The sequence below is a fragment of the Thermosynechococcus sp. TG215 genome (assembly GCF_031583455.1).
Lineage (GTDB): Bacteria > Cyanobacteriota > Cyanobacteriia > Thermosynechococcales > Thermosynechococcaceae > Thermosynechococcus.
The window spans coordinates 2,156,009-2,384,780 of record NZ_CP134178.1 but is presented as its reverse complement, the minus strand read 5'-3'; the positions used below and the strand labels follow the sequence as shown (position 1 = coordinate 2,384,780).

Below are 228,772 nucleotides of genomic sequence, written 5' to 3'. Positions count from 1 at the left end.
TCCCCCATAGGCGGGGCGCAAAAATTCTTGCCACACCAGTTGTTGCTTGCCCTGCCAAATGGCTTTGAAGGGAATGATTGAGGTGCGGGCTTTCAGGGCAGTAAACGCTTCTCCATGCCGTGCGTACCAGCGGCGATCGCCATGCCAAACTCCAAAGCAGTGATGGGCAATCAGCCCAAGGGAGGTCAGCAGTGTAAAGGACGTGCCCAACCACAGCGTATGCGCCACACACCAGATCACCTGTCCCCATAACTGCGGGTGGCGGGTAATGCGAATAATGCCCGTTTCGTAGAGGTGCACTTCTGGCTTTTGTACAGCGGCAATCTCTAGCAAGTTAAATGTGGCCGGATAAAGAAAGAGAAACGAGATCGCCGATAGCCCCCACACGAGCGCCCCCATCCCCGGTACCCCTTGGAGTTGCCACAGTTGCACGCCATCGTAGCGATGGGCCAAAAAGTAGAGAATCAAGATTGTCGCTAAGGGTAGACTCACTAAGGCAAAAAAAATGCGATAAAGGCGGGCACCGACGCGCTTTTCTGCCCAAGGACGTAAGCTTGCCAATCCACTGTGGGCGATCGCAAACAAGAGCAATAACCCCACCATGATCCACTGCGAACTGGTTTGCCAACTGTGCTGATCCACGCCGATCTACTCCGTACGATTAAAACCCCATTCCATGATCCCAAAGGGTCAGACGCTTTGTAAAGTAATGTAACTAAGCCGCAAAACGCAGCCTATGAGCTATAGTCAAGGCGTTGAGGGCATCCGACATCAATCTATGTTCAATTGGCTCGATCGCCTCGAAAACCACCGTCTACTGCGCCTGCTGCTGCTCTTTGCTCTTGGCTGGATTGGCGTGCAACTTTTGCACTACTTTGCCTACGTCTTACTGATGTTTCTTTTTGCAGCCATTCTGGCGTTTTTACTCAACTATCCCGTGGGCTGGCTCAAGCGTTACTTGCCCCATGGTTTGGCGGTTACCATTGTGTTTCTCGGGACATTGGCAATTCTAATCGGCTTGGGGATTACCCTTGGGTTGGCGATCATTGGCCAGTTGCAGGACTTGATCACCAATTTGCCCAGCCAAATTGATCTGTGGATTGACTCCCTTGAGAGGATGCAGCAGTTTCTGGCGCGATGGAATCTAGACATCAATTTCCAGCAACTGGAGTCAGAATTACGCAACTTTGCCCTTGCGGGTCTGCAGTTTGGTTTTGGCAAGTTGCAGTCTGTCTTTGCGCTGTTGCTCAGCGGCATTATTCTGGCTGTGATTACCTTCTTTATGCTGCTGGAGGGGGAGCGGCTATGGCAGTACCTACTGAGTTTTTTGCCTGATCCGTGGCGCGATCGCGTGCCCCAAGCCTTAGAGCGGAACTTTTTGGGCTTCTTTAGTGGCCGTTTGCTTCTCTCTCTCTTCTTTGGTACCGCCACATTCCTTGTCTTGCTGGTGTTACGTGCCCCCTATGCCCTTGCCCTTGGGGCGATCGCCGGTGGCTTGGATCTCATTCCAGGGATTGGCTCAACGATGGGCATTTCCCTCATCTGCTTGATCCTGCTGCCCAAGAGTATTGCCCTGAGTGTACAAGTGCTGATTAGCTGTATTCTGCTGCAACAGGTGGAAGAAAATATTCTCATGCCCCGTGTCATGCGCAACACCGTCAACCTGAATCCAGTGGTTTTATTTTTTTCCCTCCTAGTAGGGGCAACAGTCGCAGGAATTGTCGGTATTTTCCTTGCCATTCCGATGACGGGGACGATCGTCAGTTTGCTAGATCTCAAAGCCTTGCAGGCAAGCAGTGAGGCTGCTCCGAAATCCTCGCAGGGCAAACGCATACTCAGGCAGTAGCAAGGAGATGAGCGAGATAGTCATCGTCCCATCCTGCTCTCAAACGTTTTGCCTTGACGCTGACCTTTACAAAGGTGTCCTGACGCATTCACAGTTATTGTGCTGGATAATATCTCATTCTTGATTGGAATAGCTATAGTCCCTGAGCAAGTTCCACGCCAGTTCAAACGTGTACTCAAATCCTTGAATCACTCCCTGCTTTTCTATATTGCTCAAGGGGCGAGTACGGCACAGTTCCACCCCTTCCTGAAGCCTCTGAAACGCTTTTTTATAACTCTTGAGTCGCCACTGCCAGCGTTCCATGATCTATCCTTCACTGAGGGGGTGATCACTTCTTGTTGACAACCCCTGTTGCAATGTGAGCATCACCTTTTTCATATCCCCTTGTAAAAGGGCAGGCAAATTCAACCAGAGACCGGTAAACTCTTGACTGCGAAGCACTCCTTCGCGATCGGGCTGTTGCTGAACGTAGCTCCCCTGCTCGCGGTGATACCAGTAGAAGGCCTGTTCTGAGACCACCCACACCAGATATTCCTTGACGCCAAAACGGCAATAGAGGTCTTTTTTGTCGTGGAGATCGTAGGCGGCACTGCTAGAGGCAATTTCAATCACTAACTCCGGTGCCCCTTCGATGTAGTCATCAGCACTAATGCGTGATTGTCCCCCCGCCGATTCTTCGAGGCGCAATAGCACATCAGGTTGCACTTCATTGCTGTCATCCAGCCGTACAGTAGCATTGTCACACACCATCAAACTGGGCATCAGTGTCGCATAGGTACCCAGCCACACAACCATGTGTCCGTGAGGTTGAGCGTGGTTTCTAACCCGAATTGGTGAGGCCACAAACACCACTCCGTTAATCAGTTCAGCCTTCTTAATGTGGGGAGAGTGCTCATAGCGGTATTCAAATTCCTCGCGGGTCAGGCGATCGCCACTTTCAAGGGTGAGGAGAGGAGCCGTCATTTTTCGCAACCGTCCATGATAGCAGCCAGCACCTTTATTCTAGGCGTCAGCGAAATGGTGAATGGTACATGCGCATCAACTAAGCAGCAGGTAATCCCAGTACGTCACCGGTGCCCGCAACAACGGTGCCAATTGGCCAACTCTCAACCCCCCACTCGGCAAAGCAGGCCTGCGCCGCTGCAACCGCTGACGGCGGTAAAACCACGGTGTACCCAATCCCCATATTGAAGGTGTTGAAAAGTTCGCCCAAACTGACCCCTCCCATTTCCCCTAGCCAGTGGAAGAGTGGCGGAATTGGCCAAGCCTGAGGATCCAGTTGTGCGGATTGCCCTTGACCCAAGCAGCGGGGCAAATTTTCCGGCAGACCACCGCCGGTGATGTGAGCCATGCCGTGGATGGGAATCCCTTGCGCCAAAGCAGCACGAATGGGTTGGACATAGAGGCGCGTCGGTTCTAAGCACAGCTCGCCAAGGGGGGTGGAGCCAAGGGGGGTATCCTGCCAACTGAGCTGGCGATCGCTAACAATTTTACGCACCAAACTAAAGCCATTGCTGTGCAGCCCAGAACTGGCCAATCCCAAGACCACATCCCCCACCTGCACCTGCGTGCCATCCAGCACCTGATCCTGCTCAACGACACCAACACAGAACCCCGCAAGGTCATAGACCCCTTCGGCATAGAATCCCGGCATTTCCGCTGTCTCCCCCCCCAAGAGGGCACAACCCGCCGCTTCACACCCTTGGGCAATACCCGCCACCACAGCGGTCATCATCTCTGGCGCCAGACGACCACAGGCAATGTAGTCCAAGAAAAAGAGCGGCTCAGCACCACAGGTGAGGACATCGTTGACGCACATGGCCACCAGATCAATGCCAACCGTATCGTGGCGATCGAGGGCTTGAGCCAGTTTTAGCTTCGTGCCCACTCCATCAGTTCCCGACACCAAAAGGGGTTGACGATAGCCCTTGGGAATTTGACATAGCCCAGCAAAGCCTCCCAGTCGTCCCACTACTTCCGGTCGTTGGGTGCGCTGCACCAAGGGGCGAATCTGCTCGACAAAGGCACGGCCAGCGGCCACATCTACACCGGCACTGCGGTAGTCCATCAATGCTGCTCCTGTAGTTGGGGGTAGTGAGCCTTGAGATACTCTAGGAGGCCTTCACAGGCATCGGTGAGCAGATCCAACACCTTCTCAAACCCCTGACGGCCACCGTAGTAGGGGTCGGGCACTTCCCTCGCGTCGTGGTGACGGCAAAAATCACACATTAACCGCACTTTATCGCGGTATTTCCCTTCGGGGTCAAGGCGCAAGATATCATAGTAGTTTTCCCGATCCATCGCCAAAATCAGATCAAATTCCTCAAAGTCGGCGGCATGAAATTGGCGTGCTCGATGGGTCAAGTGCAGTCCCCGTTGCCGTGCCGTCATTACCATGCGGGCATCCGGTGGATCGCCAACGTGAAAGTTGCTGGTGCCGGCAGAGTCACACTGAATCTCATACTCTAAACCTGCCTTTTTGATCAGATCTTGCATGATCCCTTCGGCAGCAGGGGAGCGACAGATATTACCAAGACAAACAAAAAGAAGACGGATGGGCATAGGACATTTCCTAGGGGGCGGGAATCAACGTACGGATGAGATCAGCGACCTGCTGACTGCTGTTGGGCATCGCCAATTGGCGGGCATTCTCGGCCATGGCTTGTAATTTTTGCGGCTGCCCTAGCCATTCTAAAATGATCTGCCCGAGGCGATCGCCCGTCAATGCCGACTGCGGGATCATTTCAGCAGCGCCGGCACTCACCAGCACTTCAGCATTCACCGTTTGGTGATCTTCAGCCGCATAGGGATAGGGAATCAACAGCGCTGGGGTTCCTGTGAGGGTTAGTTCCGCCAAGGCACTGGCGCCAGCTCGACTAATGACGATATCCGCGCGGTGCAGCAGGGATCCCATGGGTTCAAAGAAGGGAAAGACGAGATAGTGGGGATGCTGAACACTTTGGGCATCGGGATCATTGTTGCCCGTGAGATGCACCACCCAAGCCCCCGCCTCGAGCCAGCGGTGAACCGTTTCCCGTACAAGGCGATTGATGGCCACTGCCCCTTGACTCCCCCCCATCACTAGAATCAGGGGTACCTCCTTGGGAATCGGCAACTCCAAGTCGCCGGGATGGAGAATATCGGGACGCACCGGGGTGCCCGTGACCCGTAGGTTCAGCCGTTTGGATTTGAGGTAGGCTAAACTCGCGGGGGTACCCAAGGCAACCAGCGTACACCAAGGCGCCAGCCAGCGGGTGACTTTGCCTGGTAGGGCGTTGGATTCATGGAGCAGGGCGACACGCCCCAAACTGCGAGCCGCTAAAATAGCTGGTGCTGCAATGTAGCCACCGGTGGTAAACACCCCTTGGAAGTGTCCCTGTTTTAACAACTGGCGCGTTTGCCAAAAAGCTCCCCAAAATTGCCAGAGGGGGCGCAGCCTTGCCCAAGGGGTCTTGCCTTGGACACCACCGAAGTTGATCGTATGCAGGGGGTACTGGGGCGGAATTAATTTCTGTTCAAGGCGATCGCGCACCCCCAACCAATGGATGTTATATTCAGGTAACTCTTCTGCTACTGCTAGTGCGGGAAAGAGATGCCCGCCAGTACCACTCGCTGCAATCAGTAGTTTCTTTGGCCCAAGCATTAAACATTCCAGCCCAATGTGGTCATGAGCTTATCGACAAAGTTGGTATAGACAATACCGCTGCGAAACTCTGGCGTGTCCATCACCTGCTGATGAAAGGGAATGGTGGTCGGCACCCCCATAATCGCACATTCTCTTAGGGCACGCTTCATGCGGGCAATGGCAGCGGGGCGATCGCTCCCCCACACCACCAATTTACCGATCAGCGAATCATAGTAAGGGGGGATTTCATAGTCGGTATAAACATGGGAGTCCATGCGCACCCCAGGGCCACCGGGGGGCAAGTAACCACTAATACGACCGGGATGGGGACGGAAATTGCGCTCCGGATCCTCGGCATTGATGCGGCATTCAATGGCATGTCCCCGCAACAGCACCTGTTCTTGGGTCAAGCTGAGGGGTTCCCCTTGGGCAATGCGAATTTGCTCCGCAATCAGATCCAGCCCCGTAATCATTTCTGTGACGGTGTGCTCCACCTGAATGCGAGTATTCATTTCCATGAAGTAAAAGTTGTCTTGGCCGTCGAGGAGAAATTCAATGGTGCCGGCACCGACGTAGTTAATGGCTTTAGCGGCAGTGACAGCAGCAGCTCCCATCTTGGCACGCAGTTCGGGGGTGAGGGCAGGGCTAGGCGCTTCCTCAAGGAGCTTTTGATGACGCCGCTGTACAGAGCAATCGCGCTCCCCAAGGTGAATGACATTGCCATAGCTATCCGCCAGAATCTGGAACTCAATGTGGCGGGGATTTTCAATAAATCGCTCCAGATAGACGCCGGCATTGCCAAAGGCGGCTTCCGCTTCCCCTTGGGCGGCACTGAGGGCCCGTCCTAAATCTTCAGCAGAGCGCACCAAGCGCATCCCCCGGCCACCCCCCCCAGCCGTGGCTTTAATCATCAGGGGATAGCCAATTTTGCGGGCGATCGCCCGAGCAGTTTCCTCATCCTGCACCAGTCCATCACTGCCGGGAATTGTCGGCACCCCCACCTGTTGCATCGTCGCTTTGGCGGTGGATTTATCCCCCATGGCACGCATGGCAGCGGGACTCGGCCCAATAAAGGTAATTTTGTGGTCGGCGCAGATCTCGGCAAAGCGGGCATTTTCCGCCAAAAAGCCATAGCCTGGGTGAATCGCCGAGACATGGCGGGTGAGGGCAGCAGCAATAATGTTGGGAATATTGAGATAGCTGCGGCTACTGGGGGCTTCGCCAATGCACACCGCCTCATCGGCCAATTGCACATGCAGGGCATGGCGATCTACGGTGGAATAGACGGCAACCGTTGCAATGCCCAATTCCTCACAGGTACGCAGAATCCGCAGTGCAATTTCGCCACGATTGGCAATCAAAATTTTCGTAAAGGCCATGGCGGTCAACGGTAGGGGAAGCGATCCCTAATGCTACCATGCCAGCTCAACGCTTCCGAAAAGGCGACGGCAATTGCATTGGTGCCACTGGCAAAAACAAGTTAGGATCAGCAGGGTTTTATTTGGGAGCGCACTATGGCTGCTGTGTCACCCACGATGGCCTTGACCGTTACGAAAACCAGCAATTGGACAATTGAGGACAGCGAGCAGCTCTACCGCATTCAGGGCTGGGGCGAACCCTACTTTGGGATTAATGCTGCGGGTCATGTCACCGTCTCTCCCAAGGGCGATCGCGGTGGGTCATTGGATCTCTATGAATTGGTGCAGGCGCTCCAACAGCGCAACATTGGCCTCCCCCTGCTACTGCGGTTTTCCGATATCCTTGAGGATCGCATTGAGCGACTGAATGCCTGCTTTGCCCGCGCCATTGCCCGCTATGGCTATCAGGGAGCCTACAAGGGGGTCTTTCCCGTTAAGTGCAATCAACAACGCCACATCATTGAAGCCCTCGTGCGCTTTGGCCAGTCCCATCAGTTTGGCCTAGAGGCAGGATCAAAACCGGAATTGCTGATTGCCTTGGCCATGCTCAATACACCGGGGGCACTGCTAATCTGCAATGGCTATAAGGATCGCGGCTACATTGAAACGGCTATTCTGGCGCGTCGCCTTGGCCACACCCCGATCATTGTCCTTGAGCAGCCTGAAGAAGTCGCGGAAGTGATTGCTGTCAGTCAGGCTTTGGGCATTGAACCCATTGTGGGGGTACGGGCAAAACTGAGCACCCAGGGGGTAGGGCGTTGGGGCACTTCTGCGGGCGATCGCGCCAAGTTTGGTCTGACGGTGCCAGAGATTTTAACGGCAGTCGAACAACTGCGAGAAGCAGGAATGCTCAATTCCCTGCAACTGTTGCACTTTCACATTGGCTCGCAAATTTCTGCCATTAGCGTCATTAAGGATGCGATTCGTGAGGCGGGGCAAATTTATGGCGAGCTGGTGCGCCTCGGTGCCAATATGCAATACCTCGATGTGGGCGGCGGCTTGGGGGTGGACTACGACGGCTCCAAAACCAATTTCCATGCCTCGAAAAACTACAGCATGCAAAACTACGCCAGTGATGTCGTGGCCGGCATTAAGGACGCCTGTCGGCAGCGGGGCATTCCCGATCCCATTCTCATCAGTGAGAGTGGCCGCGCCATTGCCTCCCATCAATCGGTATTGATTTTCAATGTCTTGGGGGTCAGTGAAGTGCCCAAAATTACCCCCGAACCGGCCACGGAGGACGAGCACCTGATTATCCGCAACCTCTACGACACCTACCAAACGATTGATGAGAACAACTACCAAGAGGCCTACAACGACGCCCTGCAATTCAAGGGGGAGGCCATCAGTCTCTTTAACTTTGGCTACTTGAGTTTGCCAGAGCGGGCACGGGCAGAAAGTCTCTTTTGGGCCTGTTGTGCCAAAATCCTCGGCATTGCTCGCCAGCAGGAATATGTGCCCGACGATCTCGAAGATCTTGAGAAAATCATGGCTTCGATTTACTACATCAATCTGTCGGTGTTTCAGTCGGTGCCTGATAGCTGGGCGATCGATCAACTGTTTCCAATCATGCCAATCCACCGCCTCGATGAAGAACCCACAGAACGGGGCATCCTTGCAGATCTCACCTGCGACAGCGACGGCAAAATTGACCAATTTATTGACCTGCGGGATGTGAAATCGGTCTTGGAACTGCATCCCTTTCGCCCAAGGGAACCCTACTACCTTGGTCTCTTTCTCAACGGTGCCTATCAGGAAATCATGGGCAATCTCCACAATCTTTTTGGGGATACGAATGCCGTCCATATCCGTCTAACTCCCAAGGGTTATGAAATTGAGCACCTAGTGCGGGGCGATACAATGCAAGAAGTCCTCGGTTATGTGCAGTACCAAGGGGATGCCCTGTTAGAAAAAATTCGCCGTCGCACTGAGGCAGCGCTGGCAGAACAGCAAATTACATTGGCAGAAGCGCAGCACCTGCTAGAAAACTATGAGCGGAGTTTGCGCAGCTACACGTATCTATCCTCTTAGGGAAAGCGATGCTGGGAACATTTCAGTCAAGCCATTTGCGCATTGAGGTGCCGGCCACCGCAGACCAACTGCGGGAGTATTTGACGCAGCCAGCACAGTTACGGCAGTGGTTGTGGCCCCTACAGGTTCAGACGACGGGCGATCGCCTGCAAGTGGGGGATACCTTCACCAGTGAATTCCTGTGGTTAAAACTGGAACATCGCGTGGAACTACTCACAGCAGAGCGACTGGTATTGGTGCTGCGGCAGGCCATTGAGGGCTGGCAAGAATGGTCGTGGGGAGAGGGCTGGGTACAGTCCTGTATTGAGGGGGTAACACCGCTGCCTCTAGAGTTGGGGCAGACTTTCCTCCTATGGCGGTTGAAATCAGTGCTGAGTGAAACGGTAGCAAGCTGAGGGTCGAAGAACGTTGAAGCGATCGCGCCAATTGGGATGGATCTTATTCTTGAGTGCCCTGCTTCTCAGCAGTTGTGAGGGCAGTGGGCTACAAAGTTGGTTTGCTGCTGACCCCAATGCTGATCAATGGGCAGGGAAGGCACCCACGCCAGAACCGACGACAACGCTACCAGAGAATTTACGGTTTCCTAATGCGATGCTTGTAGCCAATCAGCCCCAAGCGGGGTCACCCCAGACGACGGAAACCCGCTGGCAAGCACCCGCGCCGGCGATCGCCATCCAGCAATTCTATAGCCAACAATTTCAACAGTCGGGCTGGCAACTGGTGGAGCAACAGGTAGCCGACAATACGATCACCCTCAAGGGGCGCAGTGCTGAACTGGAAGTGAGCGTCACCATCAACACGGTGCCAGAAAATAACCTGACAACCTTCACCGTGGCCTACACAGCCGTCAATAGCACCACGGCCACACCGTCTCCCCAGCCCACCCATTCCTCCCCCCAAACGTTCGCTGATCTAGAGGACGCCCCTGCCCCCCTACAGCCGGCCATTCGTGACTTGGCAGAACTGGGGGTTCTCAGCACCACGGGCGATCGCCTGCAACCCAATACCCCCATCAGTCGTGCTCAGTTTGTGCGTTGGTTGGTGACCACCTACAACCGCTTTTATGCCGATCGCCCCGCACGCCAAATCCGCTTGGGCAGCCGCAACGACACACCCATTTTCCAAGATGTGCTTCGTGATCATCCCGACTTTCCCTATATTCAGGGACTGGCGATGGCAGGATTTTTGCCCAGCCCCCTCACCGGCGATACTAGTACCCTCTTTCGCCCCAATGCTCCCCTTACTCGCGAAACGCTGTTGCAGTGGAAAGTGCCCCTCGATCAACAGGGGCGGCTCAGTCCCAGCACGATTGACCGCATTCAGCAAACATGGGGCTTCAAGGACAGTCAACGGATTGCTCCCCCCGCCATCAATGCCGTGGCCGCTGACTATCTCGCGGGGGATCTCTCAAACATTCGCCGCGTTTGGGGAGAAACCCTCTTGCTCCAGCCCCAAAAACCCGTCACCCACGCCGAAGCCGCAGCAGCCCTGTGGTATATCGGCAACGGGACCGAGGGACTCTCAGCAGCGATGGTGAAGCAAGCACCGCCCTCTGCCTCCTAGAACCTTGCTAGATTAGAAATCCGAGTCAATTGTTACGATTTGCTGAACTGATTGCTGCCTATGCCTTGGCCCTTATCCCGTGGTTACCATCGTCAAATTGCCCGCCTCGAAATTACGGGGGCGATCGCTGGGGGTACTCGCCGTCGTGTCCTCAAAGCCCTGAAAACCATTGAAGAACGGAGCTATCCGGCACTACTGGTGCGCATTGACAGTCCCGGCGGAACCGTGGGGGATTCCCAAGAAATCTATGCGGCCCTCAAGCGTTTGCAGTCGAAAATGAAAATCGTTGCCAGTTTTGGCAATATCTCTGCCTCTGGCGGGGTCTATATCGGTATGGGGGCACAGCACATCATGGCCAACCCCGGCACCATTACAGGCAGTATTGGCGTCATCCTGCGGGGCAACAATTTGCAACGGCTCCTCGACAAGGTGGGGGTCTCATTCAAGGTGATCAAGTCTGGCCCCTACAAGGACATTCTTGCTTTCGATCGCGACCTCACTGAGGAAGAAATCCGCATTCTCCAAGACCTCATTGACACCAGCTATCACCAATTTGTCCAAACCGTGGCCGAAGGCCGTAACCTCGATGTGGAAACGGTACGCAGTTTTGCCGATGGCCGTGTCTTTACCGGTGAACAGGCCCTTGCTCTCGGACTGGTGGATCGCTTGGGAACCGAGGAGGATGCCCGTCGCTGGCTGGCGGAATTGGCAGGACTTGACCCCGACAAAACCAAGGTGCAAACCATTGAAGAACCCAAGTCGCCCTTGGCTCGGCTGTTTCCGCGTCAGCAGGAACGATTCCCCTTTCCGTGGCAAGCGGGTCTCGACTGGTTGGAATTTGAAATGGCCACCAATGGACTTCCCCTATGGCTCTATCGCCCCTAAGCTGGATACAGTACCCTTGCGGATATCTTGATGGAGGAGCACACTGTGGGCTGGCGCGTCCGAGCAATTCGTGGAGCAACTACCGCCACTGAAAATTCAATTCCAGCAATCCGTGAGGCGGTTTTGGAACTCCTCGGCGAGATTGAGCGGCGCAATGCCCTCGATTTCTCGGAAGTGATTAGTGTGACCTTCTCTGTGACCCGTGACCTCGATCAAATCTTTCCGGCAGCGATCGCCCGGGAATGTCCCCATTGGCGCAACATTCCTCTCCTCGATGTTCAACAAATGCATGTGGAGGGAGGCTTACCCCGCTGTATCCGCTGCTTGATTTACTTCAACACCCCCAACCCCGATCAACCGATTTACCATGCCTACCTGCGCCATGCCCAGAGCCTCCGTCCCGATCTGGCAATGCACGGCGACTACCATCCCCTCCATCTGTCCTCTCATTCCCTAGGTTAACTATGACCGCTCTTGTCCGTGACTACATGACCCCCAACCCCTTTACCATTCGTGCCGATGCCCCGATTTCTGAGGCAGTTCGCCTGATGGAAGAAAAACAGGTGCGCGGCCTCCCCGTGGTGGATGATAAGGGCAAATTGGTGGGCTTGGTGTCTGAAGCTGACCTGATCGTGCGCGAAGCGCCTCTCGAGCCACCGTTGTACATTACGTTCCTCGGCAGCATCATTTACTTTGAGTCTCCAGAATCCTTTCATCAACACCTCAAGAAAACCCTTGGCCAACAGGTGCAGGATGTGATGACCCCTAACCCCCACACCATTGGAGTGGATGCCCCCATTGCCGAAGCGGCTCGCCTCATGGTGAATCACCACATTAGTCGCCTGCCGGTCTTGAATGCCCAAGGAGAATTGGTCGGCATTATTAGCCGTCATGATCTGTTGCGCGCCCTGCATACCCAAGAAACTTCTGCGTGACGTTTGTCAAATTGGCCTGACACTAACTTTCAAGATTGGTGACTTCCCATAGAATAACCACAGGTTCGCTCGCGATCGCCTGAGGGTTCTTTGATCATGACCGCTTCCCTTGATTTGATTTGGCAGCAGGCACGGCAGGGTCAAGCAGAGGCCATTGCCCATTTGATGAACCGCACGCTTCAGGCCAAGGGAGTGCGTGCCCTCGTTCGGCGACGGGGTGACTGTTTACAAATTATGTTTGAAGCGGCGCGATCGCTCCCTCCCCAAGTCTGCGTTCAGTTTGTTTGCCGAGGCCTCAAGCAATTGGCGCCCCAAGGCGTTCTACGTGTACGGCTCCATGCTCGGCTCCTTGGCGAAGAATGGCCAGAATGGACACAGACCGTTGACTTACAGGAGACCTTACCAGCGGCGCCGTCTGTGCAGGCAAGCTCAAATCCAACAACACCTGCCACCACGCCATCCCATCAAGCGGTCAGTGCTTTTGCCCTCAGTTTACTGGCGATCGCGGGCACGAGTGCCGTTGCCCTTACCCTGCAAAATCAACTCAGTGTCGATGCCCCGCCGAGTGCGGAACCCAGTCCAGCCATTACAACCCCTGAACCCGACGTTCCCCTTGTGCCCCCCCCACCCGCCCCGAGCGATCGCCGGCTGCGGATTAAGGCCGTTGGCGATATTGTCCTTGGCACCAATTTTCCGAGTAACCGCTTGCCTGCGGATCCACAAAAGCTCTTTGCCCAAGTGAAACCCTATCTTCAGGGGGCAGATCTCCTCTTTGGCAATTATGAAAGTACCCTCACCGATCATCCCCATCCCTTCAAAAACACCAGTAGTGGTCGTAGTTTTGCCTTTCGCTCACCGCCCAGCTATGCACAGGTGTTGCGCCAAGCTGGTTTCAATGTCCTCAACATTGCCAACAACCACAGCTACGACTTTCATGAGCAGGGATTTCGCGATACGATTCGCCACATCAACGCCGCTGGCATGACCGCCATTGGTGATCTCAATCAAATTACCTACCTCGAAGTCAATGGCCTGAAAACCGCATTTATTGGCTTTGCCACCTACTACGGCCAAAATCGCATTCAAGACCTCAAGGCCGGTGCCGCTCTTGTACAGAAGGCCAAGCAAAACGCTGATATTGTGGTTGTTAGTTTCCATGGTGGCGCCGAAGGCAGCGATCAAATTCACACCCGCGATCGCACCGAGTACTTTTATGGCGAAGACCGCGGCAATGTGGTTCAGTTTGCCCGCACCATGATTGATAACGGTGCCGATTTAATCTTAGGTCATGGCCCCCATGTCCCCCGTGCCCTTGAATTGTATAAAGGCCGCCTCATTGCCTATTCCCTAGGGAACTTTGTCGGCTATCAGACCCTGAGCAGTCACGGCACCCTTGGCAAGTCCTTAATCCTAGATGTTGAACTCGACGGTTCTGGCCGCTTCCTTCAAGGTAAAGTCATTCCTGTACGCCTCGATGCCAAGGGGATTCCCCACATTGATCAAAACTTTGCCAGTGTGCAACTGATTCGCCGTTTAACCCAAGCCGACTTTCCCAACACTCCCTTGCAGATTGAACGCCTCGGTGAAATTGTCAGCACCGATTCCCAATCCTAGTCTTCCTCTGGTCGGTGAGACAACTGTTGGTGCTCAATTTTGACCGGTAGAAACTTAGGAATTTGTGTAATAAGGGATTCGGCTATGGCATCGTTACATCCTTGATAAAGAGGCACTCTGCGAGGAGGCCCCGGCACATTAAGAGTGAAGTAAATCTTGAAATGATTCTGTTCCCAAGAACGGTCATGCCTGCCTTGTATCACTTCGACATATTTTTGGACAATCATTGCCTCTATATCGGGAAAGTCATATTCTCTGCGAAATTTGGTTTTCGGATTCTCCCATATAATCTTTCTTGTAGACCGATCAATGATTAATGTTTCCTTATATTTCAACAACTCTGACATACGAGGATAGTAGAATCGCTGATAAGAGACTGCTAAGAAGTTAACCGTCAAAGGCAAAGTCAAAATAGATATAATTGCACTCGGTAACCAATCACGGTTTCTATAGGTATACGTCTAGGTTTCTCGATTAGACTACAGGAATCTTGATAATCAGTCTTGTGCCGCTTTCATCGCACCACAATCTCCCCCACCCCATCCACCAACAGAGGAACCCCCATGATCCTCTAGGCTCCAAGAAGCGCAATATTTCCGTCGGTGACCACGTCGAACTATTTCCTCTTTGATTTCAATGTTACTCCCTGAGACGTATTCAACTAACATTTCATTTCGTTTATACAATCCCCAAAACCAATATTCTTTAACTCAGCACTGGGCAGTGGCGGTCATATCTTTCGTTTCAGTGCGCTGACAACTCAACTGTACTGAAAGGATGGGAGAAAAGTATAATTTTAAGAAGATGATTATCAAGCCAGCAAGCATCCATAAAAGAGCCATTTCATCAGCAACGGATGAACCTTCTAGCTTGATTTGAGATTCGTTTTTCTTTGCGATGTTCATTTTTAATAATTTATTAAATTTTGACAAAAATTCTCTATCTCATCCCTATCTAGCAGGGTAACAATTTCACCTTGGAGATGGCTTTTAGGTTTATAGACTAGTAAACAAAATTTAGTGGTTTTTCATTTTCAATTCCTATGAAAAGGGCTGTGCACTAACTTTCACAGCGTTGCGAGTGTGCGATACTTGTGGAAAGGGCTGTACTGCGATGCAAAGCTTCAACCAGTGAAAAAGCGAGTCACATTGACATTCCCTCGACGGACGATTCAAATGCCCGTCACCTATCGCCTAGCCAAGGACTTTAACATTGCTGCCAATATCATTCGCGCCCAAGTGGCACCTAACCAAGTGGGCAAACTGGTTCTAGAGTTGGCTGGGGACATTGATCAAATGGAGGCCGCCCTAGAATGGTTGCGGCAACAGAATATTGAGGTTTCCCTTGCCAGCCGTGAAATTGTGATTGATGAGCAGGCCTGTGTCCACTGTGGCCTCTGTACGGGGGTATGCCCCACTCAGGCGCTGACGCTGCATCCAGAGACGTTTCAACTCCAATTTACCCGCTCCCGTTGCATTGTCTGTGAGCAATGTGTGACCGCGTGTCCGATGGAGGCGATTCACACCAACTTTTAATTCAACTCCTCAACTCCTCCTCAAGGGTCACGTCTTGATAGATATCAGACAAGTGGCCTTGCCAAGCGATGCTCTTGAGTTCAACCGAATTTTGTGGCGGGGAATAGGCCTGCCAAACCCATAAGCCCGAGGTACTGCGACGAAAGGTCTCTAGCCGCTGCTGACGAGTATTGACCAGCACGTATTCCTCTAGCGTCTCAAGGCTTTGATAGTCAAGGAACTTATCGCCGCGATCAAAGGCCTCTGTTGAAGGAGAGAGCACCTCAATCACCAAGCAAGGAAAAGATTTATAGAGAGAGGTTTGCCGATCCCGTGGATCGCAGGTAACAAAAAGATCCGGATAGTAAAAGCAATTTCGCTGCTCCAGACGCACTTTCATATCTGAAATGTAGAGACGACAGCCCCGTTGGCGCACCGTTGGTCGTAGCAGAGTTGCCAAATTTAAGGCTAAGGTGACATGGGCATCGCTTGCCCCTGCCATTGCGTAGATCTGACCGTTGATGTATTCGTGCTTGACCCCACTTTGGGTTTCCCGTTGCAGATAGTCTTCAGGACTCAGTTGTGGCGAAGGTTGCGTGCTCATTGGCAGCCTAGAATAGCCAACGCTTATCTCGCTACTATTGATCCTAGGGTACGAAGAAAATTATGACCCAACAACACGGATATTGGGCACTGGCAACGCTGGCGGGGATGATGCTCCTGATTGCCCCGGCCAAGGGGGTGCCTGTGGTGGCACTGCCAGAAAGTTTTTATCGGGCGATCGCCAGCCAAGACTGGGCAACAGCGGTGCAAATTCTCGATCAGGTCATTCGTGCCCATCCCCAACAGGCGCCAGCCCTTACTAGCTATCGTCAAGAATTGGTGCGGCTGCAACAACTTCCCCGAACCCCTGCTCCGCCCATGGCAACAGTGATCACCCAGCCCAGTGGCATCGTACCGATTCTGCGGCGGCAGGGAGGAATTCCCGTTATCCCAGTGATGTTTAATCAACGGTTACGGTTTGAGATGCTAGTGGATTCAGGCGCCAGTATGACAGTGATTACGCGATCGATGGCACGCGCTTTAGGCATTACCCCCGCTCAAGTGGTGGATAATCGCCTGTTTCATACCGCGAATGGTCAAGTGGTGCTGCCAGTGGTCTATGTCCAATCCATCAGCGTCGGCGGTTTTCATCGGAAGCAAGTGCCCGTTGCTGTCGCTGGGCCTGAAATGACCATTGGCCTATTGGGGCAGGATTTTCTCCAGCACTTTGATGTCAGTTTGCGGCAAGATCATATTCAGTTGCAGCGTCGTCCTTAGGCAATGCCCATTCTCGCCCAAGCGGTCTTAGCCAGTCACAATGCCGGTAAAGTCAGAGAGTTTCAAGGCTGGTTACAGCCATGGATTGGGGAGTTGCTGCCCCTGCCAGCCACGCTTGAGATTGCTGAAACTGCGGATTCCTTTGTGGGCAACGCCTGTTTGAAGGCCACCACTGCTGCTCAGGAGCTGGGAACGTGGGCGATCGCCGACGACTCGGGGCTAGCCGTTCATGCCCTTGAGGGGGCACCGGGGATCTACTCGGCTCGCTACGGTGCGACGGATGCTGAGCGTATTGAGCGTCTATTACGGGAAATGGCCGGTGTCAGCGATCGCGCCGCTGAATTTATTTGTGTCATTGCCCTCGCGCGTCCCGATGGCACGATTGCCGTTACAACCGAAGGACGGTGTGCAGGCGAGATTTTAACGGCGCCCCGCGGTCGGGGGGGGTTTGGCTACGATCCTATCTTTTGGGTGCCCAGTCAGCAGCGTACCTTTGCCGAGATGAGTCCCACTGAAAAGCAACAGGTCAGTCATCGGGGTCAGGCATTGCAGCGGCTGCGGGAGTATTTGCAAACCTTTCATCCGTAGATTCACGGTTGTTGGCAGCAAGCTTTTTGTCCTACACTGACGCCAATAGTGTTCCTCAACCAACCTGTGGCCACTATGCAAGAACGGGTCTAGCGTCGCAAAGTTGCATTCAGCAATGCCCTTCATAGAAAGAAGTTCATAGGGAATATAATGAAAGGAAGGGGGCACGTCCCTTAGGCCCAGTGGCAGTCTTCTTGCCGTGATTCAAAGCAAAAACTATGGGCGATCGCGAATTAATAGACCAATTTATTAAAGACTTGATTCAGAAAAATTCGCGAATGCTCTCGAATCGGCACCTGCGCGTCGAAACCACCTTTGATGAAGTTCAGTTAATTTCCTACAAAGATGGCATTGTTGCTCGGGTGAAAACAGATGCCCCCACCCTTGCCATTGAAGTACGAGATGCCTCCCCCTATCGGCCTCTGATTCAAGAGGTAATGGTAGACTATGAGATCTTCCAAGTCGGCGTGGCTCAAACCCCCGGATGTTTACGTTACGAACATCGCACCGTTCCCGAAGGCTATGTGATCCAATACACCGAAGCGGGAGTGCTGTGGAAAGACCGCTGGGCACGGGGTAAGCGACGCGGCGCTCTGACAGGGGGTAACTCCCTTGGGATGGATGCGATGATTCTCTATCGGGGCACTTGGTATCCCATTCAAAGCGTCAATGCGGCCAATGGCTTTGTTGCCATTCGTACCTTGGGCGGGGAAGCCACCTACAGTGCCTCTGACTTTCTGGTATGGCTAAAAAAAGAGGAAAAAGACACCGCCGAGAGTCCCAGTCAGATCAGTGCCTACAAACGGGGAGAACGCATGGGAGACATTGACAGCGCCCCCACCCAAATCCTTGAGGCTACGGAAATTATGGCTGCCAAGGCCAGTGGCACCCCATCAACGCCAATTGCCTCCCCTGCTGGCGAACCGGAGAAGGAAGAAGATCACGCTGTCATTTTGCCGTCAGCGCCACCAGTACCTGCAGTTGCAGCAACAGTTTCAACCCCCTCTGAGCCTGCACAACCGGTTGAAGCCACCCAAGACCATCCAGCGGCCAACTACGAGCACGCCGTCGGCTATTCTCACCCCAACTATGACTACTTCCAAGGGTATCCAGCGGCCAACTACGAGCATTCCGTGGGCTATCCCCACCCCAACTACGACTATTCCCAAGGGTATCCAGCGGCCAACTACGAGCATTCTGTGGGCTATCCCCACCCCAACTATGACTATTCCCAAGGGTATCCAGCGGCCAACTACGAGCACTCCGTTGGCTATGCCCATCCCAGTTATGGTCAGCCCTACCCGCCCCAAACCTACCAGCACATTGATCCCAACATTCAGATGGCGCTGACGTATCTCCAATCCAGCTTGGCCTATCTGCTACAAGTGGAGCCAAAAAACGCCAATATCCATGCAGCCATTCGCGCTACCAGTATGGCGATTCAAAATCTCCTCACCCTTCTCAATGGTTAGCGGCTCTCGGCGAGGGGATGCAGGCGAAGGACACTTTGAATCATTGCCCAAGCGGTTTTAATCTCAGGCACACGAACTTCATCCCATTGGCCGGGTTGACAGTAAAGATAACGAATAAAGCGACGTTGCTTTGGCAAAGAAAAGGGAAGAAACTGCACACCAATCTCTAGAGCCGTGGCGTTTTTTCCTAACGCCACCATTCTTGACCACCGCAGTTGGATCGGTAAGCGCAAGTAGACCAAAGGGCTCGGCGCTAGAAAGTGCAGTTCCCCTCGGGGGTCATCTAACAACTCCGCCGGCAACCTATTGAGGCGTATTCGTGCCCCCTCCTCAGACAGGTCAACCGTTTGTCCGCCATAGCAGTTGTTCCCAACGATGAGTTCACAGGGTTCAGAACGCAGGAACCGCGGATGTCGTCGCTGCGGCACATCAATGGCCACCAGAGCACAGACCAAAATCAAGAGAAAGTTGTAGCTAGACCAGACCATGTTAATGGCCAAACTATCGGGATTGACCAGCGTCTCTTGCAAAGGCGAACTCCGCCAAATGAGACCAAACATCATCAGAGCGGCAATGATTAACAAGGGACGAATGACTGGCCAATTAACATTGATGCGATGGGGATCCACAATCCCCTTAGGCGTGACTTTGAAGGTTTTGCCCCTAGGACTGATCAGGGTGCGGATCACTGTGATAGCCATGGGAAAGGCAATGATGGTTTCATAAACATCGGACCAAAAGGCGGAGCGGCGGCCTTCGGTAAGCCAAGAAAAGGCCATGATATTGCCCAAATAGTAGGGACAGTAAAAGTACACTACCTCGTTAATTGTGGCGCGCAGCGGCGCCAGCCCAAACAGTAAAAAGGCCAAGGGCGCCAGCAAAAAAATAACGCGGGGAATCGAGAGCAGCCAATAGAGCACGCCAAGGCTATGGTAAAAACGCTGCAGGAAGTTGAGGTTAGGAATGGTAAAAAAGTTGTCCTTGAGAAACAGTATTTGCAGGGTACCTTGTCCCCACCGCAATCGCTGGTTAATATAGGCGCTGATGGTTTCTGGTGACATTCCTGCTGAGAGGGCTTCATTCAGATACTTGATCTGATAACCACGCCCCTGCAAATAGAGCGAGGTGAGGTAATCTTCGGTGATACTGTCGGTGGGGATACCGCCAATTTCATCGAGGGCACGGCGGCGAATCACAAAACAGGTGCCACAACACACAACGGCATTAAAGAAATCGCGGCTGGGCTGAATGAAGCGGAAAAACAGCGTCTGCTCGTTGTTGAGAATCCCCTCTAGCCCTAGATTCACAGTCACTGGATCCTCATTGAAAAAGTGTTGGGGGGTCTGTACCATTGCCGTTTTCGCATCTTGGAAAAAACCCACCGTGCGGGTGAGAAAGTTGCGACTCGGCACAAAGTCGGCATCAAAGACGGCAATCAACTCCCCCGTGAGCGTGGGCAGTGCATGGTTAATGTTGCCAGCTTTGGCATGGCGGTTGTCGGGGCGATCGCGATATTCACAGCCAAGTTCTGCTGCTAGGGCACGCACCGCCGGCCGGCGGGTGTCGTCCAGCAAGTAGATGCGCTTGTGGGGATAGTCCATGGCTTGGCAGGCAATGACTGAACGCCGCAAAATGTCCACCCCTTCGTTGTAGGTGGGCAGAATCACATCCACCCAAGGCAAATACTCCCCCCGAATCACAGCTTGGCTTAGGCGATCGGCCTCAGGGCTGCGGTCTTTGGAAAAGATACACAGGGCAAAAAAGCAAATGGTATTTGTTAGGGTCAGTAGTTCAGCGATAAATAACAGAATCGAAATCGTGCCATTGAGGGGATCATCTAGGTTGAGGCTGTTAAAAAAACGCCAGAGGATATACCGCAGTGCCAACAGGGTCAGCCCCAAACCCACAATTAAACGCGACCAAAAATTGGGCTTGGGGGAAATCTCCTTCAGGAAGAACGTAATGGCAATCCAGACTAGTGTGGGCAATAGGAGTGCTTGAAGCGTCGTGCCGTCAGCCCGCAGCAGCGCTTTCCCCTCGTGCCAAAGACCGACTAAGTTGGGTAGAAAGTTTTGCCAATCCAGTTGACTCAGCAGGACGGCCAGAAATGTGCCACTGCCCAACAGTAAAAGCCACAGATCAGGGCTAATACGTCGCGATCGCGCAGGTGCCTGTGGCGTAGGCGGCCTCGATGGCTGAGAAACCCTAGGGGATAGGTTGTTAGTTTCAAGTAGCTTCATGGGAACACAGTCAGTTGGGATGAAGCTCTACATCCTGTACTCACTCAGAGTTGAACAACGCCACGACCTCAAAATTACGATCGGGTGAGCAACTCTTTAGATTTCAACTATTTTCAATGCTTTGATCAATGAATCTTGGATGTAGCAGTCGTGTTAATTGATTTGATGAATAACAATGCTTCTACATGCAAGACTAATTATCAGCAAAATTTCTGACTGCCTAGAATAATTGCAGCGAATTCGTAGGCTAAAAAATATGGCCGCTTTGGCTTGGCAAGAATGGGACAGATGTAATTTTTCACCATGGTGCTAATCCATTTAGGGAACTTACCTCTAGTGTACCCAATGCTTTAGCAAAACTAAGCCTATACCGAAAAATTAAAGCAAAAATTCAACAATGGGCTAGCGACTTTCCGCAAGGGGATGCAGGCGAAAGACGCTTTGAATCATTGCCCAAGCGGTCTTAATTTCAGGCACACGAATTTCATCCCATTGTCCCGGTTGGCAGTAGAGGTAGGGGATGAGACGACGGTGCTCTGCCAAGGATAGATCCAGAAAGCGAATGCGCATTTCGACAGGGTTGCTGCTCGCCCCCTGCTGAAGTTGAATCAGGCGCTCCTGATCGTGCCAGCGCAGCTCTGCCGAGAGCCATAGATCTGCGAGTTCGCTAGGAGGCAAGAGGCGAAATTGGGCACTGTAGGTTCGTAATCCCTGCGGTGAAGCATGGTTTTCCTGACAAGTGTCACAGTGGCGGATTTGTAAGCGGGCGCCCTCTTCAGAAATATCCACAGTTTGCCCGACATAGCGATCGCCCCCAACAATGAGTTCGCAGGGTTCAGTCCGCAGGAAGCGGGTAAAACGGCGCTGCGGTACATCAATGGCCACCAGCATACACACCAACAAAAGTGACAAATTATAGATTGACCAGACCATGTTCACCGCCAAACTATCGGGATTGACATTCGTCTCTTGAAGGGAAGAGCTGCGCCAAATCAAGCCCCCAATCGTCAAAAGGGCAATCACCAGCAGGGGGCGAATGAGTGGCCAATTAACATTGATGCGGTGGGGATCCACAATCCCCTTGGGCGTTACCTTAAACGTTTTGCCCCGCGGATTGATGAGGGTGCGAATCACCGTGATGGCCATGGGAAAGGCAATAATTGTTTCATAGACATCCGACCAAAAAGCGGAGCGGCGACCCTCAGTCAGCCAAGAAAACGCCATGATATTCCCCAGATAGTAGGGAAAGTAAAAGTAAAGAATCTCGTTCACCGTTGCTCGCAAGGGAGCAATACCAAAGAGCAAAAAGGCCAACGGTGCCAAAAGAAAGATCACCCGCGGAATGGAAAGAAACCAGTAGATGATACTCAAGGAATGGGAGAGGCGCTGCGTTAACCGCAGATTAGGGGCAGTGAAAAAGTTGCCCCCCAAAAAGAGCATTTGCAGTGTGCCCTGCCCCCAGCGCAAGCGTTGGTTAATGTAGGCACTAATCGTCTCCGGCGACATCCCCGCCGCCAAGGCTTCATTGAGGTATTTGACGCGATAGCCAAGGCTTTGCAGCTTAATGGTTGTCATGTAGTCTTCGGTGATACTGTCTGTGGGAATGCCACCAATTTCATCGAGGGCACGGCGGCGAATCACAAAACAGGTGCCACAGCACACCACAGAGTCCCAGTAATCGCGGCTGGGCTGAATAAAGCGGAAAAACAGCGTCTGCTCGTTGTTGAGAATCCCCTCTAGCCCTAGATTCACAGTCACTGGATCCTCATTGAAAAAGTGTTGGGGGGTCTGTACCATTGCCGTTTTCGCATCCTGGAAAAAACCCACGGTGCGGGTGAGAAAGTTGCGACTCGGCACAAAGTCGGCATCAAAGACGGCAATCAACTCCCCCGTGAGTGTGGGCAGTGCATGGTTAATGTTGCCAGCTTTGGCATGGCGGTTGTCGGGGCGATCGCGATATTCACAGCCCAGTTCTGCAGCTAGGGCACGTACCGCCGGGCGACGGGTATCGTCCAGCAAGTAGATGCGCTTGTGGGGGTAGTCCATGGCTTGGCAGGCAATGACTGAACGCCGCAAAATATCCACCCCTTCGTTGTAGGTCGGTAAGATCACATCCACCCAAGGCAAATACTCCCCCCGAATCACCGCTTGACTCAGGCGATCGGCGGCGGGTGTGCGGTCAATGGAGAAAATACAGTGAAAGAAAAAGGCCACACTATTGAGAACTGTCAGCAATTCTGCCAAAAAGAGAACGACGGAGATCGTGCCATTGAGGGGATCATCCAAGTTGAGGCTATTCAACAGGCGCCAGAGTTCATAGCGAATCCCCAATAGGGCAAGACCCACACTGACAATCAGCCGTGACCAGAAGGTCGGTTTAGGGGAGAGTTCCTTTAGGAGAAACGTGATTGCCAACCAGACAAACGCCGGCAGCAGTAAAGCCTCAAGTGTGGTTCCTTGGGGGCGCATGATGGCTTGTCCGCCCTGCCAAAAACCGACAAGATTCGGTAGTAAATCTCGCCAGTTCACTTGCCACAGCAGTACCCCTAGGAGGGCGAGAATGCCTAAGAGCAAGAGCCAGCCATCGGCTTGCAACGACTTGAGGCGCATGATTTAGCTTCTAAACACCACTTCGACACTTTGGCCCACACCACAGAAACGCTCAGCGGTTAAGTCCTCTGGTAGGTTGTAGAGTTGAACATCAACCGCCAGTTCATTGCGCACTAGATCGGGGGGGGGCACGGCCACGTTTTCCCCGACTTCGACTTTGCCCGGCCCGCCGCGAATGGCACGGACAATCCCCGTTAGCCGGCGATCGCTCCCATCCAATAAGCGCACTGTTGCTTCCTGACCCACCCGCAGGCGAGGATTATCCCGTTCCGCCACCAAGCCCGTTGCCCAAACATCGCTACAGTCGAGAATTTTAACGATCGGATCCCCTGCGGTCAGGGGAATACCCAAATCCCCTGTTTTGTGGATCACTGACCAAACCACTGCGGTCGTCGGTACTGTCACGGGGGCAAGGCGTTGCAGGGAGAGTTGCTGTTTGATATTGGCAATTTCACGGCGTAGCTCGGCAATCGTTGTGGCCACTGCCAAGCGTTCAACCTCAATATCGACCAGTTCAACTTGCAAATCAATCAAACGGATCTGGGGAAAACTAAAGGTGCGTGATGCATCGAGTTGCAGTCCTTGGCGAGCCGCTTGTAGGGCTGTTTGTTGGCGGCGCAGTTCGGCCTGTTTACTCTCAACAAATTTCGCTGCTTGCTTGGCACGGGAAATGGCTTCATCGGCGAGTTGGCGCGCCACAGCCCCTGTTTCCACTAAGCTGGTATAGCGATCGGCTTCAATGCGGGCAATGGCCAGAGCTTCTTGGGCTTGGCGCAGTTCCCCTAGGGTACGCTGCACTGCCTCTTGGGCAAAGCGAACTTCAAGGGTTTGCTGACTCTGCTGGTAGCGATCGAGTTGAGAAATCAGAGCCATACGGCTGTTGCGTTTCTGTTGCAGTCCCTGCTGCTGGGAAAGGGCGACATTGAGTCGAGTTTCAAGGTTCTGGCGATCGGTTTCCAGTTGGGGATTGCGATCGTTGCGGATGGTACCAATTTCCGTACCGGCATTCAGGCGTTCGCCAGGGCGCAAGTCTTTTAGGGTTAGGGTGCCGGGGATCGTGGCATAGAGGGTAATCACTGTGCCATTGAGGTAGCCGACACGACTGACCACATTGCGCTGTCGCCACCAGAGGAGATAGACCGCTAAGCCAATGAGCGTCACCCCCAAGCCAATCCGCACTATCCGAAAAATGCGGCGCCGTTTCTCAGTTTGTGGGGGTTTGGTGGCAACTGCACTGGAAGATGATGAGGTATTCATATTCGGTTTTTCCACTGCCACAGCTCAGCAACATACTCAACAGGAAACCCATGCTCCTTTGCCCCTTGGAGAATTGTCTCTAAATAGTCGGCTGAAGGCCACAGGGTTTCATCAATAAAATCCTCCCCTGCCACATAAGTCAGAGCTGTTATCGCCTGACCCGTGGACGTTATGACTCTAACAAATTCATGGCGGTAATGTCCCCACTTAACACCTTCGTAAAAATCTAAGCGTTCAATGTCTGCTTCTGTGCAGCGATAAATCACACCCCAAACAGAACGGTGAGGATCAGGGACAACATTTGCTTTGCCAGTGCCATCATTACTGCGTTTATTGAACACAAGGCGATAGCCCCGCAGTTCAGCAACTTCAGCAGTGGGGACGGTACCGATGCGACGTTTTTTTTGGGCGGTACAGAGGTTGCTGCCGTAGGCAAAGTACCAGATACAGCCGTTGTCTAAAATATGGGAATCATCAAGGGGGAGTGATTCGGTCATCAAGCAGTTGAGGAATAGAGTTGGCGGTAAACTTCCATGAGGGCGATCGCCACCGAAGCCGAGAGATTCAAACTGCGCACCGCCGGCTGCCACATGGGAATTTTCAAAAAGGCGTCACAGGTCGCTAAGACTTCGGCGGGGATGCCATCGGGTTCGCTGCCAAAGATCAGCCAATCACTCTCAGCAAAGCTAAAGTCCCAGTAAATCTGTTGGGCTGAAGGCTCAAAGGCAATCAGACGACCCCCGCTATGGGTAGTTTTGAGGAACGTCGGCCAGTCGGGGTGGCAGTGCAAGGTGACATAGGGCCAGTAATCAAGACCAGCTCGCTTGAGGTAGCGATCGCTGAGTTCAAAGCCCAAGGGTTCAATCAGATGCAGCGGTGTGTGGGTGGCAGCACAGGTGCGGGCAATATTGCCTGTATTCGGGGGAATTTGGGGATGGACAAGCACCACAGCAGGCATGGCGTTGAGTCAGTGGCAACTAGAGACTTAATCCGTTGTCGCCCGGCCACTGGGGGTTAAGCCGCGCCGTCCCTCTTCGCGGGCATAGGTTAAAAAGCGCTGTAGATGCTCTAAATACTCAGAAGGGGGCAGGGTTGCTAATTGGGCGATCGCTTGGGCAAGGGGCAAGTCCCGCCGATAGAGAATCCGAAAGGCTTCCTTGAGGTTGCGCATTTCTGCCTCCGTCACCCCCGCTCTTTGCAGCCCCACTTGATTGAGGGCACGAACCCGCGCCGGATGACCTTCCACCAGCATATAGGGGGGCACATCGCGATCTACCCGTGCCATAGCTCCCACCATTGCCAAGCGGCCAATATGGACAAACTGATGAATGCCCACCATACCGCCAATGCGAGCCTTTGATTCAATGCAAACATGGCCCGCGATCGAGGCCGCATTTGTAATCACCACCTGATCCTCAATCACACAATCATGGGCCACATGGACATAGGCCAGCAACAGATTGTGGTTACCAATAATTGTGGCATCCCCTTCGCCGTTGGCACGGTTGATCGTCACGAACTCGCGAATGGTGTTGTAATCCCCAATACGTAGGGCACTATTGGCACCCGTATATTTTTGATCCTGAGAAGCCGTGCCGATGATCGCTCCCGGAAAGATACGATTACCTACCCCCACCTCCGTTGGCCCTTCAATAATCACGTGGGCACCAATTTCAGTATGGGCACCAACGCGCACCTGTTCGCCAATCACGGCATAGGGGCCGACCCGAACTGTGGGATGTAGCTCGGCACTGGGATGAATGACAGCAGTAGGATGGATCAGTGTTTGCATCATTGATTGTGACTAGTCCACCAGCGAGAACATCATCTCGCCCTCACAGACCAATTGACCATTCACCTCAGCCCGTCCTTGCATTTTGCCGATGCGCTGCTGCTTGACAACAAGAAGCTCGGCCCGCAGGATTAACTGATCGCCGGGGAGGACGGGACGGCGAAAGCGCACCTTATCAATGCCCGCAAACACAGAGAGCTTATCCTTTGCCCAGTTCATCTGCATCAGGACAACCCCTCCCACTTGGGCAAGGGCTTCCACAATGAGCACCCCCGGCATAATTGGGCGACCGGGAAAGTGCCCTTGGAAAAAGGGTTCGTTGATCGTGACGTTTTTCAGCCCCACGGCATACTTTTCTGGAACATAGTCAATGATGCGATCCACCAGCAGAAAGGGATAGCGATGGGGAAGCAATTGCTGGAGATCCGTTACCGTCAGCACAGTGGTGGGTGGGGAGTCAGTCAACGTTGGCATAGGGATAGGGGTCAGCTTCACATCAAAGATATACACAAATCATAGGGGAGAATGGTTGCCGACTAAACCATCTGTTGGGCGATCGCCCGTGCCAATTGGGTATGCAGATGATGACTCGCCCGATAGGCGACATAATGCGCGATGGGGGGTGTCCCTAGGAGGGCTAAATCTCCCCAAAGATCGAGTAATTTGTGGCGAACGGGTTCATCGGCAAAGCGTAACGGCGGGTTGACCCAACCACTGGCACTGCACACCAGAGCATTCTCTAAACTGCCCCCCTGAATCAGGCCTTGGCTGCGCAGATACTCCACTTGTTCGGCAAAACCAAAGGTACGGGCAGGGGCAACGGCCACCGCTAGTTCTGAAGGGGTAAAGCTACACCACTGGCGACCAATCGCCGCATAGGGGAAGTCAATGCCATAGGTGAGGCGTAGCTCAGGAGCAGGAATGGCACTGACAAAGGCTGCTCCTTCGTAAATGGTGACAGGTTCCTTCAAGATGACTGCTGGCCGAGGAATCTCCTGAGGGACAACACCGACCCTTTGAATGCCTTCTAACCAAGGTTGCGCCGAGCCATCGAGCACCGGCACCTCAGAGCCTGTGATCTCAATCGTGACATTATCAATACCAGCGATCGCCAGCGCTGCCAAGAGATGTTCAACCGTGCGCACACTGGCGCCATTGGCGACCAACTCCGTTGCCAACTGAGTGGATTGAACCGCATCAATCTGAGCAGGAATCACGGGCTGTCTCTCCAGATCAAGGCGCACAAACTGTCGCCCCGTGTTGGCGGGTGAGGGTTTCAAGGTCACTTCAACTGATTGACCAGAATGCAAACCTACCCCTGACCATTGGGCAGCCTTTCCAAGAGTTTGCTGTGCAGTTGCAGTCGGTGCCGTTGGTACAGAGGTCGTTACCATGGGTATTTCTCCTAGAAGCGCTCGCCAATGCCAAAGCTGAAGGCACTGCCCCCTTCATTATTCCAGCCAAAGTCAATGCGGATATTGCCTAGGGGGGTATTCACCCGCAGGCCGCCGCCATAGCCTAGCCCCTCTCCGGGTTTACCGCGCACAATCCCCGGCTGACCGGGTACGCTGCGTTGGGTACCGAGCAAACTGGCCCCATCCACAAAGAGGGCGCCACCAACAATATTAAAAATGGGGAACCGATACTCTATTGTTCCTTGCACAAAGGCGCGCCCGGAGCCGATTGCCCCCTCTTCCCAACCGCGCACCGAATTAGCGCCGCCAATTGTAAAGGATTCATAGGGAGGCAAATCGCCAAAAATGTTGCCCGCTTGGATATTGAAGGCAAGGGTTTGTGGCCCCTCAATGCGCAGAAACTTCACGGGGATATAAAAGCTATAACTGCCGCGCACCCGGTTCATTAAGATGTTGCCTGCCCCCACAGGGATTGACTGATCCACCCCTAAGCGAATCACCTGACCACTCGTTGGCCGCAGCGGATCATTGCGCAGGTCTCGCAGAATTGCCGCCTGCACCGTAAACAGGTCATTAAAACCACGGCAAACACCATTGTCTGGAAAGGTTAAGCAGTTGCCTGAAGCATCCGTATTAAAGCGGCTAAAACCACTGTCTAGGGAGGTAACCCGCTGATATTGCAGCCCCAAGGAACCGGTCCAAGCGGTGCGTATCTGATCCCGATCCTTCGTAAAGGGTCGCGTAAAGAAAACGGCACTCCCCAAGCGGTTAATCCGCGGAAAGTCACCATTGGGCAAGCGAACATCAATTGGGCCATTGGTGAAGGTGGTGGGCACTGTCAGGCGGTTAAAGGCACTCACGGTGTAGGAGGTGCGATAGGGATCCCCCTTAATCCAAGGATCGGTAAAGTTAATGTCAAAGAGAAACTCCCCTTCCGTCCCCCCTTGGGCTTCAACACCAAATTTCCAGTTGCGACCAAAGAGGTTGTTTTGTTGGAATGCCACTGTGCCAAATAGCCCCGCAGCGGAACTATAGCCCGCCCCAGCAGAAATACTGCCCGTATTGCGCTCTTTGATATTCAAAATCAAGTTAACCTTGCGGGGATCTTGACCGGGTTCAAGGGCAACTTGCACATCCTCAAAGAGTCCCAATTCAAAGAGGCGTCGCAAATCTGCTTGCACGGTATTTTGGTTGAGAACCACGCCGGGCTGGGTGTCCATTTCACGGCTGATCACAAAGTCACGGGTACGCTGTTTTGTCGGCTCTCCTTCTTTATTCAGGAAGCGATAGGTGACCTGTTCAACCACGCCCTCAGCCACCTGCAATGTCACAACCCCATCGGGATCGACTTGGGGTGTACCAACCACCTGCCCCAAGATATAGCCATTGTCCCTATAGAACCGGTTGATTTGCTCAATGCCAGACTGTAGCTCTCTTAGATTGAGCGTGCGACCAATTTGCGGTGCAAAAATCTCGTTGACTTTTTCTGGGGTGAGCACTTGGTTGCCCGCTACTTGAACGGCTCGCAGTACTGGATAGGGGCGCACGACAAAGGTAATCCGCACACCGAGGGGAGTATCGCTGGGGACGGCATTGACATCAGCAAAAAAGCCCGTGGCAAAGATGGCGTTGGTATCCTCTTGTAGTTGCGTGCGGGTGGTGGTACTGCCAGGGCGAGTGCGAATGACTTGATACACCAATTGCTCAAGTTCGGGTGTGGCGCCTTCAACCACCACTTCGGCAATGAGAACTTGAGGTTCATCAGCGGGGGGCTGGCTCACAGGTAGCGGGGTGGGCGGTGCTGGGGTTGCTGCGGGAGGGCTTTCAGGCACAGGCTCTGCCGCTGGTGGCGTTGGGGATGCTGGAGTTTCCGCAGGTTGGTTTTCAGGCGGCGGGGCTTCTTGGCCACGACTGGGATGCAAAGAACCGAGGGCGATCGCCACGGTTGCCATTGCCACTGCTACCGTTTTCAGGGCAGCCCCCATTGGCTGCATTCGCACTGGCGAAAAAAGTTGGTTATTCACTGCTCACACCTAAAAAACAAATCGCGTCAACACAGCCAAACCCATTGGCATTCCTATAACAGTAGGTTAATGACTCAGAAGTGGCAACAAAAGTGCCCCCCTGTTTGCCCTTGACCCTTAGCCATAATAGGCGGGCTCATTCCCCGCTTTCCACTTGATATTACAGCCGAGACTCGGTTTTTGATCTTCGCTGGGGGTTTGACCAGCTAACACGGCATCAATGGCTGCACGCAAGTCTTTCCCAGTCACCGGTAAGCCATTCTGGGGGCGGCTATCATCGAGCTGTCCACGATACACAAGCTTGCGATCGCCATCAAACAGGAAAAAGTCCGGTGTACAGGCTGCCGTGTAAGCCTTGGCCGTTTCTTGGCTCTCGTCGTAGCAAAGCGGAAATGTAAACCCTAGTTCAGTGGCCATCGCCTTCAGGGACTCTGGGGCATCATCGGGATAGTTGGCAGCGTCATTGGCACTAATGGCAACAATCCCTAAGTCTGTGTCTTTGTAGTCGCGCCCCAGCTTCGCCAGTTCCTCTTGGACGTGTTTTACGTAGGGGCAGTGGCGACAAATAAACATCACCAGTAGGGCTTTCTTATCGGCAAAGCTACTGAGGGAAATCGTTTGCCCACTCACCACATCGGGCAGCTGAAAATCGGGAGCAACAGTACCAAGGGCAAGCATCGTGGACTCTGTCCGCGCCATAAAACCTCCTGAGAACGCTGGCAAGAGTGTTACAAATAGCAATATCGTCCCTAGTGTACTCTGTTGCGATCGTTCCTCAAAGTGGTGAGAGGAGCAACTCCCCCAACGAACGCAAAAAGCAGCAAGATCACTCCTGCTTAGATATCATCGGTTTTAATTTTTGAGCACAGAGAAAAATTGCTTTAGCCAATATAGCTTTGACGGGAGACGTGCTTCTCAAAGGTGGCTTGGGTTTGATGGAGAAGTTGCTCGCGGCTGTCGCTGGTGTGTTTCAGGGCAGGCACCAAATTGCGCGCTTGGAGTGCCATGTGCAGTTGCAAATGGGCAACGTATTCGCTGAGGTCTTCGCGGAGTAGCGGATGACTTTGATGCACAGACACAGTGTTCTCCTTCAACTGATAGTTCAGTAGGCGTTCCATAGATCCTGTCAATCCCCAAAAGCGGTCATGTCAGGAATGGTGCGTTCAAACTGTTCGGCAGGGTGGGGTGCGTCACTTAACCCTTTTAGAGGTTAACATTTCTCAGGGAGGGTGTTGCGATTTGCAATCAACTGTAATGTTTTGCCAATACTTCACGATTCAGGGGGCAGGAAATGCGGTTACTCATTGCTAATGATGATGGGGTCTTTGCCCCCGGTATTCGGGCGTTAGCAGATACGCTGGCGATCGCTGGCCATGAAGTCGTGGTTGTGTGTCCGGATCGCGAACGCTCTGCTACAGGGCATAGCCTCACGGTCTTTGATCCGATTCGCGCCGAAGTCGTTAGCGATCGCTTTCACCCCAGTATTAAGGCGTGGGCCTGCTCCGGTACCCCCTCTGACTGTGTCAAACTCGCCCTTGGTGCCCTCCTAGAGGAACCCCCAGATTTTGTTGTTTCTGGGATTAACCAAGGCTCCAACCTCGGCACGGATATTCTTTACTCCGGCACGGTGTCTGCTGCCATGGAGGGGGTGATTGAGGGAATTCCCAGTATTGCCATTAGCCTCACCAGTTTCACAGTTCATGACTTTCAGCCAGCCGCTGACTTTGCCAGTCGTCTCCTCAAGGCGCTGGAAACCGCCCCCCTGCCCCCAAAGATGCTCCTCAATGTGAATGTACCGGCGCTGCCTGCCAGTGAAATTGCTGGCGTTGTCATTACACGACAGGGGATTCGGCGCTACCATGACCTGTTCCAGAAGCGCATTGACCCTCGCGGCAAAACCTACTACTGGCTCGCTGGTGAAGTGGTTGAAGAATATCCCCAAGACCCCAATCAAGCCCCCACGGATGTGGAAGCCATTGCCCAAAATCTGATTAGTATTACGCCGTTGACCTTTGATCTCACCTACGGTCAAGGGGTGCAGAGTTTAACCGAGTGGCTGCGCCAACCCACTGTACAGCCTCTATTCAATCTCTAGGATCACGGGTGCATGATCACTGGGCTTGGGTAAGCGCCGCGGGGCAATATCAATGTGACAGTTGCAGGCCCGGGCTTTGACAGCGGGGGTAAGGTAGAGGTGATCAATACGCCAGCCATGATTGCGGTGAAAGGCACCCGCCCGATAATCCCACCAAGAGTAGTGCCCAGGCTCCTCGGTAAAGTGGCGAAAGGCATCGTGGAAGCCAAGGTCGCGAATGGCCGCTAAAAGGTTGCGTTCGGCATCGGTGGCTCCCACTTTTGTGGCGCGATCGCTAGCATCAAAAAGGTCTTTATCTTCTGGGGCAATATTAAAATCACCACAGAGAATCACCTCCCCTTGGGCAGTGAGCTGCTCGAGATAGACATGGAGGGTTTTTAACCAGTGCAGCTTGTAGTGGTATTTCTCACTGTCGTACTCTCCGCCGTTGGGAATATAGACATTTACCAAGGTGACATCAGGGGCTAATTGGGCGCGAATCAGTCGTTTTTGCGTATCCAACTCACTGTGACTGGGTAATTGGGGGGCAAAGCCTGCTTCTACGCCCGCAAGAGGCTGACGACTGAGAATGGCCACCCCGTTGTAGGCCTTTTGGCCACTACAATAAACTTGATACCCACGATCCAGAAAGGGCTGACGCGGGAACTCAGCATCTGTGACTTTGGTCTCCTGAAGACAGAGATAGTCCACTCCAGTGGTGTCTAACCATTGGCACACATGGTCAAGGCGAGTGCGAATTGAGTTGACGTTCCAAGTAGCAATTTTTGGCATCGGTTGATTTCAGTCAAAGTGATTTGCCCAAACCGTTATAGGGGGCAGCATCGGCACATACTGTAGAAAGTATAGTTGGGGAGTGGCAGCAGTACCCGAAATATGGCTGGGTATGTTTTGGTGTTGGCCGTGATTATTCTTGGGGGCGCGATCGCGACGGTGGGCGATCGCCTTGGCTCAAAAGTGGGCAAAGCCCGATTGAGCTGGTTTAATTTGCGGCCTCGACAGACGGCTGTCCTGATTACCATTCTCACAGGCAGTTTAATTTCTGCCTCCACCCTTGCCATCCTCTTTGCCCTCAGCCGTGAATTGCGCGATGGCGTGCTGCGCATTGATACGATTCGCCGTCAACAAGCGGCGGCTGAACAAGAACTCGCCGAAACCCGTGCCCAAAAGGATGAAATTGAGGCGGAACTGGCACAATCCCAAATTGAACTGGCCAACATTCGCCAACGCCTTAGTCAAACCAACCAAGTCCTAGAGCAGGCCGTCAATCGTCAAACCCTCACAGAAGCAGAACTCAAGCAACTTCAAGACCGCTACACCCAAGCCCAAAAAGACCTCGAAAACTTTGAAGCCCAAGGGGCACGCCTGCGGCAAGAAATTCAGCGTTTGCAACGGGAGCGACAAGCCATCCAAGGCCGCCTCGAGGATGTGGCTAGCCAAAAAGCAGCCCTAGAAACTGCCATTCGCACGGCTCAACAGCGCCTTGCCGAGGTGGAAGGTCAAAAGGATCGTCTCCAAGCAGAGATTGATCGCATTCAGGATCAACTGGCCGTTGCCAATCAGCAGCAGCAGGTGTTACGCAATCAACAGCGCACGCTTCAGCAGGAAATTGCTGCCCTTGAGGCCAGTCGCCAACGCCTTGAGGAAAACGTGAGCATCCTTTTGCTAGGATTACGGCGGGGGACGATCGCCATTCGCACGGGGCAAGTCTTGGCCTCTGCGGTGATTCAAAATGTCAAGGATCCGGCTCAGGCCACCCAAGTTATTGAAGAGCTCCTGCGGGAGGCGCGACGCAATGCCATTGTCCTGAATCGTCCCCAGAACCTCAAACCGACGGATCAGGTGATTCAAATTACCACCGAAGACGTGAACCGCCTGCGCAGCCAAATTAGTGATGGCCAGCCCTATGTGGTGCGCATTTTAGCTGCGGCCAATTATCTACAGGGGGAAAGTAATATTCTTGTGGTGCCCCAAGTGGCGCGCAATCAGGAGGTTTTCCGCGAGGGTGAGAATCTAGCTACCATTTCCTTGGATCCGAGCCAGATGACCGATGAGCAAATTTTGCAACGCTTGGATCAGTTGTTTACGGTCAGTAATCAGCGGGCGATCGCCTCGGGTGTCCTCCCCGATCCGGTCACTGGCAGTGTTGGCTCCTTTCGCCAAATTGAACTGGTGAAATTTGTCCTCGACCTCAAAGATCACCAAGGGACGATTGATATTAGTGCAGTTACCCCCACCTCTGTTTATACCGCTGGCCCTCTCACCCTTTCCCTTGTCGCCCGCCAAAATCAGCGGGTGATCCTGCGCAGTGGTTAGGCATCAGCATCATTTCCCGCGAATTGGGCTGGATTCATCAAACCGCAGGCTAGGATAGAGGAGATTTTTCTCCGTTCACCATGTAAGGGGTGCCCCCATGAAGCGACTGGTTTCGATTGGTTTTTTGGTGTTTATTCCCCTCTCTATTGCCGCTGAAAAACTGGCATGGGGTGCCCTCACCGTCTTTATTTTGGCAGCACTGGCGATCGTGCCCTTGGCGATTTGGTTGAGCACCGCAACAGAGGAGGTGGCACTTGCCACAGGACCAACCATAGGTGGCCTCTTGAATGCCCTCTTTGGCAATGCAACGGAACTGATTATTGCTATTGTGGCGCTGCGAGCGGGCTTAGTGGATATTGTCAAAGCCAGTATTACGGGCACCCTGATGGCGAACCTTTTGCTGGTGATGGGGTTATCCATGCTGCTGGGGGGCATTCGCTACAAGGAGCAATCCTTTGCCCCAGTGGTGGCACGGGTGAATGCTTCCTCAATGACGGTGGCGATCGCCGCGATTCTCCTACCGGCAATGGTCATTTACACCTCCAGCAGTGTGCCGCCAACCGCAATTTCCAAAATGTCAGTGGTGGCCGCCATCATTCTGATTCTGGTCTATGGACTAACGTTACTCTTTTCTTTGAAAACCCACAGCTATCTTTACGATGTCAGTCAGGTGGAACTGGGGGACGAAGCGGGGCACCATGAAAAGCCGAACCTGCCCCTGTGGATCACGGTTCTAATGATTGCCACGATTGGCGTAGCCTTTGAGTCAGAAATTTTTGTCGGCGCAGTTGAAGCAGCAACGGAGGGCTTGGGTCTAACGCCCCTATTTACTGGGGTCATCCTCTTGCCGTTGGTGGGCGGTGCAGCGGAATATGTGACTGCGGTGGGGGTTGCCCTGAAAAACAATATGGATTTGTCCGTGTCCATCGCCTTGGGTTCATCCCTCTTGGTGGCGCTCTTGGTGGCACCTGTGCTGGTGCTGATTGGCCAGTTTATTGGTCAGCCGATGGATTTAAACTTTAGTCTTTTTGAAGTGGTGACGGTGATTATTGCGGTCGTGATTGCTAATGTGATTAGCCTAGATGGCCGCTCCAACTGGCTGGAGGGGGCGCTGCTGTTGGCCACCTATGGGATTCTCGGCACCGCCTTTTTCTTCCATACCTAGGAGAGGCGCTGAATCTGTAGTTGATAGGTCATGGTTGAGGTCACCCCTTGTCCCCGCAGGGTACCTTGAATGGGGGCAGCATCCGTCGGATCAGCGGCAGCCACAAGGGCAATGTGGCGATCGCTCACCGCTAGGCCGTGGGTGGGATCATAGCCGCGCCAGCCTGCCCCCGGCAAATACACTTCTACCCAGGCATGGAGGTGCCGTTCAGGATTATCCAAGTCTCCTTCCTGATAGCCACTGACAAACCGCGCCGCTAAGCCCACAGCCCGACAGGCATGGATAAACAAGACGGCTGTATCGCGACAGGAACCCATTTGTTTTGCCCAAGTCACACAGGGGGGCCAAGGGGCACCGGTTTCACGAATTTGGTGCTGACAGGTACGGTAAATTTTGTTATTGAGGTCACTGAGAAATGTGAGGACACTGCCATCGCCACTGGCTAAAATTTGCCAAGCCAATTCATAGGCAACAGGATCCACTGACGGTGATAGATAGGGATGCAAGCTAGTTGCCAGTCGCTGCGGATAGTTAAAAGGGAGGGTGACTGCCCACGAGTCAAGCAGATAGTTAAAGGGGTTGTCGCAATAGGTTTCTACTTCAGAGGTGACCTGAATCATCAGGGAGGTGGTGGGCTGTGGTGACCACCAGTAGCGTTGAATGTGATTGCCATGGACATCGAGGACAGTACTTTGGCCTTGGGGAGTTGGTAAAATTTGGAGGGAGAGCGATCGCAGGCGTTGGTGGCCATCACTACGCGGGATCAAGCGTAAATCATGGGGGGCAAGGGCAACAGGGGCGCTGTAGGTGTAGCTAGTTTGATGATAAATGCGGTATTCCATTTCATATCTAAAAGGAAGCCGCCCGAACCAATAACTGTCCAGGCGGGGTGTGGTGTGAGGAGTGAACGGAAACGTGCGTCTCCGCTATTTCTATTGTAGGGGACAGTTTCCAAATTGCCATAAGTAAATGGCGTAAAAAGATCAAATCTTTAGACCACACCCTAGATCCTCTCACTACCAAAGCAAAAAGAGTCAAGAACAGATCCTGACTCCTCAATAAAACAGATGTTTGTAAAAAAAACAGCCTAACGAGTCGTGGCTGCCATTTTCTCTTCTGCCAGTTCCCTTAGGCTAGGGAATAAAAAGTGGTTTTCTTCAACGTACTGCGCACCAAACAAGCCCTTTTCTGCCCAGAAGTAGCGATCGGTGGTGTGCTCATTCCGCTTAACAAGAAGTAAAGCGGGTGGGGTGATCCCCTTGGCTTGAATAAATTTTCGTGCCGCTGTCACAGGTTTATCTTCGCCACTTTCGATGCTATATTGAGGTACGCACTCAAGGATTTTGCGTCCTTCGAGACGCCGCCGGCTCTTCCGCTTCCGTCTTCTGGCCAAGTTGCCTTACCTCCTTTGCCTTCAAAGAACTGTTATTGAGTTTACAAAAGTCGCCCTTTAGTATATCTGGTGTATCCTAGAATTTCAACTTTCCTTAATTTATCGAAACACGATTTATTGACGGGACAACGATCCCCAGCTTAGGATCAACGCTTTGCTGATCCCAGTGACCCCACTATAGCAAATTGTGCCACTTGAGAAAGTGGTTCCTTCCATTTGCCCCACAGCCAATGGGCTACCCTAGAGAACGACTGTCTAAGCTGCTGAACCCCTATGATGAGCCAACGCTTAGTGCAACGGGTGCTCGAAACCCAAGTGTTAACCTCAGCCATTGAAAACCAAATTTCCCAACTGTTGTGGAAGCGGGAATATGACGGTGATGACATGGCAGCGCTTGGGGAATTGCTCGATGCCCTAGAGGCCAAGAAAATTCAAACCCAACAGTAGGTGCTGCGGTCTCTCCTGCAACTTCTGATCCTTGCCCTCAGCTACAGTGCCTTAGCCCTTGGGGGGGTGCCGGGGCTATGTATGAATCGCGCAACGATCGCCCTTGTGAGTGCGGCTCTTTTGATTGCCTTAGGGGCGATTGATCTACCCACTGCATGGCAAGCCATTGATCCCCAGACCATTGTGTTTCTGTTGAGCATGATGATTGTCAATGCTTATCTGGGCTTGAGCGGCTTTTTTCAAATAGCGATGGTGACGGTGGTGCGCTTTAGTGGCAGTCCCTTGGGGCTACTGGTGTTTCTCACTGTAGCTACAGGAATGTTGTCGGCGGTCTTTCTCAACGACACCCTTGCCCTTGTGACGACGCCTTTAACCCTGCGCATTACCCATGTCTTGGGCTTAAATCCAGTGCCCTATCTGCTGGCGATCGCCGCCGCAACCAATATCGGTTCTGTGGCCACCCTCAGCGGCAATCCCCAAAATATCCTCGTGGGATCGTTTTCCGAGTTAGGATATCTGCCGTTTGCCCAAGTGATGGTTCCCGTCGCAGTGCTGGGGTTAGGGCTGCAAGTGGCTTGGTTGGGGTGGCTCTATCCGGAGGTGCGATCGCGCCAACCCTGTACATTGGCTACGCTCCAACCGGTGCAGGTGCAAAAAGGGTTACTCCACAAGACACTGATTGTCTCTGGGCTGATGTTTTTGGCCTTTCTGCTCGGCTTTCCCTTGGCAGAATCCTCTCTTTTGGCGGCAGCAGCTTTACTGGTCACCCGTCGGGTGAAGCCAGAGCGCATCCTTGCTCAGGTGGATTGGTCACTATTGGTTCTATTTGCGGGTCTGTTTATTCTTACCCGCTGTATTCAAAACTTTGATTTATTAGCCGTTTTGCGCCCTTGGGTGAATCAGCCCTTGCCCCTCGTGGTGATTACAGCACTGCTGTCAAATTTAATTTCTAACGTGCCCACGGTGCTGCTGCTCGCACAGTTTATCCCCAAAGGTGCCGATCAACTCTGGTACCTACTGGCAGCCACAAGTACCCTCGCGGGCAATCTTACGCTTTTTGGTGCTGTGGCTAATTTAATTACAGTTGAGGCCGCTGCTAGCTCAGGACAGCGGTTTTCCTTTTGGCAGCACTTGCGCTTTGGTGCACCGCTCACAGTGTTGACGCTGGCGATCGCCTACGTTTGGATCGTGAGTCAGACCTAGGGGCTAAAGGTTGGGGTCGTTGCTCCAGAGGCACTCTCAAAGTAGGCCACATCAGACAGAATGACAGGCGCATCGGATTCAGGAATGGGCTGCTCTTGACTGAGATAGCCGACACAGCCATTCATCAGGCTATAGACAAAAATCACGCCTCCCGCTGAGATGGCCACGAGGCCACTGGCCAGCAGTAAGGAAAAATCCCGGAGGCGGTAGGCACCGTGGAGGAGTCGCACCGACCACAGCACCAATGCCAGTACCAGTAGAAGTAAGATAGCCATATGTAAACTATCTTAACAACTCTCAGGATTTTCCTCATCAATCTTTAGATTCTTCTAATGAATTCTTGCTAGCACAGTGCCCGTGTTCGCTCTATGGTGCAGGTGAGGTTGGCGCCATACTGACCCACATGGGTAATTTCAGGCGTGTAGGCCTCTAGCACCCGTCCTGTGCGATCGCACATCGTTAGGACGTAATCACAGTGGGGACACTGGGTGTGACTCACGGAGCCATAGCGTTGGCGAAGGGCTAATTTACCACAGTGAGGACAGTGAATCGTTTGCATGGTAACCATAGTTAAATAATCCTTAAATTCTTTTTGGCGTGTAGGAACTTGTGATAAAAGGCGTTGCGCAAATCTGCGTTTCAAAACAACAAAACTCAACAAATAGTATTGCGCAACATTAAGGGAGTTTATGAGAGAGGACACTTTTTATTATGGATGGATTTTCTAGCGATGGCAATGATCCCAATGTTAAAAAATATGCTAATTCGACGGGGATCAAGGAATTCTACAAATGGCCTTAGAGAAACTTGCTTCGCTTTTCTGAGAGGTGATTGACCTTTATTACAGCCCTTTTCACAAAGATTGAAGAAGATCAAGCTAGGCAAAACTGCCCTCGAAAAGTATTACATTCTCTTTACGTCCTCCCTGCTTTGGAAAAGAAAGGCATCTACCTTACTTGCATTTCTATTCAGCGATGTTTACTTAATGTAATGGTTTGTAACTCTGATCATTGACAACTCAATAGTAATAATCTGAAGAAAATATTAAGAAGTTGAGTGCATAGGGGTAGCCAGTGAAGTGGTTCAGCCTTGGTCTATTAAGTGGATGTTTCGTTGGCTCAATGACCTCAGCAGTAGCACAGGGTTCTCTGCAGGTGGTTTATCCGCCGCGAGAGCACACTACAAGCGCACCCCGGATTTTCTTTATTGGTACAGCACCGCCGCAAGTTGTCGTTACCCTCAATGGGCAGGTCGTTGGCGATCGCTCGCCAGCGGGACACTTTGCCCCCAGTCTTCCCCTGCAACCCGGATTGAATCACATCACCCTGCAAGCAGGGGATCAACGCCTTGACTTTGCCATCACTCGCACGGTGCCCCAAGTACCGACCACCCTACAACCCCTAGAGCCAACAGCCGATTTAGTGCGCCTAGCCAATGAAATTGTTTGCTTTACCGCTGCTGCCCCCAGCGATCGCGCCGTGCAAGTCCAAGTGGGTCAGCGCATTCTGCCCCTAGAACCCCTACCGCCCCAAGTGCAACTGCCCTCTAATCTGGCTGCGCTGATTCATCAAGCGGAGGTGGTCACTGCTCGCCCTTCTCTCTATCGCAATTGCCTCCAGCTCACCGAAGTGGGCGACTATGGCCCGATTCAATGGCAATTTGCAGGCCAGCGCCAACCCGGTGCCCGCATTCGTGTGGCTGAGCCAACGCAATTACCAGTTGTGGAAGTCACCCGTTCCCTTGGGGGGGTAGCCCGCACTGGCCCTAGCACTGACTATTCCCGGCTGACGCCCTTGCCAGTGGGAACACGCGCACGGGTACGCGGACAAACGGGGGATTGGCTGCATTTGGACTATGGGGGTTGGATCCGCGCCAATGAAGTGCGGTTCCTCTCCAGTGCTCTGCCGACCACCGCCACTATCCGCAGTATAACCAGCCGTCAGCTTGCGGGTTGGACAGAAATCAGCTTTCCTTTGGATGTGCCCGTACCGATTTCGATTCAGCAGGGCGATCGCCAGTTCACCCTAACGCTCCACAACACGATTCCCCAAACCGACATCATTCGCCTCGATGCCGATCCCGTCATCCAGCGCCTTGACTGGTACCCCCTTGATCAAGAGCGGGTGGAGTATCGTTTGACGCTGCATCATCGCCAACAGTGGGGCTATCGTGTGGCCTATGAAGGCAATCGGCTGGTGCTGCAACTGCGTCATCCACCCCAACTCCAACGGGGGACACAACCCCTGCGGGGGATTAAAATTCTCCTTGATCCCGGCCATGGCGGGCCTGAGGACTTGGGAGCACGCGGCCCAGATGGTACGCCAGAGAAGGTCGTCACATTGGCACTGGCCCAAAAACTGGCACCCGAGCTAGAACGCCTTGGGGCAACAGTCATTTTGACGCGCACAGAGGATATTGATCTGGACTTGCCCGATCGCCTTCTCGCCATTGAATCAGCCCAACCCACCCTTGCCCTCAGCTTGCACTACAATGCTCTCCCCGATGCTGGCGATGCCCGTAATACCCAAGGGATTGGCGCCTTTTGGTATCATCCCCAAAGCCATGACCTTGCCGTTTTCCTAGAGGGGTATCTCAGTCAGCGACTGCGGCGGCAGCAGTACGGTGTGTTTTGGAATAACCTTGCCCTGACTCGTCCGACAATTGCCCCTGCGGTGCTGCTGGAACTGGGCTTTATGATTCACCCAGAGGAGTTTGAGTGGATTGTTAACCCCCAAGCCCAAGCTGAGCTTGCCCGCACCCTTGCCCAAGGCATTCTGGAGTGGTTACAGCAGGCGACGCGGGATTAATCTTCCAGCAAATGGTGAAGGGCTGCCGCCATCTCGGCAGTGGATGTGGTGGCTGTGCCAAACTGACGTACGACAATACTGGCGGCCAAATTGCCTAAAACTGCCGCCTCCCAAAGACTGGCACCCGCCACAAGGGCAAGGGTTAAAGCAGCAACAACGGTATCGCCTGCGCCAGTGACATCAAAGACATCCGTACGGTTAAAGGCGGGTAAATGGTAGGGCGCCGCCTCGCGACTAAAGAGACTCATACCAGCATCCCCCCGCGTAATCAGCATATATTTAGCCGCCGTCAACTCCAGCAGGTCTTCCCCAGCTCGCAGTACCTCGGCCTCTGTGCGAATTGGGTAGCCCACCGCTGCCTCTGCTTCTGGCAGGTTTGGCGTAAATAGGAAAGCACCGCGATAGCGAGCTAAATCCCGTTGGGTATCAACAATCGTGCGCTCATGCTCTAGGGCAGCCGCAATCACAGGGGGTGTAAAGACACCATCGCCATAGTCGGAGCAAACCACGGCATCGGCAGTCCCCACCTGCTGACGAATAAAGGCCGCTAGCGCCTCCTGAAGGGCTGGGGCAGGCAGATCATCGGACTTGCGATCCACGCGCACAATTTGCTGCGTCACCGACTGGCGAGCATGGCCAGAAATACGGGTTTTCGTCACGGTGGGGCGATCGCCATCCTTAAAGATGCCCCGCGTATCAATCCCTGCCCCTTGAAAAATGCTACAAAGCGCCTCCCCCTGCGGATCTACACCCACCAGACCAACCGCCTGCACCTGAGCACCCAACTTGGCCAAATTGTAGATGGCATTGGCACCGCCGCCGGGCACTTGGCGGGTAAACTCATGGCGCAAAATCAGAACGGGGGCTTCCCGCGAGAGACGCTCCACCTGACCCGTGAGAAATTCATCGAGGGTGAGATCCCCCACCACCAGTACCCGTGCTGAGGAAAAGGACTCCAAAAGGTGTAGGAGTCGCCCTTGGGACGATTGCAATTGCTGGCGCAGGTCGGGTGGTAACATTTGGCTTTGCCTCAATTCCCGCTGATCCAGAATACTCCTGTGGGGGGACACCCATGCGCAGGGCAAGGTTCACAGAGATGATATAGTCCAAAAAGGGTAAATAAATGTTAAGAATCGTCTCCTGCATAGCCAAGGGGATCGACTAGAAAATAGTGAGTATTGGTGTGGCGTGAGGAATCAACCATGACTGGGCAGCAGCCGATTCGGTTCGGAACCGATGGCATTCGTGGACGGGCGGGGGAGTTGCTAACCCCCAACTTGGCCTTGAGCTTGGGATATTGGGTGGGAGAAGTGCTGCGACAAAGGACGGATGCACCCCAGCGCCCCTTTATCATTGGTCAAGATTCCCGCAACTCCAGTGATATGTTGGCCACAGCCTTGGCCGCCGGCTTAACCGCCGCTGGTTTTGAAGTGTGGAATGTGGGTCTGTGCCCGACCCCCTGTATTGCCTACCTAACGGCCACCACAGAAGCCATCGGTGGCGCCATGATTTCCGCCAGTCACAATCCCCCCGCCGATAACGGCATTAAAATTTTTGGCAGCGATGGCAGCAAGCTCAGCCCTGATCTGCAAAAAGAAATTGAAGCCCACCTAAATGCTGGCCTATCCTTGCCCCATACGGAGCACTGGGGGCATTTGCATCATCGTCCCGAATTGCTTCAGCGCTATCGCCATGCGGTGCAAGCGCCCCTTGAGGATCGTCAACCGCTGCGGAGACTGCGGGTGGTGTTAGATTTGGCTTGGGGATCTGCGGTGGCGGTGGCACCGACGGTGTTCCATGCCCTAGGGGCTGAGGTGATTGCTCTCCACGATCGCGCCGATGGCGATCGCATTAATGTCAACTGCGGTTCCACCCATTTAGAACCATTACAACAGGCTGTCCGTGAAACCCGTGCCGCTATGGGGTTTGCCTTTGATGGCGATGCCGATCGCGTGCTGGCGGTGGATAGTCAAGGACGAGTGGTTGATGGCGATCACATTCTCTACTTCTGGGGACAACGGCTTCAGTCGCAGGCACAACTCCCCAAGGATTTGATTGTCGCCACTGTGATGTCAAATCTCGGCTTTGAGCGAGCTTGGCAAGCGCGGGGTGGACAACTGGTGCGGGCAGCAGTGGGCGATCAATACGTCCATGCAGAGATGCTGCGCCACGGTGCCATGCTGGGGGGAGAACAGTCGGGACACATCCTCTGCCGTCACTATGGTGTGGGGGGGGATGGCTTGCTCACAGCGGTTCATTTAGCAACCCTTGTTCAGGATTCCCGTCTATCCTTGGCACAACTGCGAGACCAAAGTTTTACCGCCTACCCGCAAATTCTTCGCAATGTCCGTGTTGACGATCGACAGCGACGACTCCACTGGCAAGAATGTGAGCCTTTGCAACAGATGATTACCAAAGCGCAACTGGATATGGGCGATCGCGGGCGAGTCTTGGTACGTGCCTCTGGGACAGAACCCGTTATCCGCGTCATGGTGGAAGCCGAGCAGCAAAGTGTTGCTGATTATTGGACAGAGACCTTGGTGCAGACGGTGACTGCTTATTTAGCGGCCTAGGAACAGGCGTCACTAGCTTGTATGATAATTGCCTAGTCGCGCTCTAGCCATTTCCTTGTCAGTCTCGCGTTTTCAAGCTGCCTGTGAGCAGGGTGAGTTTCTCATCACCGCAGAGGTTTGCCCCCCTAAGGGTAGGGATGCCAGTACGATGTTGCGCCAAGCAGCCCATCTCAAGGGGCGGGTTCATGCGGTCAATGTCACCGATGGCAGTCGCGCTGTGTTGCGCATGAGTTCTTGGGCAGCCGCCTATTTGTTGCAACAGCAGGGGTTTGAACCCATTTGCCAGATCGCCTGTCGCGATCGCAACCGCATTGCCCTGCAAGCGGATCTCATGGGCATTGCCGCCCTTGGTTTACGCAATATTTTGGCACTCACGGGCGACCCCGTCAAAGCAGGCGATCATCCCCAAGCCAAACCCGTCTTTGATTTGGAGTCTGTGCGGCTATTGCGCGTCATTGGCCAACTGAATCAAGGGGTGGATAGCGAGGATCGCCCCCTAGCCGATGGAGCGACGCAATTTTTTGCCGGGGCAGCGGTTGATCCTCAGTCTGCCAGTTGGTCAGGACTGCAACAACGGTTTGAACGCAAATTGGCAGCGGGTGCTCAATTTTTCCAAACGCAGTTAATTACTGACTTTGAGCGGCTAGCCAAGTTTATGGATCAGATTGCGGCGGGCTGTGGGCGACCCATTCTTGCTGGAATTTTTCTCCTCAAGTCGGCCAAAAATGCCCTGTTTATCAATCGCGCTGTGCCCGGTGCACTGATTCCCCAGCACCTTATTGATCGCCTTGCCGCTGCCGCTGATCCCCTCGATGAAGGGATAACTATTGCTGCCGAGCAGGTACAACAGGCGCGGGAACTCTGCCAGGGGGTGCACTTAATGGCGGTGCGCCGTGAGGATTTGATTCCCGAAATTCTCAACCGAGCGGGAATTGCTCCCCTCAGCGCGTCACCTGCACCCCGCGCCAAAACGCCACATAGCCCTTGATATTGGCAGCCGCCGGCTTGGGATCGGGGTAGTACCATGCCGCATCACGGTTCACCTGACCATTGACAACAACGTGGTAGTAGCTGGCTGTGCCTTTCCAACCACAAACGGTGTGGGTATCGCTGGGCTGAAAATAGGCCGGATTGAGTGCCTCTGGCGGAAAATAAACATTGCCTTCGACCACTTCATAGCGATCGCTCTCGGCCAAGGTTGCGCCTTTCCAAACTGCTTTTGCCATTGCTTTTTTTCTCAGTCGTTCCCCTTCTTAAGATAAAGCAGGTGCCGTCAGCGGGCTAGGCACATTGGGGCGATCGGAACGAATTTGACCGTCACGAAACTGAATAATGCGGTGCGTGACAGCCGCCACATCGGGTTCATGGGTCACCATAATTACCGTCATGCCGGCCGCATTGAGTTGCCCAAAGATAGCAAGAATTTCCGCCGTGGTGTGGCTATCAAGGGCACCGGTAGGTTCATCGGCGAGCAGGAGTAGCGGCTGATTGACAATGGCGCGGGCGATCGCCACCCGTTGTTGCTGTCCTCCCGAGAGTTGATTGGGACGATTCTCAAGGCGGTGACCCAACCCCACCTGTTCCAATGCAGCGATCGCGCGATCGCGCCGTTCCTTGGGGGGAACTTGGGCATAGACCATGGGTAGCATCACATTTTCCAGTGCCGTGAGTTGCCCCAGCAAGTAAAACTGTTGAAAGACAAAACCAATCTTGGCATTGCGAATATGGGCGAGTTCATCATCACTGAGATGTGCCACATCTTGGCCATCGAGAAAGTAGCGGCCAGAGGTCGGGCGATCTAAACAGCCAATAATATTCATCATTGTGGACTTCCCTGACCCCGAAGCCCCCATAATTGCACAGTACTCTCCCCGCTGAATGTTGAGATTCACCTCCCTAAGGGCGTGAACTTCCGTTTCCCCCTGGCCATACACTTTAGAAATCTGTTCTAGGCAAATGAGCGGCGGATCCAGCATTACAATGAGGTGACAAGGCCATTTGCACTCATTCTAAAGCCTTTTTTCATAACCTTGGTGGCGAATAGATGGCGTATGGTAGAACAAACAAGTGAGTGAGGAGAATGAACCATGGGGTGCAAATCATTGCCAAGGCTACACAACACCGTCATCACCCTGGCGATCGCCAGTGGATTCACCCTTGGGGCAACACTGATGGTACCCCGCTCGGCCACTGCTCAACCCATGCCCGTCAGCCCAAGCTCCTATAGTTTTACCAGCATTAACCCCCTTCAGGACTATCTCCTGGGTGCAGGGGATGTGCTTTTCATTGAAGTGGTCAACCTGCCAGCCAGTGTTACTGGTCAGCGACAATTCACTGTTAATCTCGATGGCTCAGTCGCTCTACCGTTGGCAGGGCGGGTAATGGTGGGCGGCTTAACTCTCCCCCAAGCGGAGCAGGTGATTCTGAACGCCTATAGTAAAGTCCTCCGCTTTCCAGCGGTAACACTGACATTGCAAACCCCACGGCCGATGAAAATTCTTGTTGCCGGTGAAGTCACCCGTCCAGGGAATTACATTGTCCCTTTTACGTCGGTATCGGCTTCTGCCGGGGGTCTTGGACTTGGCGGTGGCTTGAGTTGGCCGCGGCTGACGCAAGTGTTGATTCAGGCGGGTGGAATTACCCAAGAGGCGGATATTCGCAATATTGAAGTGCGCCGTGAACTGGGGAATGGCCAAAGGGCAGTGACCAGAATTAATCTTTGGGAGCTGATTCAGTCAGGGGATGCCAATCAGGATATTACGCTGCGCAGCGATGATGTGATTGTGGTGCCCAAGGCGAAGGAAGTCAATGCCGCTGAAGCGGTACGGGTGGCCTCGGCAACGTTTTCACCACAGGTAATTCGGGTACAGGTTCTGGGTGAGGTGGCACGACCCGGTTTTGTTGAAGTGCCTGCCAATGCCACCCTTACCCAAGGAATTGGGGCAGCAGGTGGATTTAATGTGCAGCGTGCTAACACATCAAGGGTGACGCTAGTGCGGCTGAATCGCGATGGTACGGTCAGTCGGCGGCGGATTCCCTTTAGCTTGGCAGCTCAACCCAATGCCAACAATAATCCTGTGTTGCAACAGGGGGATGTGATTGTGGTGGAACGGTCAGGGCTAACGCAGGTGGGGGATACGATTGGGAATGCCCTGCGTCCTATCGGCGCCTTAGGAACCTTAGGAGTGTTCCTCAACTTAGTTAACATATTTGATTAGGAATGGCGTACTACTGATGTCGCTCCCACAAAAGATACCCAATTTACGGGTCGTTGATCGCGAAGCGCGTCCTGCGGGCGATCGCCAGCGAAATCCATCACGGTTCAGCACCAGAAAGAGTTCTCAAAAGGGTGGGCTGCAAGCTTTTAGCGATCGCTGTCGGCGACGGTGGCGACTACTGTCAGGAACGGTTTTACTCTCATTCTTGGTCATGGGGGGGTATGTTTTCTGGCAACCCGAAATGTACGAGGCCTATTTTCGCCTTCTGATGGAACCAGTGAAGGAACCACAGCCTGCGCCAACCCTGACCCCCCGTGATGGCATTGCCAGTACCCTCCCCTCCCCGCCGCCAACCACACCCCCTCCAGTGGATGTGGGGTCGCAGATTCTCGTTCTAGAAAGTGACAAAGTACTAGCTCCCATTGCCCAGAAACTACAACAGCAGTATCCTCATTTGACCACGCGGGTCTTAGCTGAGCATCTGGAAATTCGACCAGTGGTTAGTTCCGCCACAGAGCAACTGCCGACCCAAACAAAAGTACTAGAAGTGGTCTATCGCGATCGCCAGCCAGAAATCGTGACCGCAGTATTAAAGGCCGTGGCAGAGGCGTTTGTTGACTACAGTCAGCGCGATCGCCAAGAACAACTCAATCGCACCCTAGAGCAACTGGACAAAGACATCAATCAGCACCTTACAGAATTAGAGCAACTCCAGCAGCAACTCCAAGCCAGCCAACCCCAAGGCACGAGCCTGCAACCCTCAGAACAACTGCGCTTTTTAACAGAACAGTATCGCCAAATCCATAGCCTGCGCCAAGCGGCTCGCCTGAAGGCCGTGGAAGCCTACGGTCGTTTTCAAGGGTTTCAAGAACAACTCAAGATGACGCCCGCAGAAGCCCTAGCAGCAGCGAACTTAAGTACCTCCCCTGCTTATCAGCAACAACTGGCACGCATTCAAGAACTGGATCAAGAAATTGCCAAGAATCTAGCCATTTTTCGGGAAGGGACACCCGTTATCCAAGCTCTTGAGGAACAGCGGCGAGTTTTGGTGGAGCAATTGCAGGCGATCGCCCGCCAAGTGATTGGTGAGCAATATCAAGTGGACAACCCCACGGCTCTAGGCTTTCAGGGAACAGTGTCACAAACGCTGATTACCAACTACATTACGGCGTGGATTGAATACGAAAACCAGCGGCGCTATGATGCTGAGCTTGCAGCCCCCCAAGCGGCGGTTGCCCAACAATTACAACAACTGAGTAGCCAACTCCCCGCCATTGATCGCCTTGAACATCGGATTCGGACGGCCAACCTCTCCCTTGAGATGCTCAATCAAGCCCGACAGGCAGTGCAACTACAACTGGCGCAGAATCACTTTGCGTGGCAGGTGTTGACGGATTTAGAGAATCCCGCTGTCCAACCCACCTTCCCGCGCTTACTGCTGTTGGTGCTAGGGGCGATCGCCAGCCTTGTGTTGGGGGTTCTGGCTACTTATGTTGCAGATGCAGCCGCCAATACGTTTGTCAGTCCAGCCCAAGTGGAAGATGCCCTCGGCTTGCCCCTCCTTGGCAAAATTCCCAAGGCAACCCCCCAAACCAATCTCCGCTTAGAGCGCGCGGTGAAGGGCAATTCAGGGCTGTGGCAGGTGACTCAAGTCCTACCCTTTGTCGGGGAATGGGTGAAGTTTCAGGAAACCTTTCACCATGTGTTTGCCAACCTCCAGGCCGTGGGTTTGGGGCATTCGTTAGCCGTGATTTCAGCCCTACCCACTGATGGGCGCACCACCGTTGCTCTGCATCTTGCCCTTGCTGCCGCAGGCACGGGGCAGCGGGTTCTGCTGATTGATGGGGATTTACGGCGACCCCAGATTCACCGCTATCTCGGCCTGACGAATGAACAGGGCTTGGCGGATTGGTTAATTCATCGGCGGCACTGGTATAGCGTTGCTCAGGCGCGGCGCGGTCTGGCAATTTTAACCGCTGGTGAGTTGCGGCAACAGCCGATGCGGCTCCTCAGCCAAGACACGCTCAAACAGTTCATGGCTCACCTGAAAAACTATTTTGATCTGGTGATTGTGGATACACCCCCCTTGGCCAACTTTGCTGATGCCAAACTCTGGTCGGGACTGGTGGATCAGACCCTTGTGGTAGTGAATCTGAAGGCACCCCAGCAGCCTGTGCGACTAGCCTTGGCAGATTACAGTTTGGGGCGTGGTAGCGCTCTGGGCGTTGTGGTGAATCTCGCCTAAGGTTAAGCTATTCCTCAAAGAACCAAAGTTCCTTGTTGATACTCTCATCCAGTACTTGGGGGGGGCGTAAGACGAGCAGGAGTTGGCCAAGAATTGGCGCTGTAGGGGGTTCAGGAAACCAAGCCAGTTGGACAGGATCGCTGGCCGCAGGTGCAATCAACAGATAGCGATCGCGATCCCATTCTGGAAGACCACGATCCACTATCAGGAGCACTTGTTCAATGGGGAGTCCCTCAGGCGTAGGCGGTAATTCTGCGGGTAGGTCTGCCACTGGCCAAAGCACCGCGACTGGGTCAACAGCATTCAGGAGAACCTGCCAACTGGGGAGAGCCACGAGGGTCATGGGTTGAGGAACAGCGACTAATTGCAAGGCGCCTGTAGAAGTTAACTGGGGCACTTGATTAAAGGCTGCAGCAGCGAGCGGGGCTGTTCCTGCGACCGGAACGAGGTAGGGCAGGTCTTCAGCGGAATCCAAGCGGTAAAGGGGGAGTCGGGGTTGGCTAGCAGCGGGAACCACGGTAAAGTCCGTCAGCAGTTTTTCAAGCGCTTGGCGACCTGTGGCGGATTCAACAAAGCGAAAGCCTTGGGCAATGAGGCGCGATCGCTGGGCTAAATCGCGTTGCTGCCGCGCCAGTTGCCAATAGTAGCGACCAATGCGATCGCCCACACTCTCACCAAAACCTGCACTCTCATCCTTTTGATAGCTCACGGCCTTGAGGGCACGGCAGACCTCATGAACCGCAGTGACATCCAGTTGTTTCTCAACAATGAGTGTGGCTGCTGCAAGGCGATCGCTCCCTGACAACACCCGCAGTTCATAGAGCAGATCGCTGCCCCGCGTTTGAAAATAGGCACGCACCGCTTCCGGCGCCTCGCGCAGGCTCTGACTCACTTGCAGGGCAATGATCAGTTGATTTTGGTGGATGGGTTCAATGCCCGTGGCCTCAAAAATCGCTTGGGGAGATAGCCCTTGTTTTTGCAGTTGCTGGCATCCGGCTCCCCAATCCTGCCAAGTGCCCTCCTTGCGGCGTAGGCGTTGCAGCACTTCCGTTGTCAGGGCATCCTGTTCTTGACTCATTTAATCACCTCCTATTGACAGGGAAGCATGCTATACAATTGCCTAAGATTGCCTAGCGATCGCGCACCGTTGTCCCTTGGCGTTGAATGGCCAGCACCTCCACCCGTGCCTGCACATCAAACTTTGCCCAAGTCTTCTTGAGGGCAGTGGCAATGGCGGAAGCGGTAACGGGATCCCCGAGGGCTAAAAGCGTGGGTCCTGCGCCACTAATGACCAAACCGTGGGCACCCGCCTCAAGAGCCGCCCTGTGGAGGTCGGTATAGCCTTTGATCAGACTTTGGCGGTAGGGTTGATGCAGGCGATCGCCCAAGGCCAGTTGCAGCCACTCCCGTTGACCCGTTTCCAAACCCCGCAGCAGAGCACCAAGGTGACTGATATTAAAAACTGCATCACCGTAGGTACAGTGGGGGGGCAGCACTTGCCGCGCTGTTTCCGTGGCTAGCTCAAAGTCTGGAATCGCCACAATCGGCACCACATCCTGATCCCAAGGAATCTCTAGCCAATGCCATCCCCCTGCACTCCCTTGGACAGCAAGACGACAGCCCCCTAGCAAGGCCGGCACCACATTATCGGGGTGGCCTTCCATTTCAATGGCCAATTCCAGAACCTCGGTATGACTGAGGGGAAAGCCCGCCAGCCGATTGGCCCCTACTAAGCCGCCAATAATTGCGGTTGCTGAACTGCCGAGGCCCCGTGCGAGGGGAACCCCCAGATCAATCTCTAAATACACAGGTGGGGCTTCACGCCCTAGATATTGATAGAGACGGTGGTAGGCACGATAGACCAAATTGTCGGAGCTACTGCTGACACCGGCTGCCTCAGTGCCCCGCACATTGACATGGGGGCGATCGCTCAAGGAAAAGGTGAACGTATTGGTGAGGGTCAGAGCGGCTCCTAAGCAATCAAACCCCGGACCCAAATTAGCCGTTGTTGCTGGCACAGTCACCACTGTCATCATCGGTTACACTTCCTCCCCGGTACCAAAGGCGCGATCCCCCGCATCCCCTAAGCCAGGCACAATAAAGCCCTGCTCATTCACTGTCTCATCAATCGTGGCTGCATAGACTTGCACTGCGGGAAAATGGGCACCGAGTTTCTGCAAAGCTGGCGGCGCAGTGACCACGGAAATGATTCGCACCAAGGCTGGGTCAATCCCCCGCTGCACCAGTTCCTGCATTGCTGTCATGATTGAACCTCCCGTCGCCAGCATCGGCTCACTAATCAGGACACGGGTTTGCGGGTCAAACTGCGGGGGCAACTTATTGAGATAGCAACTGGGTTCAAGGGTGGCCTCATCCCGCACAATCCCTAAGTGGTACGTCTTTGCTGTCGGTAAGACCCCTTGGGCACCGTCGAGCAAGGCCAAACCCGCCCGCAGAATGGGTACCACCACGACGGGTACTTGCGGATTCACCACCAGCGCTGCACAGGGGGCAAGGGGCGTTTCAACCACTGTTTCCACCGTTGGCAACCATTCCCGCGCCGCCTCATAGGCCAACCAGCGACCTAGTTCTGTCATGGCTACGCGAAACAGAGGGGTGGGCGTGTTGCGATCGCGAGCCACCGTTAGCCAATGTTGAATGAGGGGATGAGGGGGGACATAAATGCGCAATTGGGGGGTCACAGTATCGCTCCAATACGTACCCGGCGAGCTTTCCTATTCTCCACTGAAATCGTCCCTTTTAGACACGGCCAAATCGCCGCTGTCGCTGTTGGTAATCCCGGAGCGCCTCATGGAAAGCAGCGCGGTCAAAATCCGGCCAGAGGGTCTTGGTGACGTAAATTTCTGAATAGGCCACCTGCCACAGCAAAAAGTTACTGACGCGCATCTCGCCACTGGTGCGAATCAACAAATCGGGATCCGGTAGGCCGCCCGTGTACAAATGGCGTTCAAAGAGTACCTCATCAATATCGGCGGGGTCAAGGCGTCCCGCTTTCACTTGGGCTGCAATCGAACGGCAAGCGTGGATAATTTCCCGTCGCCCACCATAGTTGGTTGCCACCACAAATTTAATTTTTTGGTTATTGGCCGTAGCGGTCATCGCTCGCTCAATTTCCGCTTGTAGGGAGTTCGGCAAACACGCCAAGTCACCCACAAAGTGAATTTGCACGCCCTCGGCAACCATTTCCGCCAGCTCCCGCCGCAACACTCGCTCAAAGAGGGTCATCAGAAAATCCACCTCCGGCAGGGGGCGCCCCCAGTTTTCTGTGGAGAAGGCGTAGGCGGTCAGGGCTTCAATGCCCCAATCTTTGCAACAGCGCAGCAGATCCTTGAGGGTGTCCACCCCGCGTTGGTGTCCCATAATTCGCGGTAAATTGCGCTGCTTTGCCCAGCGGCCATTACCATCCATAATCACCGCCACATGGCGAGGTAGGCGATCGCGATCTAGATCTTCGGGTAACTCAATGAGTGAATGGGGCTGTAGCATCATGGACACATCCTATTGGCGGAAATTAGCGCAGTGGCCATACAGTCTTCCAAAATTTTAAGCTGTGCCGACGTTGACGGGGTTGTGAAGTTGCCGTCCCTTGATCCTGCACATATTGCCGCAACAATTCCCCTAGTTTACTGCTTGTGAGGGGACGTTGAAGCTCCCCCTTAAAGGCAAGGGAAATTGACCCCGTTTCCTCAGAGACCACTACACAGACACAGTGGCTAATGCGTTCGGTAATCCCTAGGGCGGCGCGATGGCGAGTGCCCAACTGCCAAGGCCCCGTGCGATCCGAGAGGGGCAGGATCAACTTTGCCGCAATCACTTCAGCCCCCCGCACCCAAATTGCGCCATCGTGCAGGGGGGAACTCACCTGAAAAATTGAGGTAATGAGTTCCGGTGAAAGGCGGGCATTGAGGGCGATCCCTGCATGGGTAAAATCTTGGGGGCTGAGCTTTGTATGGGTTTCCAGCAGAATGAGTGCCCCCGTACGATCTTGAGATAATCCCTTCACGGCCGTCACAATCAAATCAACGGCATCATTGGTCAGGCTCGACTCGGCCACGGGCTGCATAAAGCCGAAAAACTGTCCTCGTCCCAACTGTTCCAGAAAAATGCGAATTTCCGATTGCAGAATAACGGCTAAGGCCACCGCAGAGCCAATCACTAAGTTGTGCAGCACAAAGCTCAAAAACTGTAGCTCAATGGCACGACTGAGGGAGGTTGCCAAAAGGAGGAAGATAAAGCCCCGTATCATCCAGAGGGTTCGCCGCTCGGCCACAACCCGCAAAATAGCGTAGGTTAGGGTCAAGACCAAAACCACATCCACGACTGTTCGCACCTTGGCCAGTGTCTGCGAGGACAGCAGCAGCCACGACAAGTTACCTAGGAGGCTTATCATCCCATCGTGCTCGTCACCTCCTAGGGGGCGGGGGTGCTCAATCGCAGGGGCAAGACATCATGGGCCACCAAATCAGCGTAGGTTTCCCGTTGCAGGATCAGGTTGGCTTCCCCCTCACAGACCACCACCGCCGCCGGCCGGGGCACACGATTGTAGTTGGAGGCCATGCTGTAGTTGTAGGCACCCGTACTGGCCACCACTAAAATATCATTGGCTTGCAGGGGGGGTAGGGTGACTTGGGGCAGCAGAATATCGCCCGATTCGCAGTGCTTACCGGCAACACGCACGGTTTCTGTGGCGGCAGTGGTCATGCGATTGGCACACAGGGCTGTATATTGCGCCTGATAGGTAATCGGTCGTGGATTATCGGACATCCCCCCATCGACAGCGATATAGGTGCGTAGCTCAGGAATCACCTTACGGCTGCCCACCGTGTAGGCCGTCACTGCCGCAGGTCCAACGATGGAGCGACCCGGCTCACAGATGAGTTTGGGTAAGGGAAGATGGCGTTGCTGACAGGCTTGGCTCAGTTGATGACTAATGGCCTTTGTCCAGTGGGCGATCGCCGGCGGGTTATCGGACTCGATGTAGCGAATGCCAAGACCACCCCCCACATTCAGTTCGCGCATGGGTAGCATCGCTTCACGGGCTTGAGCCAGCCAATCCACAAGGACATCACAGAGGTCTAAATGGGGTTGTTCCTCAAAAATCTGTGAGCCAATGTGGGCGTGGAGTCCGACCCAGTCCAGTTCGGGATGCGCCTTAGCAAACTGAAGCAACTCTGGAAACTGTTGCGGGTCAAAGCCAAATTTGCTGTCTAGATGTCCAGTGCGGATATATTCGTGGGTGTGGCATTCAATCCCCGGTGTCAACCGCAACATGACGCGCGGTGGGGTCGAGAGATCATGCTCCTCAACGTAGGCAGCAAGGCGCTCTAGTTCTAGCCAGTTATCGGCAACAATCGTGCAATTGACCTCAAGAGCATAGAGGAGTTCTTGGGGGGACTTGTTATTACCGTGGAAGTAAATGTGGCTGGCGGGGACGCCGGCACTCAAGGCAGTGTAGAGTTCACCCCCGGAGGCCACATCAATCCCCAAGCCTTCACTGTGGGCAAGGGCACAGGTGGCCAAGCAGTTCCAAGCCTTTGAAGCGTAGAGCACCAAAAATTCACCACCGTAGGTCTGCTGGAGGGTGTCTTGGTATTGACGGCAGGCGGTGCGAAAGGTGAACTCATCAAGGATGTAGAGGGGAGAGCCAAACTGAGCCACTAACTCCACCACATCACACCCACCAATGGTGAGATGGCCTCGGGCATTGGTTTGCGCAGTCAGGGGTAAAATTTGTTGATTGGCAGCAAGCGGGGTGGAGATCATGGGTCAGTATCGGCAGAAATTAGGGGAATATAAAGAACAAATCGCTATTCTTAATTCTAGGGGGATTTGGGCGATCGCTCTCTTCATCTGTTGAGTCTCTGCTGAACCTGTAGTTCATCGAACCGTCCCTCAGCTATTTTGCTGCTGTCCCTGTCCAATTGAGGAAAAAGGGGGGTAGCCCTTCTTGGCCGTTGATCACAATCACTTGGGGCACTTGGGCACCGCCTTCACGCCATGCTTCGATCGCTTCCTTTTGCAGCACTAACTGGCCACCCGGAGCTTTGAGGGTTTCGGCAAGGAGGCGTTGGGCTTCCGCTTTCCCTTGGGCACGGTTAATTTCCGCTTGCGCCTGTTGAGCCGCCTCTTGGGCGATATAGACCGCCCGTTGTGCCCGCTGCTCAGCAATTTGCTTATCCTCGACGGCCTTGGAAAATTCCTCGGAAAAGTCAAGGTTAACGACACTGGTATCCAGTACGAGAATGTGGTACTTGGCTAGGCGATCGCCAAGGGCATGATCAAAATCCTCCTTAAGTTCATCCCGCTTGGTAATAGCCTCCTCCGCCGTGCGACGGGCAGCAGCAATTTTGAAGGCCTCTTGGGTCTGGGGAGCAATGATTTTGGCGACGATATTTTCTAGGGTCCCTTGGGTGCGGCGCACATCCACGATGGCCATGGGGTCTAGGCGAAAGTTGATGGCAAAACTGGCGGTAATGTCCTGCAAATCTTTGGTGGCACTTTCCGCTGGCACTTCAAACTTCTGTACAGTTACGTCATAGACATCCACACTGGCAATAAACGGCGGTTTCCAGTGGATGCCCTCGAGGAGGGGAGTATCCTGAGCTTTACCCAAAATACTCAGCACCCCTGCTTGGCCAGGATTAATAATCACCACGGCATTCAAAAGGACAACCAGCAAGACAATGGCGATCGCCACCACTGAGGAGGTGAGCCGCGAACTGAGGAGTTGATTCATGACCCAAGAATTGAATTTCTGCTTTGATTATAGGCGGTGCTTCCCGCCGATCCGGAAGGCAATTCCTTGCTAGAGTACAGATAGTCTGTCATTTGCTGAGCGTCCTATGCGGTTGCCCCTTACTGCTGCCCAAGCGGCCTACTATGGTGATGCCTACTATCGCACCCCACCCCCCGATCTCCCTTCACTGCTGTTGAAGGAGCGGATCGTCTATCTCGGCATGCCTTTGGTGCCAGCGGTTACGGAACTGATCATTGCGGAACTGCTCTATCTGCAATACGACGATCCCGAAAAACCCATCCGCATTTACATTAACTCGACGGGAACCTCCCGCTACGATGGCGAACCCATTGGCTTTGAAACAGAAGCCTTTGCCATCTGCGACACCATGCGCTACATTAAGCCCCCTGTGCATACGATCTGCATTGGTCAAGCGATGGGGATGGCCGCCATGTTGCTCTCAGCAGGGACAAAGGGGTATCGAGCCAGTTTACCCCACGCCACGATTGTTCTGCACCAAACCAAGAGCTATGCCCAAGGACAGGCCACCGATATTCAAATTCGTGCCAAGGAGGTTCTGGCCAATAAGGCAATGATGGTGGAAATTTTGGCGCAAAATACTGGTCAACCCCCCGAACGCATTACCCGCGATATGGATCGGCTGCTGTACATGACCCCACAGATGGCGAAGGAGTACGGCATCATTGACCGCATCCTTGAACCAGAGGCTGTTGCCAAGAAACTGCCAGCACCCTTGACCTAGTGCAACACCGCCGCCCAGTCACGGCCAATGCGAATCGTAATATCCGAAGACAGCACCCCCGTGGAGTTGGCGGATACTCGCCCCATGCCAAGGACAGAACGAATCATTTGCGCAGCCCCAATATCCCCTTGCTGTGCCACAATCTCTGTTTCGGGGGTTTGCTGATACCACTCTTCACTGATGATCACATTGGTATAGCCGTGGTGGGCGAGGAAATCCGCCATGTCTTGGGCAGCGTCACTGTTACCGGAGGCATTTTGCAGCGCAATGCGTAGCGTCCCTGTTTCACGCCACGTATGGTCAACCAGCTTTGAGGGGCGATCGCTAAAGTGCTCAGCAACCACCCGATCAATGCGGTCATAGTCAGGAAGCCAGTAGCTGACCTCATAGCTATCACCACTAAAGCGTCCCGGCAGCAGAATCAAACGCAGGTTGTCTGGCTCAATGCGCAAACTAAATTGGGCGATCGCCATCAGTTCGGCAAAGGTTAAATCCGTATCCACATATTTTTGCAGGACGCTGTAGATTTTCGGCACCTGGGTCAGCATGACGGGATTGGCCAGTTTCTTTTGCAGCGCCTTGATCAGCATTTGCTGCCGCTGGGCACGACCAATATCCCCCAGTTCATCGTAACGAAAGCGAACAAAGCCCTCTGCTTGCTCCCCGTTCAGGGTTTGCAGCCCCGGTTGAAGATCAATGTAAAGTTTTTGGGTGTGATCGGTATAAACCATCCGCTTGGGCACGTTGACCTCGACACCGCCCACCAGATCCACCAATTCTCGAAATGCATCTGTATCAATGCGAATGTAGCGATCAATGGGGGTATAGTTGAGGATTTCGCTGACCACCCGCACCGTTAGATCGACCTCTCCATAAACATTGGCCGCATTAATTTTGTCGATGCCATGTCCGGGAATTTCCACACGGGTATCACGGGGAATACTCAAGACCGTAATCGTGCCATTTTCAGGGTTAAACCGCGCCAGCAGCATCGTATCCGTGCGACCACGGAACCGTTTCGGAGAACCTTCAGGGGCATCCAAGACATTATCCACCCCCAGTACCAAGAGGTTCACTGGCCGACTCATGCCATACTGGAACCCCCGTGTCATCATTTCCAGCCAAGAGGGATCCCGTTGGCCACGATGGTTCGTGCCCTGAAAGGGTGACATCAAAACAAATGTCATGCCCGCAAAGGCAGAAACCAAGGACACACCACTAAAGGCAGCAATCCAGCCTAGGGTACGCCATGGCGAAGGGCGCGATCGCTGACCCCTGCTTTTTTGAGATACTTTTTGCCTTCCCCGACCACCCACAGTAGAACTCACCGATTTACGCTGTTGAACGCCTCTTGCCACAAACTCACTCCCGAAATAAAAACCAATCGTGGGCTAGTCGGGTGGACGCAATCCCTGTCTTTAGTGTAGGGGATTGATTACTGATCCCGCACTTATACCTATTGAACTGCCCCAAGCAAGGCTTGTTTCTATTTTTCGGCCCATTCCTGAGATTTATGCACTGGGCATTGGAGACCGTTCCGCTGGCAGCTTAGTAGAGCCGCTCAAGGACATAATCTGTTAACTGGCTGAGGGCCTGACGCGGTTCCGACGGAGGCAGCACTTCAAGCGCCGGTAGAGCCGCTTGGGCATATTCCTTGGCTAAATTGCGGGCGTCTTCAATGGCACCACTTTGGCGCACTAGGTTGAGGGCGGTTTCCAAATCCCCTTCTTCACTAAACTCTCGCTCAATGAGGGTATGCAAGTAGGGCGCTTTGGGTAGGGCAAAGAGAACCGGTGCAGTTAGGTTGCCATCCCGCAGATCTGAGCCAGCGGGTTTCCCTAGTTCTGCGGTGGAGCGGGTGAAGTCAAGGATGTCATCGACGATTTGAAAGGCTAGACCCAAATTTTTGCCGTAGGTGTACATGGCCTCGATGGTTTCTGGCGGCGCTTCACTGAGAACCGCTGCCGCCTTGGCACTGTTGGCAATGAGGGAAGCCGTCTTGTAGTAGGTTTTCAGTAGATAGTCGTCTAGGGTAATGCTGGTGTCAAAGCGGTTAAAGCCTTGGCGAATTTCCCCTTCAGCAAAGTCTTTGATCACTTGGGAGAGGAGCTTCACCACTTGCAGGTTATCCAAATCCGCTAAGTACCAAGAGGCTTGGGCAAAGAGAAAGTCTCCTGCTTGAATGGCCACCCGATTGCCAAAAACACTGTTGACCGTGGGCACACCGCGCCGTAGTTGCGCTTGATCCACCACATCATCGTGAAAGAGACTGGCGGTATGAATCATTTCCGTAATTTCTGCCAAGCGGCAGTGCCGGGGAGTAATCCCCTGATCGGGCAGCGTGGCTCGCGACACCAAAAAGACAATGGCGGGTCGAATGCGCTTTCCACTGGCAGCAAAAAGATGTTCGGCGGCAGCAGAGAGTACGGCGTGTTGTGCTCCAATCAGTGCCTTCAGGTTCTCCGTTAGTACACAGAGATCCGCTTCGACAGGTGAAAAAAGAGAGGTTACCGAAGTCATGGACGGGCTGGCCGCAGAAGTTACGAAATTTTACAGAATCCTAGTTGTATTCTAAGCGAACCCTCCAATCTTGGGTAAGGGTTCCGATGAATTTTCAGCTAGGCTCAAAATTGAGAGCCACCCCGCTCGTAGGGTCAAACAGATAAAGATGACGAGCCTGCAACTGGAGAGGGTCACCCATTTGAGGGATTTGGTGATTAGGGGCTAACCACAGCAGTTCTTGGGAACTATCCATGAGGCGACAGCGGACAATGGCTTCGCGGCCTAGGGGTTCAACGAGGGTGGCGATCGCCCTTAAGCCCTTCTCACTGATGGACAAATGCTCTGGGCGAATGCCCACGGTGAGGGGTTGTTCACTTTTTAGCGGCCAATGGGGGGTGTCTGGACAGGGCAAGGGCTGCTGCGCTAGCCACAGGCGGCTGCCATCCCAGCGAGCGGGCAGTAAATTCATCGGCGGGGTGCCCAAAAATCGCGCCACCATGGTATTGGCGGGTTTGTCGTAGAGATCAGCAGGGGTGCCAATTTGCTGGATTTGACCGCGATCCAGTACCACAATGCGATCGCCAAGGGTCATGGCCTCCACTTGATCATGGGTGACATAGAGGGTGGTAATGCCCAGTTGTTGATGTAATTGTTTCAGTTCAGCACGGGTTTGTTCCCGCAATTGGGCATCAAGGTTGGAGAGGGGTTCATCGAGGAGAAACACTTGGGGCGATCGCGCCAAGGCCCTTCCCAAGGCCACCCGCTGTTGCTGACCACCGGAGAGTTGACGCGGTTTGCGCTGCAGCAGGGACTCAATCCCCAGGAGCTTAGCCACTTGAAGAATCCGTTGCTGCCGTGTGGCCGGATCAACACCGCGCATTTTCAGACCAAAGCCAAGGTTTTCGGCCACGGTCATGTGGGGATAGAGGGCATAGTTCTGAAAGACCATTGCCACATCGCGATCGCGCCCACTCAGGCCATTGACACAGGTATCGCCAATGTAGATCTGCCCACTGGTGGGCTGCTCCAAGCCAGCAATGAGGCGCAACAGGGTAGATTTGCCACAACCCGAAGGACCGACAATCACCCAAAGCGCCCCTGCGGGCACAGTTAGAGAGAGTGGACCAATTCCCACTCCTGGAGCAAATCGCCGCGTGACTCCCTCTAAGCGCAGTGTGGCCGCCACAACCTATCGCCAGCCCACCCACGTAAAGAAATCTTGGCCAGTGACCCACTCCAGCACCAGCAGGGCAATAAAGCCAACCATGGCAAAGCGGCCATTGATCAGCTCTGCATAGCGCGACCAACCAAATTGTGGGGTCAAATCATCAGGTGTCGGTTCACTCATGGTGTTTAGGTATGCAAAACAACTTCTTTAGCTTGGCATAGAGCCTTCACTTTGTACTCACATTTTAGAAGAGGGCTGTTTCTGCTGTAGGGCGGTGATCACTGCCTTAATTTGGGCTTGACCAGCAGACTTTGCAAATCGCAGCGGAAACTTACCCCGTCGCAATAACCGCCAGCCCAAGGGGGCAAGGCTTGCCACACCCTTGAGATCTCGAAAACGATTGCCCACTACTTGGAGGCCAAATTGTCGCTCATCCACCCAGCCGCCTTCTTTCACCAGTTCCAAGAGCACTTGCCGATGGCGGAGGGGTCGCTCTTCATTGCGGCTTGCCCCTGTTGAGCGGGCTAAAATGGCCTGCTTGATCTCACTAATGCGATCGAGGGGTTGTACGCCCACGGGACACACGGTGTTGCAATTAAAACAACGGGTACAGCCCCACACGCCACTGGTGGCAGTGTTGTATTGGTCTAGGCGTTGGTCAGTTTCGCTATCGCGGGTATCGGCCACAAGGCGAGCCGCTTTGGCAAGGGCATGGGGACCGACAAAGTTGGGATTGACTTCCACGGCATTGCAGGCACCGTAGCAGGCGCCACAGAGAATACAGTTACCCGCAGCATTGAGTTTGGCGCGATCGCTGGGGGATTGGAGAAACTCCCGCTCAGGCACTTGTCGTGCCGCTGTACCCACATAAGGATTAACGGCTGAAAGTTTTTGCCAAAAATCGCTCATGTCCACGACAAGGTCTTTGAGGACAGGCAAATTCCCCAAGGGGGCGATCGCAATTTGGTTGGGAACAGGACTATTGGCTAACTCGGCGCGAATACTTTGCTGACAGGCAAGGGCAGAACGACCATTAATCGTCATCGCGCAACTGCCGCAGATGGTGTTTCGACAATTCTTGCGAAAGCTAAGACTACCGTCTTGGTATCCCTTGATTTGAATGAGGGCATCAAGAATGGTGAGGGAAGGATCAATCTCTAGTTCAAAGGTTTGCCAATAGGCGCTCTTGTTGGGTGCTTGGCGGCGAATCGTCAACTGAATTGTCATATGCTGGCGTCAGCCCAGTGTAGTTTCCAGTGTATAGCAAGCACTGCGGCGATGATGAAAGTTGCAAAATCCCTACTTTACTTTCTGATCACAGGCCTCCTAGAGCTGGGGGGAGCCTATCTTGTCTGGCTGTGGCTACGGGAGCATAAAAGCATTGGGTATGCCTTAGCGGGGGCGATCGTCCTTTTTATGTATGGCATGGTACCGACGCTGCAACCTGCGCATTTCGGTCGTGTTCAGGCTGCCTATAGTGGCATTTTCCTGCTGGTGGTTCTGTTTTGGGGTTGGGGAATTGATAAGGTGCGCCCCGATAAGTTTGATTTGCTCGGTGCTGGGGTTGCCCTCCTAGGAACGCTGATTATCATGTACGCGCCAAGAAGCCATTGACAGCGTCGCGATCGCCCCAAGGTCACTCTATAAGCTGGGCTTATTTAATCTATTTGAAAGTAATGTTTATTAAATGTGTGTGTTGCTGAAGAATTTACTATAGAGTAAGGCAAGCAAATCAAAAAGCTTGAATAGATAAAAGACTATGTTTGCGCCGTTGACCAACGGATGCAGGGAGGGCGATCGCCCAAATAGTCTTCTATCAACTTCAACATCTACAGCCCCATGGATAGCCCCTGATAATTAAGGAGGAATAGTACTGTGGATTTTCTCGGTCAGTTTTTGCAAGATTTTGTCAAGCAATTACAGTCGCCTACCCTTGGCTTCTTGCTGGGGGGCATGGTCATTGCAGCGCTGGGCAGTCAACTTCAGATTCCCGATGCCATCTATAAGTTCATTATTTTTATGTTGCTAATGAAAGTCGGCCTCAGCGGTGGGATTGCGATTCGCAGTTCCAACCTACAGGAGATGCTCTTGCCAGCACTCTTTGCTGTGGCGATGGGGATTCTCATTGTATTTATTGGCCGTTATACCTTAGCAAAGCTTCCGAAGGTCAAAACCGTGGACGCGATCGCTACCGCAGGTTTATTTGGGGCTGTAAGTGGTTCGATGTGAGTGGTTCGACCATGGCAGCAGCACTAACGGCTCTGGAGGCGCAGAAAATTAGCTATGAACCTTGGGCAGCCGCACTGTATCCGTTCATGGATATTCCGGCTCTGGTGACAGCCATTGTCGTTGCCAGCATTTACCTCAAGAAAAAACAGGAGAAAAAGGCGCCGGCTGCCCTCAGTGCCGTTGGTGCCGATGCGGGTGCAGGGAGCGCCACAGGTTATGCCGGGAGCACGAGTGAGTACCGCAGTCAACAAAGCAAACGAGTCAGAATCTGGCCGATTGTCAAAGAAAGTCTGCAAGGGGCAGCCCTTTCGGCACTGCTGCTGGGCGTTGCCTTGGGCATCTTTACCCGTCCCGACAGTGTCTATGAGAGTTTTTACAACCCTCTGTTTCGCGGTTTACTCTCGGTGTTGATGCTCGTTATGGGGATGGAGGCTTGGTCACGCTTGGGTGAGTTGCGTAAAGTTGCTCAATGGTATGTGGTCTATGCCGTGGTGGCGCCCCTCGTTCATGGCCTGATTGCCTTTGGTTTGGGAATGATTGCCCACTATGTCACTGGCTTTAGCCTTGGGGGTGTGGTGATTCTAGCCGTGATTGCCTGCTCTAGTTCCGATATTTCTGGGCCGCCAACATTACGGGCAGGGATTCCCTCCGCTAACCCTTCCGCCTATATTGGTGCTTCCACCGCGATCGGGACTCCCATTGCCATTGGCCTAGGAATTCCGCTTTACCTTGGCCTTGCCCAAGCAGTCATGGGCGGCAGCTAGTGACCCAAACGCGCCAATTTCACTCAAGGAGGTACTCAGAATGGCCAAGCCAGCAAAGAAGCTCGTGATTGTGACCGAGAAGATTCTCTTGAAAAAAATTGCCCAAATCATTGATGAGGCTGGGGCGACTGGCTACACCGTGATGGAAACCGGCGGCAAAGGGAGTCGCAATGTGCGCTCCTCTGGTCAACCCAGCGTTTCCGATACCCAAGCCAATATCAAGTTTGAGGTACTCACCCAGACACGGGAAATGGCCGAAAAAATTGTGGATCGGGTGGCAGTCGAGTTTTTCAACGACTATGCAGGCATTGCTTACATCTACGATGCCGAAGTGTTGTACGCCCACAGCTTTTGTGGTCCTGAGGGCTGCTGAAATTTCTGGGGCTTGACAAGACGCCTCCTAATTTTTTAAGCTAAGAATCTGTTGCGGGTATAGCTCAGTGGTAGAGCGCAACCTTGCCAAGGTTGATGTCGCGCGTTCGAATCGCGTTACCCGCTTTTGAAATAGCAAGCGATCGCCCTCTTCTTTTGAAAAGCACTTAGCTCTTTGCTAATCGGTATCAGCATGAAAATAGCGGTAAATTTTTTCCGCTAGACGGGGGCCGACCCCATGTACCTGCGCCAACTGTTCGGGCGTGGCCATGCGGATGTAGTCAATGGAACGAAAGGTGGCGAAGAGTTCCTTTTGGCGTTGATAGCCCAAGCCGGGAATTTGGTCGAGGTGCGATCGCCGTTGGCGTTGGGCGCGTTTTTGACGGTGGAAGTTCAGGGCAAAGCGGTGAGCCTCATCGCGGACGCGGCGTAGCAATTGCACCCCCGGTTGCTCTGGATCGGTCGGCAGAGGCTGGCGGTGGTGGGGTAGGAAAATCTCCTCCCGCTGTTTGGCCAAGCTGAGGAGGGTGAGATCTCCTAGGAGCGGCTCCAAGACCTGAACTACGGCGGACAGTTGCCCCTTGCCGCCATCAATGAGGACAATATCTGGCCAGTCATCAGCCTCTGGAGGGTCACCCTTGCCCTCAAGATAGGGGGCAAAGCGGCGGCGGAGAATCTCGGCAAGACTGGCAAAGTCGTCGGAGTGGCCAAGTTTTACTTCAGGGTTGCGGATGTTGTAGTGGCGATAGTGCTGCTTGGCGGGCAAGCCATCAATAAAGACAACCCGTGAGGCCACGGCGTCAGACCCTTGAATGTGGGAAATGTCGTAGCCCTCAATGCGGTGGGGCAGGGTGTCAAGGCCAAGGAGTTGGGCTAAATCTTCAAGAGCCATTTGGGTGCGATCGCTGGCCTGTTGAATGCGTGCCAATTCTAATTCTGCATTGCGTTGCACCATGGCAATGAGTTCTGCTTTTGCCTGCCGCTGGGGGACGGTGAGGGTGACGGCGCGGCCTTTCTTTTCGCTCAAGTAGGTACGCAGCAGATCCGCCTCAGGTAGGGGATATTGCAGCAAAATTTCACTAGGAATTTCTACATCTTCAACTTGGGCGTAATGTTCTTCGAGCACCCGCTGCAAAATCGTGCCCACACTGCCACTTTGAGCATCGGCAACGAAGGCCAAGCGTCCCACCAAGCGACCCGCACGAATTTGAAAGAGTTGAATGGCAGCATGGCGATCGCCGAGGGCAAGGGCAATGGCATCCCGTGACACCGTATCGTCCGGCAAGGACACCTTTTGATCCACTCCTAAATGCTCAAGGCCACGAATTTGATCCCGTAGTCGTGCCGCCAGTTCAAAATTCAGATCCGCCGCCGCTTGCGCCATTTGTGCTTGGAGCTGTGCCACGAGTTCCCCTGTGCGTCCCTGAAAGATCATGGCCACCTTGTGCAGCGTTTGCCGATACTCCTGCGGTGAAATCAGCCCTTGGCAGACCCCCGGACAGCGGCCAATGTCATAGTTCAGACAGGGGCGATCCTTAAAGAGGGGGCGGGGACGTTGCCGCAGCGGAAAAAGCCGCTTCACAAGGGCAAGGGTTTGGCGCAGGCGAAAGCTATCGACATAGGGGCCATAGTAGCGATCCTTGGGGGAATCACTGCGAGTATCGCCGACATTACCCAATTGGCGTTTGCGGGTAATGAAAATGCGGGGGTAGGGTTCTGACCACGTAATACAGACGTAGGGATATTTCTTGTCATCCTTGAGGAGAACGTTGAAGTGGGGCTGATGCTGCTTGATTAAATTGGCTTCGAGGGCAAGGGCCTCGGCTTCCGTATCGGTGACGATGAATTCAATGTCCGCCACCTGATAGACCATTAATTCAAGGCGCGGCCCCAGTTGGGCTGGCTCACGAAAATAGGAGCGCACCCGCGATCGCAGGCGTTTGGACTTGCCAATGTAGAGAATTTGATCCGTCTTGTCCTTGAAAAAATAAACGCCGGGAGTCAAGGGCAGTTGCCGCAAGATCTGTTCCAAGCGATCGCGATCCTGAATCAAGGGCTGAAGCATGCTGCCACCTCCCCTAGAGCTTTGCCGCTGTGGCTCCTAACCAAGCCTCCAAATGTGCCCGCTGACTCGGCGTGGCATCGGCACGGCACTGCACCTGATAGCGGGGCTGAGGGTCTCCCAACATCAATGTTCCTGAGTACAATTGCTGATCATGGAACCATGTCAAGTGAATCGTCTCTCCCACTGGGTATTCCCGCAATCGCTCTGACCAGTCCTCCGCCTTGACGCGCCACCCATTGAGGGCAATGATTTCATCCCCAGCCACCAAGCCTGCCTGTTCAGCCGGGGAGTTCCGCAGCACTGCCTTGATTTGCAGAGCGCCGTGTTCCTGCTTGAACTGAAGTCCCGTATAGGGCAGCGCGTCTTGGGGCACCAGTTCCAAACCCACTTTAGCCAACCACTCCTGAAGGGGGAGTTCTACGGTTCCTTCAATGAATTGCTCGCGCCATGTGCCAAGGTTTTCATCGGCAACGGTTTCAATCGTTTCCCACAGCTCATCGGGGGTATAGCCCTGACCTGTCTCGCAATACTGCTGCCACAACCGCCGCAGGACATCGAGGAGCGATCGCTGGTGATTAAAATTCAGACGAATCCGCAAATCCAGCAACAGTGCCACTAGCTCTCCTTTGAGGTAGTACGACATCTGCGAATTGATGCTATTTTCGTCAGGGCGATAGAGCTTAATCCAAGCATCAAAACTAGCAGCACTCAGGGATTGCACCCAACGACCGGGGGTATGTAGGTAGCGATTGAGGCTTTCGCTCAGTAGTTTAAGATAGGCCTCTGCATCAAAGCATTCTGCCCATAGGGGAATCAGTTGATCGAAATAACTGGTCACTCCCTCTGCAAACCAAAGGCTGGTGGTGTAATTCTCACTGTCGTAGTCAAAGACCTCGAAGGCTTGGGGCCGAATCCGCTTGACATTCCAGAGGTGGAAAAACTCATGGGCCACTAAACAGAGGAAGCGGCAATACTGCTCCGCTTGCTGAAAGCCAAAGCGATGGAAGATCAACGAGCAGCTATTGAGATGCTCCAGACCGCCGTAGCCCTTGTGGGTAAGGTGCAAAATAAAGACATAGCGATCGTAGGGCAGGCCGCCAAAGAGACTTGCCTCGGTGGCAATGATCCGCTGCATATCGGCGATCGCCCGCTGCGGCTCAAAATTGCCCTTGCCCCACACCGCCAATTCATGGGGTTTACCGTCCACCTCAAAGGCATAAACAGGGTGGGTACCCACCTCAAAGGGGCTATCCACCAGCAGATCGTAATTTGCTGCCCAAAAGGTGAAGCCATCCTCGCCAAAGGGTTCAAGCGGAGTCGTCACCCGCCAGTCCGGCGGTGCCACAATTGTTACTGTTAGGGGCTGATCGCGATATTCTGGCACATAGAGGCAGACCGCTGCCGGATTGAAGTAGGCATGGCTGCTATCAAAGTGGTTTGTGCGTACCGAGAGTTCATGGGCATAGATGGCATAGCGCACTTCCAGTTCTTGACCGGGGGTGCAAGCCACCTGCCACTGATTTTTACAACACTTCCACCACTCAAGAGGAGTGCCGTCAGCGGCCGTTACCGTAAAGTCCTGAAGATGCCGCGCATATTCGCGCACAAGGTAGGAACCCGGCGTCCACACCGGTAAGTGCAGATCAAGAACATCGGTTTGCGGTGCCGTTAGCCGCAGCGTTACCCATAAAAGATGCGTGTGCCCCTGCTGGCAGTTGATTCTGTAGGCCATGGCAGGGGGCTGAAGAGAAGACTCAGAGGGGGAAGGATGAATGATCGTATGCGTCATACCCCTCAGTGTAGTGAACTTTGGCGACGCTTACAATTTCACTTCAATATCTACGCCCGCCGGCAAGTCCAACTTCATCAGGGCATCAATCGTTTTCGGTGAAGGTTGGTAAATGTCGAGTATGCGACGGTGGGTACGGGTTTCAAAATGCTCCCGTGAGTCCTTGTCCACGTGGGGCGATCGCAGAACGCAGTAAATTCGACGGCGAGTGGGTAGGGGAATTGGGCCAACGGGGGAAGCGCCGGTTCTTTTTGCAGTATCGACAATGCGATCGCAGGAAGTATCGAGCAAGCGATGATCAAAGGCCTTAAGGCGAATACGAATTTTCTGTTGTAGAGCAGCCATAGGAATCTTCCTTACTTGTCAAGGTTCAGAGACAATCCGACAAAATTCAGACAAAAAAGGCCGCCAACACCACAGAAAGGCTAGCGGCCATAAGATCAACTACTTCAGGATTTTGGAGACAACACCCGCACCAATCGTCCGGCCACCTTCACGGATGGCAAAGCGCATCCCCTGCTCAATAGCAATGGGCTGGATCAGTTCCACGGTCATTTTGATGCGGTCACCAGGCATCACCATTTCAGCGGCGCTACCATCATCAGCGGTGAAGGAGGTAATCGTACCGGTCACATCGGTGGTACGCACATAGAACTGCGGACGGTAACCAGCAAAGAAGGGGGTTTTACGGCCACCCTCTTTTTCAGTGAGCACGTACACTTCACCCTCAAATTGGGTGTGGGGCGTAATGGAGCCGGGTTTGGCAATCACCATTCCCCGTTCCACATCCTCTTTTTTCAGACCGCGCAGGAGCAAACCAGCGTTGTCACCGGCAATCCCCTCTTCGAGGCTCTTCTTGAACATTTCAATACCGGTGACCGTCGTTGTGCGAGTTTCCCGCAGACCCACGAGTTCAACGGTTTCGTTGAGCTTAATGCGACCCCGCTCAATCCGACCCGTGGCCACGGTACCCCGACCGGTGATGGAGAACACGTCTTCTACAGCCATCAAGAAGGGCTTATCCACATCCCGCTCAGGGGTAGGAATGTAGTTATCCACGGCATCCATTAGCTCGTAGATTTTATCGACCCACTCATTTTCACCACGTTGGGTTTTCGGGTTGGCGGTCATGGCTTCAAGGGCTTTTAGACCCGAACCACGGATGATGGGCACTTCGTCACCGGGGAATTCATATTCGCTGAGGAGTTCCCGCAGTTCCAGTTCCACCAGCTCCAGCAGTTCTTCGTCGTCCACCATGTCCACTTTGTTCAGGAAGACAACAATGCTGGGCACCCCCACCTGACGAGCCAAGAGAATGTGCTCTTTGGTTTGGGGCATCGCACCATCAGTAGCGGCCACCACGAGAATAGCACCGTCCATTTGGGCGGCACCCGTGATCATGTTTTTCACATAGTCAGCGTGGCCGGGGCAATCCACGTGGGCATAGTGACGTTTTTCAGTCTCATACTCCACGTGAGCCGTGTTGATGGTAATCCCACGGGCTTTTTCCTCAGGGGCAGCATCAATTTCATCGTATTTGCGAGCCTGGGCTTTCCCTTGGGCAGCCAATGTCATGGTGATGGCTGCGGTCAGTGTGGTTTTACCGTGGTCAACGTGACCAATCGTACCGATGTTAACGTGGGGTTTGGTTCGTTCAAATTTAGCGCGTGCCATGTTGTTCCTCGTATAGACTATGCGTTCCCTTTATTTTTGGCAATGATCGCCTCAGCCACATTACGGGGGACTTCCTCGTAATGGCTAAATTCCATCGAGAAAATTCCCCGACCTTGGGTATTCGAGCGAATGTCAGTGGCATAACCAAACATCCGTTCGAGAGGGACTTTTGCCGTCACTTTGGCAATGCCATTTTCCACGGTTTGTCCCTCAATTTGACCGCGACGGGAAATGAGGTCTCCCATCACTGTCCCAAGGAATTCTTCTGGAACCTCGACCTCGACCTTCATCATTGGCTCCAGCAGCACCGGATTGGCTTTCATTACTGCCTCTTTAATGGCCATGGAGCCAGCAATTTTGAAGGCCATCTCTGAGGAGTCAACCTCGTGGTAGGAGCCATCCACTAATGTGACCTTGAGGTCAATCACTGGGTACCCTGCCAAAATCCCCGATTCACAGGCTTCCTTCATCCCCTGCTCAGCGGGTGGAATGTACTCTTTGGGAACGACACCACCAACAATTTTGGAGACAAATTCAAACCCAGTACCGGGTTCGGCAGGCTCTACTTCAATCACAACGTGACCATACTGGCCTTTACCGCCACTTTGACGGATAAACTTGCCTTCGGCACGGACGGGTTTGCGAATCGTTTCGCGGTAGGCCACTTGGGGTTGGCCAATATTGGCTTCCACTTTGAACTCCCGCTGCATCCGATCCACAAGGATCTCGAGGTGCAGTTCCCCCATCCCCGCAATTACGGTTTGGTTGGTTTCAGGATCAACGCTGACGCGGAAGGTGGGGTCTTCCTCAGAGAGGGCTTGCAGGGCTTTGGAGAGTTTTTCCATGTCCTGCTTGGTTTTGGGTTCCACAGCCACGGAAATCACTGGCTCTGGAATGTACAGCGATTCAAGAATCACGGGCGAGCTTTCATCGCAGAGGGTATCCCCCGTGAAGGTTTCCTTCAGACCCAAGGCAGCTCCTAAATCGCCGGCTCGCAGTTCATCTACTTCAATCCGCTCATCGGCTTTGAGCACAATCAAACGAGAAATGCGCTCTTTCTTGCCCTTAGTGGCATTGAGGACATAGCTGCCTTTTTTGAGAACACCAGAATAAACGCGCACGAAGGTGAGGCGGCCATAGGGATCCGACATGATTTTGAAGGCTAATGCCGCTAGGGGTTGATCATCGTCGGCAGCCCGCTCTACCTCTGTGCCATCGGGCAGATGACCTTTAATCGCTGGAATGTCAATGGGCGCTGGCAGATAGTCCACCACGGCATCAAGGAGCAATTGCACGCCTTTATTTTTGAAGGCGGAGCCACAGAGCATCGGCACAATGGTGCCAGCGATCGCCCCTTTGCGTAGGGCGGCGCGGATTTCCTCTTCTGTGAGTTCTTCCCCCTCAAAGTATTTTTCCATGAGGGCATCATCGGTTTCGGCAACTGCCTCGATGAGCTTGGTGCGATACGCTTCCGCCAGTTCAGTCATCTCGGCAGGAATTTCAGTGTCTTCGATTTCCTTGCCAAGGTCGTCTTTGTAGATTTTGGCGCGCATCCGCACCAGATCAACGATGCCTTTGAACTGATCTTCAGCACCAATGGGCAACTGAATCGGCACAGCATTTGCCCGCAGGCGATCGCGAATCTGGTCATAGACTTTGTAGAAGTTTGCCCCAGTGCGATCCATCTTGTTGACAAAGACGATGCGCGGGACGCTGTAGCGATCGGCTTGCCGCCACACGGTTTCTGACTGGGGTTGCACACCACCGACGGAGCAGAATACCGCAATCACCCCATCGAGAACCCGCATGGAGCGCTCCACCTCAATCGTGAAGTCCACGTGGCCGGGAGTGTCAATAATATTGATCTGGTGGTCTTTCCAAGAGGTGCTGATGGCGGCGGCTGTAATGGTGATGCCCCGCTCCCGCTCCTGTTCCATCCAGTCGGTAACCGTGGTACCCTCGTGCACTTCGCCAATTTTGTGCACCACACCGGAATAGAAAAGAATACGTTCAGTTGTGGTTGTTTTACCCGCATCAATGTGAGCGGCAATCCCGATGTTTCGCACTCGCTCTAGCGGGGTCGTCCGTGCCACAGCTACCTCCTTGTTTGTTGCATTACGTTAGAATTCTTAAATAATTGTATCCAACTCTTGAACCGTGTGACGGTTTAGTAGCGATAGTGGGCAAAGGCCTTGTTGGCTTCTGCCATTTTGTGGGTTTCTTCCCGTTTACGAATGGTGCTGCCGGTTTCGTTGGCGGCATCCATCAATTCATTGGCCAGCTTGGCGGACATCGAACGACCGGCTCGTTTGCGGGAAAATTGCACTAACCAGCGCAAAGCCAAGGCGACGCCGCGATCGGGACGAACTTCCATCGGCACTTGGTAGGTGGCACCCCCCACACGGCGGGCTTTCACTTCCACTAGGGGCGTTGCATTTTTTACTGCACGTTCAAAAATTTGCAGAGCATCCTCGCCGGTGCGCTCCTGTACGGTTTTCATCGCGTCATAGACAATGCGGCTGGCAAGGGATTTTTTGCCATTGAGCATAATCCGCTGGATTAACATATTCACCAGCACGTTGTTATAGACGGGATCAGGGGCAGTAGGCCGTTTTTGAGCGCGAGTGCGACGAGACATAGGTGTTTGCTGTTTGCTCTAGTGAAGTTTAAGATTTCAAGGGTGGACTCAAGGAGATAGGAGAACGGAAATTACTTCTTCTTGCCGGTAGCAGCAGCCTCACCGGGTTTGGGACGCTTGGCACCATACTTGGAGCGACCTTGTTTACGGTCTTTGACGCCAGCGGTATCCAACGTGCCACGGATAATGTGGTAGCGCACACCGGGCAAATCTTTAACCCGACCGCCGCGAATCATGACCACAGAGTGCTCCTGCAAGTTGTGGCCAATTCCCGGAATATAGGCGGTGACCTCAAAGCCAGAGGTGAGACGTACCCGTGCCACTTTGCGCAGGGCAGAATTGGGCTTTTTGGGGGTTGTGGTATAAACCCGTGTGCATACCCCACGCCGTTGGGGGCAGCTTTTGAGGGCAGGAGATTTTGTTTTCTTTTTCAACAGTTCCCGCTCTTGGCGGATCAGTTGCTGGATGGTGGGCATTGCTGCTTACGTTAATTTCACCGAACTTCTAGTGTATCGAGGTAGCCGTGGCGTTGTCAATGCTGTTGTGCCGTTGCGCAGTGCCTCTCAGTGTAATGGCTCACTAAGGTCAGGCTGGCGATCGCGGCGGTGACGGCTCTCAGGGTACGCCGCCCCAAGGAAAATGCTTGCCAACCAGCGGCCAAAACTTGCTCCACTTCTGAGGCTGTCCATCCCCCCTCGGGTCCGATCGCCAGATAAATTGGCTGAGATAGATTCATTTGGGGCAAGCAGTCCCACAGGAGCTGTGAGGCATTCAAACTGGCAATGTAGCCCTTGGGGGTGAGGCTGACCATTTCGGCAACGGAGAGGGGATCACTGAGGGTGGGGACATAAAGACGCTCACTTTGCTCGGCGGCCTCTTGGAGAATGCGCTGCCAACGCTGGTATTTATTGGCACTGGGTTGCAGGAGCGATCGCGCTGTTTGAATCGGAATAATACGCTTGACCCCCAATTCCGTTGCCTGTTGCAGCACTTGCTCAAAGTTTGCCACCTTCAGTAGAGCTAGACAGAGAATAATTTCTACACTGAGCTCCGTCTCTTGCTTTTCAGCTTCCAATAATTCGACAGTCTGCCCATTCACACCAAGCGTGCCCCGCCATCGCTGTCCTTGGCCATCCAAAATCGAGATGACATCGTTATCTTTTAAGCGCAGGACATGGCGGAGATAGTGGACTTGCTCAGGAGTGAGCCACACCTGTCGGTCTTGGATTTGTGAGGGTGAGACGACTAACCGCTGGGGCGATCGCATGTAATGAGAGTCTCGTCAAACTCTTTAAGCACTGACAGGCTTAGTAGCTTCCATAAACAGAGAGTCGGGTTTGCGCACTTGGCCATCAACCACATCTAAGTTGTAACGGGAAAAGTCTGGAATGCAACTCTCAAAAGCAGAGACTACACGACAGTCGTGAAAACCACAAGCTTCAATCAAGAGTTTGAGAGAGTAGCCATCGTACATCCACAGATGCACTTCACCACTTAAGCGAAACAGCCCCACACTAAGGGCATCCACTCCTCGTTTTCCAAGAATTGGCCAAACTAAAATTTTCGCGAGTAACTCACGGGGATGACGCAGTGGTCTCAGTATTTTTTTGAGAAAGCTCTTAGCTGTTTGCGGTTGTTGAACTACCTTGAAGAAATTTTCAGCTTCTTGGCCAATGCGAGATCGGACAAAGTCAGGATTGGGAATATTTGGATTTAGGAGATAGGCCGCCATTGCGCCACCCCTGTGATGGCGAACGAGTTGATCTAAAAGCTCTAATTTAAGCCATTCATAGTTGGCAGGTTCTGTTTGCCTGCCATCTCGTAACGCATCGAGTTCAGCTAAGTAGGCACGAGTGGTTTGCTCTAAGTCGGGAACTACTATCCGCAGAACACCATTCGGCTTCAATACTCTATAGGCATCGCGTAGAAAGTTTTCTGCTTCTTGGCAACTCAGGTGCTCGAGAACGTGGGAAGAGTAAACAGCATCGACTTCTCCTTCCTTAAAAGGTAAACCTCGGCGAATATCCCAGCGTTTTACGCCCGCCACCGCTGGTGCCACATCAAAGTTAAGCCACTCTGGATGGAAAGTTTGACCACAACCAACATTAACTAGTTTTAGGGACTGAGACTGCATAGCCACTCCACCAATGTGCGCACAGGGTAGCCCGTCCCACAGGGATTATTGTAGCCATCCTCTTTTTCAGCCCAAACAGGACCGGCAATGTCAAGGTGTGCCCAAGGGGTGTGATCAACAAATTGCTGAAGGAATAGGGCGGCGGTAATTGATCCGGCCGATCGCGGACCGGTGTTTTTCATATCGGCCACTTGGGACTTCATGCCCTCAAAGTATTTATTTTCAAGGGGCATTTGCCAGAATTTTTCACCGGAGCGATCGCTGGCCTTTTGCAGAGCTTGCGCCAATTCTGAATTGTTGCTCCAAAGACCGGCAATATTATCCCCTAAGGCAACAATACAGGCACCGGTCAGCGTTGCCAAATCAACAATGGCATCTACGCCTAGTTTTTCGGCATAGACCAAGGCATCGGCAAGGGTGAGGCGGCCTTCAGCATCGGTGTTGTTGACCTCGATGGTCTTACCGTTGGAGGCGGTGAGAATATCCCCCGGATGCAGGGCACGGCCACTAATCATGTTTTCAGTGGCAGCAATAATAAAGTGAACTTCAATGCCAGCGGGTTTGAGTTGACCGATGACCTTGGCGGTTCCCAAAACGGCTGCGGCTCCCCCCATGTCCATTTTCATGGTTTCAATGCCCCCTTGGGTCTTGAGGTTGAGGCCACCGGAATCAAAGGTTAACCCCTTGCCAATGAGGGCAATTTTCTTCTGGACATTTCCGGCGGGAGTGTAGGTGAGGTGAATAAATTTCGGCGGTAGATCAGATGCCTGGGCCACTCCCAAAAAGGCACCCATACCCAAGGCGGCACACTCATCGCGCTCCAAAATTTTTGCCGTGAGGCCGTAGGTAGCCGCCAATTGCTGAGCCGTTTCCGCAAGGGTGACAGGCGTCACTTCGTTGGCCGGGGCATTCACGAGTTCGCGCGCCAAAATCACCCCATCACAAATCTGCTGGGCACGGGTCAAGGCCGCTGCTTGCTCCCCACCCAACAGGCTGACGGATTCTGGATAGGGCAGGAGTTTACGAGCTTCGGGATCCGACTTAAAACGCACATCACTGTGGAGGGCAAGGAGAACTCCTTCGGCAATGGCTTGGGCAGCATCCGCCGCCTCTAAAGTCTCATGGGGCAGTGCCATGCCTAATGTTTTTGCACGTTCACGGCGAGCCGTACGGGCAATGGTCGCAGCAGTGCGGCGCAGGGTCTCTAGGTTAAAGTCATCGCGATTCCCCAAGCCCACAAGGAGAAGCTTTTTAATGGGGAAGTTGGGCAATAGGCGCATCAGAAGGGAGGTACCGAACTTGCCTTGAAATTCCCCTTCGTTGATCAGTTCCTGCAATAGGCCGTTGAGGCGTTGATCAAGGGTCGTGTAGGGGTCGGTGAGGGTGAGGGTGCCTTCCGTTTGAAAGACGGCGATCGCCAGTAAGTCCCCCGACCAGTCGGGAATGACTGTAGTAATTGTTTGCAGTTGCATGCCTATCTACGACCCAAAAATCTCTCAACCCCCTTATTTTATCGGCGTTTAGGCCTCAGCAGGAACCCAGACACTGCAAAAATTCAAGGGGCAAGCCATCGCAGTCACGCATAAAGGCGACGTGATAGAGGTGCGACCCAATCACTTGCTGAGTGGGCTTCAGCAGTAGCTCAAAGGGTAAATTCTGTGCCTTCAACGTTTGCGCCACCTGATTGAGCCATGTTTCAAGGGGGTCAGGATGGTCACTGAGATCAAAGGAAAGATGGTAGTAGCCAACATAGTGCTCATCGTGAAAAGGGTCAGCAGCAGGGTGGGGTTCAGGGACTTGCAGAAGTTCAAGGCGGGTGTGCCAGCCCTTGAGCCAACAGGCAAGGGTATAGCCCGTGGTAAAGCGGACATCCATCGTGAAGCCTAGGCATTCATAGAAGGCGATCGCCCGCTGAATATTGGCGGTGCGGATGGAAACGTGGTGCAAGCCCATAGACTACTCCTGTTTTGGCCGCAGCCGTTCCGGAAAATCAATAAAGACCCGCTCACCCGCCCTCAGGCCGCTGATAATTTGTGTTTGATCTTGCCAGCTACTGCCAATGGTGACGGGGCGGAATTTTGGCTGATTGTCTTCACCCACAACATAAACACCCGTTTGACCGCGCTCAACGGCAATGGCCACCGTCGGCACCAGCAGGGCATTGTTAATTTTTTGTCCCAGAAAATCTAAGTCCACATTCATCCCAGAACGCAGCTTCTGCAACCCAGTAACAAGGGAGACCCGCACTTGAAAGAAGGTGACATTTTGCTCCACCACGGCTTCGGGTGCCACTAAGCGTACTCGTCCTTCAAAGGTTTCCCCCGGATAGGCATCGGCACGGATTTCAACGGGTTGCCCCACAAGCACTTGGCCAATATCCACTTCTGGGACTTCGGCAAGAATTTCTAGGCCTTGGGCAATGGCCACAATTGAGGTGGAAGTGGCAGAGGTCGTGGCAGAGGCGGTGGTGGTGGGTGTCACAAAGGCTCCCGGATTGGCGTACTTCTGGGTAATAATCCCCGTAAAAGGAGCGCGAATCACTGTATCTTCGAGGGCAGCACGCGCGGCTTGGACTTGGGCTTGGGCAGCAGCCACGGCCGCTTCCGCTTGACGGATCTCTTCAGTGCGGGAACCCCGCTGTAACAGTTGCAGGCGCTTTTGAGCTTCATTCAGGTTGGCGATCGCGCTATCCCGGTTTGCCTTTAGTTCATCAAGGGTATCGCGGGGAATCGCACCCTCAGCCGCGAGCAATTCATTGCGTTTCAGGCGTTCTTCTGCCAATTGAGCACGGGTGGCGGCTGCTCGCACTTGGGCTTCGGCTTGGGCAATTTCCTCGGCACGGTTACCGGCAACCACGCGATCGCGACGGGCAATGGCATCGGCGAGGTTGGCTTGGGCTTGAGCCAGTTGCGCCTGTTCATCGCGGTTATCCATACGGGCAATGATTTGACCCGCCTTGACCCGATCGCCCTGCTCGACGTAGAGTTCGGCGAGAAGACCTGCCCGTTTTGGACTGATATTGACGGTTTGCACAGGCACCACTTTGCCCGTGGCAGCAATGCGAGCGACTAAATCGCGACTGTCTTGAACGGGTACGGTGTAGCGATCGAGATCAAGGGGCGTTTGGCGCGATCGCCACAGCAGTAGGCCACCACTGCCAATCAAACCAGCAGCAATCACCCCAATCACGAGCGATCGCCAAGGGGAAGAAGGTTTACCAACAAAGGGGATAAACGCTGCCATGAATGCCTTACAGTTCTTGGCCTATTCTAACGTTATGTTACAGTGACCCACCGAATAGCAGCATTGACCGTATCTATTGGTTCCATCTGTCCCTCAATAGAAGCGCAGATGCTATCCTAACCAATACTGTCTATGTCCTTTGCCTATGAATCCTGCACTCTCCCAGATTGGCCAGCAAATGTCCCAACTGACGGGAGTTCGGGCAATCATGAAGGATATTATTGAGACGTTGCGCCTGAATCGCGGTCAAGACCTGATTAACCTGAGTGCAGGTAATCCCCTCATTGTCCCTGAGGTGGAGCAACTATGGCGCGACTGTACCCACGAGCTAATGGCCAGCCCAGAATTTGGCCAAGTGGTCTGCCGCTACGGCACAAGCCAAGGGTATGAACCGCTAATTGCTGCCGTTGTCGATGATTTTAATCGCCGCTATGGTTTGAACCTGACGGAGCGCAATGTCCTTGTCACCCCCGGCAGTCAGGCCATCTACTTCTTTGCTGCCAATGCTTTTGGGGGCTTTAGCGCCAACGGTGAATTAAAGAAAGTCGTTCTCCCCTTGAGTCCAGAATATACGGGTTATGGTGGCGTCAGCTTTACCCCTGATACCGTTGTTGCCTATCGTCCGCGCCTTGAGATTTTTGAAGCGGATCACACCTTTAAGTATCGTCCCGACTTTCAACAACTCCACATTGATGAGACGACTGGATGCGTCATCTTCTCTCGTCCCTGCAATCCGACGGGAAATGTGCTCACGGATGTCGAGGTGCGGCAAATTGCTGATCTCGCTGTCCCCTATGGCGTTCCAGTGTTGATTGATGCTGCCTATGGCCCCCCCTATCCCAGCTTGAACTTTACGGAACTAGCACCCGTTTTTGGCGGCAATATTGTCCACTGCCTCAGCCTCTCAAAAGCAGGACTGCCGGGGGAGCGGGTGGGGATTGCCATTGGCGATCGCGAGATTTTGAGTGTTCTCGAAGCCTTTCAAACCAATGCCTGTATTCATGCCTCGCGCTACGGTCAGGCGATCGCGGCCTTAGCCATTGCCAATGGTGCCCTAGCCGAAGTATCCGTCAATGTCATTCGTCCCTTTTATCAGCGCAAGTTGACAGTTCTCGAAGAAACCCTACGAACTGCTTTGCCCAACGACCTTCCTTGGTTTTTGCATCGCGGTGAGGGGGCGATTTTCGCGTGGCTATGGCTACGGGATTTACCCATGACAGATTGGGAATTATATCAACACCTGAAGCGAGCAGGGGTGATTGTGGTTCCCGGCAGCTCCTTTTTCCCCGGCTTGACCGAGCCGTGGCGCCACAAACAGGAGTGCCTGCGTATTAGTCTCACTGCCAGTGATGAGGAAATTGCCCTTGGCATGCAACGACTAGCCGCCACCATTACACAGGTGTATCAAGAGTTCCCTAGCCGCTCCTATTCTGATGTCCTCGCTTAAGCCCTCCTTCATGGGTGAGTACTTCCTCATTTCTCAATGCGCCGTGACTCCCTCTTTTACCAACTGTTTGCCCAGCTGCCCCAGACACTGTTTGACCTTTTGGGAATCAATCCCCCGCAGGGCTACCGCTTTGACTCTGTGGAGCTGAAGCAAACGGCCTTTCGCATTGATGGCGTCTTTCTGCCTCCTGACCCCTCAGGAACCGTCTATTTCTGTGAAGTTCAGTTTCAGCGCGATAACACCCTCTACGAACGTCTCTTTGCTGAGATTTTTCTCTATCTGCGCCTGTACCGCCAAACTTTCTCTGATTGGCAAGCGGTGGTCATTTATCCCCATCGCCAAGCCGAACAAGTTTCCTTTGAACCCTATGACGTGTTGGTCAAGAGCGATCGCCTGCGGCGGGTGTATTTGAATGAACTGGGGTCACCAGCGGAATTGCCCTTGAGCCTTGCCCTGATGCAGTTGATGGTGGTACCAGAGGCAGAGATGCCCAGAGTCGCTCGATTACTTGCCCAGCGCAGCCAGACCGAAAGAGCGCCAAACTTGGAAGCCATAATAGAGTTAATCACTACCATTGTGCTGTACAAGTTCACCAAGCTGAGTCGGGAGGAGGTGCTGCGCATGCTGGGGTTTACGACGGAGGAGCTGAAGCGGACACGGTTTTACCAAGAGGTCTATGCCGAGGCACAAGAGGAAGGGTTACAACGGGGCTTACGGCAGGGATTGGAGCAAGGATTACAGCAAGGACTGCAACAGGGACTGCAACAGGGATTGCAACAGGGATTACAGCAGGGAGAAGCACTGGTTGTTTTGCGCTTCCTCAGGCGACGGTTTGGGGATTTACCGGCTGACCTTGAAGCAGCAATTCGCCAACTCCCATCCACCCAGATTGAGACTTTGGCAGAGGCACTCCTTGACTTTGCGACCCTGGAAGACCTGAGGGACTGGCTCAGGAATCTCGGTTAGGGAGAATCCTCCTTTAGTAAAGACTTGCAAACAAGCGTGAAGGAGGCTCAAGAATCCTGATACAACAATTGATGGAGTTGCAGCCGAACGTCAACCGATTCCTATGAATATTGCTGTCATTGGCTTGAGTCACAAAACCGCCCCTGTGGATGTGCGCGAAAAATTGAGTGTGCCAGAGGATGTGCGGGAGCGGGCACTGCAACATCTATGCGGCTACGCCCATATTCAGGAAGCGACCATCCTTAGCACCTGTAACCGCTTAGAAATTTACATTGTTACTAGTGACACTGAGGTAGGCGTGCGGGAAGTGCATCAGTTTCTCAGTGAGTGGAGTCATATTCCCCTGCCCCAACTGCGTCCCTACCTCTTTATCCTGCTGCATCAGGATGCGGTGATGCACCTCATGCGGGTGGCTTCGGGTCTGGATAGCTTGGTGATTGGCGAGGGGCAAATTCTCTCCCAAGTGAAGCGCTGTCATCAGTTAGGGCAGCAGTACAAGTCCATTGGGTCTATTCTCAATCGCCTCTTTACGGGGGCGATCGCGGCCGGTAAACGGGTACGCACAGAAACCAGCATTGGGACGGGGGCGGTCTCCATTAGCTCAGCGGCGGTGGAACTCGCCGACCTGCGGTTGCAAAATCTCCAGAACTGCCGCATTGCCATTGTCGGTGCGGGCAAAATGTCCCGCTTGGTGGTGCAACACCTGATTGCCCGAGGGGTGAAAGAAATGAGCATTATCAACCGCTCCTTGGAACGGGCACAGGAACTGGCGCAGCAGTTTCCCGAAGTACGCTTTGAACTCTTTACGATGACAGATCTACTGCCGATTGTGGCAGCAATGGATTTGGTCTTTACGGGTACAGCAGCGACACAACCCCTCTTGGATCGCGAGAATTTAGGGTCAGTGCTCACGGGCGATCGCCCCCTATCAATCATTGATATTTCCGTGCCCCGCAATGTCCATGCCAACGTGACGGAATTGGCCTCCGTACAACTGTTTAATGTGGATGATCTCGAAGCAGTCGTCGCCCAAAACCAAGAGGCGCGACGCCAATTGGCTCAAGAGGCCGAGGGTATCCTTGAGGAAGAATTAGAGACCTTTTTGGCTTGGTGGCACGCCCTAGAAACGATTCCCACCATCCGCAGTCTGCGCCAAAAAATGGAAGCGATCCGTACCCAAGAGCTGGAAAAAGCCCTCTCCCGCTTAGGCAGTGAGTTTGGTGATAAGCACCAAGGGGTCATTGAAGCAATGACGCGCACGATTATTAACAAGATTCTCCATGATCCAACAGTGCAACTGCAATCACAGCGGGATTTAGAAAGTCGTCAACGCGCTATGCAGACCCTCCAAGACTTGTTTAATCTCGAACCCATTGAAGCCTAGGGCCTATGCGCCACGTGGGCGATCGCGGGGAAGCGGTAGTTGTCGCGTGGCTACAAACCCAGCAGTGTCAAATTTTGGCTCAGAACTGGTCTTGCCCTTGGGGTGAGCTGGATATTGTTGCCTGTGATCCGCGGGGGGTGGTGCGCTTTGTCGAAGTGAAAACCCGCCGTTCCCGCAACTGGGATTGTGATGGCCTCGGTGCGATTTCCCCTAGCAAGCAACGCAAACTCATTTTGGCCGCCCAAGCCTTCCTAGAACGTCAGCCCCAGTGGCAGGATCATCCCTGTCGCTTCGATGTGGCCTTGGTGCGATACCAAGCAGGTACCTATCGGCTGCATCAATACTTGGAGCACGCATTTACGCTGGACGCCACCGATTGAGCACTTTACCAACTCAGCAGTTTTTGCAGGCGATCGCGAATCCAGTTAATCGGACGACTTTGATCCGACCCTTGGCGACTCAGTTGCTGAAGCTCCTGTTGATGTTGCGCCAGCACATCCTGACGGCGGGCGATCGCCACCGCAATATCATCGGCAAGGGAAGGGTGTTCTTTTAGCAACTGTTCAAATCCCTCCCGTGGTAGGACAAACAAGACCGTATCCGTCATTGCCATCATCGTTGCTGGGCAGGCCACCCCCAGCATTAGCGACAGTTCGCCAAAGTGCTCCCCCGGATTAAACGTCATCATTGGCTTGAGTTCACCATTCTCCTCATAGACCGCCGCCATCTGCCCCTGCAATACGATGTAGAAGTTACTGATTGCCTCCTGAGCACGGAACAAAATTTCCTTCGCTGCCAAGTGCTTGCGGTAGCCCGATTCGATGAGAAAGCGTAATTGCAAGTCATTCATGCACTGAAAATAGCTCACCTGCTGAAGCAGCGACTTTAAAGAGGGCGTTGCCGGTGCCAAGGGCATGCCTACCGTTTCGGCTGGCTCACTGAGGGGAGAGAGCGCTGGCGCATTGCGGATCCAGATGTCCCGTTGCGGGAAAGGAATCGAGATATTATGCTGCCGAAAGTAATAATCAATCTTGAAATTGAGACTGCTCTTGATGAACACTCGCCGCTCAATGGCATCCGTCCATACCCAGAGTTCAAACTTATAGCTATTCCAATAAAGAATGAGACATTATCCAGCACAATACTTGCGAATCACCTCATCAATCGAACTGTTTGACCCTGCATACATCCGCGCTCGCTTCAACGCACTGAAGTCGTGCTCAATCACATTCAAATCAGGAGAGTATTTCGGTAAAAATAACACCTCGTGACCCGCCGCTTTGACCGCTTCCTGAATCGCCCCTTTCGGATGAATCGGTGCATTATCCATAATCAACAACGAAGGTCTCTTTAATGCCGGCAAACAGTACTGACTCAGCCAGCTCACAAACCCTACCGCATTCAAGTATCCGCAAAACAGCATTGGGGCGATGAAGTCTTTCTGGTGTCTATACCGTCCTGCGACTAAACTCTCTCTTTTCTGACGCTTCCCCGCTCGCTCTCCATAAATTCGTTCGCCTCGCGCTGACCACCCATACTCACACTCTACTCGAGAGTCAAACCCCGTCTCATCGATATAGACTACCGTTTCCTCCCCATGGCTCTCTACCCATGTGTCGAGCTGTTGTTGATACGCTTGCCGCTCTTCTTCACACCGTTCTTGGTAACGCATCTGTTTTTTTTTTCGGGTGATGCCCATCTGGGCGAGGGCATAACTAATGGTGGAAACTTGAACGCCAAATCGCTGGGCACGGTCGATTAAACGGTCATCAGGATGGGCAGCAACATCGGCTGCTAAGGCCGCCCAATCCAACTTCCAAGGACGACGGGGGACAACTGTGGGGGCTAAGTTGTCTCGCTTCAGCCAGCGATGGATAGTGGCGCGGCTCACCTGAAAAATTTGAGTGGCTTCACTGATTTTGCCACCTTGCTTGATGTAGGAGACAACCCGCTCTCGTAAGTCCAAGCTATAGCTCATATTCTTGAGTAACATTCATGACTCTTTGAGTATAGCCTATCCCTCTTGAAAATATCTCACTCCCTTTCGAAATAGCTATAAGGGCAGAATCGCCAAATTCACGGAAAATCACCCGAGGGGCTGGCTCCCTGAGGACATCTGGTTCAGAATGCGCAATATTGAGCAAGACTTCCGTCACCAAAACTGGATCTGTCCCATAGGCCACCCCAATGGCAATATCAATACGACCGCGATGGGTTTCGTAGTACCAATTCAGCACCGGACTATCGGCAAGGTAGGTATTGGGCACCACCACATTTGAACCGTTAAAGGTTTGAATCACCGTGGCTCGCATCGAGACTTCCTGAACGTAGCCGCTGATGTTTTCAATTTCCACAAAGTCACCGACACGCACTTTGCGCTCAATCAGGAGCGTCAGGCCACTGATGAGATTGCGGGTGACATCCTGCAAACCAAAACCAATCCCCACCCCCAAGCCACCAATAATCACCGCTAGGGAATCGAGATTAATCCCCACTGCTTGCAAAACAATAATGTAGCCCAGTGCTCCCCCGGCACCACTCATCACAGTGGAAATGGCCTCACGGTTGCCTAAATCCAAACCAAGGCGGGGTAGGAGTTGATTTTTCAGCACCCCCTTGAAAAAGCGCGCCAAAATGGCAACGAGGATGAGCAACAGCACCACTTGAAACAGCCAACGCAGGGAAATCGTTTCCCGCCCAAGGCGAAACAACGGTGCATCGGCAATACTAACGAACGATGACCACAGTTCAATGACTTGGGATGGCATTCTCCACAGTCTCCTCAGGGGTTCACCAACTTAGACAGTGCCTAAGCTAACCCCCTCACTTTAGCAGGGGGCGATCGTCAACTGAAGGAACTTTCTCGCGCCATTAAGTGGCGATATTTTGGTCATCAAAGGCTTGGGTGCAGCATATCCCACAATAGCCAAAGGGCGATCGCCAAGAGACTACCACCCGTCAGTGTTTGTAATCGCTGTTCCGAGAGGTACTGTGATAGCCAGCGACCAATCAATACCCCAATCAAACTAGTGGTTACTAAGGCCAAAGCTGCTCCCAAAAACACCAACCAAGGGGAGGCAGCGCGGGCAGCCATGAAAAATACAGCAATTTGAGTTTTATCGGCAAATTCAGCCAAAAAAACGGTTAAAAACGCAACCCCGAACTCTCGCCATGGCAACGCGCGCTTAATCACCGACTGCCCTCTAGGCGTCCGTCATTTCCTCAACCGTCTCGGTGGTTTTCGTCTCTGGGCGATTCTCCGTATTTAGGCGGCGGCTGTAGCGACCCGAAGAACGCTTGCGAAACTTGCGAGCATAGGCTTGGTTACGAAGAGCTTTTTCTTTCTTGGGATTGCGGCGTTTGGCCATGCTTACCTCAATGGTGGGGTGGTCTCAGCACTCAACAAAAATTAAGGACAGAAACTTTATTCTATCGGAATTTCTCCCCTAGCACAAGAAGCCTGTGATCGAAAAAACTGTGACTATACCCCCTCACAAAAATGAGAAACCCCCTAAGCTTTCACCTAGGGGGAGGAGGAGTCTTGTTCTGGCAGAAAGTTGCGAATTTAAGGGACTACTTGGTTTCCGAAAACTCAGCGTCAATCACTTCGTCACCACCACCACTGCTACCGCTGCTGCTGGAGCCAGTTCCATCACTGGACTGCGCACTTTGATAAACACTGGAGCCGACGCTGTAGAGGGTTTGTTGCAGATCCTGCATCAGCGATTTCACCCGTTCAAAATTAATGGATTCAATGGGTTTTTTCTCGGCTTCAGTGCCGATTTCCGAGCGCAGGTTAGCAATGAGGGCGGTGAGGCGGTCTTTATCGCTGGTGGAGACTTTATCCCCCAACTCACTCAACTGTTTCTCCGCTTGGTAGCAGAGTTGTTCCGCTTGGTTTTTGGTCTCGATTTTCTCGCGTTTCGCTTTATCAGCAGCGGCATTCATTTCCGCTTCGCGCACCATGCGCTCCACTTCATCCTTAGGCAGCGTTGAGGCGCCGGTGATGCTAATGGACTGCTGTTTGCCAGTGCCTTTGTCGCGAGCAGTGACGTTGAGGATACCGTTGGCATCAATATCAAACGTGACTTCGATTTGGGGCACACCGCGGGGTGCCGGCGGAATGCCATCCAAACGGAAGGTACCGAGGCTCTTGTTATCGGCGGCCATTTCCCGCTCCCCTTGCAGGACGTGGATCTCCACATTGGTTTGACCATCAACCGCAGTAGAGAAGACCTCGGATTTTTTCGTCGGGATCGTGGTGTTGCGGGGAATAATTTTCGTCATCACGCCGCCAAGGGTTTCCACCCCCAAAGACAGCGGTGTGACATCAAGGAGAAGAATGTCTTTCACTTCCCCTGCCAGCACCCCAGCTTGAATAGCGGCACCCACGGCCACGACTTCATCGGGGTTCACAGTCTGGTTGGGGTCTTTGCCCAATAGCCGTTTGACCAGCTCTTGGATGGCGGGAATGCGGGTAGAGCCACCCACCAGTACCACTTCGTCAATTTGATCTTTGCTGAGTTTGGCATCCCTGAGGGCTTGCTCAACGGGTACGCGACAACGGTCAATGAGGTCAGAGCAGAGTTCCTCAAATTTGGCGCGGGTGAGCGTCATGTCGAGGTGCTTAGGCCCATCCTTCGTTGCAGTAATGAAGGGCAGGTTAATTTCCGTTTGCATGACGCTGGAAAGTTCAATCTTGGCTTTTTCTGCCGCTTCTGTCAGCCGTTGCAGCGCCTGTTTGTCTTTGCGCAGGTCAATGCCTTCTTGGGCACGGAAGGATTCAGCCAAGTAGTCCACAATTTTCTTGTCAAAGTCGTCACCACCAAGGTGGGTGTCCCCGGAGGTGGCGAGCACTTCAAAAACGCCATCACCGACTTCAAGGATGGACACGTCAAAGGTACCACCGCCAAGGTCAAAGACAAGGATGGTTTCATTGGCTTTTTTATCTAGGCCATAGGCCAAGGAAGCGGCGGTGGGTTCGTTGATGATCCGCAGCACTTCAAGACCGGCAATTTTGCCAGCGTCTTTGGTAGCTTGGCGCTGCGAGTCGTTGAAGTAGGCCGGCACAGTAATCACCGCTTGGGTGACTTCCTCGCCAAGGTATTTGCTGGCATCCTCTTTTAGTTTGCGCAGGACTTGAGCAGAAATTTCTTCGGGGGCAAACTGTTTGCCAAGGGCGGGGCAATCCAGCTTGACGTTGCCATTGACGTTCAAAACTTTGTAGGAGACCTCGGTGGCTTCGTGGGTCACCTCATCAAAGCGACGGCCAATAAAGCGCTTCACAGAATAGAAAGTATTTTCGGGGTTCATCACTGCTTGCCGTTTGGCAATTTGACCCACGAGGCGATCGCCATTTTTGGTGTAGGCAACAACGGAGGGCGTTGTCCGAAACCCTTCAGCATTGGCAATAACCGTGGGCTTGCCCCCTTCCATGACGGCCACACAGGAGTTGGTGGTCCCCAGATCAATTCCGACAACTTTTGCCATAGCGACGAAAACTCCCTTTGCAGGCTAACTTCGATGCGGGGCACAGCACCCATATTGGGCTTAACCCTCTCTCCTTCCTATAGTGCGATCGCTCCCGCTCTCTGCAAAAGGGGGATTTACCGAACCTACACAGGGTGGTCAGCCGCGTAGGGCAAAGGATCCACAAGCCCTAATTCGGCAAAGGCCGCTAAACGCAATCGACAGGCATCGCAGCGACCACAGGCCTGTTGGCCATCGCTGTAACAGGACCATGTTTTTTCCCAAGGAACGCCGTACTCATTCCCCAGACGAATGATGTCTTTTTTGTGGAGTTCAATGAGGGGGGTGACAATTTCAATGGGCTGGCCTTCACGCCCCTGCTTGGTACCCAAGCGATAGACCTCCTGCATTGCAGCAATATAATCAGGCCGACAGTCGGGATAGCCAGAGTAATCGAGGGCATTGATGCCAATATGAACCGTTTGCGCCCCTAGGGCTTCGGCATAGGCAAGGGCAACACTCAAGAAAATCGTATTGCGGGCGGGGACATAGGTAATGGGAATCTCTTGGCTCATGGTAGCCAGATCGCGATCGCGAGGCAAGTCAATCGTTAAATCAGTCAAGGCAGAGCCGCCCCACAACTGCAAATTCAAGGAGACCATTTGATGCTGAATCACGCCGGCGGCGGTGGCAATGGCGATCGCGGCTTCTAATTCCCGCCGATGGCGCTGCCCATAGTCAAAGGAAAGGGCATAGCAAGCATAACCCAGTGCCTTGGCACGAAATAACACCGTGCTGGAGTCTAACCCCCCTGAGAGCAACACGACGGCCTTTGGTGTCGTCATCATAGCTGTCTATCAAAACCTTTACATTTGGCAATGCTGTGGTAGCATCTTTCTGAAAATGTTCATTCTGTGAGTTGCTACTTACGGCGGGCGATCGCCAACACCAAGCCCTTCCCCGGTTGCGTAGAGGAGTGAAATAACTAGACATGAGTTCTGCCGTCCGTCCCCAGCCCGAACCACTGCGCATTGGCGTTATCGGTGTTGGCAACATGGGTCAGCACCATACCCGTGTTTTGAGTTTACTCAAAGATGTCGAACTTGTGGGCATTTCTGACGTGAATCTGGAGCGGGGCATTGATACCGCTAGCAAATATCGGGTGAAATTTTTTGAAAACTATGTGGATTTACTGCCCCACGTTGAGGCGGTGTGTATTGCCGTGCCCACCCGTCTCCACCATGAAGTGGGCATTACCTGCTTGCGCCACGGGGTACATGTCTTGGTGGAAAAACCGATTGCCGCCAGTATTAGCGAAGCAGAATCGCTCGTCAACGCAGCAGCGGAGTGCCAGTGCATCCTCCAAGTCGGACATATTGAGCGCTTTAACCCTGCATTTCAAGAACTGAGCAAAGTTCTGCGCACTGAGGAAATCCTTGCCCTTGAAGCCGATCGCATGAGTCCCTACTCCGATCGCGCTAATGATGTCTCAGTGGTTCTCGACTTAATGATCCACGATATTGACTTGCTATTGGAACTCACCAATTCCCCTGTGGTGCGCCTAACGGCCGCCGGCAGTCGCTCTGCCAACTCTGGGTATCTGGACTACGTGACCGCCACATTGGGCTTTGCCAACGGCATTATTGCCACCCTCACAGCCAGTAAAGTCACCCACCGCAAACAACGACGCATTGCTGCCCACTGCAAAAATTCCCTCACGGAGGCCGATTTCCTGAAAAACGAGATTCTCATTCACCGCAAAACCACCGCATCGTGCAGTGCCGATCATGGTCAAGTTCTCTACCGCCAAGACGGTCTCATTGAGAAGGTCTATACAAGCAATATTGAACCCCTCCATGCCGAGTTGGAGCACTTCGTCAACTGTGTTCGTGGTGGTCAACCTCCCTCGGTGGGTGGAGAGCAGGCACTCAAAGCGTTGCGCTTGGCCAGTCTCATTGAGCAGTTAGCCCTTGATGGCCACAGTTGGGGACAGTTGGATGCTTCCTTGGCGGCACTGATTCGTTAGCACGCATCGCCCTCGTTTCCTTGCGCTAGGGTAGTAAGTACAGCAGCGAGGGTTGTGTCAATGACGGATCTGGAAGGTTGTGCCTTTTTGGCAGCCCAAGCAAAGGTGAAGTCCTATCTCGCCTACTGGTTTCAGCTGGGCAAACGGCTGTGTATTTGGGGCGGAGCGCATACGGTGCTGCCGCAACCTGTCCTTCAGGGCGATCGCTACAGTCAAGCCTTTGAGGCCTGCTGGGTCTATGTGATCTCTGGTCAGGCAGGAGACTGCTTTCTTGAGGACACGGCGGAGACGATTACGCAACTCTTGAGCGACTGTTGGGACATTACCCCCTGTGCCCGCTGCCAAATGCCTGTGCCTCTACCCTGTCATGGGTTACCCCCTGTACACTGTCCCTGTGCCAGTCTGCCCAATTGGCCGAATTTTGAGTTACCGCTGCCCCGTAGCCCCATTAATCCCCGCACTCACCTATTGTCACTAAAAAAACGCCTCAGTCTTTAATGTGTGGGATTTGCCCCTACCCCCGATTGTTGCCCCTCAATGGCAGGCGCCACACGACAATCTCACCTTGTATTCCCATGCGCTGCATCTTTGGTGGTTAACGCTTCCCCCTGATGTGCCCCGTGAGGTTACCCTGCGCGCCTATTTACGACGCTATCAGCCGAATCTTGGCGAGAAGCCTCTACCGCGTACCGCTGGGGGTAAGCCCTATTTGGATGCTTTGGAATTTAACTGGAGCCATAGTGGTAACTTAGCGGTGTTGGCCGTGAGTGGCCGGGCGGCTGTAGGGGTAGATGTAGAAATATTGCGCCCCTGTCCTCAGCGTTCAGCCATTAGTCGGCGGTTTTTTGGGGCGGCTCTGCAACAAAGGATATTAGAGGGGAGCGATCGCTCGTTTCTACAGGCTTGGACATACTATGAAGCGTGGCTCAAGGCTCAGGGGATCGGGGTATGGCAGCGGACGGCGGCTCAGCCTTTAGAACATTGGGCAGTCAGTTTCCCCGTGGGCGATCGCGCCATTGCCAGTGTTGTTGTGCTAACGCCAACGCCGCTCCAGTGTGTCTTTTTTTGGCCAGAAGTAGTGGGATAAATGAATGTTCACACTTGAAAACGGCGTAGATGCTCCAAGATATTCATCGACGCTTTAACCTGCTACTGCTGACCATGAATAGATGAGATGAGGTTGCCACTCACTGGGGGGCTGTTGGGTGTAGGCTTGGCGATCGAGATCCATCGGTAGGTTGAGCATTGGATCGCTGCCGGTGGCCACGAGAAACTCAAATCCCTTCAGGGTTGGCCATTGGCAAAATTGCCGCAGCAGGGTTTGCACCGCCAAGACATAGGGATGTTCTGGCTGCTGATACCACTGGCGATCGGCCACATGGGGTTGGTCAAAGCCAAAGTGAACAATCAGGTCAGGATGTCCAAAGATGGCCTGCGCAACGGGCCGAGCTTCTTCGCGCACTAGCAAATGGACGCCTGCGGCCAGATGACGTATTTTTTCCAACCGCTCATAGCGATCGCCCGCATCTAATTGCGACTCCTGCCAGCGAAAGGCCACTGTGATCAGGTAAGTTTGTAGCAGTAGATGCCCCAGTTTCTCCGCCTTAGTCGTCAAGTAGGGGGTGTTGTAGGGCGTCGCTTCAATCAGCAGGGGCACCCGATCCACCACTTCGAGGCCATAGCCCTTGAGGCCAGCAATTTTACGGGGGTTATTGGTAATCAGGCGAATCTGCTTCACTCCCAAGTCATTGAGCATTTGGGCGCCAACGCCATAGTTACGCAAATCCGCTGGGAAGCCGAGGTGCTCATTAGCTTCCACGGTGTCCATTCCCAAATCTTGCAGGGAATAGGCACGTAGCTTGTTGACTAGGCCAATGCCACGACCCTCTTGGCGCAGATAAACCACCACACCGCGTCCTGCCGCGTTAATCATTTTCAGAGCCGCTTGCAGTTGCATCCGACAATCGCAGCGCAGTGAACCGAGGGCATCGCCCGTCAAACATTCAGAATGAACGCGCACCAGCACGGGTTGCTCGCTAAACGTGGCAGGATCTCCTTTGACAATGGCGACGTGCTCCGATTGATCGAGGGAATTGCGATAGCCATAGATTTGAAATTCACCGAACTCCGTCGGTAGCTTGGCCACAGCTTCGCGGCGGACAAAACGCTCATGCTGGAGACGATAGCTAATTAAGTCGGCAATGCTAATAATCTTCAGTTGGTGGGTGCGAGCATATTCAATGAGTTGGGGCAGCCGCGACATGGTGCCGTCGGGATTTTGAATCTCACAGATGACCCCCGCTGGGTAGAGACCTGCCAACCGTGTCAGATCGACGGCGGCTTCGGTATGGCCGGCTCGCTTGAGAACCCCCCCAGGGCGCGATCGCAGGGGAAAGACATGGCCGGGGCGACGTAAATCTTGAGGCTGGGTCGTCGGGTCAATGAGGGCTTGAATGGTGCGGGCACGGTCTTCGGCGGAAATGCCTGTGGTCACGCCCCAACGGGCACCGGCATCAACACTCACCGTAAAGGCAGTTTGGTTGCTATCGGTATTTGTTGTTACCATTAAGGGCAAATCCAATTCATCGAGGCGATCGCCCTCCATGGCGAGGCAAATCAATCCTCGGGCATGAACCGCCATAAAGTTAATCATGGCTGGGGTCACACGCTCAGCGGCACCAATGAGATCCCCCTCATTCTCACGATTTTCATCATCCACCACGACGATAACTTCACCCCGCCGCAGGGCATCCAACGCAGATTCAATCGAGTCAAACACAGGCACATCCGCCAAGGCAGTTCCTTCCAGAATTTTTAAGGCTCCTTATTATTAAGTTACAGCCTTTTTCACGAGGATTGGGTGCCCGCAGCACTAGCAGGTAGGATTGCACCAACTTTTCAAGATAGTATTGAACAGCGTACGATCTCCCACGAAAACCCATCTGTGGCTCTTTCCCTTGTGGAAATGCTAAAAACCTCGTCATCATAGTGAAAGGTTTCACCAGCCAATCTGCTGCATGTCTCATCTATTGCTCATACTGGTTATCATTGTTGGCGCGTTAGTCCTCCTAGGGTTAGCGCTTTATCTCCTGTTTCCTCGCAAGTACGAGTCTGCCCGCTCTGTCGCCGAGTCCTATGACGACTGGACCAATGACGGCATTCTTGAATTTTACTGGGGTGAGCATATTCACCTTGGCCACTATGGTTCGCCCCCCCGTCGTAGGGACTTTCGCCAAGCAAAGGCAGATTTTGTCCATGAAATGGTGCGCTGGGCGGGTCTCGATCGCCTGCCGCCGGGGACAACGGTTTTGGATGTGGGCTGTGGCATTGGCGGGAGCAGTCGTATGCTAGCGCGTGACTATGGCTTTCACGTGACGGGAATTACAATCAGCCCTGAACAGGTACGGCGGGCGCGGGAACTCACTCCTGCGGATCTCAACGTGCAGTTTCAGGTGGATGACGCTCTAGCCTTGTCATTTCCAGATGCCAGCTTTGACGTGGTTTGGTCAATTGAGGCCGGCCCCCACATGCCCGATAAACAGCAGTTTGCTAAGGAATTACTCCGTGTCCTAAAGCCGGGGGGGATTCTTGTGGTTGCCGATTGGAACCAAAGGGACGATCGCCAGCACCCCTTGAACCTCTGGGAGCGGCTCATTATGCGGCAGCTCTTGGATCAATGGGCACACCCCGCCTTTGCCAGTATTGAAGGCTTTGCCGAAGCCCTTGCCGCAACGGGTTTAGTGGCTGGAGAGGTGATCACTGCTGACTGGACACAGGAAACGCTCCCCTCGTGGCTAGATTCAATTTGGCAGGGAATTGTGCGACCAGAGGGGCTGATTCGCTTTGGCCTACCGGGGCTAGTAAAATCTTTGCGGGAAGTACCCACCTTTCTGTTGATGCGGCTTGCCTTTGGCATGGGACTGTGCCGCTTTGGCATGTTTCGCGCCGTGCGAGCAGAAGTTCCTGCGGTCTCCCTTGACCCAGCCTCTCAAGTTAACTGCTGATAGATGATTGGATACATCATGCCCCAAATGGCCGGCTGTACATCCTTGAGAGCGTGATCACTGTCCAATTCCACCCGACTCACCCAAGGGCGGCCTTCACAGTAGCGACGACTGGCTTCGATGGGAATCACCTCATCCTGAAGACCATGGAAAATGAGGGTAGGCACAGGCCGCTGCAGCTGGCGATCGTCGTACTCCAGTAAATCCTTGGCAAAGCCATAGCTAAGGGGGAGCAGGCGCTCTTGCGTGTAGTGATACACCTCCAGCACACCCGTTTCTTGCCAGCGGCGGTATTGATCGCCCAAGCGCGGCAGCCAATGGATCGCAAACTCAAAGGCAGGTGCCAGCAGAAACAGTTGCACCACTTGGGAATGCTTTTGCGCTAGCCAAGCAGCCGTCAGGCCACCAAAACTGGAGCCAATCAATGTGACGGGTTCCTCTGGGGCGAGCAGCGCTTCTACCTGGTCAATTTGACGACTTAAGGTCAAATGAAAAAAATCCCCCTGATTGAGATCAGGAATGAGTAGCGGTTGACCGAGTTCCGCAAAGCGATCGCGAAAATACTGAGCTTTACTTGAGCGCGGCGACGAGGCAAATCCATGGAGGTAGAGATATTGCATTGCTCAATAATCCCTTGTGAGGAGCGGACATATTTTTGTCGCACTTTGTCAATAATCTTAACAAATTAGCCCTTTAGCCATAGGTTGTTCAAGGGTGATCATTGAAAATAATTCAGAATGCTGATCAAACAGCTCAACAACAATTCCTTATTTTGAAGGAACTGTTACAGTTTCTCACAACTCGCATCAACACCGCGATTTCAATGCTACGATGCCGTTGAATCTGGCTACAGCCCTTTTCGCAAGGAGGGCAAACGCTCAAAACTGCGAAAGCCCCTATGGGAGAGGATTGCATCCCCTTTATGGTTCCCATATCCAAGAAAAGGGTTGTATCTGGCCGATCTTAAGAATGAAAACGTGAGAGATTGAGGATCGAACGCATGACAACACTCACTGGGCAACCCCCGCTCTATGGTGGCAGCACTGGCGGCCTCCTCAGCGCAGCGGACACCGAAGAGAAATACGCCATCACCTGGACAAGCCCCAAAGAGCAGGTTTTTGAAATGCCGACGGCTGGGGCTGCGGTTATGCGTGAAGGGGAAAATCTTGTTTACCTTGCCCGTAAGGAGCAGTGCCTTGCCCTAGCCGCTCAGCAACTGCGTCCCCGCAAAATCAATGACTACAAAATCTACCGCATTTTCCCCGATGGTGAAACGGTGTTGATCCATCCCAAGGATGGTGTTTTCCCTGAGAAGGTGAACCAAGGGCGTGAAGCCGTCAACTCAGTGCCCCGCTCCATTGGCCAAAATCCCAATCCTTCGCAACTGAAGTTCACCGGCAAGAAGCCCTACGATCCATAGGTCGGTGCTGAGCTATCTCCTGATGACCCCCTATGGATCAACCATGGGGGGTATTGATTTTAAAGTAACGTTGTGATTGAGCAGTGCTGCTGTAGAGGTTTTTAACTCATCGGGATTCAAGAGTGCTGCCGTAGAAGCCTTTAACTCCCCATGGGTTTGGCGCAGGGTTCTCAGGTTCTGCGCAAGGGTGAGGATCGGCTCAATGGCTGCCTTGGCATCGGCATACCCTTGTGCTTGCAGGGCGGCAATGCGATCGCTCCGGAAATCGAGCAAGCTTTCTAGACTCCCCAGTACAACCGTGTTTGAAGTATTCAGCACTGTCTGTGGTCGAATCTCAATGATTGTCAAATTAGGGAAGTCATAACGATTCCAGGGCACCCCATCCTCAAGGTGAATGACAATGGCATGGGTACAGCCCCGCTGCGCCAACGCTCCCAAGGGCACATTATCCTGAAGTGCCCCATCCACATAGGTTTGACCATTGACCTGTCGCTGCGGAAAGGCCAAAGGAACGGCCGCACTCGCCAGCAGCAAGTTCAATAACGTCTCTGGGTCATCCATATCCTGTGCCCGCAGCCACTCAGCTTTTGTGCCTGTCCAAACGCGACACATGTCAATCAATGTCATCAACAGGTTATAGCCCAGACCCGGAATTTGCAATGAGGGAAAAACCGTTACCCAAAGCTCCGTACCCCGTTTCAGTTGGTTGTAGTTTACATAGGAGTGCACAAGTTCTTCGATCGGGCGCGGGTCAAAGAAGGAATAGCATTTGGGGAGAATCCCCGTCACTGTCAAAAAAGTATTGATCCATCCCCCAAATTCAGGTAAGGCAGATTGGATGCCATAGCTGATGAGAATGCTGAGCCAGTTGGGGTTGGCGGAGATGATATTGGCGGCACCAATCTCACGCCAAATCTCCTCGAGCTTGCTCACACCCCGAGCCAATTGCTGGGGATAGCTGGCAATGATGGCGCCATTGAGGGCACCGATACTGGTACCTGCAATAATGTGCGGTTCAAATCCCTGTTCAGCGAGGTAGCGCAGTGCCCCCACTTGGTAAGCACCTTTGGCACCACCACCCGTGAGGACTAAACCAACTTTTGAACCAGTGTTTAGCATAATCACTCCTTGGATTTCAGAGACTGGAGGGAATGCAACGTTGCAGCGGCAGTTTCATGAACAATCCGCTGAATGACTTCTTTGGCATCTAGGGTATAAGGAGGGTGCTGAAGGACAAAGGAAGGCTGCTGTTGGCAGTATAGTGTTGACATATTGCGCAGCAAGGGATAGGAGTCTGAATAGCGGCAACTCGCCAGAATGTCGTAAACGATCTCTGTATCCTCTTGTGCTGTTGCTTGCCGAGTTACTTTTAGCAGCGTTGCGGTACTGAAGAAATGCTTGGGTAAGTAGTGCCGCTGGTGCGCCAAAATTTCATTCACCAGTAGGTCGCGATAATAAGTGACTTGTTGTTCAAGTTCTAGGTAGGCAATGGAACTGTTGTAGATTTCGCGGGCTAAAAATAGGATTTGGATAGCCCAAGGGAGATCGTGATAGCTTTGGCCACTTCGCCAGAGAGAGAAAATGCGATCGAAATCTTCCCGTGCCGTCACTCGCCGTTCAAGGGTAGCAATACGTTTCTCTTGCTCTTGAAACTTGCGATCGCAGGTCTCAATTAAACTATTCAATAAACTACTCAATGCCTGCGTGTTGTGATTAAGCCCCTCACGAGTTTCTCGAAGAGAGTGCTGAGTAGCTACAAGACATTCACGAGTTTCTCGGAGGGAGTGTTGGGTAGTGACAAGAGCATACTCAGTAAATTGCAGCTTTTCAATCAGTTCATTGGTAATGCTCAGTAATGCTTCCTGTCCTCGGGTCAAGTTTTGGGCAAGAAGGGTATCTTGCTGGTAAGTGCGACCTGTTAAACTATCCAGTAACCTACCCAAAAAACCTCGATTGGCGCGATACGCTATCAAAGACTGATTTGTGTGAATGCTGTTAGCTAAATCAATCAGTAGCTGATCATTGGCAAGAGGGATTCGCTCTTCAATGGCTAAGTAATTCATAAAATCTACAACGCAAAAAATTACTTTAATCGACTTAAATAAATCGGCATCATCAGCAGTCAGGGAGTACTGGTGGTTAGGTTGGCACAAAAGATAAAAAGTGTTGACACTGTACGGTAAGGAAAGCTGAATTAATCACTGATTAGAGGAATTTGCTGGTGAATCGCAGGAAGAACCATAATTTTCCAGAACTTCCTCTACTCGACGCGAATAAATTGGAATATCACACTTCGCTTTTTGAGCATCCTCCTCGAGCTGCTCTAGTTGCTTCATCACTTCTTCTTTTTCAACAGCAGACTTTCTCTGATATTCTTGGCTCTCAATCAGAGTTGTTCGATAATCCTTGAGATAGCTACTGAGATACTCGATGTATTGTTCTGCTTCTACTTTAAAACCTTTTTCTAAATAATTATTAACCTCTTGTTCTATTTGATTCGCTTGGGTGTCTATTTGTCGATTGATTTCCTCAACGACTTTATTGAGATAGACTACATATTCTTGAATAGTCTCTGTATAAATTTCATACACTTCCTTAGGAATTAGCCAAAACCAGTGCCACCAAAATCTCTTTTCCACTTTTCGAAATTTATTGACAGTCCTAGTTAAAGCTTCGGGTCGAAGTTCAGAATTGCCAAAACTAGCCTTTGAAACCTGAAAATCAGGAAGGCTTAATTGCACATTAAAAGTCATCTGGAGTCGTTCTCTTGCTTTTTCTAGGATAGGCTGAGTTTCTTCCTCTATTTCTTTCTTTAATCCAAGGATTTTTTCTCCTACAAATTTTTCAATCTTTTTCTGGGTATCACCAAAAAACTTTTCTGCTTCTTGTGAAACTAGGTTAAATATTTTTCCCTGAAAATCTTCAGCGTCATGCCTTGAGCTAAAAGGAATCCTTAAATGATCCTCACGAGACTTGTCGTTGGTTAATTTGTGTGCAAAGTCTGTGAGAAAAAGCATTACTTTTTTGAGAACATCAGCCTGCTCATACTCTTTTTGAGAAAAAAGATGACTAACGTCTGCTCTTGCCTTGTTCTTCAATTCAGAGACTTCACTGGCAATCTGATTCTTAATTTCTTTTTGATACTCCTCGATAATATTCAACAGATTAGCCGAATTTTCAATTTTCTTAATATCTTGATTTAGTTGCTTAATTTCATCCTCAAGTGTACCTAGGGTTGCTTGATAGCTTCTTTTTCGCAAATTAATGTCTTCAAGAAGCTTATGAATAAAGCCGTGAGTGATGTTTAGAGATTCCCTGATTACTTTCGGTGCAGCAATTTTAATGAGTTCACTAATCACTTTAGTGAAAAACTGATAAAATCCTGAGCGTTCATACCACTGCTTTCTAGCTTTCTTAGTAAACGCATCTTTGTCAATATCTTCTAAGTCTTCTTCCCAGTCATCCCCAAGAATTTCTCTTGCCAAATCTCTGGCTTCAGGTCGAGTCCGCCAGTCTTCTCCTAAGTCATGCTGCTTCAGGAAACGAGCAGCACAATAGGCTCGTTGGGCAGATAGCTCAAAAACATGAGAGCTAGGAATTCTAAATTCCTGCTGCACAAACTCCCGCACTTCTGCAGGAGTCATATCCCCTCTGCGTCGTTGATCAACTTTGTTTACGAGGGCATAGATATTTTCAGTTCCACCACGAATCTCAGCAATTGCCTGAACAGTTTCTTGAACACTTTTAGCCGCTTCAGTCTTGAGTTGGGTAAAGTCTAGGACAACCAAAATGAGACTACTACGCTCAAGTTGTTCAGCAAAAATATTCTTGATTTCTAAGTTCTCGCCTGCTTCGTTAGGACCTGGAGTGTCAATAATGACAAGGTTGCCCAAAGCGGTGTTGATAGCCTCGCCTTCAGAGGTAAAAGGTGCTACTCTGATCTGGGGTAGCTCCCGCATCCGCTTTACAGGGTTGTAGGCAGGAACTATTTGGCTGGCTAAACGTACCAAATCATTCATTAGTTGCAGGGCTTCACGCACACTTTCGACACCTGTTGTTTCTTCTTTGAACAAAGTGCCGTCATTCCTGATAATGTTTTCAAATGTGGTGTCAAGATGAGGATATTTCTGTAGCCTAGCTGCAACGTTGTCACGATTCCTATTGTATTCTTGGCGGATTTTCGCCGCTGTCTTTTTGAATAAAGCGAGGGTTTCTTCGGGGACAAAGAGAACAGGTTCAGGGTAGTTTGTATCTAAAACGATTTCCGTTGCAGTAGCGGTCATGGCAGTATTGCGAGCAGGCAAAAGCGGTTGACCGACAATTGCATTGATAATCGTGGATTTGCCAGCTTTCATGGGGGCGACCACGGACATGCGTAGAGCCATTTCCTCAACGTTGGTGAGGGCTTGCCGAATCGCTGCTGTACCTGAAAATTCTGTTTTTTCTTGAGATGAATCCCTCTCTGCTGTTTTATGGAGGCTGTTGTAGCGTTCAACAATGCCAACGGTCTGTTTCAGCAAATGAATGACATCTTGGCGCAAGTCTTCTAGTAGGGTCTCACTTGGCTGAACGTCTTGGGGAATGCCGGGGGGGATAGCCGTAGCCATACAATCAGCAATTAAGAGCAATTAAAAGAGAACTGATGCCTATGGTAGCACAAAGAATAAAAACTGTTGTAATCTACAGCTCTTTCCTAAAAGAAAAAGGACACGCTCCCTGTAACCATTGATTTTGGCTGCTTTGAGCGCATTCAGGACTTAGGGAAAAGACCGTTAGGGTTTTAGTTCTTAACAAAAATTAATGATTAGCCTTCTATGGGTGAGCCTGATCCTTGTCCACAGGTGTTTTCCCGATTACTATCCCATGATCGGTCTGTTTTAGCGATCGCCCCCCTTGACTGGTACAAATAGAGTGAATGAAAAAGCGGTGACCTAAATGAGTCGTACCCCCTTAATTGAACGTCTTGCGGCTGAAATTGGCCGCGATATCTATATGGATGTGGCCAAATGGCATCTGTATCTCGCTGATGCCAAGCTGGCAGCCCCCCTTGCCGAAGCCTTTTTGCCCCTCCTAGAGCAGGGGGAGGTTAATTCGGCGCAGGTCACGAGTGTCTTGCAGGAGGTTTCAGTTCCACTTGGCGGGGGTCAGCAGTCCCTTTCCCTCGATCGCCTGATTCCCAAGGCCAACCAAGAGCTGCTGGTAGAACTGCTCAACCGTTTTCGCCAAGAGGAGCTTTAGCCCTAGTGCACGGTGCCCCATTCCTGTTGGGCATTGACGGGGGGCAAGAGATACAGGCGTAACAGGTGGCCGGCGATCGCCAACTGGTGAGGAAGCTTCCGCAAGGCCTTCAGCCACTTGGGTTGCTTGCTGGCTTCAATGGCTTGGAGTTTTTTATGGATTTCGACACAGCGTTGCAGCCGCGGATAAAAGTCAGGGTGATCGACATTGAGCACCACCGAGAAGGTGCGAGCGGCCGTTTCATTGGTTTTGGCAATGACCTCGCGATCGAATTCCGTGGCATCAAGACCAAGGGCTTCATAGAATTTGGCACGCTCATGCACCGTCAGCGTATGGGTGGCAAACACCGTCAGCAGGAAGAAGCGCATCCATAGTTTGGCACCCCAGCCTTGAATCAATTGAGGTTGGGAGTGGATCAAGGCCTTGAAAATATCGCCGTGGCGGTTTTCGTCTTGGCACCAACTTTCAAAGTAGTTAAAGAGGGGATAGAAGGAATGTTCGGGGTGCTTTTCCAGGTGACGGTAGATGATGATGTAGCGCCAGTAGCCAATTTTCTCCGATAGATAGACGGTGTAGAGCACCCATGGCAGGGGGAAAAACGTGTAGGTACGCGCCTTAGAGAGATAGCCCAAGTCCATGGCATGGCCAAAATCCATCATTGCCTTGTTGAGAAACCCTGCGTGCCGCGCTTCATCCCGTGCCATGAGGTGAAAGATTTCCGCCAAGAGGGGGTGGCGATTCTTCAGCTTGCGCGAGAGTTCCTTAAAGAGCAAAAACCCTGAAAACTCAGAGACACAGGAGCGCTCAAGGTAATCAATAAAGGCTTTGTGGGTCTCTGCATCCAAGGTGTCCCATGTGCCTTTGAAGGCGTCGTCGCGGACAAAGTGATGGCGGTTGTAGTCTGCCCGCATTTCCGCCAACATTGCTTCGAGTTGTTCCTGCTGGCGACTAAGGTCAAGTTTTGCTGCCTGTTCAAAATCTGTTGTGTAAAAGCGGGGGGTTAAAAGGTTTTCGCGAATAGTTTTAACGCTCTGACTCGCATCGGGATTGGGGGCGATCGCCACCATAAGCCTTTCACTCCTATAGAACTAAACCTATGCAGGTCATACCGTTTTACTATACTATATCCCTCAGGACGGTCAATAACCGTCTTGACGATTTTGCAAAAGTAGGCAGTTTTGTAATGTTTTTTGAAGTTTCGCTTGACAGCCATATGGTCAAAAAGTAATACTCACCCTTAGTTTGCCCTTCTGCCCCCGTTCAGCCCACGGCCATTCGTCGTTGGCAGGATGAACTCATCTCAAAAAAGATTGTTAAAAACTGATTTCAGGAGTTACAGGTATGACCGTGCTCTCCCTTGCGCTGCGGGAAGGAACTGCTGAGGCTCACAGCTTGGCCGAACACACCGCCTTCATGAAATGTTTTGTCCGCGGGTTGATTACGCCGAGCCTCTTCCGCCAGTTCTTGGCCAATCTCTACTTTGTGTACACCGACCTCGAAGCTGCCTTAGCCAGTGCTACGAGCGATCGCCTGCGGGCGATGTATTTTCCCGAACTCAACCGCAGTGGCCAACTGGCCGAAGACTTGGCCTTCTACTACGGCGACAATTGGCGCGATCAGATTACCCCCCTCACAGCCACTCGCGTTTACCTCAGTCGTATTCATGACCTCGCCCAAAGTGATCCTCTGTTGCTCATTGCCCATTCCTACACCCGCTATATGGGGGATCTCTCTGGGGGACAAGCTCTGAGTAAAATTGTGCGTTCCCAGTTAGCGCTCCCCGCAGGCAAGGGCACCGCCTTTTACGAGTTTCCAGCCCTGCCGACCCCAGAAGACAAGAAAGCCTTTAAGCAGCGGTATCGGGAAACCTTGGATAGCCTCAGCCTCGATGAGGTCGCGATCGCCCGCATTGTCAAGGAAGCCAACTTTGCCTTTACCCTCAACTGCCACCTCATGCACGCCCTAGAGTCAGAGCTAAAAGCCACCATTGGCGATCAGATGTGGCAGTCCGTGGTGATTGAGAATCAGCCCAGTCGGCGGGAGCAATCCCGTCCTGAAGCTGTTGCCGTTTAAGGCCCACTGTTGATCTTGTTAGGAGCTTGCAAACATCCATGAGTGTGGTTCAGCCAATTCAATTTGATGGGGCATTGCTGCAAAAATACGATCGCCCCTTGCCCCGCTATACCAGCTATCCCACGGCTGCCGAGTTTACTGCTGACTTTGATAGCCATTGTTTCCAGCGGGAACTGCTGCGGAGTAACGAAGGGCATCTGCCTCTGTCCCTATACGTGCATATTCCCTTTTGCCAGACGGCCTGCTATTTTTGCGGTTGCAATGTCATCGTCACCCAAAGCCAAACCATTGCCAAAACCTACTTGGATGCCTTAGCAGAGGAAATTGCCCAAGTGGCGGCACGGCTGGATCGCACTCGTCCAGTGATTCAAATGCATTGGGGCGGCGGTACCCCCAACTATCTCACCATTGACCAAGTGGAATCCCTGTGGCGGACGCTCACCCACCACTTTGAATTTGCCAACGATGCCGAAATTTCCATTGAGGTCAATCCCCGCTATATCGACCGCGAGTATCTCTTTCGCTTGCGCGATCTGGGCTTCAACCGCATTAGCTTTGGTGTGCAAGACTTTGATCCTCAAGTTCAGCTGGCTGTCAATCGGGTGCAGCCGGAGGCGTGGCTCTTTCAAGTGATGGAGTGGATCCGCGCTGCTGAGTTTGAGAGTGTCAACATTGACCTGATCTACGGCCTGCCTTTTCAAACGGTGCAATCTTTTGAAACCACAATTGCCAAAACAGTGCGCCTTGACCCCGATCGCATTGCGGTCTTTAACTTTGCCTATCTTCCCAATTTGAAACCCATCCAAAAGCGAATTGACCCTGCTACCCTACCCGATGGCACGACCAAACTGGCCATTTTGCAGCGGGTCATTGAAACGCTAACTAGCCAAGGTTATCAGTACATTGGCATGGATCACTTTGCCAAGCCCACGGATGAGCTGGCGATCGCCCAAGCAGCAGGAACGCTCAAACGCAACTTTCAGGGCTATACGATCCTGCCCCCTGCAGATTTGATTGGCTTTGGTCTGACCTCAATTAGCATGTTGCAGGAGGCCTATGCCCAAAATCAGAAGCATCTAGCCACCTACTTTAGTGACATTGCGGCGGGGCAATTGGCTACAGAACGCGGGATTCAACTGCGCCCTGAGGATCTGCTGCGCCGCACCATCATCATGGCACTGATGTGCCAATTTACCTTGGACAAGGGGGCGATCGCTCGCCAGTTCCAGCTGGACTTTGATGCCTACTTTGCTCCAGAGTTGGCCGCACTCCAAGACTTGGCTGCCGATGGCCTGATTCATTTAGGGCGCGATCGCCTAGAGGTCACCCCCGTAGGCCGACTCCTCATCCGCAATGTGGCTGCCGTCTTTGATACCTACCTGCAACACAAATCTGGTAAGACATTTTCTAAGGCCATTTAGGCTCAGCCGAGGATTGCCCTGAGGATTGTCTTGGTGGCTCAGATTCTCTAGATTACAACTTGATTTCAACTTGCGTCTAAATCTGCACACGGTGTTGAGGAGTGCCCATGTCATCATCCCTAGAACTCCAACCTGAAACTGCCCGCCTCAATTGGGCCTTTGTGCTTTTTTTAACGACGGTTCATGTCTTGGCCGCGGTTGCTCTCTTCTTTTTTTCTTGGTCAGCCTTGGCGGTCACCATCTTTCTCCACTGGCTCTTTGGCAGCATCGGCATTTGCTTGGGATACCATCGCCTCCTGAGTCACCGCAGTTTTCAAGTGCCCCAGTGGTTGGAATACATCATTGCTGTTTTAGGTGCCTTGGCCATGCAGGGAGGTCCCATTTTTTGGGTGGCCGGTCACCGCTTGCACCATGCCCACACCGAAGATGAAGTCAAAGATCCTTACTCAGCGCGGCGGGGCTTTTGGTGGAGCCATATGCTCTGGCTGGTCTATCCCCATCACCAATTTTTTGAGGCTGAGGAGTATGCCCGCTTTGCCCCAGACTTGGTGCGGCATCCCTTTTACCGCTGGCTGGATCGCTACTTTTTGCTGCTGCAAGTGCCCCTTGCTTTGCTCCTCTATGGCCTTGGGGGTTGGTCATGGCTGCTGTGGGGAATGTTTATGCGGGCGGTCTTCCTCTGGCACAGCACGTGGTTGATTAACTCCGCCACCCACAAGTGGGGCTATCGTCGCTTTGAGACCGATGATAACTCCCGCAATCTCTGGTGGGCAGCCCTCCTCACCTACGGCGAAGGTTGGCACAATAACCACCATGCCTATCCCCACGTGGCCAAGGCCGGCTGGTACTGGTGGGAAGTGGATCCCACTTGGTGGGTGATTCGCACACTCCAAGCACTGGGGCTTGCCTCCAAGGTACAGTTGCCCCCCTCCACCGCCCTGTCTAAGTTACCGTAAATTGCGCCAGCTGCGGTGGGCGATCGCCAAATTGCTCAGGCGATCGAGGCCAACCTCCTCAGCGGTCATTAACTCTGTCCACAGGGCATTCACCTTGGGGTCAGTTGGCTGTTGCTGCCGCAGTTTGACCAATGTCTCGAGGGCATCGTACCACAGGCCATGGCTAGCCAGCAGGTTATAGCGTTCTACAGGACTGACCTGGGGCAGTTGCTTGTTCGGGATCCTTGGTAGTGTTACCCGCCGTACCCAGCCTTCCACAAAGCGAATCTGTGATGGATCAGGATCTCGGGGATTGCAAATGAGACTCACCGTCCAGCGGTAGTCCACCCCCTCCTGTAGGGGCGGCACGTCACCCGCCAACGTAATACTGTCTAGGCGCGGGCGATTGGCCATCGGAAACTGCTGCTTGTAAATTTGCACCTGCGTCCCGTCGGCAAGGTTCTGAAAGAGGGCAAACTCAAGAGCTTGGTAATTATTGGCGGGTAAATACCAGTAAAACGTGGGGCGATTAACTGCCGTTAAACCAATATTACTTGCTGGTACTAGGGCGATTAAATCCGGTTCGTTCGCCGCTGTTTGCACTCTACAGACGCCGCGGGTGGCTGCCCCCTCCCGATTCCCCGGCCGGGATAGGTTTTTGGGGGGCGTAAATCCCGCCCAACTCAGACCCGCATTGAGGATGAGTACGGCCAAGCTCCAAGGAACGAAATATCGCAGTGACGTGAAAATAGGGCGTTTCATAGGTCAAGATCCTTAATGAAAAGCGGTAGCGGGAAGTGTTAGGGGGGCTTATCGTTAATCTTTGGTCATTTCCCTACCTGCCACACTACTACCATAGGAGTTGGGTGTGGGCTGCGGGGTGATAGCGCCAACGAGATGGTGATGATGTCCATCACGTACTGGTATTGCGCTGGCTCACAACCTGAGTAGTTTTCAAGACGAGGACAGCACCCTAGCAGTTCCAAAGTGGCGCGGGCATGATGTCAGCAGCAGGCATATTAGCAAAGGGCTATCTCTATACTGGAAAGTACCTATAGAATTTTTGCGCTGAGCGCTGTTCCCACTACTTTTCTAAATTTCTTGATCTAGTGGTGTTGCGTGACTCCTCGCTGTGAACACTCTCTCCCTTAAGTGGTTTCTCTTGCCCCCCTTCAGTGTTGTGGCGGGTCTCAGCATCTTTTTGGTGGGATCAAGGGGGCTGTCGGCAACGGCAGCAGAACGGATTATTTTTCGCTATGGCCCCTTCGAGCGATCGCTCCCCATTGCTGATTTAGAACGCTTTGCTACCACTGGCCAAGCCTCCCCAGAACTCGCCAGCTATTTACGGTTATTGCCGCCTGTGCATCAGCAGCAATTGCGGTTGGCCTTACAAGAACGGCTGCGCCTCTCGCCGGTGGCTGTTGCCCAACTCCTGTATTCCCCCCTTGGTCAAGAATTGATGGTGCAAGCGGGCCGAATTCTCGAAACCCAAAGCCGCCAAGAAAACGCCCGTGCCCTGCGATCCGCCCTGATTCTCGCTGCCACTGATCCCAAGGGTCTGACCGCGTTGAGTGTGATGCGCCATTACCCCTCCCCCAGTATCCGCTTTGATCTCAAGGAAGGACTCGCGATTCTCAAAAACTTCCAGCATACAATCCGCGAAACAGAGACAATTCTGGATGTTGTTCGTCAACAGGCGATCGCAAATCAGCCAGAATCTATTCCTGCCAGTGTGCAATCACTGCCCCAACCGGGGCCTTGGCGGTGGCTCGAGATGCCTTGGACAGCAGTGGATGCATCGCCTCGGCGGTTGCAGTTGACGGGACATTCCCGCCCCATTGCAGCGGATCTCTATCTACCCATCGTTCCTGCGGGACAGCGGGTTTCAGTGGTCATCATTTCCCATGGATTGGGAGCCAATCGCTACAGTTATCGCTATTTGTGTCAACATCTGGCCTCCCATGGGTTTGCCGTCATTGCCCTAGAGCATGTGGGCAGCTCCACCCGTCAGTTGCTGTCCTTTGCCATAGGCCATGTCACTCCTAGGGTGGCGGCTCAAGAATTTCTGGATCGCCCCCTCGATGTCACGTTTGTCCTCAATCGTTTAGGGACATTTCCTGAGCAACTCTATCCTTGGGCAGGGCGGCTAGATTTGGAGCGGGTGGCAATGATTGGTCAGTCCTTTGGCGGCTACACGGCTCTCGCCCTCGCGGGGGCACCGTTGGATTTTCAACAACTGCGGCGACATTGCACAAGAAGTGTTCTCGACTCGTTTAATGTGTCACTGCTGCTCCAATGCCAAGCGCAAGCATTACCACCAAAGGTCTATTCCCTACAGGATCCCCGTGTGCAAGCGGTGATTGCTGTTAACCCGATTACCAGTGCGGTCTTTAGTCCTGAATCCTTGAGGCAGTTGAAAATTCCCGTTATGTTTGTGGCTGCCAGTGACGATCCGATCGCCCCAGCGGTCGAGGAGCAAATTTATCCCTTTACATGGCTGACGACGCCCGATCGCTACTTGGTGTTGATAGACGATGCCACCCATTTCTCAACCATTGGTGAGGCGGGTCAAAATGAACCGGTGCTGCCTGTGCCCCAGTCCCTTGTCGGTGCCATGCCCCCGCGATCGCGCACCTATCTGCGAGGATTAAGCTTAGCCTTTTTACGCTTGCACCTTCTAGGGGATGAACAGGCACGGCAATGGCTGACACCGGCCGCAGCAATGGCCTTGAGTTCGCCCACCCATGGCCTGAACCTGACTCAATCCCTAGCCCCGGAACTGTTGGAAAAGGTCCCACAGGCAGCGAAGTAATGATCAACTCGACCATGAATGCTAAATCCCTGATGGTGGTGGGCACCAGCTCCCATGCCGGTAAATCTCTCCTCACAGCGGTGATTTGTCGTTGGCTGGCGCAGCAGGGCTACCGTGTCACTCCCTTTAAGGGACAGAATATGGCCTTGAATGCTTACGTCACCCGTGAGGGAGGTGAAATTGGCTATGCCCAAGCAATGCAGGCCTGGGCGGCAGGGATAGAACCCGAAGTGGCGATGAACCCGATTCTCCTCAAGCCCCAAGGCAACATGACCTCCCAAGTGATTCTCAAGGGGCAGGTGGCGGGGGTCACCCAAGCAGCAGACTACTATCGGGACTATTTTGAGCGGGGTTGGCAGGCGATTACCGAGGCCTTGGCGGATCTGCGACAACGCTTTGACTGGATTGTGTGTGAAGGTGCAGGGTCACCCGCAGAAATTAATCTCAAGCACCGCGATCTCACCAATATGCGGGTGGCGACGTATCTTGGGGCACCGACGATCCTTGTGGCGGATATTGATCGGGGGGGCGTCTTTGCCCACATTGTCGGGACATTGATGCTTCTTGATCCTGCTGAGCGATCGCTCATTCAGGGGATTGTCATTAATAAATTTCGTGGCCAGCGATCGCTCCTTGACAGTGGTGTGCAATGGCTAGAGGAGACCACAGGAGTACCGGTTTTAGGGGTGATTCCCTGGCTCGAGCGCCACTACGCTGCCGAAGATTCCCTTGATCTATGGGATCCGCGTCCCCAACGCCAAGGGGCAGACTTGAAAATTACAGTCATTCGACTACCGCGTATTGCCAACTTCACCGATGTCGATCCCCTGCTGGCGGAACCCAGTGTCTCCCTTGAGTTTCTACCCCCCCATCGTCCCTTGGGGCAACCCGATGCCGTGATCTTGCCGGGGACGAAAACGACGATTGCTGATCTCCACGTCCTACGGCAAACGGGGATGGCAGCGCAACTACAAGCCTACGCTGCCCAAGGGGGAACCATTCTCGGTATTTGCGGTGGGTGGCAGATTTTGGGTACCACCATCAGCGATCCTCTGGGCTTAGAGGGCTGCCCCGGCACCTATAAAGGACTGGGACTCATGCCGCTGCACACGCAATTGGGGGTAAGCAAATGTACCCAGCAACAACAAACCCAATCCATTTATTTCCCCTGTCCTGAGCCGATCGTGGGCTATGAAATTCACCAAGGCCAAAGTGAATACACAGGCGATCTCAACGGTTGGCAGCCCCTTTTTTCTGCCTCAGAACTCGGCCTTGTTAACACGGCGGGCACGCTTTGGGGCACCTACCTGCATGGGCTATTGGAAAATGGTGCTTGGCGTCGCCATTGGCTAAATGGGTTGCGATCGCGCCGTCAACTGCCCCCCCTACCCACAGCCATTCCCCACTATGCCGAGCAACGGACTGTTGCCCTGGATCAACTTACAGCAGCCGTGATGGCTCACCTCAACCTAGAGAGCATTTGTAAATTATGTTGATGTAAAAATTTCAAATTGTTAGCAATTGTCATCCCTTGCAAATGACTCCCCTAGACTGAGGAACGATGTGCTGATGATAGGGAGTGCAAAAGGACAATGACAGTGGCTGCTTCTTGGTCAGTGGGAATCTTAATTGTTTCAGCGATCGCCGCCCTGAGTGGCTTAAGCTGGCTCTTGTACACAGCTTATCAAGAGGAAAAACAATGTCCCCTGCGGGAGTATTCCCCCCAAGAGGCCTATGGTGAAACCCTTTGGCGCATGATCTTTGTCTATTGGCTCGTCTATTGTGGTGCGCGGGGTCTGCAAATCGCTGTACCATTAGAAGGCACTGATTTAGGTCAAATGTGCAAAATCACCGCACTCTTGGCCTTTTTGCTCACCACCTCTTCGCTGCTTTGCTTACCGATGCACTATTGGCAGGCACGCCAGCGCCAGCAACAACTCAATTAACCCTCGATTCGTCTCCTCCAAGGTTCAATTAAGGTTCAATGTGGTCTGACCTGCTCCAACAACTCCTCGATCGCCAAGCCCTGACGCAAGAGCAGGCCACCCAGTTAATGCAAGGATGGCTGGCAGCAGAAATTCCCGATGCCCTCGCCGGTGCCATTCTCACGGCATTACAGTTCAAGGGGCTGACGGTTGAGGAACTCACGGGTATGGCCAAGGTATTGCTGGCGCAGTCCGCCGCTGCACCGCTAAATTTAGCCGAACCCCTCATTGATACCTGCGGCACCGGGGGCGATCGCGCGGGTACCTTTAATATCTCCACAGCGGTTGCCTTTGTTGTCGCAGCAGCCGGTGTCAAAGTGGCTAAGCACGGCAATCGTTCCGTCTCTAGCCGCGTCGGTTCAGCGGATGTCCTTGAGTACCTTGGGATCAATCTTGCTCACAGCGATCCCGCCTTTTTGCTCAAGGAAGTGGGGATTACGTTTCTCTTTGCCCCCGGTTGGCATCCCGCCATGAAAGCCGTGGCTCCCCTGCGCCGTACCCTGAAAATTCGCACCGTCTTTAATCTCCTCGGTCCTTTGGTGAATCCGCTCCACCCCACAGGGCAGGTGATTGGTGTCTTTAGCGATCGCTATCTTGAAGCCATGGCCGGCGCCCTCCAACGTCTCGGACGCCAACGCGGGATTGTCCTCTATGGTCGCGAAGGAGTGGATGAAGCCACCCTCGGCAATATGACCGATCTTGTCATGTTTAGTAGCCCTGAGGAATCGCTGCGCCAAGAAGTCCTTGATCCCCAAGCCTTGGGACTCGCCAGTGCCCCCCTGAGGGATCTGGCTGGAGGAGATGTCCAGACCAATGCCGAGATTCTTACCCAAGTTCTGCAGGGCAAAGGCACAACGGCTCAGCAGGATGTGGTGGCGCTCAATGCCGCCTTAGCTCTCTACGTGGCAGCAGTCGTTCAAGATTGGTGGGAAGGGGTGGATCGGGCAAAGGCGATTCTGGCCAGTGGCGCCGCATGGGACAAGTTACAGACATTGGTGACGCTCTCCAATGAGTCCTAGGGGGTCTGCCTATTTGCCGCCGTGGTGTGTCCTAGATCCCCTCTTGGATCAATGGTTACAGGAGGACATCGGGCGGGGCGATCGCACCACCCAAGCCCTGCATCTCCAAGATCGCCAAGGAAAAGCCCATATTCGTCTCAAAAGTCAGGGAGTGATTGCCGGTCTGCCCATTGTGGAGCGGGTGTTCCAACGCCTGACAGCAGCAGTAGTGTTTAACTACGAGCAGGCCGAGGGCACCCTTTGTGAGGCGCCGACAATTGTTGCTCGCATTGAAGCTCCCCTAGAAACCTTACTCCTAGGTGAACGGCTGGCTCTCAATTGCCTGATGCGCCTCAGTGGCATTGCCACCCTCACCCGTACCTACGCCCAGCAAATTGCTGACTTGCCAACGCAACTCGTCGATACCCGCAAAACAACGCCCGGACTGCGCCTGTTAGAAAAATATGCAGTGGCGGTGGGGGGCGGTGTCAACCATCGCTTTGGCCTTGACGATGCAATTATGATTAAGGATAACCACATTGTGGCAGCGGGGGGCATCACGGCTGCGGTTGAACAAGTCCGCCAATCCAGTCCCTTTCCCTTGGCCATTGAGGTGGAAACTGAGAGCCTAGAGCAGGTGCGCGAAGCCCTCTCCTTGGGGGTAGAGGTGATCATGCTTGACAATATGCCGATTCCAGAGATGACCCAAGCCGTGGCGATGATCCGCGCCGCAGCCCCCCACACTAAAATTGAGGCCTCTGGCAATATCACCCTAGAAACCTTGCGAGCAGTGGCCTTGACAGGGGTGGACTACATTTCTACGAGTGCGATAATCACGCGATCCCCTTGGCTAGACTTTAGTTTGACCATTCTTTGAGTCCTCTCTACCTCTTGCCCACAACGTCAGTACCTATTTTGGGAGGTTGCCCGATGTTGAAATCCATGAGAATGCCGCAGTTGGTGCAGCTCAAACCTTGGGAGTTAGTGGTGTCACTGATTGCAGTGGTCATTGCGATACCGATTTTGGTCATTCTCAGTCAACTCTTTGTGAATACGGGTGACACTTGGCACCATTTGGCCACAACCGTTTTACCCGACTATTTACTCAACTCCCTCTGGCTAATGTTGGGGGTGGGAGCAGGGGTGATTGTCATTGGTGTCAGTACTGCCTGGCTGGTCACCAACTGTCAGTTTTGGGGGGTGCGCTGGTGGCAATGGCTACTGTTAACCCCCTTGGCAGCACCCGCCTATGTTTTGGCCTATACCTATACGGAGTTTTTTGCCTTTGAAGGTCCGATTCAGGGGTGGCTACGGGAGCTGACGGGCTGGGGCTACGGTGACTACTGGTTTCCCAATATCCGCTCCCTTGGCGGGGCGATCGCCATGCTCACCCTCGTTCTCTATCCCTATGTCTTTCTCTTGGCGCGGGTAGCCTTTTTGGAGCAGGCCACCTGTAGCTTAGAGGCCAGTCGTTCCCTTGGCTGTGGGCCTTGGCGCAGTTTTTGGACGGTGGCGTTGCCCCTTGCTCGGCCAGCCATTGCTGCCGGCACCAGCCTAGCGCTCATGGAAACCCTGAATGATTTTGGTACTGTGCAGTACTTTGGCGTGGATACCTTTACCACAGGCATCTATCGCACATGGTTTGGCATGGGCAATCGCGTGGCCTCAGCTCAGTTGGCAGCTGTTTTGGTGGTGATTGTTTTTGCCCTGCTGCTCGTGGAGAAATGGTCTCGGGGCAAGGCACGCTATTACAATCGCGGGAGCGATCGCCCCATTCCCTACGTGCTCAAAGGCTGGCGAGCGGCTTTGGCTTGGCTGGCCTGTGCCCTACCGGTGTTCTTTGGTCTTCTACTCCCCGGCGGGTTGCTCCTCTACTTGGCCATCAGCTACCAACAACTGCACCTCAGCCGTGAATTTTTAGAACACGCCAGCCACAGCTTGATTTTGGCCACCCTCTCTGCGGTTTTGGCGGTGGGCATTGCCCTGCTCTTGGCCTATGGGCATCGCTTGCTGCCAACGGTTTGGGTGCGTTGGGGAACACAGATTGCGGCGATGGGCTATGCCATTCCCGGTACGGTGATTGCGGTGGGGATTCTCATGCCCTTGGGGTGGCTAGATAACGTCATTAATGATGTCACTGAGCACCTGTGGGGGGTGGAAGTGGGCTTGATTCTCAGTGGCACAATCACAGCCCTGATCTATGCCTACTTGGTACGCTTTTTGGCGGTTTCCTTGGGCAGTGTGGAGGCCAGCCTAGTGAAGATTCGTCCGTCCTTGGATGAGGTGGCGCGGACATTGGGGCGATCGCCCTGGAATATTCTGCGCACGGTCCACTTGCCGCTGATGGTGCCCGGCCTTTTTACCGCTGCCCTGATGGTCTTTGTCGATGTGATGAAGGAATTGCCGGCCACATTGGTGATTCGCCCCTTTAACTTTGATACCCTAGCCATACAGGTTTACCGCTTTGCCTCTGATGAGCGACTTCCCGAAGCCGCCTTAAGTGCTTTGGCCTTGGTGGTCGTCGGTCTCATTCCGGTCATTTGGCTGGGACGGCAAACCCGCTGGGCAGATTAGGGAGTTCGGTTTACCGTTTACCCCTTTCTTAATAATTCGTTACATTAGAAACAACGTTCGCTAGGTGTGCTATGTACTTAGAATTTAAGGCCAGCCAATCTGTGCGCCTCAGTATTGCAACGCCCACGGCCCTTCTGCAGCACTACCTGCGCCAACCCCAGCGGCTGGTGTATGCCCTGACTGACCCAACACGGGTGGAATTTTTGGGTAGCGATCGCTTTCGCCTCAAGATGCGTCCCCTTAACTTTCTCATGGTCAGCTTGCAGCCCACGGTGGATCTGGCTGTCCATGCTAATAGCGATGGCTCTTTACAATTGCGCTCCCTCGGCTGTGAAATTCGCGGCGTGGACTACATTAATCGCCGCTTTCACCTTGCGCTCCAAGGCTATTTGTCTCCCCAAGCAACGGCAAACGGCACGGATTTGATTGGTCTAGCTGACTTGCAGGTGGACGTGGATATTCCGCCGCCTTTGGATCTCACACCGCGCCCGATTCTCGAAGCCACCGGCAATGGCTTACTCAAGAGCGTTCTGTTAACGATTAAACAACGCCTCAGTCAACACCTTGTCGCCGATTATCAACGCTGGCTCACGGAAGTGGAAACCAATGGCAGTGGCGATTGGCTCACGCCTGTCCCTGTCAGTTCCAGCTAAAATTTCCCTACAGATAGACCTGCTTGGTGCTGAGTAATTGCCCAAGGCCAAAGAGTCCCCGCTGGCAACCCCTTGCAGCAGCACCAATGGCCAAGGCATCCAAGCGCTCTAGTTGGGGGGGACGATTGACAAAAACCAGGGGAGTTTGCACCTGCTGATAAAAGGCACGGCAGTCTTCGTAGCTGCTGGCAATAATCCCACTGGCGGCGCTGCCATACTGGTGAATCCAATGCACTGCGGCGGTGAGATCCTCTTCGTAGTGCCACGCCAAGCGTCGATCCAGATAGGGGAGTGGCCACTCACTGGCGTCCACGAGGGGAATTTCAGGATAGTTGCGGTGTAAGTGCTCATCCACCCCCTGCTTGTAGCCCGCTTGGGTGAGTTCATTGATCACAAATGCCAGATGGGAGGGATTGACATTACCGAGCACAATGACCTTTTCAATGGCAAGGGCGCGATCGGGATTGGCTTGGTGGCTGTGCTGAATACAGTTGAGGACACTCTCTGGCGACACCGAACCATCCCAAACCAGATAGGTATTCCCAAGGGAAAGAGAGACCAAGGGACAGCGAGCAGCAGCGCGTTGCTCGGCCACAAAGCGGGAGCGGCCATAGACAAGGGCGAGATCAACAGCGACGGGATCCGCAAGCCAACTGGTTGGACTCAGGGAGAGGGTTTGAATGGTGGCTTTGGGCAGACTGGTTTTACTGAGGGCGGCCTCGATGAGACTGGCGATCGCCCCAGCAGTATAGCGGCTACTTTCACCACTCCAGAGCACAAGGGCATTTCCCGTTTTGAGGGCCATGCCCGCCAGCATCAAACTTAAAGTGGGTAGCCCTTCATAGACCAAGGCCACCACCCCCAAGGGCACGGCATACTGAAACCGCTCGGGTCGCGTTGGCAATGATTGCTGCCATGGATCTGCAGCATGGTAGAGGTGCTCTAGCCACTGGCGAATACGGTGCAGGCGCTCATGGGTCAGCCGTAGCCAGCCAAGAACAATCTGGGACACTGCTAAATCGCGGCTAGATTCAAGATCGAGCGTATTTTGCTCCAACAGGAGGGGTTCTGCTGTTGCCAACTCCTCAATCAATCGCCGAAGAGCGTCCTGACGGAGGGCATAGCTGGCTTGGCTGAGGTGTGTACTGGCGACCCGCGCCCCCCTTAGCGGCTCAGGCAACATGGCCGCAGCGCATTCAACGACGGGAGAGGGCAATCCAGACTAGAAATGCCGGTGTCAGTGCAATCAGCAGGGAGGCAATAATCCATAGCAGCCCTTCAGGTTTTAAGGACAATTGTAGAAGTAAGGGCAGCCACAGGAGAATAGGCATCAATAAAAAGAAGCTCAGGCCAATCGCAAAATACCAATAGCTTTCTGAGAAGCCCCGCTGCAACTGATTCCACTGCAATCCTGTCCAATACCATGCGCGTTTGTAGGGATAGGTGGTGGCCAACTGCTCAATCGAATAGCCATCGGGACGGACGACAAAAATTTGCTGACAGCGCCGACAGCCAAAAGCTTCCGTGAGGGCGATCGGCATCAACTCCCCTTGGCGACGACAGGGGCAGGGGTAACTTGCATCGAGATCCAGTTTGTGAGGTTTAATCGGAGCCACGGTGGCTGTCCAAAACGCAAACGACAGAAAATGATTCGATGGCGGGCGATCGCTCGCCTACTGATACAGCATACAAAGAGAATTCTGTTTTGCCTGTGACTTATACAATTTGTTAAAGATAGCCGCGAAAGGGGGATATTTCGATTTTTCTGCAATGAGAGAATGTAGGCTAGGATACAGTTCTGCTGCAACCCCTCCTGATCATGATTCCCCAAGATTTTCTCGACCAAATTAACCCCGATCGCTACATTGTTCCCGTGGGGGGGAAATTTCACTGGCAGGACTATGATCCTGCGGATACCGCTGGCCTCAAAAGCAAAGTCGAAGCCCAAGAACTCCTTGCCGCTGGCATTAAGAAGCTAGCCGCTTACCAAGATGTTCTCTATGCCCAGAATATCTATGCGCTGCTGATTATTTTCCAAGCGATGGATGCAGCGGGCAAAGACAGCACGATCAAACACGTCATGAGTGGCATTAACCCCCAAGGCTGTCAGGTGTATAGCTTTAAGGCACCGAGTGCCGAGGAGTTGGATCATGACTTTTTGTGGCGCGCCAACCGCGCATTGCCAGAGCGAGGCTGTATTGGTATTTTTAATCGCTCCTATTACGAAGAAGTTCTTGTGGTGCGGGTGCACCCAGAGTTGCTGAACCGTCAACAACTTCCCCCCGAAACCAAGACCAAGCACATCTGGAAAGAGCGCTTTGAGGACATTAATCACTACGAACGTTACTTAACCCGCAATGGTATTCTCATCCTCAAGTTTTTCCTGAATATCTCCAAAGCAGAGCAGAAAAAACGCTTTTTGGAGCGCATTAGTCGCCCGGAAAAAAATTGGAAATTTTCCATTGATGACGTGCGCGATCGCGCCCACTGGGATGACTATCGAGACGCCTATGCCGATGTCTTTCGCCACACCAGTACCGAATGGGCACCGTGGCACATTATTCCCGCCAATCGCAAGTGGTTTGCCCGCCTCATGGTGGCTCACTTCATTTATCAAAAGTTGGCGAGTTTGAACCTGCACTACCCAATTGTTAGTGAAGCCCACAAAGAGCAGTTACTGGAAGCCAAGGCATTACTGGAAAACGAACCTGACGACGAGGAATAACGGCTGCCACTGCCTCCCGAAATCGAGGAGCTTGGGAACATCCTTAGGCAGCTCCATCCCCTTGGGGAACCTCTTGCCATAGGGAGGTTGTTTCCCGCAGACTTTGGTAATCGCCATTGCCGAGAATTAAGTGGTCAAGCACCGGAATGCCCATAATTTGTCCCGCTTGCAGAATTTGTTTTGTCAAATCCAGATCCGCTTGACTGGGGACTAAACTTCCTGAGGGATGGTTGTGGGCAATGATCAGGCGGCTCGCATTGCGACGCACTGCTTCACGGAAAACTTCGCGGGGATGGACAAGGGTTTCTGTGGCGGTTCCCACCGTAATCACATGAGACCCCAATAGGCGATGGCGCACATCCAACAAGAGAACGGCAAAGCGTTCCGTCGGTTGCCACATGAGATCAGTACTGAGGACAGCAGCGGCAAGGGCAGGATTGTCAATGATCGTTTGCTCCCCCGGTCGCGACTGAAAGACCCGCTTCCCCAACTCCACAGCTGCCAGAATGGTCGTGGCTTTGGCGGGGCCAACACCAGGGATGGCCATCAATTCCTCTGGGGTAATGTCGCGTAAAAGGCTCACAGCATCGGTACTGTTACCACTGCGCTCCCCCAACTGTTTGAGGATAAATTGTCCTAAGCCCACGGCTGAGAGTTTGCCCGCCCCTTGACCAGTCCCCAGTAAAATCGCCAACAGTTCTGCGGAACTGAGATAGCGGGCACCTTGGCTGAGTAGCTTTTCACGGGGGCGATCGCCGACGGGCAGATCAGCAACACGGAGGGAGTAGGACATGACAGCAGCGATCAAGGGAATTGCTAAAAAGCATATCAAGATTTGCTTGTGGCAGCGTTGGGACTGGTTTAGAGAGATTTGCAAGAAGTAGTTGACTTTTATTTGCAAATAGTTCAAGCTAAAGAAAGTAAAGAAACTGTTTTCCTCTGTTCAGCCTCAATGAACGTATTGCGAATCTACTCCTAACTTTTCCTAGGGGGCAGGTGAGAGTTGCCTGTTCAGAAGTGCTGGGGGCGATCGCCCGATTGCCCTTGAATATCCTATAAATCGAGGCTTGCAGATACTTTGATCATGATTGAGGAGTGAATAATGGCGAGATCGATCGCGGTCTGGCTGGGGCTAGCTTTGGCTCCTGCTTGGGGAATGTCAGCGGCATTAGCTGCGAATCAGTTGCAAGACACACCCCATACGAGTGATGTGAGTGCCTCTAGATTTCTTGATGATGACTTGCAACAAGTGACTCATTCAGTAAAATCACCCTTGCAAGTGGCACAAGTGCCAGCAGTGGCGGACTTAGAGGCTCAAGCTCCCCGACTCCCTGCCCCCGCGCCGTCTTTGGGAATGCAGCGGACAATGCCGCAAGTAACCTCAGTGAATCAACTCTCGGATGTGCGCCCCACGGACTGGGCCTATCAAGCCTTGGCCTCACTGGTGGAGAAATATGGCTGTATTGCCGGTTATCCCGATGGCACCTTTCGCGGCAACCGTGCCGCCACACGCTTTGAGATGGCTGCAGCCTTGAATGCCTGCCTCGATGTGATGAGCGATCGCTTTGCCAGCAAGGAAGATCTAGCTACACTTCAGCGGCTGGCGGAGGAGTTGAGTAGCGAATTAGCGGTGATCAAGGGACGGGTGACAAATCTAGAAGGTCGCGTTGCCAACCTTGAAGCGACTCGATTTGCCACCACTACTAAACTACGCGCTTCAGTCATCTTCAATGTGTCCGATGTCCTCACGGGCACCCGATCCGTTCCTGCTCCCGGTCGTGATCCCACCATCGAAGACAATCCCGTTGCTACCTACCGCGCTCGGCTGAACTTTGACACCAGCTTCTATGGCAAGGATGTCCTGCGGGTGCGCATTCAGGCGGCCAATATGCCTAACTACGGAACTGTTACCGGTACCAACATGGCACGGCTCAGCTACGACACCAACACTGGCGGCCAATTCACCATTGACGACCTCTACTACCGCACCCCTCTAACCAACCGCCTGTTCCTTGCCTTTGATGCATCAGCAGGCAATTTCGACAAGAATGTCTTTACCTTTAACCCCCTCTTGCAGTCCGATGAAACGGGAGCCATTAGCCGGTTTGGTCGCTTTAACCCCCTCTATCGCTTCGGTGGCGGGGCTGGCTTAACACTGCGCTATACCCTCCTTGAAAATAAAGAGCGGGGCACTGGCCTAACCCTAAATCTGAGCTATCAGGCACCGAACGCAGCTAATCCAAATCGAAATACACCAAATACTAATGGTCTCTTCGACGGTGCCTATGCCGCCTTGGCTCAACTCGACTGGCGACCTGCGAAGAACCTCGCCATGGGATTTACCTATGTGCGCTCCTTTGGTGTCAGTGTTGCTGGCGGAACAGGAAGCAGTGGGTTTCCCGTTTTTCCCGGCTCTGCTGCCAACCCCATCGGCAATAACGCCAATGCAGCCGCCGATAACTTTGGCTTTCAGTTTACCTATCGCCCTATTCAAAAATTCAACATTGCAGGCTGGGTCGGCTACTCCAATGTCTATCAGGTACAAGGATTCACAGGCCCACGGCGAGAAGCAGAAGTCTTAAACTGGGCCGCCACCTTTGCTGTACCGGACATCTGGCGCAAGGGCGATGTTCTGGGTTTGATTGTCGGCCAACCCCCACAAACCATTAGCGTTCGTAATGTGCCGGGTGCCCCCGGCGCAACCTTTAACTCCTACCACATCGAGGGGTTGTACCGTATTCCGATCTCGCGGAATATTTCAATTACACCTGGCCTCATTGCCGTGGTCAATTCCAACAGCAACAGTAACAACGCGCCGCTGCTTCTGGGGGTTGTGCGAACGACATTTAGCTTCTAACGCCTTGCATCTTCCCTGCCCAATGGGGCGGAGTTTCACTTTAATCTTTAGGGGGTTAGGGCACTCTAAAAGGGCATCTGCTAAGGTAGGGGTACAGCCCTTTTCTGGGGCGCACAAAATAATTGCTAAGGTTGTTGAGTACTCACTTGGGAGCATTGCCCTATGTCCGAAGAACAAGTTTCGCCACCAGAGTCCCCGACTCCCGAACCTGAAACAGAAGCCGTCAGTCCAGAAGAGGTCACCGAAGCGGCAAAAGCTCTCCTTGCTGCTCTGCAACGGTTTGCCGCCGCTCAAATCAAAGCCCTACCAGCAGATGTACAAAAAGCCCTTGAAACGGCGATCGCAGAGCTGAAGTCGAATGCTGATACCGTCTCTAGCCATGTCAAGGATTTTGAGGAGCGACTCAAAGCGGCGTGGGAGGTGCTAACAGCAAAGAAAGAGTTGCCCAGTGGTGGTGATGGCGAGTCCTAGTCCGTTATTGCTTGAGCCATTCCCTTGGCAGGAGACCCTCCAGTGGCAACCCACACCCCAACAGCAGGAACAGTTCCAACGCTTCTATGGGGCAATCCTCGCAGCCAACCAAGGGATCAACTTGACGCGGATTACGGCAGTCCCTGATTTCTGGGAGAAGCACCTCTGGGATTCGTTGCGGGGGATTTTGCCATGGCTTCAGCCTACTGGGGGAACACCTTGGGGAACTAAGATTCAACAGGTCATTGATATTGGCAGTGGCGGTGGTTTTCCGGGGGTACCGGTGGCGATCGCCCGCCCCGATTGGTCAGTGATCCTCCTTGAAGCGACGCAAAAGAAAGTCAAGTTTTTGCAATCCCTACCGCAAACAGTTGATTTAGCGAACATTCACCCTGAATGGGGACGGGCGGAAACCCATGGCCGCCGCTATGATTTGGCGCTCATGCGAGCCGTGGGAAACCTTCGTCGTTGTTGTGCCTACGGTTTGCCCCTATTACGGTTGGGGGGCATTTTAGTCCTGTACCGGGGTCAGTGGAGCAAAGAGGATGCCCAAACCCTAGGAACCCTGCTGCCGCGATACCGTAGTCAACTCCTAGAGATTCAGGCCTTTACCACCCCCTTGAGCCATGCCCAGCGCCACTGCGTTTACCTTCAGCGTCAGGGTTGAATGAGTGATCTTGTCCTCGTGGGGACTCTTGATGTAAATAAATATGACAATTGATGGTTTGGAATTTTCGCCATACACATTTAGGGGGGGATCAGTTATACACAAATAGAGAGCAAACCAACAGATGTATTGAATTGATTGGTTGGGGCAATTTGGCAAGTTTCGGAGGAATGACCGTCAATGTTTAGCGATAATAATACAGGTTTTACAAACTGGCTCGCCGATCTCGTCAATGGAATCGGTCTGGCATGGTGGGTCAAGATAGACACGAAAACACCCCCCTGCACCTACTACTTTGGCCCTTTTTTGACCCAAGCTGAAGCAGAAAGGGAGAAGCAGGGCTACATTGACGACCTGAGGGCTGAAGGAGCAGAGGGCTTGGAAGTGACGGTGATGCGCTGCCGCCCTGAAAAGGTGACCATTGAGGTCGAAAAAAAGACGCGGGTGCCCCTTAGTGTCGGCACGACATAGTCACCTGAAAACTGGTTCTAAAACTCTCCCTTTGAGGGCAGTGCACTCTCTCAGTTTTCTCCTAAACAGCGCCACTGGATGCCAACCCCAACAGGGCTATGTTCAGCAAGATGACTAAGGCGGATGCGATTCTCTGGGCGATCGCCTTTATTACGGGGTGTGTTTTCAGTTTCTTTCAGTGGGGCTGGCTGGGGGTCTTGGCTCTAGGCGGGATGCTTTACAGCGGGCGGCGCTGGGGCGGTAAGGTTTGGCTGCGCCTGCCTTCGAGTCAAAGTTTTGCGATCGCGACCCTCGTTGCCCTTTTGGCAATGGCCTATGTGTGGCTGCGCACCCCCCAGCCGGGGGTGAATGACATTAGCGGTTTAGTGCCGCGTCTTGAGGGGTTGAACCTACCGTCAACGGTGCTCGTCGAGGGGCGTGTTGAAACCACACCACTGCCTAATCGCGCTGGGCGACGACGCTTTTTCCTAGGGGTGGAGCGTTATCAAAATCTCAGTCCAGTACCGGCCCAAAGTGGGGTGCTGCAAGGGAGAGCCAGTGGCCGCCTCTATGTGACACTGCCAGCAGCGGCAGGGGCAAAGCTACATCCCAGCCAACGGATCCAGATTTCGGGGCGGCTCTATCTACCTCGTGGGGGGGGCAGTGAGTTTTTTCGTGCCTTTAACTTTCGGCGACAGCTTCAGTTACAGCACACCTTTGCCGGCTTAGCAGGCAACAAGGTCACGATTTTGGATCAGGGATCACCTTGGGGGTTGTGGGCACTGCGGCAGCGGATTATTCAAGTCCATGCCCAAGGGTTGGGCGATCGCTATGGTGCTGTGGTCTCGGCAATGGTGCTGGGAAACCGCGCGGTGGCCATTCCCTTTGAGGTGCGCGACAGCTTTCGGCGCGTGGGGCTATCCCATGCTCTGGCGACCTCGGGGTTTCATACGGCGATTTTGTTGGCAGTTGTCTTGGCGGTGGCGCGTTTCCTGCCGCAGCAGTGGCGCTATGGTTTGGGGGCTGGGGTCTTGGTGCTCTTTGCCTGTTTGAGTGGGTTTGCCCCCTCAGCAATTCGCGCTGTGTTAATGGGCTTGGCGGGGTTAGTGGCTTTGGTGAATGGTCAAAAGGGGCAACCCCTCGTGATCCTGCTGGCGATCGCCACTGCCATGCTGATCTACAATCCCCTGTGGATTGAGGACATTGGCTTTCAGTTAAGTTTTCTGGCCACATTGGGTCTCATTGTCAGTGCTCAACCGATTAGCGATCGCCTCGATTGGTTGCCAACACCCCTGCGCAACCTTGTCGCGGTGCCCCTCGCGGCCACCCTTTGGGTACTGCCCCTCTCTTTGGCAATCTTCGGTATTTTTCCGGTGTATGGTCTGCTGGCTAATGTCGTTGCCCATCTGCCCCTGGTTCTCTTGACGGTTGGCGGCTTCATCAGTGCAATGGTCGGCCTTCTCGTTCCGCCTGTGGGATCGGCGCTTGCTTGGCTCCTCTACTATCCCACGGCCTTCCTCCTGTGGCTGATTCAAACCATCGGCCAGTGGCCGGGGGCAACGATCGCCCTTGGCAGCTTAGGTTGGCTGCAAGTTGTTGTTCTCTATGGCCTGATTGTCCTTGTGTGGCTGAGTCCTCGCTGGCGGCGCCGCTGGTTTTTGCTGTTTACCTTTGGTGTCACTCTGGTTCTCGTGCCCTTTATTCTGCGCCAAAACACGCTGTTTCAAGCTACGGTTCTCGCCAATACACAGGTGCCGACACTGGTGATTCAGCAACCAGCGGGGACAGTGGTGATCAATGGGGGGGATTCCCAAGGGCTAACGGCTTTCTTGGCTCAAGAGGGCATTAACCGCATTGATTGGGCGGTGGCCAGCGATCGCCAGTACCGTCAACAACAGGGCTGGCGCGACATTCATCGGATCACCCCAATTCGCCAGTTTACGGATGTGCCAACGGCCAAGAGTGATCCTGCCTACCGGGAAATGTTGGCCACCCTCAAGGTGCCCCATCAATCGCTTCCCCTGCGGCAACCCGTTCAACTGGGTCAGGTGAAAATTACTGTCCTGCGGGCGGATCCGGCTATCTTGACCTTGGAGATGGGCAACAGTCAGTGGCTCTTTGTCAGTGATCCCAGTCGCGATGCCGCGCAAACCGATTGGCTGGCCGTGACGCCCGTGGAGCCACCGCAGGTTCTCTGGTGGTGGGGGCGAAAATTGACGCCACGCCTCTTTGAGATTGTCAAGCCACGCAGTGTCATTCTCAGTCGCAATGCCCTTGATCCGGCGATCGCCACCTACCTGAAGCAGAAACAAATTCCCTATTTTGTGGTCGGAGAAGCCCGGGAAGTGCGCTGGCAGGCCGATGGCTCCCTGAAGGCCAATGCCCCTCAAAATGATGGCTTGATTTAGGACTCGCTTTGGCGCAAGCGTAAATGTGCGGTTGCCAATGTTTCTTGGAGTACCTGCTGAATGCGCTGCGGATCGGGAGTTTTGCCCCCCATCACGTCGCCAAAATAGACACAGGCGGCTTCCCCCAAGGCCCAAGTATAGGCCGCCGCCCAAGAGGCAGAGAGCACCGATCCCAAACCTGGAATAAATTTAATCAACTGTTGCCCCACCAACCGCGCCACAAATCCGCCACCAATTGTGGTTAAGATGCCCGCGGCTTGGGAAGGCGAAAGGGTCTGACCGTACAATTGCCCCAGCAGCACCACCATCACCACCTGCACCCCCACAAGGACTGGCATCGTGGCAAAGGGCAAAGGCACTGCCGCCAAGGTTCCCGCCATCACTGCAAAGGGGGCAATGTAGCGCCGCCCCACCTGACGATAGAGGGGAGCTAGTTGATCACTGAGATGGGATTGGGCGATCAGCTCGCGGAGCAGTTGGGCTTCTGCTTTGGGCAGCACTGCCTCTAGGGTTGTAGCAAGGGCCTCAAAGCCATAAAAAACAGGGGTGTAGCCGTCTTCTTCCAACGTAAAGTCAAGGGGAATGACGCGATCGCTAATGTCAGCAAAGCGTTCCTTCAGGCCGGCGATCGCCAAGTTAACCTCAGGAGTGTCTGGCGGGTAGGGGGGATGGTTTTCTTGCTGGGGAGGATACAGCTCGTGCAGACAGGTAATGGCCAAAATAAAGGGAATCTCTGGATGAGCCTTCTTCAGTGCCTTTGCCACTTGGTGCAGGCGATCGCCCGCAAAATCCGTTACCTTGACCGTCAAAATAATCACTCGTGCCCGTTGACTTTGCTGCAACAGGTGATCCAATTCCGCCACCACCTCAGCCGTTTGCGCTGGCGTTTCCCCCAAGCCCACTGTATCCGTGAAGGTGAGCAGTGGCAGTTCAGCTGTGGGATAGTCATAGCGCTGTGTTTGCCGCGTATGGGGACGAAACCCCGCCCCGACAATACTGGCATCGGCACCCGTCATTGCCCGCACAATCGAACTTTTCCCCGATTGAGGTTTGCCAATCAGCAAGACCTCCGTCGCCGGTAACTCCTGCCGTGCCCTAGCCAAGACCTCCGCCAGCGCCGTTGCATCCACCTGAAACCAGCGACTCAGGAACTGCCCATAGGAGCCTAAGAATTTAGGCTTGGGTTTCTCCACGGGCGTCGTCACCGTAGCTGGGGGATTCGCGGTAGATCGCATCCAGTTGGGCACGGGCATCCTCCACACTGAGAGAGCGCATCACCAACAGGGGCTCATCAATCACATGGCCATCGCTATCTAACAGTTCGGGATGGGTCACCCGTGGCGGTGAAAATTGGCGTTGTGATTCAATGCCGAGGGTCAACAAACTGCGAATCAGATTAGCCATGGCCAGTAGTGCCAAGACCGTAAAGGCAACAATATAGATCAACTGCAACATGAAGAGAGCACCTCCAAGCCAAGCGCCGAGAATGGTTTAAGCGTCACAAGATTTGGATAAGCGATAGTGGTGGGCAACCTGCCAGCACTCCATCAAGAGCGTATGCCACTGCATCAGTACCTGTGTATCAACCCCCACTTGGCCGTCCGTTGCCCGAAAGAGGCTTTGGGTAGCAATCACATCGTTGAGAGCCGTCTCCACCCGTTCAAGGAGTGCCTGCTGTTCCGCCACGTTCAAGAAGGGAATCACTTCTGTCTGCAAGAGCGATCGCGATCGCGTGAACCAGTACTGAAAATCTTCGAGTAGCGGCTCCAGCAAGACCTTAAGCAGTTGAGGTTCAGGTAAATTTGAGTGCAGCATAGAGATTGATGAGGGCGACCTACTTCTATCTTAAATCTTAAACTCGTTTACATATTGTTACATTGTTAATCTTTGACTGCATCTTTCCTCGGCGCGATCGTTTGGAAGGAATCGAAGAGACGGTGTACCCTAAAAAAAGACTCAAAAATACTGATCTTGTCCCCATTACATAGTGTGCGCAGGTATGGACATCCGCGACTTTTTTGCCCAAAGTGCTGGCCGCTGGTTTTCCCAACGTACCAGTCATCACTTGGCCTTTAAGCAAACTGAGTCAGGCAAGTCTCAGTTAACCATTGAATTACTGTCTGTGGATGATCCTGCGGTCATTGCCCTGTGTCAGCAATATGACATGGATCCGGCTTGGGCAGTGTGCGGTGCACGGGTCAGTTGGGACGGCACGATGGAATGGGATACCGAAAAGCACGAAGGCTCGACGGTATTGGTGCCGATCATGGATCAGGGGTCACGGATGGAAGGCAAGCTCCTGCGGGAAATGGGCTATGCCGAAAAAGCTCCTGTGGCCGGTCGCTTTAGTATGGGCAGTGATGGTGCTCTGACACTGATTACCGAATACGAAACCATGTACTCTGAGGAGCGACTCTGGTTTGCCAGTCCCAATTTACGCCTGCGCACCAGTATTCTCAAGCGCTTCGGTGGCTTTAGCATGGCCTCCTTTTGCTCAGAAATCCGCCTAGGGGTGACGCAACCCGCCAATTCCTGATGGTCTTTCTCCACGTTGCTATTAACGTCACGGATTTGCAGCGAGCTGCGGCCTTCTATGAAGGGTTGCTAGGTCTTACCCCCGTCGATCGCCCCCTGAAATTCCCCGGCCGCTGGTATCAAATCGGTACGGTGCAAATTCATCTCATCCCAGCAGAGCAGGTGGTCGATCGCTGTCAAGATCAGCGGTGGGGACGTAACCCCCACTTTGCCCTTGGCATAACTGATTTAGCCAGTCTCGAACAACGCCTAGTGGCAGCCCAAATTCCCTTGCAGCGCAGTGCCTCAGGACGAGCCGCAATCTTTGTCGCAGATCCTGATGGCAATCTGATTGAACTCAGTCAAGTGTCCTAGAGTACCAGCTTGGCCGTTCCCAAAAACTGAATGCCCGTTGGCTCAATGGCAAAACGATAGGGCAAAATTTCCACCCCTTGGTTGTAGGCGGCGCGTAAGAGTTGTCCATAGGTGGGATCGGCACTGTCTCCCGGCGCAAAGCGATCGCAATCACCGCGATTAATAAAGTAGACCATACACACACGAGTGTCAGGTTGGGTTTGCCGTAGCCATTGCAGTTCCCGCAGATGCTTTTGACCTCGCATGGTCACCGTATCAGGAAACAGGGCTAACCCCCCTTGCGCCCAAGTGGTATTTTTCACCTCAACATAGGCAGGGGGCTGTTGGGGATGATCCGCCAAGTAAAAGTCAATGCGGCTGCGCTCTTGACCATAGGCCACCTCTCGCTGCTGAGTGCCATACCCAGCTAGTTCCGGTAGGATGCCTGCCGCCAATGCCGAAGCAATCACCCGATTGGGCAAACTCGTATTTACCCCCACCCACGTGCCATCAACGAAAATCATTTCCCACGTATAGGCCAGCTTGCGCTTGGGATCTGCATGGTAGGAGACTTGAACGGGGGCACCCACTTGGCAGATTCCTGTCATCGGCCCTGTATTCGGGCAGTGGGCTGTGATGCGATCGCCAGAGGTCAACTCAATCTCCGCAAAAAATCGCTGATAGCGCCGACAGAGAATTCCTGCTTGGAGCGGTGGATAATGCCAACACAATGTGGGAGTCACAGGCGACCCATAGAAAGCGCAAGCCTCTATTTTATCCCCAAAAGTAAAATGCCAGCCCCCCTTGGTGATATGGAAGCCAGCATTCTACGGAATATTAAAGGAGATTTAAGGTTAAGGTCTATATGGGCTGACCTCAATTGAATACCCTGATCATGGCATCACTTCTTGGCAGGGCTAGCTTTCCTAATCTTTTCTTTATATTTATGTTACCAAGGTCTGATCTTTCGTTACATGTCTTAGAGTTTCGCAGTATTGTCCTGAAAACTCCCCTGTCCTCATCACAAGAAACGCCCCTAAATCCCGTAGTATTAAGATGTATGTCGCAAATCTTAAAAATTTCTGAGGTATGACCGCCGAAACCCCTGATGTTGCGCCCTTAGATCGGTTTGAGTGCCGTGCCTGCGGCTACATCTATGAACCCTCAAAGGGAGACGAGAATCGCTCGATTCCGCCGGGGACAGCCTTTGCTGATCTCCCCGTGAACTGGCGGTGTCCAGTGTGCAGTGCTCCGAAAAAGCAATTTAGCAACATTGGACCTGTGGGATCCCCCTCAGGCTTCAAGGAAAATCTGAACTACGGCTTGGGTGTGAATCGCCTCACCCCCGGCCAAAAAAATATCCTCATTTTTGGTGGTCTTGCCCTTGCCGTTCTTTTTCTACTGAGTTTCTATAATGTTCGCTAAACAAATTGACAGTTATTGGCAAAAAATGAAAGGAATCAAGTTCCTGCATTGGCTACTGGTGACCGTTTGTATCTGGGTGAGCCTGAGTACCTCTGCCCTTGCCATCCCCGCCTTGGACTACAACCCTTGGGAAGCCATCCAACTACCAACCACTTCAACCATTCTCGATATGAGCTTTATTGACCGTAATCACGGTTGGTTGGTGGGTGCCAATGCCACACTAATGGAAACTCGCGACGGTGGCCAAACGTGGGAACCCCGTACGCTGGTGTTAGATAATCCCGACTATCGCTTCAACAGCGTTAGCTTCCAAGGGAACGAGGGTTGGATTGTCGGTGAGCCACCGATTATGCTGCACACGACCGATGGCGGCCAATCTTGGAACCAAATTCCCCTCGATCCTAAACTACCGGGTGCGCCTCGCTTCGTGAAAGCCCTTGGCAGCGGCGCTGCGGAAATGATGACCGATGTAGGCGCCATTTACCGTACCAAAGACAGCGGCAAAAACTGGCAAGCATTAGTCCAAGAAGCCATTGGGGTCATGCGCAACCTCAACCGTTCGCCCTCTGGTGAGTATGTGGCTGTCTCCTCGCGGGGGAGCTTTTATTCCACGTGGCAGCCGGGACAAACCGCTTGGCAACCCCACAACCGCACGACCTCGCGCCGTGTCCACAATATGGGCTTTACTCCGGATGGTCGGCTCTGGATGATTGTCAATGGCGGTAAAATTGCCTTCTCTGATCCAGACAATTCCGAAAACTGGGGAGAACTGCTGAGTCCCCTGCGTCGCAATAGTGTTGGCTTCCTTGATCTGGCCTATCGCACACCCAATGAAGTATGGCTAGCAGGGGGTGCCGGCGTGCTGCTCTGTAGCCAAGATGGTGGCCAAACGTGGCAGCAGGATGTGGACGTGAAAAAAGTCCCCTCCAACTTTTATAAAATTCTTTTCTTTAGTCCTGATCAAGGGTTCATTATTGGCCAGAAGGGGATCTTGCTGCGGTATGTGACTGACTTGACGGCTGCTTCGGCGTAACGTAGAAAATAACTGCCGAGCATCTGGTAAAGTCTGGTTATGAACTCCAGCAGCACTTCATTCTCCCTCCATGAGGGTAGTAGTTTCTTGCGCAATATCTGGTACTATGGCCTGCCAGCCGCTGACCTCAAGCCGGGTCGCTGCCAAGCCAAGGTGCTTTTAGGGGAGCCTATTCTCTTCTGCCGTACCACTTCAGGCAAGCCCTTTGCGCTGCGCAATCTCTGCCCTCACCGTGGCATTCCCCTGCACTATGGTCACTTTGATGGGGAAGAGGTGGAGTGCCCCTACCACGGCTGGCGCTTCAATGCCCATGGCCACTGTACACTGATTCCCTCCCTGACCAGTGATAGCGATGTGGATCTCAAGCACTTTGGTGTGTTGAGCTATCCGGTGCGCGAGGTGCAGGGTAATCTCTGGATTTTTTTCCCAGCCAATGAGCGTGATGTCAGTGAACCGACCCTCGAGGTGCCGCTGGTTCCCGGATTTAGCGCTGAGACCCAACCTCAAGCGGTGCAAAAATTCATCTTTCCGGGACATTTGGATCAGGTGTTTATTAACTTTATGGATCCCTCCCATGCGCCCTTTGTCCATGGGGCGTGGTGGTGGCGTAAGCGGGGCAAGCTCTTTGAGAAGGCAAAAACCTTTGATCCGTCGCCCTATGGCTTTACCATGCGGCGGCATCCCCTCCTGCGCAAGTCGTGGGCACACCATATTCTGGGCGGCCACCCGGAGGTGGAAATTATCTATCGGCTGCCGGGGATTCGCATCGAAACCAACTATAGCGATCGCCACACCTTTTGCTTTCTGATTACCCTTACCCCCATTAACGATCAGGAGACTGAACTCACCGCCACCTACTACTGGACCTTTCCATGGCTCGCCCCCCTGAAACCCTTACTGGCTCCCTTAGCGCGGGAATTTCTCAACCAAGATTTGCGCATTGTGGCCAAGCAAAGCGAAGGCCTAAAGTACAAGCCACCGTTGACGCTTATCAAGGAGGCCGATTACCAAGCTAAATGGTATTACCAGCTTAAGCGGGAGTACGAGAAAGCCACCCAAGAGGGACGGGAATTTGTCAACCCCTTGAAAACCCAAGTCCTACGCTGGCGCTAAAGGCAGCAGCCCCTCTGGTACGATCAGAGGGTTAGATCCTTCACACTGGCTGTACCTATGCTCCTAGACCTATCGGGAAAACGCGCCCTTGTGACCGGCATTGCCAATAATCGCTCCATTGCTTGGGGGATTGCCCAACAGCTCCATGCAGCAGGTGCTGAACTGGCAGTGACGTATCTTCCCGACGAGCGGGGAAAGCTGAAGCAAAAGGTCGAGGAACTGACAGCCCCCCTTGCCCCCAAGTTGCTCCTGCCGCTAGATGTGCAGCAACCTCAACAAATTGACGAGACCTTTGCGGCGATTCAATCCACATGGGGTGGCTTAGATATTTTGATTCATTGCTTGGCCTTTGCCCAAAAAGAAGATCTCAGTGGTGACTTTTCCGCCGTCTCCCTTGAAGGCTTTAATCTCGCTCTCGACATCAGTGCCTACTCCCTGATCTCTCTCAGCCGTGCCGCTAAACCATTGATGACCAACGGCGGGTCAATCATTACCCTGACTTATTTGGGGGGTGTACGGGTTGTGCCGAACTACAATGTCATGGGGATTGCCAAGGCAGCCCTAGAAATGAATGTGCGCTACCTCGCGGCAGAATTGGGGCCTCAGAAGATCCGTGTCAATGGTATCTCCGCTGGTCCAATTCGCACCTTGGCTTCCTCAGCAGTGGGGGGCATTCTCGACATGATTCACCATGTGGAAGCCACAGCTCCGTTGCGGCGCACGGTGACCCAAACAGAGGTGGGCAACACAGCAGCCTTTCTTGCCAGCGATCTAGCCAGTGGCATCACTGGTCAAATTCTTTATGTGGACGCCGGTTACTGCATCATGGGCATGTAAATAAAAGCCATGCGCTAGAGTAGAGTCAGCGAGTTATTGACGAGGCAAAGCATGGGTTTACTTGATCGTGTCGGCATGGTGATTCGCTCTAATCTCAATGCCATTGTCAGTGCTGCTGAAGATCCAGAAAAAATCCTTGAGCAAACAATTATTGACATGAACGAGGACTTGGTGAAGTTGCGCCAAGCCGTTGCTCAAGCCATTGCTGCTCAGAAACGACTAGAGCAGCAGTACGCCCAAAATCTTAAGGATTCCCAACAGTGGGAAGAGCGGGCACGTCTTGCCCTCAGTAGAGGAGATGAAGCCCTCGCGTTGGAAGCCTTGAACCGTAAGAAAACTGCTGCAGATACCGCTGCCGCCCTTAAAGCCCAAGTGGATCAAATGGCAGTCCAAGTAAAAACCCTTAAGGACAACTTGACCGCCCTTGAAAGCAAAATTTCTGAGGCGAAAACGAAGAAGGAAATGCTCAAAGCGCGTGTCCGGGCAGCCAAAGCCTCTGAGCAGATTCATCAAGCGGTCAGCAAGGTGGGTACCTCCAATGCGATGGCGGCATTTGAGCGTATGGAAGATAAAGTCCTGCAAATGGAAGCCCGCTCCCAAGCGATCGCTGAACTGAGTGGCGATACTCTCGAAAGTAAATTCCAAGCGCTCCAAAGCAGCGCCAACAAACAAGATGTGGAATTTGAACTGCTAGAAATGAAGCGGCAAATGGGCTTATTGCCCGATGCCCCCTCTGCGGGGACACTCCCCCAGACCTCCAGTGGCAGCAGTCAGTTAAATATTAATATCAACGTCTCTACCCCCGAAGTGCAGGACGCGCCACGCCCCAGTGCATCCTCTCAAAGTAAATCTATTGATGACGATATGGCAGAACTCCGCCGCCTACTGGATAGTTAACTCAAATGGGTCGCCTGGGATTCGAACCCAAGACCAATCGGTTAAAAGCCGAGTGCTCTACCGCTGAGCTAGCGACCCACGCTGTTTCGCAGCTTTTCCAGTATAGAGAAAACCACCTTGAAAGACAAGGGGTTAGGGGCAAAGCCAGTGGGGAAATTCACAAAATTGTTCTCGGCTGAGGAGATGGATGCGCGGTTGTGCCTCGGCTTGGGCGCGATCGCCAGCAGTGGTATAGCCCCATGTCGCCAAGAAGAGTTCTGTTTCCCCTAGCGCCGGTGTAGCCGCAACCTGTAACAGTGCCCCAAGGCGATCCTCAACAAACCACAGGGGAGCGCCATAGGTTGACTGCAGCACCTCAAGAATCACAGGCTTTGGCTGCCGTTGCTCTTTGCCATAGATCGCCGCTGGGGGAAAGGAAATGCCCGCTTGCTCCAGCAAATAGGTAACAAAGCGCTGCTCCTTGGTGGTGACAATGGCGAGGGGTTGACCTTGGGCTTGCCAGCGTTGTAAAGCGGCTATGACACCGTCATAAAAGTCATGGAGTGCTAGCCAGCTTTGCCAGTCCGTTGCAATCCAGCGATCGCGCAGGCCGTCCACTCGTTCTCCCAAATCGGTGGCAGTGAGATGGTAGGTAGCAAGTAGGCGATCGCGCACCTTTGGCCAGTTTTGGAGAATCTCTTGAGTAGAGGTGCCTTCAACAATTGCTCGCAACAGGAGTGGCATTTCCCAACCCACCGTAATCACAGGGCGCAATTGACCAAATTGCCTTTCTAGTTCCTCTAGGGAAAGCGCAAGGGGCTGCTCAGGCCACACCTGCTGATACACCTGCCAACTGGTTTGAAAATATTCCCGCAGGCCATTGCAGAGGACGCCATCAAAATCTAAGGCCAGTAATGAGGGTAATATTTGTGACATTGCTGTCTAAAACCTAACTGGGGCGGGAGGATTCGAACCCCCGAATGGCGGGACCAAAACCCGCTGCCTTACCGCTTGGCGACACCCCATTGCGTTGCTTTGTTAGCATAGCAAGTTTGGCTTGGTTTGTTCAAGGGATGGACTGATTTTTTTTCGTGCCTAAATGCTGTAATACAGGGGAAAGGACTTTGCCTCCCGTGGCTTAATAAAGACCTGCTGTTGGGGTTCAAGGCGCAGCTCGTCAAATCGCTCTCGCGATAGGTGTGCCATCAATTCCTGCCCATCGTCTAGGCGCAGTTCCACCTGAATTTCCCAACCCAAGTGAATGATGCGGTGAATGCGAGCTGGGACGGTGTTACCATTGGGACTTGTCTCAATAATGATGTCGCGCGGGCGCAGAAAAATATCGCAGTGGGGGGCTGTGTCTTCGGTGGGCTGAAAAACACGGGAGCGCACGACGTTCACAGGGCCAATAAAGCTCATCACAAAGGGGCTAGCGGGATGGTCGTAAATTTCCGCGGGGGTACCCACCTGCTCCACTTGACCTTTGTTCATGACCACGATTTGATCGGCCACTTCCATGGCTTCCTCTTGGTCATGGGTCACGAAGACCGTTGTCACATGGACATCATCGTGGAGGTGGCGTAGCCATGCTCGCAGTTCCTTACGTACCTTGGCATCGAGGGCACCAAAGGGTTCATCCAGCAATAGCACCTTGGGTTCTACGGCAAGGGCACGGGCAAGAGCCACCCGCTGGCGTTGTCCGCCAGAGAGCTGAGAGGGGTAGCGATCGCCCAAGCCAGCCAACTGCACCAACTCGAGCAACTCCTCAACCCGAGCTTTGATCTTGGCACGGGGCACCTTGCGCAGCTCTAGGCCAAAGGCGATATTTTGGCGCACAGTCATGTGCTTAAAAAGGGCATAGTGCTGAAAGACGAAGCCAATATTACGCTCTTGGACACTTTGATAGGTGGCGTCCTTGCCCGTGAGCAGAATCCGGCCAGTGTCGGGCATCTCTAAACCCGCAATCAGCCGCAGTAAGGTTGATTTGCCAGAACCCGAAGGCCCCAACAGCGCCACCAAAGAGCCACTGGCAATATCCAAATCCACCTGCTTGACCGCTTGAAAGGAGCCAAAGGACTTAGAAACGTTTTCAATAGTGATGCCCATAGCACTGCCAGCAATACTCTAGTTTCTCTATAAGATTACCGTAGTTTTGAAGCCCTGTGTCTTTGCCCACAGGGCAAACGCATACTCAGACAATGGCATGGCAACGCACCACCTGTGCCAACCGCTCTACCCCACCGTCAAGACTGAGTAGAATACAGGTGCCGTGGATTGCCCTTGAGGCTCAAAACATATAGCTATTCCAATAAAGAATGAGACATTATCCAGCACAATACTTGCGAATCACCTCATCAATCGAACTGTTTGACCCTGCATACCCCCTCTCATCGATAGACACCACCGTTTCCTCCCCATGGCTCTCTACCCATGTGTTGAGCTGCTGTTGATACGCTTGTCGCTCTTCTTCACACCCTTCTTGGTAACGTATCTGTTTTTTTTCGGGTGATGCCCATCTGGGCGAGGGCATAACTAATGGTGGAAACTTGGACGCCAAATCGCTGGGCACGGTCGATTAAACGGTCATCGGGATGGGCAGCAACATCCGCTGCTAAGGCCGCCCAATCCAGTTTCCAAGGACGACGGGGGACAACCGTGGGCGCTAAGTCCTCTCGCTTCAGCCAGCGATGGATGGTGGCGCGGCTCACCTGAAAGATTTGAGTCGCTTCACTGATTTTGCCACCTTGCTGGATATAGGAGACAACCCGCTCTCGTCAGTCCAAGCTATAGCTCATGTTCTTGAGTAAGATTCATGACGCTTTGAGTATAGCCTATCCCTCTTGAAAATATCTCACTCCCTTTCGAAATTAATAGGAGCTGATGCAGGTGGTGTGTTCACCTGTTGCTTGAGGCCATCTATTTTTCGCTGAATACTGGAAATAGCAAAAAAGGGGAGTAACGGGATTGACCCCAAAAAGCCGATAACTAAGCAGCTAAAGACCACATCTTGCCACTCGTGTAGAATACCGTTCGCCACCAAAAATAGGGGAATAGCAGTTACACCAAGATACAGAAGAATAAATAGCCCCTGCAAAATCCTTGGCCAGACCCAGTTCCCTAGAGAAATGCCAACCACGATGACAATAATGCCCAGAACCGCCATTTCCCACTCGGTTAGGGTGTCAATATTACGCAAACTCTGAAGCAAAGCATCAAAACTTGGCAAGTCTGGCAACACAGCAATCACTCCAAATCAAAGGGCTACAAAATTTTCCTAGGCACTAGCATACACTCAAATAAAATGGGGTCAATCAACATTACAAAAATATTTTTGAGACTGCCTTCGATGGCGATCGCATCCCATCAACGATGATCCTGACGCTTGGGGGTGCCAATCTTTAGATTAACTTTTGTTGCGTAGTTAAAATTCTCTGTTCATAAGTCCTGTAAGTGGTGTAAGATTGGCAGTGTCCCTCTAACGGCTGCAATTGTGAATTCGCCGCACACCTTCACATTAGGCTTGCGTAAGCTTGGCCTACAAGTCATGACTGAGTGCTCTCCAAATTCATGATTAGCAATTTGTAGGGTTCACTCTAGCAATTAAAATACTGATGAACTGTTGGGAGAAGAGTCTTATGCATCACCCCTGTTTTCTGAGGCTAAAGCTCTACCCAATAAGTTTATTTTTGACTGCTGCCAGTGGTCTATTGCCACTCCTAACGGCTCAGCGCGCCCATGCTCAAACTTCACCTCAAACCAGTAACATCAACGTTCAGGCGACGGTGAAGGCAGCCTGTGTGATTAAGGGTGTTCAGGATATTAACTTTGGCACCTATGATCCCCTCGGTACCCACTACACCCAAGCGCTAGATGCCCAAGGTCAGGTGAGTGTGCAATGCTTACCGGGCACCCAAGCAACCATTCGGCTGAATCAGGGGAGTTATCCTGCTGCTTTGTCCAGTTGTCTTGTACCGCTGCGGCGTATGGCTTCTGGCTCCGCTCGCCTTCCTTATTTTTTGTATCGGGATAGTTCTTACTCCCCTCTTGACATTTGGGGCTGTAACTTCCTGAATGATGTGGACTACAGTGCGACCAATGCTAGCGTCAAAGACATTATCGTGTACGGTCGCATCCCATCGGGTCAAGCTCTTGCACTTTTAGGGACTCTGAATCAACTGACACCGGGTACTTATATCGATACGGTTCAGATTATTGTTTCTTTCTAAAGGAAAGATAAAACCTCCGTGAAATCACGGTAGGCAAGGGGGGGATGCTGTAGTATTGTTACTGCTAGTATGTGTTGCAAGCTCACCGCGAGTTATCCCTAAAGGTTTGCTACATTCAGTATTAGAGTAACATCAAAAATTGGGGTCTAAATTTTTTGCTGTTCTCATAAGGGGGTTTGACGATGACTTTCTCATTCCTGCTCAAACGGATTTTTCTCGGTCTATTTCTTACTGCGGCGGGGGGCGTACTGCCTCTGTTAATGGCACAGGCTGCCAAAGCCCAAACTTCGCCCCAAACCACAAATATCCAAATTCAAGCAAACGTCAACCCAGCCTGCAAAATTACGGGTACTCAAAATATCAACTTTGGTACCTATGATCCATTGGGTGCCCACGCAACAACGCCCTTGGATGCCCAAGGTGAAGTGAGTGTCAAGTGCTTACCTAAGACTCAAGCGACTATTAAGCTGGACGAAGGAAGCAACGCTTCATCGAGCTCTTCTTGTACTGCTCCTCTGCGCCAGATGGCCAATGCGGATGCTCGTCTTCCCTATGGATTATACAAAGATGCTGCGAGAAGTGAAGTTTGGGGCTGTGATCTCAGTAATGCTGTCGAGTACACAGCACCCAATGCATCTCCTGCAAACTTCCCCATCTACGGTCGGATTCTCGCAGCAGATAACTTACCGTCCGGTACTCTAGATCAGCTAAAACCCGGTGCCTATATTGATACGGTTCAAGTCACTGTCTCGTTCTAGCGTGCGCTTTCTATTGGGGTGGCGGTTTGCCCTGCTGGCCACAGTCATTGCCCTTGGCATGGCTTCAAGGGTGGGAGCACAATCCTCGGAGTTTTATCTGAATGCGGTGCAGGTGTTTCTCTCACCGCGTCAGCGAACGGCATTGTTGACCCTGACCAATACGGGGCAGGTGCCGATTAACTTTGAGATTAGTGTCCGCCGCTGGCAGCAAACCGCCGATGGCCAAGAGGAGCTAACGGAAAGCGATGGCAATGTCGTGGCTTTCCCTGTCTTGCTGTCGGTACCGCCAGGAGAACAGCGGACTTTACGGGTTGGGGTACGGCAACCGGCAACCACTGAAGAGCAAACCTATCGCCTCCTAGTGACAGAATTGCCCCCAGCCAATGTGCCAGAAACCCAAGGGGCTGCCATTCGCATTATCAAGACCTTTAGCCTGCCCGTTTTTGTCCAACCTGCCAATATCCAGCGCCAAGGCGAAATTTTGAATGGTCGGGTTGAAGGGGGCAAATTAAGTTTTGTACTCCGCAATCGTGGTAATGTTCACATTCAAACCCTTGGCATAACCGTACAGGGGCTGAATGAGCGGGGGACGGTTGTTTTCGAGCGGACGCTAGATTCTGTGTATGTTTTGGCCGATCGCGATCGCCCCTTTAGGAATATTCCTCTACCACAAACCAACTGTGCCCAAGTGCGCCAAGTCAAATTACAGTCTGTGGGCACCAACCCCTCCCTTACAACTGAAATTTCTACTCCCAACGGCGTTTGCGTTTAGTAGCCTCCTGATGGCTGCTCCAGTCTCTGCCCAAGCAGAAGTCTCTGCCATTTATACCCTTGAGGTGAATCGCGTTACCAAGGGGGATGTGATTGTTTTGGTGCGTGGCGATGATGTGCTCATCCCTTTGCAGGATCTAGTGAATGCCGGTCTGAGGGAGATTGGCGGTCGCCGCGAAATCATCCAAGGCATTGAGCACGTCTCCTTGCAGTCGTTGGCACCGCAGATGACATTCCAGCGGGATGATGCCAACTTAGTGCTACGGTTACAGGTGGGAGCAGCCCAACTGCCACAAACGGTCATTGACTTTAAACCGAGTAATGAACCGCCGGGGATTCGCTATAGCCAACCCTTAAGTGCCTACCTGAACTATGGTGTTTTTTGGAATGACTTTGAACAACTGACGGCTGCCAGTGAAGTGGCGATTAGCTTTGGTGGCAATGCCCTCACCTCAACGCTGGGGTTGACTGCCGATGGCAACCTGCAACGGGGACTCACCGCTTTTAGATTGGATCATCGGCGCCATCTCACAACTTTGACCCTAGGGGATGCGTTTATCAGCAGTGACCTGTTGGGCGGGGGTGGCCTTTGGGGGGGCATTGTTTGGGAACGCAACTTTGGCCTTAGCCCTTACCTGATTCGCCAACCCGCCTTTGACTTTCGGGGTGAGGTAACCACCCCCAGCAGCGCAGAAATTTACCTGAATAACTTGCTGATTCGGCAGGTGACGTTACCGCCGGGGCCGTTTATTCTCAAAAATTTGCCCGCCTTTGGGGGCTTTAATCGCTTGCGAATTGTGATAAAGGATGCTGAGGGCAATCAACAGGTCTTTAGCCGTAATTTTGTCCAGTCGTTTACGTTATTGCGCCCTGGACTATCGGAGTTTATTGTGGCTGCCGGTGCCGAGCGGGAAAATTTTGGCACGGAGAATTTCAGCTACGGAGATCAGGTGCAATTTTTGGCGGCCTATCGGCAGGGCATTTTGAATAACTTGACCCTAGGGGCACGTCTGGAAGGCAATGGCGATCTTTTGAATGCGGGCTTGAACCTGAGTACGGCGATTCCCATTGGCACGCTGGATGTGGCGGCGGCGGTGAGTACCACTGAGGGAAAATTGGGGAGTGGGGTTGCTGTTGGCTACAACTATCCGGGGCGGTGGCTGGCCTTTGGTGGTGGGGTGCGCCTCCTCAGTGGCAACTATGTCAATACTGGCTTGGGTTTGGGGGACGATCGCCCGCAGTTAGAGGGCTTTGCCAATGCCACTCTGAATCTGGGGTCGCGGGTAACAATCAGTGGTCAGTACTTTTTTACCAATCCCCGCGATCAAGTGGTGCGGCAACAGGCAACGATTCTCGCTCAAGTGCAACTCCGCCGCAATCTCAGTCTATACCTGCAAGGTTCGCGCTTCCTTTCTGGCAGTGATCAGCCAGTGAACCAAATCAGTGTTACGTTTAACTACTTTCTGAACAATGCAGTGACACTTAACACTGGCTGGCTGCAACAGGGAAATCAGGGGGTTCCTTTCCTCAACGTCTCGCGATCGCTCCCGGTGGGCGTCGGCTATGGCTATCAGGGACAGGTGCTTCAGGCCAATGAGCGGGTCTTTGTCAGTGGCACATTTTCTTACAATGCCCCTTGGAGCCGCTACCAAATTGGCTACGCGCAGGCAGGGGATACAGGACAGGCGCAAGTGGTGGTGGAAGGGGGATTCGTCACAATTGGCGGTGAAGTTTTTGCCACGCGACCGGTGCAGGGAAGTTTTGTTTTGGTAGATGTGCCCAATGTGGGGGGTGTGCGCACCTACTTAAGCAATCAGGAAATTGGTCGCACGAATCGTCGCGGTAAAATTTTGATTCCAGACTTGCTGCCCTACTACGGCAATGCCTTGCGGATCGAGGATCAGGATATTCCCATTGATTTTGCCATTGGCCGCACCGAGCTACTGATTGCACCGCCTTTTCGTGGGGGAGCGATCGCCCGCTTTGATGTCCGCCCCAGTCGCAACTATGTCGGACGAGTGGTGATTTTGCGGGGCAGTGAGCGAATCATTCCCAATTTGGGACAACTCACCCTAGAACGCAACAAGGAAACAATCCTATCGCCCCTCTCGCCAAGGGGAGAATTTTACTTTGATACCCTAGAAGCAGGAACCTACACTGCTGAAGTGACCTACGAGCAACTGCGCTGTACGTTCCAACTGACACTGCCACCCAGTGACGATCTCTTTACTGATGTAGGGGAAGTCTCATGTTCGTTGCCCGACTCGCCACGATAGGATGCATCACTGGCTTCAGTTGCCTTGGGTATTGGGCAGCCGCACAGGCTCAGGGGACGGGTTGTCAGTTTCAAAGTGTGACCGGGTTAAACTTTGGGAGCTATGATCCTTTTTCGCCCATTCCTCTGGATACCACTGGTCAAGTCCAATTTGTCTGTGTGGGGGGTGGGGCTGGTCGCTTTAATAACCGCCCCGTAACGGTTCAACTAAGCCAAGGGGGCAGCAATAGTTTTACACCGCGACAAATGAGCAGTGGGAGCGATCGCCTGAACTATAACCTCTATCTTGATGCTAATCGCAGTATCATTTGGGGCGATGGCACAGGGGGCACACAGCAACGGGGGCCGTTTATTCCCGGCAACAATGTCCTCAATACACTGACGATCTACGGTCGCATTCCTGCCCAGCAGTGGGTTGCCCCCGGCCTCTACACCGACTCACTGCGGGTGACGATTATTTTTTGATGTTTTAGAGGCGTCTAGGGGGGTGGGTTGAGTCGCGCCACCAAGGTTTCCGGATGCAGCGCCGAGAGGACAACAATCTCCCCATCCAAGACCAGTACGGCACGAGTCCGCCGTCCGTGGGTGGCATCAATGAGATGATGATGCTGCCGTGCTTCGAGAATCAGGCGTTTAATCGGGGCAGAGTCGGGGCTGACGATCGCCAGCAGTCGCTGCGGCGAGACATAGTTGCCAAAACCAATGTTTAGCATTCCGCCCGATGGTAGTCCTGAAGTGCCCGTACCCCGAGGGTTGAGGTTTGCAGGGTTTTAATGGCGGCAGCCGTTGCCTTTGCACCGGCGATCGTCGTCACAATTGGAATCTTGTAGGCAAGGGCGGTGCGACGAATCAATTGGGCATCGGTACGGGCTTCCTGACCCGAGGGCGTATTCAGAATCAGGTGAATCTGCTCATTTTTAATCGCATCGAGGACATGGGGACGCCCTTCATGGAGCTTGAGGATGAGTTCAATATTACTCAGACCCGCCTCAAGCAGAGCATTGCGGGTTCCTTCGGTGGCAATAATCCGAAAGCCGAGGGACTGCAACTCCTGCACCACGGGCACAATCGCTGCCTTGTCGCGATCGCTCATCGATACAAAAACAGTTCCTTTCAAAGGTAACCTTTGATTGGCCGCCAGTTGAGACTTGGCATAGGCAGCACCAAAGGTCATGTCAATCCCCATCACTTCACCCGTAGAGCGCATCTCTGGCCCCAGTACCGTATCCGTACCGGCAAATTTTTCAAAGGGCAGAACCGCTTCCTTAACAGCGACATGGTTGGGAATCTTCTCATCGAGGAAATTGAGTTCTGCAAGCGTTTTGCCTGACATCAGGCGGGCAGCCATTTTAGCAAGGGGAATGCCGATCGCCTTGGAGACAAAGGGCACCGTACGGGATGCCCGCGGGTTGGCCTCCAAAATATAGACCTGCTCCCCTTGTACTGCCAGTTGTAGGTTCATCAGCCCCACCACTTTGAGGGCCTTGGCGAGGGCAATACTCCACCTGCGAATGGTCGCCAACACGGTAGGAGAAAGGGATTGGGTGGGCAAGCTACAGGCAGAATCCCCAGAGTGAATTCCCGCTTGCTCGATGTGTTCCATAATCCCGCCAATCACCACGGTACCGCTGGCATCAGCAATGGCATCCACATCCACTTCAATGGCGTTTTCCAGATACTTATCAATGAGAATTGGTCGCTCTGGCTCCACCTGCACGGCTTCGTTCATATAGCGTTCCAGTTCGGCATCGGAATAGACGATTTCCATGGCGCGACCGCCGAGCACATAACTGGGGCGCACCACTACGGGGTAGCTAATGCGCTGGGCAATACTCAGGGCTTCGGCGTAACTGCGAGCGGTGCCATTGGGGGGTTGGGGGATATTCAGCTCCCGCAAGATTTTCTCGAAGCGTTCGCGGTCTTCGGCAATATCAATGCAGTCGGGCGAGGTGCCCCAGATTTGCGTTCCGAGGCGATCGCCATGGGTTTCGAGGTACTGCTGGAGGGGTAAGGCGAGTTTCAGCGGCGTTTGACCGCCAAACTGAATAATAATGCCGACGGGGCGCTCCACCTCAATAATGTTGAGGACATCTTCCTTCGTCAGGGGTTCAAAGTAGAGGCGATCGCTGGTGTCGTAATCCGTGGAAACCGTTTCAGGATTGGAGTTGACCATGATTGTTTCATAGTCATCCGCCCGCAGCGCGTAGGAAGCATGGCAGCAGCAGTAATCAAATTCAATCCCTTGACCAATGCGGTTTGGCCCTGAGCCAAGAATCATTACCCGCGGCTTGCGGGGGGGCAGCACTTCCGATTGCGGGGGCAGTAATTCAACATCGCCGGTATCGGGGTTAATTTGCTCCACCGGCCGCTCATAGGCGGAGTAGTAGTAGGGGGTGTAGGCCTCAAACTCGGCGGCACAGGTGTCCACGGTTTTATAGACGGGAACAACACCGAGGGATTGGCGATAGGCCCGCACCTGATCATCGGTGGTTTTGGTGGCGTAGGCAATTTGGGCATCACTAAAGCCCTGCTGCTTGACCCGCCAGAGATCATCAGCGGTGAGTTGCTCTAGTTTGCTGCGCTTGAGGAATTTTTCCGTTTCTAGGAGTCCCTGCAGCTGCCGCAGGAACCACGGATCAATGGCGGTTAGTTCATAAACCTCTTCAACGGTCATCCCCAAGAGGAAGGCGTGGCGAATGGCAAAGATGCGATCGGGATTGGGTGTGCGCAGTTTCCCCCGCAGTTGTTCAAGGCTGGGGAGTTTTTCGGGGCGATCGCACCCCCAGCCGGCGCGTCCGGTTTCCAGCGATCGCAGGGCTTTTTGCAGGGACTCTTGGAATGTGCGGCCAATGGCCATGGCTTCACCAACGGACTTCATTTGGGTGGTCAGCACCGGCTGCGAGCCGGGAAACTTCTCAAAGGCAAAGCGGGGAATTTTGGTGACCACGTAGTCAATCGTGGGTTCAAAACTAGCGGGGGTTTTCTTGGTAATGTCGTTGGGGATTTCCGGCAGCGTGTAGCCCACAGCCAATTTCGCCGCCATTTTGGCAATGGGAAAGCCAGTTGCCTTAGAAGCGAGTGCTGAGGAGCGCGAGACACGGGGATTCATTTCAATCACGATCACTTCCCCTGTTTCGGGGTTAACGGCAAACTGAATGTTTGATCCGCCCGTTTCTACGCCAATTTCCCGAATGATTTTGATGGCAGCATCCCGCAGCCGCTGATACTCTTTATCCGTCAGGGTTTGCGCTGGTGCGACAGTGATGGAGTCCCCGGTATGGATACCCATGGGATCCACGTTCTCAATGGAGCAGATAATGACCACGTTATCGGCGATATCCCGCATGACTTCTAGCTCATATTCTTTCCAGCCAATCAGGGACTGCTCAATGAGAATCTGCGAGACCGGGCTAGCCTCCAGACCAGCAGCAGCAAGCTCTTCAAATTCCTCTTGGTTATAGGCAATGCCACCACCGCTGCCCCCCAAGGTAAAGGCCGGTCGAATAATCAGGGGATAAACCCCAATCTCTTGGGCGATCGCCCGCGCCTCTTCGAGGGTATTGGCCAAGCCCGACGGACACACCCCCACCCCAATGCGCTGCATTGCCTCCTTAAAGAGCTTGCGATCCTCGGCCATTTCAATGGCGGGTAATTTGGCACCAATCAACTCCACGCCATAGCGATCCAGCACCCCCGATTTTGACAGAGCCACCGCCAAGTTCAGCGCCGTTTGTCCGCCCATGGTCGGCAGTAGGGCATCGGGGCGTTCGGCGGCAATGACTTTTTCCACCATTTCCGGGGTGAGGGGTTCAATGTACGTGCGATCGGCGGTCTCGGGATCCGTCATGATGGTGGCGGGGTTGGAGTTAATCAGGATCACCTCGTACCCTTCCTCGCGCAACGCCTTACAGGCTTGGGTTCCCGAATAGTCAAATTCACAGGCTTGACCAATGACAATCGGACCCGAACCAATAATGAGAATTTTTGAAATATCGGTACGACGAGGCATAGGGACAACGCAGCCAAAGGATTTCAATCACGCCTTCCCTATCCTACACTCCCCCTTGAGATCGCGCCTGTTCTGTTAAGTTGAAAATCACTAGGTCACCAGCTCTGAGGGCGATTGGTGTTAGGATTTACTCACATTCCTATGAGGGTGGGACACATTCCAGCGACTGCGACCCCACAGCAATGTCAAGATCAACGACGGTACGCCAACATCGTAAAGCCAAATCCCCCAGCCAGCATTGTAGGGGGCAAAATTTCCCAGCAACATCTGTTGGTAGTGGCCATAGGCACATCCCAACACATAGACCGAGAAACCAATCCCTGTTGCTGACCAGAACAATCCTCGTTGCCAAATGCAGAGCAGGCCAAGAATCCCAAAGGCCAGATTCGCCATTGCGACCTCAAATTGGAAAGGACTCCCCGGTAACCAGCCAATTTTGCGAGCCGTCGCTGCAGCATCAAACGTATGCACCAACGCACTCATCACCCCCCCAATTCCCACAAAAATAACCAGTAGGTACAGCAAGCTGACATGGATGATCCCTGCCCGTGTACGCTGGTGAGGCTGTCGCCACAAATGCAGACCAATGCCAAGAATAGTCATCAGACTATAAAAAAGCCAAATCATGGTTGCATCCCTATAACAGCAGCAATAGAAAAACGATGACCCTTTTGTCAAACAGGGGGTACGTAAAGTAAAGGGGAGGTCATCCCGTTCCCTAGGAACTTTCACCGTTTTGAGCCTATTCTATCCGAGTGAAGAGGAGAAGCTATCAGTGTTCCCAAAAGTACCTCTCAAGGAATGCTGCTGCCGCTAGGGAGTGGGGGTCGCAGATCCGGATCGCACGGCGGCAAGGGTTTCTGCTTGGTAAACCGTACCCGTTGACTCCACCAAACCAGCAATGCAGAGCTTGACATTGCGATTGTGCTGAACGAAGACGCGAAACCCTCCTTTGTTGGTGCCACTGTCAACAGCGCCCGGCAAGTTATTGGTGCAGTTGGGACTCGTGTTGGCAATGCCATCAATCAACGCATTGGGGGTAGAGTCATCAATTTTTTGGCGATAGAGAATCATCGGGCCTCGCCACACCACATTGCTCGTCTTGGGACGGGTGTAATAGGCCACACGGGTCGTACTGGCGAGGGTGCCGTCGTTCTGTTCCTCTAGGTTATCCGCTGGTTTTTCTATAAACATCACCAACTGGTAGCCACCACTGGGAATGACCCAATCTGGGGGTGCCGTGGTTGAGATGCGAATGGCTGAGCGAATATCATCGGAGATAAAGTCGAGGGCGCGGCTGAGGTTCATGCGGGTAATTGCCTGCTCTTCAACACGACGATTGTTTTGCAGGATAGCCACCATTGCCCAACCACTCATGGCCACAACAATACTGCCAACGGCAGCCGCCACCAGTAACTCCGTCAATGTAAAGCCGCGATCGCTTCTGCGCCAACCCTGCATATCTGTGCCCCTCTAGTTGCGTGCTTGACAGTTATCGGCAGTTGCACCCGTGGTGTCCGTTGCAAGGTAATTGCCCGTGCGCATAATCCCCAATCCCAAGGACACCACCAAACAGCGCTGTAGGGTTGGATGGCTTATGGAGGCAATCACAATCGTGCCTGTACTACTGGTGCGCCCCTGAAAGCCAAACCGTATAGACGCAGCACCCGTTTCTCGACGCAGGGTTACATTTTCCAGTTGGCGGGAGCCATTGGGCAGACATTGGGGTGGATCTCCCGCGATAGTGGGATTGGTGCCTGTGTTAATCGTCACTCGACAGGCTTGGTTGCGTCGCATTGCCTCCCGCTGCGCTTCCCGTAGTGCCCCCTCTAAGCTTTCAAGAGCTTGGTTGACCCGCTGCGTTTCTAGCCAATAGAGAAAGCTCGGCGTGACAGCCACCGCTAAAATCGCTGCCACCGTCAGGACAATCAGGATTTCAATCAGGGTCATGCCCTGCTCACGGACAGCGGAAAAACGCATTGGGCACCACCTCGGTTGATAGTTGAGCAACGACGCGGTTGTTACTATTGCGCACAGAATAGGCCAGTTCTAGGGTTTGGAAAGGTGCCTCAGCACGGGTGGTGGGTGTGCGCGTCATCGTAAACGTGTCATTGACAATGGGGCGACTATTATTGCTGCTGTTCATCGGCGGAATCAAGGTTTGCAGGTAGGCACCAAAGCCACCATCAATGCCATTGGTTTCATTGGCTTGAATCCGACAGCGGGCATAGACACGAGTACCCGCCCCCCGATAGCCCCCTACTGGCGAGTCCAAGGTAATCGTGTTGGCTGACATAGAGACAATACGGCGTGTGCCCGAGTCCGAACCAATGAGAACGCGATCGCCCACTCGAAACCCATCCGTGGGTGAAGTTACTGGACAGGCACCCCCGGTGCGATACTCTGGGGGCATGGCTTGATCGTAGTCACTTTCACCCGATTGAATGAGTGCCAGTGTTAAGGTGGTGTCATTGCCTTGGGCGGGTGCTGCCAGCTTGCGTTGGGCAAACTTGGTTTGGCAGAGATCGTAGGCAACAATTTTGATATTTTCTAGATCATCTTGAATCCAGTGACTGGCCTCGGCAAATTTACGGGCATCCGCTTGGAAAAAGGCAGCGACAACAATGGCCTGCATCGCCGCTAGGGTAAAGAGGCTAATCACCAGAATGGAAGCCAAGACCTCCGCAAGGGTAAAGCCTTGGGAACGTTGCTGCACCAGCCAGTGGAAATAGAACTTACGACGAGTCATCAACATTACCTCCGAATTTAGTACTGGGCTAGGCGGTTCCAGTTGCTCGCTTCGGTGGTGCGTGCCACAACAATTGAAGCATTGGCATAGTTGCCTCCCAAGGCTTCCGGTAGGCGATCGGGCACCCTGATTTCAGCATTGTTGGAGCTAGAACCATTCCACGTTTTTGCCCAAACTGCACCGAAGATATCTGGCTCGCGACTGCCGCCATTGATGCCTACCTTCGCATCAGGCGCATAAACAAAGACACTTCCTACTGTGGAGCCACCGCTAAGGGTGAATTCTTGGTCAGGTATCGCATTGGTTGGGTCTGGGGGATTGCCATAGATGCGTAGGCGATCGGGCGTGCCGACACCACTGGGAAGTCCCATATTAGCGTCGGTACCGCAGGTGGAACTATTGGGGCTACAGGTGTTGTCAATCCCTGCATTACCACTGAGGGAGATGTTGCCACTGACGTAGAGGCGAATGGCATAGTTCGTCGTATTAAATGTCACCCTCTCGTTACCACTGAGGTTAATGTTGCGAATGCGATAGGCGTAATAGACTTTCTCTGGGTTGACAATTCGCTCCCCGGGGCGTAGGGGATCAGGGATAAAGAAGGGAATGTTGGGGTCAGGGTCAACGTAGGGGCGATCGCCCGGACGGGGAAAGTTTTGGTCAGTTGTTCTACCTGTAATGTCCTGTGAGTCTTGGGGAGGATTTCGGCCTTGTCCTGGAATCGGAAAGTTGGCGTAGGCACCTTGACTGTAGCCGCCTGCCGCTTGCAGGGCTTGCTGAAAGTCGGTAATTTGACTGGATGGCAACCAACTGGGTAGCGTAGTCAGGGGAACACTCCCTAGCACGGAACCACCCACCGCATCAGGTGCTATAGGAAAAGGCGGTAGGTTAATCTTGTTGATGGCGATCGTCCCCTCAATAATCGCGTTATTGAGCGCTCCGATGGCACTGCGCAGTCCCTGTTGGGTCGGCTGGCCATTTTGGCACTGGGCTTGGGGAACCACACAGTTGGCAGGATTGGTGCAGATCACATTGCCGTTGACGGTGCCAAAGACATCATTGTTGCCGAGGTTAATGCTTTGTGCCAGCAGGCCAGGGAAGTTGGAGGGCACGCTGCGATCCGTAATCACCATCTTTTGCAAGATGAAGGCATTCGCCGGCGAGTTATTGGGCAAGCGACCTTCGATCAACAGGTGTCCTGTTTGCGTTGGCGCATCGTAGAGATAGGAGAGAATACGGTAATTGCCCTGCACAGGGGTGCCAATTGTGCCGTTGAGGACAATCGTATTTAGGTTATCGAGGGTAAAGCAGGGGGGCGCATCAGAATCAAGGCTCGCCGCTGTCCATTCATTTACAGCAGGAACATTCAAACCCGTGGTATTGGGCTGACCCACTTTTGTTGCATCCGCTGCGCGACTGATCAGGTAGGGGCGGGCAGGATTAAAGTTCGTATTGTTAGCGGGGTTATAGGTGCGGCGCAGCAGAATCTGGTAGTTGCCATTGAGTAAGCCAAGGGTACGAGCCATACCGCCCTCAGCCACCGCAAAGGCCTGCTGGGTTTGTTTTTGCAAGCTAGCAGTGCTCACATCCAGTTGCGATCGCGAGAGCAGGGTTAGGGCAACCACGATCATGATCAGTCCCATGCCCAAGACCAAAGGCAGAGTAAACCCCCGCTGCCGCCGCCGATACCCCGGACGGGGATAGCGACGTTTCAGTGAGCGCACCAGTTTTTTCATCATTGGCCTGTCCTCTATTGCCCCAACCTTTGCTCTATCAATATATCTTGACTACGAGAACTTCGTTGCTGCTGATGCTGTGTTGAATACGCCCTCAATTTTTGGCTTTTATACACAGTTGATATAATTTAACCGCAAACTTGAGAGAGGTGATGTAATCTCGCTCACATCCATGTCCTGCTCCCTATTATACCTTTTCCCAAAAGGCTCCATTTCAAGAGTACTCCAGTATATGCAGTGGCGAATCTCTCTGTTAGGGACAAGTCCAAGCCTTATCAAATTCACTCATACTGGGCTTCAGCGTAAATAAAAGCGTAAATAAACTTGAATAACTCTCGCACAAAGGAGCAACCTCTTGAGGAGACATGGGTACTCACGCTTTAGGGATTGGTGTAATTTGCAGCAAGCACACACCTCACTCCCTACCGAGGCACTGGCGGCACTGACAACATTTCTAACGATGGCCTACATCTTGCCCGTCAATGCACAAATTCTTTCCAATGCCATTTTTCGCGAGCAACCACAAGATTTGCAGGCGGAGTTGGTGATTGCAACCGCCGTGTCTGCGGCAGTGGGTAGCATGCTGATGGGGACTTGGGCAAATTACCCGATTGCGTTGGCCCCCGGCATGGGCATCAATGCCTTTTTTGCTTTTGCGGTGGTGGGGCAAATGGGGCTGCCTTGGCCATTGGCGTTGAGTGCTGTCCTCCTAGAGGGCATTGTTTTTGTGCTGCTCACCTTGACGGGGGTGCGATCGCTGATTGTAAATATGATTCCCATGTCCTTGAAGGTGGCGATCGCTGCCGGGGTGGGGCTATTTATCGCCTACATTGGCCTTAGCAATGCGGGAATTATCATCGCTGATGCCGCCACGAAAACAAAACTCACCACCTTTCAGACATGGCCACCCATCCTCGCTGCCCTTGGGATTCTTTTGACAGCCTTTCTTTGTGCTAAGGGGGTGCGGGGGGCGATTTTTTGGGGGGTGATGATCACCGCCTTAGCTGCATGGCTAGTGGGGGCTGCCCCTTGGCCGACAGGTTTGATCCAATGGCCGCAATGGCCGTCCCATCTCTTTGGTCAAGCCTTGGCGGGTTTTGGACAATTGCAACCGCGGCAGTTGGGGTCTTTTTTCTTGGTCACCTTGGTACTGCTTTTTACCGATATGTTTGACACCGTAGGCACGCTCTCTGCGGTGGGGGTACAGGCGGGGTTTCTCAATCAGCAGGGACATTTCCCCCGCGCTTTGGGAGCCTTTATGGCAGATGCGGTGGGGACAATTGTTGGCGCCCTCTTTGGCACTTCCACCGTGACCACCTATATTGAATCGGCAGCCGGAATTGCCGTGGGCGGCCGGACAGGACTGACGGCTTTAATGGTTGGCGGATTGTTTTTGCTCTCACTGTTTTTTTTGCCGATCACAACCGCGATTCCCAGTTTTGCCACGGCACCAGCGCTAGTGCTTGTCGGTGTCTTTATGGCGCGATCGCTCCCAGACATTCCCTGGTCTGATCTCACGGAAGCAATTCCTGCTTTTTTAGTGGTGTTGGTGATGCCCTTGAGCTACTCCATCAGTGAGGGGCTAGCAGTGGGATTTATTAGCTATCCAATCGTGAAATGGGCGGCAGGCAAAGGGAGGGAAGTGCATCCTGCCCTCTGGGGATTGGCGCTTATCTTTATTGCCCACTACTTTTGGCGTTAGACAAGATCTAAGATAGGATGCTTCTGAACTGATTGGAAACACACTACCTATGGATCTCAAATCCCTGATTCGTGATGTCCCAGACTTCCCTAAGCCGGGCATTTTGTTTCGGGATTTAACAACACTGCTGCAAAATCAGGCGGGGCTGCGCTACGTCATTGACCAATTGGTGGAAAAACACGCCAACGAGGGCATTGACTATGTGGCTGGTATCGAGTCGCGGGGCTTTATTTTTGGTGCCCCCTTGGCCTATCGACTGGGAGCAGGCTTCATTCCTTTACGCAAACCGGGTAAACTTTGTGCTCCCGTCTATGCGGTGGAGTATGAACTAGAGTATGGGCGCGATCGCCTCGAGATGCACCAAGATGCTGTAGAGCCAGGTCGGCGGGTACTCATTGTTGATGACTTGATTGCCACTGGAGGCACAGCGGCAGCAGCGGCGGGTCTGATCCAAAAAGCGCAAGCTGAACTCCATGGCTTTGCCTTTATCGTCGAGCTGACGGACTTGGGGGGACGACAAAAGTTGCCCGATGTGCCGATTACCACCCTTGTAACTTATTAGGTTTATTAAGTGTGACTGACTAGGGCGTTACCACGTCACGCGATCGCGCAAGCGTTCGAGGAGCTTCGGCCCGACACCGGGGACAGCATCTAGATCGGCCAAGGATTGAAAGGGCTTTTGCTCGCGAGCACGGATAATTTCAGCCGCCAGTTTGGGGCCGACGCCCGGTAGGGTTTGCAGTTCCTCTGCGGTGGCCGTGTTCAAGTTCACCCGTGTAGTCGGCGTGCTGGCACGATTTCCTGAAGAGGGGGCAGGTCGGGTGGCAATCTTACCACCACAGGCGGTCAACTGCTGCTGAATGCGATCGCGAATATGCTGCGGCAGACCCAAACGACTATTGCTATAGAGGCGCTCAAACTCCCGTTCGTAGTGAGCTGCAACCGTAGGATGCTCGATGACCAGCAAGAATTCATCATTGCCGCGGTTGGCCGCCTCGGACCAGTTGTGGGAACCCACAATCAGCGTGCGATCGTCAACCACGCCATACTTGTGGTGCAGCTTATCGCCTTCTGGTAGGAGGGGGGTGCCCACCGTTTGAATGGGGTTTTGCCACGGGCGGTTGCCGGCTTCGTAGTAACAGTTGCCTTGACGGGCTTGGGCAGTATTGGCCATCGCTACCCCCATCATATCGAGGGCTTCGCTAAAGTCACGGTAGATAAATCCTGAGTCAATGAGGGCACGAATGCTAACCCCTTGGTTATGGCGTTCCTCAAGCACGTAGGACAACTCCTGATCGGAGAAAACAAAGAGCGCCATATCAATTTTTTGGCGTGCTCGACGTAGTGTTTGGCCAATCAAGCCATTGGTAGAGGCCGCCCAGGGTTGCGATCGCGGGGTTGGTGAAAAGCGCACCGTGACCATGGCATCGCCCACCACCACCCGTTGAGGGGGACGCACTGGCTTTTTGACCCCAAAGCGACTGTTGGGCTGACCACCGGGACCATCCCCCCACATAATGTTGAATTCCTCAGTAAATAGGCGTGCCACGGCGGGGCTATCAATCACCAAGAGGGAGTTGGCATTGCCACGGGTATCGGGTCGTCCCAAGTCGCCATGGACATCACTGAGGGTAAAGTTCGCTGTAGTGGCAATGACTTGGCGATTATCAATCACGATAAACTTGTGGTGCATGAGCATACTGCCTTTAGAGCCATCGGCAGTGTCATCAATCCAAGGAATCTTGGCCTCGTTGAGAATCGTCTGCACATCGCGATCGCTGAGTTCCGCTGCACTGAGTTGGCCATCGCCATTGGTATCCACGAGGGCTTTCCAGTCGTTGTAGCGCTCCCGCATTCTCCGATCCATGGCGCTCACTTGCGCAGGGCTGTAGGTTGCCCAAGGCGCAGTGTAGGTATTTTCCATCACCACTCGTACCCGCACTCCCGCCTGCTGCCGTGCTACTAGGGCCTTGGCCAGATTGGGTAGGCGAAACTCCTGCACCGCCACATCAATCGTCTTTTGTGCCTTGGCAATCTGCTCAATCATGATTGCCTCAAGGTCTTCCCCTTCACGGGTATAGGGGCGATAGGGTTCTTGATAACTGTGGGCTTGGGAGTGATTCATGTGTACCGCGATTTGCGGATGTTGAGGCAGCGGGTCTAGGGCAGGGCGGAGAATTGGGTGCGATCGCAATTGAGTGAGCACCACAGCCGCAATCAACAGCCCCAATAGAAACAACAGCAGATACACACCGTGTCGCCGCCATTTAAGCTTTTGCCAAAACACGCTGACTTCCCCAATGCTTGTCCCAATTCTAGGGCTCTCTTTTTCGCCTCAAGGTGTTCTGCGCTGCATCGGTTGCCACGGGCGCTTGGCTAGGATAGAGGCGATGCTTTTGCAGGCCTGCCATGATCACGGTGCTGGTGTTAAATGCTGGCTCTAGTAGCCTCAAAGCCTGTTTGTATCGGTTAGCACCTGAAATGGCGGCAATGGCTGCCACACCCCCCGCTCCCCTTTGGCAAGGCCTGCTCGATTGGGGACAAGACCCAACGGTGGCGCGGCTCAAGATCACAACTGCCGACCAGCGCTACGAAGCCAGCCTAACCCATCCAGAGGGGGGAATTGCAGGCCTACAGGACTGGCTCAAAACGCTCCTAGACACCCTCACCAATGGCTCGACAACGCTCCTAGAAAGCCTTGCAGAGATTACGATCATTGGTCATCGCGTGGTTCATGGGGGTAGCCATTACCAAGCAGCGGTGCGCGTGGATGCGCAGGTGAAAGCAACAATTACCGAATTTAGTGAATATGCGCCGCTCCATAATCCAGCCAACTTGCTGGGAATGGAATTAATGGCCGACATTTGTCCCCAAACACCCCAAGTTGCTGTGTTTGACACCGCTTTCCATGGGCAATTGCCGGCAGTGGCGCGCACCTACCCTATTCCCTATGAATTGACCACCGCGGGAATTCAACGCTATGGCTTCCATGGCATTAGCCATCAATACGTCAGTGAACGGGCAGCCACCCTATTGCAGCGTCCCTTAGCAGCGTTGCGCCTAATTACCTGTCACCTCGGCAATGGCTGTTCCCTGACGGCGGTCAAGGGCGGCGTTTCCGTTGAAACCACAATGGGCTTTACCCCCACGGCGGGAGTGATGATGGGGACGCGCTGTGGCGACATTGATCCGGGGATTTTGCTCTATCTGCTGCGGCGGGGCAAGACAGTTGAAGAACTCGATCGTCTGGTGAATCGCCAATCGGGTCTATTGGGCGTCTCTGGGGTCAGTAATGACTTGCGACAGGTTTTGGCGGCCATTGATCAGGGAAACACCCAAGCGCAGTTGGCCTATGACTGTTTTATCTACTCCCTGCAACGGGGCACTGCGAGCCTTCTGCCGGCTCTTGGTGGTCTCGATGCGTTGGTATTCACAGCAGGAATTGGTGAAAATGCCGCCGGTGTGCGCCGCGATGTCTGCCGAGGGCTAGGTTGGTTGGGAATTGAGTTAGATAGCGCAGCTAACGAAGAGGGTAAAGGCGATCGCGACATTGCGCTGCCGACTGCTCCCGTACGGGTTCTCGTGGTTCAGACCCAAGAGGATTGGGCGATCGCTCGCGCCTGCATACAGCTTCTGTAAGCTGAATTTGCTGAAGAAAACATAAGAAAACATCAAGATTTATGCTCTAGCCTTGACGCCCCAAGGTTGGCGTACGTAGAATGCGGGTAATTATTCACTCCTCAGTATTCAGTTTTCAGTATTCAATCTTTAAATCGTCCAAAGACAAAAAAAACATCAGGAGTTGAACTGTGTTGAATCTGCGTCGTACCGCTCTTGTTGCCTTGGCCGCAATGGCAACCTGTACCACTGTTTTACTTTCTCCCGCCGAAGCCAAGCAGGTGAAGGCTGTGCGGGGCGTTGTCACCAACATTGATGGGGATAATGTCACCCTGCGGCAACCTTGGGGTGAAGAGATTGTGGTGGTGTTTGATCGCAAGCACCGTCAGCGCCCCTTCCGCAAGGAAATTGTTGAAGGTCTGGATGTGGCAGTGATTTTGGATCCAAAGGCCAGTGTGCCCACCGCCAAAATCATCTGTGCCGCCATCGTGCCTGCCCCTGAGTATGTCGCGGTAACCCCCATTCGAGTGCCTCAAGTGGGTGGCTCAGCACCGGCTCCGCGTCCGGCTGCCATTCCCCCCGCAGCACCACCGCCGGCACCGCCAACACAAATTCTGTTCTAAACATCCTGAGAGAGATCGGAGTTGTTCTCATGTTGGGCTGGGTCAGAGGAAAAACCTTGGGTTTAGCACTGGGGGCGATCGCCACCCTGCCTATGGCTGCTGTGGGTGCTGAAGAATTGAAGGTGAGCCGTGCCTCTGAGTCAGAGCCGTACTTGCCGACCACCTTAGCGCTCTTGGCACTTCCCCCCCTTGGTGAGGCAACTCCGTTTCTACCCGCTTTGGAACGCAAAATTGTCTTGCGCTTGCGGGAGCGCCGCGTCTTTCTCTATGAAGGTGATCAAGTATTAGCTAGCTATCCCGTGGCCGTGGGCAAGCCGGGCTGGGAAACGCCCCAAGGTAATTTCAGAGTGCTGCACAAAGTCGTCAATCCCCAATGGCGTAATCCCTTTACGGGGGTTTTGGTTCCGCCGGGGGGTCGCAACCCTTTGGGCGATCGCCTGATTGTCTTTGCCCCCATGGGAAATAACAACTATGCTGGCTTCCACGGCACAACGAATGAATCTTTGATTGGCCAAGCCGTTTCCCATGGCTGTGTGCGGATGCGCAACGATGATATTCGCGCCCTCTTTGAAAAAATTGAGGTGGGCACACGAGTGATTGTTCAGCCCTAATTGATTTTAATCAAGAAAAACTAATATCATCATTTGGCGATCGCTGGTGACTTTCCCCAAGAGCGATCGCTCAAGTTTTGCATAAAGCCACTTTGCAAACCATACCAATGCATTGGAAAGAGCCGATGCACATTGGTTATGATCGCCTTAGCAACACAGGTGTTTCCATAACCCTGTCAGATTAGGGTGTGGCCTCGTTCTGAAATTCACTCTTCACACCATCTCGCTAATGCAAACTTGACCGTTCACTGGTGGGTGATATTGTGCTGGGAAATCTATTTGCAAAACCAAAGCAGGGCTTGGGGATTGAACTCACCCCAGAGCGGGTCAATATCGTACAGCTTCAGCGGCAAAAGCAGGGTCTGAAAATGACCGCTATGGCCTCAGTGCCCTTGAGTGAAGGCGCCATTGAAGAAGGCCGCATCATTGACACCACCGCCGTCGCCGATGCCATCCGTCAAGGGATTGAGGATAAGCGCATCAAACAAAAAGAGGTGATCAGTGCCATTCCCATGAATGAAGCCGTGATTCGCCTGATTCGCCTGCCTGCGGAATTACCCGACTACGAATTGCGGGAAGTGGTTCTCATGCAGGAAGCCCCACTGTACCTGCCCTTTCCCCGTGAAGAGGCCGATGTTGACTATCAAAAGCTGGGAACCTCCCTTGATGAAGATGGCATTGAGCGGGTAGAAATTTTGCTCGTGGGCACGCCCCGCGAAGTGACCGATGCCTATATCAATGCCTTTACCCAAGCCGGTTTACAACTCACCGCCCTTGAAGTGACCAATTTTGCCCTCATGCGTACCCTGCGGGATTCACTACAGCAGTTTGTGGGCGAAGCAGCAGCGATTATTGATATAGGCGACGAGGGCACAGAAATTAGCATCGTCAAAGATGGCATTCCCCAGTTCAACCGCAAAGTGCCCATTGGCAAAGAACGGATGCAAGAAGCCATTAGCCGCGCCATGAACTTGCCGCCTTCGATGGGCGTTGACCTGATTGAGAATCTGACCGTTCCCCTAGAGCCGATGGATGTGACCGGAGCACTCAACCCCAGTGGTGCCGCTATTTTGCGAGTGCTCTCCGATCTAGCAGACGAAATCCGCCGCTCCATTGACTTTTACCTCAACCAAGGGGAAAGTCTAGAGGTCTCGCAGTTGCTGCTTGCCGGTCCCGGTGCCAGTATTGGTCAAGTGGATGAGTTTTTTAGTCAGCGGCTCAACTATGCCACCACTTTGGTTGACCCCATTAGTTTGCTGGGACTGCAAACCCCGGAAGAGATTCCCCTCGAAAAACGCCCTGCCCTCGGCACGGTGATTGGTCTTGGTCTGCGTGGCGCTTAGGAGCATCCCCGATGTACTCAATTGAGATTAACCTCCTTAAAGAACGTCCCGAAGTGGGGGGCATGGCTGCTACCACAACCGCAGCGGCAGGAATGAGTAATGTGCCGATTATTATCGGTGGTGTCGCTGCCCTCTTCTTTGTGGGGCTAGCTCTCCTCGGCTCGGTGGGTGCCAACCTCTGGCTGCAACAACTGACGATTAAACAAAAAAGCATTCAGGATCGCCTCGCAGCCATTTCTCCAGACCTGCAACGCATGGATGAAATTAAAAAAGAGCAGGAACAGATTGCCGCAGAAACCAAAGCCCTAGCCACGGTGTTTAATCAGGTCAAACCTTGGTCGGCGGTGATACGCAATATGGCAACTCAAACGCCAGGGGAAGTACAAATTCGACGGATTACCCAAGGCGGACAAACAGGCCAAGAGCTAACGATTGAAGGCACAGCCGTCTCCTTTGATGCAGTCAGTGACTTTCTTTTGCTCTTGCAAAATCGCTCTCCCTTCTTTGATGGCAAGGCCACTCAGTTGGTGAAGGCGGAACGGGCAAATCAACAGGGTGAGGAAGAGACAACCGCAAGGGTTTCCTTCAATATCAAGACGGCGATCGCCAGCGTGCCAGCATCGGAACTCCTTGAAGAACTCGCGGCCAATGGCGTTGAAGGACTGGTGGCGCGCATTCAATTTCTCAAAGAAAAAGGAGTGGTACAGGAATGACCCTAACTGGCGATTTTGGCGGCCCGCCGATTGAGGAACCCGCACCCAATTATCCGACGGTCTTTGGCATTACCCTGACACCCGTCGTCAGTGGTGTCCTTATTGCCTTGGTAGGTTTGGGAGCAGCGGTTTACTTGGGGAGTCTTCTCATTGCCCCCAAACTGGAGGAAGCGGCTAAGTTACAGGAGGAAATTGCCCAGCAGGAAAATGACCTCTCCCAGCGGGAAGTGATCCTGAAGCAACTCAATGATGTGGTAGCGGGGCTAGAGCGCGCCAAGCGGCAAAATCGTGACGTGCGATCGCTCTTTGCGACACAGGAAGCCCTAGACACCCTCCTCCTTGACATTAACCGCCTGATCTTGACCAGCGGCGCCCAACTGACCACATTTGAACCCGATAGTGCAGCTTCAGGAATTGTCCAAGATGGCTCCCTTGGCCCCGAATTAAATGCCAAACTAAAACAACAGGTAACCAACGTTACGATTCAAGGGTCATTTCCCAGCATTTTGCAGATCATGCAAAAAATTGACCAGCAGCAGAACTTCCTCGTGATTAACAACCTGACGATGGAACTCGTTGCTGATAAGCCCGGCGAAGTGATTACCACATTTAAGCTCATGGCCTATGTACCCCTAACCCCTGAGGAAATTGCCGCTTTGGCCCCCCCACCCCAAGGAGGTGAGCAGCAAGGACAACCGCAACAACAACAGCAGCAATAGCGCATGGCAAGCCAAAAAGCAGCGTAGAGTGTCTTGGGAGCGAGTTGCATTCTCTTTTCATACATTTGGTGGCATTCGTGAGGAGTCAAGCATCGTGAGTCAGCTTTTACATCGTCTCGGCTTAGGGGTGGCCACAACCGCCCTTGTTGCTGCCAGTCAAACCCCCACTTGGGCCACAGCAACGGAAATCACGGGAGTTCGTCTGGTAACAGCGCCCAACGGCATTCAACTCCTCTTCAACGTGCAGGGGAATCTACGGCCAGCGGTTTTCACAGTCAATCGCGGCAATGCCTCCATTGCTGATATTCCCAATAGCCAACTGCGCCTGCCCCAAGGGGGTGCCTTCCGCCAAGACAACCCCGCCCCCGGTATCTCCTCCGTCGAGGTGGTGCAACTGGACGCCAAAACCATCCGCGTCACCGTGAATGGCATTAGTGCTGCTCCCATTGGTGAAGTCATCCGCGAAGGACGCGATGGCCTGCAAATTAACTTCATCACCGCTCAAGGCTCTGCTGGCCCCCAAGTTGCCCCCACGGGTCAACCCATGGCCATGCCCCCCGGCCCTAGTGCGGTGCCGCCTTTTCTGCCGCGCCCAGTGCCACCCCCTGTTGGCGATATGCTGATTAGCCCCCTCAATGCGGATGCGGATGTCATCCAACTGGGCACCAATGAACGGATTCCCCGCCTACTGCTGCGGGAGGCTCCAGTGCGGGAGGTTCTTTCCCTACTGGCTCGTGCCGCCAATATGAACGTTGTCTTTCCGGAAGGCAATGGGGAAGGGGGCGGCGTCACCATCTCCCTCGATATCGAGAATGAATCCGTTCAAGACGTATTCAACTATGTGCTGCGGGTCACTAACCTCAAAGCCAATCGCCAAGGCCGCACTATCTTTGTGGGTCAAGCCTTACCCCCCGATGCCCAAAACCGCATCGTGCGCACCATTCGCCTTAATCAGATGCGGGTCTTTGGGGCGGGTTCAACGAAACGGGAAATTAGCTCCCTTGCCCAAACCGGTGGCACCATCGGGGGCGGAACTGGGGGTGCTCAGGCTGCAACAACCGCCCAAACTGCTCTCAACCGCGAAACCCGTACCACTGAGGGTGACCTGCAACTAGGGGCAGTGCAGCTTTTGGAAATGTATGGCGCAAACTTGCCAGATACAGGTCCATCCCAAGCGCCAACCGGCTGTGAGCAGCTGCAAGTACCAGCAGCAGCGAGCGAGGTCGTCGGTCAAATTTGCCGTAGCTCCCTGCTAAAGGGGCTAGAGGTGGTGGGTGACCCCCGCACCAACACAGTCACCCTCATCGGCTCCCCCCGCAAGGTAGAAATTGCCACCCAACTGATTCAGCAATTTGACATCCGTAAGCGGCAGGTAATGGTCAATGTCAAGTTTATTGATGTGAACCTGTTGCGAGGACGCACAGCCAATGCAGACTTAATTACTAATTTTGGCAGCAGCCTGTGGGGAGCCATTTTAGATCCAAATGGTTTAACGGTGATTCGCGGCACCACGCCACCTGTATCTGGGGTGCCTGCCCCTGCCCCCCTCACTGGCGCACCTAGCAGTACACCCGTGGGGAATCTACTGAGCGACTTTTTTGCGCAGCTTCGACTTTCTATTGAAACTGGCAATGCCACAATTCTAACCAACCCCACCCTTGTCATTCAGGAAGGCAGCGCTGCGCAAGTCAACTTGACCCAAGAAATTTTCTCTGGCATTGAATCCACTGCTGCTCAACAAGCCACTGGTGGCGGCGGGGCGATCGCGACTCAACAGATTCGCCCAATCCTGCGACCTGTGGGGGTGATTTTTAATGTCACCGTAGAGCAAATTGACGATAATGGTTTTATAACGCTGCAATTGTCTCCAGAGGTAAGTGCTCCCAGCGGTACCTATGATGTGATTTTCCCAGGGACGGGTGGTTCCACGGGGACACTGATCTCGCAACGGCGGATGGAGTCGGGGCGGATTCGCTTGCGGGATGGCCAAACCTTGATGCTGGCGGGCATCATCCAAGATCAAGATCGCTCGTTGGTGACTAAGATTCCAATCCTAGGAGACATTCCCCTGTTGGGGCGGTTGTTCCGCCGCGAGAGCAACCAGCGTCAACGCAATGAACTGGTGGTGATGGTGACGCCGAAGATTGTTGATGATACCCAGAATGCGGGGTTCGGCTATCAGTACTCGCCAACACCGGGGAGTATGCCGCCTAACCTGCAAAACCAGATTCTCCAACCCCCACGGCGACGCTAAGGCCTCTAAGTAGGGATTGCCCCCTCCGAGTCTGTTCAGAGGGGGTTCATTCTTTAGTGGGTCACCATTTTTTGCCAACCTAACCCTGCAAGGGCTTGATTGCGCCGCAGCGGACGGGTAACGAGTTCTAGAATGTCACGGGCATTGCCAAAGCCGTGAATTTGGGCAAAGGTGAATTCCACAGACCACTTGGTGCTGATGCCACGGGCTTCGAGGGGATTGGCATGAGCCATACCCGTAATCACAAGGTCGGGCTGGAGCGCCTTAATCCGCTGAAGTTGATTGTAGTTATCGGGTTTTTCAACAATGGTGGGGAGGGGATGCCCCATTTCGGCACAAGTCTTCGTCAAGAGTTCTAGCTCGGCTGCTTGGTAACGTTTATCCATGTAGGGGATGCCAATTTCTAGTACCCGCATACCACAGCGAATCAAAAACCGCGCTAGGGAGATCTCTAGGAGATTATCCCCCATGAAAAAGACCGATTTGCCTCGCACCAATTCAAGGTAGTCGCTCAGTTTTTCCCAAGTTTCGGCTTCCCGCTCTGCTAGGCCTTGGGGCTGAATCCCAAAAGTGGTACAAATCTGCTCAATCCAAGCGCGGGTGCCATCCGAACCAATGGGAAATGGGGCGGTGATCAGTTTGCATTTACGGCGGCGGATCAGGGTCGTAGCCGTCCGACTGAGGAAGGGATTCACACCAGCAACGTAGTAGCCCTCATCAATCACTGGCAATTCGGTATAGCGTTTGGCAGGCAGCCATCCTGACACCTTGATGCCCTGTTTTTTTAATTCCAAGGTGAGTTGGGTCACCACGGGATCGGGCAGAGAGCCAAAGAGAATAAGGGGTGGGTGGTCGTGGTACTGGTGGGATTCAGCTTGGAGATCCTCTTTTTTCTTGCCAAAGTTGAGAAGGCGCTGGATGGGGTTGCGTTCCTCTGGATCGCTCACCGCTGTGGGCGTGGGACAACGGGCGGCCATGGCTGCTAGCACCGTATCTTCCCCTTGGGTAAAGGCGTAGTCGAGACCATTGGCGCGAGCCACAACAATGGGAATGCCAATTTCGGCTTCGAGCTTGGGCGCCAGTCCCTCCAAGTCCATTTTGATAATTTCCGTGGTGCAGGTGCCAATCCAGACAATGACACTGGGGTTGCGATCGCGCTTGATTTGGAGGCAGAGGCGCTTTAGCTCTTCATAATCATTGAGTTGCGCCGAAATATCTCCCTCTTCTAGCTCCGCCATGGCATAGCGGGGTTCCGCAAAAATCATCACCCCCATCGCATTCTGCAAAAAGTAGCCACAGGTCTTGGTGCCAATGACCAAAAAGAAACTGTCTTCAATTTTTTGGTACAGCCAAGCCACACAGCTGATGGGACAAAAGGTGTGGTAATTGCCCGTTTCACACTCAAAGTTGAGGGCATTGGGAGCAGTCGCAGTCATAGGGAGAGCCTCCAAATTTAGAAACGATTGGAACTAGGTTTGATGACTTTGAGCAGCCTCCTCACCGTGTTCTTCAGCCCGATTACTGACAAAGGGCTTAGGGGGTAGTAAGCGAGGTTCGGGGAGCAGTTGAGCAGGGTTATCGCCGTTGGTCAGTTCTTCGTCGGGGTTGAAGTTCAAGCCCAAGGCAGAAATAATGCGATCGGGATCGTTGCTGAGTTCGACAATGACGGGTAGAGCATCCAGTAAGCGCGGTTCCAAAGCCGTCAGCACCCCCAAAATAAAACTTGAGGAGGGGCGCCGTTGACCGCGATAGGTACTCCAAATCGCCAAGCGGACAATCCAATGGCGGTTTTCTTGGTAGTAGGCCAGCCACTTACTGCGTGCGCTTTGCCGTAATTGCTCAGGGTTCATACTCACTCCAGCGAAGGGGATCCGTGGAGTATTCTAGGGGAGTTTTAGACCGCTGCGAGTGACCGTTCTGACCCTTGGGGATTCAAGTAGAAGTCGGAGAGCAGGGCAAAAAGGTCGCGATCGGGGGCATCCTTGGGCACCACCCCCTCAGGCCGCGCCAAAATTTGATCGGCAATGTTCAAGTAGTAGTCACAGACATAGTTGAGACTGGGATCGCTTTCGGCCATCTCAAAGAGGGTTTTGCCCTTGACCCGTGACACGCGAATATCCTCAATCAACGGCAGCACCTCAAGGATGGGCATGGGCACGGCTTCCACATATTTTTCAATGAGATCCCGCTTACTGGTGCGATTACCAATGAGACCCGCGAGGCGCAGGGGGTGCGTGCGCGCTTTTTCACGGACGGAGGCGGCAATGCGATTCGCCGCAAAGAGGGCATCAAAACCATTATCGGTGACAATCAGGCAATAATCGGCATAGTTAAGGGGGGCCGCAAAGCCACCACAGACCACATCCCCCAGAACGTCAAAGAGAATGACATCGTATTCATCGAAGGCATTGAGTTCCTTGAGGAGCTTGACCGTTTCACCGACGACATAGCCACCACAACCTGCCCCAGCCGGGGGGCCACCCGCTTCGACGCAATCCACACCGCCATAGCCTTTGTAGATCACATCCTCTGGCCAGACATCCTCGTAGTGGTAGTCCTTGGCTTGGAGCGTGTCAATGATGGTGGGAATCAGAAAGCCTGTCAGGGTAAATGTGCTGTCGTGTTTGGGGTCACAGCCAATTTGCAGGACTTTCTTACCCCGCCGCGCCAGCGCCACTGAGATGTTGCAACTGGTGGTGGATTTGCCAATTCCGCCTTTACCGTACACTGCGAGTTTCACGTTGACCTTGCCTCCTAAGTAATGGAGCGACACGATGACCTAACTGCTATTCTCGGCCAGCGATCGCTAGAAGCGGCAGTGGTTAGAAAAATAATCTTTTTGTAATAAAATTTCAGCTGATTTGAGGATGAGCAAACGCTTTTTCAAGTTTTGGAAGTCTCTCAGGAAACTGGCGGTTCTTTGAGAAGTTATCTTTAATTTTTTTGCTGTTAGTTTTTTAGTTAAATTAAACAAAAATACAAAAACTCCCCCCGCCAAGTCATTCCCTGACCGATTGCACCCAAGGCTAAAATTGACCTGCCCAGCGATCGCGCCAAAAAACATCTGAAAAAAGAAACGTTTCTCCTAGGGGGCGATCGCCCGCATCGTTGTAAAGAATTATTAAAAATCTCGAAAGTAAATGATTTGTTACAATTTAGGCGGTTGTATCCCTTTGAGCGCTACTTTCTCTCGTTTTCCCTAGGAAGTGGTTAGAATTTGAGGGAAGGCGATTGTGCTACAGCGTTTTTCTCTGCCATCTCTCTGAACGAGCAAAATTAGCTCCTTGGAAAGGTGCGGCATCGTTAAGCTGTAGGGTAGCCTTCAGTCCGCTGTTGATACCGCCCGTAAGAATGGCCAATGAACAAAGATCAATTTGCCATGAGTGACAACCCCTACGAAAAGCTGCAAGTGCCGGAAGACGCTTCTTTCGAGCAAATCAAGGAAGCACGGGATGCGCTATTAGCGGCTCATCCGGGGGATGAACGGCAGCGTACCGAAATTGAAGCAGCCTACGATGCCATTTTGATGGATCGGCTGCGGCAACGCCAAGAGGGCAAAATCAAAGTGCCTGAGCGCATTCGCTATGCTGAGCAACTCAATGAACCGGCGCCAGCTAAGCCCAATCGCATTGCGAATCATCCCGCCCTTCAGTGGTGGCAGCAACAGTTAGACACCCCCAACCTGCGGGGCATTGCCATTACCTCAACGGTCTATGCCGTTCTGATGGCGATCGGGCTGTCTCAGGCCAATCCCGATACCTTGGCATTGGTGCTGTCACTGGGGGTTGGCTTTAACCTCGTGTGGCTGCAACGCAAGGAACAACGCCTTGGCCGTGCCTTTTTGATCACCCTCCTTGCCTTGATATTGGGCGCAGTGATCGCCGTGGGCATTTACCAGCTTGGTCTGCCGGGGGTCTTCCTCAATGTGGATCAACTGGTGGGCATTGGCGTTTTCGTCACCTTTTGGCTCACCAGCAATTTCCTGCGCTAACTGCGAATTTGAATCGGCATCACCAAGTATTTCATCTGGGCTTCCCCAAGGGGGAGGAGGATCGCAGGCTGGGTTTCGCCGTTGAGTTGCAGTTGCACCTCTGAACTATTCATCACCTTCAGTCCTTCGAGAAGATATTTGACATTGAAGGCCACCTCCATCGACTCCCCAGAAATCTGAGCCGGTACATTCTCTTCGCCACTGCCCAATTGCGGCGCCTCAGCCGAGAGTTTGAGTTCTTGAGCCTCGGCATCAATGTTGATTTTGACGACGTTATTCTTTTGAGCCGCAAGAATTGCCACCCGTTCTAGGGCATCTGCTAGGGTCGATCGCTCCACCGTGACTTGGCGCGCAAAGGTTTTGGGAATGAGTTGGCGGTAATTGGGATACTGCCCCTCCAACAGACGGCTGGTAATGCGAGCATCGTTGCCAATATCAAACACCACTTGAGTCGGGTCACAGCGCAGCGCTACATCCCCGTCTTGTTTTGCCATCAGCCGCTCTAGATCCTTGAGGGATTTTGCCGGAATTGTAATCGGCGAGAGGGCTTCCGGCACAGGCTGTTCAGTCAGCGTAACGGCGAGGCGGTGACCATCGGTTGCTGCAAACTCAAGGCGATCGATCTCAAACGTCACATGCAACCCGGTGAGAATTTGCTTGGTTTCATCGGTGCTCGCCGCAAACAAACTCCCCTGAAGTCCCCGCCGCAATGCCTCTGCGGTCAAGGTTACAGGTGTCACATCCTCTAACGTGGGCAGAGCAGGAAATTCCTCGGCACTCATCCCCTGAATCTCAAAGAAACCGCTGCCATAGTCGAGGATCACCCGCGTATCTTCCGCCGTAATCTCAATATCGCGATTGGGCATTCGCGCCACCATCTCACTAAAGAGCTTGGCAGAAACAGTAATTGCCCCCGGCACCTTCACCTCTGCATCCAGCCAGATTTGCATCCCCAAACTGAGATCAAAGACGGAGAGTCCGAGGCGGCCACCTTCAGCTTGCAGGAGAATATTCGCCAAAATCGGGTGCGACGGATTGCTCGGCGCAACGCGACTCAGGGGGGCGAGCTTACTACTGAGAACTGATTGTGAACAAACAACTTTCATGGTGTACTCCACGGCAGAGGCAGATGGGATAAGAGGCAACGGAGAGGGGAAAAACGCGGCTCGTTATTGGCCGATCTACTAGCATACTATGCAATCTATGACTGGTATCGCTTGGGCAAAAACCGCCGTACTTTGCTCAGGAAAAACTCTAGCTCCGGTAGATTTAGGGGCGAGATAGCCGCTGCAAAAACAATCAGGCTGACACTGCCGGCGATCGCCAACTGCAACAGTTGCACCCCCAAGCCTTCCCGCCCCCAGAGCAATTCCAGTCCTTTGAGGGCACCCCAACCTGCCCCACCACTGAGCACACTGGCTAGGGCAATTCCCACCAAGGGCACAATTAGCTCCCCCCAAGGTAGCCCCCCCAAACGACGGTGCAAAATCCAAGTCAGGGCAATAAACGATACGGTATTCACTCCAACAGTGGCCATTGCCAACCCAACAGCGCCAAAGGCTTGGGTAAAGAAAAAGCAAAACAGGGCATTAAATCCCAATCCCCAGAGGGTGATGTAGAGGGGTGTGCGGCCATCCTCTAGGGCATAAAAGACCCGCACAATAACATCGCGGGCAAGGTAGAAAAACATACCAATGGCATAAACCAATAGTAGCGCCGCCACCAGTTGGGAGGCCTGAAAATCAAAGGCACGCCGCTCATAGACCACCCGCACTGCCGGCAATGCCAAAGCTGCCATCATGCCACCGAGGGGCATCATACTCAAGGCAGTGAGTACCAAACTCTGGCGAATGCGTTCCTTGAGATCCGGCCAATGTTCTGGTTGTGCCAACTTTGAAAAAATGGGCATATAGGGCACAAGGATCACATTGGAGAGAATCCCTAAGGGCGTTAGAAAGAGCAGTTGGGAGTAACTCAAGGCCGACGCAGCCCCCACAGGCAACTGGGAGGCAAAGAAGAGACTGATATAGACGCTGATCAAGAGCATTCCCGAGGATAGGGTAGCAGGCCCCATGAGTTGAATTAACTCCCGCACCTCAGGACGATTGAGATCAAAACGTAATCGCAATGTACCCATGCCGGCTTGCCATTGGGCAGGAATTTGTACAAGCCATTGCAGCACCCCTCCCGCTAGGGTTCCCCAAGCGAGCACTGCTGGGCCAAATTGATCGGCAAAGAACCAAATGCCAATAATCACTGCCAAACTAGACAGCAAGGGACTCATCGAGGGCAACCAGTACTGATCGGCAGCATTGAGGGTACCAAAGCCAATGCCAATCAAACCCGAGAGCACGGCCAAGGGTGCCATAATCCGAAACTGCTCTGCGGCTAAGGCTTGAATCTCTGGACTGGCACCGGGGGCAATGAGTTGAATTAAGGGGTCAGCCAGCACCATCAAAATGGCGGTCAGCACCAGTAATAGGGCACCCACAACGGTGGTAATGGTTTCCACGAGGGGCGCGGCTTTTTCGGGCGGCTGCTTGAGAACCACACTGATGATCGAACTGTGGAACGGGCCATTGATCCCCCCCAAGAGCACAAAGAGAAACCCCGGAATCACATAGGCATAACTGTAGGCATCCACTGCGGCGCCAACACCAAATTCGGCGGCGATCGCCTGCTGGCGAACCAGTCCCGCGACTTTACTCAACAGCGTTGCAACGGCAACAATGGTGGCAACATGGGCAAGCGAACGCGATTTCTTTTCCACAGTGGTGGCAATCCTAATAAAACTGGCGGATTTGGGGATAACTCTGGCGATGATCGTACCAGCGATCTAGATCTCTTTTATTTCCGCTGGCAGCAGAATCGTAAAGCAGGTGCCTTGACCGACTTCGCTAGTTACCTGAATCTGACCGCGGTGGGCTTTGACAATGGATTGGGCGATCGCCAGCCCTAAACCCGTCCCTTCGGACTTTGTGCCCTGAAGGCGATAAAAGCGATCAAACAGGCGGGGCAGTTCACTGGCGGGAATCCCCGGTCCATTATCGGCAATCACCAAGCGGTAGAATTTGCCCTGCTGATCCAACCTCACTTGAATCTGACCCCCCGCAGGGGTATATTGCACGGCATTACTGAGGATATTTGTTAACAAGCGACTCAGGTGATCGGGGTTGCCCCACAGACGATAGGCCTCTGTCTCTGAGGTCTGGGGATCCGCAAGCTCCAACGCCAGTTGGAGGTGTTTTTGCTCAATCAAGGGCGTTTGCTCCTCAATCACCCCCAAAAGCAGGGCATCAAGGTGACAGGGCTGGGCCTGCAGGGGAATCATGCCGCTATCTTGACGAGTTAGAAAGAGCAAATCATCCACTAAGCGACTGAGGCGGCGACTAAGGCGTTCAATGACTAGGAGTTGTTGGCGTTGGGTTTCCGGATCCGCAGTGGCTAAGGCAACCTGGACATTGGTTTGAATGAGGGCCACGGGGTTGCGCAATTCATGGGAAGCATCAGCGGTAAATTGCTTCAAATAAGCATAGGACTGCTGCAGGGGGGCGATCGCCAGCCGTGACAAAAACCAGCCACTAATACTCACCAGTGTCAGCGTGATGGTCATACCAACCAAGAGATCCCAGAGTAGGGCTTGACTCGGTTGGGTCACCTCGAACCAAGGATGGCTGACCCGCAAATAGCCCAGTAGGCGATCGCCCACCACTAAGGCCACCGTCATCTGCCGTAGCCAGCGATCCTCCCCCACCTGCACCGTTTCTGCTGTCCGATTCAGATGCAAGGGCAGATCAAGGGGTTCTGAAAACGTGCTCCAAGCCAACTGCTGATCCGGAGTAAACCCCTCTAGGTCAATGTGATCCTCCTCCAGTGCCGCAAGGGGACTACTGCCTAAACTGGTTTGCCAATCAATGGCTTCCGCCGTGCCCGTGTCAATAATCAGGGAACGACTCACCACCTCAACAACGTGGCTGAGGGTGTCATCAATGCGCTCGATCAGGGTTCCCCGCACATAGAAAAAGAACCCCGTGGCAAAGATGAGGAGCAGGAGTGCCGTTACCCCCACATACCACAGTGCAAGACGGTATTGAATGGCACGAACCATCGTCATCGGGGCAATGCTAAGGGAGACCAATCACCACTGGAAACAAACGCCGCCCAATAGTAGGGGGATTCATCCTTGAGTCGCTGAAGCTGGACTTGCCGCAGGGCTTCTGTGCGCCCCATGCCTCGGTGCAGATTTTGGTAAAAGGCCACCATCATATCGCGGGTTACTTGATCATCCACTTTCCATAGGGTACTCACCTGCGATCGCGCCCCGGCTATGGTAAAGGCACGGCGCAGACCATAGACCCCTTCACCGTTGACCACCTCCCCCCGTCCCGTATCACAGGCCGATAACACCACTAATTCTGTGCCGCTGAGGTTCATGCCGGTCACTTCCAAAGCAGTAAGGACACCATCATCCACATCTGAACCACTCTGGCGTTGGTTAAATCCCGCTAAGGCCAACCCGGATCGCAAGAGGGGGTTTTCCAGAATATCCCTGTTTCCTGATGGGGCTAGAAAGAAGCCATGGGTAGCCAAGTGGAGAACTTTAGGGGAATTTGCTGCCTTAACCGCTGCTTCTGTGGCTGCTGCTTGGAGTAATACCTGAGCTTGGGGAAGGAGCACCCTCAGTGCTTGCGCTTCCTCAGTCGTCCCCGGTAGGGGAGCAAAAGTCAAACTCCGCAAATCAAGAGAGCGCACCGTTGCTGAAGGGGCATTGCCGAAGGAGCGATCGAAACTAGGGTCAGCAATAATCAAAGGAGTATGAACAGTTACAGATTGGGATTGAAGGCGCAAGAGTTCGCGCCCAGAGGTCAGCAATGTGATCATGTAAGACTCCACTAAATAGCGCCCTTGGGCATCCACAAGTGCCTGAAAGGGAATAGTATTCAACTCCCCATCCGGGGCAATGAGCAAATGAGTCACATTGCCAATCCACGGACGAATCGGCGTCATCACCCGCTCGGCAAGAACTTGAGCTGCCCGTTGAACTTCACCCTTGGGTAAGCGAGGGTCAGCCAAACGTAAGCGAGTCTGGCGTACTTGGGTATCAATTTCAGCAGCGGTGCCAAGATCTCTCCCTAGGGGCTGACCCGTGGCACGCAATACATAGACGCCATAGCGCGGCTCACCAAAGCTCTGTTTGCCCAAGTCGTAGGGGCGATAGCGAATAAACTCAATCAAAGCAGCATTAGCCGGAATCGCTCGTTGAACCGCAGCGATGGTTACGGGTTGAGTGAGTTCGCGAAAGCTAGCACTGCGCAGACTCAGTTCGGCTTCCAGTTGATTGGCCTGGGCTTGAAGCTGCTGCACTTGGGAGAAAGCTGCTGGCTTTGCTGAAGCAAAAACGAGTTTAGCGATGGTTGTGCGCAATGTGGTGAGTTGCTGGAGCTTCGCTTGATCTGGCGCCGCTAGTTGCCGTCGCAGTCGTGCTTGGTTCTGGCTGAGAAAATCCAGTAATCGCCCTTTGCGGCGCAAGAGTGTTGTCAGAGCCAAGGCGGTGGCCTCAGGATCTTGGGGCAGGTTCTGCAGGTGCAGCGTGAGAATGGCATTCGTCGTGTCTTGAAAGGTAGTCAGATACCTACGCTTGTAATCCTCAGCGCCAACGACCAGATTTTGAGTGAGGTTCTTTTCTTCGATTTCTTGAACATTGTTCAGTAGGGCAAGGGCCTGCCTCAAATCTCCCTGTTGCCAATAGACCGCAGCAAGGTTGCCGAGAGCAACGGCAGTGTTGGGATGGAGGTCTCCTAGGCGGGATTGGGCGATCGCCAGCGCCCGTTGATAGAGAGGCAGTGCCGCTGCGTAGTTGCGCTGATCAAAATAGAGCGTGGCTAAATTATTCAGGCTGGCAGCAATATCGGGGTGACCTGCGGGCAACGTTTGTTCGCGAATCTGAAGGGCACGTTGGTACAAGGGCAAGGCGTCAGCATAATTCTTTTGTTCCCGATACAGGGCTGCGAGGTTGTTCAGCGTTGTTGCCACGTAGGGACTCTTCTCCCCAAGGGTTTGCTCAAAGATTCTGAGGGCGCGTTGATACAAGGGCAGGGCGGCTGCCCTCTTTTTTTGCTCAGTGTAGAGGAGACCGATGTTATTGAGAATGACCGCCACTTCGGGATGATTGAACCCTAGGGTCTTTTCGGCGATCGCCAATGCCCGCTGAAACACTGGCAACGCAGTATCATAGTTCCCTTGCGCACGGTAAAGATTGGCCAAGTTATTGAGTGTTGCAGACACCTCTGGTTGATCTGACCCACCAGCACGCTCGTAGATAGTCAATGCCCGCTGATAGAGGGGGAGTGCTGCTGCATAATTTCCCTGCTCAACATGGAGCTTTGCCAATTCGTTGAGACTGGCTGCCAAAAGGGGATGGTTGCTGCCCAGTGTATTTTCCACTAAGGTCACAAAGCGCTCTGCTAGGGGAATAGCAGCCTGCATATTACCTTGTTCCCGCAGTTGATCAATTTGATTGGCGAGTTCCTGAAATTGCTGGGGGGATGGCTGGGCTAGAGTTGGCGAACACAGACCAAGAATCAGACTACTTCCAAGGGCGATCGCGCCCCGGACAAGGCATCTTCTGGTGTTCATTTTTTTCCTCGGTGGTTCCTCAACAGCACCCGTCACAATCAAGAATACTGATGGGAAACGCTCACCCCCAGTTCCTGCCAAATGGCATCTAAGAGAGGCTCTAACCCCTGACGCGCCACCGCAGAGATGGCAAAAACCCGTTGACCGGCATAGGCAGTAAGGGTGTCTTGAACTGCAGCAATTTGGGAAGGTTCTAGGGCATCAATTTTGTTGAGGGCAATAATTTGCGGGCGATCGGCCAAGCCGTGACCATAAGCCACTAGCTCATCGCGAATGGTTTGGTAAGCAGCCACCACATCCTCAGCCGTGGCATCAATCAAGTGCAGCAGCAGACGGGTACGCTCAATATGGCGGAGAAACTCATGCCCCAACCCCAACCCCGCATGGGCACCGGCAATGAGACCGGGAATATCAGCAAACACGGTTCCATCACCATTGGGTTGGCGCACCACACCTAAATTGGGCACCAAGGTTGTAAAGGGATAATCGGCAATTTTCGGTCGCGCTGCCGACAACACCGAAATTAGGGTGGATTTACCGGCATTGGGCAGGCCAATAATGCCCACTTCCGCCAGTAGTTTGAGTTCTAGTCGGAGATGCCGTTCTTCCCCCTCTAGCCCCGGTAGGGCATAGTCTGGTGCCCGTTGATGATTACTCAGGAAGTGCTTATTCCCTAAACCCCCTTTGCCCCCCTTAGCCACCAGCAGCGTTTGACCGGGGGTGGTGAGGTCTCCCAGCAATTCCTCGGTTTCGGCATCCCAAACCATGGTGCCACAGGGCACTTCAATCACTAAATCTGCACCACAGGCACCCGTACGGTTATGCGGCCCGCCCCGTTGGCCATTGTCCGCTTTGAAGACATGGGCATAGCGAAAGTCCAGCAGCGTTTGTAAATGGGGTACCGCTTTGAGAATGACTGACCCACCATTGCCACCATTCCCCCCTGAGGGGCCTCCCGCAGGCACGTATTTTTCACGGCGAAAGGCAATAATGCCGTCGCCCCCCTTTCCAGCTTTGACATGAATTTCGGCAAGGTCAATAAATTGCATTTTGGCCGCAATCGGTTGCGTATAGGTTGGGTATCTGAGTATTGTATCCTGCCACCTTGTTGACAGTTCTTTTTACAGGGATGACACCGGCTCCAAAGGGTGAAACTCCGTATCGAAGACGCTTCATGTACGTCATAGGAGAAAAGGGCTATATGGTAGGCTTAAGGGAATTTTAGTGTGCCGAGGCAATAGTGTTTATTCGATGGCAACACCGACGACGACCCGCTCCGCCTGAAGAAGGGGTTTTATTTTGGCGACTGGTGTTGTGGCTAGGGGTTGCCTTAATCTCCGGCAGCTTGGGGGCACTCTGGGGGCTATTGAGTCAGAGTACACCGCTTATGCAGCGATCGCTCAGCAGTCGGGAGTGGCAGGTGTTTCAACGGGGCGATCGCTGGACAGGGGCAAGGCTCCATCAACCCTTGAATTTACTGCTCATTGGCTCCAAGGTTTTAACCTCCGACTTAGATGAACCGCCTGACCCCAACCTTACCTACCATGCCCTAGTGAATTCCGTTGAAGGGCTATCGGACTCACTGCTACTCGTGCGTTTTGACCCAGTGCAGCAACGGTTAGTGGTGTTGTCAATTCCCCGCGATACGCTGACCTTTATCCCCGGCCGAGGGGACGCCAAAATTAACGAAGCCAATGCCCTCGGTGGACCCGCACTGGCGGCGGAAACCGTGAGTGATTTGCTGGGGGATGTGCCCATCGATCGCTATTTGCGCATTAACGTTCAAGGCATTGAGAAACTCATTGATGCCCTTGGGGGGGTGACAGTGGATGTACCCACAGCCATGCGCTATCGGGATGACAGTCAGCGCCTCTACATTGATTTGCAGCCCGGACGACAACACCTAAATGGCAACCAAGCCCTACAATTTCTGCGCTTTCGCTACGATGCCCTTGGCGATATTGGCCGCGTGCAGCGACAACAGATGTTTTTGCGGACACTAATGGAGCAAACGGCTCGCCCCGAAACCCTTGCCCGTACCCCCCAGCTTCTCAGTATTATTCGCGAAAACTTGGATACCAATTTAACGGTTGAGGAACTGATGAGCTTGGGGCAATTCCTCACTAGCTTGCCGCGATCGCGGGTGGAGTTTCTGATGCTGCCGGGGAACTTTAATGGCAGCACCGATGAAGTGGAAGTGAGCTATTGGTTGCCCGATTACCAACGGATTGCTTGGCTGACGGATCACTATTTCCGCGATACTCCCACGGCTGATCCGCGCGAGACGGGTTTGACCCCCCCTGCCCAGGTGCGCATTGCGATTCAAAATACCACCCTGCCAGAATCATTGGTCATGCGTCTGAGTCAGCAACTGCAAACCGCCGGTTACCCTGATCCTTTGCTGGCAGAGCCATTGCCCCAACCGCTCCCGATGACACGGATCATTGCTCAGCAGGGGGATTTGGCGGCAGCGCGGCGGGTGCAGTTATTGCTGGGATTTGGTGAAGTGCGGGTGGAGAGTACAGGTGTGTTAGCATCGGATGTGACGATTCAACTGGGCGACGATGCCCGCGATCGCCTGCAATTGAGACCCACAAAATCTCTGTGAGTGAACCCTACGTGATTGGTGTTGATCTTGGTGGCACTGCCATCAAAATGGGGCGCTTTAGTCCCAAGGGAGATTGCCTCAATGCCCTGACGTTGCCGACCCCTCAGCCCCCCTTTCCAGAACGGGTGATTAAAGCCATTGTGCAGGGGATTAAAGAACTGGATGGGGAGGATCGGGCGCTGGCGATCGGGATGGGGATACCGGGGCCTGTGGATGCCACTGGTCGTATTGCCCGCCGTGCGATTAACCTTGACTGGTATGAAGTGCCCATTAGCGACAGCCTCGAACAGTTGACGGGCAAGCCCACCGTAATTGGCAACGATGCCAACTGTGCCGGCCTCGGAGAAGCATGGCTAGGGGCAGGGAGTCAGTTTAAGGATTTAATTTTGCTGACGTTGGGGACGGGGGTCGGCGGTGCGATTATCCTCAATGGCGATCTCTTTGTCGGTCGGGATGGCGCCGCCGGCGAGTTGGGGCTGATTACCCTCGACTACAAAGGGCCTCCCTGCAACAGTGGCAATCGCGGTTCCCTTGAGCAACATGTTTCTGCCCAAGCCCTGCGGCGGCGCTGGGGCTGTGAACCCCATGAGATGGCAGAGCGGGCCAACAATGGTGACCCTGAGGCGATCGCCCTCTGGCAAAGCTATGGCCGTGAATTAGCCGCTGGCATTGCGAGCCTTGTGTATGTCCTCACCCCCGAAGCAGTGATTATTGGTGGGGGGATTAGTGCCGCCAGTGACCTCTTTTTTCCCTCGATGATTGCTGAATTGGAAGAGCGGGTGCTGCCCACCTCCCGCAATAACCTCCACTGTTTGCGAGCCACCCTTGGCAATCACGCGGGCATCGTCGGTGCAGCCAAACTAGCGTGGAAATACGTCAAAGACCATCTCTAAGTCGCCTTCGCTAGGATCAAGTTATTCGGCTTGAACCAACTGTTATGACTTCTACGACAGCCGTGGACAGCTCGCCGCTGCTGCTCAATGTCCGCAATGCAACGGTGCAGGTGACCCCAGAGCAGTTTGATCAGCTCTGCCGCGATAATCCTGATCTGCGCCTAGAATTGACCAAGGCTGGAGAATTGATTGTCATGCCGCCAACGGGGGGGCAAACGGGTGCCCAAAATTTTGAGCTGATTGTGGAAGTGGGGCTTTGGAACCGGCAAACGCAACTGGGGCGTGCCTTTGATTCCTCAACGGGCTATGACTTTACAGCTTTGGGGGGCGGCAAACTCTCCCCAGATGTCTCCTGGATTGCTAGCCCCCGCCTAGAGGGCGTTGATCTGACGGGCTTTATCCCCATCGTGCCGGATTTCGTTGCTGAGTTGCGATCGCCCTCGGATGCGATTGACCGCTTACGCGCCAAAATGCAGGAGTATCGGCGACTGGGGGTGCGCTTGGGGCTGCTGATCAATTCCCAAGACCGTCAAGTGGAACTCTATCGTCCCCAAGCGGAAGTGGTGGTTTTGGACTCCCCTGAGGTGGTTGATTGCAGTGAGGTGATGCCGGGGTTTCTCCTACCGATGGCGCAGTTGTGGATTTAGAGCCGCTCGACAAATTTTGCCAGTCGCGTCAGGCCTTTTTCAATGGTGGCCAAATCTGTGGCGTAGGAGAGGCGAATGTGATCATCCATGCCAAAGGCTTTACCGGGAATCGTGGCCACTCTTTCTTCCTCCAGCAGACGATCGCAAAACTCTACGGAACTTAAACCCGTTTCGCTAATATCCACAAAGAGATAAAAGGCGCCTTGGGGTTTGAGACAGCGCAGGCGAGGAATCTCAGAAATGCGTTCATAGATACAGGCACGGCGATCGCGGAAGGCGGCCACCATTTCGGCCACACAGGCTTGACTTCCCTCTAGAGCCGCAAGGGCACCGTATTGGGCAAAGGTACAGACATTTGAGGTGCTGTGGCTCTGAATTTTCGTGGCGACTTTAATGACATCGGTTGCCCCTGCCAGATAGCCCACACGCCAACCTGTCATCGCATAGGCCTTGGCAAAGCCACTACAGACAATGGTTCGCTCAAAGGCCGCCTCACTGACAGCACCGATGCTCAGGTGTTCAGCCCCATCGTAGAGAATCTTCTCGTAAATCTCATCGGAGATCACCCACAGTTGATGCCGCACAATGACTGCCGCTAGTTCGCGAATTTCCTCGGGGGTATAGACCATGCCCGTGGGGTTGCTGGGGGAGTTGAGGACAAAGAGCCGTGTTTTGGGGGTAATGGCATCCTCTAGCTGGGCAGGGGTAATCCGATAGCCGGTTTCCGCAGTGGTTGTCACAATCACCGGCGTGCCACTGGCCAAGTGCACCATTTCTGGATAGCTCACCCAGTAGGGGGCAGGAATAATCACCTCATCGCCGGGATTGATTAGGGCTAGCATCAGGTTAAAGAGGGCTTGCTTGCCGCCATTGGTCACTAGGATATTTTCGGCGCGATAGGGCAGGTGGTTGTCGTTGTTGAGCTTGGTGGCGATCGCCTGCCGCAAGGCCGGTTCCCCTGCCGCCGGACCATAGCGGGTTTTGCCTTGATCGAGCGCTGCTTTTGCCGCCTCACGAATGTGGGCAGGGGTGTCAAAGTCGGGTTCGCCCGCACTAAAGCTACAGATATCCTCTCCCGCTGCGCGCATTGCCTTGGCTTTGGCATCAATCGCCAGCGTTACCGACGGCGTGACCCGCATCACCCGCGTTGCCCAGTCCATCCTTTGTCTCCTGCACTACTTTCCGTATTGTGGCACTTTGGCAGGGGAGCGGCGAATCAAATATCGACCGTTCACGTTGAGGTTGCCAATGGAGGATACCCCCAGGGGAATTCGAATCCCCGTCGCCTCCGTGAAAGGGAGGTGTCCTAGGCCTCTAGACGATGGGGGCAAGACTCAGCATTAGTTAATGTAGCGAATGCCCTGAGCGTTTGTCAACCCCTCGGGAAATTTTTGCATCGCAGCCGCTCCTAGGGAGAAAATGAGGGCGAGTGACTGAGGGACTTGCTGTGGAACTTGCTGGCCTACGTTCCTTCTCGATTGTGATGCCCGCCTACAATGTGGTGACCCAACGGGGAGAAACGGTCTTTCGGGAAACCCTTGAGAGCATTGCCGCCAGTTGCCGCTACCTCCAACAGCACTTCCCCTACGCCACTGCGGGGGAATTCATCCTGATTAGCGATGGTTCAACGGATCACACCTGTGATGTGGCGACGGCAGGATGGCCGAATGCCGTGCCCCTACAATTGGTGGGCTTGCCGACGAATATTGGGATTGCGGCAGCGCGGAACATGGGGGTGCGCTTGGCCAAAGGGGAGGTGATTTTTTTCTGTGATGCCGATGATCTCTACCGCCCTGAGCATCTGTTTTTAGCCCTATCGGTGTTGAATCAGCCTTTACCCGCACCCTATGCCCCAGCGTATTTTGGGGCGGTACGCACGGGGGTCTATTGTCGCGATCGCCTGCATCCCTACTGGCACAAAAGCCTCGAGCAAACGCTGGTGCTCAATCTCGCCGTGCGCCGCGAAGTCCATGAGTTTATTGGCGGCTTTCCCGAAGAGGAGGTGTTTCGCCAATTTCGCTATGGGGCTGAGGATGTGGCCTATGCCCATTGGCTGCACCAGTTTTGCCACACTGCCCACCTCCAGCAGCAGACCGTTGAGTATCGCCGCTTTCCCAATAGTTTCTTTGACCGTCAACTCAAGAAATTCCAAGCGGCTCCCGGCACCGTGGCTGATGATCTGGATGCGAGCGATCGCCAGCAGGAGGCGCAGATTCAGCAGATTATGGCCACACGACTTCAGGAATTGCAGGCCAAGGCGGCTCAACTGGTAGCCTAGGCTTTTTTGTGGCGCTGGACAATCGTCGCGGCCAGTTTCTCCGGTACTTCTTGAAGATGGTCAAATTGCCAATGGAAGCCACCTGTGCCCATTGTCAGCGATCGCAACTCCACCACAAAGTCATGCATTTCTGCTTGGGGTAAATAAGCCTCAATCTGTTCCCAGCCGGGCCAACCCTCCTTATTGCTGTAGCCCAAAACCTGACCGCGCCGCCCCGTCAACGCCTGCATCACCTTAGCCGTAAAAGCTTGGGGCATCCACACTTGGACTGCCATGATGGGTTCTAGGAGTTGCGGTTCACACTGGGGAATTCCCGCTTGCATGGCGAGGCGAGCCGCTTGGCGAAAGGCCTGCTCAGAGCTATCCACGGAGTGATAGGAGCCATTGGTGAGGGTCACCGCCACATCCACGATCGGAAATCCCAACGGTCCTTGGTTGAGAAATTCCCGCACCCCTTGCTCGACACCGGGGATATATTGCTTGGGCACAACGCCGCCGACAATGGTTTCACTAAATTGAAAGCCGCTGCCGCGTTCTAGGGGAGCAATATCGAGGTAGACATCGCCAAACTGGCCGTGGCCACCGGTTTGATGTTTATAGCGGCCATGACTGTTTTTCGTGCTGCGGCGAATGGTTTCCTTGTAGGGGACTTGGGGGAGATGGGTTTGCATCGGTAGGTTATATTTGCGGCGCAGGCGATCAAGGGCAATCTGCAAGTGAATGTCACCCTGTCCCCAGAGAATAATTTCATGGGTATCGCCATGCTGTTCCCAGCGCAGCGCCGGATCTTCCTCAAGGAGTTTTTGCAGCGCGCTGGTGAGCTTCACCTCATCACTGCGTTTACTGGGGGTAATGGCCAAGGCATAGACGGGTTCTAGTTGGGGGGCACAGGGCAAAGGCACCGCCTGACCATTGATACTGAGGGTCTCACCCGTACGAATGCCCTCTAGCCGCGCCAAGAGAACGATGTCCCCCGCTGTGGCTTGTCCCAAGGATTCCAGTTGTGTACCTTGGGCACGGTAGATACCCCCCACGCGCACCCCATTCAAGCTCATACCATCGGTCAAGGTACCCTGCCAGACCCGAACGAGGGAGAGCTTGCCGCCTCCTTGGGGTAGATAGAAGGTCTTCAGCACTTGGGCGAGGGGTTCTTCACCATTGATCTGGCGATGGGCAGCAGTTTCTGTGGCATCGGGTGCTTCGCGATCAAGGGCTGCCAATAGGGGGCGCACACCGTAGTCCGTTTGCGCACTGCCAAAAAAGACGGGCACAATTAAATCGGCTCCCAACTCCCAGCGCAGATCCGCCATGATTTCACTTTCTGGCGGCGCAATATCCTCAAGGAGTTCTTCCAAAAGGTGGTCATCATAGTTGGCTAGAGCCTCCAGTAGCTCCGCCCGCGCCGCCTGTTCAACGGCTTGTAATTCCGAAGGAAAGGGAACTAAATCCGCCGCTGCCCCCGCATGATAGTGATAGGCCTGCTCCGTCACCAAGTCAATGTAGCCCAAGAGATCATCCCCCTGCCAAATGGGGTACTGGTGGGGTACCAAGGGGCGACTGGAAACTTGGCGATAGGCCGCGAGGATCTCCATGTAGGGGTCATGGGCGCGCTCCATCTTGTTGACAAAAAGAATATGGGGAATCTGCCAGTCATCGAGGAATTTGAACAGGGGGGTTAGGGTAAAGGCGCGATCGCTCAGGGGTTCACAGACAACGATCGCCATATCCACCCCCACGAGGGCATTGAGGGTTTCTTGCAGCAATTCCACCGAGCCGGGACAGTCGAGAAGCGTCAGCTCCAAGTCTCCATACTGGGTATGAACGACATTCAGTTCTACCCCCATTTGGCGATCGCGAGCCTCAGGGCTGGTATCTAGAAGACTACTGGCCTTACTGCTCGTGGCGTGGGTAAGGCGCAAAATGCTTTCTGCAAGGGTTGTTTTGCCACTGTTGTAGCTGCCCACAAGGGCAATGTTGCATCGTCTCGCCATCGCACACCTACCTTTTGATTTGCCATTCGGGTCAAAATTGTCCAGAATAGAGCCTTAGTTTGCCTTAACTAGATCTCTTAACCCTTGGCGATCGCCCTTGGCGGAATTTGCAGTATCTCTTAAGAGAGCTGTAAACAACCGTTAAGTTGGGGTTAACGTTTGCGAGGAGGACTCACTCACGATGCGCTTCAATTCCCTTTTGTGGGCTAGTATTGCCAGTCTTGGCCTTTGGATGGCATCGCCAGTACACGCCAATAGCCAAGTCAGCACGCTGATGCAAGAAGGGCGACGGCTAGTGGAAGCAGGAAACTATGCCCAAGCCTTGGCCATTTATCAGCAACTGCTCCAGAGCGAGAGCCGTAATCCCCGCGTGCATTCTGCCATTGGCTACATCTATGCCCAGCAGGGACAATTTGCCGAAGCCGCCCGTGCCTACCAACGCGCTATTGAGCTGGATCAACAAAACGCTGATTTTTACTATGCCCTCGGCTACAGTCTGGGGATGATGGGGGAAAACCACGGGGCTGCTGCCGCCTACCGCCAAGCCATTCGCCTGAATAACCGTAATGCCCAATCCTACGAAGGACTGGCGGTGATTCTCGCCCGCATGGGGGATCCCCAAGGCGCTATACAGGCCTACCGCTCCGCCCTCAGTCTTGACCCCCGCAATTGGGCGGCTCAAAAGGGATTAGGCGTTTTGCTGCTCCAACAACGCAATATTCCTGAAGCCCTCAGTAGTCTGCAACAGGCGGCAGCCCTTGCCCCCGGCAATGCCTCGATTCAACTCAACTTGGGGATGGCACTTCTGGCCGCCGGCGATCCTAGCAATGGCTGGCAAGCGATTGATCGCGCGGCTAACTTGGGTCAGCGGAATGCGGATCTGCTACAACAGGTGGCAGAACTGGCCGTTGCGGCGAATCAACCCGAGCGAGCCATTCAAACCTATCGCCGCCTAATCACTTTGCAACCGGAACGGCTAGCCACCTACTTTAGCTTTGGCGAGTTGTTAATGCAGCAGAACAACCCCCTTGAAGCGGCGGCAATTTATCGTCAAGCTACGCAGATCAACCCTAGAGATCCCGAGGGATTTTATCGCTTGGGCAAAGCCTTGGCAGCGCAAGGGCGGCGGCAGGAGGCTCGCAGTGCCTATCAAGTGGCTTTGAAACTGTACCGTGAGCAAAATAACCGCGCAGGAGAAACCAAAGTCCGAGACGCGATGCGGCAGCGCAATTAGCGACTAAGCCCCCTGCCCTAGATTCATGACGACCTGCTGCAATTCAGAAATGAGAGCACTGGGACGGCCATTGAGGATATTTTGGTTTAGTCCCTCTAGGCCTTGGCGCAGGTGATTGAGGCGATCTTGAACGGGCTGTAAAATCTCCCGCAGTAGATTCGCTTGGCCGCGCTTGGCAGCGAGTAACCGTTGCTCTTCAATCAGTGCCTGTTCTTCTTGACTGAGTTGATCTTTTTGCTGCTGTTGCAGTTTGCGGCGCTCTTCAAGGTCGTGGCGCAGACTTTCGAGATCAGTATAGGCCTGCTGCAATTCTTCCGCGAGTTGATTGACAGCCACACTGTACTCTTGAAACTGGCGCTCCAGTTCACTGAGGATGGGAATGAGGCTAATGCCCTGTTGGGAGGCGGGATCTTTGCGCGCCTCTAGCACTTGTTTGTGGATTTTGTAGATCGCTTCTTTTTCACGGATATTTTGCCGCTGTCCTTCAAGCGCCTGATTGAGCAGATTACAGCGCTGGCGTTCGTCCTCCAGTTCTCCTGCCAGTTGCAGGCGATCGAAATCACTGGCGTCTTTGACTTTTTGCTCCAGTTCTGCTAAGGACTCCAGAGCCATTTTTAGCTCTTCTTCTTGATCGTTGACAAAGGCAGAGGCACGTTTGAGGTCATTACCGCGGTTGGCGACTTCTTTTTCGAGTTCCTCCATGGGCATTTTCATCAGGGCATTCACATCCACGGCCTCTGTGAGATCACTGACCATGGCTTGGCGCATTTGCTGGATCATTTCCTCCTGTTGGGCAAGGAGGTGACGTTCTTTTTCAAGCACGGACTGTTTGTAGCGGCAGAGTTCCTCCTGCAGGGCGATCGCCCGACTGTCTTGCCAAAATTGTTCTTGGGCGGTGCGCCACGTCTCCTCCTTTGCATGGAAGGCTTGCAGTTGTTCCTCTAGGGCAGCTTGCCGTTGACTCAGCTCCTGCTCCAGTTGCTCCAGTTGCTGCCAGTATTGACTCAGCAAGGCCTGCTGCTGGTCTAAAATTTGAAAACATTCCGCGATTTGAGGACGCCCACCACTGTTGAGGGTCTCTGCCAACTGCCGCAAAATCGAGTCCACTTGGCGAATTTGCTCTGGGGATAGGCCAACGCTGTGGCTTGATTTAAGTTGTTCCCAGCGCTGCTGCTCTTGGTGCACTTGGTGGCGTAAATTTTCAAGGGCTTGGCGCTCTGCTTGAATCCGCTGTTCCTCGGCGGTCAATTCTTCTCGCAATTTGTTGAGTTGTGCTAGCTGCTCTTCAGCGCCGGCCAGTTGCGCCTCTAGTTCTTGGAGTTCTTCTCTGCGCTGCTCAAATTCCTGTTCCCGTTGGTTCAGAGCTTCTGCTTGATAGGAGAGGGATTGCTTCCAGCCCTCAATTTCTTCCTCTTGACTTTGGAAGCGCTCACGCATCCGTGTGAAGCCGTGCAAGATACCGGTGAGACGGCGCGTTGCTTCATCCACGTTTTGAATCTGGCGGTTGGCGGCCATTTCAACAAAGACCAACACACCATTGCCGTAGTCACGACTGTTGTCAAAGGGAATCGTTTCTTCGTTTTGGGGGACAGGGTGCCAGTAGCCCGACTGCTCACGCATCAACAACTTCAACTCGGATTTCGTCCCCATGAAACCCGTTTTTTTAATCACCTCGGCAAGATACTGCACAGCCCTTGACCTCTACCCTAACGCTGAGACTGACACACAACTAGAACATACAACAACCGTAATAATACGCATGACGAAATTAAGTGAATGAAGGATGCAACTTTTCGTCTGTCCGCGATCGCTGGAATCCAGAACCCTATATTTTTATTAAACACCCATCGGCAAGTGTTCAGCAGTGGCCTGAATCACTCGGTCGGGGACTGGAGAATTGCCAAGGCCAAGGTGGTTGAACTATTGGTCATTATAGCGAAAGGAGGGTTGCTACCCGCCAAAAGTCATTAATGTCATTAATCATCGCTGGCAGCGGGCATCCAAGGTTGCTGTGGCAAAAAGACGCGATCGCGCGGCAGGGGGGCAACGGGTTCTGTGAGGGTAAAACGACCACTGTGGATCCAGTCTTTGAGGACTTCGGCAATGCGCTGACTAAAGTAAAGACTCGTTAGGGGAGCGGTGCGCACAGTTTTGCCTTCAATCTTGATTTTGCCTGACTTGAGTTGAGCATAGTTGACCATGCCAAAGGTGGGACGCACGCGGCGGGGAATTGAAAAGTCAATAATCGGCGCCACCACTTCCTCATCGCGAATGGCACAGCGGGCAATGACCTCTTGATCCAGCACCGGCAGCGGAACCCCCACCCCCAGCATCAGGGACGCTCCATAGTGCTTGAAATAGCAACCGCGCACCCAAAAGGGATCCATCTGTTTGGCATCACCAATCAGGGCAAGGGTGGCCGCTGGACCAATGGGGGTGTCGTTAGCCAACCGTTTTTGCAAGGGGAAGTGTTGAGTGCCTTCCCACGCCACATAACCAATGCCGCCGCCGAGAAAAATGCGCGTGCCAATCCCCACCAGTCGCAAGTAGGGATCATTCAATAGAGGTGAAAGGGCACCGCCACAGGCATAGACAGCATTCCCCAGTTGCGGTTGCAGCGGACCAAGGTAGGTATAGAGCGGGCGATCGCCCCCATTGACACCGACAATAAAATTTTGATAAAGATTGCGGGGGTTATAGAGATAGAACTGATTGATCGTCTCTTTGCTAATCACCGTTTCTAAACTGGCGCGGGGATAACAATCCGTGACATAGCCCACTGCCCGTAGGGGAATGGCTTTACCCGCAATCAAATCGGCAATGACATGGCCCCCCCCGCGCTCCCGCAGACTGTCGGCTTCGCCCGCTTCGGAATTGGGATCCAGGGATTGGGCTGCCCCCAAGTACAGATCGACGGCGCCAAAACCACTGTAGGCAGGAATGCCATCGAGCCAACACTGCCGCAGTTTAATCGGTGGATCCGTCGGCCCCAAGTTAATCATCGCCCCAGACGATTCCATGGGTTCAAACGTGCCCGTCGTGATCACATCCACTTGGCGCGTTGCTTCCGCAATGCTCAAGCTTTCAAGGCGGGCTTTGAGTTCTGCCAATGTCCAAACGGTGGCTTTGCCTGCTGTAATCTTTTCATTGATTTCGGCAATCGTGCGTTCCACAGGCGTTACCGCAGATCTTCAGGATGGCGGATTTGCCAAGTGCCGTCAGGCAGCCGTGAGACCTTACCTCCTAGACGTTCAATATTCTCGATGGCCGTTTGTCGCGAGCGATCGCTGACCGCATTCACCAGTGCCCAAATCCAGGCATTGATCTGTGCCATCCGACTATCGGGATCCCGCCGTAGGGTTTGTGCCAACGAGCGATAATACTCTGCTGCGGCACGGACTTGTGGATCTGGATTCATTTCTGCCCAAGCCGCCGCGCGATCGTAGGACTCTGCTGCCGCTCGCCCCTTGCCCAAAAAGAGCAATTCATCCATCGCCCGAAATACCCATGCCAAGTAAGCTGTCGGTTGATAGGCAGGATCCATCGCTGCCAGACCCCGATCCATCAAGGCCACAGAGGTTTGCGGCTGTCCTGCATACACCGTAATTGCCGTTGAAAGATAGGGATAGGTTGGGGCAAAGCGGGGGTCTTTAGCGATAATTACCGCAAAGAAAGCAGGTGCATCGTCGTAACCCGTGACTTGGCGGGCAGCGGAATCACCAAAAAACTGGAGAAATTGCAAAAACGCCCAATCGGCAACTAAATTGTCAAAACCAAAGGCGGGTAGGTTGGCCAAAAGCCGCATCTGTGTAATGGTCTGGGCATTCTGGCGCTCATATTCGGCATCGGTGAATTGTTCTCCCGTTTGAGCCTGTAACTGACGCAGGGCATCCTGCTGCATAAAGGCAATAATGCTCAGGGCCACAACCGTCAGACCCAGACCCACAGCTTCTGACCAGCGCCAGCGTTTTTGAAGCATGGCTCACCCTCAAGCCAGTTAGGAATTTTTGTTGCTTGCTTCTCCCGGTTCAGTAATCCGCTGAAAGAGATAGCCTGTTCCCCGTGCTGTCAAAATTAATTCTGGATTACTGGGGTCTTCCTCTAGCTTAGCCCGCAAGCGGGAAATGTGGACATCCACCACCCGCGTATCCACATGGCGTTCTGGCGTGTAGCCCCACACCTGCTCGAGAATTTCTCCCCGTGAGAAGGGTTCCCCCGAGCGTCCCACCAGCAATTCCAAGAGCATAAATTCCATACCCGTGAGGCGAATGCGCTCATCCCCCTTATAGACTTGGCGCTTGTTGGTATCAATGCGAATATTGCCCACCTGAATCACCCCAGAGCTAGGGATACCAGAGGTGCTGGTTTTTTCAATGCGTCGCAGCACCGAGCGAATGCGGGCTTCCAACTCCTTGGGGGAAAAGGGCTTGACCACATAATCATCGGCGCCCAGTTCCAGCCCTGTAATGCGATCGGCGACATCGCCAAGGGCAGTGAGCATAATGATGGGGACATCGGATTCTTTGCGCAGTTCTTGACAGACGCCATAGCCATCTAGTTTGGGCATCATCACGTCAAGCACTACTAAATCTGGCTGCTCCTGCCGAAATGTGGTCAGGGCTTCCTCGCCATCGGCAGCAGTGACGACGGTATAGCCAATCATTGACAGCCGAGTTTCTAAAATGCGGCGAATACTCGCTTCATCATCAACAACGAGTATCTTTTCTTTGTGGCTCTCCAAAGTAACGGACACTCCTACTCAATGAGAACAGTAATGGATAAGAAATTAAAATGTGAATTTTTTGTACTCTATCATTTTTTTACTGGCTATAGAAAGACTCCCAGCCCTGACTAGGACAGGATTTTGCCGATTTTTCAGAATTGAGAATCTTTAAGATATTTTAACGTGGTCTTGTCGAGAAAAAAAGCGGACACCCCTACAAGAGCATCCGCTAGTGTATTGATTCACCAGTGGTTAGTGGCAGCGTTCCCTAGTCGCGGTGGCTTGGCTGAATCCCCACCAACGAGGGCGAGAGGCTTGACCAAGACTGCTTCACCAAGTCGGCATCGGCCTTGACACTGCCAATGTAGTTGCCCGCTGGCAGGGTGGGGAAGCGTTTGTAGGGCACGACATCTTCGCCAAAGTAGCGGCTGTACTCAGGGCTATTCACCATCGTTTCGACAGCAGCCTTGAGGCCTTGATCCGCCAAGATTTTGTTGTATTGGCGAATTTCCGCTTGGGTGGCCGGGGCGCGACCGAGGAGGTGACGGAAGAGGAATTCAATCACCTTGGTGTTGGGATAGGGGGTGTAGAAGCGGTTGCGATAGATCTCCGAGCTGGCCAAGGTACGCACAAACTCGCGGACGGTAATTTCACCGTTGCGCAGGCGGCTCTCGAGATCAGGGCGCCGGAACTGGCTGGGCACTTGGCCACTGAAGACATCCATCACTTGGCAGTAGATGGCATTGATCAGCAGTTCCACTTCAGCACTAGGGGCACCCACGGTCATGCGGAAAATGCGAGCAGGACGGCGACGGCTGGTACCGACCCCCACTTCCACCGATTGACCATCGCCATTGCGGAAGGAGCGTCCCAATTCGATAAAGCGGGGTTTGCTGGGATCCGCTTGACGCGCTTTGGCCTCTTGCTCGGCGATCGCCCGACTGAGGAGCGGCAGCTTCGTGTTATCGAGGCGAGGTTTCACGGGTGCGAAGCTGGGCACGACAATCGCATCACTTTGCTTCGTGAGTTGATTGTGCAATTTCTCAGTGTTGGGGAAGTTGGCCGCCGGCAGGGTGGGGAAGCGACGATAGGGCACCGTATCCTCACCAAAGGCTTCAGCGTATTCAGCACTACTGACGAGGGCTTGGACAAAGGCCTTTAAGCCTTGGGTGGCCAGAATTTGGTTGTAGCGGCGAATTTCCGCTTGATCAAGGGGCGCTCGACCTAAGAAGTGCTTGGTGCCCAGTTCGATCACCTTGGTGTTGGGGTAGGGGGTGTAGAACTCCTTCTGATAGAGTTCCGAGCAACCCAAGCCCTCGATAAACTCCTTGAGGGTAATCTCGCCGTTGCTGAGCTTCGATTCAAGGGCAGTAAATTCATCGCGGACAATGTAGGGCGCCACATCCCGCTCAAAGACCTGACGATAGGCCGCCTGAATCACTAGTTGCAGATTTTGCTTGTCATTGAGATCTGTGAGCTTAAAGACCTTGGTTTGGTCGCGGCGCTTGCTCACCCCTTGATTGGCACGGAACTGAATTGCTGGCTCGGTTCGCAGTTCGGTCACCGCCCCCAGTTCGACAAAGCGAGGTGTTTCTTCTTTTTCAGGGGGTACGCCAGTTTCACCAATCGTGCCAGTGCGGAGCGATCGCAGAGCCAGACCTTGGGGCGTAATGTAGCGCTCGTAGGGAACCGTATCTTCGCCAAAGGCTTCGCTGTACTCTTGGCTGTCAATGATCGCATCCACTAAGCCATAGAGACCTTTCTTCGAGGCAATGTCGAAGTAGGTATTCATCTCTTGGCGACCATAGGTGGGACGACCCAAGAGGCGACGGTGAATATATTCAATCGCCTTCGTGACGTACAGCGGTGTCCAGTAGAGGCTGCGGAAGAGGTTTGACTTGGCCAAAATCCGCACAAATTCACGCACAGAGATTTCACCATTTTCCAGTTTGATCTCGGCCACTTTTTGGCGCTGCCCTTCATAGACATCGCGGCCAAAGACTTGCAGATAAGCGGCACGAATCACCCGCTGGGTCGAACTTTCAGCAAATTTGACGCTGTCGCCGCCCGTGGCGATCGAGCGTTTGCCAATGCGGGCATTGATGCTGGGAAGCTGATCCAGTTTGAAGACTTTTGGCCCTAGGCTGCCGGGGGCGACCCCACGCGCTGCGGGATTGCTCACCTGATTGTTGATCCCTGGCCCGCGCGTAATGAGAATGCGGCGGGTGTCTTTGTTGAAGGGTTGGGGGCGAGCATTGGGATTTTTCTTCTCTTTCGGGAAGATGGCGCCAAACTGAATTTCCAAGGGATCGTTGCCCGCACCGTAGGGGTGTTGATCCGGCAGCGGCTGATCCTGAGCGGCAAAGGTGGTGATGAATTGCGGGACTTTACGGAAGGGAGCACTGTACTTGAAGAGATCCTGTTGGGCACCCCAGTTGCGGCACTCTTGAGCCTCTTGACCCAGACCCCGCAGATAGGGCACCGTCTCTTCACCAAAGTAGTCGCTGTATTCCTTGGAATCCACAAGGGCATCCACTAAGGCTGGAAGACCCCCTTTGGAAATAATGGCAAAGTAGGTTTGCACTTCCTCACGGCTCGAAGGCCCACGACCCAAAATATGGCGGAAGGCCAGTTCGAGGGCACGGCTGTTGATATAGGGTTCGTAGAAGTTTTTGCGATAGAGGGGCGATTTGGCCAGTTGGCGGATGAACTCCTTCATCGAGATGGAGCCATTTTTCACCTTGGATTCTAGGTCAGAGATGCCCAAGCCGTAGGCACGGGAGATGTCGCGTTCAAAGATTTGCCGATAGGCGGCTTTGACCACTTCGTTTTTCTCGGCAGCGGATAGCCCCGGCTTCATCACAAATTTGGGACGGCGTTCGGCGGCATTGAAGTAAATCTGGGGTAGTTGCAGACCTTGAAGATCCGTGGAGTTGCGCTGCCGCACTTTATCGGAGGGGGCAGGGGCAATAAATTCGTTGATCAGAACTTCAAAGTAGGTTTCCACAATGCCCTTGGCTTCGGCGTCTTTTTCAAAGTAGCTAAGAGCCGCCCGCCGCATTTCCTGTAGGGCAGCAATGGTGGCATCAGTGGAGCAAGCAGCCTCAATAATTTCCCGCAAGCCGCGCGTATTCACCGCCAGAATGTTGGGATCGCCAGCCACAATGGCATAGGTGGTATAGCGCAGGAACCAATCCAAGTCGCGCAGGGATTTTTCCATGCGGGCAGGGCCATAGCGGGCAATGTTGATCGGCTTGAAGCCCACGGGTGCACCACCACCAGAGGCACTAAAGACGGAGCGCAAGCCCTCTAGGAATCCACCACGGGTGTCCACATAGGTTGCGGTTCCCAACTTCATGGCTTCTTTCATGTCAATGGCTTCGCCCCTTGCCCCAGTGGTGAATTGGGGGGCTTCTGCAGTTTGGGGACGGGAGAGGAAGGCCATGGGGGAACCACCGACAAAGATGCGGTTGGCAGCACGGGAAACAATGATGTCGGCGTTGCGGGTGAGGGTGGTGGCAATTTCAAGGCGTTTTGCCCCAGAGCGCAGATAAACAGCGAGTTCATCCAGCTCACCCCGATTCAGGAAGCGATCCTGCTGTTCGGCTTGAATAATCGTTGAAACGGGGACTGTTTGATAAAGTTGCGGGCGGGCAACCGAGCTTCCACCACTTGCTTTGACAACCATGGTTACTAAGAGGCTCCCTTTACTTTTAGTTAACGCGCTAACTTAGATTAGAACGATTCGGGGGTAGCTCGGTATTTTTTTAAGAAATGTATAAATTTATGGGGATTTATCGGCGATCGCCCCTAAGCTTTATGAATTTTTGTAATATTCCTTGACGGCGGTGCCCGACCTCAACACCCATGCCTGCTTCAGGCAACTAATTCGCCCACTCAACCGATCGCCTAAAAGTGCTGAAAAAGTTGATCGGGCTGCAGGGGCAATAATTCACCATTGAGCTTGAGTTGCACTCTCTTTTCAGGAATCATTTCCCCAACAATGGCGGCTTGCTCACCCGCTGCCCTACAAAGTTCTTGAGCCAAGTCTGGGGCAAGGCACAACACCAGTTCAAAATCTTCACCGCCATAGAGTGCCCAGTTCAAGGCCTGCGGGCGATCGCTATAGCCCACCATCGGAATTTGCTCTGCCCAAAGAATCGCACCCACCCCACTGGCTTGACAGAGTTGCAAGACAGCTGCCGCGAGGCCATCACTACTATCCATGCCAGCCAGACGCGGCGGGGGCACCTGTTGGCGCAGCCATTGCACAATATCCAATCGAGGTTGAGGGCGTTGATGGGCTTGGATCCACGCTTGCCGTAGTTCTGCGGACACAGTACTAGCCCACTGCGGATACAAAAGGCACTCGAGACCAGCGCGGGAGGCACCATGAACCCCCGTCACGACAATGACATCCCCCACCCGGGCGCGATCGCGATAAATAATCCGTTCTGGCGGCGCACTGCCCAAGACGGTGATGCTGAGACTGAGAACGCTAGAGCGACAGGTATCACCACCGATAATGCTGGTGCCATAGGCCTGACAACAGGCGGCCATGCCTTGATAAATCTCCTCAATTGTTGCCACAGGACAGTTGCGCGGTGCCGCGAGACCCACCGTTAACCCCAAGGGCAATGCCCCCATGGCTGCAAGGTCGGATAAATTGGCGGCCAGCGATCGCCAGCCCACATCCACTGGCGTCATGGTCACAGGGGTATCGCCCATGCCTAAACTAAAGTGCACCCCCTCCACTAGGACATCGGTACTGACAATCAGTTGCTCCCCAAGGGGTAGCGACAGAACCGCGGCATCATCGCCAATCAATTCCCTGTGGCAATAGGGGCGCAGGCGCTCAATCAATTCCAGTTCGCCACAGTCGGTGAGGGTGAGCATCACTAGTCAAACATCCGAAAATAGGGGGGGCGAATGGGGGCGCCGGGTTCTTTTTCGAGATCAAAGTTAATCACATCCCAGCGCTCCTCTTGGCTAGCGGGGGGGCTAAACTCAACGGGCAAACCAAAGAGGCGCAGCATTTGGGGATCCGTGGAGCCTCGCCAAGGGGTGCTGCGTTCGAGGTAGGCACAAAAGAGATCCCGATAGCGTTCGGCAATAATGACTTTGGTGGCGCGGTAGCCTTGGGTGTAGAGGCGATCGAGGGCATCGTGAATTTCAAAGCGAATCCCGTCGGGGTGGGTGTGCTGGCGATACCATTCGCCGTTCCAGAGGCGCCAAATGCGGCCGGATTGTAGGTGCATTAATTCCCCCGTTTTGGCATCAGCTTCAAAAGGACCGTGGCGCGGGCACAGGTACGTATCGGTGAGGGTCAGGGCGGGAATGACTTGCCGACAGTGGGGACAACGAATTTCAGGACCAAAGATCGGGTAGTGAGAGCCGGATGAGATCATGGACAGTTACCACACAGCGGCAGCAAATCCACCGCGATCGCCCTTATTATAACGAGTTGACTTCAGGAGCGGAAAACAAGGCGCCGTTCCCCCTCAAGTGGGTGGTTTGGGCTACCCTTAAGGGGTGGCAGATGCCAAGATAAAGAAATGTGTAAATTGGGATTGAAGCGTCAAGAATGATCCTTGGGGATGAACAGCGGGACATTTTGATTATTGGTGGCGGCACCATGGGGCTGGCGATCGCCATCGAATTGGCATTGCGGGGGGCACGACCCACCGTTCTCAGCCGCCAGTTTCGGGAAGCAGCGCTCCATGCCGCAGCGGGAATGTTAGCCCCCCAAGCAGAAGGCTTGCCCGCAGGCGCCATGTGGAATTTGTGTACGGCGAGCCGCAATCTCTATCCCAGCTGGATTGATAAGCTTGAGCAACTGACGGGCATGGATGCGGGCTACTGGCTCTGTGGTATTTTGGCACCCGTGACCGATGAGCGGCAGCGCGATCGCGCCCACCCTATGGAACCCGACAGCCGCTGGCTCGATGCATCTGAACTTGGGAACTATCAACCGGGCTTTGCGGAGAGTGTGCTAGGGGCTTGGTGGTTTCCCCAAGATGGGCAGGTGAATACGCGCAACTTGGCTAAGGTCTTGGTGAGTGCCGCTCGCATTCTAGGAATCGAAGTGATTGAGGGCATTAGTGTCCAGCGGTTTCAGCAAACCCCCGAAGGGGAAATTACAGCCTTGGAGAGCGATCGCGGGCGTTGGTCTGCGGGGATTTACATTCTGGCCACAGGCGCATGGGCACAAAGCCTACTTCCCCTACCCGTCACCCCCCGCAAGGGGCAAATGTTAGCCCTAAAACCGCCGGGGCAACCCCTACTGAACCATGTGATCTTTGGCGATCAACTCTATCTCGTGCCGCGTCGCTCTGGCAAAGTGGTGGTGGGTGCCACCAGTGAGGATGTGGGTTTCCAAGAGGGAACTACGGTTGCTGGCCTGCAAGCACTGCTGAATCGTGCCACCGCCGTTATTCCAGAGTTGGCCAGTTACGAGGTGATTGATACGTGGTGGGGCTATCGTCCAGCCACCCCCGATGATTTACCGATTTTGGGGGAAGGGCCAGCGGCGAATCTTTACTTGGCCACGGGGCATTACCGTAATGGCATTTTACTTGCCCCGATTACAGCGAAGCTGATGGCCAACTTGATTTTGCATCGGACGGGCGATCGCCACCTGAAAGCCTTTTCGTGGCAGCGATTTCAAACTCCGTCGGCAGCCAGTGCCTAGGCCGTCACCAACTCAGGACTAGGACGTTTGCTATGGCGGATGCCCGCGATCGCTGCTGCGTAATCCGGTGCCTTGAAGACCGCTGAACCAGCCACAATGGCATTGGCACCGGCTTCGAGAACTTGCCACGTATTTTCCGCCTTGAGACCGCCATCCACTTCGATCCATGGGTCTAAACCGCGCTCTTCGCACAGCTGCCGTAGCCGCCGAATTTTTGGCAAAACCGCTGGAATAAATTTCTGGCCGCCAAAGCCAGGGTTGACACTCATAATCAGCACGAGATCACAGACATCAAGGACGTACTCAATGAGTTCAAGAGGGCTAGAGGGGTTGAGCACTACCCCCGCCTGTTTACCCAGTTCCCGAATTTGACAGAGGGTGCGATGCAGGTGAGGCGAAGCGTTGTGTTCCGCATGGACAGAGATAATATCCGCCCCCGCTTTGGCAAAATCCGCCACGTATTTTTCTGGCTCAACGATCATTAAGTGCACATCGAGGGGCTTTTGGGTCAAGGGGCGAATTGCCTCAACAACCAATGGCCCAATCGTGATATTGGGAACAAAACGACCATCCATGACGTCGACATGGATCCAGTCGGCTCCCGCCCGATCCACCGCTTGGATTTCTTCACCCAAACGACTGAAGTCCGCAGAGAGAATGGAGGGAGCAATCACGACGGGCTTAGCACTCATGACCGATTCATTCCGTAAATAACGTTACAATTGTTTTTCAGTGTACCGAGCGATCGCCCCCACAGCAACTCTCCACCACCAAGACCACTTTGGCAAGTGCCTATGCATAGCCACTGCAGACCAACGGTACATTTTATAGTAGGCAACAATAGAGTTCGTCTGCACCACCAATATCATCAGCCAAAGGTGAGACACCAAATGTTGAAACAGCGCGCCACGATCATCACCATTGCCATTGGGTTGCTGGCCTCAGGCATGAGCGGCTGTGGCTTTATCGTCACTGAAGTTGAAACAGACGCCACCAATCAACCCGATCAACCGGTGGCGCCACCGGCAGCAGCTGCCCCAGACCTTGAACCCGAACCCCCCAGTGTCACCGCATCTGCGGTTGCGGCATTAATTCCTCCTACCAACCCTAAAACCTATGTTGAGGGACTGGCAAATGTCGGTCGTGCCGATCCCTTCGCCCCGCTGCTTCCCCCCAACAGGAACGAAGCTCCCAAGGGTGAAACACCAAACGGTGCGCCCGCCGCTACGGGTAATGCGGGTAACGGTTCTCCTCAAACAGCTGCTAATGGAACAGGTACTCCCGCTGCCGCCATTCCACCCACCCCATCACCCCTGCCGCCTCCAGTGGATGCCCAAGCGGTGAAGGTTTTTGGTGTGGCTGCCGTAAATGGTCGCCTACAGGCAATTATTCGCTCGCCCAAAGAGAATGTCACCCGTACGGTGCAGGTGGGGGATACGATCGCTGGCAATGTGCTTGTGCGCGCCATTGATGCCTATGACACCACACCCGCAGTTATTTTGGAGCAATTTGGTCAAACGGTGCGCCTTACGGTCGGTCAGCCCACCACTGCGCAAGAGGCAACGCCACCCACTATCTAAGGCTAACTGTGCATACGAGGCAAGGGGTAGGGCGTGCTGAGAATCTCACTCTCAAGGACAGCCAACTGCTGCAATCGCTCTGCCACCACCTCTTGACCAAAGGACTCATAGGCCAAGTACCAATAGGTGCCATAGTGGCGTGCCTCAGAGGTCACAAGGCTGGCAAAAAATTCTGCTAACTCCCGATCTGGGCAATGCTGAGCCAACAGTTGCAACCGCTCATGGCTGCGAGCTTCAATCAACGCGCAAACCAATAGGGTATCGAGAAAGCGATCGGGTTCCTGCGGGCGGACAGCGGCATTCAAGCGAGAGGCGTAGGGGGGTGCACTGAGGGGGGCAAGGGCAATGTGGCGGCGTTCCAGTTGCTGATTGACTTGACGGAAGTGATCGAGTTCCTCTTGGGCAATATCGGTGAGGGCATCTACCAATCGCTTGTGGGAAGGATAGCGAAACATGAGATTGATAGCTACGCCAGCCGCTTTGCGCTCACAGTGGGAGTGATCGAGCAAAATCGTATCCAAGTGAGCGATCGCCTGCACCACCCAATCGGGGCGGGTAGGTTGCACAAGAAACTTAATGCGAACGGGCGTCTCAATCACGGCGGCGCTGAACGGTGAGCACAGAACAGGGGGCATTGTGGAGCACATAATTGCTGACACTGCCGAGGAAAAATTCACTCAAGCCCTTGAGACCCCGCCGCCCCAGCACAATCAAATCACTTTCCCAATCTTTGGCCAGATCACAAATGGCCCGACCCGCATCCCCTAAGGCTTGGGTAAATTCTGTGGGTACGCCCTTTTCAGTGGCAATTTGGGTGAGATTGCGCAGCATATCCAAGCCTTTTTGCTCAAAGTTTTCCCACTGCTCCGCATAGGCACGCATCACTTCCTCGTGGAGTCCCACATAGACCCCGGAGGCCAAGGGGGTAGTAAAGATGGGGTCAGGATAGGATTCATTGGTGGGTGAAAGGACATGAATCAGCATCATGCGGGCTTGGTAGTGCTGTGCCAAATCCAGCGCCGTTTGAAAGACCTGTTCTCCCAGTTCACTGTCGTCAACGGCAACGAGAATTTTTTTGTACATAACGCCCTGCCCTCCAATTTGCCTACCGCCTTTTTCACAGTCATGGAGTCCTGCTCAAGACTGCCCAAACCCATTCCTATTCCTAAAAGCGAATCTCACTCCTGACTCCTCAACTGTTCATCAAAAAATAGAAAAAGGCTCTATCTCTAGCTTAGAGGATTCCCACGGGGCTAAAACCTACATTTTGTAACATAGATTACTTTTGCGCAACAGTAATCGCCATTAGCCCGCCCAAGAGGGGATAGTGTTTCACGTGCTGAAAACCCACGTTTTGAATTAGAGCACAGAGGGTGGCTGGGCTGGGGAAAGCCTGAATACTCGGCCACAAATAGTCATACTCTGCGGCCAAGCCATACTGACAGGCGGTGGGCACCACCCACTGTTGCAAGTACCATTGCTGAAATTGCTGGAGTGCGGGGGTTTGGGGATGGCTAAAGTCAAGAATGGCGACTCGCCCAGCGGGAATCAGCAGCCGAAACATTTCCCTGAGAGCTTGGCGAATATCCACGACATTGCGCAGCCCATAGCCCATGGTGATTCCTTGAAAGGTTTGATCTGCAAAGGGCACAGCCAAAGCATCCCCCTGAAGCCATTCAATTTGCGGGTAATGGCAACTGCGCTGACGGGCGATCGCCAAGGGTGCCGCCGCAAAGTCTAACCCCACCACCCGCCCCTGCCGCCCCACCCGCCGCGCCAGCATACGAGTCAAATCGCCCGTGCCACAGCAGAGATCTAAAGCCGTTGCCCCTGCAGGTAGTTCGAGCCAGTCCACGGCCATCTGTTTCCAGACATGGTGAAGGCCAAAGCTGAGTTGATCATTGAGGCGATCGTAGAGGGGGGCAATGCGCTCAAACAGGGCTTGGATATCGGTCATGGTTTAGCCTTAGCGCTGGCGACGCTGACGCAAATAGTTCGCCTCACGGCGTAATTGCTGAAAGTACTCCGTTTCGGTAATTTCTGCCACCTGCTGCCGCCGTTTTTCGTGATCAATTTCCACCCTTAGCTCTTCGATTTGCTGCTGCATCGCTTGCTCACGCTGTTTGCGCTCAGTAATGTCCTGCACCAATCCTTCATAGTAGAGAATCTTGCCCTCGGCATCCCAGACCGCCCGCATATCCAATTCGACCCAGATGATCTGGCGATCGCGCCGATAGGCCTTGAATTCAAAATGTCCCGTTGTTCCTCCAGTTGCAAAATGATTCAGAATCTCATCACGGGTGCTGGCTTCCACATAGATTTGGTCGCGAATACTGGTGACGCTCTGCACCATTTCTTCAGGAGAGTCAAAGCCAAAAATTCTGGCCATGGCGGCATTGACCCGAATAAACCGATTTTCTGTTGACGCCTGAAAAATCCCCTCAAGGGCATTCTCAAAAATACTGCGGTAGTTTTCCTCAGCAATGCGCAGTGCTTCCTCGGCGCGAATGCGATCGCTAATATCAATACCGACGGCAACCGTATGGGTACCCTGCATGTATTTTTGCAAAGCCACGAGGTAAAATGCGGTTTGACCATTGCGCTTAACGGAGATCACGCGTGAGGCAAATTGATCGGGAGAATCCACAAACTCCTGCATAAAGGCTGCCAACTCTCTATCCTCACGCAAAAAGCCCAAGGGACGACCAATAAACGCCTCTGGTGGCAAATTCAAGGTTTCTGCCAACTTGCGATTCACCCCCTTATAGATGCCCTCGGCATTAATCCACGAGATCGTACCCGGTACAGCATTGAGTACCGCCTCAAACTGTTCATTGGCCTCAAGCAGTTCATCACGAATCTGCTCAAGGGAGTGGTTTTTCTGGGCTAACTCCTCAAAAGAGATCCGCAACTGGCGCATCATGGCATTAAAGGCATTGGCCAGTTCCCCCACCTCATCAAGGGAGTGCACCTGTACCAGTGTCGTCAAATCGCCTGCCTGCACGCGGCGGGTCGAAGTCGCCAAGGATTGAATGGGTTTGACAATGGCATTGGCCGTGAGATAGGCCCAAACACTGGCCAACAACAGGGCACCAAGGGTAATGGCAAAGGCCACCAACCGTTTCTGGGTGGTCATGGTATGAATCCACGCTTGGGACTTCCCCACAAAGGCGATACCAATGGGCGGTGGATGCGGCAAATCGAGCTGCTGGCGAAAGTCCTGCAATGGACTGTAGATCGTTACATAGGGAGAACCCAAAATGTCAGTTGTGCCGAAAAACGTTTTGCCCTGATTGAGCACTTGAGTGGCCACTTCGCGAGCAACGCGGGTACCAAGGGCGCGAGTCTGACCATCGGTGTAAGGTACATTGGTGGCAATCCGCAAATCTTGGGCAAAAATTGTTGCCACCGTATCTACCGTGGACCATTCTGTGGTGGCATCCACAAGATCTGGCATATTGTTGAGTAAAATGCCCGTCAGAATTAGCCCCTGAAATTGGTTGTTTTCATAGAGAGGCTTTGCGGCAAAGGCCAGTAAGCCAATATTGCCGTCCGCAATGGGGTAGGTACCGACAGGGGCTGGCTGTTGCTTGGCGGGTAGAGTTGCAATGGGTTGAGGACGCAATGTGATCTTGGCCTGCTGGGCTAAGCCCAGTTCTTGTAACTGCTCACGACTGAGGAGCACCAGACCGCTAATCATCTGCTGGCGATCGCGAGCCACTTGAAACATCGGTAAGTGAGCAATACTGCTGGCTTGATGTGAGCTGAGACGATAGTAGGAATGGGTTTCGGGGGTCAAGTCGAGGAGTGCCTCTCCCGTTTTAGCCAAGACCATTGTTTGCTGGGCGAGTACCTGACCACTAGCATCGCTCACCAGCATCAGATTCATGGGACGCTCAGTGGGATCCACCTCCTCAAGCAGATCGCGGATAGTGGAGGGATTCATCATACGGGTGAGGGGTTGACCCACGTGCTGCACATACATCCCATTGGCAATCAAGAGGGCTTGAATGCGAGACTCATAGGCCAAGTTATCAATTTCCCACTGCAAATCCTGCAAGCTAGAGCGCAGTTGCTGCTCAAGTTGACGATCGAAGTTATGATTACTGACCTGAATCAGGGCTTCGGTAATAATCACGGCTGGAAAGAGCGCCACAAGAGCCAAGGCCAAGGTAAATTTCCAACGCAGACTTAACCGCTGCCATGCGGTCGAGAATCGTTGAGATAAGGCTCTAGCGGAATTTTTCATCAAGATTGATACCGAGGCTACTGCAACTGCCGCAATTGCTACTTTCCAAGCTTGAGCGTTGCTGGCAGTACATTGATCTTAGACGACCTTAAAAACGGTAACGGAATTCAATAAAGCCTGTGCCCTGACCACTGGTGCTCACCTGTCCGCCAAGGCGAATCTGCTCTGTCACCTGAAACCCAAGGTTAAAGCGCGTCGGATCACTGGGAGCGGTGAGCAACTGCAAGAGGGAAACCGAGGTAAAACTGTTCACTTGAAAACCCAGTTCAGCCCCTAGGGCAAGGGTTGGGGCTTGGCTTTGGGCCTGGCGATCGGGGGGCACGACGGCTGGAAACATCCGAAAGGAAGTGCGGTTACCCGTGGCCTGATCAATCAATGCCTGTAGGTTGTTGAAAAGAGCTGATCCGGCAAGACTGGCCACCGCCGCTTCTCCCCCCACTTGGTTGAGATCCGCAATTGAACCACCGCCCATCAAGGCAAGGAGTTCGGTCGTGCTGCGCGAAGGGGTACTGGATAGCTCAAGCACCGCAGGCAAATTGGTTTGCAATTGACTGGCACGACCATTGATGCGGGCAGTGATCCGAATGGTGTTCAATGTTCCCAGACTGGTGGCTGTGAGGGAACCCGCATCGGAGAGTCGCGTCACGGTGCCGGGGGTATAAACTTCAGTGGCAGTGGCAGCAAGGGTGAGGTTGAGTTCGGGATCTAAGCCATTGGTGGGAGTAAAGAGCACATAGTTATCCGCTCGCCGCTGGAGCAAAAAGAGGGTGGTGAACAGATTCAGTTGCCCGCCTGTGAGGCGAATTTTGCCGTCAGGCTGGAGACTATTGAGACCCCCATTGAGGGTTAAACTGCCAGTGGCCGTTAGGTTGAGAACGGGCGATCGCGTCACCCGCAAGGCATCTGAGATATTAATTACCAAGTTATCAAAAGCTAGGGGTTCAAAGGGACTGTCAGCAGGAGTGGCTAACCCATTGCCATTGACCAAACCATTGATGGCGCCTAAATCCAAACGGCCTTGGCTGAGTTGGACACTGCCCCCCAAATCAGGACTCAGGAGCGTATCCGTAATCACGAGGGTGCCATCTACGGTGCCGCGATAGATATTGCCGGCATTCACTTGCAAGCGTCGCAAGGACGCGGTGAGGGGTGTGGCAGTATCGGGATCATCTGAGGCTAAGGGAGTCTGAATTGGTAACACCCCTGCCATGGTAATTTGCCCTTGGCTAAAGAGACCTTGAATGCCATCCACCCGCAGGCGATCGCGATCGAAGCGCACCCGTGCACTGAGATTAGTCACCGGTTCCTCAAAGGCAGGAGTTTTAATCACCGCATCATCCACACTCAGGACGCCATTCACCATCGGCTCCGCCCACGTTCCCCGCAGTTGGGCTTGGAAAACTCCCCTTCCTTGTTGCCATTGCACCTGATCGGTAAAGAGGTTGATCAACGACAATCCCTCATCCTTGACACTCACATCTAGGGCTAACTGCGGGTCCACCACGGGTCGCGGGTCAAGGGGATAGATCAAGGGAACCGAACCTGTCACCATGAGCGGTTCTGGCGTATCCAAGCGGGCGATCGCCTGAAGGGCAAGACGATTTTGGGCGTAGCGGAATGTGGCATTCGCTGCCTCCAAGGGACGTTGATTCAACCGACCCTCCGCAAGGGTCGCCTCACCGGCGAGAATGGGCTGCTGCCATGAGCCAGTCAACACCGCTTGGGCATTCACCTTACCTTCCACATCCACCCCCGGCGGTAAAAGACTTGCCACAAGACTCACAGGGAATTGCTCTAGCCGCAGTTGGGCATTTTGCTGGTTACCGCCAAGAATGCCATTGACGTTTAATTGCCCACCATTCACAAGCAGATTGAGGGTTGTCAGCACCAGTTGATTTTGGGCAAAGCGACCGCGACTCAGAAACTGATCAACTGCGTAATTTCCCCACTGCCAATTGGCGCCCTTAAGATCAAAGCTGGCCACCAGACCCGACTGCGGGGTTTGACTCAGATTGATTTGGCCATTAAAAGTCCCCTGAAGTTGCTCCAAGGGGGGCAGCAGCTCCGGCCGCCGCACCAAAGCCGCTTGGGCTTGTAGCATCTCAATTTCGGCAAGGCGGCGAATTTGTGTGAGCAGTGAGACTTGCAGACCTTCCCCTGCGGTGGGTGTGCCCAAATCTGCGGCAGTCCCCCGAGCGGTGGGTTGGCCAATCCCGAGGACGATGGCGAGTCCCGTTAAATCCGCTAAATTGCCTTGGGCAATCGTCAACTGCGCCCCCAATTGTTGAGGCTGGAGATCGGCAGTGAATTGATAGCGACTTTCCCCTTTTGTAAAAAGGCCAGATTGAATCGTCAGGCGATCGCGACTCAGACGGAATTGCGCTTGCAGGCGATCGCCCCGCCATGCCCCTAACCCCGGTCGCTCTACGGTAAAACTACCCTGCCCCCTCGTCCAATTTTGCAACTGGAGATTGCCTGAGGCCACTCCTGCGAGAATGGCTTTTTCGGGGAGTTCCGGGAGCCGTAACCGCAGGGATTCCACAGGAAACTGCTGCAGACGCAGATCAAAGCTCTCCCCTTGGCGCTGGCCGATCAGTTGCGCCTGTTGCCGTTGAACCAGCAGTGAGCGGGGTAAGCCATCGGCATCCAAACGAAATGCCAAGCGATCGCCCCCCCCCTGTACATTGAGGGCTGCCCCCTGTTGTTGGCTCAAGGTAACCGTGCCCGTGAGTTGAGGGGCAAAGCGCAAATCATTCACCGCCAATCCTTGGGTGAGCAGTGCCCCCTGAAACTGGAGCCTATCGAGGCGGCCTGTGAGTTGGCCTTGAAAGGACGTGGTACCTGCAAGGGTGAGGGGAACGGGGAGATTCGGTTCCAAGAAAGTGCTTAAGGTACTCAGGGGGAGATTTCTGGCTTGGATGCCCAATTGAATGTCAGTGGGTTGTAAGGCCGCTAAATCAACACCAATAGTGCCTTGGGCGCGGATCGCACCGAGGGTGGCTTCTTGGACTTGCAATTGCTGACCATCCCAGTTCACAACTGCAATCAGCGGATCACCCGTGGGGGTTTGATCCACTTGCAGATTGGCACTAGCTCGAATCGCTGGTAGCGTTAGTTGATCCACCCGTCCTTGGGCGATCGCCTGCCCACTGAGACGACCTTGTAACTCTTGATTCAACTGCCGTAGGGGAATATTCTCAGCCTGAGCCTGCAACTGCCACTGACCGGCGGCGGCTTGCACTTGACCCCGCAGACGCCCCCCTAAAAACTGCATTTGAAACTCCGGAACGAGCAGTTGAGTTTGCGTCAGACGGGCGGTGCCCCGCAGTGGATACTGAGCCGTCGGTAGTTGAAAGGCGGCATTGGCCTGCCAAGCCTCTGGGGTACGCAGATTACCACCAAAGTCCAGTTGTGCAAACCCCTCCCCTAGGGACACGGGCGGAGCCACATCGTAGCGGCGGGCGATCGCCTGCAGATTCACCTGCTGCACTTGTGCTTGGCCACGAAACTCGCCCGTGGGTTCTACCCCAACCGTTGCCTGTACCTCACCGCCATCCACCAACTGGGCGCGAACCTCCATCAGCCTAACCCCTTGCTCAAGGGACGCCATAAACGGCAGCCGTACCTGTTGCAGTTGCAGTTGATCCACTTGGAGCGGCGTTTGGCTGCGCAGTTCACCCATGACTTGGGGATTCTCCAGATCCCCCTGCACGCGAAGGGTGGGAACTTCCACTTGACCCCGCAGGGGAACCGGTGGCGTAATCTGCAAGGCCGTTAAGGTAGGGGCGAGATCAAACCTCGGCACTTGCGCTTCAATGTTCCAGCCGCTTCGGAGACCGACGGTGCCTTGAGCCTGCCAGCGGACATTGGCGATCGCCCCGCGCAAATAGTGCAGCTTTGCCTGATTGCCCTGCAATTGCACATGGGCTTGTAATCCCTTGATGTCTTGGGGCACAAAGGCCGTGCGTAAAGTACCATCCCGCAACCAAATTTGACCCGTGACTTCGGGGGTTTCTGGTAAAGGCAGACGAACCCGTAATTGCCCCTCCAATTGGCCGCCTTGGACACGAATGGTCTCTGGCAGAATCTCATTCCCGAGCCCAAGGGGAATCTTACTGAAGCGCAAATCCAGTTGTCCTGATTCTTGGGGTTGGTTCCAGTCCCCCTGCAATCGCCATTGGCCACCCCCGGCCAGTTGTCCTTCCGCTTGACCTTCGAGGGCAAAATTCTGGCGATCGGGCGTCAGGGTCAATCCGCCATGAATTTGGTACAGCAGGTAGGCAGGACGCCGAAAGGGTTGAACCAGCACAGAGCCATCCCGCACCTTCACCTTGATTTGATTCAGTTGAAAAAAGCTCGGCTCCTCCTCTGGCAGCTGAACTTCTGTGCGCCACCACCGCCCTTGGGCATCCTGAACCACCGTGAGTTGGGGTTGGTGGAGAGTCACATCGAGATCTAGTTTTTGACCTGTCAGAAGCTGCCATGGATTAAAGGCGACTTCAATGCCATTGATTAGCGCGTTGTCCAACTCGGGAGTGCCATCTTCTGACGTGTAGCTGGGAACCGCTGAGGAGCCAAAACGAACAACATTCAGCCCGACGTGCTCAACGTCGCCAATTTCCACTGGCCGATTGAGACGCTGTTGTAGTTGTTGGGCAATTTCAGGAGCCAATTCATAGTGCACAAACCACCACGCCCGCGTTCCACCGAGCACCACCAAGGCAATCATTCTCCATCCCCACTGACGAGACCAAAGGGTAAAGGGGGGTTGTGGTTGCTGCGTCATTCATCCCAACTCCGTCACACCTAGGCAAGACGCTTAACAGCTCAATCCTAATACGCAGAACAAAGGCTCGTCTTTCTAAATTTGATTGCCCAAGCGATGGGTAGGTTCTGGGCAATTCAAGAAACGCTAGGATAAAAGGATGAACGTAAAGAAATGTAACAAAATGAGTGTCTTAGCAGATCGTGTGGTGTTAGTGGTGGGTGCCACAGGTGGCATTGGTCAAGCCGTTGTTGAGCAACTCCAAGAAACGGGTGCCAAGTTGGTCTTAGCGGCTCGCTCGAGCGATCGCCTGCAAGCTTTGGTAGAGCAGCTTCCCTCCTCAGTCACCGTACAAATTCAGCCCTGTGACATCACCCAGCCGGCGCAAGTGAGCGAATTAATGCAAGCCATCCGCAGTGAGCAGGGACGACTCGATGTATTGATCAACGCGGCGGGGGCTGGCCTCCTCAAGCCCTATCAAAAAATTACTGCGGCTGAACTGGATCAGATGTTGGATCTCAACCTTAAGGGTTGCTTTTACACCAGCCAACAGGCTGCCGAACTCATGAAAGAGCAACAACAGGGACACATCTGCACCGTTGTCGGTATCCTCGGTAAACATTCAATGGCGATGGGGTCAGCCTACTGTGCTGCGAAATTTGGAGTCGTGGGCTTCAGCAAGTGTATGGCCGAAGAACTCAAGCGCTATGGTATTCGCTTTAGTCTGTTCTACTTTGGCGGTGTGGATACGCCCTTTTGGGATGCCGTCAGCCTCAAAATCGATCGCCAGAAACTGCTGCGACCGGCCACCGTTGCCCGTCTGATTCGCGCTACCCTAGAAACGGATCCCCATGCGGTTCCCCTTGAGTTGAGCTTGATGCCCGATAGCCACGTCTTCTTCTAAGCAGAAAGCGTAGGCAGCGAAGAAGGATGCAGGAGTAGTTCAGCCGTGGAACGTTTTTCCACCATTTCGGGCGTGATGGTACATTCGCGCAGGTCTTTGCGGGAAGGCAGTTCGTACATCACGTCCAGCATAATCTCTTCAACAATAGCGCGCAGGGCACGGGCACCGGTTTTACGACGGTAGGCCTCTTGGGCGATCGCCTCTACCGCCGCCGGTTCAAAGCGCAACTCCACACTGTCCATGCGCATGAGTTTTTGGTACTGCTTCAGGAGCGCGTTTTGAGGTTGGGTAAGAATTTCTGCCAAGGCGGCCACATCCAACGGCTCTAGCACGGCCACCACGGGAATACGGCCAATGAACTCTGGAATCATGCCGTACTTCACCAGATCGTGGGGTTCCAGTTGCTTGAGAATATCCGCAGAGCGTTTTTCCTTGGGGAGGGGTTCGCCATCGCGGACAAAGCCCATTGCCTTCTTGCCCACCCGCTGCTCAATGGTTTTCTCTAAACCAACAAAGGCGCCCCCACAGATAAAGAGGATATTCGTCGTGTCAATTTGAATGCAGTCTTGGTAGGGATGCTTGCGCCCCCCCTGCGGCGGCACATTGGCGATCGTCCCCTCTAGCATCTTCAGCAGCGCCTGCTGTACCCCTTCCCCGGACACATCACGGGTAATTGAGGGATTTTCACTTTTGCGGGCAATCTTATCAATCTCGTCAATATAGATAATCCCCCGTTGTGCTTCCTCCACATCCATATTGGCGGTTTGCAGCAAGCGCAGCAGGATATTTTCCACATCTTCCCCCACATAGCCGGCTTCCGTGAGGGTAGTGGCATCGGCAACGGCAAAGGGAACATCGAGGAGCTTCGCCAATGTCTGAGCTAAGAGGGTCTTGCCAGAACCCGTCGGGCCAATCAGGAGAATATTGGACTTTTGCAGTTCGACGTTGTCATCGCCCCGCTGATCACCATCCAAAAGACTCAGGCGCTTGTAGTGGTTATAGACCGCAACTGAGAGGATTTTCTTAGCTTCATGCTGGCCAACCACGTGCTTATCAAGAAATTCCTTGATTTGCCGAGGCTTGGGCACTTGGCTGAGGGGCCGACTGCGGGGTGTGCTGCGGGGCGATCGCGACGGTGTGGAGTCTCGACGGGGAGCCGCCGCATTGGGAACGGTGGCCAATTCCTCATCGAGGATTTCATTACACAGTTCTACGCATTCATCACAGATATAGACCCCAGGGCCGGCGATGAGTTTACGCACCTGTTCCTGTGACTTACCACAAAAGGAGCACTTGAGGTGGGTATCATATTTGGCCATAGGGAACCTCTAGGGTTGCACGTAGGGTGTACTTAGTGGCTAGGGAGGGTCTGCCGCGTCACCACCTGATCAATCAGACCGTAGGCCTTGGCCTCTTCAGCGGACATAAAGAAATCCCGCTCCGTATCAGCTTCAATGCGCTCGATGGGTTGCCCCGTGTGCTGTGACAAGAGTTCATTGAGCTTGCGCTTGTGGTAAAGAATTTCCCGCGCTTGGATTTCAATATCCACTGCCTGACCCTGGGCACCTCCGAGGGGCTGGTGAATCATGATCCGTGCATGGGGCAGCGCCATCCGTTTGCCGGGGGTACCGCCAGACAGTAAGAAGGCACCCATACTCGCCGCCAAGCCAAAGCAGAGGGTACACACATCGGGGCGAATGTGCTTCATGGTGTCGTAGATGGCCATGCCGGCTGTAACCGAGCCACCCGGTGAGTTGATGTACAGGTAAATGTCTTTTTCCGGATCCTCGGCATCAAGGAATAGAAGCTGTGCCACGATGGAGTCAGCAACCGCATCATCAATGCCGCGGCGATCGCCCGCACCTCCCCCTAGGAAGATGATCCGCTCCCGCAGGAGTCGCGAGTAGATATCAAAGGCTCGTTCACCCCGCCCCGACTGCTCAACCACCATCGGCACAATATTGGCATGGGTAGGCGGCAGGTTGAGCGCTGGAGAGCGCAGAATGGCACTGAGGGGATGGTCGTAACGCGATTGCAGCATAGTTGCCTAGAATGACGGTTCGTTTGTAATTAATTGTAACTAGCGGTTTGTCCCCGTAGGGATCATCACTTTCATTATGCCGAACTATTCTTGGGCTGGGGCAGAACTTGCTTTTTTCCCAGAGCGTTTTTGCGGCTTAGATGGCTTTTCAGCAACGGCCTCCGTCTGGGTATCTTTGGGCGCTTCAGCAGTCGCTGTGGGCTGCTCAGTGGCTGTGTCGGACTGCACTGGCTGAAATGTATTTTGCTCTAGGAGCCAGTTGAGGGCTTCCTCCTGCTGCACTTCATCGTGGGCAAATTCGCGGAGTCGTTCTAGATCCTTGGCTGTTTGGTTGCCCAACACCTCTTTGTAGCGGTTCAGCCGTTCCTCCACTGCGTCGGGACTAGGTTCAATGCCCTCTTGACGAGCGATCGCCCTCAACAATAAACGGGAGTGCACCTCCTTCGCTGCCCCCGGCTCTGCCTCTTGACGCATTTTTTCGTAGAGTTCCTCGGTCATGATCTTGTTGAGATCAACGCCTTGGGACTGAATTTGCATCAGCGTCGTCCGCACCTTCACATCTGCCTCTTTGCGGATCAGGGTTTTTGGCAATTCAACTGGATTTTGGGCAATGAGGGTATCAATGAGGGCAGCTTCTTTCGCTTTCTTGTCTTGATTTTCAGCTCGCTCCTGATGGTTTTGCTCTAGATAGGCCCGCAATTCTGCCATCGTACTGAATTCACTGTGCTCAGCGGCAAAGGCATCGTCTAGGGGGGGCAGTTCCGGTGCTTTAATCCCTAAAAGTTCAATCTCAGCAGTCAATTGTTTGGGGATGTCTGCTTTCCCTTCCTTGACTTCCTCGGCAACAGACACCGTCACCGTTTTGGCTTCACCGACACTCATGCCGACAACAGCAGCAGGAATTTCTTTAATCAAAAAGGGTTGCTCTTCATCGAGGGACAGGGGCAGTTCATCTGCTGAGAGTTCCTTCACCACCTCCCCATTTTCATCTTTGGTCACCAGTTTTAGGGTGACATCATCGCCCCACTGAGCGGGTCGGTCTTCGACGGGAATGAGGGTGGCGTGCTCCCGTTGGTGCCGCTGCAAGAGCTTCTCGACAGTTTCGGGATTGTAGGTGACGGGAGTGTACTCAATGGTTAGCCCTTTATAGGCTGTGACTGTCACTTCTGGTTCGACATCAAACGTGACGCTGAAAGAAAAGTTGTCCCCCGGCTGAAATTGGTTCAGTAGCTCTGTAATATCCCCTTGGAGTTCGAGGTTGCCTAGATAGGGGATGTTGTTCTTTTCGACGGCGGCTTTGACGGTATCCTCAATCAGTTTTTCTATGGCCACATAGCGCAGCCGCTCTTTGCCAATTTGCTGCAAGACAAGCTGCCGGGGGGCTTTGCCCTTGCGAAATCCGGGTACCTGTGTATGGCGAAGGAGATCATTGACCACTTGGTTATAGACCTGTTGAGAGTGTGCCCCCGAAACCTCAATCGTGGCGAGGAGTTGGCTATTGGCACGGGGTTCAGTCGTCATGGAAATGAGGTCAGTCACGTCAGTCAAGGTCATTCCCCTTCGCAAATGGTGTCAGTGTAGTGTCAGTTGGCTGTGCGCGATCGCACAAATTATAATTTTAGCGCAGATTTCCCCTGCTCTTTGCAAATGGAGTTGCGCTTAAAGACACAGGACAATGGGTGTAATGTCAAGGTTTGATGACAAAACCAATCGTCAAGATCCCCACTGCCTATAGAATAAAAGTTTGTCATGGGTGCCGTGTAGCCCACACCTAACTATTTTCACAAATTGCAACGATTTCTAAACAACCCCTATGAGTTCAACCCTGCGATTCCTCATGTGCCCTCCCACCCATTATGAGGTGGACTATGTGATCAATCCTTGGATGGAGGGAAATATCCACAAGTCCTCCCGCGATCGGGCACAGGAGCAGTGGCAAAAACTCTACGAAATTATCCATACTCGAGCCACGGTTGACCTGATTGAGCCGCAGCCGGGCTGGCCGGATATGGTGTTTACGGCGAATGCGGGCTTGGTGCTCGGCGATCGCGTGGTGCTCAGTCGCTTTTATCATCCAGAACGTCAAGGGGAAGAACCCTATTTCAAAGCGTGGTTTGAATCTCAGGGGTATCAAGTTTTTGAGCTACCGAAGCAACTGCCCTTTGAGGGAGCCGGAGATGCCCTCTTGGATCGTGAGGGTCGCTGGCTGTGGGCAGGGTATGGCTTCCGTTCAGAATTGGATTCCCATGCCTATTTGGCGAAGTGGCTGGATATTGAAGTCCTCTCCCTGCGGCTCATGGATGAGCGTTTCTACCACCTTGACACATGTTTTTGTCCGCTCACGGATGGCTACTTACTTTACTATCCTCCCGCCTTTGATGCCTACTCCAACCGCCTGATTGAACTGCGGGTACCAGCGGATAAACGAATTGCCGTTAAAGAGGCTGATGCGGTCAACTTTGCTTGCAATGCCGTCAATATCGATCGCACGGTGATTCTCAACTGTGCCAGCCAAGAATTGAAGTCTGCCCTTGCCCAAGTGGGCTTTGAGGTGGTGGAAACGCCCCTGACAGAATTTCTCAAAGCGGGGGGTGCAGCTAAATGCTTGACCTTGCGGGTGACCGAACCCGTGCGCGAAGAACTCCATGCCACGGCGACAATTCCCAGTCGGGTCATTCATCTGGAGGGACACCTCCTCGACTCTGGCCTTGTGAACCGTGTCCTAGACACAATTGTGGAAAGTGGCGGCAGTTTCCAAGTCCTGCAATTTAATCTTGGCGAACAACGGCAAAGTCCCTCCCAAGCGGATATTCGGGTCATGGCGCCCGATGCCGAGGTCATGGATGCGATCATGGCGCAGTTGATCACCCTCGGTGCGATTTTACCGCCCTCAGAGGTGTGTGATGCGACCCTCGAAACCGTCACCCAAGCGGGGGTTGCCCCGGATGACTTCTATGTAACCACGATTTATCCCACAGAGGTACGAGTTGCCGGCGAGTGGGTTCGGGTTCAAAACCAACGCATGGATGGGGCGATTGTGGTGCGCTCAACCCCGGAAGGCACGGTGGCGGAGTGTCGCATTCTGCGGGATTTAGAGGTGGGCGATCGCGTGGTCGTGGGCGTCGAAGGCATCCGCACGATTCGGAAAACGGAAAGCCAGCGCAGCACCCAAGAGTTCACCTTCATGGGATCAGGGGTCTCCAGTGAACGCCGCGTCGAACTGGTGGTGGAACAAATTGCTTGGGAACTGCGGCGCATCCGCGATCAGGGGGGCAAAGTGATTGTGGTGGCCGGCCCAGTGGTTATCCACACCGGCGGTGGTGAGCATTTAGCCAAGCTGATCCGTGAAGGCTATGTCCAAGGACTCCTCGGCGGTAACGCGATCGCGGTGCACGATATGGAGCAAGCCATCATGGGCACCTCCTTGGGGGTGGATATGCAGCGGGGCGTTCCTGTGCGGGGCGGTCACCGTCACCACCTGAAAGTGATCAATACCATTCGTCGCTGTGGCAGCATTGCCAACGCCGTGGCTCAGGGCATCCTCACCAGTGGCGTGATGTATGAGTGTGTGAAGAATAATGTGCCCTTTGTCCTAGCGGGGTCAATCCGTGATGATGGCCCACTGCCCGATACCCTCATGGATTTAATTGAGGCGCAGCGGGAGTATGCCCGCCTGATTCAGGGCGCAAACATGATTTTGATGCTCTCGTCAATGCTGCACTCCATTGGTGTCGGCAATATGACCCCCGCTGGGGTGAAGCTCGTCTGTGTGGATATTAACCCAGCGGTCGTCACTAAACTAGCGGATCGGGGTTCTGTGGAATCCGTGGGCGTGGTCACCGATGTGGGACTGTTCCTCAGCCTGATGGTGCAGCAGTTGGAGCGGCTGAATCGTCCCTATACCCTTGCCTAGAAGCTTTTCAGCCAATGGGGTAGGATTGAAAGGGCGATTTTTGTATTCGAGGTCAGCAGTGACAGTTCGTGTTCGTTTAGCACCGAGTCCGACAGGAAATCTGCACATTGGGACTGCCCGTACCGCTGTGTTCAACTGGCTTTACGCCCGCCATCGGGGAGGGAAATTCATTCTGCGGATTGAGGATACCGATCGCGAGCGGTCTCGACCCGAATATACCGAGAATATCCTTGAGGGCTTGCAATGGCTGGGGCTGACGTGGGATGAAGGCCCCTATTTCCAGAGCGATCGCCTTGATCTGTACCGCCAAGCGATTCAAACCCTCTTGGACAAGGGACTTGCCTACTACTGCTACTGCACCCCCGAAGAACTCGATGCCCTGCGAGCCGCACAAAAAGCCAAGGGACAAGCCCCGCGCTACGACAACCGTCACCGCCATTTGACCCCAGAGGAGCAAGCCGCCTTTGATGCCGCAGGACGCACCCCCGTCATTCGCTTCAAAATTGAGGACGATCGCCAGATTGAATGGCAGGATCTGGTGCGCGGTCGAGTGAGTTGGCAGGGGGCTGATCTGGGGGGCGATATGGTGATTGCGCGAGCTGCCCCCCGCGGCGAAATTGGCTACCCCCTCTACAACTTGGTGGTGGTCGTCGATGACATTGCCATGGGCATTACCGATGTCATTCGCGGTGAAGACCACATTGGCAACACACCCAAACAAATTTTGCTCTATGAAGCCCTTGGCGCCACTCCCCCCAACTTTGCCCATACTCCCTTGATTCTCAACTCAGCGGGGCAAAAACTCTCGAAACGAGATGGGGTGACCTCCATTTCTGACTTCCGAGCCATGGGGTATTTAGCCCCCGCCTTGGCCAACTACATGACACTCTTGGGTTGGTCGCCCCCTGAAGGGATAGGGGAACTCTTTACCCTTGATCTGGCGGCGAAGCACTTTAGTTTTGAACGAATTAACAAGGCAGGTGCCCGCTTTGATTGGGATAAGCTCAATTGGCTCAATCGTCAGTACATTCAGCAACTAGAGCCAGCAGAACTTTTGGCAGAACTGATTCCCTTATGGCAGGGGGCAGGCTATGCCTTTGATGAGGGGGGCGATCGCCCTTGGTTGCTTGACCTTGCCCAACTCCTTCAACCGGGTCTCAACACCCTCAAGGAGGCCATTGATCAAGGGGCAGTTTTCTTTGTACCCACCATCACCCTTGATGCTGAAGCAATGGCTCAACTGAGTCAACCCCAGAGTGCGACGATTTTGGCGTACCTACTAGCACACTTGCCGACAGAGCCAAAGCTGACGGTGGAGATGGGACAACACCTGATTCAACAGGCCAGCAAAGCCGCAGGGGTGAAAAAGGGAGCAACGATGCGATCGCTGCGCGCTGCCCTCACGGGTGCTGTCCACGGTCCCGATTTAATGGCCACGTGGCAAATTCTCCACCAACGGGGCTGGGATCAACCGCGACTTGCGGCAGCATTGAAACAGGCACAGGTTACTTCCTAGGGGCTGGGGGGCGATCGAAGATCGTTTGGCTTAAATTAGCCCCACTCAAATTTGCGCGATCGAGATCTGCCCCCTTCAGGTTTGCAGCCGTCAAATTCACATCAATCATGTTTGCCCCCTTCATGACCGCATTCTCCAAATTGGCACCGCTAAGGTTGGCATTGACAAGGTTGCTAAGGGTGAGGCGTGTTCCCACCAGTTGTGCCCCTGCCAAATTGGCATTGACCAAAATCGCTAGATAGAGACTGGCACGGTTCAAGTTTGCCCTTTCCAAATTGGCGCCAAAGAGATTCGCACCCGCCAGATAAGCGCCCTCCAAATTGGCACCTGCTAAATTCGCCTTAAACAAATTGGCATCCATTAGGTTCGCGCCCCGCAGATCACAGTTTGGACGCCAAATCGCTGGGCACGGTCGATTAAACGGTCATCGGGATGGGCAGCAACATCGGCTGCTAAGGCCGCCCAATCCAGCTTCCAAGGACGACGGGGGACAACTGTGGGGGCTAAGTCCTCTCGCTTCAGCCAGCGATGGATAGTGGCGCGGCTCACCTGAAAAATTTGAGTGGCTTCACTGATTTTGCCACCTTGCTTGATATAGGAGACAACCCGCTCTCGTAAGTCCAAGCTATAGCTCATATTCTTGAGTAACATTCATGACGCTTTGAGTATAGCCTATCCCTCTTGAAAATATCTCATCTCCTTTCGAAATGGCTATAGTTCGTGACCTAGCAGGTCAGCAATAATCATTTCCTTAACTAACCCCGGCTGCAGTAGGTTGCGAATACCAATTGTTTGAGCAAGTTGAGAGGCTTGACGGATCAGAGCAACAATTTGACGATAAACTTGCTGTTTCACCAATCAAAAAGCCTCCCCGCGATTTCATACTCTGCCTCACGTAATCTCTCGTTTGCTGCTTGGACAAACTTTTGATCTTGCTCAATAGCAATGAAATGCCTTCCCAAGCGTTTACAAACTACAGGGGCTGTACCGACACCGGCAAATGGATCAAGCACTAAGTCACCCTTATTAGAGCTTGCCTTGACTAAGCGTTCAATCAGCTGCTCTGGCTTTTGAATGGTATTGAGTGCTTCGCGAGCTACTAGTTTTTTTGATTTATACGTGAGCTGTTTAATATCTCCCCAGACATCTCCTGGGTTTTTACCTTCTTCATTGAATTTAGTTTTGCCATACTTACCATTAATCACTGATGGTACCCGCTCACAACGACGACGGTGCTCTAGCTCTACTAGCTGTGGTACCCGAATAGCATCTAAGTTAAAGGTTTTGGGACGCTGGCCTTTAATAAAGTAACAAATAAGATCATAGTTATTTGTGTAGTTGATCCGTCCTTGAGCTAGGCGACTGGGCTGATACCAGACAATTTTTGCCTGTAAGTTAAGAAATGGACGGTAGTCAATAAAGTCAATACAATCAGGTTTACCAAAAAGGTAGAGTGCTCCTCCCTCTTTCAATTTTTCAGCAAAGATAGTGATGAGTTTGAGGTTAAACTCTTGGATGTTAGAGATGCGATCCCATGGATTGGTGGTTACACCGTAGGGGCCGTCGCAAATAATGAGATCAATGCTCGCACTTTCAATCTGGGGCAAGAGGGTAAAAGCATCAGCTTGGTAGATACGATCAATCTCTAGTATGCTTTCGCTCAATGATCTAAAACATCCCTTCTAGGGCGGCTTGACAGCGATCGCACAACTGGGGATGCAAGGCCGATTGTCCCACACTTTCAGCATAATTCCAGCAGCGGACGCATTTCTCACCCTTGGCATGACCAACACCAATCCATAGTCCTTCGGCTTCAAGGACATAGGGTACGTCCACCCCTGCCTGTTGCGGCATCAGCTCCACTTGGGAAACCAAAAAGAGATAGCGCAGTTCATCCACCCCATTGCCACTGAGGGCATCGCTGGGATTCATGTCCTGAAGGCGATCGCGCCACTGTGGATCAGCAACATAGAGCCACACTCTGGCTTCCAAAGAGGAGCCAATGAGCTTTTCGGCACGGGCCTGTTCGAGCACCTTATTCACCTCTAGGCGTAGTTGCCGCAGGCGCTGCCACTCACTGGCTAGCTCCTGATCCTGCCACTGGGCAGGAAGCTGTACCCAGCCGCTTTGAAAAACCGAAAGATAGGGGGTTTTGAAGGGCAAATGCTGCCAAATATCTTCGGCTAAATGGGGAAGCACTGGGGCAATAGCACGGGCGAGGTTTTGAACGGCAACGGCCAGAACCGTTTGACAACTGCGCCGGCGATCGCTCGCGGCAGCACTGATGTACAACCGATCCTTGGCAATATCGAGATAAAAGTTCGACAGATCAACAACACAAAGATTTTGAATCGTTTGGAAAAAGCGATAGAACTGAAAGCTATCAAAGGCCGCCGTTACTTCGCTGAAGACTTCATGCAGCCGATGTAGCATGTAGCGATCCAAGGCGGGCAGTTGGGCATAGGGAATGGCATCTTGATCGGGGTCAAAGTCGTGAAGATTCCCCAAGAGAAAGCGAGCCGTATTGCGAATCTTGCGATAGACATCCGCCAACTGCTTGAGGATATTTTTACCAATGGGGACATCATTGGCATAGTCCACGGAGGACACCCACAGACGCAATACATCGGCACCATAGGCAGGGTCTTGCTTTTGGTTTTTGCCCCCCTCAATCACTTCGCGGGGATCCGTGACATTGCCGAGGGACTTGCTCATTTTCCGTCCCTGCTCATCGAGGACAAAGCCGTGGGTGAGGACTGCTTTGTAGGGGGCTTGGCCTTTAACGGCAACCCGTGTTAGCAATGAGGATTGAAACCAGCCGCGGTGTTGGTCAGAGCCTTCGAGGTAGAGATCCGCCTGTTGATCGCCGAGAACCGCCGCCCAGGAAGAGCCAGAATCAAACCAGACATCCATCGTATCGGTGCCCTTTTCGTAGCGATCGGCTTGATCTCGTAGGGATTCAGGCAGCAATTCCGCAACGGAGAGTTCCCACCAAGCATCAGACCCGCGATCGCGAATAATGGCTTGCACATGGGCAATGGTTTCTGCCGTCAGCAGGGGTTCCCCCGTGGCTTTGTCATAAAAGACGGGAATGGGCACGCCCCAACTGCGCTGCCGCGAAATACACCAATCGGAACGCTCCGCCACCATTGCCGTAATGCGGTTTTCCCCTTGGGCAGGAATCCACTTCACCTCGGCGATCGCCCTGAGGGCGGCATCGCGAAAGCCTTCAACGGAAGCAAACCACTGCTCCGTGGCGCGGAAGATGGTTGGTTTTTTCGTGCGCCAGTCGTAGGGGTACTTGTGGACATAGGGTTCTTCCTTGAGGAGGGCGCCACACGCTTGCAGTGCCGCAATCACCGCCTCATTCCCTTCCTTGAGGACATTGAGACCGGCAAATTGTCCCGCTTCTGCTGTAAAGCAGCCATTTTCATCCACGGGCGACAGGATTGGCAAGCCATAGCGCTGACCCACCGCATAGTCCTCTAAGCCATGGCCAGGGGCCGTGTGAACCAGACCCGTCCCCGATTCAGTCGTGACATAATCGCCGCCAATGACAATTTTGCTCTCGCGCTCAAAGAGGGGATGTCGATAGCGCCCATTTTCCAAGTCAGCCCCTTTGGCGGTGGCCACCACCTTGAGGGTACAAGCAAGGGTTTGGCTAAGGCGCTCCACCAGATCCTTGGCCACAATCAAATATTTGTAGCGGGCACTGGGTTTGACTTCAACAAGGGCATAGGTGAGATCCGGATTGACACTCACCGCCAAGTTGGCCGGAATGGTCCAAGGGGTCGTTGTCCAGATGGCAACCCCCAATTTGCCGAGGGCTTTGTACCACGATTTGGCTAGCCCTTGCGGCAGTTCGATGACTTCAAAGGCGGCATAGAGACTACGGGAGGTGTGGCCTTCGGGATATTCCAGCTCGGCTTCGGCGAGGGCGGTTTTGGAGCTAGGACTCCAGTGGACGGGCTTGAGACCGCGATAGATATAGCCCCGCAGCACCATTTCACCAAAAACGCCGATTTGGGCGGCCTCGTAGTCAGGGGTGAGGGTCAAATAGGGGTGCTCCCAGTCGCCCCAAACCCCATAGCGTTGGAAACTCTGCTTTTGCTCGGCAACGGTTTTGAGGGCAAATTCCTTGGCCTGTTGGCGGAGGGTCAGGGGGGTAAGCTGGGCACGCTGTTCGGGTTTCAGGTTTTGCAGTACCTTGAGTTCAATGGGCAGGCCGTGGCAGTCCCAACCGGGGCGGTAGTGAACCTTGCGTCCCCGCAGCAGTTGATACTTGTTGATGATGTCCTTGAGAATTTTGTTGAGGGCATGGCCAATGTGGAGAGCGCCATTGGCGTAGGGGGGGCCATCGTGGAGAATAAAGACCTCACCCGGATTGGTTTGCTGCAGCGTTTCATAAATTTGGTGCTGTGCCCAAAAGGCCTGTAATTGGGGTTCCCGTGTGGCTGCATTTGCCCGCATTTCAAAGGTGGTTTGGGGCAGGTTGACGGTGTCTTTGTAGTCGGGGGTCGCGTCAGTCATGGGTGGGTACAGCGGGGTATGATCGTTGGAGGGCAAGAAAAAATCGGGAATGGATTCAATTGTAGGAGAACTGTTCTTATTCACTCAAGGATGATTTCCGTTCTAGGTTTGGATCTGGGGCGCAAGCGCATTGGTGTGGCAGGGTGCGATCGCTTGGGGCAGTTGGCCACAGGCATTACAACCATCCAGCGGCGCAATTTTGCCAGTGATGTGGCGCAGCTTCGCCAGATTTGCCAAGAGCGAGGGGTAGAGAAGTTAATTGTGGGCTTGCCCTACACCCTCGATGGTCAACTGGGTTCCCAAGCCCGGCAAGTGCAACATCTAGCGGAAAAAATTGGCGCGGCCTTGAACTTGCCCGTGGAATATATGGATGAGCGGCTAACCTCCTTTCAAGCGGAGGAAATCCTCAAACAGCGGCGGCGATCGCCCCGTCACCACAAGGACTTAGTGGATCAAATTGCTGCTGCCCTCATTTTGCAACAATGGCTCGATGCCCGTTCTCAAGCCGCAAAAGCAACACTGGCACCCGCTGATCCGCAGCTATAACGGAGGCTCAAAAGTTGTCTGCTCAAATTCTTGGGCACGGGCTACCATGTGCGGGGCTGAAACTGCGCATCATTGAGAATCGCCACCCCATCTCCCGACTGCGCCAACACAAATAACCCTTGCCGATAGGCATAGCGAGCCACCTCAGGGGGCACGATCATCCCTGCCACCGCTCCCAAGAGCTGGGTGTCTCGATACTGGTGTGCCAAACGACGAAATTTCGCGATCCGCTCTAAATGCTCATCCACATCCCCTTGGCTCAGTTTGGTTTTCACCTCGACGAGAACCGCTTGATTGGTATTGACGACTAGCAGATCAATTTCTAAACTCTCATTGCCATCTTGGAGAATGACATCGCTGTAAAGCTGAGAGACGGCAATGCCGCGACTCTGAAATAGGCGCAGCACGGCGGGGCGCACCTGCCATTCCACAAATTCCCCAAGGCGATTGCCCAGTTTCCCCAGTTGCTGATTGAGTTGGCGCGCTTCTTCCCGCAACAAGCGTTCCGTTTCTTGAAATCGCCGATCCGTCTCTTGAAATCGCCGATCCGTCTCTTGAAATCGCCGATCTGTCTCCTGAAATCGCCGATCCGTCTCCTGAAATCGCCGATCTGTCTCTTGAAATCGCCGATCCGTTTCTTGGAAGCGGCGCTCTGTTTCTTGAAAGCGGCGCTCTGTTTCTTGGAAGCGGCGCTCTGTTTCTTGGAAATGGCGTTCGGTTTCCTTTTGAGCTTCTAACAGCTCCCCTAGTAATCGCCAAACATCGTCAGGAGTGTATGCCTTTGTCATGACTTAATTGACAGGATTAATTTACCGAGCCGTGCTTGCAAGTGCCGCCCCTTGAGTGGGGGAATGAAAAGGGGACTTGCTACAGATCTTTATCTTAAATCCTTTGCGGTAGCATCTATCTATCGCTCTGCAATCACTATCGATGAACCTAGAGACACTGCGCACCTACCACGACACCTACCCCGCCCTACTGAATAAGATCTACCTCAACTATGGGGGACAAGGGCCGCTGCACCAAGACACATGGCAGGCCATCATCCAGAGCGATCGCCACATTCAAGAGGAAGGCCCCTTTGCCAATCGCGTCTTTCCGTGGCTGAGCCAACAACTGCAAACCCTGCGGCAAGAACTGGCACAGCTTTTGGGGACGAGCGCCGAGACCATTGCCCTCACAGATTCTGTAACCACTGGCTGCAATATCGTTCTCTGGGGGATCAACTGGCAAGCGGGCGATCGCCTGCTGATTTCTAACTGTGAGCATCCGGGGGTAGTGGCGATTACCGAACAATTGGCGCGGCGGTTGGGGGTGGTGGTGGATCGGGTGGCCTTTTGGCCTTGGTGTGACGATGAGGTGGCCGCCATTGAAACCCAACTCCATCCCCGCACACGCTTGGTCGTCCTCAGTCATTTGCTGTGGAATACCGGGAAACTTTTGCCGTTGGAGAAAATTGTTGACCTTTGCCACCGTCGCGGCATCCAAGTCTTGGCGGATGGTGCCCAAAGTGTGGGTATGGTGCCCCTCAATTTACCCGCCTTGGGGGTGGACTACTATGCCTTTACGGGACACAAGTGGTGCTGTGGCCCTGCGGGTCTCGGCGGGCTGTACATTCGGCGCGATCGCTTGGCCACATTGGAACCCACCTTTATTGGCTGGCGCGGCATTCACCAAACCCGTGATGCCCAACCCGCCGGCTGGAAGGAGGATGCCAGTCGCTTTGAAGTGGCCACAACCGCCTTTTCCTTGGTACCGGGGTTAACCACTGCCCTGCGGGTGCATGATCAATGGGGGACTGCCCAAGCGCGATATGAGCGCATTTGTGAGCTGAGTCATTATCTTTGGCAACAGTTACAGGGCATGGTGGGTTTGACCTGCTTGAGTCTCGTGCCGCCGCCGTCGGGCTTGGTGGCCTTTCAGTTAGCTAATGGTCAGCATCGCCAATTGGTGCAAGACCTTGAGGCAGAGAATATCTTGGTGCGGGAATTGCTCTATCCTGCCTCGGTGCGAGCCTGTGTGCATTACTTTACGCTGCCGCAGGAGTGCGATCGCTTTGTTGCTACCCTCAAACACTGGCTCCAGAATCATCCTTAGGACGCTTGAGAATTGAATTAGAGCGATTAGAGTCACCTACCATGTACGGGGCTGAAACTGCACATCGTTGAGAATCGCCACCCCATCTCCTGATTGCGCCAACACAAACAAACCTTGCCGATAGGCATAGCGAGCTACTTCAGGGGGTACGATCATTCCTGCTACGGCGCCCAAGAGCTGGGTGTCCCGATACTGGTGTGCCAAACGACGAAATTTCGCGATCCGCTCTAAGTGCTCATCCACATCCCCTTGGCTCAGTTTCGTTTTCAGCTCGACGAGGACGGCTTCATCAGTATTGACGACTAGCAGATCAATTTCTAAACTCTCGTTGCCATCTTGGAGAATGACATCGCTGTAAAGTTGAGAGACGGCAATTCCCCAACTCTGAAATAAGCGCAGCACGGCGGGGCGCACCTGCCATTCCACAAATTCCCCAAGGCGATTGCCCAGTTTCCCCAGTTGCTGGTTGAGTTGGCGCGCTTCTTCGCGCAGCAAGCGTTCCGTTTCTTGGAACCGTCGGTCAGTCTCTTGAAATCGCCGATCCGTTTCTTGGAAGCGGCGCTCTGTTTCTTGAAAGCGGCGTTCGGTTTCCTTCTGAGCCTCTAATAGTTCCCCCAATAACCGCCAAACATCTTCAGGGGTGTATGCCTGCGTCATGACTGGATTAACAATTGCTCACGGATACATCCCCAATCCTAATCCGAATCAATGCTCCCCACTGAGAAAAGGATGCTGACGCAATTCCCAAGCCAATCAGAAAAGCGGGTGGACCCTCGCCCTGAGAGATCCTTACTATTGGCTAAGGATCAGCAGGAAGCTTGTGATTGCCGCGCGGCAATGTCGGCGATCGCCTGCTTGAGAATGCGGTGTTCTTGGACTTGAATGCGGGCGTGGAGGGTGGCAGGCGTATCATCGGGGAGAACGGGCACTGCTGCTTGGACTAAAATTGGGCCACTATCCACTTCCTCTTCCACCAGATGGACGGTACACCCAGTAATTTTCACACCTGCTGCCAAGGCCTGCTCAACGGCATGCAATCCCCGAAAACTGGGGAGCAAACTGGGATGCAGGTTAATTACCCGCTGGGGGTAGGCATTGAGGAGGACAGGCGTCACAATCCGCATCCAGCCCGCCATCACTACCCACTCGACCCCATAGGCTTTGAGGGTTTCGACAATGGCCGCATCCAGACTTTCACGGCTGGGGTAGTGGCGATGGTTGAGCAGCACACTGGGAATCTGCCACTGTTTGGCGCGCTCTGCCACCAAGGCATCGGGATTGTTGTAGATCAGAACTTGAATTTGGGCAGCCAGTTCGCCCTGGGCGATCGCCTCCGCCAGGGCAGCAAAGTTGGAGCCATTGCCAGAAGCTAAAACGCCTAACCGCAGGGGATGGGGCGCGGGCGCGATCGCTGGAGCAGAAGGGACAACAAGAGCCTCACTGGACATGACGGGCGTTACTGATTTTAGTGCTCAATAATTCTAAGGCCTTGGCCACCATTGGATCCGTGGGTCGTGCCACCAAGTTGGGATTGAGCTGCAATTCCAAATCGCTACTGGGATCGACCGTCACCAGCACATCGGGGGTGATCCCCCCTGCGGCAATATCGCGCCCCTTTGGCGTCAGATAACGAGCTACTGTTACCACGAGGGCAGAGCCATCCCCCAGTTCATGAACTGCTTGAACCCGCACCTTGCCAAAAGTTGGTGTCCCCACCACGGTTGCGCGCCCCTGATCCTGCAAAGCAGCGGCTAAAATTTCACTGGCACTGGCGGAGGCCTGATTTACCAAGACCACAAGGGGCAACTGACTCAAGGCGCGTTGGTGGGCACGAATCGTCTCTTCTCGCTGGTTTTGCTGAATGCGCACAATCACCCCAGAATCGAGCCATTGGCGGCTAATTTCAATGCCGGCTTCTAAGAGCCCCCCCGAATTGTGGCGCAAATCCAGAATGAAGCCTTGAACTTTCTCCCGTTGCAGGATTTGGATCGCCGCTTGCATCTCTTGTTGGGAGCGGCTATTAAAACCACTGAGGCGAATGTAACCCACCCGAGGATGATTCAGAACCTGAAAATTCACTGTACGCGGAATTTCACCGGCGCGGGTGAGTTCGACACTAAAGGGTTGGGGTTTACCTTCACGGCGCACCAGTAGGCGCAACTGACTCCCCGCTGGCCCTCGCAACGCCAGATTGGCTCGCTCCAAGGTCAGGCGATCGCTCCCCCGACCGTTAATGGCCAGAATTTCATCTCCCACTTTCAAATTCGCCTTGGCAGCCACTGACCCCGCTTGGATTGCCTGAATGCGAAAGAGTTCCCCCGACTCCACGAGGGTGAGACCCACATCCACCTGCTGGCCTTGGGTTTGCAGGAGCAGTTGACGGTACGCTTGGGGCGGCAGAAAGCGGGTATAGGGATCATTGAGGCGGACAAGGGCTTGCTGAATCACCCGATAGGCGGCCTCGCGATCGCCATAGGGTTGGGAGAGCAACTCCTGACGAATGGCCTGCCAATCCAGACGATTGAAACTGCGATCCAGATAGCTTCTGTAGATAATTTGCCACGCCTCATCGACCAAGGCCTTGGGAGCATCCTTGAGCGTACTGGTGCCCCCCAGTGCTGACGGCATTCCCAATAGTGCAACACCGACGCCGAGAATTGCCCAGTATTTCACCCCACAAATCCATTGACAACGCCTCGCCCCTATTCTATCGTTCCCACATAAAAAAATCCCCCTCACAGGGAGGGGGAAACAGGTCAGTGCGGATTTAGAAGCTAAAGGTTGTCCGCACAGCGCCAACAACAATGGGGTCGTTGTTTGAGTTGCTGTTGGGGTTGAAGATGGCAATCACCCCAGGGGTAATCGAGATATTGCGACTCACGGCAAAGCGGTAGAAGCCCTCTAAGTGATAGGAGTTGAAGCGCGTGTAACTTCCATCGCCAAAAGTAGGAGGGACGTTTGTGATGCTAATGAGCTGCGGGGGCTGGCCAAAAACAAGACCCAGCAGATCTCCCTTCCGCCAGAGGTCAGGGGAAGCAAAGGTAATGGCCCAGTTGACAATTTCAGCCTCACGGCGACCACCTGCTAGAGCAGCACCTCGAACACCATAAACATTGGCATACCCTGCCCAGCCCGCAACATTCAACTGCTTGATCGGGCGATAGGTAAACTGGAAGCCCACCGCATCCGCTGCTTGGTTAGGCACGTTGTTACCTACATTCCCCAAAGGGTTTGCCGCTGAGCGGAAACCAGAGCTACCTGTTCCCCCAAAGGGATCAAGGCCATAGGAGTGGGTGTAGGTCACCCCCAAGGCGAGGTTTTTAATGGGGCGCACATCCACCTGAGCCAAAGCAGCATAGGCACCATCAAAGAAGCCATTGAGGCCATTGTTCGCGACTCGATCAGGGTCGTTGGCAAAGGGTGCAAGGTAGCCCACATTGAGGGTGACGCCGGTGCCCCGTTCTTTATTTTGGATGAGGTCGTACTTAAAGGTCACACCCGCAGCATTGGCAGCACTTCCTGCACGGTAGATGGGATGGTAACGCCCAAAGCGAGAGAGGGCACCCGTATCACTGGATTGGAGGAAGGGGTTGAAATTGTTGACATTGTCGTTGAACTCACCCCCCACAAAATCTAGGATCATTTGACCGCGACGGGTCACTGGAAAGCTGTAGAAGGCTTTTTGCAGTTCAAATTGGTTATTATTATTGCCATCATAGCCAAGGCGCCCCATATTGGTGCCCATCAATCCGGCATAACCAGTAATATTAGCTGCTTGCAAGCGCAACCGTAGGCGATCCTTGCCATAGAAGCTGGTATCGAGGTTGAGACGAACGCGGTTGTTAACAACAGTGTTGTCATCAATTGGGGGTTGCACACCACCTAGACCAGGACGTAGTGCCCGCTCGTTCGTCAATATATCGGAGACGTTGAAGATAACCGTAGCGTTGAGCTTAGTGAGGGTGGCAAATTGAGTGGCTTCGAGGTTGGCAACGCGGCCTTCAAGGTTGGTGACGCGGCCTTTGATGACGGCGAGTTCATTGGCAAATTCCTGCATCAGGCGGCGCAGGGTTTCAAGGTCTTCCTTGGTGGCAAAGCGATCGCTAATTACATCGAGGCAGGCATTCAAAGCGGCTGCCATTTCATAACGAGTAGCGGCACGATTGCCACGGAAGGTGCCATCGGGATAACCGGCAATACAGCCGTATTTCTCGACAAGGGAGGCTAAGGCTTGATAGGCCCAGTCTGTAGGGCGCACATCCGAGAGTTGGCTAACGGAGGTCACTTGACCCATGCTCGATGTCGTAGGGACACGCCCCGCTTCTAGTTCGGCCACTGAGGGCACAGAGAGGTTGCTGCGGCGATTTTGGGCAACAAGTGTCGTGCTGGTGGGCAGTGTGGTTAGGGATTCAGTACCAGCAGTAGGGGTTTGAAACTGAGTGCTACTGAAGTTGGTCAAAGAGGTATCAGCGGCTGTCGCTGCACCTGCCAGCACACCCAACAATAAAACAGGCGAGGTCAAAACCAACCCCGGAAAAATGCGGGACATAACGTCTTACTCCTTCACTCCTCAATGAACTTGTCCTAAAGAACGAGTCCCTAAGACAGAATTCTCCTTCAATTATTGATCCTACTGAGATGCTCGCTAAAGTTATTCATCTGCCAGCAAGCTGAGCTATCAGGCTTTCTTACAGAGGCTTTAGCACATCTCATAGAAACTATCCCCCAAGGGGCAGAGATAGTTACTTACCAGCCAGATTCTAACACCGTGTTCGTTGGCTTAAGGTTATCTCAAGGTTAGGAGCCGTTTAAGAATTAGGCCGGCTCAAGGTTTGGATGAGGTTTTTTGGGCTTCAGAACGACTCCAGCCACTGCTAACGGATTGACCAATTCCCTGCAAAATGCCGCGGCCAATCAGCCCCAAACCGCGACCAATCACCTGCGTCAGCAGATACACCACTCCCTTGCCGACCCAAGCCACCACTGCCCGTACTGGGGGGGCTAAAGCATCACGCGCCTCCAGCGCCAAGGTTAGAGCGTAGGGAATCCCCTCGAGTTGCATCAGTTCCTGTTGACGGGGGACGGTCAGCGCTAGTTCCTGAATTCCTCGCTCCGTGAGCCGCAGTAAGACCAAACGACTTTCAAAGATATCTTGGGGTTCCTTGACCCAGCGCCGCCAGCGGTAATGCCAAGAGAGAGCGTTGCGAAAGCGTTCCATTTCCCGCGTTGAGGTGTATTGCGGCTGAAAAAATGTCTGTTGAATCACTGCACTATAGCAACACCGATTCAGCAGCGGATAAACAATGCCATTGGCGACAGTGAGCAACCAGTGATCGAGGAGGGCATCGAGGATCTCCAAGGCGGCAGCAGTGCCGTAGCGATAGGTCTGCTGATGGAGGGTGAGGGGCTGTTGCACCAGTAAATGAGCCAGCATCTCCGCCACAAAGGGGATTGGCTTCAGATAGACGCTGGCCACAGTTTCTCTTTCTGTGAGCAATTGCTCAATCAGGTCGGCGTCACTGCCGAGGGCAAAACGATAGGGACGAAAAAACTCCCGCAGGCTCTGTTCCCACAGGTCTTGCAGTAGGGAGCTACCCCGCTGGTGCAGAAATTCAATACTGGGTGGTGTTGCTTGTAAAGTGCGCACGAGGAGATCCCACTGCCGCAGGATGGTATAGAGCAGTTCCCGCCGCTGTTGTAGGGTGAGCACCTCTAACTCCAAAGGCCGCGACGTTAGGTTCAAGAGATCCGACTGCATCCGTTGTAAGCAGCGATCCACCAATTGGGAAATGATCTCAATCTGCGGACGCACGGGGGACACTACTGGCGCAGGAGGGGCTTGAGTTGGCTGTGGCAAGAAACGGGAGACTAACCAGCGGGCGGCACGAATTTCCCGATGGCGACCTTCACACACCAGCCGTTCGAGGGCAGAGAGGCGCGATCGCCCCAAGTACTGATCCAAACCCTGTAACCACGCATCCATTTCCCCCAATCCCTGCTGCAGAACCTGATACCGCCAACGATCCCACGGATTGGGAAAGAGCACACTCAAGGGGGGTTTTGGGGGCGTGACGGTGTGAACGATTTCCCCTTGAGCAATGGCCAGAATTGCCGCCAAGAGATCACTCAGCGCCGTATTGCGATGGTAAATGCCTTCGACACCCGCCTGTTGGGCAAGGGAAACTAACTCAAGGGCAGCGGGTCGGACAGTGAGAATTATCCGCAGGGCAGGATAGTGCTGCTTCAACCACTGCCACAGCCAAGGGGTAGTGGCATCATTCACTGTGAGTTGGGCATCACAGAGAACAATCCAAGGCGTGCGTTCTTGATCGAGGGGCGTGTTTTCCAGATAGGTGATCAGACCATGGCCATCGTGAAAGACCAGCGGCTCAATCCCCAACTGCTGCTGAATTCCTGTCCAAAGGCCAAGACGCACCACATCCTCTCCCTCGACAATGATGAGACCAAAGTTGGGGGAGGCATCAGCAGTGATAGGGGACATCGACATTTGCGCAAGACTTAGTTGGGGTTGGGACTATTCAGATATTGACTGACAAGCCGCGCCATGATAATTTGCCATGACAATTAAGGAATTCTTTTTAGGACTCACCTAACTCAACGTCTGCATAGAGATCACTGAGTTTTAAGGAAGTCTGTAACGAGGGCAGTAGTAGTTCCTGCGTAATATCTTGCCAAATCGTGAGCAGCCATTGATATTCAGCCTGCCGCAAATATTGTTCAACACAGGGGCGATCTTGGCTAATCAGGAGATATTCTTGCAGGGTTGGAATCTGACGATAGTCGAAAAATTTTGTCCCGCGATCGCGATCCGCTGTCGAAGGCGATAAAACCTCAGCAATGAAAATCGGCTGCATCACCACATCGTTGCGTCCCGCCACTAGGGGCACCGGCTTCGGCGTCACCATAACATCAGGATAGTAGTACGACTGCGTTTCCGGAATCCAGAGGCGTTGATCTGTGACAAAGACGCGGTAGGGCTGTCCCTTGAGTGCCAAACTCAACAGAACAGTTAAGGAACGAACCAACTCATTATGATTAACGCTGCCCCCGGGCATAGTGTAAAGTTCTCCTTGGCGATACTCATGGCGCTCCGTTGCCACCACTTCTTGAGCTAAGTAAGCTTCCGGAGTGAGGTACGTGACCGCTGGCTCCAATACTGTGGTCATCAGAGTTCCCGTCAACGCGATAGTTCAATCCTAAGCAATTCAACGCCCCTTTCTAACATATGGGGTACACGGTGAAATGTTCTTCTACTAGGGTTTTGAGCGTGGTCAATTCTTGGGACAGAGTCTGTCAGTGAAACGTCGCCAAATCAACCGCTTACTCCTCTGGGGAAATGCAGCCTTGGTAGCCAGTTTGACCCTCCGCTAATGGTGTGAAGCCCAAACGCGGGTTCCCGATGACAGCGAATTTCACCTGTTGTTTGGGACGGCAAGGTCTATATTGCCTATATTGCCGCACGGGATGGTTATCTCTATTGTTTGGGATAGGCTATACTGCTGAAGCTGTGGTTTTCGCCGACCAATGGAGCCAACGCCTGACTTTGTTTTGCCCATTCCGGCTGCGGATACTCCCCTCTCTGAGGAGGAATTTCTTCAACAGGTGCGCCAAGCGTGGCAGGTGTGTGAGCGCTTTGATCTACAAACAGAGATCTGGCGGGGGCAAATTCTACGGGCGGTGCGCGATCGCTATCGCCATCAAGGGGATGAGCGGGGTATTGGCTTTCAGCAGTGGCTCCAGGAACACGAAATCAGTAAACGCCGTGCCGATGATTTGATTCAGTTGGCCGATCGCGCCGATGAATTGCTCAAGGAACGTCCCCTGCCCCCCGAAGCCATTTCTCGCTTTAGTAAACGCGCCTTTTTGGAGACCGCCGCAGCGGATCCTGAGGTGCAAGCCCTGATTACCCAAGCCGCAGCAGCGGGCGATCGCATTACCCACCGTGAAGTGCGCCAACTCCAAGCGGAATGGACGGCTCTGCACTCTGATCTCTTACCGCCAGTGGTGCGCCAAAAGGCCAGCGATCGCACCCTTGCCCCCCGCTACGTTGCCCCCTTAGTCAAAGAATTAGAAAAGCTCCCCCCCCAACAGCAGCAGGAACTCTCCCAAGAACTGGCCAGCGATCCCAGTGTGGAAACGGTTAAGGAAATCACGGCGACGGCTCGCCAACTCAGCCGCTATCTTGAGGCCGCTCCCCAAATTCAAGCCCTCAAGACCCACCCTGTGGATCTGGAACAAGTCCTGATCGAAGCCCAGCGCCTTGAGCAACTGCAAACCGTTGCCGATCTCCTGCAGCAGGCCGCCCAACTGGAAAGTACCATTGCTCGGCTTTATACCACGTGGCAGCGCCTCAGCCATTTGAGCGATCGCCTCTACCAAGAATCGGGTGCCAGCACACCGCAATTACAAGCCCTATTAGAAGCCTTGGATTTTCTTTCTGGCGATATGGTGCAAATTGACTTAGCGGGACAAACCATTAAATTACATATCTTTTCTGAGAGTCAAACTCGCGCCCCCGAATTCTAACCCAATGGATCACCGATGTCCCCATTACTGGTAACGTGGTATGGAAGCCATTCAATGGCTGGCGGAGTAGTTATCGATTTCAGCACGGTTAGCATGAGAGTCCTCGTAATTGGCGGTGATGGTTATTGCGGCTGGGCGACAGCCCTCTACCTTTCAAATCGTGGCCATGATGTTGCGATTTTAGATAGCCTAATTCGGCGCCACTGGGATGCCGAACTCTGTGTCGAGACCCTCACACCGATCGCCCCCATTCAGCACCGTCTGCAACGCTGGCAGGATCTCACTGGCAAGAAAATTGGCCTCTACATTGGCGATATTTGTAACTATCACTTCCTTGAGCGTGCCATGCTGGAGTTTCAGCCCGAGGCGATCGTCCACTTTGGCGAACAACGCTCCGCCCCCTACTCCATGATTGATCGTGAACACGCCGTCCTCACCCAAGTCAATAACGTGGTCGGCACCCTCAACCTGCTGTACGCCATCCATACCCACAACCCTGACTGCCACCTTGTCAAACTAGGCACGATGGGTGAATACGGCACCCCCAACATTGATATTGAAGAGGGCTACATCACCATTGAGCACAATGGTCGCAAGGATACATTGCCCTATCCCAAGCAGCCCGGTAGCTTCTATCACCTCAGTAAAGTTCACGATAGCCACAACATTCACTTTGCCTGCCGCATTTGGGGCTTGCGCGCCACCGATTTGAACCAAGGGGTAGTCTATGGCGTGCTCACCGAAGAAACGGGCATGGATGAATTGCTGATCAACCGCCTTGACTACGACGGTATCTTTGGCACCGCCCTCAATCGCTTCTGTATTCAAGCTGCCATTGGTCATCCCCTGACGGTCTATGGCAAGGGCGGGCAAACTCGCGGTTTCTTGGATATTCGCGATACCGTGCGTTGTATCGAATTGGCCGTTAACAACCCCGCCGCACCGGGTGAATTCCGCGTCCTCAACCAATTCACAGAACAATTTAGTGTCGGTGACCTTGCCCACAAAGTCCAAGAAGCGGGTAAAGCCCTCGGCCTCAAGGTGGAAATCCAGCACCTCGAAAACCCCCGTGTTGAAAAAGAAGAGCACTACTTCAACGCCAAAAACACCAAACTGCTGGATTTGGGACTGCAACCCCACTACCTGTCGGATTCGCTCCTCGACTCCCTGCTGAACTTTGCCATCAAGTACAAAGACCGGGTGGATGTTAATCACATTCTGCCCAAAGTGAAATGGCGCGCCTAAACCCACGGCCGCTATGATCCCCTATGCCGTAACGGCGTCTTGGTTGGCTGAGCATTTGGCCGATCCCACAGTGGTGATTGTGGATTGCCGCTTTGACCTCATGGACATCACCCGCGGGCAACGGGAGTATGCTCAGGGGCACATTCCAAGAGCCTACTATCTCGACCTAGAGCAGGATCTCTCCAGTCCACGGCAGCAACACGGGGGGCGTCATCCTCTACCCGATCCAGAGAAGTTGGCAGCACGGCTCAATCAAATGGGGATTACCCCAGACACCTTGGTGGTGGCCTACGATGATTCGCGGTTTGCCTATGCCGCTCGCTGCTGGTGGCTCTTACGTTGGCTGGGACACGATCGCGCAGCGGTGCTTGATGGTGGCTATCGCGCCTATGTCGAAGCCGGGTATCCGACAACCCCTGAGGTTCCCTCGCCTCGACCGGGCAATTTCCAGCCCCATCCTCATTCGCAGTGGGTGGTGGATCGGACTGGCGTGATGGCTGCTCAAGCTGACCCCCAGACAGTGATTGTGGATGCCCGCGAACCCCGTCGCTATCGCGGTGAAATTGAACCCATTGATCCGATCGCGGGTCATATTCCCGGAGCAGTGAATTATCCGTGGCAGGCCATCTCCGATGCACAGGGGCGCCTGAAATCTGTGGCGGAACTGCAAGCCCACTGGCAGCCTTTGGCTGAGGCTGAGCAAATTATTGTCTATTGCGGATCGGGGGTAACGGCCTGTGTGGATATTTTGGGGCTGGCGATCGCTGGCCTGCATCAAACCAAGCTCTATGCGGGCAGTTGGAGCGATTGGTGTTCCTACTTGGCGGCACCTCATGACCGTTCGCTATGATCAAGCCTAAGCCCTCTTCCTCACCCGACCATGGAACGTCTTCCCAGTAATGCCCCCCCACCATCCCATCGCAGTACGACCCAACCTCTCCACCGTCTTGGCCGTGAACTGCAACGCTTTGGCTGGATTGGCTTTTGGACACAGGTCGTCCTTGGCTTTGTCTCGCTGTTGATTATTATCATTGTTATCTTTAGTCGCCAATTCAATATCAATCGTCCGCAAAATGGCATGAATAGTCCCACACTGGGCTTAGTGCTGGCGATTATTGGTCTAGTGTTTTTGGGCGTGAGTATTTACTGCTGCTATCGCTATCCGCAACTGGGACAACGCTTGGATCGCCCAGAAAAACGCCCGACCAAGGAGCACGTGATCCGCAGCTTGAATATTGGTCTCTGGGTAAATATTGCGGGCATGATTTTTACGGTGGCTGCCGCAGAGTGGAATGTGGGCATGTTGTTGCTCAAGGTGCTGTCAATTCCCCAAGGGGCGGCGGTCTATGCCACTAATGTCTTGATTGAGCCGTTGGAGATTTTTGTGATTCAGGCGAAGGTGAATACGATTGCCGCTCAGTTGACGGGTATTATTGTGGCGCTGTGGTTGTTGCGCTGTGTGCGCCGTCCCCTGTGAATCGTCTGAGGAGATCCAAGAGACTTGTTTAATTCTCAAGAGGCTGTTGCCAGCAAAATTATTGTGGCCTTGGATGTGCCCAATTTGGAGGTCGCGATCGCCACTATTCATACGCTGCCCCAAGTGCAATTTTGGAAGGTGGGGCTAGAACTCTTTTGTGCCAGCGGGCCGATTATTCTCGATGTCCTCAAGGATCAGGGGAAGCGTATCTTTCTCGATTTGAAGCTCCACGATATTCCCAATACGGTGGCCGCCGCAGCCCGGGCGATCGCCCCCTATGGCGTGGACTTTGTGACTATCCATGCGGCAACGGGATTAGCGGGTCTGAAAAGCGCGCAGGCGGCTCTAGGGGGAAGCGCCACCCAACTCATTGGGGTGACCTTGCTCACCAGCATTGACGCAAACACCCTGCAGCAAGAACTCCAGATTCCCCTTGATCCGGCCACCTATGTTGAACGCATGGCTGATCTAGCCCATCAAGCGGGACTGGCGGGCATTGTCTGCTCTCCTCAGGAGGCGGCACGGGTAAAACAACGCTGCGGAGAGGAGTTCTTGAGAATTTGTCCGGGGATTCGCCCCCTTGGTACTGCCACAGGGGATCAAGCGCGATCGCTGACGCCCAATGCCGCCTTTGCTGCTGGTGCCTCTTACCTTGTAATTGGCCGTCCGATTTTACAAGCAGCGGATCCCGCCGCAACCTTTGATGAAATTTGCCGCAGCGT

The 228,772-nt window shown here is 53.5% G+C and carries 214 protein-coding genes, 4 tRNA genes and 1 pseudogene (2 of these 219 cut by a window edge); 93 read left to right on the top strand and 126 right to left on the bottom strand.

Annotation, left to right across the window (positions count from 1 at the left end; all coding sequences use genetic code 11):
- Nucleotides 1–603: the 5' portion of an NnrU family protein gene (locus tag RHJ02_RS11680; RefSeq protein WP_399379846.1), read on the bottom strand. Its footprint begins 78 nt before the window's first position; the window shows 603 of its 681 coding nt (coding positions 1–603); it begins with the start codon at nt 601–603; its stop codon lies off the left edge, out of view.
- A 175-nt stretch (nt 604–778) separates the two neighbouring features.
- Between RHJ02_RS11680 and RHJ02_RS11675 the strand changes: the two genes are divergently transcribed.
- Nucleotides 779–1,846 carry an AI-2E family transporter gene (locus RHJ02_RS11675; RefSeq protein WP_302678365.1) on the top strand — a complete coding sequence of 356 codons (1,068 nt, stop codon included), beginning with the start codon at nt 779–781 and terminating at the stop codon, nt 1,844–1,846.
- 114 nt (nt 1,847–1,960) lie between these two features.
- Here the strand turns inward: RHJ02_RS11675 and RHJ02_RS11670 are convergent, their stop codons facing one another.
- The 6 genes from RHJ02_RS11670 to accC form a co-directional block, all read right to left on the bottom strand.
- A complete protein-coding gene (locus RHJ02_RS11670; RefSeq protein WP_302678364.1) occupies nt 1,961–2,149 on the bottom strand; it encodes a nucleotidyltransferase substrate binding protein in 189 nt (62 codons plus the stop codon).
- A gap of 3 nt (nt 2,150–2,152) precedes the next feature.
- Nucleotides 2,153–2,809, bottom strand: a complete 657-nt coding sequence (locus RHJ02_RS11665) for a Uma2 family endonuclease (RefSeq protein WP_310800246.1) — start codon at nt 2,807–2,809, stop codon at nt 2,153–2,155.
- 79 nt (nt 2,810–2,888) lie between these two features.
- Nucleotides 2,889–3,914: a phosphoribosylformylglycinamidine cyclo-ligase gene (purM, locus tag RHJ02_RS11660; protein WP_206200301.1), complete on the bottom strand. Its 1,026-nt coding sequence runs from the start codon at nt 3,912–3,914 to the stop codon at nt 2,889–2,891.
- The gene (locus RHJ02_RS11655) at nt 3,914–4,408 is read right to left on the bottom strand and encodes a low molecular weight protein-tyrosine-phosphatase (protein WP_206200300.1); all 495 of its coding nucleotides are present in this window, start codon (nt 4,406–4,408) and stop codon (nt 3,914–3,916) included. The genes purM and RHJ02_RS11655 overlap by 1 nt, the downstream gene beginning before the upstream one ends.
- A gap of 10 nt (nt 4,409–4,418) precedes the next feature.
- A complete protein-coding gene (gene murG / locus RHJ02_RS11650) occupies nt 4,419–5,489 on the bottom strand; it encodes an undecaprenyldiphospho-muramoylpentapeptide beta-N-acetylglucosaminyltransferase (protein ID WP_310800245.1) in 1,071 nt (356 codons plus the stop codon).
- Nucleotides 5,489–6,850, bottom strand: a complete 1,362-nt coding sequence (gene accC / locus RHJ02_RS11645; protein WP_206200298.1) for an acetyl-CoA carboxylase biotin carboxylase subunit — start codon at nt 6,848–6,850, stop codon at nt 5,489–5,491. Before accC ends, murG begins: the two co-directional genes overlap by 1 nt.
- A 156-nt stretch (nt 6,851–7,006) precedes the next feature.
- On the opposite strand from accC, the gene speA reads away from it, so the two are divergent.
- The 8 genes from speA to RHJ02_RS11605 all read left to right on the top strand — a co-directional run bounded on the left by speA (nt 7,007) and on the right by RHJ02_RS11605 (nt 15,452).
- Nucleotides 7,007–8,920 (top strand): biosynthetic arginine decarboxylase, encoded by a 1,914-nt coding sequence (gene speA, locus RHJ02_RS11640; protein WP_206201700.1) that lies wholly within the window; start codon nt 7,007–7,009, stop codon nt 8,918–8,920.
- Between the two features lie 8 nt (nt 8,921–8,928).
- Nucleotides 8,929–9,315 (top strand): hypothetical protein, encoded by a 387-nt coding sequence (locus RHJ02_RS11635; protein ID WP_302678360.1) that lies wholly within the window; start codon nt 8,929–8,931, stop codon nt 9,313–9,315.
- A gap of 49 nt (nt 9,316–9,364) precedes the next feature.
- Nucleotides 9,365–10,483, top strand: a complete 1,119-nt coding sequence (locus tag RHJ02_RS11630) for an S-layer homology domain-containing protein (protein ID WP_310744583.1) — start codon at nt 9,365–9,367, stop codon at nt 10,481–10,483.
- Between the two features lie 60 nt (nt 10,484–10,543).
- Nucleotides 10,544–11,368 carry a signal peptide peptidase SppA gene (gene sppA / locus RHJ02_RS11625; RefSeq protein ID WP_206200295.1) on the top strand — a complete coding sequence of 275 codons (825 nt, stop codon included), beginning with the start codon at nt 10,544–10,546 and terminating at the stop codon, nt 11,366–11,368.
- 30 nt (nt 11,369–11,398) lie between these two features.
- Nucleotides 11,399–11,830: a chorismate mutase gene (gene aroH / locus RHJ02_RS11620; protein WP_149819637.1), complete on the top strand. Its 432-nt coding sequence runs from the start codon at nt 11,399–11,401 to the stop codon at nt 11,828–11,830.
- Nucleotides 11,831–11,832: 2 nt separating this feature from the next.
- Nucleotides 11,833–12,303 (top strand): CBS domain-containing protein, encoded by a 471-nt coding sequence (locus RHJ02_RS11615; RefSeq protein WP_206200294.1) that lies wholly within the window; start codon nt 11,833–11,835, stop codon nt 12,301–12,303.
- Nucleotides 12,304–12,399: 96 nt separating this feature from the next.
- Nucleotides 12,400–13,917: a CapA family protein gene (locus RHJ02_RS11610; RefSeq protein WP_206200293.1), complete on the top strand. Its 1,518-nt coding sequence runs from the start codon at nt 12,400–12,402 to the stop codon at nt 13,915–13,917.
- 1,130 nt (nt 13,918–15,047) lie between these two features.
- On the top strand, nt 15,048–15,452 hold the full coding sequence (locus RHJ02_RS11605) for an NIL domain-containing protein (RefSeq protein ID WP_206200291.1): 405 nt from the start codon (nt 15,048–15,050) through the stop codon (nt 15,450–15,452).
- Nucleotide 15,453: 1 nt separating this feature from the next.
- Here the strand turns inward: RHJ02_RS11605 and RHJ02_RS11600 are convergent, their stop codons facing one another.
- Complete coding sequence (locus tag RHJ02_RS11600; RefSeq protein ID WP_206200290.1) at nt 15,454–16,035, bottom strand: Uma2 family endonuclease; 582 nt, start codon at nt 16,033–16,035, stop codon at nt 15,454–15,456.
- Between the two features lie 62 nt (nt 16,036–16,097).
- Between RHJ02_RS11600 and RHJ02_RS11595 the strand changes: the two genes are divergently transcribed.
- The 3 genes from RHJ02_RS11595 (at nt 16,098) to RHJ02_RS11585 (ending at nt 18,811) form a co-directional block, all read left to right on the top strand.
- Nucleotides 16,098–16,751 carry a TIGR02281 family clan AA aspartic protease gene (locus RHJ02_RS11595; protein ID WP_206200289.1) on the top strand — a complete coding sequence of 218 codons (654 nt, stop codon included), beginning with the start codon at nt 16,098–16,100 and terminating at the stop codon, nt 16,749–16,751.
- A gap of 3 nt (nt 16,752–16,754) precedes the next feature.
- Nucleotides 16,755–17,339, top strand: coding sequence for an RdgB/HAM1 family non-canonical purine NTP pyrophosphatase (gene rdgB / locus RHJ02_RS11590; RefSeq protein ID WP_206200288.1), 585 nt, complete (start codon nt 16,755–16,757; stop codon nt 17,337–17,339).
- Nucleotides 17,340–17,557: 218 nt separating this feature from the next.
- Nucleotides 17,558–18,811 carry a hypothetical protein gene (locus RHJ02_RS11585; protein ID WP_206200287.1) on the top strand — a complete coding sequence of 418 codons (1,254 nt, stop codon included), beginning with the start codon at nt 17,558–17,560 and terminating at the stop codon, nt 18,809–18,811.
- On the opposite strand, the gene RHJ02_RS11580 is transcribed toward RHJ02_RS11585, so the two are convergent.
- The 11 genes from RHJ02_RS11580 to RHJ02_RS11530 all read right to left on the bottom strand — a co-directional run bounded on the left by RHJ02_RS11580 (nt 18,808) and on the right by RHJ02_RS11530 (nt 31,267).
- Nucleotides 18,808–21,051 carry a glycosyltransferase family 2 protein gene (locus tag RHJ02_RS11580; RefSeq protein ID WP_310744580.1) on the bottom strand — a complete coding sequence of 748 codons (2,244 nt, stop codon included), beginning with the start codon at nt 21,049–21,051 and terminating at the stop codon, nt 18,808–18,810. The two genes, RHJ02_RS11585 and RHJ02_RS11580, sit on opposite strands and share 4 nt — an antisense overlap.
- Before the next feature lie 402 nt (nt 21,052–21,453).
- Nucleotides 21,454–23,661 (bottom strand): glycosyltransferase, encoded by a 2,208-nt coding sequence (locus tag RHJ02_RS11575; RefSeq protein WP_310800244.1) that lies wholly within the window; start codon nt 23,659–23,661, stop codon nt 21,454–21,456.
- Nucleotides 23,662–23,664: 3 nt separating this feature from the next.
- The gene (locus RHJ02_RS11570; RefSeq protein ID WP_310800243.1) at nt 23,665–24,918 is read right to left on the bottom strand and encodes an HlyD family efflux transporter periplasmic adaptor subunit; all 1,254 of its coding nucleotides are present in this window, start codon (nt 24,916–24,918) and stop codon (nt 23,665–23,667) included.
- Entirely contained in the window at nt 24,915–25,415 is a 501-nt protein-coding gene (locus tag RHJ02_RS11565; RefSeq protein ID WP_206200283.1) for a gamma-glutamylcyclotransferase family protein, read from the bottom strand. Before RHJ02_RS11565 ends, RHJ02_RS11570 begins: the two co-directional genes overlap by 4 nt.
- Nucleotides 25,415–25,876: a tRNA (cytidine(34)-2'-O)-methyltransferase gene (locus RHJ02_RS11560; RefSeq protein WP_149819613.1), complete on the bottom strand. Its 462-nt coding sequence runs from the start codon at nt 25,874–25,876 to the stop codon at nt 25,415–25,417. Before RHJ02_RS11560 ends, RHJ02_RS11565 begins: the two co-directional genes overlap by 1 nt.
- Nucleotides 25,877–25,903: 27 nt before the next feature.
- Nucleotides 25,904–26,710 (bottom strand): acyl-ACP--UDP-N-acetylglucosamine O-acyltransferase, encoded by an 807-nt coding sequence (gene lpxA / locus RHJ02_RS11555; RefSeq protein ID WP_315862932.1) that lies wholly within the window; start codon nt 26,708–26,710, stop codon nt 25,904–25,906.
- A gap of 12 nt (nt 26,711–26,722) precedes the next feature.
- Nucleotides 26,723–27,184, bottom strand: a complete 462-nt coding sequence (fabZ, locus tag RHJ02_RS11550) for a 3-hydroxyacyl-ACP dehydratase FabZ (protein ID WP_206200282.1) — start codon at nt 27,182–27,184, stop codon at nt 26,723–26,725.
- 62 nt (nt 27,185–27,246) lie between these two features.
- Complete coding sequence (gene lpxC / locus RHJ02_RS11545; RefSeq protein ID WP_206200281.1) at nt 27,247–28,104, bottom strand: UDP-3-O-acyl-N-acetylglucosamine deacetylase; 858 nt, start codon at nt 28,102–28,104, stop codon at nt 27,247–27,249.
- 11 nt (nt 28,105–28,115) lie between these two features.
- A complete protein-coding gene (locus RHJ02_RS11540; RefSeq protein ID WP_310744578.1) occupies nt 28,116–30,149 on the bottom strand; it encodes a BamA/TamA family outer membrane protein in 2,034 nt (677 codons plus the stop codon).
- A 117-nt stretch (nt 30,150–30,266) separates the two neighbouring features.
- Nucleotides 30,267–30,848, bottom strand: coding sequence for a thioredoxin family protein (locus tag RHJ02_RS11535; RefSeq protein ID WP_206200279.1), 582 nt, complete (start codon nt 30,846–30,848; stop codon nt 30,267–30,269).
- A gap of 182 nt (nt 30,849–31,030) precedes the next feature.
- Nucleotides 31,031–31,267, bottom strand: a complete 237-nt coding sequence (locus tag RHJ02_RS11530; protein ID WP_225901576.1) for a hypothetical protein — start codon at nt 31,265–31,267, stop codon at nt 31,031–31,033.
- Between the two features lie 173 nt (nt 31,268–31,440).
- Here RHJ02_RS11530 and surE point away from each other — a divergent pair, with 173 nt between their 5' ends.
- Nucleotides 31,441–32,244, top strand: a complete 804-nt coding sequence (surE, locus tag RHJ02_RS11525) for a 5'/3'-nucleotidase SurE (protein ID WP_206200278.1) — start codon at nt 31,441–31,443, stop codon at nt 32,242–32,244.
- Here the strand turns inward: surE and xth are convergent.
- The gene (gene xth / locus RHJ02_RS11520; protein WP_206200277.1) at nt 32,230–33,015 is read right to left on the bottom strand and encodes an exodeoxyribonuclease III; all 786 of its coding nucleotides are present in this window, start codon (nt 33,013–33,015) and stop codon (nt 32,230–32,232) included. The genes surE and xth overlap by 15 nt on opposite strands.
- Nucleotides 33,016–33,117: 102 nt before the next feature.
- On the opposite strand from xth, the gene RHJ02_RS11515 reads away from it, so the two are divergent.
- Both RHJ02_RS11515 and cax read left to right on the top strand, forming a co-directional pair.
- Entirely contained in the window at nt 33,118–34,557 is a 1,440-nt protein-coding gene (locus RHJ02_RS11515; protein WP_310744577.1) for a DUF3084 domain-containing protein, read from the top strand.
- A gap of 97 nt (nt 34,558–34,654) precedes the next feature.
- Complete coding sequence (gene cax, locus RHJ02_RS11510) at nt 34,655–35,722, top strand: calcium/proton exchanger (RefSeq protein ID WP_206200275.1); 1,068 nt, start codon at nt 34,655–34,657, stop codon at nt 35,720–35,722.
- Here the strand turns inward: cax and RHJ02_RS11505 are convergent.
- Nucleotides 35,719–36,564, bottom strand: a complete 846-nt coding sequence (locus RHJ02_RS11505) for a transglutaminase family protein (protein WP_206200274.1) — start codon at nt 36,562–36,564, stop codon at nt 35,719–35,721. The two genes, cax and RHJ02_RS11505, sit on opposite strands and share 4 nt — an antisense overlap.
- Before the next feature lie 245 nt (nt 36,565–36,809).
- Complete coding sequence (locus tag RHJ02_RS11500; protein WP_149819587.1) at nt 36,810–37,115, bottom strand: DUF3155 domain-containing protein; 306 nt, start codon at nt 37,113–37,115, stop codon at nt 36,810–36,812.
- Nucleotides 37,116–37,388: 273 nt separating this feature from the next.
- On the opposite strand from RHJ02_RS11500, the gene RHJ02_RS11495 reads away from it, so the two are divergent.
- On the top strand, nt 37,389–37,562 hold the full coding sequence (locus RHJ02_RS11495; protein WP_206200273.1) for a hypothetical protein: 174 nt from the start codon (nt 37,389–37,391) through the stop codon (nt 37,560–37,562).
- Nucleotides 37,563–38,765 carry an anion transporter gene (locus tag RHJ02_RS11490; RefSeq protein ID WP_206200272.1) on the top strand — a complete coding sequence of 401 codons (1,203 nt, stop codon included), beginning with the start codon at nt 37,563–37,565 and terminating at the stop codon, nt 38,763–38,765.
- Here RHJ02_RS11490 and RHJ02_RS11485 read toward each other — a convergent pair.
- Nucleotides 38,762–39,040 (bottom strand): hypothetical protein, encoded by a 279-nt coding sequence (locus RHJ02_RS11485; RefSeq protein WP_310800242.1) that lies wholly within the window; start codon nt 39,038–39,040, stop codon nt 38,762–38,764. The genes RHJ02_RS11490 and RHJ02_RS11485 overlap by 4 nt on opposite strands.
- A gap of 68 nt (nt 39,041–39,108) precedes the next feature.
- A complete protein-coding gene (locus tag RHJ02_RS11480; protein ID WP_149819579.1) occupies nt 39,109–39,333 on the bottom strand; it encodes a replication restart DNA helicase PriA in 225 nt (74 codons plus the stop codon).
- 553 nt (nt 39,334–39,886) lie between these two features.
- On the opposite strand from RHJ02_RS11480, the gene RHJ02_RS11475 reads away from it, so the two are divergent.
- Complete coding sequence (locus tag RHJ02_RS11475; RefSeq protein ID WP_206200270.1) at nt 39,887–41,572, top strand: N-acetylmuramoyl-L-alanine amidase; 1,686 nt, start codon at nt 39,887–39,889, stop codon at nt 41,570–41,572.
- On the opposite strand, the gene rfaE1 is transcribed toward RHJ02_RS11475, so the two are convergent.
- Nucleotides 41,569–42,591 carry a D-glycero-beta-D-manno-heptose-7-phosphate kinase gene (gene rfaE1, locus RHJ02_RS11470; RefSeq protein WP_302677510.1) on the bottom strand — a complete coding sequence of 341 codons (1,023 nt, stop codon included), beginning with the start codon at nt 42,589–42,591 and terminating at the stop codon, nt 41,569–41,571. The two genes, RHJ02_RS11475 and rfaE1, sit on opposite strands and share 4 nt — an antisense overlap.
- 183 nt (nt 42,592–42,774) lie before the next feature.
- Here rfaE1 and glmM point away from each other — a divergent pair, with 183 nt between their 5' ends.
- Both glmM and RHJ02_RS11460 read left to right on the top strand, forming a co-directional pair.
- Entirely contained in the window at nt 42,775–44,145 is a 1,371-nt protein-coding gene (gene glmM, locus RHJ02_RS11465) for a phosphoglucosamine mutase (protein ID WP_206200268.1), read from the top strand.
- A 55-nt stretch (nt 44,146–44,200) separates the two neighbouring features.
- Nucleotides 44,201–45,133: a methylenetetrahydrofolate reductase gene (locus tag RHJ02_RS11460; RefSeq protein WP_206200267.1), complete on the top strand. Its 933-nt coding sequence runs from the start codon at nt 44,201–44,203 to the stop codon at nt 45,131–45,133.
- On the opposite strand, the gene RHJ02_RS11455 is transcribed toward RHJ02_RS11460, so the two are convergent.
- Both RHJ02_RS11455 and RHJ02_RS11450 read right to left on the bottom strand, forming a co-directional pair.
- Entirely contained in the window at nt 45,087–45,371 is a 285-nt protein-coding gene (locus RHJ02_RS11455; protein WP_206200266.1) for a DUF427 domain-containing protein, read from the bottom strand. The genes RHJ02_RS11460 and RHJ02_RS11455 overlap by 47 nt on opposite strands.
- 27 nt (nt 45,372–45,398) lie before the next feature.
- Nucleotides 45,399–46,121, bottom strand: coding sequence for an ABC transporter ATP-binding protein (locus RHJ02_RS11450; protein WP_206200265.1), 723 nt, complete (start codon nt 46,119–46,121; stop codon nt 45,399–45,401).
- A gap of 111 nt (nt 46,122–46,232) precedes the next feature.
- On the opposite strand from RHJ02_RS11450, the gene RHJ02_RS11445 reads away from it, so the two are divergent.
- Complete coding sequence (locus tag RHJ02_RS11445) at nt 46,233–47,363, top strand: polysaccharide biosynthesis/export family protein (RefSeq protein WP_310800241.1); 1,131 nt, start codon at nt 46,233–46,235, stop codon at nt 47,361–47,363.
- 16 nt (nt 47,364–47,379) lie between these two features.
- Nucleotides 47,380–49,608, top strand: a complete 2,229-nt coding sequence (locus tag RHJ02_RS11440) for an AAA family ATPase (protein WP_310743070.1) — start codon at nt 47,380–47,382, stop codon at nt 49,606–49,608.
- Nucleotides 49,609–49,615: 7 nt separating this feature from the next.
- Here RHJ02_RS11440 and RHJ02_RS11435 read toward each other — a convergent pair whose 3' ends face one another.
- The 7 genes from RHJ02_RS11435 to RHJ02_RS11405 all read right to left on the bottom strand — a co-directional run bounded on the left by RHJ02_RS11435 (nt 49,616) and on the right by RHJ02_RS11405 (nt 56,365).
- Entirely contained in the window at nt 49,616–50,686 is a 1,071-nt protein-coding gene (locus RHJ02_RS11435; RefSeq protein ID WP_310453609.1) for a RuBisCO accumulation factor 1, read from the bottom strand.
- A gap of 52 nt (nt 50,687–50,738) precedes the next feature.
- Complete coding sequence (thrB, locus tag RHJ02_RS11430; RefSeq protein WP_310743069.1) at nt 50,739–51,644, bottom strand: homoserine kinase; 906 nt, start codon at nt 51,642–51,644, stop codon at nt 50,739–50,741.
- A 3-nt stretch (nt 51,645–51,647) separates the two neighbouring features.
- Complete coding sequence (upp, locus tag RHJ02_RS11425) at nt 51,648–52,310, bottom strand: uracil phosphoribosyltransferase (RefSeq protein WP_149819559.1); 663 nt, start codon at nt 52,308–52,310, stop codon at nt 51,648–51,650.
- Nucleotides 52,311–52,368: 58 nt separating this feature from the next.
- Nucleotides 52,369–53,118: a polyprenyl diphosphate synthase gene (gene uppS, locus RHJ02_RS11420; protein WP_310453608.1), complete on the bottom strand. Its 750-nt coding sequence runs from the start codon at nt 53,116–53,118 to the stop codon at nt 52,369–52,371.
- A gap of 22 nt (nt 53,119–53,140) precedes the next feature.
- Entirely contained in the window at nt 53,141–54,019 is an 879-nt protein-coding gene (cdaA, locus tag RHJ02_RS11415; RefSeq protein ID WP_206200259.1) for a diadenylate cyclase CdaA, read from the bottom strand.
- Between the two features lie 20 nt (nt 54,020–54,039).
- Entirely contained in the window at nt 54,040–55,392 is a 1,353-nt protein-coding gene (gene lysA, locus RHJ02_RS11410; protein WP_206200258.1) for a diaminopimelate decarboxylase, read from the bottom strand.
- A gap of 133 nt (nt 55,393–55,525) precedes the next feature.
- Nucleotides 55,526–56,365 (bottom strand): prohibitin family protein, encoded by an 840-nt coding sequence (locus RHJ02_RS11405; protein WP_206200257.1) that lies wholly within the window; start codon nt 56,363–56,365, stop codon nt 55,526–55,528.
- A 106-nt stretch (nt 56,366–56,471) separates the two neighbouring features.
- Here RHJ02_RS11405 and RHJ02_RS11400 point away from each other — a divergent pair, with 106 nt between their 5' ends.
- On the top strand, nt 56,472–57,128 hold the full coding sequence (locus RHJ02_RS11400) for an ATP-dependent Clp protease proteolytic subunit (RefSeq protein WP_310744570.1): 657 nt from the start codon (nt 56,472–56,474) through the stop codon (nt 57,126–57,128).
- Here RHJ02_RS11400 and RHJ02_RS11395 read toward each other — a convergent pair.
- The 5 genes from RHJ02_RS11395 to RHJ02_RS11375 all read right to left on the bottom strand — a co-directional run bounded on the left by RHJ02_RS11395 (nt 57,125) and on the right by RHJ02_RS11375 (nt 62,025).
- Nucleotides 57,125–58,486 (bottom strand): LCP family protein, encoded by a 1,362-nt coding sequence (locus RHJ02_RS11395; protein WP_310800240.1) that lies wholly within the window; start codon nt 58,484–58,486, stop codon nt 57,125–57,127. The two genes, RHJ02_RS11400 and RHJ02_RS11395, sit on opposite strands and share 4 nt — an antisense overlap.
- Before the next feature lie 190 nt (nt 58,487–58,676).
- On the bottom strand, nt 58,677–59,648 hold the full coding sequence (sds, locus tag RHJ02_RS11390; RefSeq protein WP_011057594.1) for a solanesyl diphosphate synthase: 972 nt from the start codon (nt 59,646–59,648) through the stop codon (nt 58,677–58,679).
- A 94-nt stretch (nt 59,649–59,742) separates the two neighbouring features.
- A complete protein-coding gene (locus RHJ02_RS11385) occupies nt 59,743–60,816 on the bottom strand; it encodes an ATP-binding cassette domain-containing protein (RefSeq protein WP_310800239.1) in 1,074 nt (357 codons plus the stop codon).
- Nucleotides 60,817–60,819: 3 nt separating this feature from the next.
- Nucleotides 60,820–60,978, bottom strand: a complete 159-nt coding sequence (locus RHJ02_RS11380; protein ID WP_206200252.1) for a chlorophyll a/b-binding protein — start codon at nt 60,976–60,978, stop codon at nt 60,820–60,822.
- 57 nt (nt 60,979–61,035) lie between these two features.
- Nucleotides 61,036–62,025 (bottom strand): succinate dehydrogenase/fumarate reductase iron-sulfur subunit, encoded by a 990-nt coding sequence (locus tag RHJ02_RS11375; RefSeq protein ID WP_302677522.1) that lies wholly within the window; start codon nt 62,023–62,025, stop codon nt 61,036–61,038.
- A 54-nt stretch (nt 62,026–62,079) separates the two neighbouring features.
- Between RHJ02_RS11375 and RHJ02_RS11370 the strand changes: the two genes are divergently transcribed.
- From RHJ02_RS11370 to RHJ02_RS11355, 5 genes are all read left to right on the top strand, one after another.
- Nucleotides 62,080–62,412 (top strand): YnfA family protein, encoded by a 333-nt coding sequence (locus RHJ02_RS11370; protein ID WP_206201697.1) that lies wholly within the window; start codon nt 62,080–62,082, stop codon nt 62,410–62,412.
- Between the two features lie 261 nt (nt 62,413–62,673).
- Entirely contained in the window at nt 62,674–63,027 is a 354-nt protein-coding gene (locus RHJ02_RS13165; protein ID WP_399372920.1) for a sodium-dependent bicarbonate transport family permease, read from the top strand.
- 11 nt (nt 63,028–63,038) lie between these two features.
- Nucleotides 63,039–63,791: a sodium-dependent bicarbonate transport family permease gene (locus RHJ02_RS11365; protein WP_399375682.1), complete on the top strand. Its 753-nt coding sequence runs from the start codon at nt 63,039–63,041 to the stop codon at nt 63,789–63,791.
- A 40-nt stretch (nt 63,792–63,831) separates the two neighbouring features.
- Nucleotides 63,832–64,164, top strand: a complete 333-nt coding sequence (locus RHJ02_RS11360) for a P-II family nitrogen regulator (RefSeq protein WP_181494899.1) — start codon at nt 63,832–63,834, stop codon at nt 64,162–64,164.
- A gap of 53 nt (nt 64,165–64,217) precedes the next feature.
- Nucleotides 64,218–64,289, top strand: a tRNA-Gly gene (locus RHJ02_RS11355).
- 52 nt (nt 64,290–64,341) lie between these two features.
- Here RHJ02_RS11355 and uvrC read toward each other — a convergent pair.
- The 12 genes from uvrC to RHJ02_RS11295 form a co-directional block, all read right to left on the bottom strand.
- The gene (gene uvrC, locus RHJ02_RS11350; protein WP_310800238.1) at nt 64,342–66,228 is read right to left on the bottom strand and encodes an excinuclease ABC subunit UvrC; all 1,887 of its coding nucleotides are present in this window, start codon (nt 66,226–66,228) and stop codon (nt 64,342–64,344) included.
- A 13-nt stretch (nt 66,229–66,241) separates the two neighbouring features.
- Nucleotides 66,242–68,017, bottom strand: coding sequence for a PDZ domain-containing protein (locus RHJ02_RS11345; protein ID WP_310800237.1), 1,776 nt, complete (start codon nt 68,015–68,017; stop codon nt 66,242–66,244).
- Between the two features lie 30 nt (nt 68,018–68,047).
- Nucleotides 68,048–68,362: a 30S ribosomal protein S10 gene (rpsJ, locus tag RHJ02_RS11340; RefSeq protein ID WP_149819531.1), complete on the bottom strand. Its 315-nt coding sequence runs from the start codon at nt 68,360–68,362 to the stop codon at nt 68,048–68,050.
- A gap of 99 nt (nt 68,363–68,461) precedes the next feature.
- The gene (tuf, locus tag RHJ02_RS11335) at nt 68,462–69,691 is read right to left on the bottom strand and encodes an elongation factor Tu (RefSeq protein WP_149819529.1); all 1,230 of its coding nucleotides are present in this window, start codon (nt 69,689–69,691) and stop codon (nt 68,462–68,464) included.
- 17 nt (nt 69,692–69,708) lie between these two features.
- Nucleotides 69,709–71,784: an elongation factor G gene (gene fusA / locus RHJ02_RS11330; RefSeq protein ID WP_310453602.1), complete on the bottom strand. Its 2,076-nt coding sequence runs from the start codon at nt 71,782–71,784 to the stop codon at nt 69,709–69,711.
- Nucleotides 71,785–71,858: 74 nt separating this feature from the next.
- Nucleotides 71,859–72,329 (bottom strand): 30S ribosomal protein S7, encoded by a 471-nt coding sequence (rpsG, locus tag RHJ02_RS11325; protein WP_149819525.1) that lies wholly within the window; start codon nt 72,327–72,329, stop codon nt 71,859–71,861.
- Between the two features lie 71 nt (nt 72,330–72,400).
- Nucleotides 72,401–72,805, bottom strand: a complete 405-nt coding sequence (gene rpsL, locus RHJ02_RS11320; RefSeq protein ID WP_149819523.1) for a 30S ribosomal protein S12 — start codon at nt 72,803–72,805, stop codon at nt 72,401–72,403.
- A 56-nt stretch (nt 72,806–72,861) separates the two neighbouring features.
- Nucleotides 72,862–73,596 carry a 16S rRNA (uracil(1498)-N(3))-methyltransferase gene (locus tag RHJ02_RS11315; RefSeq protein ID WP_206200246.1) on the bottom strand — a complete coding sequence of 245 codons (735 nt, stop codon included), beginning with the start codon at nt 73,594–73,596 and terminating at the stop codon, nt 72,862–72,864.
- 24 nt (nt 73,597–73,620) lie between these two features.
- Entirely contained in the window at nt 73,621–74,388 is a 768-nt protein-coding gene (locus tag RHJ02_RS11310; protein WP_310800236.1) for a methyltransferase domain-containing protein, read from the bottom strand.
- A 56-nt stretch (nt 74,389–74,444) separates the two neighbouring features.
- Complete coding sequence (locus RHJ02_RS11305; RefSeq protein ID WP_310800235.1) at nt 74,445–75,935, bottom strand: leucyl aminopeptidase; 1,491 nt, start codon at nt 75,933–75,935, stop codon at nt 74,445–74,447.
- Between the two features lie 55 nt (nt 75,936–75,990).
- On the bottom strand, nt 75,991–76,410 hold the full coding sequence (locus tag RHJ02_RS11300; RefSeq protein ID WP_206201696.1) for a VOC family protein: 420 nt from the start codon (nt 76,408–76,410) through the stop codon (nt 75,991–75,993).
- Between the two features lie 9 nt (nt 76,411–76,419).
- Nucleotides 76,420–77,706 carry an efflux RND transporter periplasmic adaptor subunit gene (locus tag RHJ02_RS11295; protein WP_206200243.1) on the bottom strand — a complete coding sequence of 429 codons (1,287 nt, stop codon included), beginning with the start codon at nt 77,704–77,706 and terminating at the stop codon, nt 76,420–76,422.
- A 145-nt stretch (nt 77,707–77,851) separates the two neighbouring features.
- Between RHJ02_RS11295 and RHJ02_RS11290 the strand changes: the two genes are divergently transcribed.
- The 4 genes from RHJ02_RS11290 to RHJ02_RS11275 all read left to right on the top strand — a co-directional run bounded on the left by RHJ02_RS11290 (nt 77,852) and on the right by RHJ02_RS11275 (nt 81,883).
- Nucleotides 77,852–79,153, top strand: a complete 1,302-nt coding sequence (locus RHJ02_RS11290; RefSeq protein WP_206200242.1) for a valine--pyruvate transaminase — start codon at nt 77,852–77,854, stop codon at nt 79,151–79,153.
- A 36-nt stretch (nt 79,154–79,189) separates the two neighbouring features.
- A complete protein-coding gene (locus RHJ02_RS11285) occupies nt 79,190–80,119 on the top strand; it encodes an Rpn family recombination-promoting nuclease/putative transposase (RefSeq protein ID WP_310744564.1) in 930 nt (309 codons plus the stop codon).
- A 103-nt stretch (nt 80,120–80,222) separates the two neighbouring features.
- Nucleotides 80,223–81,503, top strand: a complete 1,281-nt coding sequence (locus tag RHJ02_RS11280; protein WP_149819508.1) for a glutamyl-tRNA reductase — start codon at nt 80,223–80,225, stop codon at nt 81,501–81,503.
- Between the two features lie 5 nt (nt 81,504–81,508).
- On the top strand, nt 81,509–81,883 hold the full coding sequence (locus tag RHJ02_RS11275; RefSeq protein ID WP_206200237.1) for a YraN family protein: 375 nt from the start codon (nt 81,509–81,511) through the stop codon (nt 81,881–81,883).
- 5 nt (nt 81,884–81,888) lie between these two features.
- Here RHJ02_RS11275 and RHJ02_RS11270 read toward each other — a convergent pair whose 3' ends face one another.
- The 7 genes from RHJ02_RS11270 to queC form a co-directional block, all read right to left on the bottom strand.
- Nucleotides 81,889–82,563 (bottom strand): cyclic nucleotide-binding domain-containing protein, encoded by a 675-nt coding sequence (locus RHJ02_RS11270; RefSeq protein WP_310800234.1) that lies wholly within the window; start codon nt 82,561–82,563, stop codon nt 81,889–81,891.
- A 69-nt stretch (nt 82,564–82,632) separates the two neighbouring features.
- Nucleotides 82,633–83,481: an IS630 family transposase gene (locus RHJ02_RS11265; protein WP_310800578.1), complete on the bottom strand. Its 849-nt coding sequence runs from the start codon at nt 83,479–83,481 to the stop codon at nt 82,633–82,635.
- On the bottom strand, nt 83,471–84,271 hold the full coding sequence (locus tag RHJ02_RS11260; RefSeq protein WP_310800233.1) for a mechanosensitive ion channel domain-containing protein: 801 nt from the start codon (nt 84,269–84,271) through the stop codon (nt 83,471–83,473). Before RHJ02_RS11260 ends, RHJ02_RS11265 begins: the two co-directional genes overlap by 11 nt.
- Before the next feature lie 125 nt (nt 84,272–84,396).
- Nucleotides 84,397–84,696 (bottom strand): TMEM165/GDT1 family protein, encoded by a 300-nt coding sequence (locus RHJ02_RS11255; RefSeq protein WP_206200235.1) that lies wholly within the window; start codon nt 84,694–84,696, stop codon nt 84,397–84,399.
- 10 nt (nt 84,697–84,706) lie between these two features.
- Entirely contained in the window at nt 84,707–84,871 is a 165-nt protein-coding gene (locus tag RHJ02_RS11250; protein WP_011057571.1) for a hypothetical protein, read from the bottom strand.
- 205 nt (nt 84,872–85,076) lie between these two features.
- A complete protein-coding gene (gene dnaK, locus RHJ02_RS11245; RefSeq protein WP_310800232.1) occupies nt 85,077–86,993 on the bottom strand; it encodes a molecular chaperone DnaK in 1,917 nt (638 codons plus the stop codon).
- Between the two features lie 125 nt (nt 86,994–87,118).
- Complete coding sequence (queC, locus tag RHJ02_RS11240) at nt 87,119–87,820, bottom strand: 7-cyano-7-deazaguanine synthase QueC (RefSeq protein ID WP_310800231.1); 702 nt, start codon at nt 87,818–87,820, stop codon at nt 87,119–87,121.
- Nucleotides 87,821–87,963: 143 nt separating this feature from the next.
- Here queC and RHJ02_RS11235 point away from each other — a divergent pair, with 143 nt between their 5' ends.
- From RHJ02_RS11235 to RHJ02_RS11225, 3 genes are read left to right on the top strand one after another with little or no spacing between them, the layout of a single operon-like run.
- A complete protein-coding gene (locus tag RHJ02_RS11235; RefSeq protein ID WP_149819497.1) occupies nt 87,964–88,998 on the top strand; it encodes a Gfo/Idh/MocA family protein in 1,035 nt (344 codons plus the stop codon).
- A gap of 60 nt (nt 88,999–89,058) precedes the next feature.
- Nucleotides 89,059–89,496, top strand: coding sequence for a hypothetical protein (locus RHJ02_RS11230; protein WP_225901575.1), 438 nt, complete (start codon nt 89,059–89,061; stop codon nt 89,494–89,496).
- Nucleotides 89,497–89,506: 10 nt separating this feature from the next.
- Nucleotides 89,507–90,085, top strand: a complete 579-nt coding sequence (locus tag RHJ02_RS11225) for a 4'-phosphopantetheinyl transferase superfamily protein (RefSeq protein ID WP_302678331.1) — start codon at nt 89,507–89,509, stop codon at nt 90,083–90,085.
- 54 nt (nt 90,086–90,139) lie between these two features.
- On the opposite strand, the gene ribBA is transcribed toward RHJ02_RS11225, so the two are convergent.
- On the bottom strand, nt 90,140–91,783 hold the full coding sequence (gene ribBA, locus RHJ02_RS11220) for a bifunctional 3,4-dihydroxy-2-butanone-4-phosphate synthase/GTP cyclohydrolase II (protein WP_225901720.1): 1,644 nt from the start codon (nt 91,781–91,783) through the stop codon (nt 90,140–90,142).
- A 232-nt stretch (nt 91,784–92,015) separates the two neighbouring features.
- Between ribBA and RHJ02_RS11215 the strand changes: the two genes are divergently transcribed.
- Complete coding sequence (locus tag RHJ02_RS11215) at nt 92,016–93,002, top strand: methyltransferase domain-containing protein (protein ID WP_206200230.1); 987 nt, start codon at nt 92,016–92,018, stop codon at nt 93,000–93,002.
- On the opposite strand, the gene RHJ02_RS11210 is transcribed toward RHJ02_RS11215, so the two are convergent.
- Nucleotides 92,987–93,622, bottom strand: coding sequence for a YqiA/YcfP family alpha/beta fold hydrolase (locus RHJ02_RS11210; protein WP_310438501.1), 636 nt, complete (start codon nt 93,620–93,622; stop codon nt 92,987–92,989). The two genes, RHJ02_RS11215 and RHJ02_RS11210, sit on opposite strands and share 16 nt — an antisense overlap.
- Before the next feature lie 380 nt (nt 93,623–94,002).
- Between RHJ02_RS11210 and RHJ02_RS11205 the strand changes: the two genes are divergently transcribed.
- Nucleotides 94,003–94,422 carry a photosystem I reaction center subunit II PsaD gene (locus RHJ02_RS11205; protein ID WP_149819488.1) on the top strand — a complete coding sequence of 140 codons (420 nt, stop codon included), beginning with the start codon at nt 94,003–94,005 and terminating at the stop codon, nt 94,420–94,422.
- Between the two features lie 30 nt (nt 94,423–94,452).
- On the opposite strand, the gene RHJ02_RS11200 is transcribed toward RHJ02_RS11205, so the two are convergent.
- The 3 genes from RHJ02_RS11200 to RHJ02_RS11190 all read right to left on the bottom strand — a co-directional run bounded on the left by RHJ02_RS11200 (nt 94,453) and on the right by RHJ02_RS11190 (nt 99,029).
- Nucleotides 94,453–95,541 carry a patatin-like phospholipase family protein gene (locus RHJ02_RS11200; RefSeq protein WP_206200228.1) on the bottom strand — a complete coding sequence of 363 codons (1,089 nt, stop codon included), beginning with the start codon at nt 95,539–95,541 and terminating at the stop codon, nt 94,453–94,455.
- A gap of 2 nt (nt 95,542–95,543) precedes the next feature.
- A complete protein-coding gene (locus RHJ02_RS11195; protein WP_206200227.1) occupies nt 95,544–96,485 on the bottom strand; it encodes a diguanylate cyclase regulator RdcB family protein in 942 nt (313 codons plus the stop codon).
- 135 nt (nt 96,486–96,620) lie between these two features.
- A complete protein-coding gene (locus RHJ02_RS11190) occupies nt 96,621–99,029 on the bottom strand; it encodes a dynamin family protein (RefSeq protein WP_310800229.1) in 2,409 nt (802 codons plus the stop codon).
- A gap of 328 nt (nt 99,030–99,357) precedes the next feature.
- On the opposite strand from RHJ02_RS11190, the gene RHJ02_RS11185 reads away from it, so the two are divergent.
- Nucleotides 99,358–99,660, top strand: coding sequence for a DUF3181 family protein (locus RHJ02_RS11185; RefSeq protein WP_206200224.1), 303 nt, complete (start codon nt 99,358–99,360; stop codon nt 99,658–99,660).
- Between the two features lie 2 nt (nt 99,661–99,662).
- Here the strand turns inward: RHJ02_RS11185 and acsF are convergent, their stop codons facing one another.
- Complete coding sequence (gene acsF, locus RHJ02_RS11180; RefSeq protein WP_206200223.1) at nt 99,663–100,727, bottom strand: magnesium-protoporphyrin IX monomethyl ester (oxidative) cyclase; 1,065 nt, start codon at nt 100,725–100,727, stop codon at nt 99,663–99,665.
- A gap of 274 nt (nt 100,728–101,001) precedes the next feature.
- Between acsF and RHJ02_RS11175 the strand changes: the two genes are divergently transcribed.
- The 3 genes from RHJ02_RS11175 to RHJ02_RS11165 all read left to right on the top strand — a co-directional run bounded on the left by RHJ02_RS11175 (nt 101,002) and on the right by RHJ02_RS11165 (nt 104,110).
- Nucleotides 101,002–101,733: a heme oxygenase (biliverdin-producing) gene (locus RHJ02_RS11175; protein ID WP_206200222.1), complete on the top strand. Its 732-nt coding sequence runs from the start codon at nt 101,002–101,004 to the stop codon at nt 101,731–101,733.
- Nucleotides 101,734–101,771: 38 nt separating this feature from the next.
- Nucleotides 101,772–103,154: an oxygen-independent coproporphyrinogen III oxidase gene (gene hemN, locus RHJ02_RS11170; protein WP_310800228.1), complete on the top strand. Its 1,383-nt coding sequence runs from the start codon at nt 101,772–101,774 to the stop codon at nt 103,152–103,154.
- Nucleotides 103,155–103,261: 107 nt separating this feature from the next.
- Nucleotides 103,262–104,110 carry a fatty acid desaturase gene (locus RHJ02_RS11165; RefSeq protein WP_310800227.1) on the top strand — a complete coding sequence of 283 codons (849 nt, stop codon included), beginning with the start codon at nt 103,262–103,264 and terminating at the stop codon, nt 104,108–104,110.
- Here RHJ02_RS11165 and RHJ02_RS11160 read toward each other — a convergent pair.
- Entirely contained in the window at nt 104,102–104,851 is a 750-nt protein-coding gene (locus RHJ02_RS11160; protein WP_310800226.1) for a DUF928 domain-containing protein, read from the bottom strand. The genes RHJ02_RS11165 and RHJ02_RS11160 overlap by 9 nt on opposite strands.
- Nucleotides 104,852–105,221: 370 nt before the next feature.
- Here RHJ02_RS11160 and RHJ02_RS11155 point away from each other — a divergent pair, with 370 nt between their 5' ends.
- The 7 genes from RHJ02_RS11155 (at nt 105,222) to RHJ02_RS11125 (ending at nt 113,111) form a co-directional block, all read left to right on the top strand.
- Nucleotides 105,222–106,901: an alpha/beta hydrolase gene (locus RHJ02_RS11155; protein WP_206200218.1), complete on the top strand. Its 1,680-nt coding sequence runs from the start codon at nt 105,222–105,224 to the stop codon at nt 106,899–106,901.
- Nucleotides 106,902–106,915: 14 nt separating this feature from the next.
- Nucleotides 106,916–108,397, top strand: a complete 1,482-nt coding sequence (locus RHJ02_RS11150) for a cobyric acid synthase (protein ID WP_310800577.1) — start codon at nt 106,916–106,918, stop codon at nt 108,395–108,397.
- Nucleotides 108,398–108,493: 96 nt separating this feature from the next.
- Complete coding sequence (locus RHJ02_RS11145; protein ID WP_149819466.1) at nt 108,494–108,847, top strand: hypothetical protein; 354 nt, start codon at nt 108,494–108,496, stop codon at nt 108,845–108,847.
- 38 nt (nt 108,848–108,885) lie between these two features.
- Complete coding sequence (trpD, locus tag RHJ02_RS11140; RefSeq protein ID WP_206200215.1) at nt 108,886–109,905, top strand: anthranilate phosphoribosyltransferase; 1,020 nt, start codon at nt 108,886–108,888, stop codon at nt 109,903–109,905.
- Complete coding sequence (nadC, locus tag RHJ02_RS11135; protein WP_310800225.1) at nt 109,895–110,761, top strand: carboxylating nicotinate-nucleotide diphosphorylase; 867 nt, start codon at nt 109,895–109,897, stop codon at nt 110,759–110,761. The genes trpD and nadC overlap by 11 nt, the downstream gene beginning before the upstream one ends.
- Before the next feature lie 53 nt (nt 110,762–110,814).
- Complete coding sequence (locus RHJ02_RS11130; protein ID WP_206200213.1) at nt 110,815–112,458, top strand: iron ABC transporter permease; 1,644 nt, start codon at nt 110,815–110,817, stop codon at nt 112,456–112,458.
- Nucleotides 112,459–112,529: 71 nt separating this feature from the next.
- Nucleotides 112,530–113,111: a DUF1997 domain-containing protein gene (locus tag RHJ02_RS11125; RefSeq protein WP_310800224.1), complete on the top strand. Its 582-nt coding sequence runs from the start codon at nt 112,530–112,532 to the stop codon at nt 113,109–113,111.
- 7 nt (nt 113,112–113,118) lie between these two features.
- On the opposite strand, the gene RHJ02_RS11120 is transcribed toward RHJ02_RS11125, so the two are convergent.
- Together RHJ02_RS11120 and RHJ02_RS11115 are read right to left on the bottom strand one after the other, a co-directional pair.
- Complete coding sequence (locus RHJ02_RS11120; protein WP_310800223.1) at nt 113,119–114,294, bottom strand: hypothetical protein; 1,176 nt, start codon at nt 114,292–114,294, stop codon at nt 113,119–113,121.
- Between the two features lie 13 nt (nt 114,295–114,307).
- Nucleotides 114,308–114,727: a hypothetical protein gene (locus RHJ02_RS11115; RefSeq protein WP_206200210.1), complete on the bottom strand. Its 420-nt coding sequence runs from the start codon at nt 114,725–114,727 to the stop codon at nt 114,308–114,310.
- Nucleotides 114,728–114,930: 203 nt separating this feature from the next.
- Between RHJ02_RS11115 and RHJ02_RS11110 the strand changes: the two genes are divergently transcribed.
- Nucleotides 114,931–115,836 (top strand): polyphosphate kinase 2 family protein, encoded by a 906-nt coding sequence (locus tag RHJ02_RS11110; RefSeq protein ID WP_206200209.1) that lies wholly within the window; start codon nt 114,931–114,933, stop codon nt 115,834–115,836.
- Between the two features lie 43 nt (nt 115,837–115,879).
- Here the strand turns inward: RHJ02_RS11110 and radC are convergent, their stop codons facing one another.
- A complete protein-coding gene (gene radC, locus RHJ02_RS11105; RefSeq protein ID WP_206200208.1) occupies nt 115,880–116,629 on the bottom strand; it encodes a DNA repair protein RadC in 750 nt (249 codons plus the stop codon).
- Nucleotides 116,630–116,938: 309 nt separating this feature from the next.
- Between radC and RHJ02_RS11100 the strand changes: the two genes are divergently transcribed.
- From RHJ02_RS11100 to RHJ02_RS11080, 5 genes are all read left to right on the top strand, one after another.
- On the top strand, nt 116,939–118,693 hold the full coding sequence (locus RHJ02_RS11100) for an iron uptake porin (RefSeq protein ID WP_310800222.1): 1,755 nt from the start codon (nt 116,939–116,941) through the stop codon (nt 118,691–118,693).
- Nucleotides 118,694–118,855: 162 nt separating this feature from the next.
- The gene (locus RHJ02_RS11095; RefSeq protein WP_206200207.1) at nt 118,856–119,164 is read left to right on the top strand and encodes a hypothetical protein; all 309 of its coding nucleotides are present in this window, start codon (nt 118,856–118,858) and stop codon (nt 119,162–119,164) included.
- Entirely contained in the window at nt 119,151–119,831 is a 681-nt protein-coding gene (gene rsmG / locus RHJ02_RS11090; RefSeq protein ID WP_310800221.1) for a 16S rRNA (guanine(527)-N(7))-methyltransferase RsmG, read from the top strand. Before RHJ02_RS11095 ends, rsmG begins: the two co-directional genes overlap by 14 nt.
- Before the next feature lie 180 nt (nt 119,832–120,011).
- Nucleotides 120,012–120,302 (top strand): DUF1816 domain-containing protein, encoded by a 291-nt coding sequence (locus tag RHJ02_RS11085; protein WP_206200206.1) that lies wholly within the window; start codon nt 120,012–120,014, stop codon nt 120,300–120,302.
- 110 nt (nt 120,303–120,412) lie between these two features.
- Entirely contained in the window at nt 120,413–122,689 is a 2,277-nt protein-coding gene (locus RHJ02_RS11080) for a ComEC/Rec2 family competence protein (RefSeq protein ID WP_310800220.1), read from the top strand.
- Here RHJ02_RS11080 and RHJ02_RS11075 read toward each other — a convergent pair.
- From RHJ02_RS11075 to RHJ02_RS11065, 3 genes are read right to left on the bottom strand one after another with little or no spacing between them, the layout of a single operon-like run.
- Nucleotides 122,686–123,924 (bottom strand): GTPase, encoded by a 1,239-nt coding sequence (locus RHJ02_RS11075; RefSeq protein ID WP_310822124.1) that lies wholly within the window; start codon nt 123,922–123,924, stop codon nt 122,686–122,688. The genes RHJ02_RS11080 and RHJ02_RS11075 overlap by 4 nt on opposite strands.
- On the bottom strand, nt 123,863–124,144 hold the full coding sequence (locus RHJ02_RS11070; RefSeq protein ID WP_149819439.1) for a DUF2973 domain-containing protein: 282 nt from the start codon (nt 124,142–124,144) through the stop codon (nt 123,863–123,865). The genes RHJ02_RS11075 and RHJ02_RS11070 overlap by 62 nt, the downstream gene beginning before the upstream one ends.
- Before the next feature lie 36 nt (nt 124,145–124,180).
- Nucleotides 124,181–124,504, bottom strand: coding sequence for a DUF2605 domain-containing protein (locus RHJ02_RS11065; RefSeq protein WP_286625093.1), 324 nt, complete (start codon nt 124,502–124,504; stop codon nt 124,181–124,183).
- Nucleotides 124,505–124,688: 184 nt separating this feature from the next.
- On the opposite strand from RHJ02_RS11065, the gene RHJ02_RS11060 reads away from it, so the two are divergent.
- The gene (locus RHJ02_RS11060) at nt 124,689–125,225 is read left to right on the top strand and encodes a phycobiliprotein lyase (RefSeq protein ID WP_206200202.1); all 537 of its coding nucleotides are present in this window, start codon (nt 124,689–124,691) and stop codon (nt 125,223–125,225) included.
- Entirely contained in the window at nt 125,225–125,578 is a 354-nt protein-coding gene (locus RHJ02_RS11055; RefSeq protein ID WP_206200201.1) for a VOC family protein, read from the top strand. Before RHJ02_RS11060 ends, RHJ02_RS11055 begins: the two co-directional genes overlap by 1 nt.
- Here RHJ02_RS11055 and sfsA read toward each other — a convergent pair.
- Complete coding sequence (sfsA, locus tag RHJ02_RS11050) at nt 125,575–126,300, bottom strand: DNA/RNA nuclease SfsA (protein ID WP_206200200.1); 726 nt, start codon at nt 126,298–126,300, stop codon at nt 125,575–125,577. The genes RHJ02_RS11055 and sfsA overlap by 4 nt on opposite strands.
- A gap of 346 nt (nt 126,301–126,646) precedes the next feature.
- On the opposite strand from sfsA, the gene RHJ02_RS11045 reads away from it, so the two are divergent.
- From RHJ02_RS11045 to RHJ02_RS11025, 5 genes are all read left to right on the top strand, one after another.
- Nucleotides 126,647–126,982, top strand: a complete 336-nt coding sequence (locus RHJ02_RS11045; RefSeq protein ID WP_149819429.1) for a rubredoxin — start codon at nt 126,647–126,649, stop codon at nt 126,980–126,982.
- A gap of 25 nt (nt 126,983–127,007) precedes the next feature.
- Nucleotides 127,008–128,015, top strand: coding sequence for a photosynthesis system II assembly factor Ycf48 (locus RHJ02_RS11040; RefSeq protein ID WP_255521456.1), 1,008 nt, complete (start codon nt 127,008–127,010; stop codon nt 128,013–128,015).
- A gap of 87 nt (nt 128,016–128,102) precedes the next feature.
- Nucleotides 128,103–129,128: an aromatic ring-hydroxylating dioxygenase subunit alpha gene (locus RHJ02_RS11035; protein ID WP_310822122.1), complete on the top strand. Its 1,026-nt coding sequence runs from the start codon at nt 128,103–128,105 to the stop codon at nt 129,126–129,128.
- A 57-nt stretch (nt 129,129–129,185) separates the two neighbouring features.
- Nucleotides 129,186–129,965: an enoyl-ACP reductase FabI gene (gene fabI / locus RHJ02_RS11030; protein WP_206200197.1), complete on the top strand. Its 780-nt coding sequence runs from the start codon at nt 129,186–129,188 to the stop codon at nt 129,963–129,965.
- A 51-nt stretch (nt 129,966–130,016) separates the two neighbouring features.
- Nucleotides 130,017–130,862, top strand: a complete 846-nt coding sequence (locus RHJ02_RS11025) for a PspA/IM30 family protein (RefSeq protein ID WP_206200196.1) — start codon at nt 130,017–130,019, stop codon at nt 130,860–130,862.
- 6 nt (nt 130,863–130,868) lie between these two features.
- On the opposite strand, the gene RHJ02_RS11020 is transcribed toward RHJ02_RS11025, so the two are convergent.
- The 6 genes from RHJ02_RS11020 to RHJ02_RS10995 form a co-directional block, all read right to left on the bottom strand.
- Nucleotides 130,869–130,940: transfer RNA gene (locus tag RHJ02_RS11020), tRNA-Lys, on the bottom strand.
- Between the two features lie 54 nt (nt 130,941–130,994).
- Nucleotides 130,995–131,777: an HAD family hydrolase gene (locus RHJ02_RS11015; RefSeq protein WP_206200195.1), complete on the bottom strand. Its 783-nt coding sequence runs from the start codon at nt 131,775–131,777 to the stop codon at nt 130,995–130,997.
- A gap of 17 nt (nt 131,778–131,794) precedes the next feature.
- Nucleotides 131,795–131,866 (bottom strand) — tRNA-Gln (locus RHJ02_RS11010).
- 70 nt (nt 131,867–131,936) lie between these two features.
- Nucleotides 131,937–132,947, bottom strand: a complete 1,011-nt coding sequence (locus tag RHJ02_RS11005) for a sulfate/molybdate ABC transporter ATP-binding protein (protein WP_206200194.1) — start codon at nt 132,945–132,947, stop codon at nt 131,937–131,939.
- 362 nt (nt 132,948–133,309) lie between these two features.
- Nucleotides 133,310–133,576 carry an IS630 transposase-related protein gene (locus RHJ02_RS11000; RefSeq protein ID WP_399373393.1) on the bottom strand — a complete coding sequence of 89 codons (267 nt, stop codon included), beginning with the start codon at nt 133,574–133,576 and terminating at the stop codon, nt 133,310–133,312.
- 116 nt (nt 133,577–133,692) lie between these two features.
- On the bottom strand, nt 133,693–134,079 hold the full coding sequence (locus RHJ02_RS10995; protein ID WP_302678312.1) for a hypothetical protein: 387 nt from the start codon (nt 134,077–134,079) through the stop codon (nt 133,693–133,695).
- 448 nt (nt 134,080–134,527) lie between these two features.
- On the opposite strand from RHJ02_RS10995, the gene RHJ02_RS10990 reads away from it, so the two are divergent.
- The 5 genes from RHJ02_RS10990 to RHJ02_RS10970 all read left to right on the top strand — a co-directional run bounded on the left by RHJ02_RS10990 (nt 134,528) and on the right by RHJ02_RS10970 (nt 139,336).
- Nucleotides 134,528–135,067, top strand: a complete 540-nt coding sequence (locus RHJ02_RS10990; protein WP_206200193.1) for a spore coat U domain-containing protein — start codon at nt 134,528–134,530, stop codon at nt 135,065–135,067.
- A 182-nt stretch (nt 135,068–135,249) separates the two neighbouring features.
- Nucleotides 135,250–135,825, top strand: a complete 576-nt coding sequence (locus tag RHJ02_RS10985; protein ID WP_206200192.1) for a spore coat U domain-containing protein — start codon at nt 135,250–135,252, stop codon at nt 135,823–135,825.
- A gap of 1 nt (nt 135,826) precedes the next feature.
- On the top strand, nt 135,827–136,597 hold the full coding sequence (locus tag RHJ02_RS10980; RefSeq protein WP_206200191.1) for a molecular chaperone: 771 nt from the start codon (nt 135,827–135,829) through the stop codon (nt 136,595–136,597).
- A 10-nt stretch (nt 136,598–136,607) separates the two neighbouring features.
- The gene (locus RHJ02_RS10975; protein ID WP_310800219.1) at nt 136,608–138,872 is read left to right on the top strand and encodes a fimbria/pilus outer membrane usher protein; all 2,265 of its coding nucleotides are present in this window, start codon (nt 136,608–136,610) and stop codon (nt 138,870–138,872) included.
- The gene (locus tag RHJ02_RS10970) at nt 138,845–139,336 is read left to right on the top strand and encodes a spore coat U domain-containing protein (RefSeq protein WP_310800218.1); all 492 of its coding nucleotides are present in this window, start codon (nt 138,845–138,847) and stop codon (nt 139,334–139,336) included. Before RHJ02_RS10975 ends, RHJ02_RS10970 begins: the two co-directional genes overlap by 28 nt.
- Nucleotides 139,337–139,350: 14 nt before the next feature.
- Here the strand turns inward: RHJ02_RS10970 and RHJ02_RS10965 are convergent, their stop codons facing one another.
- The 7 genes from RHJ02_RS10965 to RHJ02_RS10935 all read right to left on the bottom strand — a co-directional run bounded on the left by RHJ02_RS10965 (nt 139,351) and on the right by RHJ02_RS10935 (nt 147,368).
- Nucleotides 139,351–139,584, bottom strand: a complete 234-nt coding sequence (locus RHJ02_RS10965) for a DUF370 domain-containing protein (protein WP_149819402.1) — start codon at nt 139,582–139,584, stop codon at nt 139,351–139,353.
- Nucleotides 139,578–142,880, bottom strand: a complete 3,303-nt coding sequence (gene carB / locus RHJ02_RS10960; RefSeq protein ID WP_310800217.1) for a carbamoyl-phosphate synthase large subunit — start codon at nt 142,878–142,880, stop codon at nt 139,578–139,580. Before carB ends, RHJ02_RS10965 begins: the two co-directional genes overlap by 7 nt.
- Before the next feature lie 120 nt (nt 142,881–143,000).
- Complete coding sequence (locus RHJ02_RS10955; protein ID WP_149819398.1) at nt 143,001–143,507, bottom strand: DUF6790 family protein; 507 nt, start codon at nt 143,505–143,507, stop codon at nt 143,001–143,003.
- A gap of 186 nt (nt 143,508–143,693) precedes the next feature.
- Entirely contained in the window at nt 143,694–144,341 is a 648-nt protein-coding gene (locus RHJ02_RS10950) for a prepilin-type N-terminal cleavage/methylation domain-containing protein (RefSeq protein WP_310744553.1), read from the bottom strand.
- A gap of 12 nt (nt 144,342–144,353) precedes the next feature.
- Entirely contained in the window at nt 144,354–144,860 is a 507-nt protein-coding gene (locus RHJ02_RS10945) for a GspH/FimT family pseudopilin (protein ID WP_310743054.1), read from the bottom strand.
- Entirely contained in the window at nt 144,838–145,629 is a 792-nt protein-coding gene (locus RHJ02_RS10940; RefSeq protein ID WP_206200185.1) for a prepilin-type N-terminal cleavage/methylation domain-containing protein, read from the bottom strand. Before RHJ02_RS10940 ends, RHJ02_RS10945 begins: the two co-directional genes overlap by 23 nt.
- A gap of 17 nt (nt 145,630–145,646) precedes the next feature.
- Entirely contained in the window at nt 145,647–147,368 is a 1,722-nt protein-coding gene (locus RHJ02_RS10935; RefSeq protein ID WP_310800216.1) for a hypothetical protein, read from the bottom strand.
- A 394-nt stretch (nt 147,369–147,762) separates the two neighbouring features.
- Between RHJ02_RS10935 and RHJ02_RS10930 the strand changes: the two genes are divergently transcribed.
- Together RHJ02_RS10930 and RHJ02_RS10925 are read left to right on the top strand one after the other, a co-directional pair.
- On the top strand, nt 147,763–149,067 hold the full coding sequence (locus RHJ02_RS10930) for an NCS2 family permease (protein ID WP_206200183.1): 1,305 nt from the start codon (nt 147,763–147,765) through the stop codon (nt 149,065–149,067).
- Between the two features lie 49 nt (nt 149,068–149,116).
- A complete protein-coding gene (locus tag RHJ02_RS10925) occupies nt 149,117–149,629 on the top strand; it encodes an adenine phosphoribosyltransferase (protein ID WP_206200182.1) in 513 nt (170 codons plus the stop codon).
- Between the two features lie 27 nt (nt 149,630–149,656).
- Here RHJ02_RS10925 and RHJ02_RS10920 read toward each other — a convergent pair whose 3' ends face one another.
- On the bottom strand, nt 149,657–151,354 hold the full coding sequence (locus tag RHJ02_RS10920; protein ID WP_310800215.1) for a phospholipase D-like domain-containing protein: 1,698 nt from the start codon (nt 151,352–151,354) through the stop codon (nt 149,657–149,659).
- 122 nt (nt 151,355–151,476) lie between these two features.
- Here RHJ02_RS10920 and RHJ02_RS10915 point away from each other — a divergent pair, with 122 nt between their 5' ends.
- From RHJ02_RS10915 to RHJ02_RS10885, 7 genes are all read left to right on the top strand, one after another.
- On the top strand, nt 151,477–152,706 hold the full coding sequence (locus RHJ02_RS10915) for an acetate kinase (RefSeq protein WP_310453502.1): 1,230 nt from the start codon (nt 151,477–151,479) through the stop codon (nt 152,704–152,706).
- 170 nt (nt 152,707–152,876) lie between these two features.
- The gene (locus tag RHJ02_RS10910) at nt 152,877–153,308 is read left to right on the top strand and encodes a hypothetical protein (RefSeq protein ID WP_286625069.1); all 432 of its coding nucleotides are present in this window, start codon (nt 152,877–152,879) and stop codon (nt 153,306–153,308) included.
- Nucleotides 153,309–153,337: 29 nt separating this feature from the next.
- Entirely contained in the window at nt 153,338–153,919 is a 582-nt protein-coding gene (locus tag RHJ02_RS10905) for a L,D-transpeptidase (RefSeq protein WP_310743050.1), read from the top strand.
- 263 nt (nt 153,920–154,182) lie between these two features.
- Nucleotides 154,183–155,262, top strand: a complete 1,080-nt coding sequence (gene pilM, locus RHJ02_RS10900; RefSeq protein ID WP_225901572.1) for a type IV pilus biogenesis protein PilM — start codon at nt 154,183–154,185, stop codon at nt 155,260–155,262.
- Between the two features lie 11 nt (nt 155,263–155,273).
- A complete protein-coding gene (locus RHJ02_RS10895) occupies nt 155,274–155,975 on the top strand; it encodes a PilN domain-containing protein (RefSeq protein WP_302678300.1) in 702 nt (233 codons plus the stop codon).
- A complete protein-coding gene (locus RHJ02_RS10890) occupies nt 155,972–156,694 on the top strand; it encodes a pilus assembly protein PilO (RefSeq protein WP_310743048.1) in 723 nt (240 codons plus the stop codon). Before RHJ02_RS10895 ends, RHJ02_RS10890 begins: the two co-directional genes overlap by 4 nt.
- Before the next feature lie 94 nt (nt 156,695–156,788).
- Nucleotides 156,789–158,948 carry a secretin N-terminal domain-containing protein gene (locus tag RHJ02_RS10885; protein ID WP_310800214.1) on the top strand — a complete coding sequence of 720 codons (2,160 nt, stop codon included), beginning with the start codon at nt 156,789–156,791 and terminating at the stop codon, nt 158,946–158,948.
- 53 nt (nt 158,949–159,001) lie between these two features.
- On the opposite strand, the gene RHJ02_RS10880 is transcribed toward RHJ02_RS10885, so the two are convergent.
- The 4 genes from RHJ02_RS10880 to RHJ02_RS10865 all read right to left on the bottom strand — a co-directional run bounded on the left by RHJ02_RS10880 (nt 159,002) and on the right by RHJ02_RS10865 (nt 162,012).
- Nucleotides 159,002–160,384, bottom strand: coding sequence for a ferredoxin:protochlorophyllide reductase (ATP-dependent) subunit N (locus RHJ02_RS10880; protein ID WP_206200173.1), 1,383 nt, complete (start codon nt 160,382–160,384; stop codon nt 159,002–159,004).
- A gap of 33 nt (nt 160,385–160,417) precedes the next feature.
- Nucleotides 160,418–160,798 carry a DUF5331 domain-containing protein gene (locus tag RHJ02_RS10875; protein ID WP_206200172.1) on the bottom strand — a complete coding sequence of 127 codons (381 nt, stop codon included), beginning with the start codon at nt 160,796–160,798 and terminating at the stop codon, nt 160,418–160,420.
- A 44-nt stretch (nt 160,799–160,842) separates the two neighbouring features.
- Entirely contained in the window at nt 160,843–161,688 is an 846-nt protein-coding gene (gene bchL, locus RHJ02_RS10870; RefSeq protein WP_149819367.1) for a ferredoxin:protochlorophyllide reductase (ATP-dependent) iron-sulfur ATP-binding protein, read from the bottom strand.
- Nucleotides 161,689–161,754: 66 nt separating this feature from the next.
- A complete protein-coding gene (locus RHJ02_RS10865) occupies nt 161,755–162,012 on the bottom strand; it encodes a hypothetical protein (RefSeq protein WP_302678296.1) in 258 nt (85 codons plus the stop codon).
- 294 nt (nt 162,013–162,306) lie between these two features.
- Here RHJ02_RS10865 and RHJ02_RS10860 point away from each other — a divergent pair, with 294 nt between their 5' ends.
- Nucleotides 162,307–162,939 carry a CPP1-like family protein gene (locus tag RHJ02_RS10860; RefSeq protein ID WP_149819363.1) on the top strand — a complete coding sequence of 211 codons (633 nt, stop codon included), beginning with the start codon at nt 162,307–162,309 and terminating at the stop codon, nt 162,937–162,939.
- On the opposite strand, the gene dnaN is transcribed toward RHJ02_RS10860, so the two are convergent.
- The 5 genes from dnaN to obgE form a co-directional block, all read right to left on the bottom strand.
- Nucleotides 162,936–164,045: a DNA polymerase III subunit beta gene (dnaN, locus tag RHJ02_RS10855; RefSeq protein ID WP_302678295.1), complete on the bottom strand. Its 1,110-nt coding sequence runs from the start codon at nt 164,043–164,045 to the stop codon at nt 162,936–162,938. The two genes, RHJ02_RS10860 and dnaN, sit on opposite strands and share 4 nt — an antisense overlap.
- A gap of 95 nt (nt 164,046–164,140) precedes the next feature.
- The gene (murJ, locus tag RHJ02_RS10850) at nt 164,141–165,709 is read right to left on the bottom strand and encodes a murein biosynthesis integral membrane protein MurJ (protein ID WP_206200170.1); all 1,569 of its coding nucleotides are present in this window, start codon (nt 165,707–165,709) and stop codon (nt 164,141–164,143) included.
- Between the two features lie 66 nt (nt 165,710–165,775).
- Nucleotides 165,776–167,047, bottom strand: coding sequence for a HAMP domain-containing sensor histidine kinase (locus RHJ02_RS10845; protein ID WP_315863379.1), 1,272 nt, complete (start codon nt 167,045–167,047; stop codon nt 165,776–165,778).
- Nucleotides 167,048–167,049: 2 nt separating this feature from the next.
- The gene (locus tag RHJ02_RS10840) at nt 167,050–169,575 is read right to left on the bottom strand and encodes a CHAT domain-containing protein (protein WP_310800213.1); all 2,526 of its coding nucleotides are present in this window, start codon (nt 169,573–169,575) and stop codon (nt 167,050–167,052) included.
- Between the two features lie 38 nt (nt 169,576–169,613).
- Nucleotides 169,614–170,624: a GTPase ObgE gene (obgE, locus tag RHJ02_RS10835; RefSeq protein WP_310438528.1), complete on the bottom strand. Its 1,011-nt coding sequence runs from the start codon at nt 170,622–170,624 to the stop codon at nt 169,614–169,616.
- 191 nt (nt 170,625–170,815) lie between these two features.
- On the opposite strand from obgE, the gene RHJ02_RS10830 reads away from it, so the two are divergent.
- The 3 genes from RHJ02_RS10830 to RHJ02_RS10820 are packed head-to-tail and all read left to right on the top strand — an operon-like array spanning nt 170,816 to nt 173,723.
- Nucleotides 170,816–172,183: an LCP family protein gene (locus tag RHJ02_RS10830; RefSeq protein WP_302678292.1), complete on the top strand. Its 1,368-nt coding sequence runs from the start codon at nt 170,816–170,818 to the stop codon at nt 172,181–172,183.
- Nucleotides 172,180–173,076, top strand: coding sequence for an ROK family protein (locus tag RHJ02_RS10825; protein WP_206200165.1), 897 nt, complete (start codon nt 172,180–172,182; stop codon nt 173,074–173,076). Before RHJ02_RS10830 ends, RHJ02_RS10825 begins: the two co-directional genes overlap by 4 nt.
- A gap of 44 nt (nt 173,077–173,120) precedes the next feature.
- Nucleotides 173,121–173,723 (top strand): Uma2 family endonuclease, encoded by a 603-nt coding sequence (locus RHJ02_RS10820; RefSeq protein WP_206200164.1) that lies wholly within the window; start codon nt 173,121–173,123, stop codon nt 173,721–173,723.
- On the opposite strand, the gene RHJ02_RS10815 is transcribed toward RHJ02_RS10820, so the two are convergent.
- On the bottom strand, nt 173,720–174,883 hold the full coding sequence (locus RHJ02_RS10815; protein WP_310743043.1) for a pyridoxal phosphate-dependent aminotransferase: 1,164 nt from the start codon (nt 174,881–174,883) through the stop codon (nt 173,720–173,722). The genes RHJ02_RS10820 and RHJ02_RS10815 overlap by 4 nt on opposite strands.
- Before the next feature lie 96 nt (nt 174,884–174,979).
- A tRNA-Glu gene (locus tag RHJ02_RS10810) sits at nt 174,980–175,052 on the bottom strand.
- 100 nt (nt 175,053–175,152) lie between these two features.
- Here RHJ02_RS10810 and RHJ02_RS10805 point away from each other — a divergent pair.
- The gene (locus RHJ02_RS10805; RefSeq protein WP_206200162.1) at nt 175,153–176,001 is read left to right on the top strand and encodes a glycosyltransferase family A protein; all 849 of its coding nucleotides are present in this window, start codon (nt 175,153–175,155) and stop codon (nt 175,999–176,001) included.
- On the opposite strand, the gene RHJ02_RS10800 is transcribed toward RHJ02_RS10805, so the two are convergent.
- The gene (locus tag RHJ02_RS10800) at nt 175,998–177,992 is read right to left on the bottom strand and encodes an elongation factor G (RefSeq protein WP_286625052.1); all 1,995 of its coding nucleotides are present in this window, start codon (nt 177,990–177,992) and stop codon (nt 175,998–176,000) included. The genes RHJ02_RS10805 and RHJ02_RS10800 overlap by 4 nt on opposite strands.
- A 181-nt stretch (nt 177,993–178,173) precedes the next feature.
- Between RHJ02_RS10800 and RHJ02_RS10795 the strand changes: the two genes are divergently transcribed.
- A complete protein-coding gene (locus RHJ02_RS10795; RefSeq protein ID WP_310453493.1) occupies nt 178,174–179,226 on the top strand; it encodes a tetratricopeptide repeat protein in 1,053 nt (350 codons plus the stop codon).
- 3 nt (nt 179,227–179,229) lie between these two features.
- On the opposite strand, the gene hmpF is transcribed toward RHJ02_RS10795, so the two are convergent.
- From hmpF to RHJ02_RS10760, 7 genes are all read right to left on the bottom strand, one after another.
- On the bottom strand, nt 179,230–180,876 hold the full coding sequence (hmpF, locus tag RHJ02_RS10790) for a pilus motility taxis protein HmpF (RefSeq protein WP_310743041.1): 1,647 nt from the start codon (nt 180,874–180,876) through the stop codon (nt 179,230–179,232).
- Nucleotides 180,877–181,202: 326 nt separating this feature from the next.
- Nucleotides 181,203–182,399: a homocysteine biosynthesis protein gene (locus RHJ02_RS10785; RefSeq protein WP_206200158.1), complete on the bottom strand. Its 1,197-nt coding sequence runs from the start codon at nt 182,397–182,399 to the stop codon at nt 181,203–181,205.
- A gap of 5 nt (nt 182,400–182,404) precedes the next feature.
- Complete coding sequence (locus RHJ02_RS10780) at nt 182,405–183,205, bottom strand: hypothetical protein (RefSeq protein ID WP_206200157.1); 801 nt, start codon at nt 183,203–183,205, stop codon at nt 182,405–182,407.
- A gap of 18 nt (nt 183,206–183,223) precedes the next feature.
- Nucleotides 183,224–183,967 carry a response regulator transcription factor RpaB gene (rpaB, locus tag RHJ02_RS10775; protein ID WP_149821735.1) on the bottom strand — a complete coding sequence of 248 codons (744 nt, stop codon included), beginning with the start codon at nt 183,965–183,967 and terminating at the stop codon, nt 183,224–183,226.
- Nucleotides 183,968–184,217: 250 nt separating this feature from the next.
- Nucleotides 184,218–187,637, bottom strand: coding sequence for a phycobilisome rod-core linker polypeptide (locus RHJ02_RS10770; protein WP_310744544.1), 3,420 nt, complete (start codon nt 187,635–187,637; stop codon nt 184,218–184,220).
- Nucleotides 187,638–187,858: 221 nt separating this feature from the next.
- Complete coding sequence (gene thiL / locus RHJ02_RS10765; protein WP_206201692.1) at nt 187,859–188,845, bottom strand: thiamine-phosphate kinase; 987 nt, start codon at nt 188,843–188,845, stop codon at nt 187,859–187,861.
- A 2-nt stretch (nt 188,846–188,847) separates the two neighbouring features.
- On the bottom strand, nt 188,848–189,357 hold the full coding sequence (locus RHJ02_RS10760) for a TIGR02652 family protein (RefSeq protein WP_206200155.1): 510 nt from the start codon (nt 189,355–189,357) through the stop codon (nt 188,848–188,850).
- 176 nt (nt 189,358–189,533) lie between these two features.
- On the opposite strand from RHJ02_RS10760, the gene thiO reads away from it, so the two are divergent.
- Complete coding sequence (gene thiO / locus RHJ02_RS10755; RefSeq protein WP_310800212.1) at nt 189,534–190,640, top strand: glycine oxidase ThiO; 1,107 nt, start codon at nt 189,534–189,536, stop codon at nt 190,638–190,640.
- Here the strand turns inward: thiO and rpe are convergent.
- Nucleotides 190,637–191,332 (bottom strand): ribulose-phosphate 3-epimerase, encoded by a 696-nt coding sequence (gene rpe, locus RHJ02_RS10750; RefSeq protein ID WP_302677601.1) that lies wholly within the window; start codon nt 191,330–191,332, stop codon nt 190,637–190,639. The two genes, thiO and rpe, sit on opposite strands and share 4 nt — an antisense overlap.
- 198 nt (nt 191,333–191,530) lie before the next feature.
- On the opposite strand from rpe, the gene RHJ02_RS10745 reads away from it, so the two are divergent.
- Entirely contained in the window at nt 191,531–192,220 is a 690-nt protein-coding gene (locus RHJ02_RS10745) for a hypothetical protein (RefSeq protein ID WP_310800211.1), read from the top strand.
- Nucleotides 192,221–192,222: 2 nt separating this feature from the next.
- Here RHJ02_RS10745 and RHJ02_RS10740 read toward each other — a convergent pair whose 3' ends face one another.
- From RHJ02_RS10740 to RHJ02_RS10720, 5 genes are all read right to left on the bottom strand, one after another.
- On the bottom strand, nt 192,223–192,855 hold the full coding sequence (locus RHJ02_RS10740) for a tRNA isopentenyl-2-thiomethyl-A-37 hydroxylase MiaE (RefSeq protein WP_310800210.1): 633 nt from the start codon (nt 192,853–192,855) through the stop codon (nt 192,223–192,225).
- Complete coding sequence (locus tag RHJ02_RS10735; protein WP_149819316.1) at nt 192,812–193,303, bottom strand: universal stress protein; 492 nt, start codon at nt 193,301–193,303, stop codon at nt 192,812–192,814. The genes RHJ02_RS10740 and RHJ02_RS10735 overlap by 44 nt, the downstream gene beginning before the upstream one ends.
- Nucleotides 193,304–193,499: 196 nt before the next feature.
- Entirely contained in the window at nt 193,500–194,177 is a 678-nt protein-coding gene (ubiE, locus tag RHJ02_RS10730; protein ID WP_310800209.1) for a bifunctional demethylmenaquinone methyltransferase/2-methoxy-6-polyprenyl-1,4-benzoquinol methylase UbiE, read from the bottom strand.
- A 9-nt stretch (nt 194,178–194,186) separates the two neighbouring features.
- Nucleotides 194,187–196,469, bottom strand: a complete 2,283-nt coding sequence (locus RHJ02_RS10725) for a cache domain-containing protein (protein ID WP_310800208.1) — start codon at nt 196,467–196,469, stop codon at nt 194,187–194,189.
- A gap of 88 nt (nt 196,470–196,557) precedes the next feature.
- Nucleotides 196,558–201,255 (bottom strand): translocation/assembly module TamB domain-containing protein, encoded by a 4,698-nt coding sequence (locus RHJ02_RS10720; protein ID WP_310800207.1) that lies wholly within the window; start codon nt 201,253–201,255, stop codon nt 196,558–196,560.
- 163 nt (nt 201,256–201,418) lie between these two features.
- On the opposite strand from RHJ02_RS10720, the gene RHJ02_RS10715 reads away from it, so the two are divergent.
- Nucleotides 201,419–202,138 carry an SDR family oxidoreductase gene (locus RHJ02_RS10715; RefSeq protein ID WP_310743035.1) on the top strand — a complete coding sequence of 240 codons (720 nt, stop codon included), beginning with the start codon at nt 201,419–201,421 and terminating at the stop codon, nt 202,136–202,138.
- On the opposite strand, the gene clpX is transcribed toward RHJ02_RS10715, so the two are convergent.
- The 3 genes from clpX to tig form a co-directional block, all read right to left on the bottom strand.
- On the bottom strand, nt 202,135–203,457 hold the full coding sequence (gene clpX, locus RHJ02_RS10710; RefSeq protein ID WP_149819308.1) for an ATP-dependent protease ATP-binding subunit ClpX: 1,323 nt from the start codon (nt 203,455–203,457) through the stop codon (nt 202,135–202,137). The two genes, RHJ02_RS10715 and clpX, sit on opposite strands and share 4 nt — an antisense overlap.
- A 32-nt stretch (nt 203,458–203,489) precedes the next feature.
- Nucleotides 203,490–204,179, bottom strand: a complete 690-nt coding sequence (gene clpP / locus RHJ02_RS10705; protein ID WP_149819305.1) for an ATP-dependent Clp endopeptidase proteolytic subunit ClpP — start codon at nt 204,177–204,179, stop codon at nt 203,490–203,492.
- Between the two features lie 84 nt (nt 204,180–204,263).
- Nucleotides 204,264–205,733, bottom strand: coding sequence for a trigger factor (tig, locus tag RHJ02_RS10700; RefSeq protein ID WP_310743034.1), 1,470 nt, complete (start codon nt 205,731–205,733; stop codon nt 204,264–204,266).
- A gap of 259 nt (nt 205,734–205,992) precedes the next feature.
- Here tig and RHJ02_RS10695 point away from each other — a divergent pair, with 259 nt between their 5' ends.
- A complete protein-coding gene (locus tag RHJ02_RS10695) occupies nt 205,993–208,092 on the top strand; it encodes a TIGR00300 family protein (RefSeq protein WP_310800206.1) in 2,100 nt (699 codons plus the stop codon).
- Nucleotides 208,093–208,150: 58 nt separating this feature from the next.
- Nucleotides 208,151–209,608, top strand: coding sequence for a glutamate--tRNA ligase (gene gltX / locus RHJ02_RS10690; RefSeq protein WP_206200143.1), 1,458 nt, complete (start codon nt 208,151–208,153; stop codon nt 209,606–209,608).
- On the opposite strand, the gene RHJ02_RS10685 is transcribed toward gltX, so the two are convergent.
- From RHJ02_RS10685 to ileS, 5 genes and pseudogenes are all read right to left on the bottom strand, one after another.
- On the bottom strand, nt 209,598–209,969 hold the full coding sequence (locus RHJ02_RS10685) for a pentapeptide repeat-containing protein (protein ID WP_302678276.1): 372 nt from the start codon (nt 209,967–209,969) through the stop codon (nt 209,598–209,600). The genes gltX and RHJ02_RS10685 overlap by 11 nt on opposite strands.
- A 26-nt stretch (nt 209,970–209,995) precedes the next feature.
- A pseudogene (locus RHJ02_RS10680) lies at nt 209,996–210,244 on the bottom strand (IS630 transposase-related protein); the annotation flags it as partial.
- A gap of 75 nt (nt 210,245–210,319) precedes the next feature.
- Entirely contained in the window at nt 210,320–210,463 is a 144-nt protein-coding gene (locus RHJ02_RS10675) for a hypothetical protein (RefSeq protein WP_310453483.1), read from the bottom strand.
- A complete protein-coding gene (locus RHJ02_RS10670) occupies nt 210,460–211,272 on the bottom strand; it encodes a site-specific DNA-methyltransferase (RefSeq protein ID WP_310800205.1) in 813 nt (270 codons plus the stop codon). The genes RHJ02_RS10675 and RHJ02_RS10670 overlap by 4 nt, the downstream gene beginning before the upstream one ends.
- A gap of 4 nt (nt 211,273–211,276) precedes the next feature.
- Nucleotides 211,277–214,138 (bottom strand): isoleucine--tRNA ligase, encoded by a 2,862-nt coding sequence (gene ileS, locus RHJ02_RS10665; RefSeq protein ID WP_310800204.1) that lies wholly within the window; start codon nt 214,136–214,138, stop codon nt 211,277–211,279.
- A gap of 90 nt (nt 214,139–214,228) precedes the next feature.
- Between ileS and ruvX the strand changes: the two genes are divergently transcribed.
- Nucleotides 214,229–214,684, top strand: a complete 456-nt coding sequence (ruvX, locus tag RHJ02_RS10660; RefSeq protein ID WP_149819291.1) for a Holliday junction resolvase RuvX — start codon at nt 214,229–214,231, stop codon at nt 214,682–214,684.
- A gap of 41 nt (nt 214,685–214,725) precedes the next feature.
- Here ruvX and RHJ02_RS10655 read toward each other — a convergent pair whose 3' ends face one another.
- Nucleotides 214,726–215,472 carry a hypothetical protein gene (locus RHJ02_RS10655; protein ID WP_310800203.1) on the bottom strand — a complete coding sequence of 249 codons (747 nt, stop codon included), beginning with the start codon at nt 215,470–215,472 and terminating at the stop codon, nt 214,726–214,728.
- Between the two features lie 142 nt (nt 215,473–215,614).
- Between RHJ02_RS10655 and RHJ02_RS10650 the strand changes: the two genes are divergently transcribed.
- Entirely contained in the window at nt 215,615–216,781 is a 1,167-nt protein-coding gene (locus RHJ02_RS10650) for an aminotransferase class V-fold PLP-dependent enzyme (RefSeq protein ID WP_310743028.1), read from the top strand.
- Nucleotides 216,782–216,817: 36 nt separating this feature from the next.
- On the opposite strand, the gene RHJ02_RS10645 is transcribed toward RHJ02_RS10650, so the two are convergent.
- The 6 genes from RHJ02_RS10645 to RHJ02_RS10620 form a co-directional block, all read right to left on the bottom strand.
- Entirely contained in the window at nt 216,818–217,438 is a 621-nt protein-coding gene (locus RHJ02_RS10645) for a hypothetical protein (RefSeq protein WP_310800202.1), read from the bottom strand.
- A gap of 149 nt (nt 217,439–217,587) precedes the next feature.
- Complete coding sequence (gene purN / locus RHJ02_RS10640) at nt 217,588–218,229, bottom strand: phosphoribosylglycinamide formyltransferase (protein WP_302678273.1); 642 nt, start codon at nt 218,227–218,229, stop codon at nt 217,588–217,590.
- Entirely contained in the window at nt 218,219–219,454 is a 1,236-nt protein-coding gene (locus RHJ02_RS10635) for a S41 family peptidase (RefSeq protein ID WP_310800201.1), read from the bottom strand. Before RHJ02_RS10635 ends, purN begins: the two co-directional genes overlap by 11 nt.
- 94 nt (nt 219,455–219,548) lie before the next feature.
- Nucleotides 219,549–221,330, bottom strand: a complete 1,782-nt coding sequence (locus RHJ02_RS10630) for an iron uptake porin (RefSeq protein ID WP_310800200.1) — start codon at nt 221,328–221,330, stop codon at nt 219,549–219,551.
- 276 nt (nt 221,331–221,606) lie between these two features.
- A complete protein-coding gene (locus RHJ02_RS10625; RefSeq protein WP_310438513.1) occupies nt 221,607–223,283 on the bottom strand; it encodes a DUF3685 domain-containing protein in 1,677 nt (558 codons plus the stop codon).
- Between the two features lie 97 nt (nt 223,284–223,380).
- Nucleotides 223,381–223,968 carry a Uma2 family endonuclease gene (locus RHJ02_RS10620; protein WP_286627127.1) on the bottom strand — a complete coding sequence of 196 codons (588 nt, stop codon included), beginning with the start codon at nt 223,966–223,968 and terminating at the stop codon, nt 223,381–223,383.
- A 358-nt stretch (nt 223,969–224,326) separates the two neighbouring features.
- Here RHJ02_RS10620 and RHJ02_RS10615 point away from each other — a divergent pair, with 358 nt between their 5' ends.
- The 5 genes from RHJ02_RS10615 to pyrF form a co-directional block, all read left to right on the top strand.
- Nucleotides 224,327–225,328, top strand: a complete 1,002-nt coding sequence (locus RHJ02_RS10615) for a hypothetical protein (protein WP_310800198.1) — start codon at nt 224,327–224,329, stop codon at nt 225,326–225,328.
- A gap of 93 nt (nt 225,329–225,421) precedes the next feature.
- Nucleotides 225,422–226,573 carry an NAD-dependent epimerase/dehydratase family protein gene (locus RHJ02_RS10610; RefSeq protein ID WP_149819273.1) on the top strand — a complete coding sequence of 384 codons (1,152 nt, stop codon included), beginning with the start codon at nt 225,422–225,424 and terminating at the stop codon, nt 226,571–226,573.
- Between the two features lie 13 nt (nt 226,574–226,586).
- A complete protein-coding gene (locus RHJ02_RS10605; RefSeq protein ID WP_206200131.1) occupies nt 226,587–227,423 on the top strand; it encodes a sulfurtransferase in 837 nt (278 codons plus the stop codon).
- A 30-nt stretch (nt 227,424–227,453) separates the two neighbouring features.
- On the top strand, nt 227,454–228,050 hold the full coding sequence (locus RHJ02_RS10600; RefSeq protein ID WP_310438511.1) for a DUF3611 family protein: 597 nt from the start codon (nt 227,454–227,456) through the stop codon (nt 228,048–228,050).
- A 24-nt stretch (nt 228,051–228,074) separates the two neighbouring features.
- A protein-coding gene (gene pyrF, locus RHJ02_RS10595) for an orotidine-5'-phosphate decarboxylase (RefSeq protein WP_302678266.1) crosses the window boundary here: on the top strand, nt 228,075–228,772 show its 5' portion. Its footprint extends 7 nt past the window's final position; 698 of the gene's 705 nt are visible here — the first part of the coding sequence; the start codon lies at nt 228,075–228,077; the stop codon falls past the right edge of the window.

Excerpts from the sequence above, each read along its gene's own strand:
- RHJ02_RS11675 (WP_302678365.1), top strand. The coding sequence starts at position 779 with ATGTTCAATTGGCTCGATCGCCTCGAAAACCACCGTCTACTGCGCCTG.
- RHJ02_RS11670 (WP_302678364.1), bottom strand. The coding sequence starts at position 2,149 with ATGGAACGCTGGCAGTGGCGACTCAAGAGTTATAAAAAAGCGTTTCAG.
- RHJ02_RS11665 (WP_310800246.1), bottom strand. The coding sequence starts at position 2,809 with ATGACGGCTCCTCTCCTCACCCTTGAAAGTGGCGATCGCCTGACCCGC.
- purM (WP_206200301.1), bottom strand. The coding sequence starts at position 3,914 with ATGGACTACCGCAGTGCCGGTGTAGATGTGGCCGCTGGCCGTGCCTTT.
- RHJ02_RS11655 (WP_206200300.1), bottom strand. The coding sequence starts at position 4,408 with ATGCCCATCCGTCTTCTTTTTGTTTGTCTTGGTAATATCTGTCGCTCC.
- murG (WP_310800245.1), bottom strand. The coding sequence starts at position 5,489 with ATGCTTGGGCCAAAGAAACTACTGATTGCAGCGAGTGGTACTGGCGGG.
- accC (WP_206200298.1), bottom strand. The coding sequence starts at position 6,850 with ATGGCCTTTACGAAAATTTTGATTGCCAATCGTGGCGAAATTGCACTG.
- speA (WP_206201700.1), top strand. The coding sequence starts at position 7,007 with ATGGCCTTGACCGTTACGAAAACCAGCAATTGGACAATTGAGGACAGC.
- RHJ02_RS11635 (WP_302678360.1), top strand. The coding sequence starts at position 8,929 with ATGCTGGGAACATTTCAGTCAAGCCATTTGCGCATTGAGGTGCCGGCC.
- sppA (WP_206200295.1), top strand. The coding sequence starts at position 10,544 with ATGCCTTGGCCCTTATCCCGTGGTTACCATCGTCAAATTGCCCGCCTC.
- aroH (WP_149819637.1), top strand. The coding sequence starts at position 11,399 with ATGGAGGAGCACACTGTGGGCTGGCGCGTCCGAGCAATTCGTGGAGCA.
- RHJ02_RS11615 (WP_206200294.1), top strand. The coding sequence starts at position 11,833 with ATGACCGCTCTTGTCCGTGACTACATGACCCCCAACCCCTTTACCATT.
- RHJ02_RS11610 (WP_206200293.1), top strand. The coding sequence starts at position 12,400 with ATGACCGCTTCCCTTGATTTGATTTGGCAGCAGGCACGGCAGGGTCAA.
- RHJ02_RS11600 (WP_206200290.1), bottom strand. The coding sequence starts at position 16,035 with ATGAGCACGCAACCTTCGCCACAACTGAGTCCTGAAGACTATCTGCAA.
- RHJ02_RS11595 (WP_206200289.1), top strand. The coding sequence starts at position 16,098 with ATGACCCAACAACACGGATATTGGGCACTGGCAACGCTGGCGGGGATG.
- rdgB (WP_206200288.1), top strand. The coding sequence starts at position 16,755 with ATGCCCATTCTCGCCCAAGCGGTCTTAGCCAGTCACAATGCCGGTAAA.
- RHJ02_RS11585 (WP_206200287.1), top strand. The coding sequence starts at position 17,558 with ATGGGCGATCGCGAATTAATAGACCAATTTATTAAAGACTTGATTCAG.
- RHJ02_RS11580 (WP_310744580.1), bottom strand. The coding sequence starts at position 21,051 with ATGAAGCTACTTGAAACTAACAACCTATCCCCTAGGGTTTCTCAGCCA.
- RHJ02_RS11575 (WP_310800244.1), bottom strand. The coding sequence starts at position 23,661 with ATGCGCCTCAAGTCGTTGCAAGCCGATGGCTGGCTCTTGCTCTTAGGC.
- RHJ02_RS11570 (WP_310800243.1), bottom strand. The coding sequence starts at position 24,918 with ATGAATACCTCATCATCTTCCAGTGCAGTTGCCACCAAACCCCCACAA.
- RHJ02_RS11565 (WP_206200283.1), bottom strand. The coding sequence starts at position 25,415 with ATGACCGAATCACTCCCCCTTGATGATTCCCATATTTTAGACAACGGC.
- RHJ02_RS11560 (WP_149819613.1), bottom strand. The coding sequence starts at position 25,876 with ATGCCTGCTGTGGTGCTTGTCCATCCCCAAATTCCCCCGAATACAGGC.
- lpxA (WP_315862932.1), bottom strand. The coding sequence starts at position 26,710 with ATGCAAACACTGATCCATCCTACTGCTGTCATTCATCCCAGTGCCGAG.
- fabZ (WP_206200282.1), bottom strand. The coding sequence starts at position 27,184 with ATGCCAACGTTGACTGACTCCCCACCCACCACTGTGCTGACGGTAACG.
- lpxC (WP_206200281.1), bottom strand. The coding sequence starts at position 28,104 with ATGGTAACGACCTCTGTACCAACGGCACCGACTGCAACTGCACAGCAA.
- RHJ02_RS11535 (WP_206200279.1), bottom strand. The coding sequence starts at position 30,848 with ATGGCGCGGACAGAGTCCACGATGCTTGCCCTTGGTACTGTTGCTCCC.
- RHJ02_RS11530 (WP_225901576.1), bottom strand. The coding sequence starts at position 31,267 with ATGGAACGCCTACTGAACTATCAGTTGAAGGAGAACACTGTGTCTGTG.
- surE (WP_206200278.1), top strand. The coding sequence starts at position 31,441 with ATGCGGTTACTCATTGCTAATGATGATGGGGTCTTTGCCCCCGGTATT.
- xth (WP_206200277.1), bottom strand. The coding sequence starts at position 33,015 with ATGCCAAAAATTGCTACTTGGAACGTCAACTCAATTCGCACTCGCCTT.
- RHJ02_RS11515 (WP_310744577.1), top strand. The coding sequence starts at position 33,118 with ATGGCTGGGTATGTTTTGGTGTTGGCCGTGATTATTCTTGGGGGCGCG.
- cax (WP_206200275.1), top strand. The coding sequence starts at position 34,655 with ATGAAGCGACTGGTTTCGATTGGTTTTTTGGTGTTTATTCCCCTCTCT.
- RHJ02_RS11505 (WP_206200274.1), bottom strand. The coding sequence starts at position 36,564 with ATGGAATACCGCATTTATCATCAAACTAGCTACACCTACAGCGCCCCT.
- RHJ02_RS11495 (WP_206200273.1), top strand. The coding sequence starts at position 37,389 with ATGATGAGCCAACGCTTAGTGCAACGGGTGCTCGAAACCCAAGTGTTA.
- RHJ02_RS11485 (WP_310800242.1), bottom strand. The coding sequence starts at position 39,040 with ATGGCTATCTTACTTCTACTGGTACTGGCATTGGTGCTGTGGTCGGTG.
- RHJ02_RS11480 (WP_149819579.1), bottom strand. The coding sequence starts at position 39,333 with ATGGTTACCATGCAAACGATTCACTGTCCTCACTGTGGTAAATTAGCC.
- RHJ02_RS11475 (WP_206200270.1), top strand. The coding sequence starts at position 39,887 with ATGACCTCAGCAGTAGCACAGGGTTCTCTGCAGGTGGTTTATCCGCCG.
- rfaE1 (WP_302677510.1), bottom strand. The coding sequence starts at position 42,591 with ATGTTACCACCCGACCTGCGCCAGCAATTGCAATCGTCCCAAGGGCGA.
- glmM (WP_206200268.1), top strand. The coding sequence starts at position 42,775 with ATGACTGGGCAGCAGCCGATTCGGTTCGGAACCGATGGCATTCGTGGA.
- RHJ02_RS11455 (WP_206200266.1), bottom strand. The coding sequence starts at position 45,371 with ATGGCAAAAGCAGTTTGGAAAGGCGCAACCTTGGCCGAGAGCGATCGC.
- RHJ02_RS11450 (WP_206200265.1), bottom strand. The coding sequence starts at position 46,121 with ATGCTGGATCCGCCGCTCATTTGCCTAGAACAGATTTCTAAAGTGTAT.
- RHJ02_RS11445 (WP_310800241.1), top strand. The coding sequence starts at position 46,233 with ATGGGGTGCAAATCATTGCCAAGGCTACACAACACCGTCATCACCCTG.
- RHJ02_RS11440 (WP_310743070.1), top strand. The coding sequence starts at position 47,380 with ATGTCGCTCCCACAAAAGATACCCAATTTACGGGTCGTTGATCGCGAA.
- RHJ02_RS11435 (WP_310453609.1), bottom strand. The coding sequence starts at position 50,686 with ATGAGTCAAGAACAGGATGCCCTGACAACGGAAGTGCTGCAACGCCTA.
- thrB (WP_310743069.1), bottom strand. The coding sequence starts at position 51,644 with ATGATGACAGTGGTGACTGTGCCAGCAACAACGGCTAATTTGGGTCCG.
- uppS (WP_310453608.1), bottom strand. The coding sequence starts at position 53,118 with ATGATGCTACAGCCCCATTCACTCATTGAGTTACCCGAAGATCTAGAT.
- cdaA (WP_206200259.1), bottom strand. The coding sequence starts at position 54,019 with ATGATAAGCCTCCTAGGTAACTTGTCGTGGCTGCTGCTGTCCTCGCAG.
- lysA (WP_206200258.1), bottom strand. The coding sequence starts at position 55,392 with ATGATCTCCACCCCGCTTGCTGCCAATCAACAAATTTTACCCCTGACT.
- RHJ02_RS11405 (WP_206200257.1), bottom strand. The coding sequence starts at position 56,365 with ATGAATCAACTCCTCAGTTCGCGGCTCACCTCCTCAGTGGTGGCGATC.
- RHJ02_RS11400 (WP_310744570.1), top strand. The coding sequence starts at position 56,472 with ATGCGGTTGCCCCTTACTGCTGCCCAAGCGGCCTACTATGGTGATGCC.
- sds (WP_011057594.1), bottom strand. The coding sequence starts at position 59,648 with ATGACTTCGGTAACCTCTCTTTTTTCACCTGTCGAAGCGGATCTCTGT.
- RHJ02_RS11380 (WP_206200252.1), bottom strand. The coding sequence starts at position 60,978 with ATGAGTGAACCGACACCTGATGATTTGACCCCACAATTTGGTTGGTCG.
- RHJ02_RS11375 (WP_302677522.1), bottom strand. The coding sequence starts at position 62,025 with ATGACAATTCAGTTGACGATTCGCCGCCAAGCACCCAACAAGAGCGCC.
- RHJ02_RS11370 (WP_206201697.1), top strand. The coding sequence starts at position 62,080 with ATGAAAGTTGCAAAATCCCTACTTTACTTTCTGATCACAGGCCTCCTA.
- RHJ02_RS11365 (WP_399375682.1), top strand. The coding sequence starts at position 63,039 with ATGGCAGCAGCACTAACGGCTCTGGAGGCGCAGAAAATTAGCTATGAA.
- RHJ02_RS11360 (WP_181494899.1), top strand. The coding sequence starts at position 63,832 with ATGGCCAAGCCAGCAAAGAAGCTCGTGATTGTGACCGAGAAGATTCTC.
- uvrC (WP_310800238.1), bottom strand. The coding sequence starts at position 66,228 with ATGCTTCAGCCCTTGATTCAGGATCGCGATCGCTTGGAACAGATCTTG.
- RHJ02_RS11345 (WP_310800237.1), bottom strand. The coding sequence starts at position 68,017 with ATGACGCATACGATCATTCATCCTTCCCCCTCTGAGTCTTCTCTTCAG.
- rpsJ (WP_149819531.1), bottom strand. The coding sequence starts at position 68,362 with ATGGCTGCTCTACAACAGAAAATTCGTATTCGCCTTAAGGCCTTTGAT.
- tuf (WP_149819529.1), bottom strand. The coding sequence starts at position 69,691 with ATGGCACGCGCTAAATTTGAACGAACCAAACCCCACGTTAACATCGGT.
- rpsG (WP_149819525.1), bottom strand. The coding sequence starts at position 72,329 with ATGTCTCGTCGCACTCGCGCTCAAAAACGGCCTACTGCCCCTGATCCC.
- rpsL (WP_149819523.1), bottom strand. The coding sequence starts at position 72,805 with ATGCCCACCATCCAGCAACTGATCCGCCAAGAGCGGGAACTGTTGAAA.
- RHJ02_RS11315 (WP_206200246.1), bottom strand. The coding sequence starts at position 73,596 with ATGCGATCGCCCCAGCGGTTAGTCGTCTCACCCTCACAAATCCAAGAC.
- RHJ02_RS11305 (WP_310800235.1), bottom strand. The coding sequence starts at position 75,935 with ATGCAACTGCAAACAATTACTACAGTCATTCCCGACTGGTCGGGGGAC.
- RHJ02_RS11295 (WP_206200243.1), bottom strand. The coding sequence starts at position 77,706 with ATGGCAGCGTTTATCCCCTTTGTTGGTAAACCTTCTTCCCCTTGGCGA.
- RHJ02_RS11290 (WP_206200242.1), top strand. The coding sequence starts at position 77,852 with ATGAATCCTGCACTCTCCCAGATTGGCCAGCAAATGTCCCAACTGACG.
- RHJ02_RS11285 (WP_310744564.1), top strand. The coding sequence starts at position 79,190 with ATGCGCCGTGACTCCCTCTTTTACCAACTGTTTGCCCAGCTGCCCCAG.
- RHJ02_RS11280 (WP_149819508.1), top strand. The coding sequence starts at position 80,223 with ATGAATATTGCTGTCATTGGCTTGAGTCACAAAACCGCCCCTGTGGAT.
- RHJ02_RS11275 (WP_206200237.1), top strand. The coding sequence starts at position 81,509 with ATGCGCCACGTGGGCGATCGCGGGGAAGCGGTAGTTGTCGCGTGGCTA.
- RHJ02_RS11265 (WP_310800578.1), bottom strand. The coding sequence starts at position 83,481 with ATGAGCTATAGCTTGGACTTACGAGAGCGGGTTGTCTCCTACATCAAG.
- RHJ02_RS11260 (WP_310800233.1), bottom strand. The coding sequence starts at position 84,271 with ATGCCATCCCAAGTCATTGAACTGTGGTCATCGTTCGTTAGTATTGCC.
- RHJ02_RS11250 (WP_011057571.1), bottom strand. The coding sequence starts at position 84,871 with ATGGCCAAACGCCGCAATCCCAAGAAAGAAAAAGCTCTTCGTAACCAA.
- dnaK (WP_310800232.1), bottom strand. The coding sequence starts at position 86,993 with ATGGCAAAAGTTGTCGGAATTGATCTGGGGACCACCAACTCCTGTGTG.
- queC (WP_310800231.1), bottom strand. The coding sequence starts at position 87,820 with ATGATGACGACACCAAAGGCCGTCGTGTTGCTCTCAGGGGGGTTAGAC.
- RHJ02_RS11235 (WP_149819497.1), top strand. The coding sequence starts at position 87,964 with ATGAGTTCTGCCGTCCGTCCCCAGCCCGAACCACTGCGCATTGGCGTT.
- RHJ02_RS11230 (WP_225901575.1), top strand. The coding sequence starts at position 89,059 with ATGACGGATCTGGAAGGTTGTGCCTTTTTGGCAGCCCAAGCAAAGGTG.
- RHJ02_RS11215 (WP_206200230.1), top strand. The coding sequence starts at position 92,016 with ATGTCTCATCTATTGCTCATACTGGTTATCATTGTTGGCGCGTTAGTC.
- RHJ02_RS11210 (WP_310438501.1), bottom strand. The coding sequence starts at position 93,622 with ATGCAATATCTCTACCTCCATGGATTTGCCTCGTCGCCGCGCTCAAGT.
- RHJ02_RS11205 (WP_149819488.1), top strand. The coding sequence starts at position 94,003 with ATGACAACACTCACTGGGCAACCCCCGCTCTATGGTGGCAGCACTGGC.
- RHJ02_RS11200 (WP_206200228.1), bottom strand. The coding sequence starts at position 95,541 with ATGCTAAACACTGGTTCAAAAGTTGGTTTAGTCCTCACGGGTGGTGGT.
- RHJ02_RS11195 (WP_206200227.1), bottom strand. The coding sequence starts at position 96,485 with ATGAATTACTTAGCCATTGAAGAGCGAATCCCTCTTGCCAATGATCAG.
- RHJ02_RS11190 (WP_310800229.1), bottom strand. The coding sequence starts at position 99,029 with ATGGCTACGGCTATCCCCCCCGGCATTCCCCAAGACGTTCAGCCAAGT.
- RHJ02_RS11185 (WP_206200224.1), top strand. The coding sequence starts at position 99,358 with ATGAGTCGTACCCCCTTAATTGAACGTCTTGCGGCTGAAATTGGCCGC.
- acsF (WP_206200223.1), bottom strand. The coding sequence starts at position 100,727 with ATGGTGGCGATCGCCCCCAATCCCGATGCGAGTCAGAGCGTTAAAACT.
- RHJ02_RS11175 (WP_206200222.1), top strand. The coding sequence starts at position 101,002 with ATGACCGTGCTCTCCCTTGCGCTGCGGGAAGGAACTGCTGAGGCTCAC.
- hemN (WP_310800228.1), top strand. The coding sequence starts at position 101,772 with ATGAGTGTGGTTCAGCCAATTCAATTTGATGGGGCATTGCTGCAAAAA.
- RHJ02_RS11165 (WP_310800227.1), top strand. The coding sequence starts at position 103,262 with ATGTCATCATCCCTAGAACTCCAACCTGAAACTGCCCGCCTCAATTGG.
- RHJ02_RS11160 (WP_310800226.1), bottom strand. The coding sequence starts at position 104,851 with ATGAAACGCCCTATTTTCACGTCACTGCGATATTTCGTTCCTTGGAGC.
- RHJ02_RS11150 (WP_310800577.1), top strand. The coding sequence starts at position 106,916 with ATGAATGCTAAATCCCTGATGGTGGTGGGCACCAGCTCCCATGCCGGT.
- RHJ02_RS11145 (WP_149819466.1), top strand. The coding sequence starts at position 108,494 with ATGACAGTGGCTGCTTCTTGGTCAGTGGGAATCTTAATTGTTTCAGCG.
- trpD (WP_206200215.1), top strand. The coding sequence starts at position 108,886 with ATGTGGTCTGACCTGCTCCAACAACTCCTCGATCGCCAAGCCCTGACG.
- nadC (WP_310800225.1), top strand. The coding sequence starts at position 109,895 with ATGAGTCCTAGGGGGTCTGCCTATTTGCCGCCGTGGTGTGTCCTAGAT.
- RHJ02_RS11130 (WP_206200213.1), top strand. The coding sequence starts at position 110,815 with ATGTTGAAATCCATGAGAATGCCGCAGTTGGTGCAGCTCAAACCTTGG.
- RHJ02_RS11125 (WP_310800224.1), top strand. The coding sequence starts at position 112,530 with ATGTACTTAGAATTTAAGGCCAGCCAATCTGTGCGCCTCAGTATTGCA.
- RHJ02_RS11120 (WP_310800223.1), bottom strand. The coding sequence starts at position 114,294 with ATGTTGCCTGAGCCGCTAAGGGGGGCGCGGGTCGCCAGTACACACCTC.
- RHJ02_RS11110 (WP_206200209.1), top strand. The coding sequence starts at position 114,931 with ATGATTCCCCAAGATTTTCTCGACCAAATTAACCCCGATCGCTACATT.
- radC (WP_206200208.1), bottom strand. The coding sequence starts at position 116,629 with ATGTCCTACTCCCTCCGTGTTGCTGATCTGCCCGTCGGCGATCGCCCC.
- RHJ02_RS11100 (WP_310800222.1), top strand. The coding sequence starts at position 116,939 with ATGGCGAGATCGATCGCGGTCTGGCTGGGGCTAGCTTTGGCTCCTGCT.
- RHJ02_RS11095 (WP_206200207.1), top strand. The coding sequence starts at position 118,856 with ATGTCCGAAGAACAAGTTTCGCCACCAGAGTCCCCGACTCCCGAACCT.
- rsmG (WP_310800221.1), top strand. The coding sequence starts at position 119,151 with ATGGCGAGTCCTAGTCCGTTATTGCTTGAGCCATTCCCTTGGCAGGAG.
- RHJ02_RS11085 (WP_206200206.1), top strand. The coding sequence starts at position 120,012 with ATGTTTAGCGATAATAATACAGGTTTTACAAACTGGCTCGCCGATCTC.
- RHJ02_RS11080 (WP_310800220.1), top strand. The coding sequence starts at position 120,413 with ATGACTAAGGCGGATGCGATTCTCTGGGCGATCGCCTTTATTACGGGG.
- RHJ02_RS11075 (WP_310822124.1), bottom strand. The coding sequence starts at position 123,924 with ATGCGATCTACCGCGAATCCCCCAGCTACGGTGACGACGCCCGTGGAG.
- RHJ02_RS11070 (WP_149819439.1), bottom strand. The coding sequence starts at position 124,144 with ATGTTGCAGTTGATCTATATTGTTGCCTTTACGGTCTTGGCACTACTG.
- RHJ02_RS11065 (WP_286625093.1), bottom strand. The coding sequence starts at position 124,504 with ATGCTGCACTCAAATTTACCTGAACCTCAACTGCTTAAGGTCTTGCTG.
- RHJ02_RS11060 (WP_206200202.1), top strand. The coding sequence starts at position 124,689 with ATGGACATCCGCGACTTTTTTGCCCAAAGTGCTGGCCGCTGGTTTTCC.
- RHJ02_RS11055 (WP_206200201.1), top strand. The coding sequence starts at position 125,225 with ATGGTCTTTCTCCACGTTGCTATTAACGTCACGGATTTGCAGCGAGCT.
- RHJ02_RS11045 (WP_149819429.1), top strand. The coding sequence starts at position 126,647 with ATGACCGCCGAAACCCCTGATGTTGCGCCCTTAGATCGGTTTGAGTGC.
- RHJ02_RS11040 (WP_255521456.1), top strand. The coding sequence starts at position 127,008 with ATGAAAGGAATCAAGTTCCTGCATTGGCTACTGGTGACCGTTTGTATC.
- fabI (WP_206200197.1), top strand. The coding sequence starts at position 129,186 with ATGCTCCTAGACCTATCGGGAAAACGCGCCCTTGTGACCGGCATTGCC.
- RHJ02_RS11025 (WP_206200196.1), top strand. The coding sequence starts at position 130,017 with ATGGGTTTACTTGATCGTGTCGGCATGGTGATTCGCTCTAATCTCAAT.
- RHJ02_RS11015 (WP_206200195.1), bottom strand. The coding sequence starts at position 131,777 with ATGTCACAAATATTACCCTCATTACTGGCCTTAGATTTTGATGGCGTC.
- RHJ02_RS11005 (WP_206200194.1), bottom strand. The coding sequence starts at position 132,947 with ATGGGCATCACTATTGAAAACGTTTCTAAGTCCTTTGGCTCCTTTCAA.
- RHJ02_RS10985 (WP_206200192.1), top strand. The coding sequence starts at position 135,250 with ATGACTTTCTCATTCCTGCTCAAACGGATTTTTCTCGGTCTATTTCTT.
- RHJ02_RS10975 (WP_310800219.1), top strand. The coding sequence starts at position 136,608 with ATGGCTGCTCCAGTCTCTGCCCAAGCAGAAGTCTCTGCCATTTATACC.
- RHJ02_RS10970 (WP_310800218.1), top strand. The coding sequence starts at position 138,845 with ATGTTCGTTGCCCGACTCGCCACGATAGGATGCATCACTGGCTTCAGT.
- RHJ02_RS10965 (WP_149819402.1), bottom strand. The coding sequence starts at position 139,584 with ATGCTAAACATTGGTTTTGGCAACTATGTCTCGCCGCAGCGACTGCTG.
- carB (WP_310800217.1), bottom strand. The coding sequence starts at position 142,880 with ATGCCTCGTCGTACCGATATTTCAAAAATTCTCATTATTGGTTCGGGT.
- RHJ02_RS10955 (WP_149819398.1), bottom strand. The coding sequence starts at position 143,507 with ATGATTTGGCTTTTTTATAGTCTGATGACTATTCTTGGCATTGGTCTG.
- RHJ02_RS10950 (WP_310744553.1), bottom strand. The coding sequence starts at position 144,341 with ATGCAGGGTTGGCGCAGAAGCGATCGCGGCTTTACATTGACGGAGTTA.
- RHJ02_RS10945 (WP_310743054.1), bottom strand. The coding sequence starts at position 144,860 with ATGCGTTTTTCCGCTGTCCGTGAGCAGGGCATGACCCTGATTGAAATC.
- RHJ02_RS10940 (WP_206200185.1), bottom strand. The coding sequence starts at position 145,629 with ATGACTCGTCGTAAGTTCTATTTCCACTGGCTGGTGCAGCAACGTTCC.
- RHJ02_RS10935 (WP_310800216.1), bottom strand. The coding sequence starts at position 147,368 with ATGATGAAAAAACTGGTGCGCTCACTGAAACGTCGCTATCCCCGTCCG.
- RHJ02_RS10925 (WP_206200182.1), top strand. The coding sequence starts at position 149,117 with ATGGATCTCAAATCCCTGATTCGTGATGTCCCAGACTTCCCTAAGCCG.
- RHJ02_RS10915 (WP_310453502.1), top strand. The coding sequence starts at position 151,477 with ATGATCACGGTGCTGGTGTTAAATGCTGGCTCTAGTAGCCTCAAAGCC.
- RHJ02_RS10905 (WP_310743050.1), top strand. The coding sequence starts at position 153,338 with ATGTTGGGCTGGGTCAGAGGAAAAACCTTGGGTTTAGCACTGGGGGCG.
- RHJ02_RS10895 (WP_302678300.1), top strand. The coding sequence starts at position 155,274 with ATGTACTCAATTGAGATTAACCTCCTTAAAGAACGTCCCGAAGTGGGG.
- RHJ02_RS10890 (WP_310743048.1), top strand. The coding sequence starts at position 155,972 with ATGACCCTAACTGGCGATTTTGGCGGCCCGCCGATTGAGGAACCCGCA.
- RHJ02_RS10880 (WP_206200173.1), bottom strand. The coding sequence starts at position 160,384 with ATGACTGCGACTGCTCCCAATGCCCTCAACTTTGAGTGTGAAACGGGC.
- RHJ02_RS10875 (WP_206200172.1), bottom strand. The coding sequence starts at position 160,798 with ATGAACCCTGAGCAATTACGGCAAAGCGCACGCAGTAAGTGGCTGGCC.
- RHJ02_RS10865 (WP_302678296.1), bottom strand. The coding sequence starts at position 162,012 with ATGTTTTTTGGCGCGATCGCTGGGCAGGTCAATTTTAGCCTTGGGTGC.
- RHJ02_RS10860 (WP_149819363.1), top strand. The coding sequence starts at position 162,307 with ATGAACAAAGATCAATTTGCCATGAGTGACAACCCCTACGAAAAGCTG.
- dnaN (WP_302678295.1), bottom strand. The coding sequence starts at position 164,045 with ATGAAAGTTGTTTGTTCACAATCAGTTCTCAGTAGTAAGCTCGCCCCC.
- RHJ02_RS10845 (WP_315863379.1), bottom strand. The coding sequence starts at position 167,047 with ATGGTTCGTGCCATTCAATACCGTCTTGCACTGTGGTATGTGGGGGTA.
- RHJ02_RS10840 (WP_310800213.1), bottom strand. The coding sequence starts at position 169,575 with ATGAACACCAGAAGATGCCTTGTCCGGGGCGCGATCGCCCTTGGAAGT.
- obgE (WP_310438528.1), bottom strand. The coding sequence starts at position 170,624 with ATGCAATTTATTGACCTTGCCGAAATTCATGTCAAAGCTGGAAAGGGG.
- RHJ02_RS10820 (WP_206200164.1), top strand. The coding sequence starts at position 173,121 with ATGACTTCTACGACAGCCGTGGACAGCTCGCCGCTGCTGCTCAATGTC.
- RHJ02_RS10815 (WP_310743043.1), bottom strand. The coding sequence starts at position 174,883 with ATGGACTGGGCAACGCGGGTGATGCGGGTCACGCCGTCGGTAACGCTG.
- RHJ02_RS10800 (WP_286625052.1), bottom strand. The coding sequence starts at position 177,992 with ATGGCGAGACGATGCAACATTGCCCTTGTGGGCAGCTACAACAGTGGC.
- RHJ02_RS10795 (WP_310453493.1), top strand. The coding sequence starts at position 178,174 with ATGCGCTTCAATTCCCTTTTGTGGGCTAGTATTGCCAGTCTTGGCCTT.
- hmpF (WP_310743041.1), bottom strand. The coding sequence starts at position 180,876 with ATGGGGACGAAATCCGAGTTGAAGTTGTTGATGCGTGAGCAGTCGGGC.
- RHJ02_RS10780 (WP_206200157.1), bottom strand. The coding sequence starts at position 183,205 with ATGCTTCAAAAACGCTGGCGCTGGTCAGAAGCTGTGGGTCTGGGTCTG.
- RHJ02_RS10770 (WP_310744544.1), bottom strand. The coding sequence starts at position 187,637 with ATGGTTGTCAAAGCAAGTGGTGGAAGCTCGGTTGCCCGCCCGCAACTT.
- thiL (WP_206201692.1), bottom strand. The coding sequence starts at position 188,845 with ATGCTCACCCTCACCGACTGTGGCGAACTGGAATTGATTGAGCGCCTG.
- RHJ02_RS10760 (WP_206200155.1), bottom strand. The coding sequence starts at position 189,357 with ATGATCTCATCCGGCTCTCACTACCCGATCTTTGGTCCTGAAATTCGT.
- thiO (WP_310800212.1), top strand. The coding sequence starts at position 189,534 with ATGATCCTTGGGGATGAACAGCGGGACATTTTGATTATTGGTGGCGGC.
- rpe (WP_302677601.1), bottom strand. The coding sequence starts at position 191,332 with ATGAGTGCTAAGCCCGTCGTGATTGCTCCCTCCATTCTCTCTGCGGAC.
- RHJ02_RS10745 (WP_310800211.1), top strand. The coding sequence starts at position 191,531 with ATGTTGAAACAGCGCGCCACGATCATCACCATTGCCATTGGGTTGCTG.
- RHJ02_RS10740 (WP_310800210.1), bottom strand. The coding sequence starts at position 192,855 with ATGCCCCCTGTTCTGTGCTCACCGTTCAGCGCCGCCGTGATTGAGACG.
- RHJ02_RS10735 (WP_149819316.1), bottom strand. The coding sequence starts at position 193,303 with ATGTACAAAAAAATTCTCGTTGCCGTTGACGACAGTGAACTGGGAGAA.
- ubiE (WP_310800209.1), bottom strand. The coding sequence starts at position 194,177 with ATGACCGATATCCAAGCCCTGTTTGAGCGCATTGCCCCCCTCTACGAT.
- RHJ02_RS10725 (WP_310800208.1), bottom strand. The coding sequence starts at position 196,469 with ATGAAAAATTCCGCTAGAGCCTTATCTCAACGATTCTCGACCGCATGG.
- RHJ02_RS10720 (WP_310800207.1), bottom strand. The coding sequence starts at position 201,255 with ATGACGCAGCAACCACAACCCCCCTTTACCCTTTGGTCTCGTCAGTGG.
- RHJ02_RS10715 (WP_310743035.1), top strand. The coding sequence starts at position 201,419 with ATGAGTGTCTTAGCAGATCGTGTGGTGTTAGTGGTGGGTGCCACAGGT.
- clpX (WP_149819308.1), bottom strand. The coding sequence starts at position 203,457 with ATGGCCAAATATGATACCCACCTCAAGTGCTCCTTTTGTGGTAAGTCA.
- clpP (WP_149819305.1), bottom strand. The coding sequence starts at position 204,179 with ATGCTGCAATCGCGTTACGACCATCCCCTCAGTGCCATTCTGCGCTCT.
- tig (WP_310743034.1), bottom strand. The coding sequence starts at position 205,733 with ATGACCTTGACTGACGTGACTGACCTCATTTCCATGACGACTGAACCC.
- RHJ02_RS10695 (WP_310800206.1), top strand. The coding sequence starts at position 205,993 with ATGAGTTCAACCCTGCGATTCCTCATGTGCCCTCCCACCCATTATGAG.
- RHJ02_RS10685 (WP_302678276.1), bottom strand. The coding sequence starts at position 209,969 with ATGGATGCCAATTTGTTTAAGGCGAATTTAGCAGGTGCCAATTTGGAG.
- ileS (WP_310800204.1), bottom strand. The coding sequence starts at position 214,138 with ATGACTGACGCGACCCCCGACTACAAAGACACCGTCAACCTGCCCCAA.
- ruvX (WP_149819291.1), top strand. The coding sequence starts at position 214,229 with ATGATTTCCGTTCTAGGTTTGGATCTGGGGCGCAAGCGCATTGGTGTG.
- RHJ02_RS10655 (WP_310800203.1), bottom strand. The coding sequence starts at position 215,472 with ATGACAAAGGCATACACTCCTGACGATGTTTGGCGATTACTAGGGGAG.
- RHJ02_RS10650 (WP_310743028.1), top strand. The coding sequence starts at position 215,615 with ATGAACCTAGAGACACTGCGCACCTACCACGACACCTACCCCGCCCTA.
- RHJ02_RS10645 (WP_310800202.1), bottom strand. The coding sequence starts at position 217,438 with ATGACGCAGGCATACACCCCTGAAGATGTTTGGCGGTTATTGGGGGAA.
- purN (WP_302678273.1), bottom strand. The coding sequence starts at position 218,229 with ATGTCCAGTGAGGCTCTTGTTGTCCCTTCTGCTCCAGCGATCGCGCCC.
- RHJ02_RS10630 (WP_310800200.1), bottom strand. The coding sequence starts at position 221,330 with ATGTCCCGCATTTTTCCGGGGTTGGTTTTGACCTCGCCTGTTTTATTG.
- RHJ02_RS10625 (WP_310438513.1), bottom strand. The coding sequence starts at position 223,283 with ATGTCCCCTATCACTGCTGATGCCTCCCCCAACTTTGGTCTCATCATT.
- RHJ02_RS10620 (WP_286627127.1), bottom strand. The coding sequence starts at position 223,968 with ATGACCACAGTATTGGAGCCAGCGGTCACGTACCTCACTCCGGAAGCT.
- RHJ02_RS10615 (WP_310800198.1), top strand. The coding sequence starts at position 224,327 with ATGGAGCCAACGCCTGACTTTGTTTTGCCCATTCCGGCTGCGGATACT.
- RHJ02_RS10610 (WP_149819273.1), top strand. The coding sequence starts at position 225,422 with ATGAGAGTCCTCGTAATTGGCGGTGATGGTTATTGCGGCTGGGCGACA.
- RHJ02_RS10605 (WP_206200131.1), top strand. The coding sequence starts at position 226,587 with ATGATCCCCTATGCCGTAACGGCGTCTTGGTTGGCTGAGCATTTGGCC.
- RHJ02_RS10600 (WP_310438511.1), top strand. The coding sequence starts at position 227,454 with ATGGAACGTCTTCCCAGTAATGCCCCCCCACCATCCCATCGCAGTACG.